Consider the following 226,598-nt stretch of genomic DNA (forward strand, 5'->3'; position numbering starts at 1 on the left):
CGTCGCTCCCCAGTTGTACGCCGACATGGCCCTGCTCGACGCCGAACTGACCTTGGGCTTGCCGCCGCTGGTCACGGCCGCGACAGGCATAGACGCCATGGTCCACGCGATCGAGGCCTACACCAGCCGCCACAAAAAGAACCCGCTGTCGGACATCCTGGCGCGCAAGGCGCTGGGCCTGTTGTCCGCCAACCTGATTCCCGCCTGCGAGAACGGCCGCAACCTGGCGGCCCGTCAGGCCATGCTGTTGGGGGCGATGCTGGCCGGACAGGCATTCTCCAACGCTCCGGTGGCGGCGGTGCACGCCCTCGCCTATCCGATCGGCGGCACGTTCCACGTGCCACATGGCTTGTCGAATTCGCTGGTGCTGCCGCATGTGCTGCGCTTCAATGTGCCGGCGGCGGCGGGCCTGTATGCGGAGTTGGCGGAGATTGTCGTGCCGGAAGCGAGCGGCAGCGCGGAGGCGCGGGCGGAAGCCTTGGTTGTTGCAATGCAACAAATTGCGACCATCACGGGGATAGAGCGGACCTTGCAGCAGGTCGGCATAAAGGAAACGGATCTGGACCGACTGGCGGACGACGCCATGCTCCAGACCCGTCTGTTGGGGAACAACCCCCGCACCGTCACGCGCGACGATGCGAGGGCGATCTACGCGGCGGCTCTCTAGACTTTACTGCGGAACATCCACGGTCGTGCCGCTGACGTTGATCAGGTTGCCCGGCGCGGGCGCCTGCACGAACGGCGGCACGTTGGCCACAGTCATCGGCGTCGTCGCGTCCGGCCGCGTCACCGTGCGCACCACCTGCGACGGCGGCAGCGGCACGTTCGGGTTGCGCAGGTGGGCCATCATCGCATCGAGCGCGCGGAACAGATAGATGTGCAGCGGCACGATGTTCTGCGGGAAGACGCTGGTGAAGGCATCGAAGTGGTTGGCGTTCAACACCTCGATGTAGCGCAGCTTGCTCGCCGGCCCCTCGGCCAGCGCGTTCAAGCCCAGGTAAGCGCGCGAATTGAAATTCACCACCATCAGCGTGTCGCTACGGCCGGAGGCGATGATCGCCGGTTTGCCGTGCAGATTGCCGGTCGCCAGCACCTCGGCCGCGCCGGAACGCACCCGCGCGCTCTGCTCCGCCAACGTGCCGGTCAGCGCGTTGCCGTTGACCGGATCGATACCGGTGGCCAGCGCGCGCAGGCACAGGAAGCCGTCGAGCGACTGGTCGGCCAGATTGGTGCTCGGCGATACGCCAAGGTTGTACGCGCGCGGTCCGCCCACCGACGCCTCGTAGACCGGCGTGCCGACGATGCCGTTCTGCGTGGCGAAGCTGGCGGCGCGCTGCGCCGGCGTGAACGGCACCGGCGAGCCGGTCGCGTCGGTCGGGGCGAACGTGAATCCGCACAGCTGGTCGGTCACCGAGAAGCGGCCATAGGCGTTGGCGTAGGTCACGGCCACCAGCACCGTGGTCAATGCATGCGAGGCCTGCAGCACGTCGGAATCGGGCAGCCAGCCGTATGCCCTGAGCCGCGCGCGGGCGTCCTCCTGCTGCGCGGCAAGGTTCGCGCCGGTCAACAAGCCTTTGGCGACCAGCGCCGTGCAACGGCCGGGAGCCGCCGCCGTGGAGGCGATGCAAGGCTGGTACAGCGCGGCGTAGGTCGAGTAATCGATCAGCCACTTGCCCTGCCCCGTCACCGGCACGCCGTTCTGGCGGATCGAGTAACCGGTCGCGGTGCGCGGCTGGATCTGCGGCTCGTTGGCGGCCACGCCGTCGATCAGGCCCTTGGTGTCCTGCTCGGCCGCCAGCAAGGCCGAGGCGGCGCCGTTGGAGATGCTGGAACCGATCGTGATGGTGTTGGTCGGCGTGAAGCGCACCACGTGGCGGGTGTTGTCCCGGGCGTAGCGGCCGTACTGCTCGTTCAGGATGTAGAACGCGAACTCGACCGCCTGCAAGGTGTGGTTGCCCCAGTCCTTTTCCGGATTCTGTTGCGAGTGGGCGTGCTTGAAGGCGATGCGTCCCGGCTTGCCGGCGGCGAAGGCGGCGCGGTCGGCGTCGCCCAGTATCGGCGTGAAGTTGGAGTTCTTGCCGGCCGCCGTGCGCGTGGCCCGCACGCCGTTCTGCAGGTTCACGCTGTCGTCGTCGAAGGTGTAGAGCCCGGTCCCCGAGCCCTTGTCGCTGTAGGCGACCGCGCACTTGTTCTTCAGGCCCCACTCGCCGGAGGTGCCGATGGCGCCGTAGACGCCGCGCGAACCGCTCGACGCGCCCGTGATGATGCAGGGGTTGTTGGCGTCGAAGCTGGCCGGTATTTGCACCATGAGGGTGACATTCTTGTTGCCGCTGCCGTCGTCGGCGTAGGCGATGAACTCGCTGCCGGCGATCTTGCCCTCGCCGGTCGTCGGCGTGCCGTTGACGTCCACATTCGGGCCGTACAGCCTGCCGTAGCCGGCGGCCGAGCTGATGTCCTGGATGGCGCGGTAATTGGCGTAGATGGCGTTGCGGCGCAGTTCCGCCGGGGTCGGGTTCAAGGGGTCGGCGTAGGCCGGCAGCGCACCGGCCAGACCGGTCGCCCCCAAGCCGGCGGTCAGCAAATCGTCGCTGACGCCGTCGTAGGTTTTCGCGGTGATGGTGCCGAGATAAATCGGACGCTCGTTGATGATTTCCGGCCCATCATGGTGATGGCCACAAGCGGTCAGTGCGATGCCGGCCAGCGCCAGCGTGATTTTCTTGGTATGCATGTCATCCTCTTCTTCAGTAAGACTCAAAGCAACAGACGGACTACCCCCGATCCAGCCCGAGGCCGGATAAAAAAATTTACTCTCGATTTGAAAAGGACGCCGGGCAGAACGCCCGGCGTCTGTGCTAGATCATGCAGGCTTCTTATTGCCGAGCTTGGCGACGATTTCGCCGATGATTCCGCGGCGGAATAACAACACGCAAACGATGAAGATCAAGCCGATCACCATGGTGACGGCTTCGCCGATAGTGTTGAACCATTCGATGCCGGTGACCTGGGTCAGGTAGATGCCCCAGTCGCCCAGTTTGTTCTCCAGCATGATGATGATCACCGCGCCCAGGATGGGACCGGCCAGGGTGCCCATGCCGCCCACCAGGGTCATCAGGATAACCAGGCCCGACATGGTCCAGTGGACGTCGGTCAGGGTCTCGAAGCCCTGCACCAGCACCTTGGTGGAGCCCGCCAAACCGGCCAGGCCTGCCGACAGCACGAAGGCCAGCAGCTTGTACTTGTCGACGTCGTAGCCGAGCGAAATCGCGCGCGGTTCGTTCTCCTTGATCGCCTTGAGCACCTGGCCGAACGGCGAGTGGACGATGCGCACGATCAGCGCGAACGCCAGCACGACGATGGCCAGCACGAAGAAGTACAGCACGGTGTCGTTGGACAGGTCGATCATGCCGAGCAGTTTTCCACGTGGAACGCCCTGCAGGCCGTCCTCGCCGCCGGTGAACTCGCCGGCGCTGAGCGCGCCGAAGAACACCATCTGCGCCAGCGCCAGGGTGATCATCGAGAAGTAGATGCCCTGGCGGCGGATCGCCAGGCCGCCCATCACCAGGCCGAGCAAGGCGGCGCCGACGACGCCGGCCAGGATGCCGAACTCGGAGGGCCAGCCCCACACCTTGAGCGCGTTGCCGGTCACGTAGCCGGCGCCGCCGAAGAAGGCGGCGTGGCCGAACGACAGCAGACCGGTGAAGCCGATCAACAGGTTGAACGCGCAGGCGAACAGCACAAAGCACAGCAGCTTGGCCAGGAACACCGGATAGCCGATGAACGGCGCCAACAGCGCGATCGCCAAAACGATGGTATAACCGATTTTCTTGTTCATCCGTCCCTCCTATTTTTCTTTACCGAACAAACCAGCGGGACGGATCAGCAGCACGACTACCATCACCAGAAACACCACCGTCGACGAAAACGGTGCATACACCACCTTGGTCAAGCCTTCGATCACGCCCAGGCCGAGGCCGGTGAGGATGGAGCCCATGATCGACCCCATGCCCCCGATCACCACAACGGCGAATACGACGATAATCAGGTTCTGACCCATGAGGGGCTGCACCTGGATGATCGGGGCCGCCAGCACCCCTGCAAAGCCCGCCAAAGCGACGCCGAAGCCGTAGGTGAGCGTGACCATCAGCGGCACGTTGATGCCGAACGCTTCCACCAGCTTCGGATTCTCGGTGCCGGCGCGCAAATAGGCGCCCAGTTTGGTCTTTTCGATCACGTACCAGGTGGCCAGGCAGACGACGACGGACGCCACGACCACCCAGGCGCGGTAGTTCGGCATCACCATGAAGCCGAGGTCGGTTGCGCCGGCCAGCGCGTCGGGCACCTGGAACGGCTGGCCCGAGACGCCGTAGAAGGAACGGAACACGCCCTCGATCAGCAAGGTGATGCCGAAAGTCAGCAGCAAGCCGTACAAATGGTCGAGCTTGTACAGGTGGCGCAGCATGGTCTTTTCGATAACGATGCCGAACACGCCGACGATCAGCGGCGCCAGCAGCAGCATGGTCCAATAGTTCAGACCGAAATATGTCATCCCCATCCAGGCCACGAAGGCGCCCATCATGTACAGCGCGCCGTGGGAAAAGTTAATAACGTTGAGAAGGCCAAAGATGACGGCCAGGCCGAGTGACAGCATCGCGTAGAAGGAGCCGTTCACCAGCCCCAGCAGCAGCTGGCTCATCCATACGCTCAAGGGATAGCCGAAAATTTCCATGAGATCACAGTCTAAAGAGCACCTTGCCGGACGGCGAGGCGGAGTACGAGGACAAAAACAAGGACAAAAGCGCAGAACGGACCGGCGCCTCGCCACGCGGAGTGGCGCTGCGCCGGCCCTGTGTACAACTCAGCTTATTTCCACAGGCTGCATTTGGTTTCGGCCTTGGTGGCGTACGCCTGGTCGCCCGGAATGGTGGCCACGACCTTGTAGTAATCCCACGGATATTTCGATTCCGAAGGCTTCTTCACTTCCATCAGGTACATGTCGTGGACCATGCGGCCGTCCGGACGGATCACGCCGTTCTTGGCGAACATGTCGTTGATCTTGTTGGCCTTCAGATAGGCCATGACCTTGTCGGAGTCGTCGGTACCCACGGCCTTGACCGCTTTCAGGTAATTGGCGGCGGCCGAGTAGTCGGCCGCCTGCAGCATCGACGGCGACTTCTTCATCTTGGCGAAGTAGCGCTTCGACCAGTCGCGCGTTTCCTGGTTCTGGTCCCAGTACCAGCCGTCGGTCAGGTACATGCCCTGCGTCAGGTTCAGGCCCAGCGAGTGGACGTCGTTGATGAAGATCAGCAAGCCGGCCAGTTTCATTTTCTTGGTGATGCCGAACTCGTTGGCGGCCTTGATCGAGTTGATCGCGTCGCCGCCGGCGTTGGCCAGGCCGAGGATCTGCGCGCCCGACGATTGCGCCTGCAACAGGAAGGACGAGAAGTCCGACGCCGACAACGGATGCTTGACCGAACCCATCACCTTGCCGCCGGCGGCCTTGACCACGTCCGACGTATCCTTTTCCAGCGACTGGCCGAAGGCGTAGTCGGCGGTCATGAAGTACCAGTTCTTGCCGCCCTGCTTGACGATGGCGCCGCCGGTGCCGCGCGCCAGCGCGATCGTGTCGTAGGCGTAGTGCACGGTGTAAGGCGTGCATTCCTCGTTGGTCAAACGGGCCGAGCCGGCGCCGATCGAAATGAAGACCTTTTTCTTCTCGGCGGCGACCTTGGCCATGGCCAGGTTGGCGCCCGAGTTGGTGCCGCCGATCAGCATGTCGACGCCCTGCTGGTCGAACCATTCGCGCGCCTTGGAGGCGGCGATGTCGGCCTTGTTCTGGTGGTCGGCGGAGATGAACTCGACCTTCTTGCCGGCGATGACGACGCCGGCGTCCGCGATCGCCATTTTGACCGCCTCGGCGCCGCCGGCGCCGTCGATATCCGTGTACAGGCCGGACATGTCGGTGATCATGCCGATCTTGATAGTGTCGCCGGAAACCTGGGCTTGCGCGGCAAAGGACAGGCCTAGCGCGCAGATGGCGGTGGCGGCGATGGTGATAGCTTTGAGTTTCATTTTGTCTCCGTTCGAATAGTCGTGATTTAGATTTGTATGGTCACAGAACGATGAAGTAATTATCTACACGCCAAGCAGCTCGGTCAGCACCGGCATCTTGTCGCTCAATTCCGATGAAACAAAAGTCTCGACGATCTGACCGTGTTCCATCACATAAAACCGGTCCGCCAGCGGCGCGGCGAACCGGAAATTCTGTTCCACCATGACGATGGTGTAGCCCTTCGATTTCAAGGTGGTGATCATGCGCGCCAGGCCTTGCACGATGACCGGCGCCAGGCCCTCCGAAATTTCATCGAGCAGCAACAGGCGCGCGCCGGTGCGCAGGATGCGCGCCACCGCCAGCATCTGCTGCTCGCCTCCCGACAGGCGGGTGCCCTGGCTGTGCTTGCGCTCTTCCAGGTTGGGGAACATCGCGTAGATTTCCTTGATCGACATGCCCTTGTCGCCGGTCGACAACTGCGGCGGCAGCAACAGGTTTTCCTCGGTCGACAGCGAGGCGAAAATGCCGCGCTCCTCGGGGCAATAGCCCACGCCGAGGTGGGCGATCTTATGCGTCGGCAAACCGATCGCCTCGACGCCGTTGATCTTGATCGAACCCTTGCGGGCGCCGGTCAATCCCATGATGGCGCGCAAGGTGGTGGTGCGGCCGGCGCCGTTACGGCCCAGCAAGGTGACCACTTCGCCGGGCTGCACCGTCAGGTTGACGTCGTGCAGGATGTGCGATTCGCCGTACCAGGTTTGCAGGTTGGAAATTTGCAGGGCGGCCGTCATCAGTGGGCTCCTTCAAGCTCGGCGGCTTCGGTGCCCATGTACGCTTCCATCACTTGCGGATTGCGCGACACCTCCGCGTAGGTGCCCTCGGCCAGCATGGCGCCGCGCTGCAAAACGGAGATCTTGTCGCAGATGCCGGACACGACTTTCATATTGTGTTCGACCATCAAAATGGTGCGTCCCGCCGACACTTTTTTGATGAGGTCGGTTACGCGGTGCACGTCCTCGTGGCCCATGCCCTGCGTCGGTTCATCGAGCAGCATCAGCTCCGGCTCCATCGCCAGGGTAGTGGCGATCTCCAAAGCGCGCTTGCGCCCGTATGGCATATCGACGGTGACGGTGTCGGCGAACTCGGTCAGGTCGACCTCAGCCAGCAACTGCATCGCACGATCGTTGAGCTTGTCCAACGCGCGCTCGCTCTGCCAGAAATGGAAGCTGGTCCCCAACTGGCGCTGCAATCCGATGCGGACATTCTGCAGTACCGTCAGGTGGGGAAACACCGCCGAAATCTGGAACGAACGGATCACACCCATGCGGGCGATCTGCGCCGGCTTCGCCGCGGTGATGTCCTTTTCGTTGAACAGAATCTGGCCCGAAGTCGGCACCAGGAATTTCGTAAGCAGATTGAAGCATGTGGTTTTACCGGCGCCGTTGGGGCCGATGAGCGCGTGGATGTGACCGCGCTGCACTTTCAAATTGACGTCGTTGACCGCAGTAAAACCTCTGAACTGCTTGGTCAAGTTCTTCGTTTCCAAGATAACACCAGACATCCTGTCTCCCTTGCTTCTATGGTTCAAGGTACTAAATTTTTTTTAGATCATACAGAGTAAAAAATTAGCTAACAATACAGTATAACTACTACTTACTTTTGATCTAACGCTAACAAGCGGTCCCATCATTTCCAGGCTGAACGGATCATTTCTGAAGCTTTTTCGGCGATCATGATCGTCGGAGAGTTGGTGTTACCGGAGGTGATGAAGGGCATGATGGATGCGTCCACAACGCGCAAGCCGGCGACGCCGATGACACGCAATTGGCTATCGACGACGGCGGTGGGATCGTCGGCGCGGCCCATCTTGCAGGTGCCGACCGGATGGAAGATGGTGGTGCCGATATGGCCCGCCGCTTCCGCGAGTTCTTCCTCGGTGCGGTAGTGGATGCCGGGCTTGTATTCCTCCGGCGAGAACTTGTTCAGCGCGGGCGACGCGACGATCTGGCGTGTCAACGTCAGCGCCGCCGCCGCCACTTTGCGGTCCTCGGCGGTACTCAAATACATCGGCGAAATCTTGGGAGGCGCGTACGGATCGGCGCCGGCGATATGCACATGGCCGCGCGATGTCGGACGCAGGTTGCACACGCTGGCGGTGAACGCGGGGAAGGCGTGCAAAGGGTCGCCGAATTTTTCCAGCGACAAGGGCTGCACGTGATACTGAAGATTGGGTGTCGGCTGATTGGCATCGGAGCGCGCGAACGCGCCCAGCTGCGACGGCGCCATCGACATCGGCCCGCTCTGGAACATCGCATACTCCAGGCCGATCTTCATTTTTCCGAACCAGTTCGACGCCATCGTGTTCAAGGTGCGGGCACCACCGCCGAGCTTGTAGATCATGCGCAGCTGCAGATGGTCCTGCAGGTTTTCGCCGACACCGGGCAGGTCCGCCAGCGGCGCGATGCCGTGATGAAGCAGCTTCGCGGCCGAGCCGATGCCCGAGCACTGCAAAATCTGCGGCGAACCAACGGCGCCAGCGGCCAGCACGGTTTCTTTCGCGGCCATCGCCTGGTACTTGCTGCCGCCCCCGGTGAAAATCACGCCTTTGCACACTGGACCTTGATCGCTCATTTCGATCTGCAATCGTTCCACGTGGCAGCCGGTCATGACCGTCAGATTGGGACGGCCCGACACCGGCTTCAGGAAGGCCTTCGCCGTGTTCCAGCGGATGCCGCGTTTTTGATTGACTTCGAAATAGCCGCAACCGGCGTTGTCGCCGCGATTGAAATCGTCGACTTTTGCGATGCCGTTCTGTTCCGCCGCATCGCGGAACGCGTCCAGTATCTGCCAGGACAGGCGCTGTTTTTCCACGCGCCACGGACCGCCGGCGCCGTGCTCTTCGGAAGCGCCGCCGTGATAATCCTCGCTCTTTTTAAACAGCGGCAGTACCTGGTCCCAACGCCAGCTGGGGTCGCCGGTCAAGTCGGCCCAGCGGTTGTAATCTTCCGCCTGGCCGCGCATGTAAATCATGCCGTTGATGGACGAGCTTCCGCCAAGTACTTTTCCGCGCGGGTAAAGCAGGCTACGCCCGTTCAGGCCGGCGTCGGCTTCGGTGCGGAACATCCAGTCGGTGCGCGGATTGTCGATGCAATGCAGATAGCCGACCGGGATGTGAATCCACACATAATCGTCCCTGCCACCCGCCTCGATCAGCAGGACGTCGACGTTTCTGTCCGCGCTTAAACGGTTTGCCAATACGCAGCCAGCCGAGCCTGCCCCAATGATGATGTAATCGTAGTCGCCTGCTGATTCCAAAAACTGCTCCTCCAAGGATGACTCGGTATGCCGGGGCGTTGGGCTCTCTCGGCGATCTGAGGCTTAGTCTACGCTGCGTTCATCTCCGATAGCAATGTTTCAACAAGCTTGGCGGCCGGCATGGGCCTGGCGCGTGCGACACCGGTGCCGCACCACAGCGACATCAGTTCGGTATCGCCGCGTTTGGCCGCTTCGGCGCGGATCGGCGAGGTTAGAGCATTTTGGATCGGATATGCCGGCAATTGCGCTTCCACCGGCTCCAGTTCCCGCATCACACGGTTCACCAATCCCCGCGCGTAGCGACCGGAAAAAGTGCGGGTGAGACGCGTCGGATGGTCGCCGGCGGTCAACAACCGTTGTTTGTAGTGTGGATTAATTGCCGATTCGTCGGTCACCAGGAAGGCTGTTCCCATCTGAACGGCCTGCGCGCCCATGTCCAGCACCCGTTTAATGTCGGCGCCGTCCATAATGCCGCCGGCGGCGATGACGGGAATATCCACCGCTGCCACAATTTTCGGCAGCAGCTCGAACGTTTTCAATGTCGCGTCTTCCTGCGCACCGATGAAGGTGCCGCGATGGCCGCCCGACTCGGTGCCGGAAGCGATCACGGCATCGGCGCCCCTGCTCTGCCAGGCGATGGCTTCCTCGGCATGGGTGATAGTGCCGATCACCACAATACCGGCGTCGTGCAAACGCTGGATTTGTTCGGCGCTCAAGATGCCGAAAGTGAAGCTGGCGACGGCCGGGCGCAATTCGATCAGCGCCTCAAACTGGGCTGAGAAGTCCTCGCACCACTTGGCTGGCGTGGGTAACTCGCTCCAGCCCAGCGACGACCAGAGCGGTTTCAACCATTCGACGGCCCTGCTTATTTCGGCCGGATCAGGTTGCGGAGTCTCCAAAACGAAGAAGTTGAGGCAAAAGGGTTTATCCGTCAACGCACGGATTTGCGCGGTTTGTTCGCGGATCGCGGCTGGGGAAAGTAAGGAGCAAGCCAGGGAACCGAGCGCACCCGCATTGGAGACGGCGGCTACTTGGGCCGGAGTGTTGGGGCCGCCAGCCGTGGGCCCCTGGATGATTGGATGGGGAAAAACGGATGTCAGATTCATCATATTTCTCACTTTAATGCCCACTTACCCCTGTGGATAAGTCTATGGATATCCACAGGCACGATATGTGAGTAAACAAAAAATTTCTAGGGAGCTGTTTTCTTATCCCAAAACAGTTCTTGGGTCATACACGGCTTACGAGCCTGCTTATGAAGTTCGTAAACGCCTGATTCTAATCCAAAATGAGGACTTATCCACAGAAAAGTGTCTACGTTAACAACTACTACTATTTTTATATATACATCTTTAGAGTAAACCATAGATCGCTCGACTCGAAGAAAAACCCCAAAAACCGAGGCGCAAGCGCCTGAAGACCTTTGTGTAAAAAAAAGGAAGCCACATGAACAAAAGGAAGGCGGTTGATCAACAAGCGATGGGCCTGCAAAACAAAAAATTGCTATGTAGACACGTAGGGCGGATTAGACCGGAGGTCGTAATCGGCCATCGACGAGCCGTCGACGGCTCATGGCCGATTACGCTTCGCTAATCCGCCCTACGTGTTTTAGATGAGATCTCGGCGCTGTGGCCGTAGTTGATGTTGCTGAAAAGCTCAGAAAACCCTGCAAAACCGTGCCGCCTGTGAATAACTTACTGGATATCCACAGGATGAGTTGTGGGTAAGCACGAAGTTATCCAAGGGGCGACATTTTATACAGAATTGCTCCGTAAATGGTACAGCGCTTATGCAAGTGCTTATCTTTCGCGTAAACCAATGATTTGTAAACGTATACAGAACTTATCCACAGCTAAATGCCCGTTTACTACTACTACTATTTTTTATATATATCTTTGTAAACTACTAAACCATGAAAAGCGAAAAACGACCCGAAAACCCGAAAAAGCGCAGATTTCTGACGAAATCTGAGGCCCTCTTCGTGGGCAAAGACCCGTTTACACAGCAAAAAACGCCTTAAAATCGACCGTTTTTAGCTTCGCACTGTGGAGAACTCACAGGAAGTCCACAGCCACCACTCAAAAAACAGGAAAAAAATATGCGTTTAGGCATCATTAGTGCGTTGGCTGAAGAACAGCATGGGCTGATAGAAGCCCTTGAGAGCCCCTACAAGCACGTCCACGGCATGAGGGAGTACACCACCGGGAAACTCTGGGAAATCGACGCTGTGTGCGTCCTGTCGCGTATAGGCAAGGTTGCAGCGGCAATGACAGCCGCGATCCTTGTGGAAAAGTTCGGAGTTACCCACATCGTCTTCACCGGCGTCGCTGGAAGCGGGGATAAGAACGTCAAAGTCGGCGATATCGTCGTCGCGGAAGCCCTGGTGCAGCACGATTTCGATGCCAGCCCGCTGTTTCCCCAATTTGAGATCCCGCTAACGGGGCTATCTCACTTCGCCACAGACGTCGTCTTGACGGAAAGATTGGCCCTTGCAGCCTCCAAAACCACGCGTGTGCATCGTGGATTGATCGCCAGCGGCGACCAGTTCATCGGAAAGTTGGCGCAAATCCAGGCTATCAAAGCCGGATTGCCTGAATTATTAGCAGTTGAAATGGAAGGCGCAGCCGTTGCGCAAGTGTGTTTTGAGCTCGGCATTCCGTTCGCGGTGGTCAGAACGATCTCGGACAACGCCAACGACGACGCCGCCGTCGACTTCATGCATTTCATCAAAACCGTAGCCTCGCGCTACGCGTTCGAGGTTATCCACAACTTCTGCAAACCCTAGTGGCAACTCCGGGGTCAGGTCCTCATGCCGCTAAGTCAAGCGTTCATCTACATCACGTTGGGGCGGATTAGCGCAGCGTAATCGGCCAAGCGCCGTCGGCGGCTCATGGCCGATTGCGGCGTTCCGCCTAATCCGCCCTACGAAAATCGCCTTAACTTAGAGGCATGAGGACCTAACCCCCGGATGAAAAAAGGGCCGGGTTTGATCCCGGCCCTTCGCGTTCACAGCTTTTTCCTACGCTTCCAGCGTCATCAGGCTGGCGTTGCCGCCCGCAGCGGTCGTATTGACGCACAGAGCCCGCTCAGCAAGCAAACGCCACAGGGGGATGACCCCATCCTCGTTGGTGTCGATCAGGCTCACCAGCGCCCCGCTACGGGCCGCCAGTTGGCTGTACAAGCTGCCGGCCAGCATCGATTCCACCAGGGCGATCTGGAAATCGCCTTCGAAACTGTTGAGATCGGCCACTGGCTTGATCCAGTCTTTTACGCTCGCAGGCAGATCTGCCGGTACCAGCTTGGCGGTGTCGCCCGCGAGCAGGGCGATATTTCCGGTGGCGAGGACTGCGGCGAGCTGGTTCAGCAGGCCCTCCTGGGTGCTTGCGGCACAAACCACCGCGCCACGTGGCACCAACGCCAGCGTGTTGCGCTCACCGGTCGGGCCCGGCAAGGCGGTCAGGCTGCCCAGCATCGTCGTGCGGCTGTACTGATCGGCCAGCTTGGCGATGCCGTCGCGGCCGTGCTTTTGCGCCCAGGCGGTCAGGGCGTCCAGCGCCGGCGTCGCCTGGCGGTCGCGCTGCTGCTGCGGCGTTGCTGTTGCACCGCGCTGCAGACGCTTCAGGTACAGCGGACCGCCGGCTTTAGGGCCGGTGCCGGATTTGCCTTCGCCACCGAAGGGCTGCACGCCCACGACCGCGCCGACGATGTTGCGATTCACGTAGATGTTGCCAACATGCGCGTTCGAGCTGATGTAGTCGATCGTTTCGTCGATGCGCGAATGTATGCCCAGGGTCAGGCCAAAACCGCTTTCGTTGATTTGCCGGACCAGTTTCGGCAAATCCGCACGTTTGTAGCGGATCACGTGCAGAACCGGGCCGAAGACTTCCTGCGTCAGTTCCGACAGCGAACGGATCTCCAGCACCGTCGGCGGAACAAAAGTACCGGCGGTAATCACGCTCGACGGCAGATCCAGCGAGAAGTAGTTCACCGCCGTGCCCTTGAGCTTGTTGATGTGCGCCAGCAGGTTTTGCTGCGCTTCGGCGTCGATGACCGGGCCGATATCGGTCGCCAAGCGGTCCGGGCAGCCGACTTTCAGCTCGAGCATCGCGCCTTTGAGCATTTTGATGGTCTTGTCGGCGATATCTTCCTGCAGGAACAGCACGCGCAGCGCGGAGCAACGCTGGCCGGCGCTGTCGAAAGCGGACGAAATCGCATCCTGAACAACCTGCTCCGGCAAGGCCGACGAATCGACGATCATCGCATTTTGGCCACCGGTCTCGGCGATCAGCGGAATCTCGATGTTTTCGGCGGCCGCACGCTTGGCCAAGGTGCGGTTGATCAGCTGCGCAACTTCGGTCGAGCCGGTGAAGATCACGCCTTTGACACGCGGATCTGCGGTCAGCGCGGCGCCGACCACTTCGCCACGGCCCGGCAGGAATTGCAGCGCGGCGCGCGGAATGCCCGCTTCGTGCAGCAGCTCGACCGCGCGGTGCGCTATCAGCGGCGTTTGCTCGGCCGGCTTGGCCAGCACCACGTTGCCCGCCGCCAGCGAGGCGGCGACCTGGCCGGTGAAAATCGCTAGCGGGAAATTCCACGGGCTGATGCAGGTGACCGGACCCAACGCGAGCGTATTGGTCGAACCGGCGACCTCGGCCGCGTAGTAACGCAGGAAATCGACCGCTTCGCGCAACTCGGCGATCGCGTTCGGCAGCGATTTGCCCGCTTCGCGGATCGCCAGGGTCATCAGCTCCATCGCGTTCGCTTCGAACAGGTCGGCGGCGCGGTTCAACGCGGCGGCGCGTTCGGACGGCTGGGTGGTCTGCCAATCCATCGCGAAATTGCTGGCGCTGATCAGCGCGCTGTCGACGTCGGTGGTGGTTGCTTCGACCAGTTTGCCCACGATATCGCTATGCTGGGCCGGATTGCTGACATCCTGCACCGGCTGGCCGACGCTGACGCCGCCCGCCAGCAGCGGCGACGCGTACCAGGTGCGCGGCACGGCCAGCGCCGCCGAGATATCGCGCAGCACATCCTCGTTGGCCAGGTCGAAGCCGGCCGAGTTCTTGCGCTCCGCGCCGAACATGGCTTGCGGCAGCGGAATGCCGGCGTGCGGCTGGCCGCCCTGCTCGCGCGCCTGGGCGACGGGGTCCTTGATCAGCGAGTCGATCGGAATCGCCTCGTCGACGATCTGGTTGACGAACGACGAGTTGGCGCCGTTTTCCAGCAGGCGGCGCACCAGGTAGGCCAGCAAGGTTTCATGCGTGCCGACCGGTGCGTAAATGCGGCACGGCTTGTCCAGATTGTCCTTGCCGACGACCTGGTCGTACAGCGATTCGCCCATGCCGTGCAGGCACTGGAATTCGTAGTCGGTCACGCCGTCGCGCTTGGCCCAGGTGTAGATCGTCGACAAGGTTTGCGCGTTGTGCGTGGCGAACTGTGGATAGATCACGTCGGTCGCGCCCAGCAGCTTTTGCGCGCACACCAGATAGGAAACGTCGGTGTAGACCTTGCGCGTGTAGACCGGGTAGCCGCTCATGCCGTCCACCTGGGCGCGCTTGATCTCCGCATCCCAATACGCGCCCTTGACCAGACGCACCATGAATTTGCGGCCGCTGCGCTTGGCCAGGTCGATCAGGAAATCGATCGCGAACGGGCAGCGCTTCTGATACGCCTGCACGACGAAGCCGATGCCTTCGAAACCGGCCAGTTCCGGATCGTAAGCCAGCGCCTCCATCAGGTCCAGCGACAGTTCCAGGCGGTCGGCCTCTTCGGCGTCGATGTTCAGGCCGATGTTGTAGTGCTTGGCCAGCAGCACCAGTTGACGCATGCGCGGCAGCAATTCCTCCATCACGCGGGCGCGCTGGGCGCGGCTGTAACGCGGGTGCAGCGCCGACAGCTTGACCGAAATGCCCGGACCGTTCTTGATGCCACGCCCGTTCGACGCCTTACCGATCGCGTGGATCGCCGTCTCGTACGAGGCATAGTAGTTCTTGGCGTCGGCCTCGGTCAGCGCCGCCTCGCCCAGCATGTCATATGAATAACGATAACCGCGCGCCTCGTTGGCTTGGCCGTTCTTGATGGCTTCGTCGATGGTTTGACCGGTGACGAACTGATTGCCCAGCATGCGCATCGCCAAGTCGACGCCTTTGCGGATCAGCGGCTCGCCGCCCTTGGAAATAAGCTTGGTCAGCGCCGAGCCCAGGCCGGTCTCGCTGTTGGTGCTGACCAGTTTGCCGGTGATGAGCAGACCCCAGGTGGCCGCGTTGACGAACAGCGACGGCGACTCGCCCAGGTGCTTGCGCCAGTCGCCCTTGCTGATTTTGTCGGCGATCAGGCGGTCGGCGGTGGCATTGTCGGGAATACGCAACAGTGCTTCGGCCAGGCACATCAGCGCGACACCCTCTTCCGACGACAGCGAGAACTCGTGCATCAGGGCGTCGACACCGGAGGCGCGGGTGCGCTGTTCGCGCACCGAGCTGACCAGTTTATGCGCCAGTTGCTGCGCCTGTTGCAAGCTATTGGCGTCGTTGTTTTTGATCTGATCCAACAACCACTGAACCGCGCTCACTTCGTCGCGCCGATAGGCCGCCGTCACTGCTGCGCGCAGTGGAATCGGGTCGCGCAGGATTTCTGCTTGTAACGCTGCGAAGGGGGTGAAAACGGTCGGATCTGCTGCTTGCATGAATGACTCTCAGAATAGAAATTTAGGAGCGTCCACTTACAAAAACACGCTCTGCAAGCGGGTAGCTTGAGAGCGTGGTTTGAGGTTGAATCGTGGTCTCGAATCGTGAACTGCTGATGATTCGATTGTAAAGTGAATTCTTCTGGATTAATTCTGGTATTACAGGGGGCTAGCAATAGATTGTTTTTAGTGAGACAATTTAACCAAATAATATTTATTTGGGAGTCCCCGGAAATGTTAGACAAGATCAGCAAAAAAATCTTGATGGAGTTGCAGAGCGATGGCCGCATCAGCAACGTGGAGCTGGCGGCGCGGGTGAACCTGTCGCCGGCCGCTTGCCTGGAGCGCGTGCGCAAGTTGCACGAGTCCGGCTACATCATGGGCTACACCGCGCAGTTGAATCCCCAGCTGCTCGACGTTTCATTGCTCGTCTTCATCGAAGTCGTGCTTGATCGCACGACACCCGAAGTCTTCGACGCCTTCAAACACAGCGTCCAGGTCATCCCGGAAGTGCTGGAATGCCACATGGTAGCCGGCGGTTTCGACTACCTGGTCAAGGCCCGGGTCAAGGACATGGCCGCCTACCGCGAGTTCCTGGGTAAAACCCTGCTCCAAAAAGGTGTGCGGGAAACCCACACTTATGCCGTGATGGAAGAAGTCAAGAATACCACCAAGTTACCTATAAAGTAGTATGTAGGAAATAAATTAGTCGCTACGCGCCGAAGCGTCGGGTACAACGGGGGACAAATGAAGCTTTTGCAGCAGAAGTTGGTGCAACGTGGATTATGGTTGTTGGGTGCTACGGCGGGCGGAACTTGCCTGGCGTACTTGTTCAATCTTGCGGCGGGCGATAACGCCTCGTTGATCTACACGGCGGCGCCGGCGGCGTTGGCCGGCGCGCTGATCTCCTGGTGGGCGGCGCGCCAGGACAACGACGAGGGTGGCGTGCGCCGCTTCGCCCAGACCGTGGGGGCGGAAATCGACGCCATCATGATCGGCGCGGCGGAAACCTCATACTTCGTCGATTCCGTTAAGAAGAAGATCGAGCTCGATGTCGGCACCGCCGGCGGCATTGTTCAAAGTTCCGCGCAAAACGCCGCGACCACCGAGCGCATCGCCGCCAACGCCGAGCGCGCCGCCAAAATCGCCGCCCAGGTGCGCGGCGAGACCGTGGCGGGCCGCAGCGAGGCGGACAACGGCCTGCAGCGCATCCGCACCGCGCGCCAGGACGCCCAGACGGCCGCGTCCGTCATGACCAGCCTGCAAACCAACTCCCGCAAGATCTACGGCTTCACCGAGGCGATCAGCGAGATTTCCGCCCGCACCAACCTGCTGGCGCTGAATGCCGCCATCGAGGCGGCGCGCGCCGGTGAACAGGGACGCGGTTTCGCCGTCGTCGCCAGCGAGGTGCGCCAGTTGGCGTTGCGCACCAAGGAAGCGACCGACGAGATCAGCACCATGGTGCGCGAGATCAACCAGCAGGCGGAACAAGCCGCCACCGGCATGACGTCGCTGGCGGTGCAGGTCAGCGAGGCGGCCGGCAATGTGGAGAAGGTGCACGGGTTGCTGGGCAATATCGAGCGTTCCTCTGGCGTCTCGGAGGAAGAAATCGGCCAGATCGCCCGGGCGTCGCGCGAGCATGTCGCCACCACCGAGGAAATCGCGGCCGCGATCGCCAGCATCCGCGACAGCCTGTTATCCACGGAGAAGGAATTGCCGCGCGCCGCCAGTTCGGCGATGGCGCTGGCCGAGCGGGCCGAGGTCATCACCGGCGCGCTGGGCGAGTCGTCGATCGCCACGTCGCACGATGCGATCCGGCATGCCGCGCAGCAGGCGGCGCAGGAAGTGGGCAGGATTTTCGAAGCGGCGCTGTCGTCGGGCAAGATTACCCGGGATGCGTTGTTCGACCGGACGTACACACCTATCCCGAATACCGATCCGCCCAAGCATAAGACGAGGTTCGATGATTTTACGGATCGCGTGCTGCCTTCATTGCAGGAGGCGTTGCTGGTGGCCATGCCGCAGCTGGCTTACGCGGGTGCTGTGGATAACAACGGTTATTTCCCCACCCATAACAAGAAGTTTTCGCAGCCGTTGACGGGGAATTATGACGTCGATATCGTGAATAACCGCACCAAGCGGATCTTCAGCGATCGTACCGGCAAGCGTTGTGGGTCGAATACCAAGCCGTTCTTGCTGCAGACGTATAAGCGCGATACGGGGGAAGTGATGCACGACCTGTCGGCGCCGATTTATGTGAACGGCAAGCATTGGGGCGGGTTCCGGATCGGGTACCGCTCGAGCACCAAGCACTGAGCGAGACGAACACGCACGCGACGGGATTTTTGTGGCTGGGACACGGGGGATACGAATTCGCATGGATTCACGTAGGGCGGATTAGGCGGCACGCCGTAATCCGCCATTGCGTGAGCCGTCGCATGCATGGCGGATTACGCGCTGCGCGCTAATCCGCCCTACGTGTCTCCGTGGTGTTTCCTGGCCGCTGGTTAGGCGGTGTCTTTCTTCGGCGCGCTGCCCGGCGCGGTCCGCGCCGCCACCTGGTTCATGCCTTCCAGATGCATGCGCAGCCACTTGTGCGCCGGGCTGCGCGCATCGCGCTCGTGCCACAGCATGTCCAGGTGGACCGCCGGCAGCTGGAATGGCAATTCCTTGGCGATCAACGCGTCCGTCATGCCCGTCGAGGCGATCAAGTGACGCGGCAACACCGTGATCAGATCCGAGTTCGCCACCACCCTCCCCGCCGTGAAGAACTGGTTCACCGTCAGCAAAATCCGCCGCTCGCGCTGGATTTGCGCCAGCGCCTCGTCGACCAGACCATGCGCGCGGCCCGAGAAACTCACCAACAGGTGATTGGCCTTGCAATAGTTATCCAAGTTCAGCTCGACCTTGGCCAGCGGATGGTCGCGCCGCATCACGCAAACGTAATGCCCGGAATACAGCCGTTCATGGCGGATCGGCGAACCCGTCTCGTACGACAGCTGCGCCGCCACACCAGGGAAGAAGCCGACCGCCAGGTCGATGTCGCCCCGCAGCAGCATCGGCCGCGGTTCGCGGGTGGTCAGCGGCACCATGCGCACATTGACGCCGGGCGCTTCGCTTTCGATCGAGCGCATCAGCGACGGCAGCCAGAAGGCGGCGGTGGCGTCGGCCATGGCCATGCGGAAGGTCGCGTGGGCGGCGGAGACGTCGAAGGTCTCCGGCGCCACCGCCGCTTCCAGGCTGGCCAGCGCGCTGCGCACGGACGGCCACAGCGATTCGGCGCGCGGCGTCGGCTTGACGCCGTAGGCGGTGCGTATCAGCAATTCGTCGCCCAGGCTCTCGCGCAGTCGCTTGATCGCGTTCGAAACGGCGGGCTGGGTCATGGCCAGATGGCCGGCCGCGCGTGTCAGATTTTGTTCTGTCATCACGGCGTCGAAGACGCGTAACAAATTCAAGTCCAGCGTCAAAAAGCTCATGTTGGCTCAGGTAGTATGAAAATAGGATAAGACAGTATCGAGAAATACGGATTTCTCGTCAAGGATAAGCTTTACCATTCACCAAACGAATAATTGTTATCGTGGAAGTAAATTGGATACTTATGTTGCGCTGCACTATAGTTAACTTGATTCTAAATGCACCGGTCTATCATGTCTACCTTCATCTCAGTACTGCAAGCTCTTTCGTTCATCACCGCTATACAGCTGGCGCTGGCCGCCGTTGTCACCGTGGGCCTGCTGGTTTTGTTCAAACCGCTGCTGCGCGGCTTTGCGCGCGCCGCCATGCTGATCGTAAAACCGAAGTTGACCAAGGAAGAACGTCTGCAACGCCGTCAAATGCGCGATGCGATGATGCTCAAGCGCATGCTCAACACCAGCGAATGCGGTGCCAGCCATGCCGCAGAGCTGCGCGCGATGGCTTCGCGCGCCTAGGAAGAGAAGTTAGCGCTCGCCCAGCAGGGCGGGCTTGAGCGAGCTGTCCACCGGCTTGTCGCCCAGCCAGATACGCAGCACGGCGTTGTAGAACGCCACGTCCGGCATCAACTCCCCCAGCTTTTTACCGTTCAGATAGCACTGGGTGCCCTCGCCCGGTATCCAGTCGAGCAGCATCTGGTCGCCTTTTTTGAGCGTCTGGATCTGCGCGAACACTTCGCCGAACTTCATCGTTTGCGGCAGGATGCGGGTGCGCTCGATCTTGTCGGTATTGGAACTCAAGCCTTCCATGAAGGATTTGCCGAAATCATCCGAGCTGACGTCGCGCAGCATGACGATGCTGACGCGGCGTGGACCGGTGGCGCCGAGCACGTCCGGGACGGTGGTTTTCTTTTCGGCCAGGTACAGGCCGGCCGCATACACCTTGAAGATGACCTTGGTGCGCAGGCCGGCGCCGTTCAGTTTGAGCTCCTTGCCGGCCACGGTGGCGATGTCGTCGAATTTGGCGCCGGCCACCTCGACGGTTGCAAACGCGGGCAGCTGGACACAGGCGGCCACCGCCACCAGGCTCTTGATGAGTTGTCGGCGTCGCATGGCGATCAGGCCTTGGCGGCCTGCAGGTGCTCGTATTTGGCGCGCAGCTGCTCTTCGGTCTCGCGCCAGGCGGGATTGAAGGGGATGCAGCTGACCGGACAGACCTGCTGGCATTGCGGCTCATTGAAATGGCCGACGCACTCGGTGCACTTGTCCGGATTGATTTCGTAAATTTCCGCGCCCATGTAAATCGCGTCGTTCGGGCACTCGGGCTCGCAAACGTCGCAATTGATACAGTCGTCGGTGATCATTAAGGCCATGACGGAACTCGCTTATTCGGTCTGGGTGGCTGCGATTTTCTTTTGCAGCCAGCGGTCGACCGATGGGAAAACAAACTTGGAGACATCTCCGCCCAGGACGGCGATTTCGCGCACGATGGTGCCGGAGATGAACTGGTACTGATCGGACGGCGTCAGGAACAAGGTTTCGACGTCCGGCAGCAGGTAGCGGTTCATGCCCGCCATTTGGAACTCGTACTCGAAGTCGGACACGGCGCGCAGGCCGCGAACGATGACGCGGGCATCGTGCGCGCGCACGAAATCCTTCAACAGCCCGGAGAAACTTTCCACTTTCACGTTCGGATAGTGGCCCAGCACTTCATTGGCGATGGTCAGGCGTTCTTCCAGTGAAAAGAAAGGTTTCTTGTTCTTACTGTCGGCGACGCCGACCACCAGCGTGTCGAACAGACCCGATGCGCGACGCACCAGATCTTCATGACCACGGGTCAGCGGATCGAAAGTTCCTGGATAAACGGCTACTACCATTGCGGCTCCCTGCAGTGCACCAATATAGAACGCGCATTATGCCTGAAAAACGATGTTTGCCTTAATATCGGGCAGTTTGCAGAGAAATGGTTGCAACTTAGTTGTTACTAAGCCACCAATTCCTTCAGCTTGAGCAGATGGAAGAATACCATTCCCGCCTTGTCTGCGCGGATCACTTCCCATTGCGCCATCCAATCCGGTGCAGCATCCGCCTCGAATTCCAGCGCCGCGCCGGACTCGGCGTACACCAGGCCGCCCTCTTTCAGGATTCTTGTGCACTGCGGCAGGCAGCGCTCCAAAAACTCTTGCTGATACGGTGGATCGAGGAAAATCAGATCGAATTTCTGACCGCGCGCGGCGGCCGACTGCGCCACCGCCAACGCGTCGCCGCGCATGATCTGCACATTGTCCGCTTTCAGCTTGGCCTTGATTTCGTCGAGCTGTCGCACGACTGGCACGTTGGAGTCGATCATCATGACCGACTTGGCGCCACGGCTGGCCGCCTCGAAGCCGAGCGCGCCGCTGCCGGCGAACAGATCCAGCACCTGCGCGTCGGCCCAGTTGGCGTCGCGCTGGTGGTTGATCCAGTTGAACACCGTCTCGCGCACGCGGTCCGGCGTCGGCCGCAAGCCCTGCGCGCTCAATACCGGCAGCGGAGTGCGTTTCCACGCCCCGCCGATGATGCGCACCTGGTTGCTGTGCTGGGGACCGTGGACCGGGACTTTTGCGGGTTTTGCGGCTTTGCTGGCTGGCTTCTTTGGCATGTGGCTGTGTTCTAAGTCATTGATTCAACAGGGTCCACTATACCATACGGGCTTGCTGGCGCTGGTCAGCGGGCCTCCGCCGCCAGGCTGCGGAAGTCGTCGATCCAGCCCTGCATGCGCTTCTGCGCGTGCGCCTTCTGTTCCGGCGTGGCGATCTTCACCACCGTCAAAATCAGCTGCAAGCTGCCTTGCTCGGACGCCTCGAAGAACTGTTTGTGCTCGGAGTTTTCCAGACGGTTGAAGGAATCCTTGATCAGCGTGTTGATCAGCGGAATGGTCGCTTCCTTGCTCAACTTCTCCTGCCGCACTTTGCGCACCAGGGTCAGGATCGCGTTCTGGCGGCGCTTGCGCTCGTTGAGCCAGATTTCGTTGTCCAACGGACGGGCGTCGGAAGCCTTGCGGATCTCTTCCTCCTGTGCCTTCGAGAAATTGCCGAACCACAGTTCGAACTGTTCCATCGATTTCTTGTAGCGGAATTTTTGCTGGGCTTCCTTGTCGCCCTTCATGTTCTTCTTGCGGAAGTCGTCGAGGTTGGAAGCGAACTTCTTTTCCAGCGTGTCGATCTGGTCCTGCTCCAGCGAAGTGGCCAGGCCGGCCAGCTCCGGCGCCGCCTTCAGCAGCAGCTTCTGCGTGCGGCCCTTGATATCGTCGTAATCGGCTTGCAGGTCGGCGGCCGTCAGGTTGCCGGCCAGCTGCCTCTGTCCCGTTTGCAGGATGTGCACGTAGTCGTTCAACTGGGTCTTGCGATGCCAGCTGAACAGCTTGTCGATCTCCTTCTGCACCACGCCTTTTTGATCCGAGGTCAGATCGACGTAACCGTCCAGCCACCAGTACAGCAAGGTGTCGCCATTGTTATAGGCCAGGCGCAGCGAACTGCACGCGGCGAGCACGGTCATGAGCGCAATCAGGAAAAGGCGGCTTATCGTTCGGTTGCCGTTTTGGGACATGTTAGACTTTTGCATTTACTCACTCACTCTATCTGGCTTCTTATGAACGTCGTTATTCTCGCCGCGGGTATGGGCAAACGCATGCAATCCGCGCTGCCCAAGGTTTTGCATCCACTGGCCGGCAAGCCATTGCTCTCGCATGTGCTTGATACCGCGCGCAGCCTGTCTGCCAGCCGATTATGCGTTATTTACGGACATGGGGGCGCTGCCGTGCAGGAACTGTTGGCCAGGCAGCCGGAAAAGGTCGCCACCGCGCTGCAGGAGCCGCAGCTGGGCACCGGCCACGCCGTCATGCAGGCGCTGCCGGAGTTGGACGACAGCGTGCCGACGTTGATCCTGTACGGCGACGTGCCGCTGACCACGAGCGCCTCGCTGCAAGCGCTGGTCGACGTGGCCGGCAACGACAAGCTGGGCATCCTGACGGTCGAGCAGGACGATCCGTTCGGCCTGGGCCGCATCGTGCGTGAGGGAGGCGAGATCGTCCGCATCGTCGAGCAGAAGGACGCCACCGACGCCGAGCGCGCCATCAAGGAAATCAACAGCGGCATCATGGTCGCGCCGACCGCGCACCTGAAACGCTGGCTGGGCGCGCTCAAGAACAACAACGCCCAGGGCGAGTACTACCTCACCGACATCGTCGCGCAAGCGGTGGCCGACGGCGTGCGGGTGGTCTCGGCGCAACCGTCGGCGCAGTGGGAAGTGGCCGGCGTCAACAGCAAAGTGCAGTTGGCCGAGCTCGAACGCATCCACCAGCGCAACATCGCCCTCAAGCTGCTGGAACAGGGCGTGACGTTGATGGACCCGGCGCGCATCGATGTGCGCGGGGAATTGATCTGCGGCCGCGACGTCACCATCGACGTCGGCTGCGTGTTCGAAGGCAAGGTCGAACTGGGTGACGGCGTGCGCGTCGCCGCCCACAACGTCATCGTCAACGCTCGCATCCTGGCTGGCGCCCAGATCAAGCCCTTCTGCCATATCGAAGAGGCGGTGGTCGGCGAAGTCTCGATCATCGGCCCGTATGCGCGTCTGCGCCCGGGCACGGTGCTGGCCGAGGACGTCCACGTCGGCAACTTCGTCGAAATCAAGAATGGCCAGGTCGCCGCGCACAGCAAGGCCAACCATCTGGCCTACATCGGCGACGCCACCATCGGCTCGCGCGTCAACATCGGCGCCGGCACGATCACCTGCAACTATGACGGCGTGAACAAATCGCGCACGGTCATCGAGGACGACGCCTTCATCGGCAGCGACAGCCAGCTGATCGCGCCGGTCACGGTCGGCAAGGGCGCCACCCTGGGCGCCGGCACCACGCTGAGCAAGGACGCGCCGGCCGGCAAGCTGACGATTTCGCGTCCGCGCCAGGTCACGATCGACAACTGGAGCCGCCCGGTCAAGAAGCCAAAATGAGGCGTTGTGGATAAACGTGTGGACATCCACCAGAACAAGCCGGGATAACTATCCCGGCTTTTTTATTTGTGGATAAAGATGTGGAGAAGCCTGCTGATAAGCCCTGAAGAAGCCAGGTATAAGCAGGGGAAATCTGCTGAACAACTTCATCTCGGTGAGGACCGACGATCCGCAAAGCCGCACTCAGCCGTGATTTTTGCCACATTGTGGATAAACCTGTGGGAAATCATGTGAGTAACGCAGGATAACTTTTAAATGTGGATAAGGCTGGGTATAAGCGGGTGCGAAGCCTCTGAATAAGCTGTGCAAACTACGGGAAAAGTGCAGCGTCGAAAAATACGATGTGAACAAGCCTGTGCACAAATTAGGGATAAGCCGAGGATAACGTGAGGCACGTAGGGCGGATTAGGCGGAACGCCGTAATCGGCCATCTATGGGTCGCTGACGGAGCATGCATTGGCCGATTACGCTGCGCTAATCCGCCCTACGTGCCTTAACGGCGGCTCCAATTCCACCTCAAACCGCAATCCGCGTCTCAAACTTACTCCGAAACGTAGAAAAGTAAGCCTTCACATTCCTTACATTGGTCTGCGTCGCAAACAACCGATGCGCCAGCGCATGATAAGCAGGCATATCCGCGACCTGCACGATCAGCACAAAATCCGGACCCGGCGCCACCCGATAACACTGCAGCACCGCATCCTCCCCCGCCACGTGGGCCTCGAACTCCGCCATCCGCTCGGCCGCCTGCACATCCAGCGAAATCTCCACGATCGCCGTCAAGCTCGGCCCCACCTTCTCCGGCGCCACAATCGCCACCTGCCTTTGAATAACCCCGGACTCCGTCAACTGCTTGACCCTGCGCAAACAGGTGGGCGGCGACACATGAACAGCCAGCGCCAGCTCGCTATTGGTTTGAGACGCATCAACCTGGAGCACATTGAGAATGCGACGATCTATCTCATCCATAAAATTTTCCCGCTTAAATGAAATAATATTTCATGATATCGAAGTGATGAAAGATTATTTCAGAAGACGAGTCAATAAGAAAGCATATTTCACAGAGGCTGCTCTACGATGGCCTCCTAACTTAACAGAAGAGGTTTTCCATGTGCGGCATCGTCGGCGCGGTAGCGCAACGCAACATCACCCCGATCCTGATCGAAGGCCTCAAGCGCCTGGAATACCGCGGCTACGACTCCTGCGGCGTCGCCCTGCACGTCGACGGCCAACTGCAACGCTCGCGCAGCACCTCGCGCGTGGCCGACCTGGAAAAGCAGGTCGACGAAGCCCACATGAAAGGCTTCACCGGCATCGCCCACACGCGCTGGGCCACGCACGGCGCCCCCGCCTCGCACAATGCCCACCCACACTTTTCGCCCTCGGCCGACCAGGCGCGCATCGCCCTGGTCCATAACGGCATCATTGAAAACCACGACGAACTGCGCGCCGAACTGACCGCGCTCGGCTACGTCTTCCAAAGCCAGACCGACACCGAAGTGATCGCCCACCTGGTCGACCACATGTACAACGGCGACCTGTTCGACACCGTCCAGCACGCCGTCAAACGCCTGCACGGCGCCTACGCCATCGCCGTGTTCAGCCGCGAAGAGCCGCACCGCGTGGTTGCCGCCCGCCAGGGATCGCCGCTGATCGTCGGCATTGGCCAGGGCGAAAACTTCGTCGCCTCCGACGCCATGGCGTTGGCCGGCACCACCGACCAGATCATCTACCTGGAAGAAGGCGACGTGGTCGACCTGCAACTGGGCCGCACCTGGATCGTCGACGCCAACGGCAAGCCGGTGCAGCGCGAAGTCAAAACCGTGCAGGCGCACACCGGCGCGGCCGAGCTGGGCCCGTACCGCCACTACATGCAAAAGGAAATCTTCGAGCAACCGCGCGTCATCGGCGACACGCTCGAAGGCGTCACCGGCATCATGCCGGAACTGTTCGGCGACGGCGCCTACAACGTCTTCAAGCAGATCGACCGCGTGCTCATCCTCGCCTGCGGCACCAGCTACTACTCGGGCCTGACCGCCAAATACTGGATCGAATCGGTTGCCAAGATCCCGGTCAACGTCGAAATCGCCAGCGAATACCGCTACCGCGACAGCGTGCCGCATCCCAATACCCTGGTCGTCACCATCTCGCAAAGCGGCGAAACGGCCGACACCCTGGCCGCGCTGAAGCACGCGCGCAGCCTCGGCATGGAGCACACGCTGACCATCTGCAACGTCGCCACCAGCGCCATGGTGCGCGAGTGCAAGCTGGCCTATATCACGCGCGCTGGCGTCGAGGTTGGCGTCGCCTCGACCAAAGCCTTCACCACGCAGCTGGCCGCGTTGTTCCTGTTGACGTTGTCGCTGGCACAAATCAACGGCCGCCTCACCGACGACGAGGAAGCGCAGCATTTGAAAGCGATGCGACACCTGCCGGTCGCCATCTCCGCCGTGCTGGCGCTGGAGCCGTTGATCATCGCCTGGGCCGACGATTTCGCGCGCAAGGAAAACGCCCTGTTCCTCGGGCGCGGCATGCACTACCCGATCGCGCTCGAAGGCGCGCTCAAGCTCAAGGAGATTTCCTATATCCACGCCGAAGCGTATCCGGCCGGCGAGCTGAAGCACGGCCCGCTGGCGCTGGTGACCGAGGAAATGCCGGTCGTCACCATCGCCCCGAACGATGCGCTGATCGAGAAGTTGAAATCGAATATGCAGGAAGTGCGCGCGCGCGGCGGCCAGCTGTACGTGTTCGCCGACGTCGACTCGCGTATCACCTCGGGCGAAGGCATCCACGTGATCCGCTTGCCGGAGCACTATGGTTTGCTGTCGCCGATATTGCACGTGGTGTCGTTGCAGCTGCTGGCGTACCACTCGGCGCTGGCGCGGGGTACGGATGTGGACAAGCCACGGAATTTAGCGAAGTCGGTGACGGTGGAGTAGGAAAACACTTTAAATCCGCTCCACTTGTCAGAGGTAAATAGATAGGTTAGGAGCCCCGCGAATCATTAGGTTAGGAGTGGGGGGTAAAATTTGCAACGGAGCCTTATGAAACATGCAAGAAAAAGCTTTACATTCCTGACACTTGGCACCCAAAAGACAGCGGCAGCATAAGCTGCCGCTATAAATGGCCTTAGTCGTCTTCGGTCAGGTCATCTTCATCAGGAAACAGCTCGTCGTACATGTCCTCGATGTCATCCTCGCCAAGGAGCAGTAAGCCTTGCTTGGACTCTGCCAGCCGTTTCGCGCCCAGCTTGAGCCATGCTTCCGACTTATCAAGGGAAACAATGGCAAATTCCGAGCCAAGGGTTATCAGCAGCCAGTTCAGTTCGGCCAGCTCGTCTTCAAGCTGCACGACAAAACTGCCGCGAATGCTTTTGCGGTTCGCGATAATTCGCAGCGTCGTAAGCCCGAAACGATATCGGTTGACTTGCCGGTCTTTCTCCTTTTCATAGAGCTTAGCGTTAATGGCTAGGAGTTGGGCGGTGGCTTTAGCTGAACGACGAGGAAGTTTGCTTTTCATAGTAATGCTCCTATGCGAATTGATATGTTTTTACAACTAGACGGTTTTACAGCATTAGGTGCCTTTGAAGGCGAAGCTAGTATAATTTAAAGAAAATTTGGTGTCAATAGCGGAAGATTTGATGGCCTGCGCATCATATCTGGTGCGTTGGTGCGGTGGTGCGTTTTGTGGTGGTGGCTCAGTGGCCGAGTGCAAGGCGGTCCCCTGGTTCGAGTCACAGCAATCACCACAAAAGCTAAGTCGTTGCGTCTCGAGGTCTTACGAGCTGCCTCCCACCACCAAAAAGAAGCCTTACATGCCGGGACAAAAAATTCTCGTGCTATCCCTCTAGTCCCTGTTCCGGGTTAAGGCTTCGATTCGAGTTTGATGCACTTCAGTCGTGCATATACTTTGATGCAAGAATCTACATGCTACCCGTCGCGGTCATGCCGTTGCACAGAAGGTCGCCACCAGTCGATGGGCTTCGCTGATGTGGGAATTGCCGCCTGCGTGGACGAGGTTCATTGTGCGGGCATCCTTGCGACCAGCGGTAATACGTTCCTCATCATGAGCCTGAAAGCTAATTGGCCAGTCGGCCAGCAAAACTTCGAGCTGTGCGAGAAATTCGACCGCTTCAGCGATGATTTTTGGCAAGGCTGAGCGACGCGTCGACCCGAGTTGCTTCGAGTCTGCATGTAGGCAGAGAATCCGAATGACCTTCACCAGCATGTTGATATCCACGCCATGCGGAACCGGCTCCATGCTGCCAGACGTTTGGCCATTGCTCGCAATTAGCGTCGACAACCAGTGCTGTACTGGGAGCGCCGGCGTTTGCGGTAGCCTACCCAGGTCATCGCCACACGAACAGAGCCCTATGTAAAGCCGCTCCGGCAACAGGTGTTTTCGGCAGGCGTCGCACTGGTCAACGAGCTGTATGCGGTGCTTCGGACATGCGGTTACATAGGTGTGTTCCCACTGGTGTCGTAATCAGTAGAGCGATTCAGCCAGGCACGCCGGACACCCAGCAAGTGGTGCGCCCTCGTCCAGTCCAGGAGGCTCCGCTTCGGGTCTTTGTATTTTGGCGACACTGCTGCGCTTGCCCAGGCTATCGTGACGTGTGCAGTTAGTGATTGTTTCGTAGCTTGAAAGAACAACGGCCACCTCGATGAGGCGGCCGTCATTTTTTTACGGAGTGGCGTTTGACTCGACGGACACCATTAAGCTGAGCTAGCTGTCCTTACTGCGCGCAGTGGCGGCAATATGTCAACAGCGAGAAAACTGATACAGTTTTGGCGCTCGCAGCGATTTAAAACTGATACACCTCCGTCACCAGCACGCGCTGGATTTTTCCTCTTTTCGTAGCCCGGTCAAGCGGCTTGGTCGCTCCTGATACTCTGCACAATTCCTGCCTGTCGCTGATGCTTCAACCGGTAACTTTCGCCAGTTATGGGCACGATATGGGCGTGGTGCAGCAAGCGGTCCAGCAGCGCCGCCGTCAGCGTTGCGTCCTGCGCAAACGTCGCGTCCCATTGCCCGAACGGCAGATTGCTTGTCACGATCAGGCTGCCTTTTTCGTACAGCGCCGCGATCACCTGGAAGAACAGGTTAGCCTGTTCGCGGTTCATCGGCAGGTAGCCGATTTCGTCGATGATGAGAAGCCTGTACGCCTTGATGTCCCGGTGCATCACCGTCTTCAAACTGTTTTGCGCGTGCGCCGTCGTTAGCGTCAGCAGCAAATCGGACGCCGTCATGAAGCGCGTCTTGATGCCGGCCTGCGTGGCCTTGTACCCCAACGCCATCGCCAGGTGGGTCTTGCCAACGCCGCTGGGGCCGACGAGCACCACGTTCTCGTTGCGCTCGATGAAGCCCAATCCGGCCAGTTCCTCCACCTGGCTGCGCTTGACGCCCTTGGCGAAGTCGTAGTTGAACTGCTCCAGCGTTTTGATCGCCGGGAAGCCGGCCAGGCGCGTCATCATGCTCTGCTTGCGCACCGTCCGTCCCGCCATTTCCTCGCGCAGCAGTCCCTCCAGGAAGTCGCTGTAGGCTATCTCATCCTTGGCCGCCTGCTGGGCCGCCGCGCCGTAGCCCTGTGCCACAAAGGGCAGCTTGAGCGCTTCGCACATCTGGGCGATCCGTTCATATTGCAGGTTCATGCCGCCACCCCTTGCTTGACGTTCATGAGCAACTGCTCATAGACCGCCAACGGGTGCTGCGCCGGCGCCGCTTCGGCGATCCGCTCGGCCACGATGGCAGGTCGCGGCAGCGGCGTCTCCGGTTCGGCCAACTGCGGCCGCGCGGCGGCCACGTCGCCGCGCCACGGCGGCGCCAGTTGCTGCAAGTGCGGCACTTCCAACGCCATCCGCACCGCCGGCTGCTCCTGCGTCGTGCCGTGCACCCGCTCGTTGGCCACCTCGCGCAGCCAGCGCGCCACCTCGGCGTTCGCCGTCACGACGTCGAGCTGCAAACTGCTCTGGGCAAGGCGGCTCGCCAACGGCACGTAAAACGAACGGCGCAGATAGCCGTTGAAGCGCTCGACCTTGCCCTTGGTTTTGGCCCGGTACGGCTGGCACAGCTTGATGATGAAGCCGCTGTGCTTGGCAAAGTCCAGGAAGCCGGCATGGTAGCGGTGCTGGCCGTCGCCGTACACGTCGCGCTCGATCACCACCGTCTTCATGTTGTCGTACAGGACCTTGCGCGGCACACCGCCGAACGCGGCGAAGGCGCGCTCGTGGCAACCGATCAACGTGGCCACCTTCATGTCGCTAACGAACTCGACGTAGCTGGTGCGGCTGTAGCCCATCGTGGCGCAGAACGCGTGCAGCGGCGCGCTGCCTTTGCGGAACTCGACCCAGTCGACCTGCAACTGCTCGCCCATCGCCGTCTCGAAGCGCACCTCGGGCTCGGCCGGCAGCGCCGGACGCAATGAGCGCATGAACGCACGCAACTGGCTGAGACCACCTTGGTAGCCACGCTCGACAATCTCGCGGTGCAAGACGCTGGCCGGTATCCAATTCGGCTGCGCCGCCGCCTGCCGCTCGCGCAGATAACTTTCGTGCGCCGCCAGCTTCGTAGGGCGCTTGACCTTGCGTTCGTACTTCGGCACCGCCTCCAGTGCCAAGTGCCGCCGCACCGTGTTCACCGCGCAGCCCACCTCGGCGGCGATGCGCCGCAGACTCAACTCATGCTTGCTCAATAACTGAATTTCCACGTACACCTCGTTGGGTTTCAAGGCTGCTCCGCAAAGCAGCCATCATCTCAAAACGGTGTATCAGTTTTCAATCGCTGCTTGTATCAGTTTACAACCGCTGCTTACATGTCAGGAGACCGGCGGCATACGTCCAACACAGCGATGCCGTGGCGCGCGGGCTTTGACGCTTTCCGAACGAGAAGAAATATCTCGATCGGTCATTACAGGAGAGTCAATCCGCGCACTGGCGACCCGACTGCGGCGTGTGCCTTCAACAATCAGCAGATAAAACAAACGCAATGGTGGCCGCGAAGCATATCGCACAGTTTACGCGGATCAGCGTACTTGGGTTCAGGCGTGCGGCAGGTGACGGCAACAACGTTTAAACGTACCACATTATTTCGCCCTCGCCAATCACCCCATGTTTGTGGGATACTGTTGGGAGGGCTTCGGGCAGGAGCCTGCCACCCGTCATAGCAAAGCTGTTGACAGCACTGCCGACAAATTCCCTCTCTTCCTGTACATGTCATATTCAGGTTCGAGAAGCGGCAGACGGGTGACGTTTCGCCATGAACCAGGAGAATTTGTCATGTCGAGTGAAGCTATTCGCCCGTCCACTCTGGACGGCATCAAACGCCTCGCCAAATCGCTCAAGACCGAGCGGGGTATTCAACACGTTCGGGCCTTGGACGATGCTGCGCAGGTGGCAGGATTCCAAAACTTCCGTCACGCAAGCAATGTACTGCGAACTGAACCTAAACCGGAGCGCCCGCGCCCCGCGCATCGCATCTTCCTGACCGCTTACTGGAAAGACCACGAAGGTGGCGCGAGCGGCCGTGAGACGCTAACCATCTGGCTGTTCGCTTCATGGGGTGACCTGATCACTCCGCTTCAATTCCAGAACCATCGTGCGCTGGCGAGCTTCCGTGCAGAGGGTCCTGACCATCTGGCGCGTGAGCATCTGCTGCGCACGCAGTCAGAGGCCAGACGTGCAGTCTGTGCAGCCGCACGCGCCCTGCATTTCATGGATGCGACACAGTTGCGCCCTTCTAAGAGCCATAGCCGTGCCTTCCCAAGTGGGCGGTCGAGCAATGCTATTCCCGGCCGCGATCACTACAGCATCTGGTACGACCGCGAGACGAAGCGCTACCTGTTCGTGGATGAACCTTATGAGAAGGCCGTCAAGAGTAAGGTCCACGAACGCGAAGCCTGGGCAAAGCAACACGGCTGCGCCATCGTCAAGCCAGGGTGGGCCGGTATGTACGCGCCAGATGTTGGCTCGCGTCTCTACCTGGTCGCAGATCAAGCCAAGGGCATTCCGTTGCAACCCCTCGCTGCCGCACTGGACGAGCTGTCCACACCTATCGTCGAAAGCACGTGGGATGGCGAATCTGCGCCGATGACGCCGTTTTTCGTGAGCCCTGGCACGATCGCCAAGGCATCTGCAGAGAAAGATAAGCCGAAAGCGCTACGCACACCGAACAACGGTCAGCGCAATTCGGTCGGCTACGTCCAGACCTTCGTCGGTCCACAGCGCCGTCCGAAGGGCAGGATGTCGCTTGGGACGCACGCGGAGGTCGGCCAACTGCTGAAGTCGGTGCTGGTAGCCACTTACCACCGCAAGGGTGTCTACAACCGCGTCAACGCGATCCGCAGTGAACTCGACGAATGGACGCAGCGGGAATACAACCATGCCGAGCTGCCGAACGAGCAGTTCTTCGAATTGTACTACCACGAATCCGGTTCGACGTTCTCGCGGTCGCTTACGGACGCGGAGCGGGAACGTCATGCCGAAAGCCTGGCGCACGTGAAGAAGCTCCTCGGCGAGCACTATCCCGATTGCCCTCCGCTGCGGTCGCTGTTGAAGAAGGTGGATGCTGCGGCCAAGTCCCTGCAAAGCTGGGTGTGACGGATTAGTGGCGGCGCGTGCTGCGCGTCGCCACCTTTTGTTCATGCGCGAATCCTATGCCAGCATCACCGATGTAGTCTAAACGCGGTGCTGGCAAGCGCCACCTTACAAGCGAATGCCGCCAGACTTCGGCGTAGCGAATTGCTCTGGCTCTTTGCCGAGAGGAAAGCAGACCACGTACAGTACGTTTACACGCATCGGTTTGCTATCGGTTTCTGAGCCCCATTTCACCTGCATTTTGCGTTCGGCGTATCGTAACGAAACACCGAGCGTTTTGAGTGCTTCGATTTGGGATTGAATCTCATCGTACACCTCGAACTTCTGCGTTTCGCTGTAAGCATCGGCGCAGTCCCGGTAGTCCCGGAAATAATCCACCAGTGCGGCAAAAGTCTCGTCCGCTTCGCGGGTCAGCTCAAAGGCCGACTCCGACAAGTCCATTGTACAGTCCTCCGCGAGCTTGGCCAACTGCTTGCCCGTAGTCAGCGGAATCGCCGTCAAAGTGACGTGCTCCCGCTCGAACTTTTCTTTTGCTGCCTTGAGTTCTTCTTCGGAAGGAATGGTGAACGGCTTGTTGAGCGCGTCTATGTCCTCGAACTCGAATGCGTTGGCAAGGGCGCGGCGGGTGTCGAGGCTGGCAGACAATCCTTGCTCAACGCGCTGGATCGTTCGCACATTGAGGCCGGAGATTTCGGCCAATTGCTCTTGTGACCATTGCCGCACCTCGCGGAACAGTTTGATGCAAACGGCCAGTTCATTAGGCGTCAGCAGGCGGGTTTGTTGAGTGTTTTCTGTAGCGTTCATTTCATAGCCCCATTGTTTCAACCGATGTGGCGAAGTATGGAGAGCCCGAGGCAAGGACAACACGACAGGAACCCGACAGTTGGCCGACAAGCGTCAGGATAGCTTCCAACCCGGCTATTTTCAATGCTTTGCATCCCGGCGTACCGCCGTCGGGCTCGCGGGCCTTGCCCTATGCCTCGTGCCGAGTCATGCCTGACAGTGCTGGCATCCGCAAACACACCTGGCCAACTTCAGTGGCGTGCTGCAGGCCGATGCTTACAGAGGCTTCAACGCGCTTTACGTCGACGGCACGATCTAAGAGGCGGCCTGCTGGGTGCACTCGCGCAGAAAATTCTACGACCTGCACGTGGCCAGGCCCTTGGCCATCACCACCGAAGCGCTGCGACGGATCGCCGAACTGTATGTGATCGCCGAGATTCGCGGCAAACCGCCGCACGAACGGCAACTGGTGCACCAGCAGTGAGCACGCCCACTACTTGAAGACTTCGGCAACTGGCTGCGCGCCACGCTCGAAAAACTGTCGCGCAAGTCGGACTCGGCGGCGGCGATCCAGTACGCGCTAAACTTGTGGCCGGCGCTGCTGCGCTACTGCGACGACGGCATCATCGAGATCGACGGCGAGCGCGCTGCCGCCATTTACTTGTTGATCGGCACGGCTACGCAATGGGGGATAACCATGGCATCCTTTCAAGCTACTAGTAAAATGGCAAAGGAAAACGGCAACACGCCCGCGCCGAGGTAGATGCGCAAGCGTCGAGGCCTTCGTAAGTCATTGCTATTGGATGATGTTTGAAGCGTTCAGCCGAACTACGCTGAGATTGGACTGGCGTGTCCAGGGGTATGACAAGTCGGACGGCGGGCGGCGCCTGGGTGGCTTCGAGCAGCTCGGTGTTGCTACTTGTGCCCGACGCGGAAGACGTGGCAATCAGAACGCGTAACGGATGCCGGTCGCCACACCCGACTGGTTCAGACCCAGCGCAACCGTGCCGCCGACATCGAGCGGGATCGCGGCCCGGCCGGCGTTGTTCATCCGGCCAAGCAAACCGTACACCGCCGTGTGCTTCGACAGGAAGTACGTCAAGCGCAGCGAGGCCAGCGTCGAGCCGTTGTCGCTGCCCTTGACCTCGAGCCGCGACACCTGCGTGTCCAGCGTCAGCATTGGCGTCAGCGGATAACTGCCGCCCAAGTAGTACAAGTTCGATTCGAGATCGTTGACCCGTGTGGCGGCCACCCTCTTGCGCGCGATGACGCCGGTGCCGATGCGCAATTTACCCGTCATCGCATAGCCGTTCAAGGCGGTGCGGCGGTCGTAGCTGTCGCTGGTGGTCAATCCCGCCGCCGCGCCGGCGTTCCCGTACATGATGTCGTAGCTGACGGTGGCGCCCAGGCGCTTGTTGTCATAGCCCAGCAAGGCGGTCACCTGGCGGCAGGCCTTGGCGTCGCCGGCCACCTCGCCGGGACAATTGGTGGCCGGCGGCCCTCCGGCGGCCGAGCCATCGCGCCCGAAGCTATAGGTGGCGCCGGCCATGAAATCGCCGAAATTGCCGAGATAGCCGATCGCATTGTCGCTGCGGGCGTTCGGGATGTAGGGATCGATGCTCCCCATGCTGAACAGGTTGGGGCCCAGCACGTCCGACTTGAGCAGCGAAATGGACGTCATGTTTACTTGTCTGCCCAGCGTCAGCGTGCCGTAGGCGCCCTTCAGGCCGACGGAGGCCTGGCGGCCGAACAGCCGGTCGCCCTGCCCCATCAACCCATTGTCGACATGCAGGCCGGCCTCTAGCGTGAACACGGCTTGCAAGCCGCCGCCGATGTCTTCGACGCCACGGAAGCCGACGCGCGACGGCATGCTTCCCGTCAACGTGGGCACCTTGGCGATGGAGTCGCCTGCCGCGTTGGCGTTGGTGGTGTAGACCACGCCGCTATCGAGCAGGCCATAAATACTCACACTGCTTTGCGCCATCGCGCCGTGGGTGGCGAGGCTGCCGAGGCAGGCGACGGCGCAAGCGTATGTTGTCTTGTTCATTACATCGCGTCCATGATCGTTCGTGTGGATTGGCACTCGAGAACTCTGGTCATTTGTTTCCCGACGACTTCTTCGAAAATGACTTTCGTATGCAGGAAAGGCTGGCGAAAAAAAATCCGACCTGAAACCTGGATCGGATTTTTTGACCGGGCGGCCGGCGCTTACTCTTTTTCTGGCATGGCCGACGAGTGGTGGCTGGTTATCAGCCATTCGGTGCCGTACCATTTATAGGTATAGGTGTAGCGCGCCTTGACTTGCTTGCCGTCGGCAAACTTGAAGGTGTACAGGCCGGCATCGACCGCGCTGTTGCACTTGATCTTGATGCGGCGGCTGTTGATGGTGCCGACCGGCTTACCCTTCAGGAAGTGCTCGAAGTAATCCTTCTTTTCCTCCACCGTCATGCGCGGCGTGTTCGACACGGTTGGCAGCAGCACCGAGTTTTCCGAGTAGTTGGCTACGACCTTGTCCGGATCGCCGGTTTGCAGCGAGGCGTTCCAGCGGTCGAACAGGCCGGCGATTTCCTTTTCCGACGATGGATGGCAGTCTTCACTGCCGGCGGCGTGGGTATTTCCTGCCAGCATGATGCAAGCGAATGGAAGGATGGTCCAGTAGCGCATGATATTCCTTGTTGGTGGATGGATAGTAGGAGGGCTTAGCCGCCGTGGTACAGCGGGTTCGGGGAGACGTACACGCGCACGCGGTGGGTGTCGATTTCCTTCGGCGCGATTTTCGACAACGGGAAGCTGGTGCTGGCGCGCAGCGTGTCGAAGTGCCACGCGAACGATTTGTCGCCGACGACGAACTTGACCGTGTCACCCTGATTGACGTTGACGTGCTTGGTCTTCGGCAGGATCTTGATGACGCGGGTGTCCGCTGCGGCGGTCGCGGCGGTGCCGTTGACGTTGGTTTTGTTGGCCGCCATGGCGGTGATCGGCAGGCAGATTACCAGTGCCGCGAGAGTCAGGAATTTTTTCATTTACGTGGTCCGAAGAAGAAAATGGGACGCCAAAAAGGGCTCTGGCGATGGACACGAAGTATCATTGTTCGTCGTCAAGCGCACCATCAGGAACGCTTACTATTAATACCAAGGAATTTCTGAAAGTGGCGTAGGAAAAGCCGGCGCCGCGCGCCGATCCGATCGCATCCCCATCCCTTGCCATCCCCCACTTCCCCCTAGGGATCGCCTGATCGAATAATCAAGTTATCCCGATGGCGAGCGCGAGCGCGCTAGGGCACACTTGCGCCCCTCGCGCCATGCCCCAACGCCGAGAAATTCGTAGCCATCCGGGACACAACGACGACACAAGGAAGTGAAATGAACAAACGTTTAGCAGCATTGATATTCGCAACGATCGGTACGCTGGGCACCATCGCCGGCAACGCCGCCGCCCAGGAAACCCCATGGCTGGTGCGCGCGCGCGCCGTCAACCTGGACATGGCCAACAAGTCCGATCCCATCGCCGGCGCCGGCGTGTCGGATCGCCTGACCGTCAGCGACAAAACCATTCCGGAATTCGACATCTCCTATTTCTTCACGCCGAATTGGGCTGCGGAGCTGGTGCTGACCTATCCGCAAAAGCATAATGTCATGCTCGACGGCCAGCACATCGGCACCTTCAAGCACCTGCCGCCCACGCTGCTGCTGCAGTACCACTTCGTGCTGGATTCGCCGCTCAAGCCGTATGTCGGCGCCGGCGTGAATTACACCGTCTTCTCGAAGGTCAAGCTGCTCGACGGCAGCGCCGATCTGGAACACGACAGCGTCGGCCTGGCGCTGCAAGCGGGTGTCGACTACGCCATCGACAAGCAATGGTCGCTCAACTTCGACGTCAAGAAGGTACAGATCCGCAGCGACGTCTACGTCGGCGGCGCCAAGGCCAGCCGCGTCAAGGTCGACCCGCTGATGCTGGGCTTGGGCGTCGGCTACCGCTTCTGATGTAGCGCGGAGAAATAGAATATGGGCGGCGCGTGCCGTTACCGGATATTGACCAGCGCAGGTGGCTCGTCCCGGGGCGTCTCGACATCGTTCGCCCATGTCTCATCCGGCTTCAAGAGCAGCAATTGCTCCTCCACCACCCGAAACTCCAGCGGGTTGTCCATGTAGCCCACTTCGCCGTCCATGGCCACCTTCACCTGGCGGCGCCGCGCCAGCCTGCGTCCCTTCACTTTCACCTGCATCTGCTTGAAGCTGAAAGTGGTCAGCTCGTCGCCCTGATCCAGGCGTCCCATCCGGCCCAGCGCGCCGTGCAGCAGCAACCACAACATCCCCAGCTTGCCTTTGGTGCGTGGCGCCACCGCCGCCAGCCGGCCATCCTCCAGCGCGGCGCTCATCGGCGGAATGCCGATCTGCTCCATTTGCAGGCGATTGTTCCCGACAAAGAATGTGGCGGTGCGCAGACGCTGCAACTGGCCGTCGATCTGCAGCGCCAGGCGTAGCCGGCGATGCGGACTCAAGACGGTTTTCAGCGCCGATAGCGCCGCCACCAGCCGGCTGCGGCCGAACTGCTTCTTGTCCAGTTCGCGCTCCTCCAGCAGCTTCGGATACAGGCCGATGCTGGCGTTGACCAAAAACACGCGATCGTTGACCATGCCCACCTGCACCGGATGCAGGCGCGCGGCGAGCAGCGCATGCACCGCCTCGCTCAGGTCTTCCGGGATGCCGTGCGTGCGGCCGAAATAATTGAAGGTGCCCTGCGGCAGCACGCCGAACGCGCAACCGTGTACGATCGCCTGGCGCGCCACCGCGTTGATGGTGCCGTCGCCGCCGGCCGCCACCAGCACGCCGCCGGCGTCGGCCGCTTGCCTGGCAAGCTGGCCGGCGATCTGGTCGATGGTGTCCGGTTGATCGATGATGGTTAATTCAAATTCTCGTCTGGCGGCGCGCAGCACCGATTCGATGGTTGTGCGCCGTTCCTCGGTCTCGGAATGGCCGGAGCCGGCATTGAGGGCGATGAAAAAACGGGCGTCGGGCGAGGTGGCGTTAGCTGGCATTGGGCAAGGTCGGTTGGTCCATCATCACCGGCGCGGTGCGGCAAGACATTGTATCCTTGGTACCACGTCGCATATGCTCGGTAGCACACGGAAATCAATGATGCCATGAGCAAGGGCAGGCACCACTGCAAAGCCAGTTCCTGCAACATTGGCGCCATCCATTTTTGATCCGGCCACGACAGCGTGGGACAAGTCAGCGTCGGTCAAGTCGCCTCCCGCGAAATCGGTGCCGATCAAGGTGGCGTTCGTCAGCGTTGTACCACACGCGATCACACATTGCATTTGCGGCCGATGTCTATAACTGCGCGAGCCAAACCGTGTGGCCGCGACAGGTTTGGTCGTCGGCGACATTGGCGACGACGGCAAAACCTTCCTTCTCAAGCAGTTCTCGGTACTCCCCTGCATCGAGGCTGGCGTGGTATAGCGGTTCGCCCTCGAGGTCTCCGATGGCTTCGCCATGCGACGGCCCGCTGGTGAACATCAGCATGGCGCGCGGCGCGGCGTGCGTCCGGAAGACCGCGAACATGCGTCGTTGGTCCTCGTGATTCAGATGGAAAAAACTGTTCCAGGCAAGGATGCCGTGAAAGCGCCCGTCAAGGCGTAAGGTGCGCATGTCCGCGACCAGGGCTTTCTGATTGGGGAGGCGTGCCTCGAACATGGCCACCATCGCGGCGGAGGAATCGACACCGGTCACCGCGTAGCCGCGTTCGCTCAAATACTTGGCGATCGGCTCGCCGGCGCCGCAGCCGAGATCCAGTAAGGAGCCACCCTCGGGGATGTCTTGAGTGAAACGGTCCAGCCATGCGCGTTCGTATAGTTCGTGCTCATGCAAACGGGCCTTCACCCATGTGGCGGCGTGGCGTTCGTAGAGGTCGACTATCGCTCCGGCGGCTGGATTCATAAAAACTCCTTTATCAATGCTAGCTGTGTATGACCGTTACGTGTGGCCAGCGCAACGCATAGTTCTTCTGCTCGACGCGCAGGCGATAGGTCTCCATGCTAACCCGCGCCGGGTTGCGGCGCACCACGCAGTTGAACAGATCGTCCAAACCGTGGGGCGCAATTACTTCGATGGAATCATTTGGATGCAGGCATAGCCCGACGGAAGTGGCGTATTCCGGCCACGAGGCAACCGCGTCCGTGAGTGAAGCAAGCGGCTCGACAGCATGCCCGAAATACCCTTCGAACCATCGATGCACCGCCGCCTGGTTGGTGACTTCCCACGGAATCTCCGGCAGCGCGTTGGTAAGCCGGCGTTGCAGCTCCGCTTCCGTTTCCGCCGCCAGGTCGGATGCGTCAAAATAAGCGACGTCCACGTCGGCCAATCGCGAAGGCGTCGAGTAGTCGTGCAAGGCATCCCACACCAGATTGCGCACCGCGCCCGCGCCGATGCACCATGACGCGAGTTCCAAATCCCGCACCGCTTTCAATGCCGCCATGAACCATGCGGAAGATCGAGCGATACGACATAGGCGCTTCGCCAATTCGTCGCTGTGCACAGTGTCCATGTCTGTTTTCAGTTCAACGCCCGTTCCTCGGGACGCAAGGTCAGTACCTGCACGCCGTTGCGCGTCACAGCCACCGTATGCTCGAATTGCGCGGACAGCTTGCCGTCCGTCGTCACGACGGTCCAGCCGTCCTCCTCGGTGTGCACGGTGCGGCGGCCCTGGTTGAGCATCGGCTCGATGGTGAAGACCATGCCTTCCTGTAGCATCAGTCCCGTCTGCGGCTTGCCCCAATGCAGCACCTGCGGCGGTTCGTGCATTTCGCGGCCTATGCCGTGCCCGCAATATTCGCGGACAACGGAGTAGCCGTTGCGCCGCGCGTGGCGCTCGATGGCGTGGCCGACATCGCCCAGCCTGGCGCCCGGACGCACCGCCTTGATGCCCTTCCACATCGCCTCGTAGGTCACTTCCACCAGCCGCCTGGCCAGCGGCGAGACTTCGCCGACGAGATAGGTTTTACTGGAATCGGCGATGAAGCCGTTTTTTTCCAACGTGATGTCGAAGTTGACGATATCGCCGTCCCGCAGGATATCGGTGGTGGACGGCACGCCGTGGCACACCACGTGGTTGCGGGAGGAGTTGAGCGAATAGGCGAAGCCGTACTGCCCCTTGCTGGCCGGGCGCGCGCGCAGTTCGTTGACGATGAAGCTGTCGACCATGTCGTTGACCTGCATGGTGGACATGCCGATCAGGCTGAATTGGTCGAGGTGACCGAACACGCTGGCCAGCAGCTTGCCCGATTCCGCCATCAGCGCGATTTCCTCCGGTCGCTTGGTCATCCCAGCGCGCTCCCGAACCGGGTGTCGACATCGACCCCGACTCCCGCCGCGCGCAACTCCCCGGCGACGATGTCGTTGAAACTGAGCGTGGGATTCATTTCGCACAACATGCCGATTTTGATCCAGAACGCCGCCTGCGCGTTGATCGAGCGGCAGCCCACGCCGCTGGCCTTGCGGATCTGGTCGTGCAGATTGTCGTCGATGTTTACGATGCCCATTGAGTAATCCTATATACGAAGTGTATATGGATTGTATATGTATCGCGTGCCGCGGCGCAAGCGGCTTTCTTAACCTTTGTCGTCCTCGGGGATCGGCCGCACCACCAGGAAGTAATACGACATGGCGCCGACGAAGGCGATGCCGGCGCCGGTCAGCAGCGCCGGCACGAAGGACCAGGTCTGCGCGATGTAGCCGGTCAGGATGGGCGCCAGCGCGCCGCCGAGGAAGCCGCCGAAGTTCTGCAGCGCGCCGAGCGAGGCGATGCGGCTGGGGGGCGCCGCGACGGTGGCGAGCGACCAGGCGCAGGCCGACGAGGCGTTGGCGAGGAAGATCACCATCGAGATGCAGGCGACGGCCAGGACGTTGCTGTCGACCAGCGCGGCCGGCACGGTGAACACCACCATGCCCAGGGTGGCGACCACCACCGCGTTGCGGCGGCCGGACATCTGGGACTTGGCCCTGCTGGCGACGCGGTCGGACGCCCAGCCGGCGATCAGGGCGCCGGCGAAGCCGCAGATGAACGGAATCGACGACGCCAGGCCGGCGCCCGCCAGGTCCATGTGCCGCTCGGTGCGCAGGTAGCCCGGCAGCCAGGTCAGGTACACCCAGTTCAGGTATACCGAGCCGAAGAAGCCGAGCATCATGCCCCACGTGGTGCGGTGGCGGAACAGCGCGCACCAGGCGGCGAAGCTGGTCTTGGTGGCCGCTCCCGCCGTCCCGTGCGCTGCGCCGGCCTCCAGATAGGCGCGCTCTTCGACGCTCAGCTGCGCCGGCACCGGATCCCGGTACAGCGCCACCCAGACCACCGCCGCCACCAGGCCCATGGCGCCGGTGACGAAGAAAGCCCAGTGCCAGCTGGTGGCGGCGATCAGCGGCGCCAGCAACAGCGGCGCGAGCGCGACGCCCAGCGGCGAGGCCGAATTGTAGATGCCGGTCGGGGTGCCGCGCGAGCGCGGCGGGAACCAGTTGCTGACCACGCGCGCCGCCGCCGGGAACTGCGGCGCCTCGCCGATGCCCAGCGCGATGCGCGCGATCACGAACCAGCCGAAGGTCGAGGCCAGCCCGCCGGCCGCCTGCGCCAGCGACCACACCACCAAGCCGATGCCGAGCAGCCAGCGCGGACCGATCTTGTCGACCAGCGCGCCCACCGGCAGCTGGCACAGCGCGTAGCTCCACGAGAACGCCGACAACAGCAGGCCCATCTGGCCGAGCGAGAGGCCGAGGTCGGCGCGGATGTATTCGTTGGCCACGGCCAGGGTGGCGCGGTCGAGGTAGTTGATGACGCCGCAGACCACCAGCAGCACCAGCGACAGTATTTGGCTGCGGCGAATGCGGGCGGGGGTGTCGTTACCGGAGATTTTGGTCATTGAGGAAGGCGGCTGTGCGATTGTTGTGAACTGTCTTGGCGAGGGTGTCCTCCCCCGGAAAACCACGAGTATAGATCACCGCGCCACCCACCTCGCCACAGCCGGTTCAGGTCGGCGGCCCAAGCCTATGTACGCTAGCGCACGGATTTCCAAAAGGTAATAAACAACACTGCATTGGGGCGCTTATCCCCCCGCCGGCCAGATCCGGTGAACCCGGTAAGCCGTCTTGAGGAGTTGCAATGCAAAAACTGATTACGCGCGTGCGCGTTTCGGTGTCGCTGTCGGCCCTGATCGCCCTGGCCATCGGCCTGGGGTTGACCGCGCTGCTGTTCGTCAGCGTGCGGCGGGTCGAGGCGGCGCGGCAAACCGTCCAATTCCAGCAAAACGCCAAGCTGCGCATCAACGCCGTGGCCGGCGGCGTGCGCGACGCCGTCGACCAGATCGACGCGCTGCGGCAACTGTACGCCACGTTCGGCCTGCTCACCCGCGCGCAATTCCACCAATTGAGCCTGCCGCTGCGCGAGCACTCGCCGCAAATCCAGGCGCTCGGCTTCCAGCGCCTGATCCAGCACCGCGAGCGCGCCGGCTACGAGGCCGCCATGCGCGAACGCTTCCCCGATTTCACGCTGACCGAGCTGGTGGACGGCCGCGTGCGCCGCGCCGGCATCCGCGACAGCTACCTGGTGGTCGATTACCTGGAGCCGCTGTTCGGCAACGAAGACCATGTTGGACTGGACACCGCGCCGATGGCCGAGCTGGCCGACGCCCGCCAGGTATCGCGCCAGCGCGGCGGCAGCGCCGGCACCGCCGTGCTGCCGCTGCTGTTCGCCAACGGCCGGTTCGAGGGCTTTCGCGTGCTGGCGCCGGTGTTTTGGCGCGGCGCGCCGCTCGACACCGCCGCCGAGCGCCAGCGCGCGGTCGTTGGCGAACTGGTCGCCGAGCTGCGTGTCGACCGCCTGTTCGACCCGGTGCTGGAGGCGCGCGGCTTCGCGGCGCTGGAAGGCGTCGGCATCCGCCTGTTTTCCACCGCCCCGGGAGCACCGCGGCGGCTGATCGCCAGCCACGGCGACGTCGGCGGCGCGGTGGCGGCGTCGCCGAACGGCCCCCATTGGCTGTCATCGTGGCTATTCTACGACCGCCCGGCGCCGGTGGTGTCGTCGTTCGCGCTGGCCGGCCAGACCTTGCGGGTGGAGGTGAGCCAGACCGAGACTTTCTTTGCCGACGGCCACAACGGCTCGCTATACGCGCTGCTGGGCGGTCTGCTGTCCACCTTGCTGGCGACAGCCTATATCTACGCGCTGGTGACGCGCCAGGCCATGGTCGAGCGGGCCACGCGCGCGCGCACCTCCACGCTGGAGTTCGCCAACCTGCGGCTGGCCGAGGACCTGGCCCAGCGCGTCCGCACCGAGCAGGGGCTGCGCCTGCGCGAGCGCGTGATCGAGGTGTCGGCCAACGCCATCATCCTGTGCGGCGCCCAGGCGCCGGAGCACCCGATCGAATACGTCAATCCGGCGTTCGAACGCCTCACCGGCTTCAGCGCGCAGGAGGTGCTGGGGCAGCGGCTCGACTTCCTGCACGGCGGCGGCCAATACCAGGGCAACATCGAGCAAATCCAGACCGCGCTGCGCGAGCAAAGCGAGGGCCACGCGCTGGTGCGCAACCACCGCAAGGACGGCAGCGGCTACTGGAGCGACCTGTTCGTCGCGCCGGTGCGGGACCAGCACGACGTCGTCAGCCACTTCGTCGTCGCCCAGTACGATATTTCGGCGGCAATGGGTTACGAGGCCGAGATCGAGTACCAGGCCACGCACGACAGCCTGACCGGCCTGGCCAACCGCAATTTGCTGCGCGACCGCCTGAACGACGCCATCGCCGGCGCGCGGCGCAGAAACGGCCCGTTTTGGGTCGCCTTCATCGATCTGGACCGCTTCAAGTTCGTCAACGACACCCTGGGGCACGAAGCCGGCGATACGCTGCTGAAGATCGTGGCCGACCGGCTCTTGGTCTGCTTGCGGGAAACCGACACGGTGGCGCGCGTCGGCGGCGACGAATTCATGCTGGTGCTGCCCGAAAATCCCGAGGACGGCACCGGCGTCGCCGTCCTCGCGCGCCTCATGGAAGCGGTCGCGCAGCCCATCATGATCGAGGAGCACGAGTTCGTCGTCACCTGCAGCGTGGGCGTGGCCACCTATCCGACCGACGCCGACAGCGGCGATGGCCTATTCCGCTTCGCCGACATCGCCATGTACCGCGCCAAGGAACTCGGCCGCAACGGCTTCCAGTTCTATACGGCGGAGATGAACGAGCGCACCCTGGACCGGCTCAAGATCGAAACCGACCTGCGGCGCGCGCTCGAGCGCGACGAGTTCGTGCTGCACTACCAGCCCCAGCTTTGTTTGAAGAGCGGCAAGATCATCGGCATGGAGGCGCTGCTGCGCTGGAACCATCCGACCCAGGGGATGATCGCGCCGGCCCGCTTCATCGGCCTGGCCGAGGACATGGGCCTGATCGTGCCGATCGGCGCCTGGGTGCTGCGCACCGCCTGCCTGCAGACGATGGCGTGGCACAAGGCCGGCTGGACCGGGCTGAGGGTGGCCGTCAACCTGTCGCCGCGCCAGTTCACGCAGAAGACGCTGGTGCAATCGATCGCCGACCTGCTGCAAGAGACGGGCATGATCCCGGCGTTGCTGGAGCTGGAGCTGACCGAGGGCACGGTCATGCACGATGTCGACCACGCGATCGAGGTGCTGCGCAATCTGAAGGCGCTTGGCGTGCAGATCTCGATCGACGACTTCGGCACCGGGTATTCGAGCCTGTCGTATCTGCGGCGCTTCCCCATCGACGTGCTCAAGATCGACCAGTCCTTCGTGCGCGAACTGAGCATCGACGCCGATGACGAGGCCATCGTGCGCGCCATCGTCACCCTGGCGCACAGCCTGCGGCTGGAGGTGATCGCCGAGGGCGTCGAAAACACGGCGCAGCTCGATTTCCTGCGCGACGAGGGATGCGACATGATGCAGGGCTATCACTACAGCCGTCCGCTCGGCAGCGAAGCGTTCCAGCAATTGCTGGTGCAGGACCGGCGCCTGCCCATCCAGGACCGGCGCCCACCGGCTCTGGCGTCCGCCAGGCCGGCCTAGACGGACGGTCGATCGTCGATCCGGGCCAGCAGGTCGGCGCGCTCCTGGCCGATGTGGAAGCTGGCGGCCGCCATCGTCATGCCGGCCGCGCCCAGCGCGAAACTGGCAAGCTGCAATCCCGACTCGACCGCCTCCGACACCACCTCGGTGGCGCCGGCCTTCTTCAGCGCCCGCGCGTGCTTTTCGTCGCGCGCCCGCGCCAGCAGGCACAGCGCCGGATAGTGGCGGCGCAGCGCCCCCACCGCGTGCAGGGCCGCGTGCGGGTCGTCCATGGTCAGCACCACGCAGGCGGCCTGGTTGACGCCCAGCCGCCGCAACAGCTCCGGTAGCGAGGCGTCGCCCGAGAACACACGGTCGCCGTGGCGCTGGCTTCTGGCGTCGTCGACCAGATGGCGGTCGCGTTCCACCGCGAGGTACCTGATCCCCTGCTTGTCGAGCACATCGGCGATCAAACGGCCCACCCGGCCGAAGCCGCCGATGATGACGTGTCCGCTCAGATCGGTGGCCGGGAGCTCTTGATGGTCCGACGCCGCCGCTTCGCGCCCGGCGCGGTCGCGTCTGGCCAAGGCCGCGCCAACGGCGGCGGCGGCGGGCGCGATCAGCATGCTCAGGCTGACCACCAGCAGCAGGAATTGGCTGGCCTCCGGTGTCAGCAGCCGCGTGCTGACCGCGTAGGCCAGGATGATGAAGGCGAACTCGCCGCCCTGGCCCAGCAACAGGCCGCCCTGCAGCGCGGTCGCCCAGCCCAGCCGGCCCAGCAACAAGGCCACCACCGCCGCCTTGATGACCAGCAGCCCCAGCACCGAGGCCGGCAGCAGCAGCGGGAACTCGGCCACCAGCCGCAGGTCGACCTCCATCCCCACCGCCATGAAGAACAGGCCCATCAGCAAGCCTTTGAACGGCTCGACGATGGTCTCGACCTCGTACTGGAACTCGGTGTCGGCCAGCAGCAGGCCCGCCAGCAAGGCGCCCAGCGCCAGCGACAAGCCGCTGGCCGCCGTCAGCGCGGCGATGCCCAGCACCATCAGCAGGATCAGCGCGACGAACACGTCCGGCTGGCGCTGGACGGCGGCCGAGGACAGCAGCGGCTTGGCGACGCGCCTTCCCACGAGATAGAGCAAGGTGATGGTGGCGGCCGCCTTGGCGACGGCGATCAGCAAGGTCCATCCCAGCGCCTGGCTGCCGTTGCCGGCCAAGCCCTCGACCAGGATCAGCGCCGGCACCACGGCCAGGTCCTGCAACATCAGGATCGCGAAGCACTTCTGCCCCAGCGCGGTCTTCAGCGCGTGCTGCTTGCTCATCAACTCCATCGCCACGGCGGTGCTGGACATGGCCAGGGTCAGCCCGATCGCCATGGCGGCGGCCGGCGGGTTGCCGAACACATAGGCGAACAAGCCGATCACGCAGGCGGTGATGCCGACCTGGGCCAAGCCGGTGCCGAACACGTCGCGCCGCAGGGACCACAGCCGCGTCGGCGACAGCTCCAGCCCGATCATGAACATCAGGAACACGATGCCCAGCTCGGCAAGCGACTTGATGCGCTCGACGTCCTGGAACGTCACCAGCGCCAGCCAGGGCACCCCGCCGGACCAGTCGCCAATGCCGTGGGGGCCGAACAAGATCCCCGCCACCAGGAATCCCAGCATCTGATTGACGCGCAGCCGTTGCAGGACGGGCACCAGGATGCCGGCCAAGGCCAGGAAGAGGAGCGCTTCGCGGAGATGATGGGCGGACATGCGGGGCCGGGGCGGCTGTGGAGTTGTTCCGAGTGTAGAGGTTGGGCTCTGTTGGCACAAGGGACGAATATCAAGCGCAATGATTTCTCATCGACGCGATCTGGCGAGCCGCCGCGCGGCCAATACCAGCGCGCTTGCGCTCAGCGCCAGACCGGCCGCCAGCGCGGCCAGCATCAGCGCCTGCCGCAACGGTCCGCCGCCGCGCAGAAACGGAAAGTCGAAGCTGTGCAAACCGTTGAACAGCCAGCGGTAGAGGCGCCGGCTGTCGTCCATCTGGGAAATGATCTGGCCCGAGCGGGCATCGACGTGCACCCAGGTCGACGCGGCGTCATCGAGGCGCACCCGCCGCGCGCCAGCGGGCAGCGGGTCGGAGCGGGTGTGGCCGTAGGCGTCGCCGGCGGCGATGGCGGCGATATCCAATACCGGCGTTGGCGCCCATGCCGTTGCCACCGCTTGCATCAGCAGCGCGTCGGGCAGCTGGTCCAACGGCGGCTGTGGCTTGCCGGCAGCAAGCGGAATCAGGCGGTAGGCGGCGTCGGCCGCGCCGCGCCGCACGACAAAGGGCTGCCCGCCGACGGCCAGGAACTCGATCTCGCGCGCCGTGCCCATCGTCCGCAGCGTTTCCGGCGTCAACTCCGCCATGGCCGCGGCCACGCCGGCGCCGCGAAACCGGGCCGCGTGGTCGGCGTTGGCCTGGTCCAGCGAAAACAGGCGTCCGTGATCCATCGACAGCCAGCCGCTGAACACCCACGTCAGCGCGAACAGGCCGCCGGTCAGGCCCAGAACGTGATGCCAGCGCAGCCAGCCGCGAAACGCCGAGATACCGGCCCGGCCCGCGCGCCGCTGGTTGAGCAAACGCACCACGCCGACACCGTAGCCGGCGGCGGCCACGACGATGCCGCCCAGCGCCAGCCACCACACGGTTTGATCCCACGCCCATGAATTCTTGCGCAGCACCGTTGGATACATCCAGTGTACGACCGCGCCGACCCAGTTCCAGCCGCGCTCGAAGCGCGTGGTCCGTTGCAGCACTTGGCCCAGGCCAGCCGACACGTACAGTTCGGTGCCGGCGGCATCGCCCAGTGCGATTTTGTAGAACGGCCGGGCGGCGTCGAAGCGATGGTGCACGACCCACTGATCGTAATCGAAGGGGCCGCTGACCGATTGCACCGGCTGGCGGGCGAAGCGCCCGGCCAGCAGTCCGGCCTGGGCGGCGTCCAGCGGCGCCGATGTGCCGCCGTCGTCGGCGTCGACGCCGAGCACGCGGCCATCGTCCAGGGTGGCCAGATAGCGCGGCCGCCCCAGCACGTCGACCAGGCGCAGCCGGAGTACCGACAAACCCGGCAGGCCCTGCACCGCCGTGGCCGGCGCGACGTTCACGGCCGCCGGCGCCACCGGCGCCGACGCGGCGATGCGTTCGCCTTCGCCGAGCGAGGGAAACGGCACGTACATCATGATGAAGCCGGTGCCGAACCACAGTGTGAAAAGCAGGCAAAAACCGGTGCCCAGCCAGCGGTGCAGACGCGACAACTGGCGTGCCGGCCGCCGCCATCGCGGCGCCTTGCTGGAAGTGGCCGACAAGACCGATTTCATCGCCGAGCGGCGGCCCGGTCCGGGCCCCGTACGCCGGCGCCCGCTTCCAAGCGGAATGTCCTTACTTCATCTGATTTCATGCGTTGCCACTTCCTTGGTTAAACATTGCTCGAGGCCGGCCAGGAACCGCTCCTTGGGCAGTTTGCGGCCGATGAAGACCATCAGGCTCTCGCGCGCTTCGCCGTCGCGCCACGGCGCGCCGAGATTGGTTCCCATCATCATGTGCACGCCCTGGAAGACCACGCGCGCCGGCACGCCGGCCACGTCCAGCACGCCCTTGTAGCGCAGCATGTCGTTGCCGTGGTCGGTGAGCATCATCGACAGGAAGGCTTCGAGCTTGCCGGCCCTGATCGGACGCGAGGCGCGGAACACGAACGAGGAAATGTCGTCGTCATGTTCGTGCGTCACGTCGCCGAGAAAGTCGGGCTCGATCGCGAGGATGGCGTCCAGGCTGAAACCGCCGACATGGAGCAGCCGGTCGATTTCCGCCCGGCCGAAGTGTACAGCAGAGATCGGCGCCCGTGCATTGATGCTTTGCAGTCGCGTCACCAGCGCCCCGGCCGCCGCCGGCGTGACCAGATCGGTTTTGGACAGCAGGATGCGGTCGGCGAAACCGACCTGCTCCTGGGCTTCGTGGTGGACATCGAGCTGTTGCTGGGCGTGCAGCGCGTCGACGACGGTGACGATGGCGTCGAGCCGGTAGTAGCTGGCGATGGTTTCCTCGACAAAGAAGGTTTGCGCGACGGGCGCCGGATCGGCCAGGCCGGTGGTCTCGATGATGACGCGGTCGAAGCGGATTTCGCCGGCGTCGCGCCGTTCGGCCAACTGGCCGAGGATGCGCACCAGGTCGCCGCGCACGGTGCAGCAGATGCAGCCGTTGTTCATTTCGACGATCTGCTCCTCGCTGTTGACCAGCAGCTCGCTGTCGACGCCGGCCTCGCCGAATTCATTCTCGATCACGGCGATGCGTTGGTGGTGTTCCTCGCCGAGGATGCGGTTGAGCAGCGTGGTTTTACCGGCCCCGAGGAAACCGGTGAGCAGGGTGACGGGAACCTGGGCGGCGATGCCGGCATGAAGGGACATGGTTACTCCTTGGTGATGGGATAGGCGACGGCGGCGCGTTTGCGGACCAGGACGCCGCAGGCGATCAGCAGGGAGGCGAACAGGGCGCAGCCGACGACGGTGAAGGCCAGGTCGTCGAGTTCGATATCGGGACGCAGCGCGGTCGCGATCTGGTACAGCGCCATGCCGTACGACATCAGCACCACGGTCCAGCCTATCCTGCGCCGGTACGCGGCGGCGGTGGCGGCGGCCTGGTCGGAGGTGCTGCGCAGCAAGCGCACCATCAGGCGGCCGTCGGCGCTGTCGGTGACGACCATGCCGGCCGTGAAGGCCAGGCCGGCGACCAGGGCGGTGGCGCCGCCGGCGTTGGCGGTCGCGGCGTAGCCCCACGCGGCCGCCTGCGTGGCGGTGTCGAACACCAGCGCGAACAGCACGCCGGTGCCGAAGATCGTCAGCGGGTGCGCGCTGCTACGCAGTTGCCGGGGCATCAGGAGGGTTTTCCAGCCCGTGGGCCGGTACACCTGCTGTTGCAGCAAGTCGCGCAGGTTGAGCGTGCCGACCAGCATCAGCAGCAAAGTCGGCAGCCAGTCCAGAATGGTCTGCAACAAGGTCGGCAGCTCGATGCCGCCGGCGAACGCGCCCAGCGCGACGGCGATGGCCGTCACCGCCAAGCCGTGGCCCAGCGCGAACAAGGTGCCGGTCCAGGGCGCCAGGCGCGGCCGCTCGCTCAGCGCGCGGTAGGCCATGCTGTCGATGATGGCGATATGGTCGGGATCGAAACCATGCCGCAACCCCAGCATGAACATGAGCGATAAGCCCGGAATCGGCAGCAGGGCGGCTTCCATAGTCCTCCATTTGCAATGTATGCATTGAATGCGTTGCAGGCATTCTAGGGACATCCGAATGTAAACGCAACTGTCTTGCAATAAGGATGGGCCGGTTTTGCGGTGCGCTGTGTTCGCGCCGCACCGCCGGCGGTGAGCCGCCGGTCGGCGACGCGAGCGGCCGCCGCTAGCGCGGAATGGTCAGCGACCGCCGCACTTTTGCATCAAACGCCATGTCGACCACCACCCGGTCGCGGCCGCCGTTCTTGGCCGCGTACAGGGCCGCGTCGGCGCGCTTGATGGCGTCGCCGATGTCGTCGTTGGGCGCGAGCTCGGCGACGCCGAACGAGGCGGTGATGCCGGGGCCGGTCGACCAGCGGGCGTTCTTCAAGCCGGTGCGCAATTTCTCCGCCAGCACGCGCGCCTGCTCGGCGCTGGTGCCCGAGCAGATGATCAGGAACTCCTCGCCGCCCCAGCGCACCAGCTTGTCGCTGGAGCGTATGCCCGCCGTGATCTCGGCGGCGAACTGGCGCAGCACGGCGTCGCCGGCGTCGTGGCCGTGCTGGTCGTTGATGTGCTTGAAATGGTCGATGTCGGTGAACACCACCGACATCGGCGCGGCCAGGATGGCCGGCGTACTCATCAGCGCCGCGCGCAGGCCCTGCCGGTTCAGCGCGCCGGTCAGCGGATCGGTGTTGACCTGCTCGACCAGCTCGCGCGCCTCCAGCTGCAGAGCCCGGTTGACCTCGCTCAGCAGATTCAGCCGCTTGCTGCTGTGGCGCAGCTGGCGCCGCAGCTGCAGCGAGGCCATCAGCGGCCAGCCGACCGCGCACAGTATCCACGCGCCCATCAGCAGCATGTACAGGCGGCCCTGGCTGATCCATTTTCCATGGAAGCGCAGCGAGCGCAAATCGATGACGTGCTCGCCGGCCTCCGCGGCCGCGCCCGTGAGCAGCTCGACCCGCGTGACGTTATCGATGCGCACGCCCGACTGCTCCAGCGGCACCTGCTTGTAGTCGATCCACCAGGGGGCGGTGTGGAACACCTTCAGCGGAATCTCGGTGACGCCCCGGCCGGGCACCTGGAACTCCAGCTCGTTGACCTTTTGCGACATCCAGTCGGCCAGGGTCGACACTTGCGGCTCGAAATTCATCAGCATGACGCGCAGCGCGTGGCGTCCCGGACCGGCGTAGCGCACGTCGACGCTGACGGAGTCGAACTCCGACAAGTCCATGCCCCTGGCGGTTTGGCTGATGAGGAACATGTATTTGCAGTTGGGCCAATCGATGGTGCGCGTCAGCCGGCAGCGCAGGCGCAACAGGCCGTTCGCGCGCTCGAGCGTGGCGACGCTGCCGCCGCCGCTGATGCGGTCGTCCGTCACTTGCAGTTCGGTGTTTTTTCGGTCGGAGATCTCGATGACCCGTTCCATGCCGTAGTGATGCCAAACGAGCAAGCCGATGGTGGCGGCCATCAGCACGCCCGTCACATAGCGCATGAAGGGGGGAGCGGGCGCGTCGTTGCCACGCATCAGGCGGGCGCGCCCGTCTGATGCGCGATTTCCACCCGATGGACGCTCGGGTATCGTTCCATGTTGCCTCCTCCGCACTGATGGGAAAGCGCGCGGCGGAAATGGGGAATCCTCGCCGCGCCCAGACCGAAACCTTAGCAGATGCGGCGCGGCGGCGACGCACCGCAGATGGGGTTGCGGCGCCGCCAGCCCGGCGGTCCGGCGCTGGCTGGTCGACGTTACAGAGCGGCGCTTTACAGATCGACGCTTTACAGATCAACCTTCAGGCGCGTGACGATGCTGCGCTCGGCGCCGGGGATGACATACAGGTTGGCCCACGAGGCCGTGTAGTAGTTGCGGTTGAACAGGTTGTGCACGTCCAGCGACAGCCGCACCTTTTTGCTGATCTGCCAGTAGCTCACCAGCTTGGCCGTGGTGTAGGCCGGCAAGGTGTAGGTGTCGGCGGTGTTGCCGGAGCGGTCGCCGACGTAGTTGACGCCGCCGCCGACGCCGTAGCGGCCGCCGTTGTCCAGGACGGCTTCGCGGATGGCCAGCAGGCCGGCGCCGACCTTCGGCACGTTCATCACGCGCGTGCCCGGGGCCAGGGTCCGGTCTTTGTCCACGCGGGCGTCATCCCACGAGAAATTGCCGCTGACGCGCCAGTTGGCGTCGATCTGGCCGTAGACGTCGGCCTCGAAGCCGCTGCTCTTGATCTTGCCGGCCGCGACCGAATAGCCGGGCACGTCGCTGGCCGTCAGCACGTTGGTCTTGGCGATGTCGTAGACGGCGAAGTTGGCGCCCAGGCGCTGGTCCGGGGTTTGCAGTTTCCAGCCCGCTTCGTACGACGTCGAGCGCTGCGGGTCGAACGGGCTGCCGTTGATGTCGGTGCCGCTGTTGCCACGGAACGATTTGCCGGCCGAGACATAGAGCGAGCTCCACTCGTTGGGCAGGAAGGTCAGCCCGGCGCGCGGGGACACGGCGCTTTGCTGTTTCGACGTCGCCGTCCGGGCCACGCGGTTGTCGATGTCCTGGTTGTACTCGTCCCAACGCAGGCCGCCGAGCAACTTCCATTGCGGTGACAGGCTGATCTGGTCTTGCGCGAACACCGCCTTGACGCGCTGGCGCTCGTCCGAGCTGGAGGTGCGGTTGGTCAGCGCCGTCGCCGGCGTTCCGTAGACCGGATTGTAAATGTCGATCGGGGTGTTGGCCGAGCGCAGGATCTCCGTGTTCATCCACAGGCGCGAGGCCTCGGCCCCGACCAGCACGGTGTGGCCGATGCCGCCGGTGTCGAACTTGCCTTCGACCTCGGCCTGCACCGAGACGTCGCGCGACGGCAGCTGGCGCCACGTCGCCTGGCGGTTGAGCGTGCGGTTGTCGGCCGCCAGCGAGGTCGCCTCGGTGTAGTTGCCGTCGAACGTGCTTTCCTTGTAGCTGGCGCCGAAGCGCGCGCGCCAGTGGTCCGACAGCGCCCGGTCCAGCGTCAGCTGGTGGGTGTCGCTGGTCAGGGTCATGTTGCCGTCGGACGGCTCGTTCAGTATGCGCTCGCGCGGCAGGGCGCCGAGCGTGCCGCGCACGTTGATGATGCCGCGGTCGAGCGGGGTGTCGGCGCGCAGGAACTCCGCTTCGTAGTTCAGCATCGTTTGCGGATCGATGACCCAGGTCAGCGCCGGCGCCACCAGGGTGCGCTTGTTGTGCAGCAATGTGGAGCGGCTGTCGCCCTCCTCCGTCATCAGGTTGATGCGGTAGGCCACCTTGGCGCCCAGCGCGCCGGTGCTGTCGACGGTGGCGCGGCGCAGGCCCCGGCTGCCCAGGCTGACCTCGGCGACGTTGTGCGGGGTGAACTTCGGCTTCTTGGTGACGATGTTGATCGTGCCGCCCGGCTCGCTGCTGCCGTAGAGGGCCGACGCCGGTCCCTTGAGGAATTCGAAGCGCTCGACGGTGGCGGTGTCGCGCGGCGGGTTGTAGCCGCGCGAGCCGGGAAAGCCGTTGACCAGGAAGCCCATGTCGGTGCTGCTGAAGCCGCGAATGGCGAAGTTGTCCCAGGTGCCGCCGAAATCGTTGAGGCGGGAGATGCCGCTGACGAAGTCGACCGTGTCGGCCAGGCGCAGCGCGCCGAGGTCGTCGATCTGCTGCTGGCTCATCACCCGGACCGATTGCGGCACTTCGCGCAGCGGCGTGTCGGTGCGCGTGGCGCCGCTGCTGTGCTGCGGGTTGTACTGGCCGGTGGCGCGGTCGGCGACGACGTTGACTTGCGGCAGGGCGGTGTCGGCGTTGCCGGTGGCGTCATCGGTGGCGGCGCGGGCCAGGGGGGCGACGGGGGCGAGCAGGAGGCTCAGCGCGACGACGCGCGCGGTGGGACGAAAAGACATGTATATCCGTTGGAAATGAAAAAAGTTTCACATTATAAATGATAATCAATCGCATTTGCATTTGGGGTGGGACCAACGGCCGTGAAACGGGGGCGGGCCGGACCCGCAACCGGGATTTCTGCTATTTTGTGGGACGCACATATGAAAGGCAGCTTATGACCGATCTCTCCAATTTCCCGATCACGCAAAAATGGCCGGCCAGGCACGCCGACCGCATCCAGCTGTATTCGCTGCCTACGCCCAACGGCGTCAAGGTGTCCATCATGCTGGAGGAAACCGGCTTGCCGTACGAAGCGCATCTGGTCAGTTTCGAGACCAACGACCAGATGTCGCCGGAATTCCTGTCGCTCAATCCGAACAACAAGATCCCGGCCATCCTCGATCCCGACGGTCCGGACGGCAAGCCGCTGGCGCTGTTCGAATCGGGCGCGATCCTGATTTACCTGGCGGCAAAGAGCGGGCGCTTCCTGCCGGCCGACACCGCCGGGCGCTACGAAGCCCTGCAGTGGCTGATGTTCCAGATGGGCGGCATCGGGCCGATGTTCGGCCAGCTGGGCTTCTTCCACAAGTTCGCCGGCAAGGAATACGAAGACAAGCGCCCGCGCGACCGCTACGTGGCCGAGTCCAGGCGCTTGCTGGGGGTGTTGGACGGGCGTCTGGCGACGAACCGGTGGCTGGCCGGCGACGAATATACGATCGCCGACATCGCCACCTTCCCGTGGGTGCGCAACCTGATCGGTTTCTATCAGGCCGGCGATCTGGTGGGCATCGCGGACTTCCCGCATGTGACGCGGGCGCTGGAGGCGTTTGTCGCCAGGCCGGCGGTGGCGAAGGGGTTGGAGATACCGAAGCGGAGCTAGCGGGACCACGGAGGCACGTAGGGCGGATTAGGCGAAGCCGTAATCCGCCATGCATGCGCCGCCGACGGCTCATGGCGGATTACGCTGCGCTAATCCGCCCTACGTGTCTCCAAGCTTCAATACTTGACGAACTTCGTTTCGTCCGGTCCCACGCCGGCCATGTCGACCTGGCGCATCGGCACCGGCTTGACGCCGCCGCGCGGCTGCGGGCGCGGCGCGCCGATCCTGGCGTTGCCGCCGGACCCGTGGCCGATCTTGAAGAAGCTCATCGCCTGCTGAAGTTCCTCGGCCTGGCTGCTCATCTGCTCGGCCGTCGACGCCAGCTCCTCGGAGCCGGCGGCGTTTTGCTGCGTGGTCTGGCTCAGCTGCGCGATGGCGCCGTTGATCTGCGCCAGCCCCGACGACTGCTCCTCCGACGCGGCCGTGATCTCCTGCACCAGCTCGGACGTCTTTTTGATGTTCGGCACCATCGCCCCCAGCATCTGGCCGGCCTGCTCTGCCAGGCTGACGCTGCTGGTGGCGACCTCGCCGATCTCCTGCGCGGCGATCTGGCTGCGCTCGGCCAGCTTGCGCACCTCGGCCGCGACCACCGCGAAGCCCTTGCCGTGCTCGCCCGCGCGCGCCGCCTCGATGGCCGCGTTCAGCGCCAGCAGGTTGGTCTGGTAGGCGATGTCGTCGATGATCAACACCTTGGCGGCGATCTGCTTCATCGCCGACACCGTCGAGCGCACCGCCTCGCCGCCCTCGGTGGCCTCGGACGCGGCGCGGCTGGCCATGGCGTCGGTCACCTTGGCGTTGTCGGTGTTCTGCGCCACCGACGCCGTCATCTGCTCGACCGACGCCGAGGTTTCCTCGACGCCGGCGGCCTGCTCGCTGGCCGCCTGGGCCAGCGAATTGGCCGTCGCGCTGACCTCCTCGGAGGCGGCCGCCAGCCCCTCGGCGTTGGCGTTCACCTCCGACACCACCTGCGCCAGCTTGGCCACGGTGTTGTTGGCGTATTTTTTCAGCTCGCCGAAGGCGCCCTCGTAGGGCTTGTCGATGGTCTGCGTCAGGTCGCCCTCCGACATCGCCCCCATCACCCGCACCACGTCGTCGATGCTGGCGCCGGTGGTGGTGGCCAGCTGGTTCAAGCCCTCGCCCATCTCGCGCTGGAAGCCCTGCAGGCCGTTGAGGTCGACGCGCGCGCCGAAGTTGCCGCGGTTGGCCGCCTCGACCACCGTGCGCTGGCCGTCGATCACTTGCTTGAGTTTGGCCACCATCTCCTTGACGGTGAGCAGCATGCTGCCGCGATCGCCCGGCTTGATGTGCACTTCACCGCTGAGGTCGCCGTCGGAAATGCGGCGCATCAGCTCGGCCGCGTAGTTCGGCTCGCCGCCCAGGCTCTTGACCAGGCTGGCGGTGATCAGCCAGGCCAGCGTGATCGCGATCAGCACCGCCGCCGCCGACAAGGTGATGATCACCGTGCGGGTGGTTTCGTAGTTGGCGTTGGCGGCGATGCGTTCCTGGTCCATCAGTTCGTTCTGGAACTTGACCAGGTTATCGAGGGCGCCCAGGTAGGCGCTATTGATGACGACGAAATCCTCCTTCAAATACTCGAGCGCTTTCTTGGGGTCGTTCTTGATCAGGCTGTACAGTTCGTTGTACGCCGGATTCAGCACGGCGTTCCTGTCGGTGATGTCCTTGAACAGCGCGCGGCCCTTGTCGCTGTCGATCAGCTTGTCGAGCTTGGCCAGCGCATCGGTCACCTTGGCCCGGTTGGCCTCGGCCGCCGCCTTGTATTTTTCGCGCTCGTCCTCGTTGGTGGTCAACAGCATGCTGCGCACCTGGCGGGCGTTGTCGAGCGTGCGCATGGCCGCATCGTTGGCCAGCACCACCTTGGGATAGCGGTCATCCATGATGAGATCGGTATCCCGGTCCATCGCCGCCATGCGCATCATGCTGACCGCCGATAACACGAGCAACAACAGCACCACCGCGCCGAAGCCCAGCGACAGCCGGACGGCCACCTTCATGTTTGAAAACATAATCTCTCCCTAAAGCGGATGCATCGCCGCCGCGCGCGCGGTGCGGGGCGATGGTTCGTGGACAAGCGAAAATTGATTGCCGAAGCGGCGTAGAGGCTAGCGATATACAAGCGGTGATTCAGGTCGTCGTGTGGTGTGGCTTGAGGAGTGCAAGCTGCTACGTGCCGTGCCCGTTGCGGGCATGAAGAGAAATCCACCACCATCGCGACCACATTCCCTTTCGAAATGCGAACTTTGAAAACAAAGTCTGATCTTGATCATGTCACGTTAGCGTTACGTGTGGCAAGTATTTTCAGGAAGGGCGAGGGGGAGCGTTGCTTCCATTCGGCGGCGGGGGGACGCGCCGTTCGCGGACGCCCCTTGTGCCATCGGGGCTTCCGCGCGGCTTGCAGTTGGTAAGCCGAGGCGGCGACCGTGGTTTTTTGCGCGCGCGGGGGCGCGGATGGCCCGCCGCGCGCTGTGCTTACGCGGGGCGCATGCCGCCCATCGGGCCGATACGCGTGGTCTTGAACGCGCCGGCGCGCCAGGCCAGCAGCGCCAGGCCCAGCATCAGCAACATCCAGCTGCTCGGCTCGGGCACCGGCGCCAGCGCGCCGCCCTGGCCGACCAGGTAGCTGAAGCCGTACATGCCGCTCTCCAGGGTGAAGGTGAGCAGCAGGTCGAGCGTGTTGGCGTTGATGACACCCAAGTCGAGCACATGGCCGTTGAACACGGCGTCGGCCTGGGCCAGCGTGGTGAAGCTGCCCGAGTACAGCGAGGTGCCGCCGTTGCTGACGGAGAAGCTGAAGCTGCTGTCGAAGCCGGACGAGAACGGTTGCACCAGCGCCAGCAGCAGGTGGTTGCCGGCACTAAACGGCAAGCTCAATTCGGCGCTGGCGGTCGCCAGGAAGAAGGCGGCGCCCATGGTGCCGGCGGCCAGTGTTTCGGCATCGGCGAACGCGGTCGCCACCTCGGTCGACGAGGCGATCATCGGCGCCACCGAGGCCGCCGTGGGCAGGGCGTTGGCGTTGGAGAAGATCGTCGCGTCGAGACCATTCTGGGGCGCCCACGGGCCGTAGGCCGCGCCGCCGACGTTGGCGGCGGTCCTCGCCTCGGGTGTGTAGAGCATGTTCGGTTGGCCGTTGGCGGCACGGGTGGTGACGGCCGCGCCGAGGCCATAGTCGGTGTAGGTGCTGCGCGCCTGGGCGGTGCTGCCCATGCCGCCGGCCACCGCGTGGGCGCGCGCCTCGGAAGGCTGCCCGGGGATGACCGGCGAGGCGTCGCCGGCGATGCGGGTGACGATCGCCTGCGCGCTCGCCGTCGAAGAGTCCATGCCCCCATGGCGGCCGCTGCCGGAGGCGGCCACCGCGTCGGCGCTGGCGAAGTAGCTGGCGCTGGCCACCGCGCTGGCGTTGGCGCCGGCGCCGGGGTTGAACAAGGCGCCGCCGCCGGCGGCGTTGGCGCGCGCGACGGCGACGTAGTTCGAGCCGGCGATGGCCTGGGCGTTGCCGTAGCCACCGGCGCCACTGCCGGATTGGCCGGTGGCGTTGGCCACGCTGGTCACCCGGCCGCCGCCGTAGACGGTTGCTAAGGCTTCGGCCGCGCCGCCGTCGGCGGGGAACGCGCCAGTGCCGCTCAGGCCGGCGGTGGCCGTGCTGGTGCCGGTGATCTGGGCGCCTAGGTTGCCCGGCGAGGCGCTGAGCCACAGCTGGCTGTTGGCCGAGCCGCCGCTGCCCGTCGCGCCCACCTCGGAGCCGGGATTGAACGGGTCGCCCACGCTGCTGCCGCCTTGGCCGCCGATGGCGGTGCCGGCGACGTCGACCCACGATGCGCTGCCCGACGACAGCGAGATCGTCGACGCGGCGTTGCCGCCGTTACCGGCCACGCCGAAGATGGTGCCGCCGCCGGCGCCGCCGGTGGCCGTTTGCGCCAGGTTCAGCGAGTCGCCGGCGTAGACGGAACTGTGGCTGACCGAGGCCGCGCCGCCGTTGCCGCCGAAGCCGTGCGGAACGGCCGTGAAGTCCAGGTCGGCGGCGCCGCCGCGTCCGCCCGTGGCGGTGGTCAGCATGGTCAGGTCGAGCACGCCGGAACCGGCCCCGCTCAAGCCGTTGGTGGCGGTGGCCGCGCCGCCGGCCCCGGCCTGCGCGCCTTCGAAGGTGGCCGCCGCGCCGGCGCCGCCGGTCGCGCTGGACGACAGTTGTAACGGCGCGCTGCCGCTTCCGCCGGCGCGCGCGTTGCTGGTGGCGGCGCCGCCGTCGCCGCCGGCGAAACCGGCGATGCCCAGGCCGCCCTCGCCCCCGGTGGCCGTCGCCGCCACTTGGGAGAAGGCGCCGCCGTTGGTGGTCAGCGTGGCGTTGGCGACCGCGGCGCCGCCCTGGCCGCCGACGGCCCCCTGGCCGCTGCCCGGGCCGCCGAAGCCGGCGCCCGGCTGGCCGGCGTTGCCGCCGCGTCCGCCCGTGCCGACCACGGTCAGCGAAGCCGGGCCGGCCGCGATGGCCGAGGCCATGTCGGCCAAGGTGGCGGCGCCGGCGCCGCCGGCGCCGGCGTTGCCGCCCAGCACATTGGCGTTGCCGGCCGCGCCATTGCCGCCGTCGCCGCCCCGGCCGCCGGTGACGGTCAGCGTGTTGGTGAAGTCGGCGCTGAACGTGACGATCTGCGCCGGCGGCGCCGTCATGCCGTTGCCGCCGGCCGCGCCCGGCACGGCGCCGGTCAGGCCGCTGCTGCCCGGCGGGCCCTGGTAGATGACGTCGATGGCCGCGGCGTTGCCGGCCCACGCCGCGCACAGCAGCGGTATCAGGCGCAGCCCGGTACGCAGGCGGCTGGAACGGGAATGGGGTTGTGGGCGGGTGCCTTGTACGCTGACCATGGAGTCCTCCGTGAATGAACGGAAAGCCGCGTTGGGAGCGCGGTCGCGCCACCCCAGCCATCCGTGAACTGGCAGTTTAACCAGCATGCTCAAAATTGCTAGACTTTTTTATATTCTTTTGAAAGGAACTGTTGCGAACTGGCGAAAGTGTAGCCTCCCGGCACCAGCGGGCCGGCGGCCCGGGTGTCGGCGGGTATCGGCCGGGTGTAAACCGAGCATGCGCCCGGCCTACGCCTCGCTCCACTGGCGCAACAGATTGTGGTAATGCCCGGTCAGGCCGACCAGTTCCGCGCAGTCGCCCAGGCGCGCGCGCAGGCTCTGGATGGTCTGGTCCAGCTCGAGCAACATGCCGCGCCGCATGTCGTCGCGCACCATGCTTTGGGTCCAGAAAAACGCGCACACGCGGGCGCCGCGCGTGACCGGTTCGACCCGGTGGATGCTGGTCGACGGGTACAGGATCAGGTCGCCGGCCGGCAGCTTGACCTCGTGCTCGCCGTAGGCGTCGGTGACGATCAGCTCGCCGCCGTCGTAGTCGTCCGGATCGCTCAGGAACAGGGTCGACGAGACGTCGGTGCGCAGCCACTGGCCGTCCGCCAAGCGGCGCATCGCGCCGTCCACGTGGGCGCCGTAGTGCTCGCCGCCCGCGTAGCTGTTGAACAGCGGCGGAATGGTGCGCAGCGGCAGCGCGGCCGAGAAGAACAGCGGGTTGTCGGCCAGCGCCGCCAGCACGATGCGCCCCAGCTCGAGCGCCAGCGGCGAGCCCTCCGGCAGTTGCCGGTTCTGCTTGACCTGGGCGCCCTGGGCGCCGACGGTGGCGCGGCCGTCGATCCAGTCCGATCCGTCCAGGCGGGCGCGCATGGCGGCCACCTGTTCACGGCTTAACACGCCCGGGATGTGCAGCATCATGGTCAAACTCCTTGAGACAGTTGGTCCGGAAAAACAAAAGCCCCGCCGGTGAGGGCGGGGCAAGCAACACGGCTGAAGGGCCCTTTTGCTTAAAGCTTACAACTTACCACGTTCGTTAGAACTTGATGTTGGCCGTCAGGCTGGCCGAGCGCGGCTGGCCCGGGATGTAGCGGTAGCCCGATTTGTTGATCGACGCGGCGTATTCCTTGTCGGTCAGGTTGTACACGTTCAGGCGCACATCGACGTTCTTGTTGATCGGGTACGACGCCATGGCGTCGGCCACCCAGTACGACTCGATGAAGGCCGGGGTGCCGACGGCGCCATCGGTGCCGCGCAGCAGCTTGCCGGCGTAGCGCACGCCGCCGCCGAGCTGCAGGCCCATCGGCAGGGTGTACGAGGTCCACGACGTGAACGCCTGCTTCGGCGTGTAGGCCAGTTGCTCCTCGCCGTTGGCCAGCACCGAGCGGCCCTTCTCGACCTTGGTCGACATGCGGGTGTAGCCGGCGCTGACGATCCAGCCGCGGGTGATCTCGCCTGTCACGCCCAGCTCGATACCCTGGACGCGCTTCTTGCCGTTCTGGTAGTAGACGGCCGGGTTGGTCGGGTCGACCTCGACTTCGTTCTTGACGTCGGTGCGGTACAGCGCGGCCGACAGCGACAGCTTCTGCTTGAGCAGATCCCATTTGCCGCCCAGCTCGTAGTTGGTGGTTTCCTGCGGATCGTAGTTGACGTTGGCGGCGCTGTTGGCGGCCGCGCTCAAGCTGAAGTTGGTGCCGCCCGGCGGCGATTTCGACGTCGCCACCAGGCCGTAGACGCTGCTCTCCGGGGTGAGCTTGTACAGCGCCGACAGCTTGCCGTTGATCAAGTTGTCGCTCTTCTTGAGCGAGGTAGGGATGCGGGTGCCGACCGGCAGCGGCTGCACCGCCGGCGCGGTCACGGCCGCCTGCAGCGCCACGGCGTTGTAGTCGGTGCTGTAGTGGTCGACGCGCACGCCGCCGTTCAGGATCCACTTGTCGCCGATCTTGAGGGTGTCGAACACGTAGGCGCTCACGGTGTCGGTGCTGCCGACGCTTTGCGCGCCGTTGCGGGCGTAGGTCAGGTTGAACGACGTCGCCGGGTTCGGGTAGTAGACGCTGGTGATCGGCAGGCCGGTGCCGCCGGTCGGCGCCCAGGTGTAGTTGGTCTGCTTCTCGGTGGTGATCTCAAGGCCGCCGACCACGGTGTGCTTGAGCGCGCCGGTGGCGAATTCGCCGGTGGCGGTGGTCTGGTTGGTGAAGATCTTGTTGCTCTGATCCTTGAACGTCGTGTTGGTGCGGCGCATCTGCCAGCTGGCCGGATCGGCGCTCGGGATGATCAGGTTGGCGGCGGTGGCCATGAACGCGGTCAGCAGGTAGTCCTGCTCGGTCTTGCCGAAGCGGGTGGTGTTCTGCAGCTTGATGCCGTTGGCGAAGTCGTGCTCGAGGCGCACGGTGGCCATGTCGGCAGTGACGTCGTCGTGGTCGTACGAGGAACCGTAGAAGCTGCGCGGATCGACGCGCGGCGCGTTGTTGAGCGGCGCCAGGCGGGCGCGCTCGGCGGCGATGACGGCCGCGGTGTTGGTGGCGGTGACGGTGGTCGACACCGGCGCGCTGTAGCCGGGCATGCCGATGGTCAGCACGCCGCCGTCGGGGATGTTGTTTTGCTTGACGTGCAGGTAGTTCAGGTAGACGCGGGTCGGACCGTTCAGGCCGAACGCGAGCGACGGCGCCACGGCCCAGCGCTTGTTCTCGACGACGTCGCGCGCCGGATTGCCGGCATCCTGGGCCAGCACGTTGACGCGGAAGGCGGTGCCGCTGTCGGCGTCGATCACCTGGTTGAGGTCGGCGGTGGCGCGCTTTTGCTTGCCGCTGCCGAAGGTGACGGAGCCGAGGTAGGCGTTTTCCTGCTGCGGCTGTTTGCTGACCAGGTTGATCGAACCGGTCGGCGAGCTGCGGCCGTTGTCGGTGCCGGCCGGGCCCTTGAGCACGTCGATCTGTTCGATGTTGAAGGTGTCGCGCGAGATCGAGCCGACGTCGCGCACGCCGTCGACGTAGATGCTGCCGGAGGCGTCGAAGCCGCGCATGAAGATGGCGTCGCCGGTGTTGGTGTTGCCGTTCTCGCCCAGGAAGAAGGCGCCCACGCCGGGGGTGTTGCGCAGCGCTTCGGTCAGCGTGACGGCGCCTTGCTGTTCGATCAGTTCTTTTTTGATGACGGTGATGGTCTGGGCGGTGTCGACCAGCTTCTCGGTGTACTTGACGGACGCGGCCTTGTCGGCCTTGATGCCCTCGGCAGTGCCCTGGACTTTGACTTCAGGCATGGTTTGTTGTTGGCCGGCGACCGCGACAGGTTCGGCGGCGGCGGCGTCGGCCGCGTGGGCGGCGACCGGGAGCAGCATCACGGCCAACGCCGCGCTCATATGTTGGTTGAAGCGCGATTGCGCGTGTTTGCGACTCTTGATCATTGCCATTCTTTCATCTAAATCGAAGGGAGGCCGGCGGTGCGAGGTATTGCTGAAGTGTTGCCAACCTGTGTCTGACAGCCGGGGAATCTTTACTAATTTGTGAGAGTGTAACAATAAAATGCCTTAACGTAAATGCGAATTGTTATCAATACTATTCACATGGTGGCAAAAGGCAACGAAAGTTGGATGCCGGGAGGCATGTCGCGGAGAGACGTAGGGCGGATTAGGCGGAACGTCGTAATCGGCCATGCATGCGCCGTCGGCGGCGCGGGCATGGCCGATTACGCTGCGCTAATCCGCCCTACGTGGTTTGGAAGGAATTTGAATTCGCGTTACGGCGCTTGCCGGTCGAGCCAGGCGCGGGCCTCGGCCAGGGTTTGTTCGAGCGCGGCGCGGACGGCGTCGAAGTGTTGCGCCAGCTCGTCGTCGCGTGCTTCGCTGATGGCCGTCTCGGCGTCGATGGTGGCCTGGATCAGGCGCCGGGCGCCGAGCACGCCGACGGCGCCGCGCAGGCCGTGGAACAGGCGGGCGGCGTCGCGCGGCCGCCCTTCGCGCAGCGCCTGGTCGGCCTGCTCGACCGGTGCCATGCCGCTGTCGATGGCGCCGCGCACCATCTTGACCATCACCGCGCGGCCCTTGGCGTCGCGGCCCATCACGCGCATCAGGCTGTCGATATTGAAGGCACCGGCCTCGCCGGCCGGCGCCGGCGAGCCGACCAGCTTGACCGCCGCCTGGACGGGCGCCGGCGCCGGTGCGCGTGCCGCTGCGGGCGGCGCGGCGGCAAGTGCGGGCGCCGGCTTCGGCGCTTTTTTGGGCAAGTGCTTTTGCAGCACGGCCAGCATCTCCTCGACCTCGATCGGCTTGGGAATGAAATCGGTGATGCCGGCGTCGATGCTGCGCTCGCGCTCGGATTCGAGCACGCCGGCCGTCATGGCGATGATGGGCAGGGTCAGCTTCAACTCCTGGCGCAGCAGGCGGGTGGCGGTGAAGCCGTCCATCACCGGCATCTGCATGTCCATCAGCACCAGGTCGTAGACGCCGGGATTGGCGCTCATGCGGTCGAGCGCCTGCTGGCCGTTGTCGACGACGTCGAGCGTGGCGCCGGCCAGCTCGAGGATGCCGCGCGCCACCGCCTGGTTGAGCAGATTGTCTTCCACCAGCAGGAAATGCACGCCGCCCAGGCTGCCGTCCACGCCTTGGTCGGCCGCCGCCTGCACGCTGGCGTCGGCCTTGGTCACCAGCGCCTGGTGCAGCGCGTCGAACAGGTTGGAGCTGGTGATGGGCTTGACCAGCACCACGTCGGCCTCGGGCGCGCTGGAGATTTCCTCCATGCGGTCGCGGGCGAAGGCGTTGACCATCACCACGATCGGCTGCTTGCGGTCGGGCGCGGCCGCGCGGATGCCCTTGGCCGTGGCCAGCCCGTCCATGCCGGGCATGTGCCAGTCGGCCAGCACGACGTCGTAGGCGCGGTCCGCCTCCAGGCCGAGCCGGAAGCGTTCGAGCGCGGCCGCGCCGGAATCGACCTCGTCGGCCTGCCAGCCCCAGGCCCGGATCAGCTTGGCGATCAGTTCGCGGCTGGTGCGGCTGTCGTCGGCCACCAGCAGGCGCAGGTCGCCCAGCGCCGGCTTGCGGCGCTCCTCTGGCCGTTCCGGCAACACCTCGAACGGCAGGCTGAAGAAGAAGGTCGAGCCCTGCCCCGGCGTGCTGTGGACCGCGATTTGCCCGCCCATCAGCTCGATCAGCCGCTTGGTGATGGCCAAGCCCAGGCCGGTGCCGCCGAAGCGCCGCGTGATGCTCTGGTCGCCCTGCGAGAAGGCGTTGAACAACTGCCCCAGCTGCTGCTCGGTCATGCCCATGCCGGTGTCGCGCACCTCGAAGCGCAGCAGCGCGCCGTGGTCGTCGCGCGCGTCGAGCTCGACGCCGACCACCACCTCGCCCTGCTCGGTGAACTTGATGGCGTTGCCGGCCAGGTTGACCAGGATTTGCTGCAGCCGCATCGAATCGCCGCGCAGCCGCTTGGGCACCGACGGTTCGACGCTGATGGCCAGCTCCAGTTCCTTGTCGCCGGCGTTCATCGTCATCATCGTCGCCAGCGAATTCATGGTGTCGTCCAGGCTGAACTCGACGGGCGACAGCTCCATGTGGCGCGCCTCGATCTTGGAGAAGTCGAGCACGTCGTTGAGGATGCCCAGCAGCGATTGCCCGGACACCTTCACCATGTTGAGGTATTTGCGCTGCTGGGTGGTCAGCGTGGTGTTGCCCAGCAGGTAGGCCATGCCCAGCACCGCGTTCATCGGCGTGCGGATCTCGTGGCTCATGTTGGCGACGAACTCGCTTTTGGCGCGGTTGGCGGCCTCGGCGCGGTCGCGCTCCTTCTCCAGCTCCTGGGCGCGGGCCTCGACCTCCAGTTGCAGGCGGCGCCGCTCGGTGATGTCGGAGATGACGGCCAGCACCTTGGTGCCCTGGTCGGTGCGCACCGCGCTCAGGTTGATCTCGACCGGGAACTCGCTGCCGTCGCGGCGCAGGCCGAACAGGGTGGTGGCGCCGCCCATGCGCACCGGCTCGGCGCTGAGGCGGTCGGCGAAGAACTTGACCCGGTGCGCGGCGTGCTGCGCGCGCAGCGCCGCCGGCACCAGCGTCTCGAGCGGCTGGCCGAGGATCTCGTCGCGGCCGTAGCCGAAGCGGCGCTCGGCCTCGCGGTTGAAGGTTTCGATGCGGCCGTCGACGCCGACCACGACGATCGCGTTGGGGGCGAATTCGACCAGGCTTTGCAGGCGCGCGTCGGCCGCCAGCCGGTCGCGCATCAGGTTGTTGAAGGCGGCCGTCAGCTGGCCGACCTCGTCGTCGGCGCGCACCGGCAGCGGCGCGAAGTGGGTGGCGTCGCCGCGCAGCGCGACGATGGCGTCGCGCAGCCGGATGAGCGGCGCCAGCAGGCGCAGGGTGAGCCAGCCGATCAGCGCCGCCGCCAGGATCGACGCCACCACGCTCCACACCAGCACGCGCGAGAGCACGCCGTCGAAGGGTTCGAACGCCTCCTCGGCCGGCAGCGAGGCGGCCAGGACCCAGTCGACCGACTTGAGCGCCTTGTAGCTGTTGAGGGCGCGCTCGCCGTTACCGTTGATGCTGTCGACGGTGCCCTCGAAACCGTCCCGCAGCGCGCGCGTGGTGGCGGCGTTGGCGCCGGCCTGGCGCGGTTGCAGCAGGCGGCTGGCGTCCGGATGCAGCACGTAGACCGGATGGTCGCCGCGCGTGAGGGCGAAAAAGTAGCCGCTGTGGCCGACCTTGGCGGTGCGCAGGTGGCCCAGCACATTGTCCTTGTACAGGCGCAGCACGCCGTTGAGCACGCACACCACCTCGCCGTTGGCGTTGAGCACGGGCGCCACCATCTGCACGATCGGTTGCTTGTTGGACTTGCCGATCACCGGTTCGGCGATCAGCGGTTTGCGGGTGCGCATCACGGTCCGGAAGTAGGCGCGGTCGGAGGCGTCGATGCCGACGCGGCCGGGCTGGACCGGGATGTCGGCGATCACCATGCCCTGCGGATTGAGCACCAGCAGGTCGTCGAACAGCGCCAGCACGGCGCGGTCCTGGTAGTAGGCGCGCAGCCGCTCGGTGGACCCGGCGATCTCGACCGGCTGGTGGCGCGCCGACAGCGCGATGATGTCGAGCAGCATGGTCAGCTTGTCGTCGAGTTCCTCGGCGGTGCGGCCGATCAGCGCCGTTTGTTGCGTGAAAAGTACTTTGGTGAAATCCGCCTTCATGCGTTGCATCTGAACCACGGTCACCAGCGCGATCATCAGGATCGACGTGATGCTGGTCGCCAGCGCAACTTTAGCCTTGATGCCAAGTGGCTTCATTTCATCCTTGTCGGGCGGGTCGGACATGAAATTGGAGAACTACGGAGTGCTCAGGAATTCTCCTATCAATGCCCGACCTTGGCAACAGTATTAACGCCGGGCGGCGGCGATGATCACGTCGGCGACTTTTTGCGGCTGCGACACCATCGGCACGTGGCTCGCTTTCAGCGTGATAGTGGTGGCGTTGATTTTCTTGGCGAACGCCTGTTGCAAGGCCGGATCGATCATGCGGTCCTCGGACGCGGCGATGTAATAGTTGGCCTTGTTTTTCCAGGCCGCCACGGTGGTCTTGTCGGCGAAGGCCTTGGCGGCGATCGGGCCCTGGGTGGCGGCGATCAGCGCGGCGGTGGCCGGCGGAACGTCCTGGGCGAAGTTGGTGGAGACCGACGCGGTCGGCAGCCACAGGAAACCGCCGGCGTCGGCTTGCAAGGTGGCGATGCCTGGCGGCACGGCGTAGTCCTTGCCCAGCTCGGCGGTGGCCTGGCCTTCCGACGGTGCGAACGCGGCCACGTAGACCAGCGCCTTGACCTTGTCGCTGGTGCCGGCCTCGGTGATCACGGTGCCGCCCCACGAGTGGCCGACCAGCACCACTTTACCGGTTTGCGCGTCGATCACGCGCTGGGCGGCGGCGACGTCGTCGGCCAGCGAGGTCAGCGGGTTTTGCACGGCCACCACTTTCAAGCCTTGGGCCTGCAGCAACGGGATGACTTTTTCCCAGCTGGAACCGTCGGCGAAGGCGCCGTGCACCAGCACCACGGTGGTGTCGGCGGCCGGCGTGGCGGCTTGGGCGGTCAGGACGGTGGCGGCCAGCAGGGCGGAGGCGATGATCGAGCGTTTCATGGTGATTCCTTTCGAGGTTGGTTGTTTACTATTAAGTAGTGTGCTACTTGCTTGAGGTGAACTATAGCGAACAATCTAATAGCGTGCAAGTTAAATTTAACCGGATGTCGAAAATATTTGCGGACCGGGTGGGCCGCCGGTGCAAGCACGCTTGCATGAAGCAAGGCTCGGAGTGGCGCGAATACCTGATCGGTACAGTGCGGCATCGGCCGAAAGCAGCGACTAATGGTCTACACTGGCGGCATGATCAGAGACCTCCCCGCACTGGTGCTGCCCGGCGCCACCATCGACATCCTCAAGGCCAGCTGCGCCAATTGCAGCATGCACCAGTTGTGTTTACCGATGGGACTGGGCAATGAAGACATGGAGCGGCTCGACCGGATCATCGGCCGCCGGCGCAAGGTCGCGCGCGGCGCCACGTTGTTCCGCATCGGCGATCCGTTCGTGAATTTGTACGCGATCCGGCTCGGCCACTTCAAGACCTACCAGGTCAACCGCGAGGGCGCCGAGCAAATCACCGGTTTCCAGATGGCGGGCGAGTTGCTGGGCATGGACGCCATCAGCACCGACCTGCACCATTGCACCGCCGTGGCGCTGGAGGACAGCGAGGTGTGCGAGATTCCGTTCGGCAGCCTGCAACAGCTGCTGGCCGACATGCCGACCTTGCTGCGGCACTTCCACCGAATGATGAGCCAGGAGATCACGCGCGAGCAAAGCGTCATGCTCCTGCTGGGCAATATGCAGGCGACGCAGCGTTTCGCCGCCTTCCTGGTGAACCTGTCGTCGCGTTACGAGGCGCGCGGTTACTCGCCCAACACCTTCCAGCTGCGCATGTCGCGCGAAGAGATCGGCAACTACCTGGGCCTGACGATCGAAAGCATCAGCCGCCTGCTGTCGAAGTTCAAGAAGGAAGGCCTGCTACGCGTGAGCAACCGCGAAATCGAACTGCTCGATCCGCCCATGCTCAAGGCCATCACGGCCGGCACGCAGACCTGCCATTAGCGGCGGAATGACCACATAGACACGTAGGGCGGATTAGGCGAAGCCGTAATCCGCCATGCATGCGTCCCCGGGGGCTCCTGGCGGATTACGCTACGCTAATCCGCCCTACGTGGATCCACGATTGCGGTGGGTTCCCCGGTCAAAATCACCATCCAACCACGGGCTTATTCGGCGCGCAGGGTGACGCTGCGCTGCGCCGGCCAGCTCCAGGCGCCGGCCAGGCGCCAGTCGCGCTTTTCGCCTTCCACCAGCACCACCCAGCGGCTGCGCTCGAGCATCGGCAGATTGATATGGAAGCCGCCGAATTCGTCCGGCCGCACCACCAGCTGGATGTCCTTGGCCGGCAAGGTCGCGTGCGACAGGCGTACGAACAAGCGCTCCGTCTTGGCGTGGTCGTCGCTGTCGCGGCGCAGCTGGCCGGCCAGCATGCCTTGCGTGGGGTCGTAGCCGATCGACATCGACAACCCCAAGGTGCTGGCCACGCGGTCGCGCCGCAAGTCCTGGTTGATGGCCTTGCCCCGCTTGTAGTAGTCGCCCACCACCAGCGCGTCCTGCCGCGTGAAGGCGAGGTAGCCGGTGTAGACGCCGGCAACGATGACGATCGCCGGGCCGGCCATCAGCAGCCACGGCCAGCGCTGCTTCCACCACGGCGTCACGGTGGCATGCGATATCGATACGGTCATGCTGTTCTCCTTAGCGCGGCACAATGAATACCGCGTCTTCCTTCACATGCAGCGACGGGTCGTCGACCGACGTCAGTTCGACGGCGATCTTGTTCGAACCCGGATGGGCGGCGCCGTGCGCCGTGCGCAGCCGGATCGGATGCGCCTTGGTTTCTGTGGCGTCGACCCGCACCAGCTCCGGCGTCACCTGCGCCAAGGTGGCGATGCCGCTGACGCGGATGCGGTAGGTCTGCGCCCGCTCGGACGTGTTCATGATCTGCAGCCGGTAGACGTTTTCGATCATGCCGTCCTCGACCTCGCGGCCCATGGCGCCACGGTCGCGGATGACGTCCAGCTTGAGCGGCACCCGCAGGTAGAGCGCGGTGCCGACGGCGGCCACGATCAGCGCCAGGATGGCGGCGTAGATTTGCACCCGGGGACGCAACGTGCGCCGGTGGATCTGCGTCGGCGTGTAATGCATCGTCATGGCACGCTCGGTGCTGTAGCGGATCAGGCCGCGCGGCAGGCCGACCTTGTCCATCACGCCGTTGCAGGCGTCGACGCAGGCGGCGCAGCCGATGCATTCGTATTGCAGGCCGTTGCGGATGTCGATGCCGGTCGGGCACACCTGCACGCACATCGAACAGTCGATGCAGTCGCCGCCCTTGCCCGCTTCCTTCTTCGACAGCGGCATGCGCGGCTCGCCCCGCTCGCCGGCGTAGGTGATGATCAGGGTGTCGCGGTCGAACATCGAGCTCTGGAAGCGGGCGTACGGGCACATGTATTTGCACACCTGTTCGCGCATCCAGCCGGCGTTGCCGTAGGTGGCGAAGCTGTAGAACACCACCCAGAACCATTCCCACGGGCCGAAGCTCAACGTCAGCACCTCTTCGGCCAAGTGCTTGATCGGCGTGAAGTAGCCGACGAAGGTGAAGCCGGTCCACAGCGCGACCGCGCCCCAGGCCAGGTGCTTGGCGCTCTTTTTCGCGAACTTGGCCGCCGACGGCGGCTGCCGGTCGAGCGCCATGCGCGCGCTGCGCTTGCCTTCGATCCGGCGTTCTATCCACAGGAAGATTTCGGTGTACACCGTTTGCGGACAGGCGAAGCCGCACCAGACCCGCCCCGCCACCGCCGTCGCCAGGAACAGCAAATAGGCGCAGATGATCAGCAGCGCGGCCAGGTAGATGAAATCCTGCGGCCATAACACCAGGCCGAAGATGTAGAACTTGCGCGCGCCCAGGTCGAACAGCAGGGCCTGGCGGTCGTTCCATTGCAGCCACGGCGCGCCGTAGAAGGCCAGCTGCGTCAGCCAGACGAACAGCCAGCGCAGCCGGGCATAGCGGCCCGAGGCTTCGCGCGGATAGATCTCCTCCCGCGCGGCGTACATATGGACGACTTGTGATTCAGGCGAGCTCATGGCGTTGACCGCTTATTCCGCCGCAGGCGTGGCGGCGACGGCCGGCGCCGGCGGAACCGGCGACGATTCCGGCGCGTTGACGTCGTTCGACAAACTCCACACGTACGCCGCCAGCACGTGCACCTTGGCGTCGCCGAGGAAGTCCTCGAACGCGGGCATGGTGGCGTTGCGGCCCTTGCGGATGGTTTCCATGATGGTCTCGGCGCTGCCGCCGAACAGCCAGACCTTGTCGCTCAGGTTGGGCGCGCCAAGTGCCTGGTTGCCGGTGCCGCCGGCGCTGTGGCAGGCCATGCAGGCGCCGAACTTGCCCTTGCCGAACACCGCCTTGATCGGGTCGGCGGTCGAGCCGGACAGGCTGAGCACGTAGTGGGCGACGTTTTCCACATCCTTGTCCGAGCCGAGCGCCGCGCCCATCGGCGGCATCACGCCCATGCGTCCGCGCAGGATCGATTCCTTGATGGTTTCCGGCGCGCCGCCGAACAGCCAGTCGTTGTCGGTCAGGTTGGGAAAGCCCTTGTTGCCGCGCGCGTCCGAACCGTGGCACTGCGCGCAGTACGTCAGGAACAGCCGCTGGCCGATGGCGTGGGCCTTCGGATCGGCGGCGACCTTTTTCAGGTCCTGCTTCTGGTATTGCGCGAACAATGGACCGTACTCGGACTCCGCCTGCTTGAGCTCGGTCTGGTACTGGCCCGACGATTTCCAGTCCAGCTTGCCCGCGTAGGTGCCCAGGCCCGGATACAGGAACAGGTAGGCCAGCGCGAAGACGATGGTGATGTAGAACAGCCACATCCACCAGCGCGGCATCGGCGTGTTCAATTCGGTCAGATCCTCGTCCCAGGTGTGCCCGGTGGTGCCGACCTTGCCGTCTTTGCCCTTGGCCAGCTTCACTTTGGCCTGTGAGAATAAAAGAATGCCGCAGCCGGCGATGCCGAGCAGGGTCAGCACGGCGATGTAGATGTCCCAGAAACCATTGGTGAAATCAGCCATGGCCATGCTCCTCGTCGTCGAAGGGCAACTGCGCCGCCTTGGCGAAGTCGGCTTCCTTGTTGGCGATGAAGGCCCACCACAGGATGCCGACGAAGGTGATGAAGGAAACCACCGTCATCACGCTGCTGGCGCGGTCGAACAGGTTTTCGATAGCCATGCTAGTTCCTCGTCTTGATTAATGTGCCCAGGCCTTGCAGATAGGCGATCAGGGCGTCTTCTTCGGTCTTGTCTTTCAGCTCTTCCGGCGCGGCGGCGATCTCGGCGTCGGTGTACGGGTCGCCCAGGCGCTGCAGCGCGCGCATCTTCGGCACGATCTCGGCCGGCACCAGCGCGGTTTTCGCCAGCCATGGATAGTTCGGCATGTTCGATTCCGGCACCACGTCGCGCGGGCTGGCGAGATGGGTGCGGTGCCATTCGTCGCTGTAGCGCCCGCCCACCCGCGCCAGGTCGGGACCGGTGCGCTTGGAACCCCACTGGAACGGCCGGTCGTAGACGAATTCGCCGGCAACCGAGTAGTGGCCGTAGCGCTCGGTCTCGGCGCGGAACGGCCGCACCATCTGCGAATGGCAGTTGTAGCAGCCTTCGCGCACATAGACGTCGCGTCCGGCCAGGCGCAGCGGCGAATAGGGTTTCAACCCCGCCACCGGCTCGGTGGTCGATTTCTGGAAGAACAGCGGGACGATCTCGACGGCGCCGCCGACGCTGACCACCAGGGTCACCAGCGCGATCAGCAGCCAGGGGTTTTTCTCGATCCACTCGTGTGAAAATTTCATCTTGTGCTCCGATATCAGGCGTGGCCGGCGGCCAGCGCGGGAATGCGCGCGACGGCGGTCTCGCGGTTGCGCAGGGTCATCCAGGTGTTGTAGCCCATCAGGCACATGCCGCTCAGGTACAACAGGCCGCCGCCGAAGCGCACCACGTAGTAAGGGTAGGTGGCCTTGACGCTCTCGACGAAGGTGTAGGTCAGGGTGCCGTCGGGGTTGACCGCGCGCCACATCAGGCCCTGCATGACGCCGGCGATCCACATGGCGGCGATGTACAGCACGATGCCGATGGTGGCGACCCAGAAGTGCAGGTCGATCAGCTTGGTGCTCCACATCTTTTGCTGGCCGGCCAGGCGCGGCAGCAGGTAGTAGATCGAGCCCATCGTGATGAAGCCGACCCAGCCGAGCGCGCCGCCGTGGACGTGGGCGATGCCCCAGTCCGTGTAGTGCGACAGCGAGTTGATGGTCTTGATCGACATCATCGGACCTTCGAAGGTGGCGATGCCGTAGAACGACAGCGAGACGATCATGAATTTGAGGATAGGGTCGGTGCGCAGCTTGTGCCAGGCGCCCGACAGGGTCATGATGCCGTTGATCATGCCGCCCCACGACGGCGCCAGCAGCACCAGCGAGAACACCATGCCGATCGATTGCGTCCAGTCCGGCAGCGCGGTGTAGTGCAGGTGGTGCGGGCCGGCCCACATGTAGGTGAAGATCAGCGCCCAGAAGTGCACGATCGACAGGCGGTACGAGTACACGGGGCGCTCGGCCTGCTTGGGGATGAAGTAGTAGACCATGCCCAGGTAGCCGGCGGTGAGGATGAAGCCGACCGCGTTGTGGCCGTACCACCACTGGATCATCGCGTCCTGCACGCCCGAGTAGGCCGAGTACGATTTAAACGCGGTGGCCGGCATGCTGGCGCCGTTGACCACGTGCAGCAGGGTGACGGCGATGATGTAGCCGGCGAAGAACCAGTTGGCGACGTAGACGTGCTTGACCTTGCGCTTGAGCAGCGTGCCGAAGAACACGATGGCGTAGCAGATCCAGACCACGGCGATCAAAATCGAGATCGGCCACTCCAGCTCGGCGTACTCCTTGCCGCGCGTGAAGCCCATCGGCAGGGTCACGACCGCGCTCAGGATCACCGCCTGCCAGCCCCAGAAGGTGAAGGCGGCCAGCTTGTCCGAGAACAGGCGGACCTGGCAGGTGCGCTGCACCACGTAGTACGAGGTGGCGAACAGGCCGCAGATGCCGAACGCGAAGATCACCGCGTTGGTGTGCAGCGGCCGCAGGCGGCCGTAGGTCAGCCAGGGGATGTCCAGGTTCAGCGCCGGCCAGGCCAGTTGGGCGGCGATGATCACCCCCACCAGCATGCCGACGATGCCCCAGACAACGGTCGCGATCGCGAATTGCTTGACGATCTTGTAGTTGTAGTTCTGGTCCACGAAGTTCTCCCATAGAACGCTTTGATGATGTAGATCAAAGGTTACTTATCGGGGCTTCAAAAAACCTTGATGTGGATCAAAATTTTCCGGATGGATCTTTTTCAGCGGCGTTTACTTTTGGCGAGTCGTCGTCCTGCAACACGCGCAGCGCGGGGCCGACCAGGTCGTCGAACTGGCCGTCGTCGGCGGCGTTGAAGAACACCCACAGCGCGGCGAACACCAGCGCCACGCTGAGTGGAACCAGCAGGAATAAGGCTTCCATCACATTTCCTTTTTTACACGCCCGCGCAGCCGCAGCGCGTTGAGCACCACCACGGCCGAGCTGGCCGCCATGCCGACGCCGGACAGCCAGGGATTGAGCAGTCCGACCGCCGCCGCCGGGATCGCCAGCAGGTTGTACACGCTGGCCCAGGCCAGGTTCTGGCGGATCACCGCCATGGTCCGGCGCGCCACGCGGGCGGTGTCGGCCACCGCGCCCAGGCGCCCGCCCAGCAGCACCGCGTCCGCGTGGGCCTGGGCCAGCGCCGCGCCCTCGCCCATCGCGAACGAGACGTCGGCCGCGCTCAGCACGGCGGCGTCGTTGATGCCGTCGCCGACCATCGCCACCACCGCGCCCTTCATTTGCAGCCCGCGCACGAAGGCGAGCTTTTCGTCGGGCAGGTAGCCGCCCACCGTGGTGCCGATGCCGAGCCGGTCGCCGACGCGGCGCGCCAGCACGTCGTGGTCGCCGCTGAGCAGCACCACCGTCTTGCCGGCCTGGCGGAAGTAATCGACGGTGGCCTGGGCGTCTGGCCGCAGCCCGTCGTGCAGTTGCAAGCAGGCCAGCCATTGACCGTCGGCGCCGAGGTAGACGGGTGTGGCGCCGTCGGCCACGATATGCGGCGGCACGGAGCCGCTCAGTTCGGCGACGAAGCCGGCGTTGCCGAGGCGGTAGCGGCGGTTGTGCACACGGCCTTCGACGCCGCGCCCCGCCGTTTCCGTCAGCGCCGTGGCGTGCCAGTCCGCGCGCGCACCGCCGCCCGCCTCGGTGGCGGCGCCGACGATGGCACGCGCCAGCGGGTGGCCGCTGCCGGCGTCGAGCGCGGCCGCCACCTGCAGGCAAAAGTCGTCGCGCATCGCCCCCAGCGCTTGAACGTCTTGCAGCACCGGCCGGCCGAAGGTCAGGGTGCCGGTTTTGTCGAACACTACGTGGGTGGCGCGGTGCAGGGTTTCCAGCGTTTGCGCCCCGCTCACCAGCACGCCCTGCGCGAGAAGGCGGTCGGTGGCGGCGGCCAGCGCCGTCGGCGTGGCCAGCGACAGCGCGCACGGGCATGACACCACCAGCACGGCGATGGCGATAGTCCAGGCGCGCGTGGCGTCGCCGTCGAGCCGGAACCAGAAGCCGAACGCCGCCAGCGCGAACACCAGCAGTCCGGCGACGAACCAGGCGGCGACCTTGTCGGCCCACAGCGCGATGCGCGGCTTGTCGCGCCCGGCGCGGTCGATCAGCTTGACCAGATTGGACAGCGTGCTGTCCTGCGCGCGGCGCGTCACCCTCGCCAGCACGACGGCGCCGGCGTTGATGGCGCCGCCGGGCAGCGCGTCGCCCGCCGCCTTGGCCACCGGCGCGCTTTCGCCGCTCAGCAGCGACAGGTCGAGCGTGGTGGCGCCGTCGACGATGACGCAGTCGGCGGCCACCGCCTCGCCCGGCTTGATCATGATGACGTTATCCACCAGCAGCGCGGCGGCCTTGACCAGGCTGGCGTCGCGGCTGGCGGGATAGCCGGCCAACAAGGTCGCCGAGGCGGGCAGCGCGTGCTGCAGGCGTTCGAGCGCGGCGCCGGCCTTGCGGCGCGCGCGTAACTCCAGGTGGCGGCTGCACAGCAGCAGGAAGATGAACATCGTCACCGAATCGAACCAGACGTCGCCTTGTCCGCGCACGGTGGCCACGACGCTGGCGCCGAAGGCGGCGGCGATGCCCAGCGCCACCGGCACGTCCATGCCGGGCGCATGGGCTTTTATGCTGTTCCAGGCGCCGCGCCAGAACGGCTGCGCCGAGTAGCAGATCGCTGGCAGGGTCAGCAGCAGACTGGCCCAGCGCATCAGCGCGGCCATGCCGTCGTCCAACGTGCCGTCCTCGGCCAGATAGGCCGGCGCCACATACATCATCACCTGCATCATCGATAGTCCGGCGACAAACAGCTGGCGGCCGAGGGTGCGGGCGGCCTTGCGCCGCTGTTCGCCGTGGCGGCCCGCGTCATACGGGTAGGCGCTGTAGCCGATGGTGTGCAGCGCGGTCAGGATATCGGCCGGCCGGCAAGCGTCCGGACGCCAGCGCACGTACAGGCGCTCGGTGGCGACATTGAGCTGGGCGCTGTCGACGCCGGGCAGGCGCGCCAGCCGGCTTTCGATCAGCCACACGCAGGCGGCGCAGCGGATGCCGTCGACCGACAAGGTGGTCTCGCGGCTGTGCTCGTCGAGCGCGAAGCGGGGATCGGCGTTGTCGTACAGTTGCAGTTCCGGCGGCAGCAGTTGCGCGCCTTCGGCGGTGGCGGCGAAGGCCGAGCGGTCGCGGTAGTAGGATTGCTGGCCGAGATCGACGATCGCTTGCGCCACCGCCGCGCAGCCGGGGCAGCACATCGCGCGGTCGGTGTCGTCGATGCGCACGGTCCAGGCGCCCGGGGCGGAGGCCGAGGACGGCATGGGCAGGCCGCAGTGGTAGCAGGCGGCGCTGGCCGTGCCGCCGGCTAGTGTGGCGTCAGGCATAGGATATCCACCCAGGCGGACGTGATGGCGTGCCCGGCGACCACGCCGGCCGCGCGCGCGATGCCGAGCAGGCCGAATGCCAGCACCAGCAGGCCGCAGGCGATGCGCACCTGGCGTTGCTGCATGGTCCGGCGCAGTCCCGCGCCAAGCAGGCCGAGGCCGGTCAGCATCGGCAAGGTGCCGAGGCCGAAGGCCAGCATGACGGCCGCGCCGCTGGCGGCGTCGCCGCTCAGCATGGCGGTCAGCAGCACGCTGTAGACCATGCCGCACGGCAGCCAGCCCCACAGCGCGCCCAGCGCGAACGCCTGGTGCGGCCGGTCGGCCGGCATCAGCGTTTTCATCGCCGGCGCCATCCACGGCTGGGCGCGCTGCCACAGCACGCGGCCGGCCTGCTCCAGTTTGGTCAGGCCGTGCCAGGCGTTCATCAGGTACAGGCCCAGCGCGACGAGCATCAGGTTGGCCAGCCAGTAGAAGCCCAGCTGCAGGCCGGCCAGGGTGGCCAGGCTTTGCGCGCCGTTCGCCAGGCCGCCGGCCAGCGCGCCGGCCAGCATGTAGCTGCCGATGCGGCCGGCGTTGTAGGCCAGCACGCGCGGGATCGCCCGCGCCGCCGCCGCCGGTCGCGGGATGAACGCCGCCGCCGGGCCGCCGGCGAACCTGGTTGCGCTTTGGATCGGGATGACGTTGCGCGGCAAGGCGGCCGGGCCGCCGGCGCTGGCCGAGATGGCGCCGACGATGCCGCCGCACATGCCGACGCAATGGATGCTGCCGGCCAATCCGACCAGGAATACGGGCAGCAGCTGGTAGCCGGTGATCATGGTGTCAAATGGTCTTGGAGTAGCGCAGCGGCTGCGTGGTGTCGGCGCGCGCCAGCGTCAGATAGCGGTCGAACACCATGCAGATATTGCGGATCAGCAGGCGGCCCTTGGCGGTGACGCTGATCCAGTGCGCGTCGACGGTCAGCAGGCCGTCGGCCTCGAAGGCTTTCAGCTTTTCCAGCTCGTCGGCGAAGTACAGCGGGAAGCGGATCGGATAGGCCTGCTCCAGCGACGAGATCGACAGCTCGAAATTGCACATCAGTTTTTGGATGACGATGCGGCGCAGCAGGTCGTCGGTGTCGAGCTTGATGCCGCGCGTGATCGGCAGCACGCCGTTGTCGAGCTTTTCATAGTACGCGTCGAGCGTCTTTTCGTTCTGGCTGTAGGTGGCGCCAACGGCGCTGATGGCCGACACGCCGCAGGCGATCAGATCGGTCTCGGCGCGCGTCGAGTAGCCCTGGAAATTGCGCTGCAGCCGGCCCTGGCGCTGGGCCACGGCTAGTTCGTCGTCCGGCTTGGCGAAGTGGTCCATGCCGATGTAGACGTAGCCGGCCGCGCCCAGGCGCGCGATGCACAAGGCCAGCAGCTCCAGTTTGACTGCGGCGCCGGGCAAGTCCGTGTCGAGGATGCGGCGCTGCGGCTTGAACAGGTGTGGCAGGTGCGCGTAGTTGTACAGCGCGATGCGGTCCGGGCTGGCGGCGGTCACCTTGGCCAGCGTTTGCTCCATGCTGGCGATGGATTGCTTCGGCAGGCCGTAGATCAGATCGATGCTGACCGAGCGGAAGCCGGCGTCGCGCGCGGCGTCGATGACGGCGCGCGTTTCGGCCTCCGGCTGGATGCGGTTGACGGCCTTTTGCACATCGGCGTCGAAGTCCTGCACGCCCAGGCTGATGCGGTTGAAGCCTTGCGCGCGCAGGCTGTGCACGCGCTCGGGGCTGACGGTGCGCGGATCGATCTCGATCGAGTACTCGCCCAGCGCGTCCGGCGCGAACTCGAAATTGGCGCGCAGGTGCGCCATCAGGTCGCCCATCTGGCGGTCGCTCAGGTAGGTCGGCGTGCCGCCGCCGAAGTGCAGCTGCTCGAGTTGGCCGATGCCGGCGAACAACCGGCCCTGCATGTCGAGCTCCTGCTTGAGGTAGCCGAGGTAGGTGGCGGCCTTGCCGTGGTCCCTGGTGACGATCTTGTTGCAGCCGCAGTAGTAGCAGACGGTGTCGCAGAAAGGGATGTGGATGTAGAGCGACAAGGGCCGCTGGCTGCGGCGCATGCGCAGGCCGGCCACCGCCTCGAGGAACTGGCCGTAGCCGAACTCTTGTGTGAAGCGGTCGGCGGTCGGGTACGAGGTGTAGCGCGGCCCCGACTGGCTCAGCTTGCCGATAATGGCGGCGTCGAATTCGACCGTGGGAAAGGCGGCGCCGACGCCGGCGTGGTCGGGACCGGCGTTGTTGCCGGCATTGGGGCTGGTATGCATGGTCGCGACCGTTCTCACGCGGCCAGGCGCGCGGCCGGCGGCGCTTTGCGGGCCGGGCGCGTGGTTGGCCGGGCCGGCGTGGCGCGGCCGAACTTGAACAGGCTGACCGCCTGCGTCAGGCCGCCCGCCTCCAACGCCAGGCTGGCGGTGGCGGCGGCCGCCTCCTCGACCAGCGCGGCGTTCTGTTGCGTGACCTGGTCCATGTGGGCGATGGCCGAGTTGACCTGGTCGACGCCGATGCTCTGCTCGCGCGAGGCGACCGAGATCTCCTCCATGATGGCCGTCACCTGCCGTACCGAGGCCACCACCTGCTTCATGGTGGCGCCGGCGCGGTCGACCTGCACCATGCCGGCGCCGACCTTGCCGACGGAAATATCGATCAGGTTCTTGATGTCTTTGGCGGCGGTTGCGCTGCGCTGGGCCAGGTTGCGCACCTCGCCGGCGACGACCGCGAAGCCGCGTCCCTGCTCGCCGGCCCGGGCCGCCTCGACGGCGGCGTTGAGCGCCAGGATGTTGGTCTGGAAGGCGATGCCCTCGATCAGGCCGATGATGTCGACGATCTTGCGCGAGGAATTGTTGATCTCGTCCATGGTGGCGATGACGTCGGCGACGATCTCGCCGCCGTGCACCGCCACCGTCGCGGCGTTCCGCGCCAGCGCGTTGGCCTGGGCCGAGTTGTCGGCGTTTTGCTTGACGGTCGACGAGAACTGTTCGATGCTCGACGCCGTCTCCTCCAGGCTGGCCGCCTGCGCCTCGGTGCGGCCGGACAGGTCGGCGTTGCCGGCGGCGATCTGGCGCGTGGCCACGGCCATCGTCTCGACGTTGACGCGGACGTCGCGGATGGTGGCGATCAGGTTGCTGTTCATTTGCTGCAGCGCGCGCAGCAGCTGGCCCACCTCGTCGGTGGACTCGGTGTCGAAGCTGCCCGACGACAGGTCGCCGGCGGCGATGGCGCGGGCGCCGTGCAGCGCGCGGCCGAGCGGTTGCAGCACCGACACGCGCAGGGTGTACCACAGGAACACGTTGATCAGCAGGCCGACGAAGGTGGCGCCGAAGATGGCATAGCTGTGGCCGCCGCCGCCGCTCATCAGCGCGGCCGCGCAGACGATCACCTGCAACACGTTGACCACGCTGGTGGCCAGCCACACGCGCATCGCCAGCGAGACATGGCCCAGGCGCGCGAACAGGTTGCCGACGCCGGGGCGGATCACCTGGCCGTTCTTGATGCGGATGCCGTGGCCTTGCCTGGCGCCGATGTCGCGGTAGGCCTGCTCGGCCCTGGCGATCTGCTCGCGCCCGGCCTTGACGCGCACCGACATGTAGCCGGTGGTCTTGCCGTTTTCGCGGATGGGGGTGATGTTGGCGCGCACCCAGTAGTGGTCGCCGTTTTTGCAGCGGTTCTTGACGATGCCGGTCCACGGCATGCCGGACTGGATCGAGGCCCACAGGTCGGCGAAGGCCTCGGCCGGCATGTCCGGATGGCGCAGGATGTTTTGCGGCGCGCCCAGCAACTCGGCCTCGGCGTAGCCGCTGATCTGCGTGAAGTAGGGGTTTACATAGGTAATGTTGCCCCTTAGATCAGTTTTCGAGACGATGGCCTGGTCGTCGAGGACGTCCACTTCACGCTGGGTGACGGGTGGCCTGTTGTGGGATTGGTTGTTGCGCATCACGTAGCTCCGGCTGAATTGTTGCTCTATCACAATAGATGCAGCCAGTGTACGGAGTGACGCCGCAAATTTTATTGATGTAGATCAAAATTCCCCGGATTGCCGGTCGCCCTATTCCACGCTCAGCGGGCGCAGCCGGCCGACCGCGTAGCCCTGCGCGTAGTCCACGCCCAGTTCGCGCACCACCGCCAGGGTGTTGTCGTCCTCCACATATTCTGCCACGGTGCAGATGCCCATCACGTGGCCGACCTCGTTGATGGCCTTGACCATCGCGCGGTTGACGCTGTTGGTGGCGATGTCGCGGATGAACACGCCGTCGATCTTGAGGAAGTCGACCGGCAGTGCCTTCAGGTAGGCGAACGACGACAGGCCGCTGCCGAAGTCGTCGAGCGCGAAACGGCAGCCGAGCGCCTTGAGCCGGGTCATGAAGTCCTGCGCCTTGATCAGGTTGGCGATAACGGCCGTCTCGGTGATCTCGAAACAGATCTGGTCCGGGGCGACGCTGTGCTCGGCGAATTGCTCGATGATGTAGTCGTGCAAGCCCTCGTCGCCCAGCGAGGTGCCCGACAGGTTGATCGAATACCGCCCGGAATACGACGCCCGTGCGGGCGGTCGCGCGCCGTCCGCGTCCGCGTCCGGGGTCGCGTCCGCCGCCGCCGCACCGTCGCGCACGGTACGCACGTGGCGGCACACGGCGCGGATCACCCAGCGGTCGATCGCGGCCATCATGTCGTAGCGTTCGGCGGCCGGGATGAAGGCGCCGGGCAGTATCAGCTCGCCTTGGCCGGGCTGGATGCGGATCAATACCTCGTCATGCACCTCGCCGCGCGGGCCAAGGCCGACGATGGGCTGGGCGTACAACCGGAAATGCTGGTTCTCGAACGCCTCGTTCAGGCGCGACACCCATTGCATCTCGCCCTGGTGGCGCGCCAGGCGCAGGTCGGACTCCTGGTACAGGTGCACGCGGTTGCGGCCGCGCTCCTTGGCCAGGTAGCACGCCTGGTCGGCCGCGATCAGCAGCTCGGTCATCGATTTGCTGTGGCGGTTGATCTCGACGACGCCGACGCTCATGCCCAGCTCGAACGTGCGGTTGTGCCACACGAAGCGGAAATTCTTGACCGACTGGCGGATGCCGTCGGCCACCAGCAGGGCCTGGTCCGGCGGGCAGTGCGGCAGCAGCACGCCCAGCTCGTCGCCGCCGAGGCGGGCCAGGATGTCGCTGTCGCGCATCTCCGTTTGCAGCATCTTGGCCAACAGTTGCAGCAGCAGGTCGCCGGCGCTGTGGCCGCAGGTGTCGTTGACGATCTTGAACTGGTCCAGGTCCATGTACAGCAGCGCGTGCACATGGTCGTCCTCCTTGGCGCTGTGCAGCGCGTTGGCGATCTGCGTCTCGAACTCGCGCCGGTTGATCAGGCCGGTGAGCATGTCGTGGCTGGCGTTCCACGACAGCTGCTTGCTCAGCTTGCGCTCGTGGCTGACGTCGCGGAACACCACCACCGCGCCCAGCAGTTCGCCCTTGTCGGACCAGATCGGCGCGGCCGATTCCTTGACGGCGATGCGGCGCCCCTCGCGCGTGATCAGCTGGTTTTGCGACGGCATGTTGATGGTTTGCCGCAGGCGCAGGCATTGCAGCGCCGCGTGCTCGGCCAGCGGCGCGCCGTCGTCGCCGATCAGCGGCAAGGTGGTGCCGATGTCCAGGCCGCGCGCCTCGTCGTTGCTCCAGCCGGTCAGTTGTTCGGCGATACGGTTCAGATACTGGGTCTTGCCGTGTTCGTCGGTGGTGATGACGCCCTCGCCGATCGAGCGCAGGGTGACGGCGGCCCGCTCGCGCTCGCGCGCGGCGTCCTGTTCGATCCGCTTGCGTTCGGTGATGTCCCAGACGATGCCGAGCGTGCCGGTGGGATCGCCGCGCTCGTCGTAGAACACGTGCGCCTTGGCGGCCAGCCAGTGCTGGCTGCTGTCCTGCCAGACCACGCGGTACTGGACGTCGTAGCCCGAGTCGCAATCGACCGCCTCTTGCATGGTGTTGAGCAGGCGGTCGCGGTCCTCGGAATCGACGAATTGCAGGAAGTGTGAGAAAGGCTGGGCCAGATCGCCGGGGGGCAGTCCCAGCAAACCCGCGCCCCAGCCTACCCAATTGACGATGCTGTTGATGACCGTCCCATCGGTGATGTTCGAATCCCATATGGCCATGCGCGCGGCATCGAGCGCCATGCGCAGGTGGCGCTGAATGATATCCATACCTCTTTTGCTCCAAAAGCCAGGCTTACAGCCATTAGAACGGAGGCGAGCGCGAAAGTTCGGAAGAAACGCGGATTATTTCAGGTCGACCGGGCCGGCGGCCTGTTGTTTGACGGCGCTGATGTCGCGCACATTCTTTTGCACCGCCACCGCGCCGAACAGGCTTAACAGGAACGACATGGCGTAGAAGCCTTTTTCGCTCATGGCCAGGGTCGCGTTCATCAGGCCGACGGTCAACAGCAACAAGGTCAGGATCAGCGACAGCCAGCACAGGCCGAAATACAGGCCGCTGACGGGGATGCCTTCGGCGCGGTCGCGCACCGATTTCTGCAGCGAGACGGCGGCGAACAGGCCGTACATCAGGATGGTGAAGTAATAGCCTTTTTCGTTGAGCGCCATGGTGGCGTTCCACAGGCCGATCATGAAGCTGCAGGCGCCGGCCAGCAGGGCGATCCAGGAGGCGGCGACGAAGGCGGGGGTGGGACCGAGTTGGGGCTGAGCCATGTGTACTCCTAGCTGGTTGAAGGCGGCGCCGGGGCGGCGCGCGCCTGTGCATCGTACCAGAAGCGCCGGGGCTATTTCTTGAACGAGCGCAACATTTTGCCGCCGATGGTGACCACCACCAGCGCCAGCGCGCCGGCGATGACGCCGGCCACGGCGTCGATCACGCTGGGGGTGATGAAGCCCAGCACCGGTCCCAGGGCCGGGACCGCCGCCGCCGCCTCGGTGGCGTGGTGGACGATGTCGTGCGCGCCCGGCGTGCCGTGCACCAGGATGCCGCCGCCGACCATGAACATGGCGGCCGTGCCGACCACCGACAGCAGCTTCATCAGCCGTGGCGCGGCCGCCAGCAGCACGGCGCCGAGCGCGCGGGCGGCGCCGTTGGCGCGCTGGCTCAGGTACAGGCCGGCGTCGTCCATCTTGACGATGGCGGCGACGATGCCGTACACGCCCACCGTCATCAGCAGCGCGATGCTGACCACCACCATCGCCTGCTTGGTGAACGGCTCGGCCGCCACCGTGCCCAGCGCGATGACGATGATCTCGGCCGAGAGGATGAAGTCGGTGCGCACCGCGCCCTTGATCTTGTCCTTTTCGATGGCCACCATGTCGGCGTTCGGGTCGCTGAGCGCGGCGGCCAGTTCCTCCTTGTGCCGCTCGTTCTCTTCCTTGTGCATGATGCCGTGGGCGATCTTTTCGAAGCCCTCGAAGCACAGGTAGAGGCCGCCGATCATCAGCAGCGGCGTGATGGCGGCGGGGAAGAAGGCGCTGATCGCCAGCGCGGCCGGCACCAGGATGGCCTTGTTCTTCAGCGAACCGAGCGCCACCGCCCACACCACGGGCAATTCGCGGTCGGCGCGCACGCCGGCCACTTGCTGCGCGTTCAGCGCCAGATCGTCGCCCAGCACGCCGGCGGTTTTCTTGGCCGCCACCTTGCTCATCAGGGCGACGTCGTCGAGGATGGTGGCGATGTCGTCGATCAGCGCGAACAGACTGGAGCCGGCCATCTCAGCGGCTCCCTTGCGGGGTTGGGGTGGTCGTGTGGGTCATGGGATGTCCTTGGTAGCGAGCAATATTAAAGGAGCAATATTAACCCAGAGGCAGGGCGCGGCGATATGGCTTCGCAGCTACAATGTGCGTTGCCGCGCAGCGCCGCTGCGTTTTAACCATGGAATGACTATGAGTTTTGCCACCTGGATGGGGTTTTTCATCGCCGCCTGTATCATCGCCGTGTCGCCCGGCTCGGGCGCGGTGCTGTCGATGTCGCACGGCTTGTCGTACGGCGTGCGCCGTGCCAGCAGCACCATATTCGGTCTGCAGACCGGCCTGCTGCTGGTGTTTTTCATCGCCGGCGCCGGGGTCGGCTCGCTGCTGCTGGCGTCCGAGCTGGCGTTCAACGTCGTCAAAACGGTGGGCGCGCTGTACCTGATTTACCTGGGCCTGAGCCAGTGGCGCGCCAAGGTGACCATCGGCGAGCAGCAAAACCAGGCCGCCGTGGCCGTGCCGTCGGCGCGCAAGCGCTTTTTGACGGGATTCCTGACCAACGCCACCAATCCCAAGGGCATCATCTTCATGGTGGCGGTGCTGCCGCAGTTTATCAATCAGCATGCGCCCTTGCTGCCGCAATTGCTGATCCTGGCGGCGACGATGTGCTGCATCGATCTGGTGGTGATGCACAGCTACGCCTACCTGGCGTCGTCGATGCAGCGCTTTTTCCGCGACGCCGGCGCCGTCAAGAAGCAGAACCGGGTGTTCGGCGGCTTGCTGATGGGCGTGGGCGCGGCGCTGTTCTTCGTCAAGCGGGGCGGCGCTACCACCTGAGGCACCATCACCTGAGGTATGATTTACTTTGCAATTATTTGTAACCCCGGTAGTCGAATCGCGGCCTGCGGCGTTATAGGTGGAGTAAATAGAGGAGCGCAGCCATGAGCCGCAAGATCATCCCGTCCGTCGTGCTGGCCTTCCTGGCCGGTTTCAGTTCCCTTGCATTGGCCGACCCGCCCGCCGTGGTGGGGCGGATTTCGGCCGTCCAGGGCCAGGTGACCCTGGTGAGCAGCGATCCCGACGGCGACAGCGAACCGGTCGCCGCCTCGCTGAACTGGCCGGTGACCGGCGCCAACCATATCAATACCGCCAGCGGCGCGCGCACCGAATTCCGGGTCGGCTCGACGGCGGTGCGGCTGGATGGCGATTCCGACCTGGAAATCACCGACATGGACGAGGATTTGCTGCGGCTGCGCCTCAATTACGGCAGCGTCAGCATCCGCGTGCGCAGTCCCGAGCTGCTGCGCGACTTCGAGCTGACCACGCCGCAGGCGCGCGTCACGATGATCGAGCCGGGCTTGCTGCGGGTCGACGTCGAGCGCGTCGCCGACACCAGCCAGGTCAGCGTGATGGGCGGCAGCGCCCGGGTCGAGGGCGCCGGTTCGTCGGTGGTGGTGAGCAACGGCCGCCAGGTCGACATCAGCGGCGGCGACGTGCGCACCGGCGTGGCGCGGCGCGACGGCTTCGACGTCTGGGCCGACGAGCGCGACCGGCAGTCGGAGGCCGTGGTGACGTCGCGCTATGTGTCGAGCGGCATCACCGGCTACGAGGAGCTGGACCGCAACGGCAGCTGGACCGAGAGCGCCGAATACGGCCCGCTGTGGGCGCCGCGCAATGTCGCGGTCGACTGGGCGCCCTACCGCGACGGCCGCTGGACCTGGCTGGCGCCGTGGGGCTGGACCTGGGTCGACAATGCCCCGTGGGGCTACGCGCCGTCGCATTACGGGCGCTGGGTGACGGTCAACCGCCGCTGGTTCTGGGCGCCGGGCCGTCCGGTCGGGCGTCCCGTGTGGGCGCCGGCGCTGGTCGGCTGGGTCGGCGGCGACGGTTTCTCGCACCATCGCGGCCCCGGCCTGGGCTGGTTTCCGCTGTCGCCGCGCGAGCGCTACGTGCCGAACTACCGGGTCTCGAACAATTACGAGAACCGCATGACGTGGCACTACAACGGCAAGCCATACCGGCCACGCGCCGACCGGCCGGACCGCCGCGACGGCGTGACGATGTTGCCGCGTGATCAATTCGAGGGACGTCATACGGTGCCGGTCAATCGCGGCGGGGCGGTGATCCCGCCGGCCAACCTGGTCAAGAACGCGGTGACGGTGGCGCCCCCGGCGCCGGGCATGAGCACGCGGGTGGGCGATCCCGGCCGGCGGGGCTGGCCGGATCGCGACGGCGACGGCCGCCCGGACCGCTACGGGCGCAACGACCGCAATGACCGGAATGACCGCAGCGATCGTTTCGAGCGCAACACCGGCCAGCAGCCGGGACGGGTGATCACCGCGCCGTCGCAGCCCCAGCCGCAAGTGCAAATCGGGCAGGGGCGTCCGCAGACCACCACCACGCTCGCTCCGGGGCAGTTCGGCACGCCGAACGCGCCGGCGCAAACGATCAATCCGAACGACGTGGCGATCGAGCTGCGGCCGGGTTACCGTCCGCGCCCGCAGACTTCGGTGCAGCAGCCGGGCGTGATGCCGGCGCCGATATTGCACGTCAACCCGAACCGCGACCGTTTCAATCGCGACGACGACAACGGCCGGCGGCCATCGCGTCAGCGCGACGATGTGCGGGAAGCGCGCGAGCGCGATCAGCGCGATCAGCGGCCGGCGTTCCAGCCGCAGCAACCGCCGCAGCAACCGCAGCCGCACCAGGTCCAGGTGCAACCGCAGCGGCCGCAGCCGCAGCCGTTCCAGGCGCCGCAGCAGCAGTTCCAGCCGGCGCCGCGTCCATCGCCGCCGCCGCAGGTGCACCAGCCCCAGGTTCATCAACCCCAGCCGCAAGCGCAGCCGCAGCCGCGTCCCCAACCGGCGCAACGCAACGAGGGGCAAAACCAGGGCCGCAACAACGGCAACCGGCCGACGCACAACCAGCAGTGAGCGACGGTTTAAACCGGAAAATAGCAGTTCAGGCAGCAAAAAATGCAGTTCGTCACAATCGGCTGGAAGTGGTCCGCCGCTTTGCATAGAGTAGCAACATTGCAAAACGGTGGCAGCGCGAAGACAAGGACGACAACGTCCGCCGCGCGGGGCCGTCGGGACCGCATCCATTTGCCCTGCTATTTTCTAGGTAATTCCCGAGAGAGAATAGTCTTCGCCAGCCTTCGGGCTGGCTTTTTTTTGCCCCCCGGAGTTGCTTTGGTTAGCCTGGGCTGCGGGCGGCTTTTTGGCGCAGGCGGGCGCGCCATTCTCCCAGCGCCGAGAGCGCGCCCTGGAATTCGCGTTCGATCAGATCGGCCTCGGCGGCCGTGACCTTGCCGTCCATTAGCGCCGTCGAGACTGCTTCGGCCACCGATCCCACCTGACTCATCACCTTGCAGACCGTTTGCGACAGGTCGTCGTCGCCGATGTTTTCCGGCAGCGGGACGACGAACGCGGCCATGCCGTGGCGCGTCAGCAGCGCGTGCAGCGGCAAATGCGCGTCGGCCACGCCGGCGCGGTGGCACAGGTCGACCACCGCCGACACTTCCTCGAACGACGGATAGTGCGAGGCGATCGTCGGCGCCAGCTTGTTGCGCAGCACGTTGACCGAGATGCCCATCGCTTGCGCGAGCGCGTCGATGCCGCCGGGATAGCTGCGCGCCACCTTGTAGAGCGCGTCGTGTTGATTCATGTCCAGGTATTTGCGTGTCATGGTGAAGCGAGCCTTTTATTACCGATGCATCCGCCGCGATCGGGCGCTATGCTGCTTTTTATTCAACTTCTTTATGAAAAGACATCATGAAGCCCCTTCGATCCGTACTGTTGCTGAGCTTTTGCATTGCACTCGGCGCCAGCGCCCCGGCGCGAGCCGAGGCCAAGCCTTATTTTGGCACATCGTCAACGTACAAAAGTGGATTTTCTTCACAAAAAGGCAATGCCCAGAGGAGCCGGCCGTCGGCGCCGCCGGCCAACCGTCAAAGCGGTCCCGGCGCGTTCGGCAAGGCGCCCGGCTCGCCGGCATCCGCCTATCCGCGTAACAGCCCGGCGAATTCATCGGCGGCCTCGCGCGACCTCGACCGCAGCGCGGCGCAAGCCCGGGCGTTGAACAATCTGGAGGCCCGGCGCGCCGCCGAGCGCGCGCCGGCCCCGTTGCCACCGTTGAACGATACGCCGATGCGTCCGGCCCCGTCCTCCCAGCCGGATGCGACCGCGGCCCGCAACACCGCCACCGCGCCGCCCGGCTATCCGCCGCAGGTGATCGTGCAGCAGCCTTCCGGCAATAGCGGTTTGATGAGCGGCGTGGTGGGCTTCATGCTGGGACGTGCGATGAGCCAGGCCAACCAGCCGGTGGCCTACCCCACCTCTTCTACATCTTCGCCCCCGCCCGCCGCGACGACCTATCCGACCACGGCGGGCAGCGTGCCGCCGCCCATGCCAGCCATCAACCAGGCCGGCCAGATCACCGGCATGCCCGGCCTCGGCGATGCGCCGGCCGTCAATGCGCGCACGCCTGCGCCGCCTCAACCGTCGTTCGGCGCCAGCGTACTACGCTGGTTCGCCTGGCTGGGCCTGGTGAGCGGGATCGCCTGGGCGGCCGTGTTCGCGGTGCGCAAGATGCGCCGGCTGCGCGCGGCCCGACAGCCCCATTATTCATTCGAGAGGAATTGAGATGAGCTGGACGGACGCTTACAACTACCTGCGCAACGGCGTGGCCAAGCTGAGCGGGGCCGACGCGCCACGCACCGATCAGGACCTGCCGCTGGGGGCGCGCATCGGCAGCCTGGTGCGGTTGCAACAGTCTCCGCTGTTGGGCGCGCTTGCCAACGGTTCGCTGATCGCGATGCCGGACGCCGACGATAACCGCGTCGTCGCCGTATCGCAAATCCGCCTCAAGCAGACGGGCGGCCTGTATCGCTACTACCTGGACACGGGCGATGTGAACGAGAAGGAAAAGTTTTTGCAGGTGTACCAGAACGCCGGGGGCAAGGTGGCCGAGGTGATGTATTGCACCCAGCTGGCGCGCGTGATACCCGAGACCGTGGAAGACCAGGAGGCCTACATGGGCCTGGCCAACGCCGGCCTGGGCGACCGCAGCTACACCTTGTGGCGCGCACAGCTGGGCGACATCGGCTTGGACCAGTCCGATCTGGACCTGGTGTTCGGCAAAGACGAAGGCGTCGACTACTGGCGCGACGCCGGCAGCGACGACGAGGAATTCATCGCGCCCTTCTCCGGCACCGAAACCCGGATCGACAACCCGAGCGGCAGCCTCGGCTTGCGCCAGGAAATGTATTTCATGCCGTATGTGCGCCAGCTGCGCAACGGCGGCAGCGAATATTTGCTGATCACGACTGAGATCATCAGCAGCGTGAACGGCGATGCATCGAAACGCGGGATCCACGTGGACTTTGTCATTGGTATCCCGGTGGAGCAGGAACGCATCGTTATCCAATGATGCGCATTTTTAACGTTATTTTTAAAAGGAAGACTGACATGAGCAACTCGAATGGCTGGGGTTTGACCGCGCGCCTGATCTCCAAACACTTTGGCGCACTGGGCGACCGCGTGTCCGAGGCGATCGCCAATTTTGATCCGGAAACGGCGACCGAGGCCGACCGCGACCGTCTGGCCGACAGCCTGCGCGCCACCGCGCAAAAGCTGGCGGCCGCCCGCGCCTCCTTCGACAAGGAAGCGGCGGACGTCGTCAAGCTGCGCCAGCTGATCGCCACCGACGAGCAGGCCGCCGGCACCTTGGCCGACCGCCTGGCCTCCGGCAAGATCTCGGAGGCGACGATCACCCTGTTCTGCGACGAGCTGGAGGCCAACAAGCAGCGCATGCCGCAGGAGTTGCAGGAGGAGGCCGACGCCCGCCAGTACATGGACGAGCTGCAAACCATCGTCGACGCGCTCTCGAAGCAACTGGCCGAGTTCGATTCGGCGGCGAAGAAGGCGATGCAGGCGCTGGCCAGCGCGCGGGCCCAGCAGGATTTGCAGCAGCTGCGCGCCGAGCGCCAGGCCCAGCTGGCCGGCCTGTCGGGCATGCGCGGCAATTCGAGCGCCCTCAACGCGCTGACCCGCCGCGCGCAGGCCATCAACAACGAGGCGGCCGGCCTGAAGATCGTCACCGATATCGGCCAGCGTCCGTACCAGCAGGCGGCCGAGCTTGAAGCGATCCGCAAATCGGTCAGCCAGCCGGCCTTGGGCAATGAATCGGCGCTGGCGCGGCTGCAACGGCTGTCGGGCCAGCAAGCGGCCGCGCCGGCGCTGGAGCTGAGCAAATCGTAAGCCACGCGGCGGTTAGCGTGAATTCGCTACAATAGAGGCCGGCGGCATCGTGTTGGTGCCGCCGGTTTTTATTTTTGATTGGAATGAATATGCAAGCGATCCCGCCGTCAGAGTCCCTCATCGAATACCCGAGCGACTTCCCGATCAAGGTGATGGGGCCGACTCATATCGACTTCGCCCCGACCATCGTGCTGGTGGTGCAAAAGCACGACCCGGAATTCCACGAAGGAAAAATGGAAGTGCGGCCCTCGGCCAAGGGCAACTACACCGGCCTGACCGTGACCGTGCGCGCCGTCAGCCGCGAACAGCTCGACGCGCTGTATTCCGAACTGTCGGCCCATCCGATGGTGAAGATCGTCATGTAAGTTGCTGGCGCTGGAAGGCGGCTATCTCTTCCAGCAACCAGTTGCGAAACGCCACCACCTGCGGCCTGTTTGCCGAGGCGGCAGGCGCGACGAAGAAATACTCATCCGGGCAAGGCGTGGCGATATCGAATAGCCGCACCAGTTGCCCGGAGGCGATCTCCTGCATCGCCACCACATGGCGCACCAGCGCCACCCCGTTGCCGTCGGCGGCGGAGCGTATCAGCATCGACAAATCCTCGAACATCACGCCGCCCGATGGCTCGGCCATATCGACCCCGGCCGCCCGCAGCCATGGCGACCAAGGCTCGACCGAGCGTAGCAGTGTCTGTTGCGGCAGGTGTTGCGGCGTGGCCGGCAGGCCGCCATCGCGATAGTGGGGACTCACTACTGGATAGTAGACGTCGCCCATCAGCCGCTCCACCACCATGCCCGGATAGTTGCCCCGGCCAAAACGGATGCCGACATCGATGCCGTCGCGCGCCAGATCCTGCAGCTGCCCGCTCGACTGCAACACCACCTCTATATCGGGATGCAAGTCGATGAACCGGCCCAGCCGTGGCGCCAGCCAGCGCGCGGCGAACGACGGAATCGACGTCACCGTCAGCCGCTGGTTGACGCTGGCCGCGCGCATCGCATCGGCCGCGACGGCGATATCGGCGAACGATTTGCCTAAAAACTGGGCAAATTTGAGCGCGTCGCTGGTTATTTTCACTTGTCGGCCGTTACGCACGAACAGCGGCCTGCCCAATTCCTGTTCCAGCGCCCTGACCTGATGGCTGATCGCGCCATGCGTCAGATGCAATTCTTCCGCCGCCCGCGAGAAGTTCTCGTGCCGGGCCGCCGCCTCGAAGGCGCGCAAAGCGGAAAAATTGGGCAGGCGGCGGATGGCGCTCATCAGGTCGGCATGCTGTGGATAACTATGTGAATAAAATTAGCAAGAATCACGAAAATATAACGTTATACAGGCGCTACGGCAAGGTCTAACATGTGAATAAATCTACCCAAGCCGGAGCCGCCATGTCTTTTATCCTGTACGCCGATAGCCTGTTCACCAGCCCTTACGCCTTGTCCGCCTTTGTGGCGCTGACCGAAAAAGGCGTGCCGTTCACCTTGCAGACGGTGGATCTGGAGGCTGGACAGCAAAAGCGCAGCGATTACGCGGACCGCGCTTTCACCGCCCGCGTGCCGGCGCTGGTGGAAGGCGACTTCGTGCTGACCGAGTCGAGCGCGATCACGGAGTATTTGGAGGAGAGTTTCCCGGCGCCGGAATATCTGGCGTTGTATCCTAAAGACAGGCGCCAGCGCGCCCGGGCGCGGCAGGTGCAGGCGTGGCTGCGCAGCGATCTGGTGCCGGTGCGGGTCGAGCGCGACACGGAAACGGTGTTCTTCGGCAAGGCCAGCGCGCCGCTGACGGAGGCCGGCCGCGCCGCCGCCGACAAGCTGATCCAAGCCGCCGACCAACTGGTGCAGGGGCCGAATCTGTTCGGCGAATGGTCGATCGTCGATGTCGATTTGACCATGATGCTGAACCGGTTGATCTTCAACGGCGACGAGGTGCCGCAGAAGTTGAAGGATTACGCCGCCGCCCAGTGGCAGCGGACGTCGATCCAGCAATGGCTGGCGCGGCATCAGCCGGGGTAACCGCCTTCAGCCCCGTTATGCGGGCTGATTTATAATGGCGGCATGACGTCTCCTACCCAAACCGAGCCGGCGCTGATCCGCCACCTCGGTCTCGCCGACTACGACAGCACCTTCGCCGCGATGCGCGCCTTCACCGACGCGCGCGCGCCCGACACCCGCGACGAACTGTGGATCGTCGAGCATCCTCCCGTCTTCACCTTGGGCCTGGGCGCCGACCGTGGCCACCTGCTGGCCGGCGCGTCCGCCATCCCCGTGGTGCAGACCGACCGCGGCGGCGAAGTCACCTACCACGGCCCCGGCCAGGTGGTGATTTACCTGCTGATCGACCTGCGCCGCAACAAGCCCGGCGGCAAGCTGTACGCCCGGCAATTCGTCCATAAAATCGAGCAAGCGATCATCAATGTGTTAGGGGCGTATAATCTCATCGGTGAGCGCGTTGAAGGCGCGCCGGGCATCTACATGGCCGGCGGACCCAAGCAAGGCGCCAAAATCGCCGCGCTCGGCTTGAAAGTGCGCGGCAACGGTTGCACCTACCATGGGCTGTCGCTGAATGTGGCGATGGATTTGGCCCCGTTTTCCTGGATTAATCCTTGCGGCTATGCCGGACTGGAAACAGTCGATATGCGGTCCGTCGGCGCCCAGGCGCAATTGTCGGACGTGCAACAGCAACTGGCCGACGAACTGATACGCGTCCTGGCTCTTGTAGAACCAGCAACACACGAATAACCAAACTATGCCCGCGAGGGCACGCAGCCAAATGACCACTGAGACCACCTCCAGCATCGCCCCCGCTTACAACCCGAGCGAAAAGCAAAAAGGCGCCAGCAAAACCGCGCGCATCCCGATCAAGATCGTGCCGATCGAGCAAGTTGAGCGTCTGAAGAAGCCGGAGTGGATCCGCGTCAAGGCCGCGTCGGCCTCGACCCGTTTCTACGAAATCAAGGACATCCTGCGCGAGAACAAGCTGGTCACCGTCTGCGAAGAAGCGAGCTGCCCGAACATCGGCGAATGCTTCGGCAAGGGCACGGCCACCTTCATGATCATGGGCGACAAGTGCACCCGCCGCTGCCCGTTCTGCGACGTCGGCCACGGCCGTCCCGATCCGCTGGACAAGGAAGAGCCGGGCAACCTGTCGCGCACCATCGCCGAGCTGCGCCTGAGCTACGTGGTCATCACCTCGGTCGACCGCGACGACTTGCGTGACGGCGGCGCCGGCCACTTCGTCGAGTGCATCCAGAACACCCGCGCGCTGTCGCCGAAGACCCAGATCGAAGTGCTGGTGCCGGACTTCCGCGGCCGCCTGCAAAAGGCGCTGGACATCTTCAAGGACGGCCTGCCGGACGTGATGAACCACAACCTGGAAACGGTGCCGCGCCTGTACAAGGAAGCGCGTCCGGGTTCGGACTACATGCACTCGCTGCAGCTGCTCAAGGAATTCAAGGAACTGTATCCGGAAGTCAAAACCAAGTCGGGCATCATGGTCGGCCTGGGCGAGACCGACGAGGAAATCCTGCAGGTGATGCGCGACATGCGCGAGCACAACATCGACATGCTGACCATCGGCCAGTACCTGGCGCCGTCGAACAGCCACCTGCCGGTGCGCCGCTACGTGCACCCGGACGTGTTCAAGATGTTCGAAGCGGAAGCGTACAAGATGGGCTTCAAGCACGCCGCCGTCGGCGCCATGGTGCGCAGTTCGTACCATGCGGACGAGCAGGCGCATAACGTGCTGGCTTCGGCCTAAGACGGCTGCGTCGACCTCGTCGATCACGTAGGGCGGATTAGCGCAGCGTAATCGGCCATGCATGAGCCGCCTGTGACTCATGCATGGCCGATTACGGCGTTCCGCCTAATCCGCCCTACGTGGTACCGTTGAAACCCGTGCGTCGCTGGCCACGAGGCCCGTCGCAGCTTTCCCCCGGCTGCGTCGCATATTCACACCTGGCGCGGCCTGATTTCGCCAGCACCCGGCGCCTCCGCCAGAATCTCTCCATACAGCCCGACCAGCTTGGCACCTTCGGCATCCCACCGGTATTTGCTTTCGACAGTGCGCCTGCCGTTGCGGCCCATCTCGTCGGCCTCCTCGGGATGCGTCAGCAGGTAGTTGATCGCCTTGGCGATCGCGTTCGGGTTTTCGGGATCGACGCAGATGCCGCATTCGGCGTCTTCGACTATTCCTCGCCACAGCGGGAAATCCGAGGCGATCACCGGCACGCCGGCCGACATGTATTCGAACAGCTTGATCGGCAGCGCGTTGACGAAGTTCGGTTCCGGCTTCAAGGTCACCAGGCCGCACAGGCTGCGCGCCATGATCTCGCCCACCTTTTGCCGGTCGACGAAACCGTACTCCTCGACCTGGCGCCAGCCCCGATACGTCTTTAGCTCGACGCGCAGCGCGGGCGGGTCGAACGCGCCGGCCAGCAGCAGCTTGACGGGCACCATCTCCAGCGCCTGGATGATGTGGCGGATGCCGCGCATTTCATTGATCGCGCCGACGTAGCAGACGCTGTCGCGCGGGGCCGCGGTCAACACCGTCGCAGATGCGCCCGCGAGCTCGTTGATGGCCGGGTAGTTGTGGATCACCGCCACCCGCGCGGCGCTCTTGTCGAACAGCGCGCCGATGTACGGCGTGGCCGCGACCATGGCGGCGAAACGCCGCGCCGCGAAGTGCTCCACCCCGCGCGCGACCGAGCCTATGACATGGCGCAGCGGCCTCGGTATCCATTGCTTGGAGTGGATGTCGGCGCGCAGGTCCTCATGCAGGTCGTAGATGACTTTGCGGCCCTGCCAGCTCAGCAGCAAGCCATATGGAATCAGCTCGGGATCGTGGAAGTGATAGACGTCGGCGTCCAGCGCCCTGGCGGCGCGGTAGCAGCGCCAACCCTGCGCCACCATGCGCCGTAGCCGTCCTCCCGGCAGCGCGGCGAGCGGATGGATAGTGACTCCGGCCATGGCCGCCTCGGCGATCTGCGTCTCGTCCGCGCCAATGACCAGATGCACGTCGAAACCTGCCTGCGCGAGCGAGACGCATTGCTTGCGGTAGATGCGGATGTCCAGGCCAGGATGCACCGACGAAAAATGGCAGACTTTTTTCATGGCACGGCTCCGTCGCTAAGCCGCCAGCCTGGAGGCTCCGGTCTGCCGGCGCGGCACGCGTGTCGGATCGACCAACCATGCCAGCAGCAGCGCTTCGTCGAGCAGATCGGGGTCTCTCGACAGCGCTTCATCGGACAGCAGCGTGTCGAGCTGTTCGCCGCTTTTGAGCGACCCCTGCAGCGCCGTCGCGTGGTCGAAGATGGTCCCGCGCAGCGCGGCGCCGATACCTTGCGTGATCCAGTTCTGCGTGACGTCGAAGCCGCGCTTCTTGCGATTGAGCCGTACGGCGTCGGGCACCAGTCCCTTGGCCGCGCGGCGCAGCATCCATTTACCGTAGCCGTTGGCGATCTTCATGCGCGTCGGCAGCGCCAGCGCGAATTCGATCATCCGATAATCCATGAACGGCAGCCTGGTCTCGATGCCGTAGCCCATCGAGTTGCGGTCCTCGTAGCGCAGCAAGGTGGGCAGGCTCCATTGCTGGATATCCTCGATCTGCCGGTCCGGCAGCGATATGCCGGCCTCGCCCCACAGGTTGTGCGCGCCGGGCTCCCAGTCGAGCAGGCGGAACGCGGCGGCCTTGTTCTTGCCGCTCTTGTAGCGGTTCAGGTTTTGCCAGTACATGCGCGCCTGGCTGGCCTCGTGCGTGAGCATCAGGCCGAGCGAATACATCAGCCGCAACATGCCTTTCGGGTCGCGCCGGTGCAGCGCCTCCCGCAACGCGATGACGATGAACTTGCGGTAGCCGGCGAAAATCTCGTCACTGCCCTGGCCGCCGAGCAGCACCTTGAAGCCGGCGTCGCTGACTTCGCGGAACACGGCGTTCTGCGCGATCGGGCTCATGCCCGAAAACGGCGCTTCCTGAAAGGCCATGGTCTTTTCCAGCACCTCGTACAGGTCCCAACTGCTGTAGCGCGGCCAGACGTAGGTGACGTCGATGTCGGCGGCCCTGGCCAGCGATTGCGTGCCCGGGCCTTCGGAGGAACGCTCGGACGGCGAGCCGAACGAGAACGCGTGCGTGCGCGCGCGGTGGCGCTGCATCATGCAGGCGATCGACGCCGAGTCCAGGCCGGCGCTTAACGATACCGCCACCGGCACGTCGCTGCGCAACCGCAGCTGGACGGCGCTGTCGAACAGCTGGCGGCATTCTTCGAGCAGGTCGGCGTCGTCCGTGTGCGACATCGCCTCGCGCCGCCGGGCCACCGCGTCCCGCAGCGAATACCATCGGCCTTCGGTGATCCTTATGCGCTCGGGCGACAATTGGAACTTGACCCAGCATCCGGCGCCGACCGCGTTCACGTGTTTGTAGGGCGATCCGGATTGCGCGGTCTCGTAGGCCTTGTAGCGCACGCCGCGCGCGCAGTAGCCGGTGTCGATGTCGGTGCCGACCATGCCGGCGATGCCGGCGACCGACGAGCCGAAAGCGATATCGCCATTCGGGCAGCGGCCCCACAGCAGCGGCTTCACGCCGAAGCGGTCGCGCACCAGCCAGAGCTCGCCGGTGTTTTCATTCAACGCGGCAAAGGAGAACATGCCGTTGAGGCGCTGCAAGGCTTTCACGCCCCAGAGCGCCCACGCGCGCAGCAAGACCTCGGTGTCGCTGCCGCCGTTGAATACTTGCCCGCTGGCTTGCAGTGTTTCGCGGATTTCCCGGTAGTTGTAGATTTCACCGTTGTAGACGATGGACCAGCCGGACTCGGCATCGAGCATCGGCTGCGCGCCCAGCGCCGACAGTTCGATCACCGCGAGCCGGCTGTGGGCGAAGGTGACGGCGTGGCCGCGACAAGCGACCTGCCTGGAGCCGCGCGCGTCCGGCCCGCGTCCGTTGATATAGCGAAAGGCGGCGGCCAGTGCGGCGGAGGTGTCGCATTGCGCTGCGCCATTGTTGATCATGCCCCATATTCCGCACATTTTTTTGTTCTCGCGATCGATGAAAGTGGCGTTGATCGTAGCTGAACAAAAAGACAACTGATGCGACGTGGGTCAATGTCGCGCGTGATCCCTCATACCTGGATATCGAACGCGCGCTCGACGAACCAGACCAATGCCACCAAGGCGATCGCGGCCGAACCGCCGGTGAGCACGCGGCGGTAGAACACGGTATTTCGCAGCGTAAACGCCAGCGGAAGGAATAGCGCGACGATGCATAATTGCCCGATTTCCACGCCGAGGTTGAATCCGAACAAGCTTGCCAGCAGCGCCGTTTTCGGCAGGCCGAGATCGATCAGCACGCTGGCGAAACCGAAGCCGTGGATCAGGCCGAACACGAAGGCCGCGACCGGCCGCCGTCCCCGGAACAGCGGGTAGATGTTGTTGACCGCAGCCAGTATCACCGAGGCGGCGATGGCCGATTCGACAAAGCGGGACGGCAGCGCGATCAGCGACAGGCTGGCCAGGGTCAACGTCAGCGAGTGCGCCAGCGTGAACGCGGTCACCACTTTCAGCACGTCGATGAAAGAGCCGCGCAGATTGTTTGCTGGCGCGGCCAGCAGCACCGCCGGCAGCAGCAGCGACAGCAGGAACAGGATGTGGTCGTAGCCGATCCAGATGTGCCACACGCCTTCCTTGATGTAGGTGGCGAATTGCCGCCAGCGGTTCGGCGCCGTCAGCGACAAGGTCTGGCGCGCGTGCTGCGGATCGAGGATGGCGGTGGAGGTTTCGCCGTCGTGCGTCAGGCGCAGCAGACCTTTGTGTTGGGGATCGAGGTCGGCGAAGAGACGGTAGTCGATGGTGAGTTGCGTCACCGGTTTTTGGCAGGTGACGCCGAAGCGCATCACGCTGTAGGCGCCGTCGGTGTGGTCATCGATCAGTTGGTCTGCGATGTTGATGGCGCACGGGCCGTTTTCGGTCGATAGCTTCAGGCGTTCCAGCGTATAGGCGGAGATGGCTGCGTGGCGTGCGCGAATTTCGTCCCAGGTCAGTTTGCCGTCGCCGTCCTGATCGAGGCCGATGGCGAAATCCAGGTCGCGCAGGGCGATGTCCCATTGGCCGGTGATGTTATCGCCCTGGGTGGTCAGTGACAGATAACTGTCGCTCGGCTTGTGCGCCTGTGCCGGCAGCATGGCGCCGAACAGCAGCGTGAGGAGTATGAGTAGGCGTGTCGTCATGTTTAAGTTAACTCGTAGGGCGGATTAGGCGGAACGCCGTAATCGGCCATCGTTGAGCCGTCGATGGCGCACACATGGCCGATTACGCTTCGCTAATCCGCCCTACGTGGTTCCGTTGATTAGCTGGCGTATCAGGCGCTGCGCGGCGACGTCTTCGATCTGGTGCTGCTTTACCCAGTCGATCACTGGTTTCGCGGCGCCGGCATCGCTCGCCGCTACCGCCGCCTCCAGATAAATGCGAATGTCGGCCGGCTCCTTTTGTATCGCCCAGTTTTTCTTCGCCAGTGCCAGTGCGGTTGATGCATCGCGGCGCAGCATCAGTTCAAATCGCGCTTGCTCGCGCTGGTGCACCGTGTCGCCACGCAGCGCGGCGGCGTCGAAGCGGGCGGCCAGTTCCTTGATGTCCGCGGCCAGTGCTTTCTCCTGGCCGCCTTGCCGCTGCAACGCCAGCGCGCGCCGCAGCAACAGCGCGTCGATCCGCGACTGATCGCGCAACAGCGTCAACACCTCGCCTGGCCGCTTTTGCTCGAGAAGGAAATCGGCGTAAGCGCCCAGCAGATAGCTGTCGTTCGGTGCCATGGCCAGCGCGCGCTTGTAGCGCGCTTCGGCGACGACCGCGTCGCCGCGCCGCTGCGCCATCTCGGCCAGCAACGTCAGCGCCCATTCCTTCAGCTCCTCCGGCGCGTTGGCGCTGCGTTCCAACGTCAGGTCCAGCAGCTGTTCGCTTTTGACGGAGCGGCCCGTGACCGTACCGACGTTGGCGATGCACGTCACGGTGATCAGCTCTATCGACAGGTTCGACAAGTGCGCGCAGCTGGCGGTGGCGCCTGCGTAGTCGCCCTGTACCGTTTGCACGGTCGCTTGCGTCAGCCATGCCTGCGCGTTGTCCGGCTGCGCCGCCAGCACGCCTTTCAGGTCGGCCAGCGCGGGACCGAATTGATGGGTGCTTTGCAGCAGCGTGGCGCGCAGCAGGCGCACCTGCGGCGGTGGCGCGGCCTGCGACCACCATGGCGCCAGCGCGGCCTGCGCGTAGCCCAGATAGCGCGGATCGGTTTCACTGCGGCCCAGCGAAATGTATCGCTGCGCGACGCTGGTGGCCAGCGCGATATCGGTCGGCTTGGCGTTCAACTCCGCGCGCAGGCTGCGCAACCGCTGCTGCACCGGATCGCCACGGCGCGGCAGCGTTTCGATCACTTGCTTGCCGCTGGACGGAATGTAGGGCGCGGCTTGCGCGGCGGCGGCCGATAACGCCAGGGCGATGAATATTCTTATTCTCATGGGGACCTCTAAACGGCGTAAAGGGCGGACCGTGCGGCGTCCGCCCTCGTCACTGCTTGCTTACTTCACGGTCGCCGGTTCCGTGTCGTCCGGCGTGGTGACGGCGACAGGATCGGTCGCCGTCGGCTCGGTGGTGGTTTCGCTGCCGTCGCCGATCAAGGACATCACGGCGGCGAAGAAGCTGTCCACCATGCTGACCGGCGGCGTGACCACGGGCGGCGTCGTCACCGGTGGTGGCGTGGTGGCGATGTGGTCGCTGCCGCCGCCGCAGGCGCTCAGTGCGAGCACGCATGCCAGGCCCAGATATTTAAGGGATCTCATGTCGTCCCCCCTTACATCTGCGGCGAACCGGCGATCGGCGTTTTCAGGTACGGGAACGAGGCGTTGAAGAAGCTGTCGTCCAGGTAGGCGCCGTCGGTGAAGTGCAGGCCGCCGGCAGCTGCGTCGGCCGGTGCGCAGCCCAGGTTCAGGGTGCACAGTTTGCCCATCACCACGCGCAGCGCGATGTCGACCACGTCGTCACCCGGACGGCGGCCGTTCGGGAAGCCGGCATTGTCGCCGTCGATGACGCCAAGGCGCTTCTGCGCGCCGGCGGCGACGGCTGGCGTCGACGTGTTCAGGCGCAGCATTTCAGACGCGGTGACGGTGGCCGGCTGGTTCAAACCTTTGACGCCGGTGAGGAAGGCCGCCACCAGGTCGTTGCGCGGGAAGTTGGTCGGGGCCTTGGCGCCGGCGCTGCCGTACAGGATTTCGATCAGCGCGGGCAGGGTCGGGTTGGTGACGTAGGTGGCGAACTGGCCGTCCGCGCCAGGCTTGCTGGCGTTGAAGGTGTCCTTGTCTTTGAGGCCGATGACGACTTCATTGACCAGCGGCGCGCCCAGGCGCGATACCTGGGTCCAGGCGCCGCCCTCCTTCGACGGCGAGCTCGAATTCGGTGTCGGGTTCAACAGGCGTCCCTGGCGCACGCTGGCGGTGGTCCAGCCGCCGATCACCGGATCGCCGCCGGTGGAAGCGGTCAGGCACGATGCCGCCACTTCCAGTTCGATCGCGGTCACGTTCTTGGTCGCCAGGTCGTCCTTGGCGCCCTTCTCGGCGCCGGCGGAAAACTCGGTGGCCGGCGCCTTGATGTTGACCAGATCGAAGGTCTCGCCCAGGTTGACGACGAATGGATCCTTGCGTTGGCCGACGAACAGGCGCGCCGGCGTGCTGCAGCCCGGGATGTTGACGTTGTAGACGTGGGCGGCGGCATACGCGGCGTAGTTGGGGATCGACTTGTTGCCGATGTTATCGAGCGGCTTGTCGAAGGTGGCGCCGCCGGCGACGTTGGTCACGGCCGCCTTGGTGCCGGTGCGGCGGTCGCCGCGCACGACGTTGACGGTGTAGGTCTCGCGCACGTTGGCGCCGGGCGCGTTGACGCCGGCGATGGCGCCGCCGTTGATCACCAGCGGGATCGAAACATCCTTGCCGCCGACGGACAGTTTGGTGTCCTTGTTGGTGTTGGTGAAGCGGAATTGGAACGTCAGATCTTCCTTGGCGTCGCCGTTGTTATCGATGTGGATCTCGTATAGCGCGTTCGGGTCCATGGCGAAGTAGTTCGGGCCGCCGTAGGCGTCCTGCAGCGGCACGTAGTCGGCGATCAGGGTGATGAAGTTGGATCGGCCGCTCTCGTAGCTGCGGAACATATAGAAGTCGGTGGCGTCGACTTTGGGACTTTGCGTGACGAACGGTGCTTCGCGATGGCTGGACGCCATGGCCGCCGGTGCGATGGCGCCCGCCAGCGTGCCTAGCACGGCCACGTATAGCGCCTGCTTGAAGATTGTTTGCATTCGATTTCTCCCCAACTGGTTGATTTGATTGGACTGCACGGTCGTATACGCGGGGGCGGTGGCGCCAGATTCAGATTCGATAAGGTTTTTTAAAATATATTTAGAAAGTGTGCGAAAGTGTCACGCGCCAGGTGCGCGGCTCGACCGGATGCGAGTGGACGTCGTCGATGCCTTCGGCCGGCTCGCCGGGCAGGCGCGAGGCGTAGTAGTAGTCGATGTCGCTGGCGCGGCGGTCGAACAGGTTGAAGCCGTCGAGGGTGAGTTTGGTGCGCTTATTAATCTGGTAGCCGATACGGCCGTAGGCCAGCGCCGTCGACGCCGAGCGCACGCTGTTGTCTTCGATGAGCGGGCGCGGTCCGAAGTAGCGCAGCTCCATGCCGCCGAACCAGCCCCCCAGGTCCTTGACCGTTACGCCGAACGAGGCCACCTTGTTGAGCGAACCGGGTACGCGGTTGCCGGCCGGATCGTCCCGGCGGTAGCGGGAGCGCGAGGCCGACAGGTCCAAATCAAACAGCAGCCATGGCGCGGCGATGTAGTGGTTGCTCCATTCGATGCCGCTGCGGCGGCTGGGGCGGCTCGCCTCGGTGTCGCCGCTGTCGCCGACGTAGACCAGTTCGGAGTCGATGTCCAGGGTCCACAGGGACAAGGAGCTTTGCAGGCCGCGTATGATTTCGCTGCGCACGCCCAGCTCCGCGCCGCGCGTGCCCACCAGTGGCGTGGCGCGGTCCGGCGCGAGCACGCCACGGGCGTCGTTGCTGTGAAAGCCGGCGCCGTAGTTGACGAAGTACTCGGTGCCGGCCCACGGCCCGAAGATCAGCGACAGCTTGGGCGATGCCTTGTTCGCGCTGGCGCTGGCGCCATTCACATCGAAGCGGTAGGCGTCGTAGCGCAGGCCGGCGATGGTGCGGAATTCCGGCAGCCAGTAGCTGGTGTTCTCCAAATAAAGGCCCGCGCTGGCCTCCTTGATCCTGTCCTCGCGCACGGTGCTCAAACGCTCGCGTTCGCGCGTGGCGTACAGGCCGATCGGCGACACATGGTCGTAGCGGGTCTGCACGCCGACCTTGTTGCGCATGTCGACGCCGGCGATCTTGTCGAGCCAGGTCTGGCTGGCGTTGACGCCGCCCATGGTGCGGCGTTCGCTCTGCTGGAACTGGTCGCCGTCGACCGGGTCGGCCAGCAGGTAGGTGAAGTTGCTGTACAGATCCAGGCTGGAGCGCACCAGATAGGCCGAGGCCTCGGTGATGCGGCCGTCGGCGCGCCGGTGCATGTCCCACGACAGGCTGGCGCGGGCGGTCTCGCCGCCGTCGCTGGCGTCGAGGCTGCCGAAGCGGTCGATCAGGCCGTCGCGCACGGCGCGTTGCGGTATCTGGTCGGTGGCGTTCCAGCGGTTGCGGTAGGCCATGGCGGTGACGCTGTAGCCGTCCTGCGCGTCGCCATGGCTGTAGCGCAGTACGGCGTTGTATTTTCGCACCTGTTCCGGGGTTTGCCACGGACCGTCGTTGCGGCCCAGATCGATGCCATACAGCAAGGTGCCGCCGGCGGCCGCCATCGAGTCGGCCAGCAACGCGCGGCGGTAGCCATAGCGTCCCATGGTCAGACTGGCGATGCCTTCGGGCAGCCGGTCCGACAGGCGGATATGGGCCGCGCCGGCGGACGAGAAATCGCCCTCGTCGGCGAAGTAGCTGCCCTTCTTGTAGTCGATGCGCTGCACCAGCTCGGGGATCAGGAAGTTGAGGTCGGAGTAGCCCTGGCCGTGGGCGTTGCTGCGCATGTTGACCGGCATCGCATCGACATAGGTGGCGAAGTCGGTGCCGTGATCCAGATTGAAGCCGCGCAGGAAGTACTGGTTGGCCTTGCCGTCGCCGCTGTGCTGCGTGACGATCATGCCGGGCACGAATTCCAGCAGCTCGCCGGTGCGCAGCGCGGCTCGGCTGGCGATCAGGTTGGACGTCACCGTGCCCTGGCTGGCCGCGTCCGAGGTGCCGACCGCGTTGTCGTAATGGGCCAACACCGTCACCCGGGTCATGGCCACCGCACCGGCCACTTCGGCGTCCTCGGCGGCCAGTGCCATGCCGCCCGCGCCCTGCGCGGCGGCCGCCGCCAGCGCCATAGCCATGTTGCGTCTGATCCCCATCGCGTCTCCCCAGAGTTATAAGTTGTTTCGAGTTGGGGAGATGTACGGCGCCTGAAGCGGTTCGGATTCAATTATTTGACCCGCTAATTTTTGTTCGCGCGGGTGCGGGAGTATGGTATTTTTCACACGCTCGACAGGGTTTCCATCAATGCATACACTTTCAAGGCGGGCCGTGTCCGACGTCCATACACTCGATCCCCAGCAGCTGCGCGCGTGGCTGCAAGGCGCCGCCAACCGCGATGACGCCTCCTTTCGTTCCCTCTATGACGCCACTTCATCGAAACTGTTCGGCTTCGCGCTGCGTATATTGAACAAGCGCGAACTGGCCGAAGAGGTGTTGCAAGAGAGTTTCGTGGCGATCTGGAACAACGCCGGCAGTTATCAAAGCCATTTGGCCGCGCCGATGACGTGGATGACCACCATCGTGCGCAACAAGGCTTTCGATCTCTTGCGCCGCAGCGATGTGACCACCGAAATCGATGGGGAGCAGTTTGACAGCGAGGTTATCAATGCACTACGGGACCCGGGCGCCACGCCGATCGAGGCACTTCAGATGAGCAGCGACGCCAAGGCATTGGCCTACTGCATGTCCGCGCTGGAAGGGCTGCACCGCCAGGTGATCGGCCTGGCGTTCTTCCACGACCTGTCGCATAGCGAGGTGGCGGCGCAGATGGCGCTACCGATCGGCACCGTCAAGACCTGGATACGCCGCAGCCTGGAACGCCTGAAGACCTGCCTGTCGAAGCGGGAGCAATCATGAACATCCGCGACAACGGACCGCTGCGCGAGAAGCTGGCCGCCGAATACGTGCTCGGCACCCTCAAGGGCGGCGCGCGCCGCCGCTTCGAAGGCTATATGCACAACGACGCGGCGCTGCGCCGCACCACGCAGGAGTGGGCGGACCGATTGACGCCGCTGGCCGAGTTCTCGACCCCGCAGGCGCCGCGCCGCCAGGTGTGGACCAACATCGAACGGCGTTTGAACCTGAAGCGCGCGCACTCGGCCTGGCAATTCTGGCGCAACGAGTCGGTCACGTTCTGGCGCTCGCTGGGCGTGGTGTCGACGGCGTTGGCGGCCTTGCTGGTGGTGGTCATCACCACGCGCACCTTGGACGCGCCGCAGCTCGATTATGTCGCCACCCTGACCGACGAGAAGTCGCAGACCGCGCTGGTGTTGACCGGCGACACAGGCCGCAAGGCGCTGACGGTGCGCATGGTGGGCAACGCGCCGGTGCCGGCGGATAAATCGCTCGAGCTGTGGGCCGTGCCGAAACAGGGCAATCCGCGTTCGCTCGGTCTTTTGGCCGATCGCGGCGAGGTCAAGCTGGCGCTGACCAGCAAAGCGATCGGCGATGACGTCGCGCTGCTGGCGGTGACCCTGGAGCCGAAGGGCGGCTCGCCGAATCCGAACGGCCCGACCGGTCCGATCCTGTACAAAGGCGCTTGGGTGCGCGTGATGTAAGTTGGTATGATCGCGGGTGTTGGGCATAGCCCTTACCCGCAGTCCCCACTTAGTCATTACCAGGTCGGTCCACTTGAGCTGGCAAACCCTGTCTTATGCCATTGATGTTTCTCAATGCCCGCTCCCGGATCCCCTGCCACGCTCGATCACCAAATCTAATTTCGAAAAAGTACGCATATTGCGAAGTTCTCAAAGCGCGTATATTATGCTTGAGTAATCAGTATGCGTCGGCGAGCGGCAGAGAAAGAAGATATGCATGTGATTGCAAAAAGCACGCTCATGGTGTTCGCGGAAAAACACCCAGAAGCAAGTGAAAAATTATTGTCTTGGTACAGAACAATGAAAGCTTGCACTGCAAAAAATTTTAGCGAGTTAAAGCTTACATTCGGTAGTGCTGACTATGCCCCCCCAAAATATACCGTTTTCGATATTGGAGGAAACGACTATCGAATCGTTACAGTGATTTTTTATGGTGCTCAGAAGGTTTACGTCCGGCTGGTGGGGACACACTCCGAGTACGATAAATGGACGAAGGGAAATCGAGGAACATGAACGATTACGACCAATCGAGCGATGCCATGTCTGAGCTGGAAAAAGCATGGACTGCATTACAGAATCTCGCCTTGTTACGGCCGATTCGTAGTCCCGCCGACTTTGAGCGTATGCATGTCCTGACCGACGCGCTGTCGGACGAAGTTGGGGATGATGAAAGTCATCCCCTCTTCTCGATGCTTGAGTTAACAATGGAGTTGATGCAGCGATGGGAGGACGAGCACGTCATGGTTCCCGTTGCTGAACCAAAAGAAGTGCTCCGATATTTATTGGAGGAAAACGGCTTGAAGCAGAAAGACTTAAGTGACATTGCTTCACCTACTTTGATGAGTGATATTTTGGCAGGCCGTCGAGGGATAAGCCGGGTGTTAGCGAAGCGCCTGGCGGACCGCTTTAACGTCAATGTGAGCGCGTTTTTGTAACTTGCGCGCTTCCGGTTCTGCGACCTCGACACGAACCTTAAGTTGCAAAAATTGTTATCATTGCCAGCTAAATTCAAATTTGAAAGGCTGGCAATGGACGCTCAAAAATTCACGCCCGAGTACTTCAACCAGTTCGGCCAGGAGACGCTGCCGTCCCACCTCGGCATCGTCATCACGGCGGTGCGCGAAGGCGAGTTGGTGGCGCAGTTCGAGGTCGCGGCCAAGCACCTGGCGCCGAACGGTTTCCTGCATGCCGGCAGCGTGGTCACGCTGGCCGATACCGCTTGCGGCTACGCCTGTTTCGCGCATCTGCCGGAAGGCGCGCAGAACTTCACCACCATCGAATTGAAGTCGAACCACCTCGGCACCGCGCGCGACGGCGTGGTCGTCGCGACCGCGAAGGCGGTCCATCTGGGCCGCACCACGCAGGTGTGGGACGCGGTGGTGACCAGCCAGGCCACTGGTAAAACGATAGCGTTGTTCCGTTGCACACAGATGGTTCTGTTCCCGAAATAGCTGATAAATTGTGCGGGGACGAAGCCCTCGCACAAGGATATGAAATGAGTCGATTCACGAAGATGGCCGGTATCGGCTTGGGCCTGTTGCTGGCCTCCTCGCTGGCGTTCGCGCAGACGCCGTACACCGACGACAAGGTGTATCAGGGCCTGGGCGGCAAGGAAGGCATCAAGAAGATCGTCGACACCTTCATTCCGCTGCTGCTAGCCGATCCGCGCATCAAGGACAGCTTCGCCGACTTCGACATGGAGCAGCTCAATGTGCGCTTGCAGGAGCAGTTCTGCGAGTTCGCCGGCGGCCCTTGCAAGTACACCGGCAAATACCGCGACAAGACGATGGACGGCGTCGGCACCGAGCGTGACATGGCGACCGTGCACCAGGATTTGAAAATCACCAACGCGATGTTCAACGCGCTGACCGAGGATTTGCAGATCGCCATGGAGCGCAACAACGTGCCCAATAGCGTGGCGAACAAGCTGATAGCCAAGCTGGCGCCGATGCAGCGCGCCATCGTGACCAAATGATCCGGCCGGGAGCCTCGCAGTGAACAACCATTCTTTGAAAAATCTCGTCGCGGCGGTGGCGACGGCTTGCGCCTTCGGCGGCGCGGCCGCGCAGGCGATGCCGGACATGGGCAAGTTCCTCGCCACCGGTGGCGTCAGCCAGGTCGAAGGCGCGGGCGGCGGCGGCATCGTGCCGTGGGCGCTGATCTCCGGCTACGGCACGCGCGATAGCTGGGGCGCGAACGCGCACTACACCTACCTCAAAACGCAGGACTACAAGTTGACCAGCTACGGCGTGGCGATGGGGATCGCGGACCGGGTAGAGATCTCGCTGGCCAACGAGGAATTCAAGGGTAGCCTGGCGCCGCTCGACCGGCTGGCGATCCAGCAGGATATCGTCGGCTTGAAGGTGAAAGTCGCCGGCGACGCCGTCTACGAACAGGATAGCTGGCTGCCGCAGATCGCCGTCGGCGCGATGTACAAGAAGAACAAGGGCATCGGTGGCCTTGGCGCGCTGGGCGTGACCAAGGTGACGCAGCTGGGGGCGAAGGACGATCATGGCTACGACTACTACGTCGCCGCCACCAAGATCCTGTTCGAGCAAAGCTTGCTGCTGAACGCCACCTTACGGTCGACCAACGCCAATCAAATGGGCTTGCTGGGATTCGGCGGCGACCTGCGCGACGGCCGGCGCTTGATGCCGGAGTTCTCGGCCGCGTATCTGGTCACGCGCAAGCTGGCGGTGGGCGCCGAGTACCGGCGCAAGCCGCGCAACCTGACCGTCGACGACGAGAAGGCGTATTACGACGCCTTCGTGGCCTGGTTCCCGACCAAGAATTTTTCGGTGACGGCGGCCTACGCGGAGCTGGGGGACATCACCATTTTCAATCCGAAGAAGCAGCACGGCGTGTACGTGTCGGTGCAGGCCGGTTTTTGATGGCTGGCTGCGGCCGACGCAACCTTGGTGAATTCTAAAACACGTAGGGCGGATTAGCGCAGCGTAATCCGCCATACATGCGCCGTCGGCGGCTCAAAGATGGCGGATTACGGCGTTCCGCCTAATCCGCCCTACGTGTTTCCGGAGTTTTATCCGCCGCGTATCCGTTAGCATCCGCCGCGTATCCGTGAGCATCCGGCGCGGCATCCATGTGTATCCGGGTTTAATAGGATTTATAGGGCAGGAATTTGCCGCTCAGGACCACTTGCACGCGGTCGCCCTTGGGGTCTTCCTCGCGCTGGATATCCATCGAAAAATCGATCGCGCTCATGATGCCGTCGCCGAATTCCTCATGGATCAATTCCTTGATGGTGGTGCCGTACACGCTGACGATCTCGTACCAGCGGTAGATCAGCGGATCGGTCGGCACCGCCGACGGCAGCGAGCCTTTGTACGGCACGATCTGCAGCCACGCCGCCTCCTCGTCGGTCAGGTCGAACAGCCGCTGCGCCGTGTCGGCCTGCTGGCGGTTGAACGTCATCTGGCCGAGCAGCGCGGCGGTCGTCCACTCCTTGCTCTGGCCGATCTCTTTGGCGATGTCGCCCCACAGCATTTTGCGGGCGACTTTGACGGACAGGATTTTATGCGTGACTTGTTGGCGGTCCATGACGGCTCCTCGGGTTGGGATGGTCATGGAGCATGCAAGCGCTGTGCCAGCGCCGGCGGGGGATGGCGCCTAGCCCTTGAGCGACGTCGCCAGCAGCTTGTGCAGCTCGTCGAAATCCGGCTTGCCTAGATAGCGCTTGAGGATTTTGCCGTCCTTGCCGACGACGAAAGTGGTCGGCGTCATGGAGACGTCGCCGTAGGCCTTGGCGGCCGAGCCGTCCGTGTCCAGCGCCACTTTGAAGGGCAGCTGGCGCGTTTCGGCGTAGTTGATGACGTAGTTGGCGGGGTCGTAGCTCATCGCCACGGCGACGAATTCCATGCCCTGCGGTTTGAACTTGTTGTAGGTCTCGACCATTTGGGGCATTTCGGCCACGCACGTGGTGCACGACGTCGCCCAGAAATTGACCATGTAGACTTTGCCGCGCAAGGCGTCGGGGGAGATCTTCTCGCCTTTGATGGTGACGAAGCCGACGTCCGGCGCGACCGGGCGCTTGTTCAGCGAGACATAGCCGCCAAAGCCGATGGCGGCGATCACCACGGCCGCCAGCACCGGCTTGATCCAGCCGCGCGACGACGAAGTTGGGGAAGGAGCAGCGGAAGTGAGCGTATCTTGCATGATGGAGTCGGGCGCCGAAGAGGGTGTGGCCATTATAGACCGGTATCCCAGACGACGCCCGCGAGCCGTTTTTTACAGACGCGTTACTGCACCGAGTGGGTGGTGGCGCCACCGGTGTCGGCGTTGGCCGGGGCCGCCGCAGGGGCTGGGGCCGGCGTGGCCTGGTACTGCTTGTACTCGTCCTCGGAGATGTACTCGAACACCTTGACCACCTTGTTCACGCCGCTGACGCCACGGGCGATGTCGGCGCCGATCTGGCCTTCGCGCTGGGTCACCCGGCCCTGCAGGTAGACCGTGCCGCGCTCGGTGGTGACCTGGTAGGAGTTGGCCGAGATATCCTTGGCGTCGACCAGGCTGGCCTTGACCTTGGTGGTGATGAGCGCATCGTTGGAGCGCGAGGTGTAGCTGGCCGGGCCGGCGATTTCCAGCTCGTTGGTGACCGAGATCACGCCTTCGACGCTGCGCACTTCGCGCTCGGCGGCCGCTTTCATGGCCTCGTCGCGCACTTCGCCGGTCAGCAGCACGCGGCGGTTGAAGCTGTTGACGTTGGTGTGGCCGGCGTCGCCGACGATGTTGCGCAGTTTGTTGGCGGCCTTGATCTGGATCGTGGTGTCCTCGGTCTGGGCGCCGAAGGTGCGGCGGTCCGACGCGGCCAGCGTGCCGCTGATGGCGCCGCCGGCGACCAGCGCGATGCAGCCGGTCAACGAGGTCATCATCGCAGCGCACAGCACGCTCAGGACCAGCGGGCGCTGGATCTTGTTCCAGATAGCACCTGGGTTAGTCATTCACATCTCCTCCGAATAGCGCGACGTCGATGCCGTCGCAAATGCAATGTATGGATACCAGATGGACTTCCTGGATACGGGCGGTGCGGTCGGCCGGCACGCAGATGTGCACGTCGGCGTCGGTCAGCATCTTGCCGATGGCGCCGCCGCCCTTGCCGGTCATGGCCACCACGCGCATTTCGCGCTCCAGCGCCGCTTCGATGGCCGCCATCACGTTGGCCGAATTGCCCGACGTCGAGAACGCCAGCAGGATGTCGCCGGCCTGGCCGAACGCCTGCACCTGCTTGGAGAAGATCTCGCGGTAGCTGTAGTCGTTGGCCACCGCCGTCAGGATCGAGGTGTCGGTGGTCAGGGCCATCGCCGGCAGCGGGAAGCGTTCGCGCTCGAAGCGTCCCACCAGCTCGGCCGCGAAGTGCTGGGCGTCGGCGGCCGAACCGCCGTTGCCGCACACCAGGATCTTGTTGCCGTTGGACAGCGCCGAGAACATCAGTTCGATCGCCTGCGCCAGATGCGGGGCGAGGACGGTGGCGGATTGGATTTTGATTTCGGCACTTTCGTGGAAGTGCGCCAGGATGCGTTGATTATTCATAGTGTGCTGATTATAGTGCAGTCCCTTAACGAGTCGGACAAGCTGTGTTAAAAATGCTTACAACTCCAGAATGTTTTGCATCCATGACAATGTTTCATCATCGATAGCAACCAGATCGAAGCGGCACGGGGGCGGATGCGGGTAGCGCAGCAGGTAATACTGGGCGGCGTTGATCAGGCGCCGGCGCTTGGCCGGGGTGACGCTGGCGGCCGCCCCGCCGAAGCCGGCCGCCGCGCGGCGCCGCACCTCGACGAACACCAGGCCGCCCTTCTCCTGCATGATGAGGTCGATTTCGCCGACCTTGCACAGGAAGTTGCGCTCGACCAGGGTCAAGCCCTGGCCGGTCAGGTGGTCGAGCGCCCGGTCCTCGCCCAGCCGGCCCAGCCGCTGCTGTTCTGTGGGTTGCCCGCTGGCGGGTTGCCGTGGCGGCGACATGGCGATCTCATCGGGCGACGGCCTGCGGCACGCCGTTTTTGTAGATGGCCGGCTGCTCGACGCGCTCGAAACTGGACGTGCCCGAGCCGAAATCGACCGTCAGGCGGCCGGTGACGCCGTCGATGTGGAAGCGGCCGACCGGATGGCGGCTGATTTCGCGGGCCACGCGGTAGGCGTCGATGCCCAGCGCGTACAGGCGTTCCATGTCGGCCGTGCCCGCCTGCACCGGATGCGGATAGACCATCACGGCGGGGTGGTCGCGTTGCACCTGCCACGGCAGGTCCAGCAGTCGCACGCCGTCGAGCTCGGGGCCGGCGAAGGCCATGGTGGTGCCCGGATTGAGCGCCGAGGTGCCGTAGACCGGCAGCGCGCTGAACGAGCTGAGCGGCACCGGCGGCTGGGCCGGCATGGCGTCGGCGGTGCTGATGGTCGGATTGGTCGGCTCGGTCGTCACCGGCGCGCTCAGCGCGCTGCGCAACTGGCGGGTCTGGTCGGCGCCCATGGCCGAGAACAGCAGGCCGGGCGGATCCTGCGCCAGGCGCGCGCGCAACTGCACCAGGTCCGGATCGCTGAGGTAGCCGTTGGGCGCGTTGAGCTCGACCATGCGCACCGGCTGGCCGATGCGCTGCCACTGGCCGGCGAAGGCGGCGGCGATGCGGCGCTGCCACGACGAGCTGGTGGTCAATATCATCGCGCTGGCGCCGGGATGCTCGGCGGCGGCCCACTGCGCGGCCTGGCGCGCCTCCTCCTCGATTGACAGGCCCATGGCCAGCATCTTCGGCGGCAGCGGCGCGGCGCCGGCGCTGCCGTAGCCCTCCGGATAGTTCAGCGCGATGGTCGGCTTGCTCACCAACGGGCTGGACGCGATCGCCGCCACGGCCGAGCGCGCCAGCGGACCGACGATGATGTCCTCGCGCTCGGCCGCGCTGGCGTAGGTCGACAGGATGTCCTGCGGCACGTCGGTGGTTTCGATGACGGTGACGGTGATGTTGTCGCGGTCGCGCTCCCAGGCGGCCATGAAGCCGGCGCGCAACGATTCGGCGGCCGCGCCCAGGGTTTCGGAGCGCAGCGGCAGCAGCAGCGCCATGTTGATCGGGGCGTTGGACGGCAGCGCGCGCTCGTCGGCCACGCGGCCCTCCGGCTGGTCGCCGGCGGCGCGGTTGCCGGTGGCACCGGGCGCGGCGCCGCCCGGCAGGTCGATGGCGAAGGTTTCGGCCGCCGGCGGCGTCGGCTCGGGTGGCGGCTTCGGCAGCGGTGGAGGTGGGGCGGGCGGCGGCGGGGTTGCGCTTATAATGGGTGCCATGGGTGGTATCGGCGTGCTGCCGCATCCACTCAAGGCGACGGCCGTGACCGCCGCAATCGTCGTAATAGCCGCACACCGCAGCGACAACCTCATACTTTTCATTCGACCCCCAATGACCGACCAAGATTTCCGCGCCATTTCCACCCTACCCGTGCTGGGTGAAACGGCGCACCAGGCCTATCCTAGCGCAACCTTGTATATCGTGGCGACCCCCATCGGCAATGTGACCGATATTACGCTGCGCGCGTTGCACGTTTTGAGCCTGGTCGACGCGGTCGCCTGCGAGGATACCCGCAACACGGCGCAGTTGATGACACGTTTCGGGCTGCATAAGCCGCTTGTCGCCGCGCACCAGCACAACGAGCGCGAGGTGGCCGAGACCCTGATCGCGCGCCTGCAGGCTGGCGAACGCATCGCGCTGGTGTCGGACGCCGGCACGCCGGGCGTGTCCGATCCGGGCGCGCGCATCGTCGACGCGGTGCGGGCCGCCGGGCTGCGCGTGTTGCCGCTGCCGGGGGCGTCGGCGGCGGTGACGGCGTTGTCGGCCAGCGGGCTGGTGAATGATCAATTTTATTTTGTCGGTTTCCTGCCGGCCAAGGCCAAGCAGCGCGAGAATTTCCTCGGCACATTGCGCGCGGTGACGGCGACGATGGTGTTCTACGAGGCGCCGCACCGGATACTGGATTGCGCCGTCGCGCTGGCGGCCGCGTTCGAGCCGGAGCGCGAGGTTGTGTTCGCGCGCGAGCTGACCAAAATGTTCGAGGAAATCCACCGCTGCCCGTTGTCGGAGGCGGAGGCGTGGATCAAGGCCGATGCGCACCGCGAAAAGGGCGAATTCGTCGTGTTGCTGGCCGGCGCGCCGGCGGCCGAGGACGAGCAGGATGTCGAGGCCGAGCGGATCCTGAAGATATTGCTGACGGAGTGCTCCGTCAAGCAGGCCGCCAACCTGACCGCCCAAATCACCGGCCGCAAGAAAAACGCGCTCTACGACCGCGCGTTGCAGTTAAAAGAAGAAGATTAATCGGAGATCGCGAAGCACGCATCGAGGAGTTCCACGTAGGGCGGATTAGGCGGAACGCCGTAATCGGCCATCTATGAGCAACCCACCCTCAAAACTTACACCCATGATCCTTCTTCTCCAACAACCAAAATAGCGGCGTCAGCAAGTTACCCGGCTGGGTCAGGCAGTCTTTACGCTTGGCCCCCTCCATTTTGGTCGCCAGCTCGCTTGCCGTCTGCTCCGGATAAAGCGGATGGTCATCCAGCTGCGCCACCGGCAATCCCGCCCGCGCCGGATCTTTCTCATTCGCCACTTTGCGCGCCGTCTTGAGCGCCGCGTTCATATCAAACTGTTTGGCTTGCGGCTGCTGCCGCTCCGGATACAGCGGATCGGGCAGATTGCTGGCCGGCGTCGGCGCCGGCAAGGTGATGGCCTGCGACGGCTTGTCTTCCGCCGTGTCCGCTGGCGCCGGCCTGCTGGCGCGGACCACCTCTACTTTCTTTTCTCGCTCGCGTGGCTCAACCTGTTTGACCGGCGGCGGCTCAAGCTTGACGACCGCCGGCGCCGGCGGCCTGGGCGGCGGCACCAGCCACACCGTCATGGTTTCCTTTGGCGGCAGCTCGGCCGGCGTCTGGGGTGCCGTCAGCCGGTAGCCTAAGATCAACAGGAAATGCAAAACCACCGAAACAGCGACGCCCCACACCATGCCCGGCCGCCGCAGCCGCACCGGCTCGCCCAGGTTCAAGCTCGCGCTCATGGTTTTTTAGTTAAGTTATGCATACCTCCGGGATCTTACCTTGAAAAAAACCGGTCGTGGTACATAATGATTTTAATAGGGGCACTTGACGGATACTGGGGCAGCTTGTATTATCTTGCTTCTTCGGAGTGTAGCGCAGCCCGGTAGCGCACCTGGTTTGGGACCAGGGGGTCCAAGGTTCGAATCCTTGTACTCCGACCAGAATCTAAAACCCCCGTTTGATGGCAACGTCAAACGGGGGTTTTTCCATTTGTTTTCCATTTTTAAACCGTATTCATCCCGCAAATTCGGCTGTCGGTCGCATGGGTGCCCGGCACGCAAGTCCGCTCGCTAGAATGCCTTCAGTTCAAACCGGAGGTGGTGCCATGATGTCGTCCAATTTGCCGTTCAACGCCAAAGTGTCCCGCGTCGAGCACGACGCACGGCTGGTGCGCAGATATTTGCTGCAAACGCTGTTGCGCTATCTGTCGGTGACCGCGCTGCTCATCGCCGTGTGCCTGGTGCTTCCCGTGATATTCATTTTCTGGTCGCTGGGCCGCGCGCCCGACGCCGTTAACTGGCTCTATTTCGGTCCGGCGCTTGCGATCTTCGCCGGTTTTTGTCCGGCGACCATTTCGATGGCCTTGCATTACCTCCGGGGGCTGCGCGAGGCCGGCATCGCGTTGACGCCGGAGATGATCTCGTCGCGTCCGCACCTGATGCTGCCCTCGCCGCTCGACCCGCTCAGTACCTATGATTTATGCGCCGAGACGCTGTCCGGCCTCGCGCTTGGCCTGGCGCTCGGATATTCAGGTCCCGCCGCGTTCTGGCACCAGTCTTTCAAGGGCCGGATTTTGCTGGCGCCGTCGCGCATGATGCGGCTCTGGCAAAGCATGGAGGTACGGGTGACCGGCGAGCCGGGACAACAGGCGCAGGTCCACGTTCGGCGCCGTTTTGGGTTGTCGTTCTTCCAGACACAAAAGGGCGAAGCTTGGCGGGAGGTGCAAACGGTGGCGGATTGCCTGCGCGCCGAATTGAAACGCCGCCACCACACGCTGCAACTGGCGCGGCGCGAGCACGAGCTGGAACGCGCGGCCCTGAACGCGAAACTGTCGGCGCTGCAGGCGCAGGCGGAGCCGCATTTTCTGTTCAATACCCTGGCCAACCTCAAATACCTGATCCGCACCGACGGTGACACGGCGCAGTTGATGCTCGATCACTTGGTCGGTTATTTGCAAAACGCGCTGCCGGACATGCGCTCCGCGTCTTCCACCGTGGGACGCGAGCTGGCGCTGGCAGGCGATTATCTGTCCATCATGCAGATAAGGATGGGTGAGCGGCTGCGCTTCCGCATCGACGCCGATGACGCGGTGCGCGCGCTGCCGTTTCCGCCGGCGATGCTGATTTCGCTGGTGGAGAACGCGATAAAACATGGGCTGGAAAGCGCGACCCGTCCCGGCGAGTTGCTGATCCGCGCCACCGTCGATGGCGGCGCGCTGCGGTTGACGGTACGCGACAACGGCGCGGGCCTGAGCGACCAGCCGGGCCAAGGGCTCGGCCTGGCCAACATCCACGAGCGCTTGCAGCTGCTGTATGGCGAGCGGGCGTCGCTGACGGTGGAAGCGCTGGACGATGGCGGCGTCGAGGCCACGCTGTCGGTGCCGTTGCCAGTGCGGGAGGCGGCATGACCAGCGCCTTGATCGTCGAGGACGAGCCGCTGCTGCGCGCCGAGCTGGCGGACCAGTTGGCGATGCTGTGGCCCGAGCTGGAGATCGCGGGACAGGCGGAAAACGGCATCGAGGCGGTGGCGATGCTGGAGGCGCTGCGGCCGGATATTGTTTTCCTCGATATCCAGATTCCAGGCTTGAACGGGCTGGAGGTGGCGCGGCATGTGCCGGAATCGGCGCAGATCGTTTTTGTGACGGCGTATGCGGAACATGCGCTCAACGCCTTCGACGCCGGCGCCGCAGACTATCTGGTCAAGCCTCTTTCAGCGGCGCGCCTGCTGCAAACGGTGAAGCGGTTGAAGAGCCGTGAGAGCCGGGTGGTGGCGCCGGAGGTTTGGGAGCGGTTGTTCGGCAAGGCGGCGGCGCCGGTTTATCTGAAGTGGATCAAGGCGTCGGCCGGCAGTTCGGTGCGGCTGGTGATGGTGAAGGATGTGCAGTTCTTCACGTCGGACGGCAAGTATACGCGGGTGGTGACCGCCACCGGCGACGCGTTGATACGGGTGCCGTTGAAAAGCCTGATCGAGCAGTTGGACCCGGGGCAGTTCGCGCAGGTGCACCGCGGGGCGATCGTCAATCTGGAGGCCATCGAGCGTATCGACCGCGACGGCGCGGCGATGGAGATTCGTTTGAAGGGACGTCCGGAGAGGTTGGCCGTGAGCGAGGCTTTCGCTCGTCAGTTTCGCCAGATGTAGTCGCGGCGGATCACACATGGCGGATTACGCTGCGCTAATCCGCCCTACGTGTCTCCTCGTGACGCGAGCACAAATGACCCACGGAGACACGTAGGGCGGATTAGGCGGAACGCCGTAATCCGCCATGTGTGAGCCGCCGATAGCTTGATTTTTAGTTCGCGCGCTTGGCGGCGATGGCGTTGCCGGCACGGCTGGCGCCTTTGCGGCCGAGGAAGTGCGAGATGAACTGGCCCGCGTCGACCACGATATCGAGGTCGATGCCGGTCTCGATCCCGAGGCCCTGCATCAGGTACAGCACGTCCTCGGTGGCGACGTTGCCGGTCGCGCCCTTGGCGTACGGGCAGCCGCCCAGCCCCGACACCGACGAGTGGTAGATCGAGATGCCCACCTCCAGGCTGGCGTAGATGTTGGCCAGCGCCTGCCCGTACGTGTCGTGGAAGTGCCCCGCCAGGCCGTCGACGCGGAACTCTCGGATCGCGCGCTCCATCACCGCCTGGGTCTTGCGCGGCGTGGCCACGCCGATGGTGTCGGCGATGTCGATCTCGTCGCAGCCCAGGTCGCGCATGCGGCCCACCACGTCGGCCACCGCGTCGAGCGGCACGTCGCCCTGGTACGGGCAGCCGAACGAGCAGCTGATGCTGCCGCGCAGGCGCAGACCGTTGTCCTTGACCGCCTTGGCGACGTCCACGAAGCGGGCGATCGATTCGGCGATCGAGCAGTTGATGTTCTTTTGCGAGAACGCCTCCGACGCCGAGCCGAAGATCACCACTTCATCGGCGCGCGCGGCCAGCGCCGCCGTCAGGCCCTGCATGTTGGGCGTGAGCGCGGAGTAGATCACGCCGCTCTTGCGCGCGATGCCGGCCATGACCTCGGCGCTGGTGGCCATCTGCGGCACCCACTTCGGCGAGACGAAGGACGCCGCCTCGATGTTCTGGAAGCCGGCGCTGGTGAGGCGGTCCACCAGCTCGATCTTGACGGCGGCTGGCACGCTGGCTTTTTCGTTTTGCAGGCCGTCGCGCGGTCCCACTTCAACGATCTTCACTTGCCGGGGCAAACTGTTCATCTTCAATATCCTTGGTTGCGGTCGACGATGTCGGCGACGGGTTCGCCCTTTTCGAGCTTGCGGATTTTCTCGGCGATCTGCTGCACGCTTTCGCGGCGCAGGGTCAGCGCCGAGATGTGCGGCGTGATCGTGATGCGCGGCTCCTGCCAGAACGGGTGCTGCGCCGGCAGCGGCTCATTGCGGAACACGTCCAGCGTCGCGGCGGCGATGTGGCCGGATTTGATCAGCGACAGCAGGTCCGGTTCGGCGATGTGCGCGCCGCGCGCGACGTTGATGATGAAGGCGCCGGCCGGCAGCTTGCCCATGTTGGTGCGGTCGACCAGGTTGGACGTCTCCGGCGTCAACGGCAGCATGCAGACCAGCACCCGGCTGCCGCGCAGGAAGGTGTCCAGTCCATCGCTGCCGTGATAGCACTGTACGCCCGGTACGCGTTTTTCGCTGCGACTCCAGCCGCGCAGCGGGAAGCCGAACGGCGCCAGCGCCTCGAGCACGCGCGTGCCCAGCACACCCATGCCCAGCACGCCGACCGGGAAGTCGCCCTTGGTATGTTGCGGCAAGGGCGCCCATAGACCGGAGCGCGCCTGCGCCTCGTATTCGTCGAAACGGCGGAAGTAGCGCAGCACCGAGTACGTGACGTATTCGGCCATCTGCACCGCCATGCCGGCGTCGCCGAGGCGGATGATGGGCACCTCGCGCGGAATGGCGTCGCCGAAGCGCAGCAGCGCGTCGACGCCGGCGCCGGTGTTGAAGATCGCCTTGACCTGCGCCAGTTCCGGCAGCATGGCTTCGGGCGGCGACCACACCACCGCGTAGTCGCAGGGTTGGCTGGTTTCGCCGGCGTGCCAGATCTCGAATTCCGCCTCGGGCAGGAATTTGGTGAAGTCCTTGATCCACGGCTCGGTCTTGCCGTCCGCGCGATGTAGAAGAATGCGCATGATGATCTCCCTGATCTCTCTTACGCCGTCTTGAACGCCAGCAGCGGTGCGCCATCGGCCACCTGGTCGCCAACGCCGTAGAGGATGTCATCGACCACCCCATCGTGCGGCGCGGCGATGGTGTGTTCCATTTTCATGGCTTCCATGATGACGAGGGCGTCCCCTTTCTTCACTTCCTGGCCTTTGGCGGCCAGCACCGCGACCACCTTGCCCGGCATCGGCGCGGTCAGGCGGCCGCCTTCGGCCTCGGTCTCGCCGGCGTGGGCCATCGGGTCGTTGTAGGTCAATTGGTAGTGCGCGCCGCCGGTGAAGACGTGCAGCACGTCGCCGTCGCGGCGCACCGCGCCGTGCACCGCCTGGTCGCCCAGCTTGATGCTGTAGCCGTCGGCGCCCTCGGACGTGAGGCCGAGGGCTTCGGGCTGTGCGCCCGCGCCCACGCTGAACAGCCAGCCGTCGGCGCGGTAGCTGACGTGGGCGGTGTAGGGCTGGTCGCTGGCGAATTCGTCGCTGAACGACAGCGCGCGCAGGTACGGCTGGTTCATGCGCCAGCCCAGGGCCAGGCCCCACGGATCGGCGGGGTTGGCGCGCGATTGCGCGGCGGCGCTTTGCTTTTCGGTGGCGATCAACGACACCACGGCCAGGGCCAGCGCGGCTTTCGGCGCGGCTTGCGGCGCCGGGAACAGGCTGTGCTGATTACGTTCGATCAGGCCGGTGTCCAGATCGGCGGTGGAGAAGGCCTGGCCTTCGACCAGGCGCTTGAGGAAGGCGATGTTGGTCGCCAGGCCGACCACCTGGTATTCGGACAGCGCCTGCGCCATGCGGGCCAGCGCCTGTTTGCGGTCCGCGCCCCAGACGATCAACTTGGCGATCATCGGGTCGTAGAACGGCGAGATGGCGTCGCCGGCGCGCACGCCGGAATCGATGCGCACGCCGGCCGGCACGCTGGCCGCGCCGCCAAGCTCGAAGGAGACGGCGTCCGGCGTGGCCAGATGGCGCAGGGTGCCGATCGACGGCAGGAAGCCTTTTTCCGGATTCTCGGCGTAGACGCGCGCCTCGATGGCGTGGCCGTTGATGGCCAGTTCGTGCTGCTGTTTCGGCAGCGGTTCACCGGCGGCCACGCGCAACTGCCACTCCACCAGGTCGGTCCCGGTGATCATCTCCGTGACCGGGTGCTCGACTTGCAGGCGGGTGTTCATCTCCATGAAGTAGAACGAGCCGTCCTGGTTGGCGATGAACTCCACCGTGCCGGCGCCGACGTAGCCGACCGCCTTGGCGGCGGCCACCGCCGCCTCGCCCATGGCGGCGCGGCGTTCGACCGTCATGTTCGGCGCGGGCGCTTCCTCCAAAACCTTCTGGTGACGGCGCTGCACCGAGCAATCGCGCTCGAACAGGTAGATGCAGTTGCCGAGGGTGTCGGCGAAGACCTGGATTTCGATGTGGCGCGGACGCTGGAGGTATTTCTCCGCCAGCACCTTGTCGTCGCCGAAGGAGCTGATCGCCTCGCGCTTGCAGGAGGCCAGCGCGTCCTTGAACTGCGCCGAGTTCTCGATCACGCGCATGCCCTTGCCGCCGCCGCCGGCCGAGGCCTTGAGCAGCACCGGGTAGCCGATCTTGTCGGCCTGCGTGTGCAGGAAGTCGGCGTCCTGCTGTTCACCGTGATAGCCCGGCACCAGCGGCACGTTGGCCTTCTCCATCAGCGACTTGGCGGCGGACTTGGAGCCCATCGCGCGCATCGCCGATGCCGGCGGGCCGATGAAGACCATGCCCGCCTCTGCGCAGGCGTCGGCGAAGGCGGCGTTCTCCGACAGGAAGCCGTAGCCGGGATGGATCGCCTGCGCGCCGGTGGCCTTGGCGACGGCGATGATCTTGTCGCCGCACAGGTAGCTCTCCTTGGCGGCGGCGGGGCCGATCAGCACCGCTTCGTCGCAGACGGCGACGTGCTTGGCGTTGGCGTCGGCCTCGGAGTAGACGGCGACGGTTTTAATGCCCATGCGGCGAGCGGTGGCGGCGACCCGGCAGGCGATCTCGCCACGGTTTGCGATCAGGATTTTGGTGAACATTTTTGTCTCCCTCTGTTTTATATTTTTAACCCCGGTCCGGTCCTGGGGGGCGTACCCAAATTTTGTTTTCGATCCCGATCCCGGCCTGGGTACGTGCCGAAATCTACATCACGTAGGGCGGATTAGCGCAGCGTAATCCGCCAAGCTCCGTCGGCGGCTCATGGCGGATTACGGCGTTCCGCCTAATCCGCCCTACGGTTCGACGTGATCGTCAATCAGCAGCCGCACTTCTCTTTCGGCGCCGAATCCAGCACGGCGCCACGGGTTTTGAGGCCCAGCTTCGCCAGCAGGTTGCGGTCGTCCTCCGCTTCCGGATTCTCGGTCGTCAGCAGCTTGTCGCCGTAGAAGATCGAGTTGGCGCCGGCCATGAAGCACATGGCCTGCACCGCTTCGCCCATCTGGCGGCGCCCCGCCGACAGGCGCACGCGCGCCTTCGGCATCGTGATGCGGGCGACGGCGATGGTGCGCACGAATTCGAACGGGTCCAGCGGATCCATGCCGTACAGCGGCGTGCCTTCGACCTGCACCAGGTGGTTGACCGGCACCGATTCCGGATACGGGTTCAGGTTGGCCAGCTGCGCGATCAAGCCGGCGCGCTGCAGGCGCGTCTCGCCCATGCCGACGATGCCGCCGCAGCAGACCTTCAGGCCCGCTTCACGGATGCGGCCCAGGGTGTCCAGGCGGTCCTGGTATTCGCGGGTCGAGATGACGTTGTCGTAGAACTCGGGCGCGGTGTCCAGGTTGTGGTTGTAGTAATCCAGGCCGGCGTCCTTCAGGCGCTGCGCCTGGCTTTCCTCCAGCATGCCCAGCGTGGCGCAGGTTTCCAGGCCGAGGGCCTTCACTTCGCGCACCATCTCCTCGACCTTGTCCATGTCGCGTTCCTTCGGGCTGCGCCAGGCGGCGCCCATGCAGAAGCGGGTGGCGCCGTTGTCCTTGGCCTGGCGGGCCGCGTCGAGCACCGTGTCGATGTCGAGGATCTTCTTGGCCTCGACGCCGGTGTCGTAGCGCGCCGCCTGCGGGCAGTAGCCGCAGTCCTCCTCGCAGCCGCCGGTCTTGATCGACAACAGCGTGGCCAGTTCGACGTCGCCGTCGGGGAAGTTGAGGCGGTGCGTTTGCTGGGCCTTGAACATCAGGTCGTTGAACGGCAGGTCGAACAGCGCCATCACGTCTTCCAGCGGCCAGGTCGCCGCCGGCGGCAGGGTGATCGCGGCGGTCGGGCGGTGCAGGGCGACGGTTTTAGGTTCTTGGAGAGTGGTTAGGGACATCGTGTTTCCTTCTTCGTTCAAAGTTTGTTCCGGGTTGGCCAGTTGGGCAACTCGGTAAAATCGATATGGGCGGCGGCGGCTTCCGCGCTCGGGTGCTCCAGGCGCGGGATGCGTCCCAGCAGCGGCGCGTCGATGCGCTGCGCCAGCGCGGCGACGTTTTCGTCGGCGAAGGCCATGTCGGCCTGGGTTTCGTTGGCGATCCAGCCGATCACGGTCAGGCCGCGCGATTCGATCGCCTCGACCGTCAGCAGCGCGTGGCTGATGCAGCCGAGCCGCAGACCGACCACCAGCACCACCGGCAGCGCGAGCTGCTCGGCCAGGTCGGCGGTGTCGAATTCGTCGTTGAGCGGCACGCGGAAGCCGCCCACGCCTTCTACCACCACGGCGTCGGAGGCGGCGTTGATTTCGACATAGGCCGCCAGGATCGGTACCGGCGAAATGACGATGCCTTCGAGTGCGGCGGCGATGTGCGGCGCGGCCGGCTCCTTGAGCAGGAATGGCGTGGTGATGGTCGGCAGCAGGTGGACGTTGCCGGCGGCGGCCAGCTGGTCGCAGTCGTCGTTGTGCCACTCGCCGTCGCGCAGCTCCGCGCCAGCGGCCACCGGCTTCATGCCGCAGGCGCGCACGCCCGCCTTCACCAGCGCGTGCAGCATCGCCGAGGAGACCAGGGTCTTGCCGATTTCCGTGTCGGTGCCGGTGACGAAGCAGCAAAAGCGCGGCGGCAGGCCGCCGGCCAGCACCGCCGGCCGCACCTCGGGCTCCTGCTCCAGTACATCGTCGACCGCTGGCGCGTCGGACGGTATGTCGACTGCTATGACGGGATCATCGAGACTCATCTGACGTCCTTTCCGGGGGCATCCAAATCATTCAGCGCGGTTATCAACTGCGCCACTTCCATGCTGCTATGGGCCGCCGACAGCGTCACCCGCAGGCGCGATGTGCCTGGTGCGACGGTGGGCGGACGGATGGTGCCGACCCACAGCCCCCGTTCGTACAGGGCCGCGCCGGCGCGCATGGTCTCGGCATTATCGCCGATCAGGATAGGTTGGATCGCCGTCATCGACGGCAAACGCCGCCAGCGACGCAGTTTGAGCCCAACCTGGCCATCGTCCAATTGTGCCACCAATGCGGCCAGGTGCGCGCGCCGTTTTATGCCTTCCTGACCCTCGATGAGCTCAATGCTGGTCAGCAGGGCGTGCGCCAGCGCCGGCGGCGTGGCGGTGGTGAAGATGTAGGGCCGGGCCTTCTGGATCAGCGTCTCGATCACCGTCTCGTGCGCGGCCACGAAGGCGCCGCCGACGCCTGCGGCCTTGCCCAGGGTGCCCATGTAGACCAGGTAGGGAGAGCGCAGGTTGAAATGCTCCAGCGCGCCGCGTCCGTGGTGGCCCAGGGTGCCGAAGCCGTGGGCGTCGTCGATCACCAGCCAGGCGCCGTGTCGTTCGCACAACGCGAGAAGGGCCGGCAGCGGTGCCAGGTCGCCGTCCATGCTGAAGACGCTGTCCGTCACTACCAGCTTGGTAGCGGCGTTGCTGGCCGCGAGCATGGCGCCCAGCGCCTCCAGGTCGGCGTGCGGGTAGACGGCGACCTTGGCGCGCGACAGGCGGGCGCCGTCGATCAGCGACGCGTGGTTGAGCGATTCGGAGAAGATCTCGGCCTCGCGGTCGCCGGCGGTCAGGCCGGTGATGACGGCAAGGTTGGCCATGTAGCCGGTGCAGAAGGTCAGCGCGCGCGCAGACTCCAGGTGCGCGCCGACGAATTCGGCCAGGCGGTCCTCCAGCATCGCGTGGGCGCGGACATGGCCGCTGATCATGTGCGAGGCGCCACTGCCGACGCCATAGATCGCCGCGCCTTCCTGCAGCGCGAGCTTGAGCTTGGGGTGGTTGGCCAGGCCCAGATAGTCGTTGCTGCAGAAGGCCAGCAGCTGGCGGCCGTCGACCGAGACGCGGGCGCCGCAGGGCGTGTCGACGGTGCGGCGCTTGCGGATCAGGCTTTGCTCGTCGAGCGCCCGCAACTGCTGCGTGAGTTGATTCAGAAGCTTCATCGTCAGCCCGCCATCGTTTTGTCGAACACGGCCAGCGTGTTGGCGGCCAGGCCATCGATTTCGACGTCGTTCAGGATATACGGCGGCATCATGTAGACGGTGGCGCCGATGGGGCGCATCAGCAATTCATGCTCGACCGCCGTGGCGAAGAAGCGGCGCGAAAAGTCCGGCGAGGCGCCGATGGCGTCGAAGGCCCAGATCATGCCGCGCTGGCGGAAGTTGCGCACCTGCTTGTGCCGCGCCAGCGGTTGCAGCGCCACCGTCAGGCGCGCCGCTTTGGCCTTGTTGGTCTCGAGGACATCGTCCTCTTCGAAGATTTGCAAGGTCGCCAGCGCGGCGCGGCAGGCCAGCGGGTTGCCGGTGTACGAGTGCGAGTGCAGGAAGCCGCGCGTGACGTCGCTGCTGTAGAAGGCCTGGTAGATGTCGTCGCGCGTCATCACCAGCGACAGCGGCAGGTAGCCGCCGCTGATGCCCTTGGACAGGCACAGGAAGTCCGGCCAGATGGCGGCCTGCTCGCAGGCGAAGAAGGTGCCGGTGCGGCCGCAGCCGACGGCGATTTCATCGAGTATCAGGTGCACCTGGTGGCGGTCGCACAGTTCGCGCACCAGCTTGAGGTACAGCGGGTCGTGCATCGCCATGCCGGTGGCGCATTGCACCAGCGGCTCGATGATGATGGCGGCGATCTTGTCGGCCTTTTCGACGAACAGGCGTTCGACGTCGTCGGCGGCGCGGCGCGCCATGTCTTCCGCCGTCTCACCTTCTGCGGCGTTGGCATTGCGGGCGTCCGGCGACATCACCGTCTGCGAGGCGCGCAGCAGCGGGCCGTAGGCGTCCTTGAACAGCGCGACGTCGGTGACGGCCAGCGCGCCGATGGTCTCGCCGTGGTAGCTGCCCTTGAGGCAGACGAATTCCTGCTTGCCGGCCTTGCCGTTGTTGCGCCACGAGTGGAAGCTCATTTTGAGCGCGATTTCCACCGCCGAGGCGCCGTCGCTGGCGTAGAAGCTGTGGCCCAGCACATGGCCGGTCAGCGCCGATAGTTTTTCCGATAGTTCGATCACCGGTTCGTGCGTGAAGCCGGCCAGCATGGCGTGTTCCAGCGTGTCCAGCTGGTCCTTGAGCGCGGCGTTGATGCGCGGGTTGGCGTGGCCGAACAGGTTGACCCACCAGGAGCTGATCGCGTCCAGGTAGCGGCGGCCTTCGTGGTCGTACAGCCACGCGCCCTTGCCCCGGCTGACCGGGATCAATGGGACAGGGTTGTCCAACTGCGCGTGGTGCTGCATCTGCGTGCATGGGTGCCATACGCTGCGCAGGCTGCGTGCCACCCATTCGCTTTGTGTTTTGTCTTGCAAGGAAACTCCGATTTCTTTAATGCGTCAGCCAGTTCGGCTTGCGCTTTTCCAGGAACGAGGCCACGCCTTCGCGGCCCTGCTCCGATGCGCGGATATGCGCGATGCGTTCGGCGGTATCGGCCAGCAGCGCGTCGTCGACGGTTTGCCCGACGACGTCGCGCACCAGCGCCTTGGCCTGGCGCACCGCGTTCGGGCTGTTGTTGACCAGCGACTTGACGATCTCCGCCACCTTGGCGTCGAGCGCGTCGGCGGCCACCACCTCGTGGGCGAAGCCGATGCGCAGCGCTTCGCGCGCGCAGAAGCGCTCCGCCGTCAGGAAGTAGCGGCGCGACGCGTTCTCGCCCATGGCCTTGATCACGTAGGGCGAAATGGTCGCCGGGATCAGTCCCAGTTTCACTTCGCTCAGGCAGAAGTTGGCCTCGTCGACCGCGACGATGATATCGCAGGCGGCCACCAGGCCCATGCCGCCGGCGTAGCAATCGCCCTGCACCTTCGCCACCACGGGCTTGGGGCACAGGTAGATCGTGCGCAGCATCTCCGCCAGTTGCAGGGCGTCGGCATGGTTTTCGGCGTGCGTGTAGCCCGCCATTTTTTTCATCCAGTTCAAATCGGCGCCGGCGCAGAAGGCCGGGCCGTTCGCGGCCAGCACGATCGCGCGCAAGTCGTCGTCGGCACCAAGCTCGCGGAAGGCGCGCGTGAGTTCGGCGATGGTCTCTTCGTTGAAGGCGTTGCGCGTGTCCGGCCGGTTCAGCGTGACGGTGGCGGTTTTTCCTTCGTGTGCGATGCCAAGTGTGTTGAAAGCCATGCCTACTCCTTGATTGCGTACTTGATTTCGGTCGGCATGCCGATCGATTTGAGAAAGCGTTCGGTCTCCGGCAGCCAGATCGGCACGCCGTCCCCGCTCAGCACCATCGTGTGCGCGTCTTTTTTGAACGGTCCGAAGGCCACCAGTTGGGCCTTGCCGCCGGCGCCGGTGTAGGCCGCGTACAGATCCTCGGCCAGCTTGGGGCCGAAGTGGGCGTCGTTGGCGCCGTAGAACCACAGGGTCGGCACCTTGCTGCGCGCGCCGTAGGCCTTGAAGGCGTCGACCAGCGCGCCCTGCCAGTCGCATTTGGAGCGGCTGTTGACGCCACCGGCGAAGTTGATCACGCCGCGCACGCCGCTGATATTGTGGCTGCCGGCGGCGATGGCCGTCAGGCCGCCGTGCGACTGGCCGGCGAGCAGCACGTGGGTTTGATCCGCCCATGGCTGCTTCATCGCGTATTGCATGGCGAAGAACAGCGAATTGGCCTGGTCGTCGCCGTTTTTCTCGGCCCGGCAGTGGGAGTTGACGTAGATGCCGCCCGAGCCGGCGAAGCCGAGCCGCATCGGGATGACGACCGCGTAGCCGCGCCGGATGAACTGCTTCGACAGCACGACGTAGCGCGCGCGTTCCTGCTGGTGGGCGTCGGCGCCGCCCGATTTACCGTGGTTCATGAACAGCACCGGGAACGGGCCGTTGCCCGGTGGTTTGAAGATCGTCGTTTGCAGGGTGATCGTGTCGCCGCCGATGGTGGCGGGGACGTCGACCACCTGCTCGCCCATGCGCTTGTCGACCAGCGGCAGCGACTGCCCGGGCGCCGTCAGCGGCTGCAGCATCGTCACCTGCGTGTGCTCCTGCGCGCCGGCGCGGGCGCACGCCAGGACGCAAAGCATCGCGGCCAGACGGTGACGGGGTTGCAGTCGATGGCGCATGGTCGTCGTCACATCCTGAAGACACCGAATTTGGTGTCGGGGATTTCGGCGTTGAGCGCGGCCGACAGGCCCAGGCCCAGCACCATGCGGGTGTCGGCCGGGTCGATGACGCCGTCGTCCCACAGGCGCGCGGTGGCGTAGTAGGGGTGGCCCTGGTGCTCGTACTGGTCCTTGATCGGCTGCTTGAAGGCCGCTTCCTCGTCGGCCGACCACGAACCGCCCTTGCCCTCGATGCCGTCGCGCTTGACGGTGGCCAGCACCGACGCCGCCTGGTCCCCGCCCATGACGGAGATGCGCGCGTTGGGCCACATCCACATGAAGCGCGGGGAGAACGCGCGGCCGCACATGCCGTAGTTGCCCGCGCCGAAGCTGCCGCCGATGATGACGGTGAACTTGGGCACGGCGGCGGTGGCGACGGCGGTGACCATCTTGGCGCCATTGCGGGCGATGCCTTCGTTTTCGTATTTGCGCCCGACCATGAAGCCGGTGATATTTTGCAGGAACACCAGCGGGATCTTGCGCTGCGCGCACAGCTCGATGAAGTGGGCGCCCTTCAGCGCCGATTCCGAGAACAGGATGCCGTTGTTGGCGATGATGCCGACCTTCATGCCGAAGATGTGGGCGAAGCCGCAGATCAGGGTGGTGCCGTAGCGCGCCTTGAATTCATCGAACTCGCTGCCGTCGACGATGCGGGCGATCACCTCGCGCACGTCGAACGGCTTGCGGGTGTCGACCGGGATCACGCCGTACAGTTCCCCGGTGGCGTATTTCGGTTCTTCCGCTTCGCGCAACGCGCCCTGTCGCGGCTTGGTGCGGTTCAGATTCGAGACGATGGTGCGCGCCAAGGACAGCGCGTGCAGGTCGTTCTGCGCCAGATGGTCGGCCACGCCGGACAGGCGGGTGTGGACGTCGCCGCCGCCCAGGTCCTCGGCCGTCACCACCTCGCCGGTGGCCGCCTTCACCAGCGGCGGACCGCCGAGGAAGATCGTACCCTGGTCCTTGACGATGATCGATTCGTCGCTCATGGCCGGCACGTAGGCGCCGCCTGCCGTGCAGGACCCCATGACGACGGCGATCTGCGGGATGCCCTTGGCCGACAGGTTGGCCTGGTTGTAGAAGATGCGGCCGAAGTGGTCGCGGTCGGGAAAGACGTCGTCCTGGTTGGGCAGGTTGGCGCCGCCCGAGTCGACCAGGTAGATGCACGGCAGGTTGTTCTGGTCGGCGATCTCCTGCGCGCGCAGGTGCTTCTTGACCGTCATCGGGTAGTAGGTGCCGCCCTTGACGGTGGCGTCGTTGCAGACGATGACGCACTCCTGGCCCGCCACGCGGCCGATGCCGGTGATGATGCCGGCCGCCGGTGCGGCGTCGGCGCCGGTGGCGTCCTGGTACATGCCGTAGGCGGCCATCTGCGACAGTTCGAGGAAGGGCGTGCCGGGATCGAGCAGCATTTGCACGCGGTCGCGCGGCAGCAGTTTGCCGCGGGCGACGTGCTTGGCCGACGCCGCCTCGCCGCCGCCGGCGGCGATTTTCGCGACCTTGGCGCGCAGGTCGTCGACGACGGCCCGCATGGCGGCGGCGTTGGCCTTGAAGTCCTCGCTGCGGGGATTGAGCTTGCTTTCGATCTGCGGCATTGTTTTTCCTTTGTGCGCGTGGTCTCGCACGCGTCGTGATGATTATTCGGGAAAACTACCGTCAACGTAGAACCAGCGCGGACCGCCCTCGGCCGGCTCGCGCACGAAGTTGCTGATCTCGTGCAGGCGCTGCGCCTTGCCGTTGACCTTGAACCGGGCGACGAATTCGACCGTGTCGCGGTTCGGATCTATTGCATCAGGTGCAACTTCTGCTTTACGTTGACGTAAACGTAAAGCAGATTTTACCTCAAGTCCGAGCCATTGCAATTTTTCTTCGTCGCTCATGATCGGCTCGGCCGGGCGGGTGCTGGCGTGCCAGGTGGCCAGCAGGTAGGGCTCGTCGCGCAGGCCATAGGCGGTATAGCGCGAGCGCATCAGCGTTTCGGCGGTGGGCGGGATGGCGGCGCCCGCGATATAGGGGCCGCAGCAGGCCGCGAGGGACGGGCCGCCGCAAGGGCAGCCGGCTGGCGCGGCGGACTTCTTGGACATGGATGGCAGGACGGGCTGGTGTGACAAGCCAGCATTATCCGCCAAATAGGCCGCCCGCGCACCGCCGCGAGTTACGCCGGCGGCACTAAATATCGCGTTTTTACAGCCTCGCGGGCGCACGGGCTTGCGTATCGCTATTACACTAGAGGGGTTAGGAGAAACAAATGAGCCAGAGTGGTTTTGAATTCAAGGCGGACGCCAACGACAGTTCGCCGCTGTACATGCAGATTGCGCGGAAATTGAGCGACGATGTGCATAACGGCCGCTACCAGGTCGACCAGGCGCTGCCGTCCGAGCGGGCGTTGTCGGAGTTGCTCAACGTCTCGCGGGTGACCGCGCGCAAGGCGATCGACCAATTGGTCGACCAGGGCCTGGTGGTGCGCCGGCGCGGCTCGGGCAACTACATCGCGCCGCGCATCGAGCAGCCGTTGTCGAACCTGACCAGTTTTTCGGAGCAGTTGCAGCAGCGCGGCCACGTGCCGGGCTCGCGCTGGCTCAAGCGGGCGATCGTCACGCCCACGCCCGAGGAGCAACTGAGCCTGGGCCTGTCGCCGTATTCGAAGGTGGCGCGGCTCGAGCGCCTGCGGCTGGCCGACGACGTGGTCATGGCCTACGAGGTCAGCGTGCTGCCGCAGACGGTGCTCAACGACCCGAACGCGGTCGGCGCCTCGTTGTACCAGTATCTGGACAGCATCGGCCAGTCGCCGGTGCGGGCGCTGCAGCACATCCGCGCGATGAACGCCTCGGCCGACCTGGCGCGCCAGCTGGGCGTGCCCGAGGGGCAGGCGGTGTTGTACATTACGCGTATCGCCTATCTGGAATCGGGCGAGGCGATGGAGTTGACGCATTCATATTGTCATAGCGACCATTACGACTTCGTCGCCGAGATGCGCCGCGCCACCTGACCCCGCCCTCTCTTTATTTATGCTGAAAACCGAGACGCCGAGTACGCAGCACCCCGAACTGGACCGGTACCCGGTGGACTTGCTGGTCGACGCGTTGATCGACGACCAGGCGCACGCGGTGCGGGCGGTGCAGGCGGCGGCGCCGGCCATCGGCGCGGCCGTCGAGGCGATGACGCCGCGCATCGCCGGCGGCGGGCGCCTGATCTATGTCGGCGCCGGCACCTCCGGCCGGCTGGGCATCCTCGACAGCGTCGAACTGTTCCCTACTTTTTCCTGGCCGCACCAGCGCGCCGTGGCCCTGCTCGCCGGCGGCCTGGGCGCGATGTTCGAGGCGGTCGAGGGCGCCGAGGACGACCGCGCCAAGGGCGCGGCCGACCTGCGGCTGCTGTATCCGGGCTTTAACGACGTGGTGCTGCTGGTGGCCGCGTCCGGCACCACGCCCTATGTGCTGGGCGCGCTGCAGGCGGCGCGCACGGTGGGCGCCTTGACGGTGGGCATCGCCAACAATGCCGGCACGCCGTTGGCGGCCGGGGCCGACGTCGGCATCGTGCTCGACACGGGGCCGGAAGTGATTTCGGGCAGCACCCGGCTCAAGGCGGGCACGGCGCAAAAGATCGTGCTCAACACCTTGTCGAGCGCGTTGATGGTGCGGCTGCACAAGGTCTACGGCAATCTGATGGTCGATGTGCAGGCCAATAACACCAAGCTGGTCGAGCGCGCCATCCTGCTGACCATGCACGCCACCGGCGCCGACGCCGACGCCGCGCGCGGCGTGCTGGAGCAATGCCATTTCCAGGTTAAAGTGGCGATTGTCGCGCTCCTCAAAAAGCTGGGCGTCGAGCAGGCGCAGGCGCTGCTGGAGGCGGCGCAGGGCGACGTGCGCGCCGCGCTGCGGTAGCGGCCTGGACCACTACTCCTTCACCATCATGCTTGAAAAACTGACCTCATTGATGCTGCGCCACGCGCCCGCCGATGGCATGCACGATTGCGCCCTGCCCGGCGTGACCTTGATCCGCTCATCCACGCCGACCACCCCGATGCCGGCGGTCTACGAACCCTCGATTTGCGTGATGGCGCAGGGGAGCAAGCAGGTGTTGGCGGGCGAGCAGATATTGAATTACGACAGCGCACGCTATCTGATCGCGGCGGTGGACGTGCCGGCCGTCGGCGCGGTGACCGAGGCCACGCCGGAGCGGCCTTATTTGTGCGTGTATTACCGGTTCAACCGGCCGGAGTTGACCAAGCTGGCGTTGAAAGTCGACGCCGCCGCACGGCAGGATGGGATATCTGGTCCGGTGCGCGGGCTGGCGGTCCACGACACGACGCCGCGGCTGGTGGATGCGTTCACCCGGCTGGTGGAGCTGCTCGACACGCCGGCCGATATCGAGGCCCTGGCGCCGTTGATCGAGCAGGAAATCATCTACCGGCTGGCCACCGGTCCGGCGCGCGCCGTGATGCATCACATCGCCACCGGCGACCGCAGCCTGAACCAGGTGTCGCGGGCCATCGGCTGGATCAAGGACCATTACCGCGAGCCGATCACAATCGATATCCTGGCCGAGCAGGCCGGTATGAGCCCGTCGTCGCTGCATGCGCATTTCAAGTCGATCACCCACTTGAGCCCGATCCAGTACCGCGCGCGGTTGCGCTTGCAGGAGGCCCGCAGGCTGATGGTGGCCGAGGGCATGGACGCGGCGCAGGCGGCTTTTAAGGTCGGCTATGACAGCGCGTCGCAGTTCAGCCGCGAGTATGGGCGCCTGTATGGCGAGGCGCCGGCCACCGATGCCAGCCGGCTGCGGGGCCGGGCCGCGATATTGTGACGTGGCAGGGATCTGTGAAAAGCTCCTGAGACACGTAGGGCGGATTAGGCGGAACGCCGTAATCCGCCACTGCGTGCGCCGCCGGCGGCCCACCCATGGCGGATTACGCTGCGCTAATCCGCCCTACGTGTTTCCGTGGTTTTTCGTGGTGCGGTGTTCCGTGCTTTCCGAGGTGCGGGTCATGCCTTGTACCCGGTGGCGACGATGTAGCACTGGAAGGCGAACGAGGCGGCCGCCGCCAGCAGCGCCCGCGCGGCCCACAGTTTGCCGCCGAAGTTCAGGCCGGGACGCTTGGCCAGCGTGCCCCGGTAGGCGCGGTAGCCAAGATACATGTTCAATGGACCGAACAGGAAGATGGTCACCATCAGGAACATCAGCGGGTAGGACAGGAAGATCAGCAAAAAAGTCAGCAGGTACATGATTTGGCGCGGTTCGGTTGCGTTCTGGGCGTTGTGTGCGTATGGTAACTGCCGTGAGCATAACAGCAGCGGCCGCCGCGAAAGGAAGTATGAAGTCAGCGCAACAACGCAACCCGTGGAGCTGGGTGCCCAGCATTTCCTTCAGCCAGGCCGTGCCCTACGTCGCGGTGATGATGCTGTCGACGGTGATGTACAAGAACCTGGGCATCTCGAACACCGATCTGGCGTTCTATACCGCCTGGCTGTACCTGCCGTGGGTGATCAAGCCGCTGTGGTCGCCCCTGGTCGAGCTGGTCGGCACCAAGCGGCGCTGGATCGTGCTGCTGCAGTTGTCGACGGGCGCGTCGCTGGCGTGCGTGGCGCTGACCCTGCACCTGCCGCAATTCTTCGCGCTGAGCCTGGCCGTGCTGTGGCTGATGGCGTTCAGCTCGGCCACCCACGATATCGCCTCCGACGGCTATTACATGCTGGGCCTGCCGACCCAGCGCCAGCAGGCCGCCTTCGTCGGCGTGCGCAGCGCCTTCTACAAGCTGGCGATGATCGCCGGCCAGGGCGGCATCGTCTACATGGCCGGCGAGTTGATCAAGTCCAGCGGCGATCCGGCCTGGGCCTGGTCGGTGGTGTTCGGCGTGATGTCGGCGCTGTTCCTGCTGCTGTGCGCCTACCACCATTTTGTTTTGCCGCGTCCCGACTCGGACCGCAGCCATGCCGGCGGCGGCGCGCTGTGGACCGATTTTATCAACACCTTCCGCAGCTTTTTCCAGAAACCGGGCATAGGCGCCATCCTCGGCTTCCTGCTGCTGTACCGGCTGGGCGAGGCGCAACTGCTCAAAATGGCGGCGCCGTTCCTGCTCGATCCGCGCGACCAGGGCGGCCTGGGCTTGACGACGTCGGAGTTCGGCCTGGTCTACGGCACCATCGGCGTGTGCGCGCTGGTGCTGGGCGGCCTGGCCGGCGGCGTGGTCATTTCGCGCTTTGGACTCAAGCGCGCGCTGTGGCCGATGGTGTTCATCATGCACGTGCCGGACCTGGTGTTCGTCTACCTGGCGACGGCGTTGCCGACCGATATCGTGCTCATTTCGGCCTGCCTGGCGGTCGAGCAGTTCGGCTACGGCTTCGGCTTCGCCGCCTTCATGCTGTACATGATTCTGGTGGCCGACGGCGAACACAAGACCGCCCATTACGCGATCTGCACCGGTTTCATGGCGCTGGGCATGATGTTGCCGGGTATGGTCAGCGGCTGGATACAGGACCACCTCGGTTACCAAAACTTTTTCATCTGGGCATGTATTTCGACCTTGCCGGCGTTTTTTATGACGGCCAGGGTGACCATCCCGGCTGAATTCGGTAAGAAATAAGCGATAAGAAACACGCGTGCCCGGTATTACAATACTAGGCTCAACTGTATCGGGGAATGGTTTTGGTTTTTAATGCAAAGAAACGGCTGACCTTGACCGCCGGCGTGGCCGGCGTCATGGCGGCGCTGCTGGAGGGTTGTTCAAGCACGCCGACGGCGCCCGGCGCCGATGGCGCCACCCCGCCGCCGCCCGGCGCGCCGCGCCAGCCCGGCGCCATCGCGCCGCCGCCGGCGCCGCCGTTCGATCCGAACATGCCGCCGCCGGCGCCGCGCGAGTTCCGCGCGGCCTGGGTGTCGACCGTCGCCAACATCGACTGGCCCAGCCGCAGCAACCTGAGTTCGGAGAAGCAGCAGGCCGAGGCCGTCGCCATCCTGGAGCGTTGCAAGGCGCTGAACCTGAACGCCATCGTGCTGCAGGTGCGCCCGAGCGCCGACGCCATCTATCCGTCCGAGCTCGAGCCGTGGTCGGAGTTCCTGACCGGCCAGCAGGGCCGCGCGCCCAAGGGCGGCTACGATCCGCTGCAGTTCTGGATCGAGCAGGCGCACGCGCGCGGGCTCGAGTTGCACGCGTGGTTCAATCCCTACCGCGCCCGCCACGCGACGGCCAAGTCGGCGCTGGCGCGCAACCACATCGCCAACACCAACCCGGAGGCGGTCAAGACCTACGGCCGCTATCTGTGGATGGACCCGGGCGAGTCGGCCGCCTCGCAGCGCACGCTCGACGTCATCCTCGACGTGGTGCGCCGCTACGACATCGACGGCGTGCATATCGACGATTATTTCTATCCGTATCCGATCGACACGCCCAACGCGGCCGGCCCCGAGGGCGTGGCGCTGGACGGGGGCGGCGCGGGCGGCAAGCAGGAGCTGGAATTCCCGGACCAGCCGTCGTGGCAGCGCTATCTGCTGGGCGGCGGCACCTTGGACCGGCCGCACTGGCGGCGCCAGAACGTCAATTCGTTGGTCCAGGCGCTGTACATCGGCATTCACAAGGAAAAGAGCTGGGTGCGCTTCGGCATCAGCCCGTTCGGCATCGGCCGCCCGGACCGGCGCCCGGCCGGCATCGTCGGCTTCAGCCAGTACGACAAGCTGTACGCGGACGCCGAGCTGTGGCTCAACAACGGCTGGCTCGACTATCTTGCACCGCAGCTGTACTGGCCGGTGGCGCAGGCGCCGCAGGCGTTCGACGTGCTGCTCGACTACTGGCTGGCGCAGAACACGCGCGCGCGCCACGTCTGGCCGGGGCTCTACACCAGCCGCATCGACAACACCGCCAAGACGTTCGCGCCGGAGGAGATCGTTAAGCAGATCGGCGTCACGCGCAGCCGCGCCGGCGCCCGCGGCCACCTGCACTTTTCGATCGCCGCGTTGATGGAGAACCGCAAGGGCATCACCGACCAGCTCAAGGCGCGCACCTACCAGGCGCCGGCGCTGTCGCCGGCCACGCCGTGGCTGGGGGCCGAGGCGCCGGCCGCGCCGAGCGCCACCGCCCGGCGCGAATCGCAGGGTGTGGGGCTGCGCCTGGCGGCCGGGGACGGCAAGCCGGTGACGCATTATGCGATCTGGAGCCGCTACGGCACGGAGTGGCGCTTCGCCGTGGCGCCCGCGTCGCGCGCGGTGCTGCTGTTGGCGGACGACGCGGCCGGGCAGGCGGCCGAGGCGGTGGTGGTCAGCGCCGTCGACCGGCTGGGCAACGAAAGCCCGCGCATCGGCGTCTACAAGCGCGGCTGACGATGGGCAACCTCGGCCTCGGCATCGACGCGGGCGGCACGCAGACGCGCTGGGCGCTGGCCGATGCGGCCGGCGTCATCGTCGCCGAAGGCGCAGTCGGCGGCATGTCCGCCACGCTGATGGGCAATGACGCCGGCCGCGAGGCCGCGCGCGCCGTCTTCGCCACGTTGGCGGCGCAGGCGCTGGCCGCCGGCCGGCCCGTGGCCGTGTGCGCCGGCCTGACCGGTTTCGACGGCGCCGCCGGCCTGCCTGCGCAATGGCTGGCCGAACTGCTGAACGTCGCGCCGGCCACGGTCACGGTGCGCAGCGATATCGAAATCGCCTATCTGGACGGCTTCGCGCCGGGCGAGGGCTATCTGGTGTACGCCGGCACCGGCTCGATCGCCGCCTGGATCGCCGCCGACGGCCAGTTCCACCGCGCCGGCGGACGCGGCGTGACCCTCGACGACGGCGGCGGTGGCTTCTGGATCGCGCGCGAGGCGATGCGCCACATCTGGCGCCTGGAGGACGAGGAGCCCGGCGCGTGGCGGCGCTCGGCCATGGCGCGCGCGGTGTTCGACCATGTCGGCGGCAGCGACTGGGCCTTGTCGCGCCAGTTCATTTATGGCCAGGAGCGGGGCGCGATCGGACGGCTGGCGCTGGCCGTCGCCGCCAGCGCCGACGCCGACCCGGTCGCGCGTGGCCTGCTCGAGGAGGCCGGCCGCGAGCTGGCGCGCATCGCGCTGGCGCTGGTGCGCCGCTACGGGCCGCGCCCTATCGCATTGGCCGGACGCGCCGCCACCTTGCATCCGCTGATCGCGGAAACGATGCGCGCGGCGCTGCCGGCCGACCTGTCGCTGACGCAGCGCGCAACACAAGCGCACCACGCGGCGGCCCGTATTGCTCTAAACTCACTGAATTGAACCGCTGCCGAGACTGCCCATGAAGATCGTTCCGTTGACCGTTTTGTCCACCATGATGGCGTTGCTGGCCGGATGCGCCACCGTGCCGCCGAGCGAGCCGCGCATCGACCGCAGCCTGACCTCGCGTGGACAGAGCGACCGGGTCAAGTACATCATCCTGCACTACACGGTGTCGGACCTGCCGCGCTCGATCAAGATACTGACGCAGCAGGATGTCAGCGCGCACTACCTGCTGACCGACACCGAGCAGCCGTTCTTCTACGCGCTGGTGGATGAATCGCGGCAGTCGAACCACGCCGGCATCAGCAGCTGGAAGATCTACAACCAGCTCAATTCGGCGTCGATCGGCATCGAGATCGTCAATCCCGGCTTCACCGAATCGCCGCAGGGACGGGTGTGGTATCCGTTCAAGCAGGCGCAGATCGACCAGCTGATTTTGCTGCTCAAGGATATCGTCAAGCGCCATGGCATCAAGCCGGAGAATATTCTCGGCCACAACGATATCGCGCCGCAGCGCAAGCAGGACCCGGGACCGATGTTCCCGTGGAAGCAGCTGGCCGACGCCGGGCTGGTTACGTGGCCCGAGCCGAGCCGCGTGGCCGCGCGCCTGCCGGGGTATCAGCAGCAGTTGCCGGATGTGCTGTGGTTCCAGCTGAAGCTGGCGCAGCACGGCTACGCGGTGCCGCAGACCGGGCAGTTCGATCAGGCGACGCGCAATGTGTTGACGGTGTTCCAGTCGAAGTATCGGCAGTCGTTGTTCGACGGCATGCCGGATGCGGAGACGGCGGCGATCCTCGATGTGTTGACTAGTCCGCTGCCGGCCTTGCCTGCGCAGGGTGCGGGGGCCGCGCCGGCGGTTGTTGCCCCGGCGGTGCCGGTGCCTGCGGCGCCCGCGCCTGCGACACCCCAGACCGTGACACCCGCGCCTGTCTCGCCGGCGCCCGTGATGCCAACGCCGGTTTCGCCAGCGCCAGTCACGCCGTTGCCCACAACGCCTGCGCCGGTCGCGCCCGTGCCAACGCCGGTGGCCCCGGCCGTGCCTCCGCAACCGGTGCCCGTCACCGAGCCTGTCGAGTCCCAATAAGCCACCGGTGCCGGCAATGACGTCTCCCATCCACTGCGAAACGATTGCCGGCCACGCAGATTTCCGTCGTCTCGACACCATCCAGGGCATCGCCGTCGATCTGCGCTACGCCACGCCGGACAACTTTGTCGGCAGGGATCTCTATTCGCCGTTGGACTGCTCCTTTCTGCATAAGGATGCGGCGGCCGCGCTCGAGCGGGCGGTCGCATGGCTGGGGGCGCGCCGTCCGGATTACAAGTTATTAGTGTTGGACGCCCTGCGCCCACAACGGGTGCAAGAGCAACTTTGGCAAACGCTGCAGGGAACCGATCTGCTCGGCTATATCGCCGACCCGGCGCGCGGCTCGATCCATTCGTTCGGCATGGCGCTGGACGTGACTCTGGTGGACGCGCAAGGTCGGGAACTCGACATGGGGACCGGTTTTGACGACCTGAGTGAGCGCTCGCACCCGGCCAAGGAAGCGCTGTTGCTGGCAAGAGGCGAGTTGAGCGCGCGGCACATCGAAAACCGCCGCTGGTTGCGGGGCGCGATGTTCCAGGCCGGCTTCGTCGGCATCAACAGCGAATGGTGGCACTTCGACTGCGGCGATCGGCTGAAGGTGCGACGCGACTACGCGCGCGTATTGTAAAACCACGCGCCGCCGCGAGGGAGGGACATGCTTTTTTCGGCTTTTACTAAAACCTGCTAGTTCTTACTACCTTTCGATATCGCTCGCTATTTCGCGTTCTTTGCTACTACTCGCAAACTAAAAAGCACTAGTCGATACTATTTCTTAGGTGTCTCGATAATTTAGTAGGTTTTAGCTGTGCCGCCAGCAATTTTAGTAAGAGATAGCACGGAGTAGTAAAGGTTAGAGAGGATTAGTCACGTTTAGTAAATCCGGCTTTTTCGGGCATCCCCCCGCCGAAGTCCCTAAGGAACTCTGTTTTTACCGGTCCACCATCGCCATCCGCTCCTTGCTATAGCGCGGCCCGGCGACCTGTTTCAACGCGTTGTCGAGTACACCCATCTCGCGGGCGTCGAGTGCGATTTCGGCGGCGGCCACGTTCTGCTCCAGATACATGCGGCGGCGCGTGCCGGGTATCGTCACGATGTCGTCGCCCTTGTGCATCGCCCACGCCAGCGCGATTTGCCCGGACGTGACCCGCCGCGCGTCGGCCAGCTCGCGGACGATGGCCGCCGCCTGCATGTTGCGGTCGAAATTCTCCCCTTGCAGGCGCGGGTCCAGATGGCGGAAGTCGCTCGGCGGATATTCCTCCGCGCGCTTGGCGGTGCCGGCCAGGAAGCCGCGTCCCAGCGGGCTGAACGCCACCAGCCCGATGCCCAGCTCGCGCAGCGCCGGTATCACGTCCGCCTCCAGGTTGCGCTCCCACAACGAATACTCGCTCTGCACCGCGCTGATCGGGTGCACCGCGTGCGCGCGGCGGATGTTGGCCACGCCCGCCTCCGACAGCCCGAGATAGCGAACCTTGCCCTCTTTCACCAGATCGGCCATCACGCCAACCACCTCCTCCACCGGCACCAGCGGATCGATGCGGTGCTGGTACAGCAGATCGATGTAGTCGGTGTTCAGCCGGCGCAGCGAGCCTTCGACCTTGGTGCGGATGCCGGCCGGGTCGCTGGTGACGCCGACGGTCTTGCCGTCGCGGATGTCGAAGCCGAATTTGGTCGCGAGGATGACTTCCCGGCGACGCCCGGCGAAGGCGCGGCCCAGCAGCGCTTCATTCTCATAGGGACCGTATTGCTCGGCGGTGTCGAAGAAATTAACGCCAAGGTCGATCGCGCGGTGCAGGGTGGCGACCGCCTCGGTCTGGTCGGCCGGGCCATAGGTGTTGCTCATACCCATGCAGCCGAGCCCCTGCGCCGATACCGTCAACCCTTGATTGCCTAAATTGCGTTGTTCCATGATTGCCTCCTTGTCGATAGCTCGGATGCAAGTATGCCACCATATAAAAAATCCACAATCCGATTAAAATGCAAAGCATTATTGATGCAGGTGCAACGGTGAGGTGGCTGGCTTATGGAAATGCTGAAGGAAATGGCGATTTTCGCGCAGGTGGTCGACAGTGGCGGGTTTTCCGCCGCCGCGCGCCAGCTGGGGCTAACCACGTCGGCCGTCAGCCGCCACGTGTCGCGGTTGGAAACCTATATCGGCGGGCGGCTGTTGCAGCGGACCACGCGCTCGGTGTCGCTGACGGAGCTGGGCGAGCAGGTGCATGCCGCCTGCGTCCGCATGGTGAACACGGCGCGCGAGATCCACGCGCTGGCCGGCAGCTACAGCGCCCGCCCCAACGGCGTGGTGCGCATCAGCGCGCCGGTCGTGTTGGGGCAGCTATGGCTGGCGCCATTGCTGCCGGCGTTTCTGGACCGGTACCCGGAGGTCGATGTCCGCCTGTCGCTGGTGGACCGCAATGTCGATCTGATCGAGGAGGGCATCGACCTGGCGATCCGCATCTCGGCCGACCTGGCGCCGGGACTGGCCGCGCGGCCGCTGGGGCCGATGCGCTATGTGCTGATGGCGTCGCCGCAATATGTCGCCGCGCACGGGACGCCGGCCACGCCGCAGGAGTTGCCCCGGCATCGCTGCAATTATCTGGGCTACGCGCGTTTCGGCGCGGCCTGGACCATGCGGCGCGAGGGGATTGATGGCCCGGAGATCGCCAGCATCCGCGTACCGTCGCGCTTGACGATTAATAACAGCGCGGCGCTGATGGCGGTGGTGGAGGCCGGCGGCGGCATCGGCCTGGTGCCCGATTTCACCGCGCGGGCGGCGCTGGCGCAGGGGCGGGCGGTGCGGATTTTGGCGGACTGGACGTTCGACGAGCCGTATGCCGGCACCGTGCACGCGGTCTACATGCCCGGCCCGCACCTGGCGCTGAAGGTGCGGGCCATGATCGATTACCTGGTGGCCGAAGGCGCGCTCGGCGCGTAGGCAGCGTTGGGGACGACGGGGACGCCGCCAGCGGGCACGCCGGAGCGCGCCACCCAGTCGATCAGCGCGTCGAGCACGGCGCGGCCGGCGCCGTTGGCGACGTGCTCGTCGTTGAGCATGGCGACCACGATGACGGGCTGGTTGTTGGCGTCCTGCACGTAGCCGGCGATGGCGATCACGCCCTTGAGGCTGCCGGTCTTGATGCGCGCGCGCATCGCCGCCGGGCTGTCCTTGAGGCGCCGGCGCATGGTGCCGTCGGTGGCCGCGATCGGCAGGCTGGAGAGGAACTCCGGCATCCACAGGCTTTTCAGGCCTGCTTGCAGCACGCCGGCCACCTGCGCCGGGGTGGCGCGCTCGGTGCGCGACAGGCCGGAGCCGTTGTCGAGCACCAGGCCGTCGCCGTCGATGGCGTGTTGTTGCAGCCAGGCGCGGATCGCCGCCTCGGCGCGGGCGGCCGTGTTGGGCTGGGCGGCGTCCGGCGGCAGCGGGCGGCTGCCGAGGACCGGATCGGCTTCCAGGCTGCCCAGGCTCAGGAAGATGGTGCGCGCCAAGGTGTTGTCGGAGTTTTTGTTGGTGTCGCGCAGCACTTCCGGCAGCGGCCGCGCGACGTGCTCGGCCAGCAGGCGCAGCACCGGCGTGGTGGCCGGCGCGGCCACGGCCGCCGGCGGCGCGATGGGCACGTTCGTGGCGGCGGTGGCGTCGGTATCGGCGTTGGAGGCGGTGGCAGCCGGTTGCGGCGAAGGCAACGGCGTCGGCGCGTTCGCCTCGCGCACCTCGCCTTTGAGGCTGCCGCCCAGTTTTTGCCAGGTGAGGCGCACCAGGCGCGCCAGATAATCGTGCGGGTCGAGGACGTTGATGCTGATCGATTTGACGCAATCGCGGGGGAAGCTGCCGTGCAGCACGACCTCGATCTTGTCGCCGTTGCGCTTGAAGTCCGGATTGCGCCAACCGTTCTCCCACGCCGGACAGGGCGCGTCGCTGGTGGCCATCTCCGAGCGCACGCTGACCTGGTCCATGTCCGGCATCATCGCCAGCGACAGCTTGCCGCCGACCGAGCGCATCTCCACCTTCAGCAGGTTGGTGTTGACCAGCAGCGCGTCGGGCACCACGTTGTAGTACGCCCATGGATATTCGTCGAACTGCGGCTGGCCGAGGTCGGGCCGCGACGGCTGGAACAGTTGCCGGTCCAGCACGATGTCGCCCTTGATGCTTTTGATGCCCTGGTTGCGCAGCGCGCGCAGCATGTGGCCCAGCACATCCTCGTTGAAGTCGGCGTCGGCGCCGCCGCGCAGGATCAGGTCGCCCTGCAGCACGCCGTTGACGACCGGTGCGCTGGTGAGCAATTCGGTGCGGCCGCGGAACACCGGCCCCAGCCGCTCGAGCGCCGCCAAGGTGGTGAACAGCTTCATCGTCGATGCCGGCTGCATGCTTTGCCGGGCGTTGTGCGAGATCAGCGTGGTGTCGCCGCGCAGCACGACGATGCCGGCGGCCTCCGGCGGGATTTGCGCCGATTGCATCAGGCGCGCGACCGGCTCCGGCAGGTCGGCGGCGTGGACGGCGCCGGCGGCGATGAACGCACCGACGCTGGCGAGGATAAGACGACGAAGCATGGCTAATCCGTTCAATGGAAGAAGACGTAGGCGACCGCGATGGCGGTGACGACGCCGGCGAAGTCGGCGATCAGGCCGCACGAGATCGCGTAGCGCGTCTTGCGGATGCCGACCGAGCCGAAGTACAGGGCCACGATGTAGAAGGTGGTGTCGGCCGAGCCCTGGAACACGCACGCGAGGCGGCCGACGAAGGAGTCGACGCCATAGGTTTGCATGGCGTCGATCATCATCGCCTTGGAGCCGCTGCCGCTGAGCGGCTTCATCAGCGCGGTCGGCAGCGCCGGCACGAAATCGGTGTTGAAGCCCAGCGCGCCGAACAGCCAGCTGAAGCCCTCGACGACAAAGCCGAACAGCCCGGCGTTGCGGATCACGCTGATGGCCACCAGCATGCCGACCAGATACGGGATGACCGTCAGCGAGGTCTGGATGCCGCCCTTGGCGCCCTCGATGAAGGCTTCGTAGACGTTGACCTTCTTCCACAGCGCGCCGATGATGAAGCCGCCGATGACGCCGATGAGGATCAGGTTGCTGAAGACCTTGGAGAACAGCTCGATCTCCGGGCGCGTGAGCACCTGCGTGAAATACCAGATCAGCGCGACGATGGCGGCAGTGCTGCAACCGAGCCAGCTCAGGACGACGCGGTCGAACAGGTTGATGCGCTGGCGGATCGCCACGGCGATCAGGCCGGTGACCGTGGCGACGTAGGTGGCGATCATGCACGGAATGAAAATGTCGGACGGGTCGGCCGCGCCCAGGATCGAGCGCTGCGCCATGATCGCCACCGGGATCAAGGTCAGGCCGGAGGTGTGCAGCACCAGGAACAGGATCTGGGCGTCGGTCGGCTCGTCCTTGCTGGGGTTGAGCGTTTGCAGGCTTTCCATCGCCTTCAGGCCGAACGGCGTGGCCGCGTTGTCCAGTCCCAGCAGGTTGGCCGAAAAATTCATCAGCATGTGGCCGGTGGCTGGATGGTCCTTGGGCACGCCGGGGAAGATGCGCGAGAAGAACGGCGCGATGACGCGCGCGAGCAGGTTGACGGCGCCGGCCTTCTCGCCGATGTTCATGATGCCCAGCCACAGGGTCATCACGCCGGCCAGCGGCAGCGCGATGTCCATCACGCCGCTCTTGGCCGACTCGAACGTGCCGTCGATGATGCGCTTGAAAATTTCCGTGTCGCCCATGAACAGGTACTGCGCCAGCGCGGCGGCGAACCCGACGAGGAAGAAGCCAGACCAGATGTAATTGAGCGACATATGTTCGATTTTTCTTGAAACTGTGGGCGACAGGCAAAGTATAGCGGGTCGGCACGCGGAAAAAGTTATAAGCTGCCGCTTTACGTATGCGATGTGAAATGGATGCCATGCTGAAAAGTTATGCAGCGGCCTTGCTGGCGCTGGTGGTCGGGCTGGGGACGGTGTGGACCGCCGGAGCGCAAACCGTGCAGGCCACGTCCGCGCCCAAAGTGCTGCGCGCTTTCCTTAGTACCGGCGAAACCGGCCTCGATCCGGCGGTCGCCTCCGACATCGCCAGCCTTAGCCTGCTGGAAAACCTGTTCGATCCGCTGTTGCGCTACGATTATCTGGCCCGCCCCGTCAAATTGCAGCCCAATACGCTGACGGCCATGCCGACGGTCGGGGACAACGGCCTCACCTATACCTTCCATCTGCGCCAGGACGTCTATTTCACAGCCGATCCCGCGTTCAAAGGCGCTCGGCGGCAAGTGACGGCGCGGGATTACGTCTACAGCCTGAAGCGGTTGTACGATCCGGCGCTCAAATCGCCATGGAGCTTCCTGCTCGAAGGAAAAATCGTCGGCGACGCGGCGCTCAAGGCCCGCTTCGGCTACGACGGCGATATCGCCGGCCTGCAGGCGGTGGATAAGTTCACACTGCGCATCCGGCTCAACGCCGCCGATCCCAACTTCCTGTTTTACATGGCGATTCCGGCGACGGGCGTGGTGGCGCGCGAGGTGGTCGAGGCGTACGGCGTGCAGGTCGGTAACCACCCGGTCGGCACGGGGCCGTTCAAGATCGGCACGTGGAAGCGCAGCGACCAGATCTCGCTGCTGACCAACCGCGACTTTCGGCCGATGGTCTTTCAGGGCCGGCGCCTGCCGCTGGTGGACCGGGTCGACATCAAGGTCATGGAGGAATACCAGTCGCGCGTGCTGGGCTTTTTGAACGGCGAGTTCGATTTCCTTGAACAGTTGCCCGAATCGATGAAGGAAATGGTGCTGACCGACGACGCCAGGCCGACCTTGAGGCCGGAACTGGCCCGCAAGGGGCTGGTGCTGTCGCCCTTCCCCGTGCTGCAAACCTACTACATGTGGATGAACATGGAGGACCCGTTGATCGGCGGCTACGGCAAGGACAAGGTGGCGCTGCGCCGCGCCATCGCGCTCAGCTACAACAGCGCCGAGGACATCGCGCAGATGAAGAAGGGCCTGGCGCTGCGCGCCGAGACGCCGCTGCCGCCGAACGTGCTGGGCTACGATCCGGCCTACCGCAGCCCGGTCGGCTACGATCCGGCGCTGGCCAACGCGCTGCTGGACCGCCACGGCTATAAAAAGGGAGCGGGCGGCTTCCGCACCCTGCCCGACGGCAAGCCGCTGACCCTGGTCATGCACACCGAGCCGTCGATGGTGGGCCGCCTGCGCGACGAGCTGTGGCGCAAGAATCTGAACGCGATCGGCCTCAACGTCACTTTCAAGAGCGACAAGAAGACCGAGATCATCAAAGCCTCGCGCCTGGGCAAGGTGATGATGTTCGAAACCAACTGGGTGGCCGACTTCCCCGACGGCGACAATTTCTATCAATTGCTGTACGGCCCGAACAAGGCGGGGCCGAACTACGCCCGCTTCAACCTGCCCGCCTACAACGAGCGCTATGAGCAAACCCGCACGATGGGGGATTCCCCGGAGCGCACCAGGCTGTATGATGAAATGGCGCAGATCATACACGCGTACACGCCATGGGTGCTGCTGACGCATCCCATTTCCGCCGATGTGCGGCAGCCATGGCTTAAACATTACACGCGCCATCCGGTGGAATTCACCAACTGGCGTTATCTGGACGTAGACGCACATACCCCGCGCTGAACCGCCGCGTACAATGGATAAATGAAATTTCTCAATCGCCGGGGCCTGGCCTACGTGCTGACGCACCCCATGGACTTCCTGGTGCAATGCCTCAAGGGCTTTCGCGCCAATCAAGGCCTGCTGCTGGCGGGCGCGGTGGCCTATTACTCGCTGCTGTCCATCGTTCCCTTGCTGATGCTGGTGGTGGTCGCGTTGTCGCACGTGATCGACCAGGATGTGCTGCTGGAAACGGTCGGACGCTATCTGAACTACCTGGTGCCCGGGCAATCGAAACCGTTCGTCACCGAGGTCGGGCATTTCCTCGAACACCGCGACGTGGTCGGCGGCGTGCTGCTGGTCAGCATGATTTTCTTCAGCTCGCTGGCCTTCACGGTGCTGGAAAACGCCATGTCGGTCATCTTCAAGCACCGGGTCGAGATCAAGCGCCGGCGTTTTCTGATTTCGGCCATCATGCCCTATTGCTTCATCCTGTCGCTGGGCGTGGGCATGCTCCTGGTCACCCTGGTGGCCGGCAGCCTGCAAGTGATGGGCGAGGAAAGCGTGCGGCTGTTCGGCTACGACTGGTCGCTCGAGGGCGTGTCGGGCGCGCTGCTGTACATGCTGGGCCTGGGCGGCGAGGTGCTGGTGCTGACGGCCATCTATCTGGTCATGCCGGTGGGGCGGCTGTCGCTGTCGCACGCCCTGATCGGCGGCGTGACGGCCGCGCTGCTGTGGGAGCTGGCGCGCCACATCCTGGTCTGGTATTTCTCGACGCTGTCGCAGGTGAACGTGGTGTACGGCTCGATGACGACGGCCATCATCGTCATGTTCAGCCTGGAAATCGGCGCCACGCTGCTGCTGTTCGGCGCCCAAGTGATCTCCGAGTTCGAACGGGCGTGCCGCCACAAGCCGCGCCGCAATCCGACGCCGATGACCACGGAAGCGACAGAAATGAAATAATTTGTGCGTCGCACAAACATCTGTGTTACACTACGTTCGTGGTTGAGGTTTCTTGGTTTCCAAGCGAACAGTCCCACATCCAAGGCAAGCGCAGTAATCTGATATGTGTAAGAGCGGATTGCAAATGGCGCTACCTGGAGTTGTAGTTTCGAATACATTGGTCGTTTTACACGTTGGAGGCACCACGCAGATAGCATGGGCGTCCGAGAAACGCTGAAGTCACTTTGCAGATAGCACTGGACGACGGCACGATTAAAGCATTGGTAATACATTGGAACGAAGCCCGTTGAGATACGGGCTTTTTTTTCGTCCGCAAATCCGGGGTCAGGTCCTAATGCCGCTAAGCTAAGGCGATTTTCGTAGGGCGGATTAGGCGGAACGCCGTAATCCGCCATGAGCCGCCGACGGAGCTTGGCGGATTACGCTGCGCTAATCCGCCCTACGTGGTTTAGATGAACGCTTAACTTAGCGGCATTAGGGCCTGACCCCGGACTTGTTTTTACAGTGCGCGGGCGATCAGCAGCTTTTGGATGTCGCTGGTGCCTTCGTAGATCTGGCACACGCGCACGTCGCGGTAGATGCGCTCGACCGGGAAGTCGGAGACGTAGCCGTAGCCGCCGTGTACCTGGATGGCGTCCGAGCAGACTTTTTCCGCCATTTCGGAGGCGAACAGCTTGGCCATCGCCGCTTCCTTTAAACATGGCAGCCCGGCGTCCTTCATCGATGCGGCGTGGCGGATCAGCTGGCGCGCCGCTTCGATTTGCGTGGCCATGTCGGCCAGCCGGAATTGCACCGCCTGGTGCTCGAAAATCGGCTTGCCGAAGCTTTCGCGCTCGCGCGCATACGTCAGCGCGGCCTCGTACGCGGCGCGCGCCATGCCGACCGCTTGCGAGGCGATGCCGATGCGGCCCCCCTCCAGCCCCGACAGCGCGATCTTGTAGCCCTGGCCCTCTTCGCCGATCAGGTTCTCGGCCGGGATGCGGCAGTTCTCGAACAGGATCTGCGCCGTGTCCGACGAGTGCTGTCCCATCTTTTGCTCCAGCCCGGCGACGGTGTAGCCCGGCGCCGACGTCGGCACCCAGAAGGCGCTGATGCCCTTCTTGCCGGCGGCCTTGTCGGTGACCGCGAGCACGATGGCGACGTCGGCGTATTTGCCGCTGGTGATGAATTGCTTGACGCCGTTGATGACGTAGTCGCCGCCATCGCGCGTGGCGGTGGCGCGCAGCGCGGCGGCGTCGCTGCCGGTGTGCGGTTCGGTCAGGCAGAAGGCGCCCAGCATGTCGCCTTGCGCCAATGGGCGCAGCCATTGCTCCTTCTGGCGGTCGTTGGCGTACATCATGGCGATGCTGCACACGGGGCAGTTGTTGACCGAGATGATGGTGGAGGTGCCGCCGTCGCCGGCCGCGATCTCCTCCAGCACCAGCGCCAGCGAGACGTAGTCCATGCCGGCGCCGCCCAGCGCCTCAGGCACGGCGACGCCGAAGGCGCCCAGCGCGGCCAGTTCCTTCAGTTCCTCTTTCGGGAAATGGTGTTCCTTGTCCCAGCGCGCGGCCTGTGGCGCCAGGCGCTCCTGGGCGAAGGTGCGCAGCGCGTCGCGGATCATTTCGTGTTCTTCGGTCAGTATCATGTCGTCTCGTCTTTTTAATTTTTAACCCGCACACCGCCTGGCTGTGCGGGTTCGCCTTTGCCGCCGGCTTTCTTACCAGCCGATCTCGCTGCCGTCGTAGTTGCGGTAGACGGCGCGCTCCGACGCCGGCAGCGCCGCCAACGTGGCGCGGATGCCGCCGGCGCTTTCCTCCACCGAGATGTCGGCGCCCTCGCCGCCCATCTCCGTGCGCACCCAGCCCGGATGGAAGGCCACGCAGGTGGCGCCCTGCTTGCCGAACACCAGCGCCGTGTCGATCAGCACCGAGTTCAGCGCGGCCTTGCTGGCGCGGTACAGCGAGCCGCTGGCGCTGCTGCGCTCGCTGAGCGATCCCATCTTCGACGACAGCACCGCCAGCTTGCCGCGCGCCGCGCCCACCATCGGCGCGATGATCGGCAGCAGGCGCATCGCCGCCAGCACGTTGGTGTGCATGACGGAATCGAAATCGGTCTGCAGCGGGAAGCCGTCGTGGCGCGGGCCGTACACGCCGGCGTTCAGGATGGCGACGTTGAGTTCCTCGCCGTCGAGCTTCCAGCCGATGCCGGCGCACGCCTCGACGTTGGTGACGTCGAGCTGGTGCGGCTCGGCCCCCAGCGCGCCGAGCGCGGCGCAGTCCTCGGCCTTGCGGGCGGTGGCGATCACGCGCCAGCCGTCGGCCAGGTACTGTTTAACCAGTTCCAGTCCGATGCCGCGCGAGGCGCCAATGATCAGTGCGGTGGCCATACGGTTACACCAGCTCGATGGCCATGGCCGTCGCCTCGCCGCCACCGATGCACAGCGCGGCCACGCCCTTCTTGCCGCCGGTGCGCTTGAGCGCGCCGATCAGGGTGACAATGATGCGCGCGCCGGAAGCGCCGATCGGGTGGCCCAGCGCGCAGGCGCCGCCGTGCACGTTGATCTTGCTGTGCGGGATGTCGAGGTCGCGCATGGCGGCCATCGGCACGGCGGCGAACGCCTCGTTGATCTCGAACAGGTCGACGTCCTTGCTGGCCCAGCCGATTTTCTTGTACAGCTTTTCGATCGCGCCGATCGGCGCCGTGGTGAACAGGTTCGGTTCCTGCGCGAACGTGGCGTGGCCGTGGATCCTGGCGATGACGGTGGCGCCCAGTTGCTTGGCGGTCGATTCGCGCATCATCACCAGCGCGGCGGCGCCGTCGTTGATCGACGACGACGAGGCGGCCGTGATGGTGCCGTCCTTCTTGAACGCGGCGCGCAGGGTCGGTATCTTTTCGATCTTGGCCTTCAGCGGGCCTTCATCCTTGTCGATGACGGTGTCGCCGGCGCGGCTGGTGACGGTCACGGGCGCGATTTCCCATTTGAACCAGCCTTCGTTGGTCGCCGCCTGCGCACGCTTGACCGATTCGATGGCGAAGTTGTCCTGCGCCTCGCGGGTGAATTCGTACTTGGCCGAGCATTCCTCGGCGAACGTGCCCATCGAGCGGCCTTCGCCGGTCTTCTCGTTGCGCGAGTAGGCGTCCTCCAGGCCGTCGTACATCATGTGGTCGAACATCATGCCGTGGCCGATGCGGTAGCCGCCGCGCGCCTTCGGAATCAGATACGGCGCATTGGTCATCGACTCCATGCCGCCGGCGATCACCACCTCGGCGCTGCCGGCGACCAGCTGGTCATGCGCGAAGATGGCGGCCTGCATCGCGGAACCGCACATTTTTGACAGGGTGACGGCGCCGGTCGATGCCGGCAGGCCGGCTTTCAACAGGGCCTGGCGCGCGGGCGCCTGGCCCTGGCCGGCCATCAGGCAGTTGCCGAAGTAGACGTGTTCGACCAGCTTGCCGTCGATGCCGGCGCGTTCGACGGCGGCGGCGATCGCCACCGCGCCCAGGTCGTGCGCGGCCTTGCCGGAAAAGTCGCCCTGGAAGGCGCCCATGGGGGTGCGGGCCGCACCGACGATGACGATAGGATCATTCATTTTCTAGAGTCTCCATAAAGGGTGGCGGCACCGGGATCGATACCGCCGGAATGTTGGACTGGTTCTCGTGGAAGAAACGTATGTGCTGCGGATACGGATAAACGTCCTCGACGACGCCGTCGAGGATGCGCTGCTTGCGCGCCTGCCAATATTCGCGCGTCAGCAGGTCGGCGTGGTGCTTCATGAAATACTTGCGGATCTTGGCGTTGCCCAGCAGGAAGCGGCCGAACTGCTCGGGGAAGACGTCGTGCTTGCCGATCGGATACCACGGCTCCGACGCCATCTCGTCCTCCTCGTTGCGCGCTTCCGGGATGTCGCGGAAATTGCAGTCGGTGATGTATTCGATTTCGTCGTAATCGTAAAACACGATGCGCTGGTGCCGGGTCACGCCGAAGTTCTTGTACAGCATATCGCCGGGGAAAATGTTGGCGGCGACCAGCTCCTTGATGGCGTTGCCGTATTCGAGGATGCCGTGTTCGAGCTGGGCGTCGTTGCCGTCCTTGTCGGCGTTGCCGAGCCACATGTTCAGCGGCACCATGCGGCGCTCGATGTACAGGTGCTTGATGATGATCTTCCCGCCCTCCTCCTCATATAAGGACGGCGCGAACTGTTTCAACTCGGCGATCAGCTCCTCGGTGAAGCGCTGGCGCGGGAAGGCGACGTTGGAATACTCCAGCGTGTCGGCCATGCGCCCCACCCGGTCGTGGTGTTTGACCAGCAGGTATTTTTCCTTGATCAGCGCGCGCGTGGTGTCCTTGGGCGGCGGATAGAAATCCTTGATGACCTTGAACACGTAGGGGAACGACGGCAGCGCGAACACCAGCATCACCAGCCCCTTGATGCCGGGCGCGATCGCGAACCGGTCGGACGAATGCTTCAGGTGTTGCAGATAGTCGCGGTAGAACAGCGTCTTGCCCTGCTTTTGCAGGCCGAGGATGGTGTAGATCTCGCTGCGGGGCTTGCGCGGCAGCAGGGTGCGCAGGAATTGCACATAGGCCGACGGCACCTCCATGTCCACCAGGAAGTAGGCGCGCGTGAACGAGAACAAGATCGTGATCAGTTCCTGGTCGAACAGCACGGTGTCGAGTATCAGTTCGCCGCCACGGTTGTGCAGGATGGGCACGACGAACGGATATTCCTTGTTGCCGTTGATGCCCTTGCCGACGATGTAGGCGCCCTTGTTGCGGAAGAACAGGCTCGACAGCACCTGGATCTGGTTGTTCGGCTCGGTCCGTCCGGCGCCGAACAGCTCCTGCAGGCGCGCCTCCACCTGCTCGACGTCGCGGGTCAGGTTTGCGAACGTGGCGTCGAGCTGGAAGTTGGTGACGATGCGCTTGAGCGTGACGTGCAAACCGTCCGTGCCCGGATAGTAGACGCGGTAGGTCGGCGCCAGTTCCTCGGTCTCGATGTATTCGGTCGAGACCACCGGCCGCACGAAGATGAATTCGTTGTGGAAGTAGCTGCGGTGCAGGATGTTGCAGCACACCGAGTTGAAGAAGGTTTCCGCCAGCTCCGGCTGCTTGTGGTCGGACAGCATGCCGATGTAGTGGAGCTTGAGCTCGCGCCAAACCTCGTCGGTCAGGTCGGACTGGCTGTATTCGTCCTCCAGCGTCTGCACGCATTCCTGCACGCGGCGGTCGTAGAAATCGATCCGCTCGCGCGCGGCCTGCTGCGCCGCGCCCCAGGCGCCGCGCTCGAAATGCTCCTTGGCCTGCCGGCTGGTCTGGCGGAACAAGCGGTAGTGCTTGTCGAAGCCGTCGCGGATCGTGCGCGCGATGTCGAACGCGATCTGCGAGCGCAGCAGTTTTGGGAATGCAGCCTGGGTCATGGTCGCCCTCACCTTTACGCGTCGACTCTGAACTTGTTCGCCGGTCCGGCCAACGCGCGCAACGCCTAGCGGGTTTCCGCGAACAGTTCGCGGCCGATCAGCATGCGGCGGATTTCGCTGGTGCCGGCGCCGATCTCATACAACTTGGCGTCGCGCCACAGGCGGCCGACCGGATACTCGTTGATGTAGCCGTTGCCGCCGAGCGCCTGGATCGCCTCGCCGGCCATCCAGGTCGCCTTCTCGGCGCTGTACAGGATGGCGCCGGCGGCGTCCTTGCGCAGCTGGCGCACCGCCTCCGGCGTGGTGGCGCGGTCGCAGGCCTGGCCGACCGCGTAGACATAGGCCTTGCACGCCATCATGGTCGAGTACATATCCGCGATCTTACCCTGCATCAGCTGGAATTCGCCGATCGCCTGGCCGAACTGTTTGCGGTCGTGGATGTAGGGCACGACCGCGTCCATGCACGCCTGCATGATGCCCAGCGGGCCGCCGGACAGCACGGTGCGCTCGAAGTCCAGGCCCGACATCAGCACGTTGACGCCCTTGCCCAGGCCGCCGAGCACGTTCTCGACCGGCACTTCGCAATCCTCGAACACCAGCTCGCCCGTGTGCGAGCCGCGCATGCCCAGCTTGTCGAGCTTTTGCGCCACCGAGAACCCCTTGTAGCCTTTTTCGATCAGGAAGGCGGTCATGCCCTTGGCGCCGGCGTCGAGGTCGCTCTTGGCGTAGACCACCAGCACGTCGGCGTCGGGGCCGTTGGTGATCCACATCTTGGTGCCGTTGAGCACCCAGCGGTCGCCCTTGAAATCGGCGCGCAGCTTCATGCTGACGACGTCGGAACCGGCGTTGGGCTCGGACATCGCCAGCGCGCCGACGTGTTCGCCCGAAATCAGCTTCGGCAGGTATTTTTGTTTTTGCTCCTCGGTGCCGTTGCGCTTGATCTGGTTGACGCACAGGTTAGAGTGGGCGCCGTACGACAGGCCGACCGAGGCCGACGCGCGCGAGATTTCCTCCATCGCCACGATGTGGGCCAGGTAGCCCATGTTGGCGCCGCCGTATTCCTCGCCGACGGTGATGCCGAGCACGCCCAGCTCCCCCATCTTGCGCCACAGGTCCATCGGGAACTGGTCGCTGCGGTCGATCTCGGCCGCGCGCGGGGCGATCTCGGCGGCGGCGAACTGTTGCACGGTTTCGCGCAGGGCGGCGATGTCTTCGCCGTGGTCAAAGGTCAGGCCTGGGAGATGGAGCATGTCATCCTCATTCTTCTGGTTTGATTTGAACGGTAATCATACCTCGGAGTGACGTTTACGTAAACGTAAAGCTCATATACGGTTCACGTAAAGTAGGCGTCGGGTATGTCAGGCGGTTTTGGCCTCTTGCTGGGCCGCCAGCAGGCGTTTGCATTCGTCTTCGTGCGCGGTGATCTCGGCCAGCGACATTTCGATGTCCTCGCGCTGCTGTTCCAGGGTCTGGCGGTGCTGGGCCAGCACGCCGAGGAAACGGTTCATCTGGGCGCTGGTGTCCTTGGGCGTCTCGTACATGTCGACCAGGCTTTTGATTTCGGACAGCGACAGGCCGAGGCGCTTGCCGCGCAAGGTCAGCTTGAGGCGGGTGCGGTCGCGCGGCGTGTAGACGCGGCTGCGGCCGCCGGCGCCTTCGCGGGACGGGCTCAGCAAGCCTTGGTCCTCGTAGAAGCGGATGGCGCGCGCCGTGATGTCGAATTCACGGGCCAGTTCGGTAATGGTATAGGTAGGCATCGGGTTCAGGGCGGTAGGTCGTTCGATTTCCGTTTACGTCAACGTCATGGATATTGTAGCGCGCCTGGCGCCCGGCCGGCGGCTATCGGCGGCGATCGGCGCCAACTGTGGCCTACTGGTATCGTGCGACGTCGATCCCGGGCCGGCGCGATCATACGCTTCCGCGCAAAAGTGGTATGGCTTTCGCCGGGCAACTAGTGATAAGATTTGCAACTTCACCACCCCCATAAGAGAGAGCGAGAAGTTGCCTCTTTTGCAGTGGCCGACCAAACATAATTTGGTCGGCCTGCGTGCCGGCATCCGCGCTTACAGAGGATAGAATGCCAATTTCGACATCCCATCACGTCACCTTCAGCGCTCGTCTTCAAGAGACTGACTTTCATGACGCAACGTGAAATAGTGCACCTATGAACTCTTCCAATGAACGCGAAAGCTTTAGCCAGCGCTTGCAGCAGGCTCTTAAGAACGCCCACTACTCGCCCGACAGCCCCACACGGCTGGCCAGGGAATTTAATATTCGGTTTGATGGCAGACCGATCACAGTCCACGCGGCCCGCAAATGGCTGGTGGGCGAGGCCATCCCGACCCAGGAAAAGCTGCGCATGATCGCGCAGTGGTTGGGTGTGCCCGCCGAGTGGCTGCGCTTCGGCGGCGCCGAGGCGGGCGCCCCGGCCGGCGAAAACGGCACCGGCGTGTCCCGCTTCGAGTCGGCCGACGTCAAATTAATCGCCGATTTACAGCGCCTGGACGAGCATCATCGGCAAATCGCACGCGAATTTATTCGCATGCTGGTACGGGTGAACTACCAAAAGTAGTCATTTTAAGTACTGGTACGGAGTTATATCGACTGTTTGTGGCGACTTTTCGGACGGATGCGGTGTGAAACTAGTTTCATGATTTCACCAGTTTTTGTTCGGAAAAGTTGCATTTGAAGTGGTGACTTTTTATTTTGGGCCCCTTTGCGAATTGTCATCGTTTCGACATGGATTTCAGGCACAATGGGGAGTCAGCGCCGCTGAACCGCAGCATTTACTTCGGAGCCAAGCTTTTGAGCCGTCCTATGAAAAGTAACTACAGCAATGTCGCGCAGCTAAAAGATTTGATGACCGTCCCTCCGATGACCGCCGCCCAGCATGCCGAGGTGATGCGCAAGCGCATCGCCCATCGCCGCATGGTGGAGGAAGCCAGGGATTTGAAAAAAGCCAGCGGATCGCAGTTCGATAAGCGCTAGGCGGGACCGGCACCATCTTCGTTGGACGGGCTGGCTGGTTTCATACCGGCCCAGCGCGGGGCCAGCGTGTGCTCGATGCCGAACAGGTCGATGACCCGGCCCACGGTGTGGTCCACCATCTCCGCAATGCTTTGCGGATTGTGATAAAAGCCCGGCAGCGGCGGGTAGATAATGCCGCCCATCTCCGTTACCGCCGTCATGTTGCGCAAGTGCGCGAGATTGAACGGCGTCTCCCTCACCATCAGCACCAGCCGGCGGCGCTCCTTGAGCGCCACGTCGGCCGCGCGCGCGATCAGGTTGTCCGACAGGCCGTGCGCCACGGACGCCAAGGTCTTCATCGAGCAGGGCGCGACGATCATCCCTTCGGATTGGAAGGAGCCGCTGGCGATCGACGCGCCGACGTCGCGCACCTTGTGCACCACGTGGGCGTAGGATTCGACTTCCTTGCGCTGCAGGCCGGTTTCCTGGTGCAGCGTGAGGACGGCCGCGTCGGAGACGATCAGATGCGTCTCGACGAGTGGAGTGTGTTGCAAATGTTGCAGCAGACGCACGCCATACACGGCGCCGGTGGCGCCGGTGATGGCGATGATTATCCGCCGGGCCACGAATGGCCGGGGGCGATCAGGCATCCAGCAGGGCTTTCAGCTCGCCGGACTCGAACATCTCGTTCATGATGTCCGAACCGCCGATGAACTCGCCTTTAACGTAGAGCTGCGGAATGGTCGGCCAGTTCGAGTAGTCCTTGATGCCTTGGCGCACTTCCGGATCTTCCAGCACGTTGACGGTGGCGATGTTCTCGACGCCGCAGGCTTTCAGGATCTGGATGGCGCGGCCGGAGAAGCCGCATTGCGGGAACTGGGCGGTGCCCTTCATGAACAGCACCACCGGGGTGCCGGTCACGGTTTCTTTGATCCAGGTTTGTACGTCGCTCATAGCTGCCTCAGTGTAAATAAGTATTAGGTGCGCACATTTTATAAGAAATGCGGCCCCCGCGTACTTGACATGGCGAAAAACCGCGCTAATATGTCGTGTATCGGTATATCGAGTCTCGATATACCGGGTAACGATACAAGGATGTGCGATGGCTGACGCTGAATGCTCGAAATACCTGCCGCTGTCGGAGGCGACCTTCTATGTGATGCTGGCGCTGAACGAGCCCCTGCACGGCTACGCCATCATGCAGAAGGTCGAGGCGATGAGCGGCGGTAACGTCACGTTGGGGCCGGGCACCTTGTACGGCGTGTTCGGCACCCTGGAAAAACAGGCGCTCATCGTCAAGGTGGCGGAAGCGGAGCGGCGCAAGGTGTACGCGCTGACCGAACTGGGGCGGGCGGTGCTCGGCGAGCAGGTGCGCCGACTGGAAATCATGGTCGGTAACGCGCGGGCGTTGCTGTAGACGACTTGACGGAGGTTGTGTGGACGAAGCGAGCAAAGTGGGGTTGGTAAGAAAGTTCAAGGTTTGGTTTGCCTGGCAGGACGAGGCGCATGGGCAATGGCTACAGCGGATGGCGGCGCGGGGCTTGCATCTGCGCGCGCTGAACTGGCTGGGCATCCACACCTTTGAGCGCGGCGCGCCCGCCGACGTGGCCTATCGCTGGGATGTGGGCGCCGACTTGGGCGATCTGACATATCAGCAACTGTTGGAGGACGCCGGCTGGGAATACGTGACGGTGAGTGGCGGTCAGCTCTGCTGGCGCAAGCCGCTGCGGCCCGGGCAGACGGTGGAAATTCTCACCGATACCGAGGATAAGGTACGCAGATATCGGCGCATGATGGTGCCGCATGCCGCGCTGGCCTTGTTTTGCTTGGTGTTTTTCAAAAGGGACTGGGCTAACCTGACGGGGGACAACCTTTTTTTCACCGCGTTAAGCGGGGTTTCCCTGGCGATCCTGGCGATAAATTTGTATAGCCTTGCCGGGTTGGCCCGGCGTATCTCTGTCCTGCGGCGTTCGTTGTAAAGCCGCCAATGTCGGGGACTGGCGCCGACATTGGCGGAAACGCCGCGATGGGACATCGACGAGCCGCCGACCCGCACACATGGCGGATTACGCTGCGCTAATCCGCCCTACGTGGTTTAGACGAAAGTCGATGTAGGTGGCCAATGTCGGGGTCTGGCCCCGACACTCTCCCTAGCCGCGCAGTTTGGCGAACGCGGCGGCCATGCTTCCGCCGATCGGCTCGGCGCGGGCGGTTTGCTTCTGGTGCTGGCCCATACTCTTGCGGTCGGTGCGGTCGCTACGCTGCTGCGGCTGGGCGCCGGCCTGCGGGGCGCTGTCGGTCAGGCGCATTGTCAAAGCGATACGCTTGCGCTTTTCGTCCACTTCCAGCACCTTCACTTTGACCACCTGGCCGGCTTTGACCACCGTGTGCGGGTCCTTGACGAAGGTGTTCGACAGGGCGGAAATGTGCACCAGGCCGTCCTGGTGCACGCCGATGTCGACGAAGGCGCCGAACGCGGCCACGTTGGTGACCACGCCTTCCAGGATCATGTCCGGACGCAGGTCGCGGATCTCTTCGACGCCATCCTTGAAGGTGGCCGTGGTGAACTCGGGACGCGGATCGCGCCCCGGCTTTTCCAGCTCCTTCAAAATATCGGTGATGGTCGGCACGCCGAATTTGTCGTCGGCGTACTTGGCCGGGCTGAGCGACTTGATCAGCGCGGTTTCGCCGATGACGGCCTTGATGTCCTTCTTGATGTCGCCAAGGATTTTCTCGACCAGCGGGTACGATTCCGGGTGCACCGCCGAGGCGTCCAGCGGGTTTTCTCCGCCCATCACGCGCAGGAAGCCGGCCGCCTGCTCGAAGGTCTTGTCGCCCAGGCGCGGCACCGACTTGAGCGCGGCGCGCGAGGCGAAGGCGCCCTTGACGTCGCGGTACGAGACGATGGCCTGCGCCACCGACGTCGACAGCCCCGACACGCGCGCCAGCAGCGGCGCCGACGCGGTGTTGACGTCCACGCCCACGGCGTTGACGCAATCCTCGACCACGGCGTCGAGCGAGCGCGCCAGCTGGGTTTGCGAGACATCGTGCTGGTACTGGCCCACGCCGATCGATTTCGGGTCGATCTTGACCAGCTCGGCCAGCGGGTCCTGCAGCCGGCGCGCGATCGAGACGGCGCCGCGCAGCGAGACGTCCATGTCCGGCAGTTCGCGCGAGGCGAATTCGGACGCCGAGTACACCGAGGCGCCCGCCTCCGAGACGACGATCTTGGTCATCTTCTGTTCCGGATGCCGCTTGATCAGGTCCTGCGCCAGCTTGTCCGTTTCGCGCGAGGCGGTGCCGTTGCCGATCGAGATCAGCGAGACGTTGTGCTTGGCGGCCAGGCGTCCCAGGGTGTGCAGCGAGCCGTCCCAGTCGTTCTTCGGCTGGTGCGGATAGATGACGGCGGTGTCGACCACCTTGCCGGTGGCGTCGACCACCGCCACTTTGACGCCGGTGCGCAGGCCCGGGTCCAGGCCCATCGTGGCGCGCTGGCCGGCCGGCGCGGCCAGCAGCAAGGCTTTCAAATTGGTGGCGAAGACGTTGATCGCGTCCAGTTCGGACCGCTCGCGCAACGCGCCCATCAATTCGGTCTCCAGGTGCATGAAGCTTTTCACGCGCCACGTCCAGCGCGCCGTGTCAGCCAGCCATTTGTCGGCCGCGCGGCCCTGGTTCTTGATGCCGAAGCGGGCGGCGATGCGGCCTTCGCACGGATTGTGCGGCGCGTCCCACTTCGGTTTCTCCGCTTCGGTATCGAGCCGCAGGGTGACGTCGAGGATGCCTTCGCGGCGCCCGCGCATCAGCGCCAGCGCGCGGTGCGAGGGCACGGTCGCAATGGTTTCCGAATAATCGAAGTAATCGGCGAATTTTTCGCCTTCGTCTTGCTTTCCTTCAATAACCTTCGATTCAACGATGCCATGCTCTTGTACGTATTCGCGCAACGACTGCAGCAGGGTGGCGTCCTCGGCGAAGCGTTCCATCAGGATTTGACGGGCGCCGTCGAGCGCGGCCTTGGTGTCGGCGACGCCGGGATTGTTGCCGTCGGCGGTGGTGAACGGTTCGCGCAGGAAGCGGGTGGCTTCCGTTTCGGGAGTCAGTTCGGGGTTGGCCAGCAGGCTGTCGGCCAGCGGCGCGAGGCCCGCTTCGATGGCGATTTGCGCTTTGGTGCGGCGTTTTTGTTTGTACGGAAGATATAAGTCTTCCAACCGGGTCTTGTCTTCCGCATGCATGACAGCATCTAATAGGGCTGGTGTCATTTTGTTCTGTTCGGTGATGGATGCCTCGATGGCGGCGCGGCGGTCTTCCAGCTCGCGCAGGTAGCGCAGGCGCTCTTCGAGCAGACGCAGCTGGATGTCGTCGAGGCCGCCGGTGGCTTCCTTGCGGTAACGGGCGATGAAGGGCACGGTGGCGCCTTCGTCCAGCAGGGCGATGGCGGCGGCGACCTGGACCGGTTTAGCGGCAAGTTCGAGGGCAAGACGTTGTTCGATGGAAGGCAGCATGTGGGTCATTCCTTAGCGGTCAAGCCCGGAATGATACGCAATCGGCGCGATTGTGCCAGTCTTGACAGTCCAAATGGACGAAGATATAGCCGATCCGCAAATATTGAACCGTGTTTGAGGCGTCTAAAGACACCAAAGGCACATAAGCACGCGGGTTTTTCAAAAGAATCCGCAAACACGAACGCGTGTATGGCGGATAATATCGCCTGTTGCCGTTTTTGAACCATCTTTGAACAACATGCGACCTATGGATTTTACCCGCGACGACGCCACCGACGAGGTTCCCGCCAAGCCAGCCGCTCCCGCGGCCCCGGCTATTTCAACGCGCCTTCCGCCGCCGCCCGCGAACCAATTGTCGTACGCGGTGGCCACCTGGTTGCAACGGGTGGACGCCGCCGCGCATCCCAAGGCCAAGCTGACCGCGCCGCCGGTCGATAGCGATCCGAAACAAACCCAGTACCGGCTGATCTACGTGATGGCGCCCACCAGCGGCGGCCGCCACGTGGCGCTGTGCCTGTACAAGGCGCGGCTGCGCTCGAACGGCGACGTCGCCGCCGCCACTCCGGTCAGCGAGGTGTTTTCGCTGCTGTCGGCGCCGCCGACCTTCCTGGCGCCCGGCGACGAGGATTTGATCCGTTTCTTTGTCGCCATGCGCAGCGGCCAGAATTCGCAGACCGGCTCGGCCACCGAGCCGCGCGGCAAGATCGGCGCGGCGCTGCTGCAGATGCTGGCCGAGCAGGATAAATTGCTGTGGGCAAACTCGTGGGCCGACGTCGGCAACGGCCTGGTGTATCCGCTCAAGGGTGGCGTGTTGCGCGAAGCCAATCTGGCCTGGCGCGAAGAGGGCAAGGGACTGCGCCTCGGCTGGCAGGTGCAGCCGCCGCCGGGCGCGCGCGCGACCAGCAACGGCGCCGACCAGGTCGATTACATGTTGCCGACCGATCCACCGTGGTACATCGACAACCTGTCGTGCGGCGTGCTGCAACTGAACCAGGGCGGCGCCTCGATTCCGCTGGCCGACCTGCAGGCGCTGGTGGCCCAGGCGCCGTTGCTGACGGCCAACGACAAGATGCGCGTGTCGCAACTGTTGCTGGCCCACGGCCTGCAACAGCTGATGCCGCTGCCGCAGCCATTGCCGCAGCGGGTGCGCGACGACGTCAAGCCGCGCCCGGTGCTGACCCTGGACGCGGCGATGCTGGCCGACGGCTCGCTGCAGCGCTGGCACGATTTCGCCGTGCTGTCGTTCGATTACGACGGCGAGCGCGTCTCCTTCGACCCGTCGCAGCGCGTGGTGCGCCAGAAGGGCGAGGTCACCGAGATCATCCAGCGCGACGCCGCCGCCGAGGAACAGGCGCTGGCCCTGCTGAACGAGCGCCGTTTCCAGGCGCCGACCGCGTTGCCGCTGAGCAGCGTCAAAGGCGGGCTGCTGTTGCCCAGCCAAGCCGAGTGGATACGCTTCGCCCGCGACGGCATCACCGCGCTGAAGGACGAAGGCTGGAAAGTCGAGAAGACCACCAAGTACCGCTATGACGTCATGGAAGTCGGCGACTGGTACGCCGACGTCACTGAAGACCCGGCCGACGGCGGCCGCGCCTGGTTCGAACTGGAGCTGGGCATCATGGTCAACCAGGAGCGCGTGCCGCTGCTGCCCGTGCTGGTGCAATTGATCCGCAACGCGCCCAACGATTTCAATCCGAAGGCCATCGCCAGCCACGGCGACGAGGACCAGATGCTGGCCACCCTGGCCGACGGCGCGCGCGTGGCGCTGCCGTGGGCGCGGATCAAGCCCATCCTGTCTACCTTGGGCGAGCTGTATTTCAGCGACAAGATCAAGACGTCGTTGCGCATGGCTACTTTGGACGCCGCGCGTCTGGACGAGCTGGCCCGCAACGTCGAACTGAACTGGAACGGCGGCGACGAGCTGCGCGAAATGGGCGCGCGCCTGAACCAGTTCGGTGAAGTCAAGAAAGTGGCTACGCCGGCCGGCCTGCAGGCCACCCTGCGCGACTACCAGACCGATGGCTTGTCGTGGATGCAGTTCCTGCGCGAATACGGCTTCGCCGGCATCCTCGCCGACGACATGGGCCTGGGCAAGACGGTGCAAACCCTGGCCCACATCCTGATCGAAAAAGAGGCCGGCCGCCTGACCGCGCCGGCGCTGGTGATCGCGCCGACCAGCCTGATGGGCAACTGGCAGGAGGAGGCGGCCCGTTTCGCGCCGAGCCTGCGCGTGCTGCTGTTGCAGGGCAAGGACCGCATGGGCCAGTTCGACCAGATCGACGGGGCCGACCTGGTGCTGACCACCTACGCGCTGTTGCCGCGCGACGAGGAAAAACTGCGCGAGCACGATTTCCACCTGGTCATCCTCGACGAGTCGCATTACATCAAGAACACCCGCTCCAAAGCCGCGCAAAGCGCCGGCCTGCTGCGCGCGCGCCACCGCCTGTGCCTGTCCGGCACGCCGCTGGAAAACCATCTGGGCGAGCTGTGGTCGCAGTTCCACTTCCTGCTGCCGGGTTTGCTGGGCGACGAGAAGGGCTTCAACAGCGTGTTCCGCCACCCGATCGAGCGCCAGGACGATCCGATGCGCCGGACCTTGCTGAACCGCCGCATCAAGCCTTTCCTGCTGCGCCGGACCAAGGACAACGTCGCCAAGGAGCTGCCGCCGAAGACCGAGATGGTGCGCAAGGTCGAGCTGACCGGCGCCCAGCGCGATCTGTACGAAACCGTGCGCCTGGCGATGGACCAAAAGGTACGCGAGGAAATCGACCGCAAAGGTGTGGCGCGCAGCCAGATCGTGATCCTCGAGGCGCTGCTCAAGCTGCGCCAGGTGTGTTGCGATCCGCGCCTGGTCAAGTCGCTGCCGTCGAAGAAGCAGACGGCCGGCTCGGCCAAATTGATCGACCTGATGCAGATGGTCGAGGACTTGCTGGAGGAAAACCGCAAGATCCTGGTGTTCTCGCAGTTCACCAGCATGCTCGAGCTGATCGAGCAGGAGCTCGAGGCGCGCGACATCCCGTACGCGCTGTTGACCGGTGACACCAAGGACCGCAGCGCGCAGGTGGCGGCCTTCCAGCAGGGCGCGGTGCCGATCTTCCTGATCAGCCTGAAGGCCGGCGGCGTTGGCCTGAACCTGACGGCGGCCGACACGGTGATCCATTACGATCCGTGGTGGAATCCTGCGGCCGAGAACCAGGCCACCGACCGCGCCTGGCGCATCGGCCAGGACAAGCCGGTGTTCGTCTACAAGCTGATCGCCAAGGGCACCCTGGAAGAAAAGATCCAGGTGCTGCAGCAGAAAAAATCCGACCTGGCGCAATCGATCCTGGCCGAGGGCGAGTCGCAGAAAATGGCGCTCACGCAAGAGGATCTGCAACAGATCTTCGCGCCGCTGGTGGAGTAGCGGATGTCGACGGTCGACGAGTTGCGGGCGGCGTTGGCGCTGTCGCGGGCCAACGAGGCACGCTACCGCCTGCTGCTCGACCACAGCACCGAAGTCAGCTGGATGGCCGATTGCGCGACGCTGCGGCTGACCTGGCTCAGTCCCGCAGCCGAGCGCCAGTTCGGCTACACGCTGGCCACCGCCGACACCGTGGCGGCCGGTCTGCTGGGAGATCTGGCCCCGCGCCTGGCGCGCTTCGCGGCCGGTGACGCCAGCCGCCGCCACCTGGTGCGCGAGACCGAACTGGCGCACGCCGACGGCCGCGTGGTGCCGGTCGAAATCGATTCCACCTTGATCCTCGACGACGCCGGCGCGCCGGTGACCGTGGTCGGCGTGGTGCGCGACCTGACGGCGCGCCGCGAACTGGCGGAGCAGCAGAAGAAATTCGCCTCCATGCTGTCGCACGAATTCCGCACGCCGCTGTCGACCATCGACGGCGCCGTGCAGCGCCTGGAGATGACCGGCGCCCATCACGACGAAGGCACCCGCAAGCGCTACCGAAAGATACAGACGGCGGTCGACCGCATGTTGGCGATGCTCGACGAGTACCTGTCGCCGGAGCGCATGGCCAGCATCGGCCGCGCGCGCCAGCCCGACGAGATCTCGCCGGCGGCGCTGCTGCAATCGGTCGCCGAACAGGCCCGCAGCCGACGCAGCCGCGTCGATTTGCGCGTGGAAGCGTTGCCGCAATGGATGCGCTGCGACCCCGCCGGCATCCGCCTGTGCCTGGAAATATTGGTCGACAATGCCATCAAATACACGGATGCGAATACTCCGTTAGAATTGCTGGGCAAAATTGCCAAGGAGGGCGGTGTCGAGTTCCTCGTGCGCGATGGCGGCGCCGGCGTGCCGGAAGCGGAAATGGAAAAAATTTTCGACAAGTCCTACCGCGGCAGCAACGCCTCTGGCGTGCCCGGCTCGGGCCTTGGTTTGTATATGACACGCGCGATCGCCGATGTCCACGGCGGCACGGTCACCGTGCAAAATGTTTCTGAAAGCGGCGCGGAATTTCGGATTTGGCTGCCGGTAGCGACCGTCCCCGGGAAAAGCCTTGCGCGAGCGGGTGGCAACAGTGATAATTCCCCGCATACAAGCTGAAGCAGTACGGGCGCAACGCTCAACAATCGATCAAATGGCGCATCAATGACGCAAATACTTATCGTGGAAGACAATCTGGACTACGCCGAAGAAATGGCGGAGTTCCTGATTGAGCTACAACACGAAGTGCACATCACTAACAACGCCAGCGATATGTGGACGGCCCTAAGCCAGGGAAACGTGGGAGTGGTGGTGCTGGACCTGGGCTTGCCCGATGAGGACGGCTTCAACGTCATACCGCGCATGCGCCAGCTTTACCCGCAGATCGGCCTGCTGGTGCTCACCGGCCGCGTCGCCTTCGACAACCGCATCCTCGGTTTGCGCCTCGGCGCCGACCACTACCTGACCAAGCCGATCAAATTCCCCGAGCTGGCCGCGCACATCGAGGCGCTCGACCGCCGCGTCGGTCCGCAGGAAACCATTCCGCTGCCGAGCAAGTGGACCTTGCGGGTGAGCGCCCGCCAGCTCGAACTGCAGGGCATGGCCATCACCCTGACGGAAAAGGAATGCAATTTCCTGCATCTGCTGACGATTAACACCCGGCCGGTGCCGCGCCAGGTCATCGTTGCCGGCATCGGCGGCGACGATCCGGACGCCGGCCGCCGCGTCGACATGCTGGTGTATCGCCTGCGCAAAAAGGCGCGCACCGGGCTGGGCCAGGATCTGCCGCTGCGCAGCGCCTATGGCGAAGGCTACAGTCTCTCGGCCAGCTTCAATCTGTCCTGATAAAACGGATGTTGATGGTGCCGCTTATGCCGGTAACATTGACAGCCCACCGTAAGTCGCCCTGCGGTTCTTATGCGCGCTCCGCAGGTGCCGCAACGGTACAACTTACCGATGTGTCCGTAACGGGCAATTTGCAAGTTACTAGCACGGACACGGCGCGTGCTTTCTCTCCAAACGTAACAATGCAAAAAATAAGTATCTTCTTGCAAGTTGCCTCCTGCACCAGAATCGAAACGTCATCGCCGCAGGCGCGGCCTTCGTGCACACGGACGCCCTGAGCAGCTCCGTCGCCCGCACCCACGCGGCCAGGACGGTGACCAGCCGCACCCACTCTGAGCCGTACGGCCGCACGGCCGGCGGCACGGTGCCGACCACCATCGGCTTCACCGGCCACGTAAACGATGCCGACACGTGGCTGGTGTACATGAGCAGCGGTATTATGATCCGCTGGCGGGGCGGTTTATGAGCACCGATCCGGTGCTGACGGACTCAAATACGGGCGGGGGCTTTAATCGATATGCTTATGCGAATACAACCGTATAAGTATGTTGATCCTGATGGCCGTTTCATTCAGCTCGCTGTTGGGTTCGGAATCGGCTTTGCGATTGATGTGGGCGCGCAGCACTTCATAGAAAATAAATCGTGGAGCTCGATCGACTATAAAGGTGCAGCTTTTTCTGGAGCAGGCGCCGGCCTTACTGGTGGAATTGGTGGGAAGTTGGCGCAGCAGGCAATCCAAGGACAATAACTGCGGCCCAAGCTATTGCTCGGACCGCGGCCGTCGGCGCTGGCGCCGGGGCGCTCAGTTCTGCAGCTACGGATGGCGCAAGTGGGAATAGCATTAGTTGTGCCAAAGCTGTATCTGGTGCAATCGGGGGAGCAGTAGGTGCAGTGATCGGTGCTAAAGTTGACAATGCTGCAGCTAGCATGCTTGGACGGTTAAGCAGCAGTGGCGGGGTTAACTCCCACCTCGCCGACACGACACGGACCTCAGCTAATTTTGGCGCTACCGTGAATATGGGAGAAACTACGGGTCAGGCGGTGGGTAAAGTCGCATCAGACGCGGCCGTGGGTTCGACCCAAAAGACTATTGAAAGAATGCTGGTCTTTAGGAGAGAGTTTGATGAACAACGTCAAGACAACTATTTTTGATCGAGCAATGTGGTTTGTTTCATGGCTTTGTATTTTGGGCGGTATCGCTACAGGAGTTTACGCTGGTTACGCGATCATGCTGGGCGAGGTTGTCGTAGAGTCGCGTGGCGCTGGATCGTCTATTTATAAATTGGCGCAACAACCTGGGCCATTTTATGGTTTTGTCGCATTTTACATTGTCTGCGCTGTGATCTTTTTCTGGATCGGAGTTTTGTCAAGAGTCAAGAAAAAGACGTGAGTCCGATGAGTCGTCTTAGCAGATAGAGCATGGCGGTGTTGATCGTGGAGGTTAAATCCGCTTTGAGTGTTAATATTGAGATAATTTTTTCGCTTTGGTGGAATATGAAATCCGAGACCGGTGCTACGGCGTCTCGGCCAGCTTTTAATCTGTCCTGATCAAAACAGTTCGCCGGCTTCAAGCTGTCCTGATCAAAACTGTTTATTTGATCTCGCTCAGTGCATTGTGAGAATTTGTGAGTTTCCGTAGGGCATCGTCATCGTAGTATGACTCCTCAACCGCTGTTTTTTTGAGGAGTACTGCGATGCGTTTCACCGATTTGAAAATAGGGGTGCGGCTGGCTGGCGGCTTCGGGCTGGTCATGCTGCTCATCGTTGGCATGGCCATGGCCGGCATCTGGCGCCTGCAGTCGGTCGGCGACCTGACCGAGGAAATGGTCGGCAGCGCCAGCGTCAAGGAGCGCTTGACGGCCGAGTGGCACAACCAGATCGGCATCAGCGGCATCGGCGTGCTGGCCTTCGCCCGCAACACCGAGACGGCCGAGTCCCCCGCGATCACCGAGAAAGCCGCCGCCACGCGGGCGCGCGTCAACGCCATCCAGAAACAACTCGAACCGATGCTCGTCAGCGACGAGGAAAAGGCGCTGCTCGCCGCCGTCGCCTCGGTGCGCAAGGATTACGCGGCCAGCCGCGACGCCATGTTCAAACTGAAGAAGAGCGGCGACATCGAGGCCGCCCGCCGCTTGGCCGACGACCGGCTCGAGCCGCAGTTCGCCGCGTATTTAAGCAGCGTGGCCAAGATCGGCAAGTACGAGGCCGACGTCGGCCGCGAGCTGGCCGCCGACGTGCAGAAACAGTACCGCTCCGGCCAGCACTTCCTGCTGGCGCTGGCGGCCGGCGCGCTGGCGCTGGGCGCCTGGTTCGCCTATGTGATCGGGGTGTCGATCACGCGCCCGATCCACCAGGCGGTGGCGGTGGCGCAAACCGTGGCGGCCGGCGACTTGAGCAGCAAGATCGATGTCCGTGGCAAGGACGAGACCGGCCTGCTGCTGCAGGCGCTGAAGGACATGAACGCCAGCCTGGTCGACATCGTCGGCCAGGTGCGCAGCGGCACCGACACCATCGCCACCGCCTCCGGCGAGATCGCCCATGGCAACCTGGACCTGTCGGCGCGCACCGAGCAGCAGGCCAGCTCGCTGCAGCAGACGGCGTCGTCGATGGAGGAGCTGACCGCCACCGTCAAGCAGAACGGCGACAACTCGCGCCAGGCGCACACGCTGGCGCTGTCGGCGTCCGAGGTGGCCGTCAAGGGCGGCAACGTGGTCGGGCAGGTGGTCGACACCATGTCGGAGATCAACGCGTCGGCGCACAAGATCGTCGATATCATCGCCGTCATCGACGGCATCGCCTTCCAGACCAACATCCTGGCCTTGAACGCGGCGGTCGAGGCGGCGCGCGCCGGCGAGCAGGGACGCGGTTTCGCGGTGGTGGCGTCCGAGGTGCGCAACCTGGCCCAGCGCAGCGCGGCGGCGGCCAAGGAAATCAAAACCCTGATCAGCGATTCGGTCAACAAGGTGGAGACCGGCGCCAAGCTGGTGGCCGAGGCCGGCACCACGATGCGCGAGATCGTCGCCAACGTCGGCCGCGTGACCGATATCATCGGTGAAATCACCAGCGCCAGCGTGGAGCAGACGGCCGGTATCGAGCAGATCAACCGCGCCATCGCGCAGATGGACCAGGTCACGCAGCAGAACGCGGCGCTGGTGGAGGAGGCGGCTGCGGCGTCGGCGGCGCTGGAGGAGCAGAGCGGCGCGCTGGCCAAGGTGGTCAGCGTGTTCCAGCTGTCCCGCCCCGGCGGTAAAAACAGGGACAGAGTCGCGCCGCTTTTGCTGCGCGCGTGAATAATCGGGGACAGAGTGGTGTAGAATCTGCGCTTCGCCCACCGTCGCCTGATTAACTTAGGAAACACGTAGGGCGGATTAGCGCAGCGTAATCCGCCATGCGCCGCCAGCGGCTCATCCATGGCGGATTACGGCGTTCCGCCTAATCCGCCCTACGTGTATCTCGGGCGGCTCTACATTCAACTAATATGGCCCGTCTCCCCCGCCTGATCGTCCCCTCCCAGCCGCACCACGTCATCCAGACCGGCAATAACGACCAGCTGATCTTCCATGATGCCGAGGATTACCAGGCTTTCCACGGCTGGCTGCGCACCGCCGCCAAGAATCACAAGGTAGCGGTCCACGCCTACGTCCTGATGCCCAACCACCTGCATTTGCTGGTCACGCCGTCGGACGAAAACGGCCTGGGGCAGATGATGCAGTGGATCGGCCGCTATTACGTCCCCTACTTCAACCAGAAATATAGCCGCAGTGGAACTTTGTGGAACGGACGCTACAAAACCTCGCTGATCGACGCGGACGAATATTTCATGCTGTGCAGCCGTTATATCGAGTTCAACCCGGTCCGCAACGGCATGGTCAGCCGCGCCGAGGACTATCCCTGGTCCAGCTATTGTCATCACGCCGGCATCCGCTCGGACGGCCTGGTGGTCGACCACGCGCAGTTCTGGGCGCTTGGCAATACGCCTTTCCAGCGCGAGGCGGCATACACCGCCATGAGCGAGCCGCCGCTGACGGACGAGCAGATCGCCTCGATCAGCAAGGCGCTGCTCAAGGGCTGGCCGCTGGGGTCGGACCAGTTCAAGACGGCATTACAGAACAAGGTCAAGCGCCAGGTCCTGCCGGCGAAACGGGGCCGTCCCTTCAAAATCAAGACCGACTTCGCCTGAGCTAATTCGGCCAAACCGCAGGAAGCTGACGTTCCTGCGGTTTTTCTTTATGCGGTTTCACTCTGTCCCTAATTAAAATTTTTAGCAACTTCAAAAAATTTAATTCGACTCCGACCCTATTTGTTATGGTTGTCTTTTACGCTGCATTGCACTACTCTAGTTTCCATTAGCCTAATTGCCAGCGGAGAAGCCACATGAAAGCCCAAGGTCTGTACGATCCTTCCAATGAACACGATGCCTGCGGCGTCGGATTCGTCGCCCACATCAAGGGAAATAAAAGCCACTCCATCGTCGAACAGGGTCTGCTGATCCTGAAGAACCTCGATCACCGGGGCGCCGTCGGCGCCGATGCGCTGATGGGCGACGGTGCCGGTATCCTGATCCAGATCCCGGACCAGTACTACCGCGACGAGATGGCCAAGCAAGGCGTGGAACTGCCGCCTCCGGGCGAATACGGCGTCGGCATGGTGTTCCTGCCGAAGGAAAACGCATCCCGCATCGCCTGTGAACAGGAAATCGAGCGCTCGGTGCGCGCCGAGGGCCAGGTCGTGCTGGGCTGGCGCAACGTGCCGGTCGATTGCGACATGCCGATGTCGCCGACCGTGCGTGCCAAAGAGCCGGTCATTCGCCAAATCTTCATCGGCCGCGGCGCCGACATCATGGTGACCGACGCGCTGGAACGCAAGCTGTATGTGATCCGCAAATCGTCCGGCCACGCCATCCAGGCGCTCAAGTTGCTGCACGGTAAGGAATTCTTCGTCGCCTCGATGTCCGCCCGCACCATCGTCTATAAAGGCCTGCTGCTGGCCGACCAGGTCGGCGTGTACTACAAGGACTTGCAGGACGCGCGCTGCGTGTCGGCGCTGGCGTTGGTGCACCAGCGTTTCTCGACCAACACCTTCCCGGAATGGCCGCTGGCCCACCCGTACCGCCTGATCGCCCACAACGGCGAGATCAACACCGTCAAAGGCAACTTCAACTGGATGCGCGCGCGCGAAGGCGTGATGAAGTCGGCCGTGCTGGGCGAAGACCTGCAGAAACTGTTCCCGCTGATCTATGAAGGCCAGTCGGACACCGCCTGCTTCGACAACGCGCTCGAACTGCTGCTGATGGCGGGCTATCCGATCGCCCAGGCGATGATGATGATGATCCCGGAAGCCTGGGAGAATCACGGCACGATGGACGACAATCGCCGTGCGTTCTACGAATATCACGCCGCGATGATGGAACCATGGGATGGCCCGGCGGCCATGGCCTTCACCGACGGCCGCTACATCGGCGGCACCCTGGACCGCAACGGTTTGCGTCCGGCGCGTTACATCGTCACCGACGACGATCTGGTGGTGATGGCGTCGGAATCGGGCGTGTTGCCGATTCCCGAGTCGAAAATCATCCAGAAATGGCGTTTGCAGCCGGGCAAGATGTTCCTGATCGACCTGGAAGCGGGCCGCATCATCGACGATAAAGAGCTCAAAGACACCTACGCCAACGCCAAGCCGTACAAGGCGTGGATCAACGCCGTGCGCATCAAGCTCAACGAGATCAAGCTGAGCGAAAGCCAGCTGGCGCACAACCGCGTCAAGTACAGCGCCGCGCCGGGCGAAAAAGCCGTCGCTTCCGTGCTGGACCGCCAGCAGGCGTTCGGCTACACCCAGGAAGACCTGAAGTTCCTGATGGCGCCGATGGCCGCCGCCGGCGAAGAGGCGACCGGCTCGATGGGCAACGACTCGCCGCTGGCCGTCATGTCCAACAAGCTCAAGCCGCTGTACAACTACTTCAAGCAGCTGTTCGCCCAGGTGACCAACCCGCCGATCGACCCGATCCGCGAAGCGATGGTGATGTCGCTGGTGTCGTTCATCGGCCCGAAACCGAACCTGCTGGACACCAACAACGTCAACCCGCCGATGCGCCTCGAAGTGTCGCAGCCGATCCTGGGCTTCGACGACATGGCCCGTCTGCGCGGCATCAGCCTGCACACCGGCGGCAAGTTCAAGTCGTACGAGCTGAGCATCTGCTACCCGCTGAGCTGGGGTAAGGAAGGCATTGAAGCCTGCCTGGCCTCGCTGTGCGCGGAAGCGGTCGACGCCGTCAAGTCCGGCCACAACATCCTGATCGTCTCGGACCGCTCGATCGGCGTCGATCGTGTCGCCATCCCCGCGCTTCTGGCCACATCGACCGTGCATCAACACCTGGTCAGCAAGGGCCTGCGCGCCTCGACCGGCCTGGTCGTCGAAACCGGTTCGGCCCGCGAGACCCACCACTTCGCGCTGCTGGCAGGCTACGGCGCCGAAGCGATCCACCCGTACCTGGCGATGGAAACCCTGGTCGAGCTGGCGCACGGCATGCCGGGCGACATGTCCGGCGACAAGGCCGTCTACAACTACACCAAGGCCATCGGCAAGGGCTTGATGAAGGTGATGTCGAAGATGGGCATCTCCACTTATATGTCGTACTGCGGCGCGCAGATCTTCGAAGCCGTCGGCTTGAACAAGTCGCTGGTCGACAAGTACTTCAAGGGCACCGCCTCGAACGTCGAAGGTATCGGCGTGTTCGAAGTGGCCGAGGAGGCGCTGCGCCTGCACAACCTGGCCTTCGGCGACGATCCGGTGCTGGCCAACCATCTGGACGCCGGCGGCGAGTACGCCTTCCGCGTGCGCGGCGAGGACCACCTGTGGACCCCGGACGCGATCGCGAAGCTGCAGCATTCGACCCGCAGCAACAACTTCTCCAGCTATAAAGAGTACGCGCAGATCATCAACGACCAGAGCAAGCGCCACCTGACCTTGCGCGGCCTGTTCGAGTTCAAGCTGGACCCGACCAAGGCGATCCCGCTGGAGGAAGTCGAGCCGGCCAAGGAAATAGTCAAGCGTTTCGCCACCGGCGCGATGTCGATGGGTTCGATCTCGACCGAGGCGCATGCGACCCTGGCCGTGGCGATGAACCGCATCGGCGGCAAGTCCAACACCGGCGAAGGCGGCGAGGATCCATCGCGCTACACGATGGAGCTGAAAGGCATCAAGATCAAGCAGGGCGAGACCATGGCCTCGGTCATGGGCAAAGAGCAGATGGTGGTCGACATTCCATTGCAGGAAGGCGATTCGCTGCGCTCGCGCATCAAGCAGGTGGCTTCGGGCCGTTTCGGCGTCACCGCCGCCTACCTGAACTCGGCCGACCAGATCCAGATCAAGATGGCCCAGGGCGCCAAGCCTGGCGAAGGCGGCCAGCTGCCCGGCCATAAAGTGTCGGAATACATCGCCACGCTGCGCTTCTCGGTGCCGGGCGTGGGGCTGATCTCGCCGCCGCCACACCACGACATCTATTCGATCGAAGACTTGGCGCAGCTGATCCACGATCTGAAGAACGCCAACCCGCGCGCCTCGATCTCGGTCAAGCTGGTGTCGGAAGTGGGCATCGGCACCGTCGCCGCCGGCGTCACCAAGGCCAAGGCCGACCACGTCGTGGTCGCCGGCCATGACGGCGGCACGGGCGCTTCGCCATTGTCGTCGGTCAAGCACGCCGGCACGCCGTGGGAGCTGGGCCTGGCCGAAACGCAGCAAACGCTGGTCTTGAACGGCCTGCGCAGCCGCATCCGCGTCCAGGCCGACGGCCAGATGCGCACCGGCCGCGACGTCGTCATCGCCGCCATGCTGGGCGCCGATGAAATCGGCTTCGCCACCGCGCCGCTGGTGGTCGAGGGTTGCATCATGATGCGCAAATGCCACCTGAACACCTGCCCGGTCGGCGTCGCCACGCAGGACCCTGTGCTGCGCGCCAAGTTCTCCGGCAAGCCGGAATACGTGGTCAACTACTTCTTCTTCGTCGCCGAGGAAGCCCGCCAGCTGATGGCGCAACTGGGCATCCGCACCTATGACGAGCTGATCGGCCGCGTCGACCTGCTGGACAAATCGAAGGCGATCACGCACTGGAAGGCCAAGGGCCTGGACTTCAGCGCCATCTTCTACCAGCCGGAAGTGCAGGACGGCCATTCGATCTATCACACGATGGAGCAGGATCACGGCCTCGACAAGGCGCTCGACCACAAGCTGATCGCGCAAGCCAAGGCCGCGCTGGAGAAGGGCGAGCGCGTCTCGTTCATCTCGCCGGTGCGCAACGTCAACCGCACCGTCGGCACCATGCTGTCGGGCGAAGTGGCCAAGCGCTACGGCCACGCCGGTTTGCCGGACGACACCATCCACATCCAGCTGCAAGGCACGGCGGGTCAATCGGCCTGCGCCTTCCTGGCGCACGGCATCACGATCGACCTGGTGGGCGAAGGCAACGATTACGTCGGCAAGGGCTTGTCGGGCGGCCGCATCATCGTGCGTCCGAACACCGAGTTCCGCGGCTGGGCCGTCAACAACATCATCATCGGTAACACGGTGCTGTACGGCGCGATCAGCGGCGAAGCCTTCTTCAACGGCGTGGCCGGCGAGCGTTTCGCGGTGCGCAACTCGGGCGCCACGGCGATCGTCGAGGGCACCGGCGACCACGGTTGCGAATACATGACCGGCGGCACCGTCGTCGTGCTGGGCTGCACCGGACGCAACTTCGCGGCTGGCATGTCGGGCGGCATCGCCTACGTGTACGACCCGGACGGCGATTTCGAATCGCGCTGCAACACCGCGATGGTGACCCTGGAGCCGGTGCTGACCGCCAAGCAGCAGGAAGCGGACAAGGCCACATGGCACATCCAGCACAAGGACAACGGCGCGGAAGCGGACGAGGTGATCCTGAAGCGCTTGATCGAGCGTCACTTCAAGCACACCGGGAGCACGCGCGCCCGTCTGTTGCTGGACAACTGGGCCGATGGCCGCAGCAAGTTCGTCAAGGTATTCCCAAGCGAATACAAACGCGCCCTGGCCGAGATGGCCGAGGACGTGGCGAACGAAGCCGCCACCGTCCAGCCGATCGCCGCCTGAGCCGCAGTCGACCTCTGACCGAACATATTTAAGGATTTATCGTGGGTAAAATCACCGGTTTCATGGAATTCCAGCGCCAGGACGAGGGCTATCTGCCACCAGCGGCGCGTTTGAAGAACTACGCCGAGTTCGTCATCCCCCTGACCAACGAGCAGGCCAAGGTGCAGGGCGCGCGCTGCATGGATTGCGGCATCCCGTTCTGCAACACGGGCTGCCCGGTCAACAACATCATCCCGGACTGGAACGATCTGGTTTATCGCGGCAACTACCGCGAAGCGCTCGACACGCTGCATTCGACCAACAACTTCCCGGAATTCACCGGCCGCATCTGCCCGGCGCCGTGCGAGTCGGCCTGTACCCTGGGCATCAACAATGATCCGGTCGGCATCAAGTCGATCGAGCACAAGATCATCGACGAAGGCTGGGAACACGGCTGGGTCGTGCCGCAGCCTGCGGCCGAACAGACCGGCAAGAAAGTGGCCGTGGTCGGTTCCGGACCGGCCGGCCTGGCGGCGGCGCAGCAGCTGGCGCGCGCCGGCCACGCCGTCACCGTATTCGAGAAAAGCGACCGCGTCGGCGGCCTGCTGCGCTATGGCATTCCAGACTTCAAGATGGAAAAGTCGCATATCGACCGCCGTATCAAGCAGATGGAAGCCGAAGGCGTCGTGTTCCGCACCAGCGTGTTGGTGGGCAAGGACTTCCCGGCCAACGTCAATAACTGGGCCAAGGAAACCATTTTCCCGGAAGACCTGGAAAAAGAATACGACGCGGTCATCCTGGCCGGCGGCGCCGAACAGCCGCGCGACCTGCCGGTGCCGGGTCGTGAGCTGAAGGGCGTGCATTTCGCGATGGACTTCCTGCCGCTGCAAAACAAGGTCAACGCCGGCGACAAGGTCAAGGACCAGTTGAAGGCCACCGGCAAGCACGTGGTCGTCATCGGCGGCGGCGACACCGGTTCCGACTGCGTCGGCACCTCGAACCGCCACGGCGCCGCCTCGGTGACCCAGTTCGAACTGATGCCCATGCCACCGGAACAAGAAAACAAGCCGCTGGTGTGGCCGTACTGGCCGACCAAGCTGCGCACCTCGTCGTCGCACGAGGAAGGTTGCGAGCGTGATTGGGCGGTCGCCACCAAGCGCCTGGAAGGCAAGGGCGGCAAGGTCGAGAAGTTGATCGCCTGCCGCGTCGAGTGGAAAGACGGCAAGATGGCCGAAGTGCCGAACTCGGAATTCGAAATGAAGGCCGACCTGGTGCTGCTGGCGATGGGCTTCGTGTCGCCGGTCGCCAACGTGCTTGACGCGTTCGGCATCGACAAGGATGCGCGCGGCAACGCCAAGGCCACCACCGATGGCGAGGGTTGCTACAAGACTTCCGCGCCTAAAGTGTTTGCCGCCGGCGACGTGCGCCGTGGCCAGTCGCTGGTGGTGTGGGCGATCCGCGAAGGCCGCCAATGCGCGCGCGCGGTCGACGAGTTCCTGATGGGCTATTCCGACCTGCCACGTTAATCTGTAGGCAGCGGAACGGTTTGCTTCCCAGCCGGGAGCGAGTGGGTGATCCCCGCTCGCTGCCCGGTTTTTTTATTTTCCGGTTGGCACGGTTTCGATAAGGCGCCGCGCCGTGATCGCGCTTTGCGTCGCGTTGACGTATTTTTGGAAGTGCGGCGTCGCGCGGTGGTGCTGGTAGGCCTGCTCGTCGGCGTAGATTTCGAAGAACCGCAGGTGATTCGGCTGGTCTTTCAAGGCCACCGCGTAGATCGCGAAGACGCCCGGTTCGACGCGGATCGAAGCGTCGATCTCTTCAACCACAGCCGCCTTGTAGGCGTCGAGCTTTGCCGGATCGATGACCAGCTCGGCGATGCGCACCTGAACGCCTGCCGGCGGCAACCCCGGCTTGGCGCCGAGCTTCACGGGAACGGCTTCAAAAAGTTTGTGCTCGACCACCATCCGGCTTGTGGCGGAATGAAATTTTTGAAAGTGTGGTGTGTGCAGATGGTTCTGATAGGCGTCGGCATCGGCATAAATCTCCAGCACGCGCACGCGATCCGGCCGATCTTTTTCGGCGGCCGAGTAAAACGCGGTGACTCCCGGCTCCGTGCGCCGCGTTTGGCGGATATTTTCATTCGCCTGCACCGCGAAGCGATCCAGTTGGGCCGGGTCGATCTGCAGCTCCGACCAGCGGATGTGGGGCACGGGGTTCTCCTTCGCATCAGGGGTGTTCCCGGCGACCGCCATCGGACCGGCGGGAAGCAGAGCGGCCGCCGCGATGCAGAACACGCATGTGCGCCGCCTGACCGATCTTGCCATGGCGGCTCGGTCTTCCATTGCTTGCGTCATGGACGCTCCTCTCAATCGGATCACAGCCCCAGCAGTCGCTCGGCGTTGCCGTGGGCGATCAGCGCCTTGTCCGCGTCGCTCACCGGCAGGCGCTCGATGAAATCGCGCGCCCCGTCCAGGCTTTGATAAGGATAGTCGATCGAGTACAGGATGCGCTCCGCCCCCATCATCGCATGAATGAACTGGAAGTGCGGCATCGTCAGCATGCCGCTGGGCGAGACGTGGACGTGTTCACGATAGGTTTGTGCGATCGGCCGCGCGAGGCCGGAAGCTTCCTGCGGAATCGAGTCTTCCAGCCGTTGCAGGAAGAACGGCACCATTTCGCCCCAGTGGCCGCTGATCACCTGCAGTCCCGGGTGGCGGTCGAACGCGCCGGCGAGCAGCATGCGCACGACCTGGATGCCGGCCTCGTTGTGCCAGCCCCAGGCGAACATCGCCAGCCGCGCGCCGAGTTCGCGCTCGAAGCCGCCGTAGTAGGGCGCCTGGACCGCCGGCAGCGGCAGGCCGGGATGGACGTACAACGGCACCTTCAGTTCGTCGAAGGCGGCGAGGATGGGCGCGTAGCGCGGGTCGTCGAGGAAGCCGTCGCCGGGGCGGCCGTTGATCAGCGCGCCCTTCAGGCCGAGCTGCTTGACGGCCCGCTCCAGCTCGCGCGCCGCCGCCTCCGGCGCCTGCCACGGCAACGTGGCGAAGCCGGCGAAGCGCGTCGGGTGCGCTTGCGCGGCCTGGGCCAGCCGGTCGTTGGCGGCGCGGTTCAGATCGATCGACTGCGCGTCGGGCAACAGCTGCGGAAAGCCGCCATAGGACAGCACCTGCATGGTGATGCCGGCGCCGTCCATGTCGGCCAGGCGCGCCGCGCCCATCTCCAGCCCCTTGCGGGTCGAGTCGCTGGCGGCGATGACGTGCGGCCGGCCGGGGTGGGCCACGTGCACGCCGTCGGTCACCCGGCTGCCCCAGTCCGGCAGATAGGGCGCCTGCGCCAGGGCCAGTTGTTGCGTGGCGGCGCCGATGGCCGGATCGAGTACATGCTCTTCAACACAGATCAGTTTCATCGCGCCCTCCAGGTTGTCGCGTTACGTCAACAAGGCGTCGCGCAGCGCCACGCCCAGGCTGGCGGCCGATTGCGGATTTTGACCCGTAATCAGGCGGCCGTCGACGACCACGTTGTCGGCCCAGTTGGCGGCGTTCTGATGGTGCGCGCCGCGTTCGGTGAGGGTGCTCGCCAGCAGGAACGGCACGACGTGGGTCGACTGCACCTCCTCCTCTTCGTCGTCGGTGAAGGCGGCTAGGCGCTTGCCGGCCACCAGCAGAGTGCCGTCGGCGCGGCGGGCGTTGACCAGCGCCGCCGGTCCGTGGCAGACGGCCGAGACGATGCCGCCGGCCGCGTCGATCGCGCGGATGGCGTTTTGCGCGGCCGCGTTGTCCGGGAAGTCCCACATCGTGCCGTGGCCGCCGGCGAAGAAGATGGCCGAATAGCGCGCCGGATCGATGTCGTCCAGCGGCAGCGTGTGCGAAATGGCGTGGCGGAAATCGGCGTCGGCCCAGTAACGCGCGATGACCGGGTCGCTCATGTCCTCGAGGCCGTCGAGCGGGGCGTCGCCGCCTTTCGGCGAGGCGAACTCCACCGCGATGCCGGCAGCCTGTAGTTTTTCCAGCGGGTGCGTGACTTCGGCCAGGTTGTAGCCGGTGGGGATGCCGGTCGCGCCCTTGACGGCATTGCTGCTGACGACGAACAGGACGGGCTTGATGTCGCTTGCGTTGGTGGCCATGGGGTTCCTTGATTAAGCGTTAGCGGGTGCGAACAGCATTTCCCAGTTGAGGAAGGGACCGAGCGGGATGACGTCCCAGTCGATCAGTCCGGCTTTGGCGAGCGGGAATTCGCGCAGCGCCTGCCGGGCCGCTTCGACCGACTCGCATTCGGCGATGATGGCCACACCAGGACGGTCCTGGCGGAAATACATGTCGCGCACGACGCCACTCTTGTAGAGCTGCCAGGCGTGGCGCGCCTCGTCGAGCATGTGCGGTTGGTATTTTTCCATCGTGGCGCCGGGCTGGGGGATGTCGAGGCAAAGCAGTTTCATGGTGTGGCTCCTTGATCAGCAGAAAGAGGCCGGCGGCCGGGAACACCGCCGCGACGGCTAGGCGCTATGCTAAAGTAGAAAAATACGATCCTTGGTAGAGATAAATTCCGATGAAAGAAGAATTAAATTCCCCGATGATTCAACTGGACGCGCTGCCGGCGGGCCAGGAGCGCCTCGACGGCATCACCGTGTTCGTCGAGGTGGTGCGCCTGGGCGGGCTGGCGCGTGCCGCCGAGCACTTGGGCTTGACGCGCTCGGCGGTAGGGAAGGCGATGGCGCGGCTCGAGGCGCGGCTGGGCGCGCGCCTGTTCCACCGCGCCGCGCGGGTGCAAAGCCTGACCGAGGATGGCCAGATCTACCACGAGCACTGCCTGCGCGCGCTGGCGGCGATGCGGGCGGCCGAGGCGCAGATGCTGTCCGGCCGGCGCGAGGTGGCGGGCCGGCTGCGCGTGTCGATGCCTGTGCTGTTCGGCCGCCATTGCGTGGCGCCCATCCTGCTGGAGTTGGCGCGCCGGCACCCGGCGCTGGACCTGTACCTGAGTTTTAGCGACCGCCCGGTGGACGTGCTGGCCGAAGGCTTCGACCTCGCCATCCGCAGCGGCGTGCTGGGTGCCGACAGCGACGGGCTGCGCGCGCGCAAGCTGGTGGTGCAGCGCAAGCGCGTGTGCGCGTCGCCGGCCTACCTGGCCGCCCGCGGCGTGCCGCGCGACACGGCCGCGCTGGCCGCGCACAGCATCCTGCAGTACCGGCGCGGCGACCGCATCAACGTCTGGCAGTTGGCCGACGCCAGCGGGCGCATCGTCGACACGCCGCTCTCCTCGCGCCTGCAGCTCGACGACCTGGAGGCGATCGCGGACGCCGCCACCGCCGGGCTGGGCCTGGCCTGGCTGCCCGAATGGCTGGTGCGCGAGCGCCTGCGCGACGGCCGCCTGGTGGGCGTGCTCGACGACCTGCCAAGCGCGACGATGGATTGCTATGCCGTCTGGCCCGGCACGTCGCACATGCCGCTGCGCCTGCGGCTGGCGATCGACGCGCTGGTCGAGCAGCTTCCTGCCGCCCTGTAACCCCCCGGGGTCAGTGCCGACATTCGGACACAAGCCGAGCCGTAGAAAGACAGCCGACCTCCTAAGCATTAGTTCGTGTCCGAATGTCGGCACTGACCCCTGCGGTTTTTTTGTGGCGGCGGGCGGCTTGCCGCGCGGGAGGCGGCGTGCTACCATTTTCTCCGTCGAAAGAGCGCAGACCCGATGGTAGCCCGGTCACCGTCCCTCCCCCGGGGCGGCTGCTTTTCCCAACAGGGTATCCGCGACACCTGCACCGGCTTGCCGGTGGTACAGGTGTGCCCGCGGAAAACCCTCGTCTTCGTCGGCACACCTTCCCGTTTACAACCAAAGAAGGAGCCCCGACATGCATCTGACATCTAACACCATACTCATCACCGGCGCCGCCGCCGGCATCGGCTTCGCGCTGGCGCGCCAACTCGCCGAGCGCGGCAACCGGGTCATCATCTGCGGACGCGGCGAAGAGTCGCTGCGCCAGGCGCAGGCGCAAGTGCCGGCCCTGATCACCCGCGTCTGCGACATCACCGACGACGCCAGCCGCCGGGCGATGGTGGACTGGCTGGGCGCCAACCATCCCGCACTGAACGTGGTGATCAACAACGCCGGCGTGCAATACCGCCGGAACTATCAAGAGGCCGGCGCGTTCGACCATCTGGAACAGGAGGTGGCGACCAACTTCACCGCGCCGGTGCGGCTGGTCGGGGAGCTGCTGCCGCTGCTGTTGCGGCAGCCGACGGCGGCGATCGTCAACGTCAGCTCGGGCCTGGCGTTCGCGCCGCTGGCCGACATCCCCATCTATTGCGCCACCAAGGCGGCCATGCATTCGTTTACGCTCACCTTGCGCCACCAGCTCAAAAGCACCGGGGTGCGCGTGGTGGAGATGGCGCCGCCCATCGTCGACACCGGCCTGGGCGGGGGAACGCGCAGTGGCGCCGCCAGCGGCCAGCCGATGATGTCGCCGGAAGCGTTCGCCACGGAGGCGCTGCTCCAGTTGGAGGACGGGCGCGACGAGGTGCTGGTCGGCCTGTCGGCGGGCTCGCGCAAGATGGGCGAGGCGTTGTTCGAGCGCATGAACGGCGGCTGAACGGTTCTGTTCAGCCCGGCCCGGCCGGGATGCGCCTACATCGCGGCCAATGTGCCTGTCCGCACGGTTATTTATCCGGCGCCAGTCAGAATCCGGTAAGAGTTTTGCCCGCACACTGGCTACCGCGCCGCAGCAATGTAACATTTCATGCTTGGTGTAAATTGCTGACTTGAGATTCAGTAGTGTTGTATTATCTGCCACGCACCAGAGCGCCAACGGCCCGGAATCGGGCCGTCTCCAGCAGAGATTAACCTTTCTGCACTACAATACGGCATTAAAAATAATGAGTTCAGTCGTGCCTAATCTTGTCGAAATCCGTGATTTACACTTTTCCTATGGAAAGCGCTCGATTCTGTCGGGCCTCCAGATGGATTTCCCGCGCGGGAAAGTGATCGCAGTGATGGGCGGTTCGGGCAGCGGCAAGACGACGGTATTGCGACTGATCGGCGGCCAGATCCGCCCGCAAAAAGGCCAGGTGAAAGTCCAGGGCCAGGTTGTGCACAAGTTGAATACCGCCGGATTGTATCTGCTGCGGCGCAAAATGGGCATGCTGTTCCAGCATGGCGCGCTATTCACCGACCTTACCGTCTTTGAAAACGTCGCCTTCCCGCTGCGCGAGCACACCGATCTGCCCGAAGAGCTGATCCGCAACCTGGTATTGATGAAGCTGCACGCGGTCGGGCTGCGCAACGCCGCCAAACTGAAGCCGGCCGAGATCTCCGGCGGCATGGCGCGCCGCGTCGCGCTGGCGCGCTCGATCGCGCTCGACCCCGAACTGATCCTGTACGACGAGCCGTTCGCCGGTCTCGACCCGATCTCGATGGGCGTGACCGCCAACCTGATCCGCAACCTCAACACCGCGCTCGGCTCGACCACGGTGCTGGTGTCGCACGACGTCAAGGAATGCTTCGCCATCGCCGACTACGTCTACTTCCTGTCGCAGGGCAAGATCGTCGCGCACGGCACGCCGGCCGACATGATGGTGTCGACCGATCCGTACGTGCACCAGTTCGTCAACGCCGAAGCGGACGGCCCGGTGCCGTTCCACTATCCAGGCAAGTCCCTGGCCGATGATCTGGGCCTGGGGGGGAAAGCATGACTGTAAGAAATTGGTTGTCCCAGCTGGGCGCGCCGCTGCGCGACTACATCGAAAGCATCGGTTACGGCGCGCGCCTGTTCCTTAATATGCTGGGCTTGTCGCCCGGCCTGCTGCGCCGCCCGCGCCTGCTGATCGAGCAACTGCACTTCATCGGCAACTATTCGATGCTGATCATCACCCTGTCCGGCCTGTTCGTCGGCATGGTGCTGGGCCTGCAGGGATATTACACACTGAATAAATACGGCGCCGAGCAGTCGCTCGGCCTGCTGGTGGCCCTGGGCCTGACGCGAGAGCTGGGGCCGGTCATCACCGCGCTGCTGTTCGCCGGCCGCGCCGGCACCTCGCTGACGGCGGAAATCGGCCTGATGAAGGCGGGCGAGCAGTTGTCGGCGATGGAAATGATGGCCGTCAACCCGATCCAGCGCGTGCTCGCGCCCCGTTTCTGGGCCGGCGTGATCTCGGTGCCGCTGTTGGCGTCGGTGTTCAGCGCCGTCGGCGTCATGGGCGGCTGGCTGGTCGGCGTCAAGCTGATCGGGGTCGACGAGGGCGCCTTCTGGTCGCAGATGCAGGGCGGCGTCGATATTTGGAAGGATATCTTCAACGGCTTCGTTAAGAGCGTGGTGTTCGGCATCGCCATCACCTTTATCGCGCTGTACCAGGGTTATCAGACCCAGCCGACGCCGGAAGACGTGGCGCGCGCCACCACCCGCACGGTCGTGATTTCATCGCTGATGATCTGGTGGCTCGATTTCATGCTGACCGCTTTGATGTTCAGCAAATAAAACATTATAAAGAATACTTAGTAGTATTACGCGAGGATAGCTATGCAACGTAAATCACTGGATGTCTGGGTCGGTCTGTTCATCGTCATCGGCGTGGCCGCGCTGATGTTCCTGGCGCTGAAAGCCGGCAACATGGGTTCCATGTCCTTTGGCAAGACCTATCCGATCACGGCCAAGTTCGACAACATCGGCAGCCTGCGTCCGCAGGCGGCGGTCAAGGCGTCGGGCGTGGTGATCGGCCGCGTGGGCGAGATCAAGTTTGATGACAAGAGTTACCAGGCGCTGGTAACCTTGAATATGGAAGAAGGTTATAAATTCCCTAAGGACAGTTCCGCCAAAATTCTGACGGCCGGTCTGCTGGGCGAGCAATACGTAGGCATCGAGGCCGGCGGCGACACGAATAATCTCGCCGCCGGAGACAAAATCGCACGAACCCAATCGGCCGCCGTGCTGGAAGACCTGATCAATCAGTTCATCTACAGCAAGGCCGCCGAAGGAAAAAAGGAAGAATAAATGTCTAGCACCCCGAAACACTTCCGTCAGGCCGCGCTGGCGCTGGGCGTCACCGTGATGCTGGCCGGCTGCGCCGGTCCCAACCCGCGCGATCCGTACGAGAGCTACAACCGCGCCGTGTTCTCGTTCAACGACACCGTCGACACCTACGCGTTGAAGCCCGTTGCGACCGTGTACCGCGACGTTACGCCGTCGTTCGTGCAAACCGGCGTCGGCAACTTCTTCGGCAACCTGGGCGACGCCTGGACCGCCGTCAACAACCTGCTGCAAGGCAAGGGCGAGGCCGGCATGACCGACGTCACCCGCTTCGCGCTGAACTCGACCCTGGGCATCCTGGGCCTGTTCGACATCGCCTCCGAGGCGGGCCTGCAAAAGCACAAGGAAGACTTCGGCCAGACGCTGGGCACCTGGGGCGTGTCGTCCGGTCCCTACCTGATGCTGCCGCTGCTGGGGCCGTCGACGGTGCGCGACACCGTGGCGCTGCCGGCCGATTTCGCCGGCAACATCTGGTCGTACAAAACCCCGGTCTACCTGCGTAACATCGGCACCGGCGTCAACCTGGTCGACACCCGCGCCAGCCTGCTCGACGCCACCAGCATGCTGGAAGACGCCGCGCTGGACCGCTACGAGTTCATCCGCGACGGCTACCTGCAGCGCCGCGAGAGCCTGATCCATCCGGACGGCAACCCGAATAGTTCCAAGAAGCAGGATCCGGCCGACGAGGGCGCCCCGGCGGCCAAGCCCGACGCCGCGCCGGCCGCGCCGGTGACGCCGCAGGCGGCCGCGCCGGCCCCCGCCGAGACGAAGTCTGCGGAAAATTCCGCAACCGTGTCATCCGAATCGGCGCCCAAGGAGTTAACATCCGGTACGCCGGCTGCGAGCGACGCCAGCCTGTGACCCCGAAGAACCCACATAGGTAGATAAAAGATGAAATTGTTCAAACAACTGTTAGCCATCGCCACCGTCTCGCTGGCCTTCAACGCCCACGCCGCCGGTCCCGCCAACGAAGCGCCGGACGCGCTGGTCAAGCGCATCAGCCAGGACGTCATCGAGACCGCCAAGACCGATAAGGCGATCCAGGCCGGCGACACCAAGAAAGTCATGCAGCTGGTCGAGACCAAGATCCTGCCGTACGTCGACTCGGACCGCATGACCTCGCTGGCGGCCGGCCGTTTCTGGCGCGACGCCACCCCCGAGCAGAAAAAGCAGCTGTCGGAGCAGTTCCGCACCCTGCTGATCTACACCTACTCGGGCGCGCTGTCGCAGATCAAGAACGAAACCGTGGACTTCCAGCCGCTGCGCGCCGACCCGTCGGACACCGAGGTGGAAGTGCGCTCGAAGGTCAACATGACCCGCGGCGAGCCGATCACGCTGAACTATCGCGTCGCCAAGGGCGCCGCCGGCTGGAAGATCTATGACATCAACGTCATGGGCGCCTGGCTGGTCGAGACCTACAAGGGCACGTTCGCGTCGGAGATCAGCAAGGGCGGCATCGACGGCCTGATCAAGACCCTGACCGCGAAAAACCAGTCGCTGGCCAGCAAACCTTTGAAAACTACGGCAAAATAACGTCTCCGCGACGTTTTTCCTAAGATAACGACCATGTCCGAACCGACCGACAACCTGCAATCGCTCACGTCCCTGACCGTGCTCAACGCCACCGCGGCGCTGGAACGCGGCCTGGCCGCCATCAAGGCCGGCCAGACGGTGTTCGATTTGCGCCACGTGTTGACGGTCGATTCGGTGGCCGTTTCGGTCTTGCTGGCTTGGCAACGCGCCGCCAGCGAGGCCGGCGTCAAGCTGGAACTGAAGAACCTGCCGCCTGCGCTGCAAAGCTTGACCAAGCTGTACGGCGTCTGCGCGCTGGTCTTCCCCGAGCAAAGCGATCCCGCGCAAGCCTGCGCCGGCCAGGCCGACGTGCCTGCCGACCTGCACCACCATCATTGACCCCCGCCCCACCCCGCCGCCCGCTGTCTCCCTGAGTTACCCCCGGTTATTGCCCATCCGGCTCTGCCGAACCAGATTTCCAATATAATTGAACGTTGCCACCGCCTAAGAGCCGTGGCGCCTGGTCTACCTTCCGCCGTTAGGCATCAATACGCATCCCGCGCCGGTCCACGCCGCCGCACACAACTGATAAGTCAAGCATGACAGCGATCCAAATAACGAATGTCGAGAAGCGCTACAAGTCGCTCCAGGCACTGGGCGGCGTCTCCCTCTCGATCGAGGAGGGGGAGTTCTTCGGCCTGCTGGGCCCCAACGGCGCCGGCAAAACCACGCTGATTTCCATCATCGCCGGCTTGATCCGGCCCGACGCCGGCAAGGTGTCGATCCACGGCCATGACGTCACCGGCGACTTCCGCGAGGCGCGCCGCAAGCTCGGCGTGGTGCCGCAGGAGCTGGTGTTCGACCCGTTCTTCACCGTGCGCGAAACGCTGCGCCTGCAGTCGGGTTACTTCGGCCTGCCCAACAACGACGCCTGGATCGACGAGGTGATGCACAACCTCGACCTGACCAACAAGGCCGACACCAATATGCGCGCGCTGTCGGGCGGCATGAAGCGCCGCGTGCTGGTGGCGCAGGCGCTGGTGCACAAGCCGCCCGTCATCGTGCTCGACGAGCCGACCGCCGGCGTCGACGTCGAACTGCGCCAGACCTTGTGGAAGTTCATCTCGCGCCTGAACCGCGAGGGCCACACCGTGGTGCTGACCACCCACTACCTGGAAGAGGCGCAAGCGATGTGCAAGCGCGTGGCCATGCTCAAAAGCGGCAAGGTCGTCGCGCTGGACACGATGGCGGCGCTGATCCGCCGCATCTCCGGTTCGCAGCTGATCGTCAACATGGCGCGGGGCGAGCTGCCGGCCGATTTGCAGCACCTGGTCACGCACCCGGAAGCTTCCGAGCACGGACGTAAATACAGCCTGCGCATCAACGAGTATTCGGAGGTCGAGGCCATCCTGGCGCGCCTGCGCGAGTCCGGCGCCGTCATCGACGACATGCAGCTGCAACAGGCCGACCTGGAAGACATCTTCCTGCAGATCATGGACAAGGGAACCGTATGAACTTCATCTCAAGCGGCTTCCGCACCCTGGTTTACAAGGAGACCCTGCGCTTCTGGAAGGTGGCCACGCAGACCGTCGCCGCACCGATCCTGACCGCTATGCTGTACCTGTTGATCTTCGGCCACGTGCTCGAAGGGCGTGTGCAGGTGTATGAAGGCGTCAGTTACACCTCGTTCCTGATCCCCGGCCTGGTGATGATGAGCGTTTTGCAGAACGCCTTCGCCAACTCGTCGTCGTCGCTGATCCAGTCCAAGATCACCGGCAACCTGGTGTTCGTGCTGCTCACGCCCCTGTCGCACTGGGAGATCTTCTCCGCCTACGTGTTGGCGGCGATGGTGCGCGGTATCGTGGTCGGCTGCGGCGTGTTCGCCGCCACCGCCTACTTCGCCCACATGTCATTCACCGCGCCGCTGTGGATCATTGTGTTCGCGCTGCTGGGCGCCGCCATCCTCGGCACCATGGGCCTGATCGCCGGCATCTGGGCCGAGAAGTTCGACCAGTTGGCCGCGTTCCAGAACTTCCTGATCATGCCGCTGACGTTCCTGTCCGGCGTGTTCTACTCGATCCACTCGCTGCCGCCGTTCTGGCTGACGGTGTCGCACCTGAACCCGTTCTTCTACATGATCGACGGCTTCCGCTACGGTTTCTTCGGCCAGTCCGACACCAATCCATGGACCAGCCTTGCCATCGTCTCGGCCTTCCTGGTGGTGCTGTCGTTGGCCGCCATTCGTCTTCTGCGCAGCGGCTATCGTTTACGCCACTAAGCGTCGTTATTTAAGGATTCATCATGACCACCACTCCAGAACTGATCCACGGCTACATCTCGGCCGGCCTCGAATGCACCCACCTCGAAGTGGAGGGCGACGGCCAGCACTTCCAGGCCGTCATCGTCTCCCCGGCGTTCGCCGGCAAGCGTCCGATCCAGCGCCACCAGATCGTCTACGCCGCGCTGGGCGACCGCATGCGCGAAGAGATCCACGCGCTGTCGATGAAAACCCTCACCCCTGAAGAATACAAAGGATAAGCATGGACAAGCTCCTCATCCAAGGCGGCAACCGCCTGCACGGCGACATCAACATCTCCGGCGCCAAGAACGCGGCGCTGCCCATCCTGTGCGCGGGCCTGTTGACCGCCGGCGATCTGGAACTGACCAACGTGCCGCACCTGCACGATGTCGCCACGATGCTCAAGCTGCTCAAGGAAACCGGTTTGCAGGTCAAGCAGGATGGCGACGCCGTCACCCTCAACGGCTCCGCGATCGACAAGCTGGAAGCGCCGTATGAGCTGGTGAAAACCATGCGCGCCTCGATCCTGGTGCTCGGCCCATTGCTGGCACGCTTCGGCGAGGCCAAGGTCTCGCTGCCGGGCGGCTGCGCGATCGGTTCGCGTCCCGTCGACCAGCACATCAAGGGGCTGCAGGCGCTGGGCGCCGAAATCACCATCGACGCCGGCTACATCTACGCCAAGTGCGCAAAGCTCAAGGGCGCGCGCATCGTCACCGACATGATCACCGTGACCGGCACCGAGAACCTGCTGATGGCCGCGACCCTGGCCGAAGGCGAGACGATCCTGGAAAACGCCGCGCGCGAGCCGGAAGTGACCGACCTGGCCAACCTGCTGGTGGCCATGGGCGCCAAGATCGAAGGCATCGGCACCGACCGCCTGGTGATCCAGGGCGTGGCCGAGCTGCATGGCGCAAAACACGCCGTCATCTCCGACCGCATCGAGGCGGCGACCTTCCTGTGCGCCGTCGCGGCCACCGGTGGCGACATCACGATCCGCAACACCCGCGTCGACATCCTGGACGCGGCGCTCGACAAGCTGCGCGAAGTCGGCCTGAAGATGACCATCGGCGACAACTGGATCCGCGCGCAAATGGACCAGCGCCCGGAGCCTGTCACCTTCCGCACCACCGAATACCCCGGCTTCCCGACCGATATGCAGGCGCAGTTCATGGCGGTCAACACCATCGCCACCGGCGCCAGCCGCGTGACCGAGACCATTTTCGAGAACCGCTTCATGCACGTGCAGGAGATGAACCGCCTGGGCGCGTCCATCGAGACCGACGGCAACACCGCCTTCATCAAGGGCGTCGCGCAGCTGGTCGGCGCGCCGGTGATGGCGACCGACTTGCGCGCCTCGGCCTCGCTGGTGATCGCGGCGCTGGCCGCGCGCGGCGAGACGCTGATCGATCGCATCTACCACCTCGATCGCGGCTACGACCAGATGGAAGTGAAGCTGTCCGCCGTCGGCGCCAACATTAAACGCATCAAGTAACCCGGATTAAGTAAACATGAGCGCATTCCAAGCTAATTCGCAGCTGATCCTGGCGCTGTCGAAGGGACGGATTTTCGAGGACACCCTGCCGCTGCTGGAAGCGGCCGGCATCACCGTCACCGAGAACCCCGAGACCTCGCGAAAGCTGATCCTGTCGACCAACGATCCCGACGTGCGCGTCATCATCGTGCGCGCCACCGACGTGCCGACCTACGTGCAGCATGGCGCGGCGGACTTCGGCGTGGCCGGCAAGGACGTGTTGCTGGAGCACGGCGGCGAGGGCTTGTACCAGCCGATCGACTTGAACATCGCGGCCTGCCGCATGTCGGTCGCCGTCAAGAACGGCTTCGATTACGAGACCGCCGTGCGCCAGGGCGCGCGCCTGCGCGTGGCCACCAAGTTCGTGCAGACAGCGCGCGAGCACTTCGCCAAGAAGGGCGTGCACGTCGACCTGATCAAACTTTACGGCTCGATGGAGCTGGCGCCGCTGGTCGGCCTGTCGGACGCCATCGTCGACGTGGTCAGCACCGGCAACACGTTGCGCGCCAACGACCTGGTCGAAGTCGAAGCCATCATGGACATCTCGTCGCGCCTGATCGTCAACCAGGCCGCGTTGAAGCTCAAGCGCCAGCGTCTGCAACCGATCATCGAAGCGTTCGAACGCGCCTCGAAGTTATGAACAAGCTGTAACCACGGATTCCATCATGCCGATTCAAATCACCAAGCTCGATTCCACCCAAGCCGATTTCAAAAAGTCACTGGACACCCTGCTGGCGTTTGAAGCGGGCACCGACGACGCCATCGAGCGCGCCGTCGCCGGCATTCTGGCCGACGTCAAGGCGCGCGGCGACGCCGCAGTGCTGGAATACACCAACCGCTTCGACCGCATTCCGAACGGCGGCGCCGCCAGCATGGCCGCCTTCGACATTCCCGAATCCGAATTGCAGGCCGCGCTGGCCGCGATTCCGGCCGCGCAGCGCGAGGCGTTGCAAGTGGCCGCGCAGCGCATCCGCGTGTTCCACGAGCGCCAGAAGCAGGAGCTGCAAGGCTTCACCTACACCGAGCCCGATGGCACGGTGCTGGGACAGAAAATCACCCCGCTCGACCGCGTCGGCATCTACGTCCCGGGCGGCAAGGCCGCCTATCCGTCGTCGGTGCTGATGAACGCGATCCCGGCGCACGTCGCCGGCGTCGGGGAAATCATCATGGTGGTGCCGACCCCGGACGGCGTGAAGAACCAGATGGTGCTGGCCGCCGCCGCCATCGCCGGCGTCACCCGCGTCATCACCATCGGCGGCGCGCAGGCCGTCGGCGCGCTGGCCCACGGCACCGAAACGATACAACCGGTCGACAAGATCGTCGGTCCGGGCAACGCCTACGTGGCCGCCGCCAAGCGCCGCGTGTTCGGCATCGTCGGCATCGACATGATCGCCGGTCCTTCGGAAATCCTGATCGTTTGCGACGGCACCACCGATCCGGACTGGGTGGCGATGGACCTGTTTTCCCAGGCCGAGCACGACGAACTGGCGCAGGCCATCATGCTGTGCCCCGACGCCGACTACATCGCCCGCGTGGAAGAGAGCATCAACAAGCTGCTGCCGACGATGCCGCGCCAGGCAACCATCCGCACCTCGCTGACCGACCGCGGCGCGCTGGTCAAGGTGCGCGACATGGACGAGGCCTGCGCCATCGCCAATTCGATCGCCGCCGAGCACCTGGAAATCTCCGCCGAGAATCCGCAGCAGTGGGCCGACAAGATCCGCCACGCCGGCGCCATGTTCCTGGGCCGCTTCTCGTCCGAGTCGCTGGGCGACTACTGCTGCGGCCCGAACCACGTGCTGCCGACGTCGCGCACCGCGCGCTTCTCGTCGCCGCTGGGCGTCTACGATTTCCAGAAGCGTTCATCGGTCATCATGGTCAGCGAAGCGGGCGCGCAAACGCTGGGCAAGGTCGCTGCCGAACTGGCCTACGGCGAAGGCCTGCAGGCGCACGCCCGCAGCGCCGAACTGCGTTTGAAGACGCCGCGATGACCGTGGCCGTGGCCATGGAAAGCAAGGAGACCTGGATCAACCAGGTCTTCTGCGAGGATGCGCTGGCCGGACTGGCGCGCATCCCGGATGGTTCCATCGATTTGATCCTGACCGATCCGCCCTACAACCTGGGCAAGGACTACGGCAACGATTCCGACTCGCAGACGGTCGAGGAGTACCTGCGCTGGACCGAGCAGTGGATCGACGCCGCGCTGCCCAAGCTGAAACCCAACGGCAGCCTGTATATCTTCCTGACCTGGCGCTTTTCGCCGGAGATCTTCGTGCTGCTGAAAAAACGCATGACGATGATGAACGAGATTATCTGGGACCGCCGGGTGCCGTCGATGGGCGGCAGCGTGCGCAGTTATTCGTCGGTGCACGACACCATCGGCTTCTTCGTGCGCCGCAAGGACTACTACTTCGATCTGGACGCCGTGCGCATCCCGTACGACGCCGAGACCAAGAAAGCCCGTTCGCGCTCGATCTTCGTCGGCGCCAAATGGCTCGAAGTGGGCTACAACCCCAAGGATTTGTGGAGCGTGTCGCGTCTGCACCGCGAGCATCCCGAGCGCGCCGACCATCCGACGCAAAAGCCGCTGGAGATCATCGAGCGCATGCTCAAGGCTTCGTGCCCTCCGGACGGCGTGGTGCTGGACCTGTTCATGGGCAGCGGCACGACGGCGATCGCCGCCAAGCGCTGCGGACGCAATTTCGTCGGCTTCGAGCTCAATCCCGATTATTGCGCCATCATCGCCGAACGCATCGCGGCGGCGGATTTACCGCCACCGCCCGAAAAAAAGAAGCCCGTCCCCCGCAGCAGTAAAAAACCCGCGGTGAAACGCACCGCAACAACCACCTAGGAGCCCACGTAAGATGTCTTCCATCGACACCCTGATCAACACCACCATCCGTTCCGATGTGCGCGCCGTCAATGGCTACCACGTCGCCGACGCGAGCGGTTTTATCAAGCTGGATGCGATGGAGAACCCTTACCACCTGCCCGAGCATCTGACGCGCGAACTGGCCCAACGCCTGGCCGACGTCACCCTGAACCGCTATCCGGTGGCCTCCTACGAAAGCACCAAGCAACGCATCCGCGCCAAGCTGGGCATCCCGGCCGGCTACGACGTCATGCTGGGCAACGGCTCGGACGAACTGATTTCGATCCTCTGCATGGCCTGCGCCCACCAGGACCGCCGCGCCGTCGCCATCTCGCCGACGCCGTCGTTCGTCATGTATTCGCGCTCGACCAAATTCGCCGGCATGGACTACGTCGGCGTGTCGGTCAAGGCCGACCTGACGCTCGACATGCCGGCCATGCTGGCGGCGATCGAAAAGCACAAACCGGCGCTGGTGTTCCTGTCGTACCCGAACAACCCGACCGGCAACCTGTTCTCGGACGACGATATCGTCACCATCATCAAGGCGCTCGATGGTTTCGGCCTGGCGGTGGTCGACGAGGCCTACGAGCCGTTCGCCCAGCAAACCTTCATGCACCGCCTGCCGGAATTCGACAATCTGATCGTCATGCGCACGGTGTCCAAGCTCGGTTTGGCCGGCATCCGCCTCGGCTACATGTCCGCCGCGCCCAAATTGCTGGAGCAATTCGACAAAGTGCGGCCTCCTTACAACATCAACGTATTGACCCAGACGGCGGCCGAATTCGCGCTCGACCATCTGGAGGTGCTGAACCAGCAGGCGGCCGCGTTGCGCGCCGCACGGACCGATCTGATGGCCGCGCTGGCCGCTATGCCGGGGGTCGAGGTATTTCCGTCGGCGGCGAATTTTATCTTGATTCGGGTGCCAAATGCCGATGATGCCTATGCGAAACTACTGTCTCACAAGGTATTAATTAAAAATATGAGTAAAATGGATACCGTGATGGCCAATTGTTTACGTGTCACGGTCAGCACACCGGAAGAGAATGCCGCCTTCCTGGATGCCCTGTCGGCATCCCTCGCATCGCTTGCAGCTTAAATCACCGCCACCGAGTCTTTCATGAACCGCACCGCAGAAATCATCCGCAACACCAACGAGACGCAAGTCCGCGTTTCCATCAATCTCGACGGCACCGGCAAGCAAAAGCTGAACACCGGCGTGCCCTTCCTCGACCATATGCTGGACCAGATCGCGCGCCACGGCCTGTTCGACCTCGACGTCGAAGCCACCGGCGACATCCACATCGACAACCACCACACGGTGGAGGACGTCGGCATCACGCTGGGCATGGCCGTGGCCAAGGCCATCGGCGACCGCAAGGGCATCGTCCGCTACGGCCATTCGTACGTGCCGTTGGACGAGGCGCTGTCGCGCGTGGTGCTCGATTTCTCCGGCCGGCCGGGCATCGAATACCATATCCCGTTCACGCGCGCGATGATCGGCACCTTCGACGTCGACCTGACCCTGGAATTCTTCCGCGGCTTCGTCAACCACGCGCTGGTGACCTTGCACATCGACAACCTGCGCGGCACCAACGCGCACCATCAATGCGAAACCGTGTTCAAGGCCTTCGGCCGCGCGCTGCGCATGGCGTCCGAGCTGGACCCGCGCGCCGCCGGCACCATTCCTTCGACCAAGGGCAGCCTGTAAGGCTTAGCGAACCACCTACTCATCATGAAAAAAATTGTCGTAGTTGATTACGGTATGGGTAATCTGCGTTCGGTCGCGCAAGCGTTGCGCGCCGTCGCCCCCGAGGCCGACGTCCTGATCTCCGGCCAGGTCGCCGATATCGAAAGCGCCGACCGCATCGTGCTGCCGGGCCAGGGCGCGATGCCGGACTGCATGCGCAGCCTGCGCGAGTCGGGCGTGCAGGAGGCGCTGATGGTGGCCGCCCGCAACAAGCCGCTGCTGGGCGTGTGCATCGGCGAGCAGATGCTGTTCGACGCCAGCGAGGAGGGCGGGGCCGCCGGCCTGGGCCTGCTGCCGGGCAAGGTGGTGCGTTTCCAGCTCGACGGCCGGTTGCAGGAGGACGGTTCGCGCTTCAAGGTGCCGCAAATGGGCTGGAACCAAGTCCGGCAAAACGCGTCCCACCCAATGTGGAGCGAAATCGCCGACAACAGTTATTTCTACTTTGTGCACAGTTATTTCGCCCAGCCGGAGCACAGCGCGCACACCGTCGGCACCACCGTCTACGGTGCGCCGTTCAGTTGCGCCGTCGCTCGTGATAATATTTTTGCCACACAGTTCCATCCGGAGAAAAGCGCCGCGACCGGGCTGCAGTTGTACAAGAACTTCGTTCACTGGAATCCCTGATCGCCCTGGCTTGTAACCCCGAACCTTTCACCTTCTCACACTTAAAACCATCATGCTGCTCATTCCTGCCATCGACCTCAAAGACGGTCACTGCGTTCGCTTGAAACAAGGCGATATGGAACTCGCCACCGTATTTTCCGAAGATCCGGCCGACATGGCTTTGCATTGGCTGAAGCAGGGCGCGCGCCGCCTGCATCTGGTCGATCTGAACGGCGCCTTCGCGGGCAAGCCGAAGAACGAGGGCGCCGTCAAGGCGATCCTGAAGGTGGTGCAGGAGTACGCCGAGGAAAACGGCCTCGACGAAATCCCGGTCCAGCTGGGCGGCGGCATCCGCGACCTCGACACCATCGAGCGTTATCTGGACGCCGGCATCAGCTACGTCATCATCGGCACGGCCGCCGTCAAGGAGCCGGGCTTCCTGCACGACGCCTGCGGCGCCTTCCCGGGCCACATCATCGTCGGCCTGGACGCCAAGGACGGCAAGGTCGCCACCGACGGCTGGAGCAAGATGTCCGGCCACGAGGTGATCGACCTGGCCAAGAAATTCGAGGCCTACGGCGTCGAAGCTATCATCTACACCGACATCGGCCGCGACGGCATGATGGGCGGCGTCAACATCGACGCCACCGTCAAGCTGGCGCAGGCGGTCAAGATCCCCGTCATCGCCTCCGGCGGCCTGCACAACCTGGCCGACGTCGAAGCGCTGTGCGCGGTGCAGGACGAGGGCATCGAGGGCGTCATCTGCGGCCGCTCGATCTACGAGGGCACGATCGACCTGGCCTCGGCGCAGTTGCGCGCCGACGAGCTTAGCGGCGACCTCATCGACGACGAGGAAGAATAAGGCTGCCATGCTCGCTAAACGCATCATTCCCTGCCTGGACGTGACCGACGGCCGCGTCGTCAAAGGCGTCAACTTCACCGAGCTGCGCGACGCCGGCGATCCGGTCGAGATCGCCCGCCGCTACGACGAGCAGGGCGCCGACGAACTGACCTTCCTCGACATCACCGCCACCAGCGACAACCGGGGGCTGATCCTGCACATCATCGAGGCCGTGGCTTCGCAGGTGTTCATTCCGCTGACGGTGGGCGGCGGCGTGCGCGAGGTGGCCGATGTGCGCCGCCTGCTCAACGCCGGCGCCGACAAGGTCAGCATGAACTCGTCGGCCGTGGCCAATCCGCAACTGGTGTTCGACGCCTCGCAAAAGCACGGTTCGCAGTGCATCGTGGTGGCGATCGACGCCAAGCAGGTCTCGCCCGGCAAGTGGGAAGTGTTCACCCACGGCGGCCGCAAGGCCACCGGCATCGACGCCATCGAGTGGGCTGTCAAAATGGAAAAACTGGGCGCGGGCGAAATCTTGCTCACCAGCATGGACCGCGACGGCACCAAGTCCGGCTTCGACCTGGGCCTGACGCGCGGCGTGTCCGACGCCATCGGCATCCCGGTGATCGCCTCGGGCGGCGTCGGCGGCCTGCAGGACCTGGCCGACGGCGTCAAGCTGGGCAAGGCCGACGCGGTGCTGGCGGCCAGCATCTTCCACTACGGCCACCACACGGTGCAGGAAGCCAAGCGTTTCATGGCACAACAGGGCATTCCGATGCGCCTGACCAATTGATCACAGCACTGGATAGCATTATGTCGACCACCCCGAGCAGCCTCGCCAAAGCCAAGTGGCTGAAAAAGATACAATGGGACGAAAACGGCCTGGTGCCGGTCATCGCCCAGGAAGCCGGCAGCAATGACGTGCTGATGTTCGCGTGGATGAACCGCGACGCCCTGGCCAAGACGGTCGAGCTGGGCGAGGCGGTGTACTGGAGCCGTTCGCGCAAGAAACTGTGGCACAAGGGCGAGGAGTCCGGCCACACGCAAAAGGTGCTGGAAATCCGCCTCGACTGCGACGAGGACGTGGTGCTGCTCAAGATCGAACAGGCCGGCGGCATCGCCTGCCACACGGGCCGGCATTCGTGCTTCTACCAGAAGTTCGAGGGCGACGCGCTCGAGGGCGACTGGCAGAACAGCGAGCCGGTGCTGAAAGACCCGTCCGATATTTACGCGGCAAAGCCGAAGAAGACACCATGAGCACACAACTGGACCGCCTGGCCGAGCTGATCGAGTCACGCAAGCCGGCCAACGGCGGCGACCCCGCCGCCTCCTACGTCGCCAAGCTGTTCGCCAAGGGCGACGACGCCATCCTGAAAAAAATCGGCGAGGAGGCCACCGAGACCGTCATGGCCGCCAAGGACGCGCGCCATGCCGGCGGCGGCGCCGACAAGGTCTTGTACGAAGTGGCCGACTTGTGGTTCCATACGCTGGTGCTGCTGGCCCAGTTCGATCTGAAGCCGCAGCAGGTGCTCGACGAGCTGGCGCGCCGCGAAGGCGTGTCGGGCCTCGCCGAAAAAGCCGCGCGCAAGGAATAAGTCCGAAACTTTGATGGAGTCGCTGTGGAAAACTGTTTGTTTTGCAAGATAGCCGAAAAGAAAATTCCTTCGACGGCCGTGTACGAGGATGATGAGTTGCTTGCGTTCAAGGATATCAATCCGGCGGCGCCCGTGCATCTGCTGGTGATTCCTAAGAAACACATCTCGACCCTGTCCGATTGCAGCGCCAACGAGGCGCCACTGCTGGGCAAGATGCTGGCCCTCGCCCCCCGTCTGGCAGAGGAATTCGGCTGCGCGGTCAGCTACGATGCGGACGGCACGCCCGGCGGTGGTTACAAAACCCTGATCAACAGTGGGCCGGACGGCGGGCAGGAGGTGTACCATCTGCATGTGCACGTGATCGGTGGCGCGCACCCCTGGCGCGGCCAGCGGTAAAAGCCGGTGTCGGTCCGGCCTACCGGTGGTTTATATCGCTTGCCACATGACATCTACATGACACGCCGCTGTTCGCTTATACTGTCGCACGCGGTTCTTGAATCAACGGATAATCTGGGCGCATGCGCCTTGCAAGGGGAATATGATGGGTTCATTTAGTATTTGGCACTGGCTGATCGTTCTGGTGATTGTGATGCTGGTCTTCGGCACCAAGAAACTGAGCAATATGGGTTCCGACATCGGCAAGGCCGTCAAAGGCTTCAAGGATGGCGTCAAGGGCGACGAAGACAAGCCCGTCACACCGGCGGCGCCAGGCACCATCGACGTCGACGCCAAAGAGAAGAACAAGCAGTAAGCCGTTCCGGGCCCGCGAATTGTCGCCGGGCCCCTGGCTTACGCGCATATCCTATGATCGATCTCGGTCTTACCAAACTTGCTGTGATCGGCGTGGTTGCGCTGATCGTCATCGGTCCCGAAAAGCTGCCCCGCGTGGCGCGCATGGCCGGGACCTTGTACGGGCGCGCCCAGCGCTACCTGAACGAGGTCAAATCCGAGGTCTCGCGCGAAATCGAGCTGGAGGAACTGAAAAACCTTCACAAGACGGTGCAGGACGCCGCTCAGAACATCAAGAGCGATGTGGAAAACTCGATTTCGCAGAATATCTCCGAAGTCGAAAACGCCTGGCACGACACGCCGGCGTCGACACCGGACACCTCCTCGTACGGCAGCGTCAGCACGGACGACCTGGCGCGCAAGGCGCGCGAATTCCGCCGCAAGAAGGTGGTGCGCAGCGCCGCCATTCCGGCCTGGTACAAGCAGCGCCATGGCGGCAAATTGCATGTCACCTCCGGCGCGGCGCGGGTCGCCCGCTTCCGCCCACGCGGCAATACCAACGCTAGCTTCTACTAATGACTACACCGAACTCCGGCGAAGAAACCTTCATTTCCCACCTGATCGAACTGCGCGACCGTCTGGTCAAGGCGTCGATCGGGGTGGCGCTGGTGTGTTTTGGTTTGATGATGTGGCCGGGACCGGCGCAAATCTACGACTTCATCGCGCAGCCGATGATCGCCTCGCTGCCGGTCGGCTCGAAGATGATCGCCACCGGCGTCATTTCGCCGTTCCTGGTGCCGATGAAGGTGACCCTGGTGATTTCGATCATCCTGTCGCTGCCGTGGGTGCTGTACCAGTTGTGGGCGTTCGTCGCGCCCGGCCTGTACGCGCATGAAAAGCGCCTGATCGCGCCGCTGGTCATTTCGTCGTCGCTGCTGTTCATGTCGGGCGTGGCGTTCTGCTACTTCCTGGTGTTCGGCCGCGTGTTCCAGTTCATCGCCGAGTTCTCGCCGCAATCGATCGCGGTGACGCCGGACATCGAAAACTATCTCGATTTCGTCATGTCGATGTGCCTGGCCTTCGGCGCCACCTTCGAGGTGCCGGTGGTGGTGGTGATCCTGGTGCGCATGGGGTTTGTGACCGTGGCCAAGCTCAAGGAGATTCGTCCCTACGCCATCGTCGGCGCGTTCGTTATCGCGGCGATCGTCACGCCGCCGGACGCGGTCAGCATGTTCTCGCTGGCCATCCCGATGTGTCTGCTGTTCGAGCTGGGGTTGCTGGTGGCGCCGCTGTTCGTGCGCATCTCGACGGCGCCGGAAGAAAAACAGTCCTGATCAGCCCGGTAGGCGAGTCAGTATCACGGCGACCAGCCCGAGCGTGACCAGCTGTCCCGCCAGCGCGATGCCGAGCAGCCAGCGTAGCGGGCGCGCATTGGACTCGATATACGCGTGAAGCTCGGTCTTGAACTCTTCGAATCGCGCTTCAATCCCGTCGAGCCGCGCTTCCACCCCGTCGAGCCGCGCTTCGAGCCGCTCGAATCGCGCATCGATTTCCTTTTTGAAGAGGTCGAATCGCGCATCGATTTCAATCTTCAGCTGGTCGAATCGCGCATCGATTTCGACCTTCAGCCGATCCATGCGCGCATACACCTCGCTCTTCAGCATATCCATTCTCGCCAAGAGCTCGCTTCTCACCAGCACCAGTTCGGCCGGCGTGACGCTGGCCGTTGCCAGCGCCTCGCTTAATGCCTGCGCATGGGCATCAGCCTGGTCGGCCGGGATTCCGGCCTCCGCCAACCTTCTGGCGTACTCAAGGGTATCGAATTTGATCGGCATGGTCATCATCACTCCCGGCTTTTATCGTAGCAGAACCAGCCCCGCATGGGCCAAGCGACCATCGTATCGAATCGGTGGATGAGGCCTTTGCGCGCTCGCAAGCGGCCCAGTGGGCGCCCAACGTTTCGCAACATCGATGCGGTGCCGGCTACTTCGTCATCAAGCCCTTGATCACCCGCACGGGCGCGCTGCCGTAGCTAAGGAATTGCTCGTGGAATTCCTTCAGGTTGAACTTGTCGCCCAAGGCTTTCTTGCGCTCCTCGCGCAATTCCATGATCTCGCTGTAGCCACTGAAATAGCTGGTCAGCTGCACCGACGACACTTGCACCCGGTGCCACTTCTCGACCGCCTCGGTGCGCGTCTGGAAGGCCTGGCGCGTCAGCAGGTCGATCGCCTGCTCCTCCGTCATGCCCAGCACGTGCACGCTGTAGTCGAGGATGGTGTTGGTCACGCTGCGCAGGTTCCACTTCGAGTACATCAGCCACATCTCGGGCGCGTTGTCGCCGTAGCCGGACTCCAGCATCATGCGTTCGCCGTAGACCGCCCAACCCTCGACCATCGCGCCGTTGCCGAAGATCGACTTGACGATCGACGGCGACTTGTTGGCATACACCAGCTGCGCGTAGTGGCCCGGGATCGCCTCGTGGATATTGAGAATCTGCAGGATCCAGTGGTTGTACTCGCGCAGGCTGCTCTCGGCCGCCTCCGCCGTCGCGCCGTCGAGCGGGGTGACGTTGTAGTAGGTGCGGTCCTGCGGCCGGTAGGGGCCCGGCGCGTCGATGCTGGCGCCCGCCACACCCGCCTGATAGGCCGGCGTCGCGCGCACTTCGAGCTGCTTGTTGCGGTCCAGGGTCAGCAGGTTTTTGCTGATCACCCAATCCTGCAGCACCGGGATCTGGCGCTTGATCTCGTTGACGAAATCCTCGCGCCGCACGTGGTTGGCCGACAGCTTGTCGATCATCATGCCGATCTTGGCAAAGCGGTCGACCGGCTTGGCCACGCCCGCGAAATACTTGTCCCACATGTCGTCGGACAGCTTGTCCATATTGGCCAGCAGATCTTCCCGCGCGGCCAACGCCTTTTGATAGGTCTGCTCGGCGGTGCTGCCGGACTGGATGTCGTAGGCGAACTTCTGCTCATACATCGCCTTGCCGATGCGGAAGGTGCGACGGCCTTTGGTGTCCATCAGCTTGTCCATCTCGGTCAGGAAGGCCACGTAGCCGTCGACCGCCGTCAGCGCCGCGTTGACCCTCTGCGTGAATTGCTGCTTCTCGATCGGCGTCAGGATCGATGCCTGCGCCGCCTTGTCGACTTCGATCAGCACGGTCTGCACGCCGGGCGCCTGCTTGATCGCCAGGCGCGTGTGCTCGCGGGTCGGGTTGACGATATTGTTGCGCGCCGCCTCGTAATACGCCGGAATGCTGGCGATGCGCTTGAGCAAGGTGCGCAGGCGCTGGGGCTGGGCCGCGTACTCGGTGCTCAGGATCAGGTCCAGCGGACCGGCGACGTTGTAGCTGGCCGGGTTCCATTCGAACTCGCGCAACGTGGTCAGGCGGAAGCGGTCGCTATCGAGCTTGTTCATCAGCAGCGCCAGGTCGGTGCGCTGCTTCGGCGACAGCTGGCCGGCGTTGACTTTGCCGAAGCGCAGCTTCCAGTCGTCGATGAAGGCCAGTTCCTTGGCCTGCGTGGCCGCGTCCGGAATGGTCAAGGTGGCGGCGGTGTCGTACTTGCCCGCGTAGATCGCGCTTTCCGAATCGATGCGCCACAGGGCGTTGAGGAACTGGTTGCTGAGGGTGTCGAACGAGCGGTCCTGGCGCCGTTCGGACACGGCGGCCACGGCGGGCTTGGTGGCGACCACCGCCGTTGTCGCCGCAGCCGTGGCGACGGCCTTGCCTTTGCCGCCCTTGCCATCCTTCCTGGTTGTCTTGCTGTTCTTGCCAGCCTTGCCGGCGGTTGCGCTTTTGGTGCCGGTTTTGCCGGCGCTCTTGCCACTCTTGGCGTTCTTGTTTTTAGTACTGGTGCTGGCTTCCTTGTTGGTGGTCGCCGCGCCGGCCGGCGTGAAGGCGAGTGCCGCCATCACCACAGCCAGTGCAATTTTTGTCTTGATCATCGTCCGCAGCCTTGTGTTTATTTTGACAAGGCACGCGTGTCCACATCACGCTGCGGCAAGCGGGCCAAGTCGAAGCGTTGGAGATTATCACTAATCGGCCCGCTTGAGAGCGCTCGATACAAGACAAAACGCGGCAGCCGGGGAAATCCCGGTCCCCCTACGGCCGCGCCGACGGCTGTCCCATGCCGGTCGGCGACGAGATATCGCGCAGGGTTTCGGCGGTTTCCTCCGGAGCGGTCCCGGCCTCCGGGTCGGCCAGATCGGCCAGCGACACGATGCCGATCAGGGTATGCTGGTCGCGGCTGACCACCGGCAGGCGGCGCACCTGCATGTCGCGCATGTCCCGCATCACTTCGTCGATGCGTTGGTCCTCGTAGCAGTGGCAGATATCCTCGCTCATCACCTCGGCGACCAGGGTTTCCTCCGGCCCCAGGCCGGCGGCGGTGGCGCGGATGGTGATGTCGCGGTCGGTGATCATGCCGATCAGGCGGTTGCCTTCTGTGACCGGCAGCGCGCCGGCGTCGAGATCGTCCATCATCTCGGCGGCCTGCCGTATCGTATCGTCCGGGGAGACGCTGGTGACGTCCCGGCTCATGACTTCTGCAATGGTTTTCATCGTGGTTCCCCTTTACGTGACGTGGCGCCGCGCGGCGCCATGCCAGTAAGACGGGAGCCGCGCGGCAAAGTTCACGCGGCATCCGCAAACCTTATTTTTTCAAGCCTTCCTGCAACATGTTGAGCATCTCGCCGGCCGACATGCGGCCCGAGACGTCGCTGCCCTCCAGCAAGCTGTCGGCCAGGTCGCGCTTGTGCTGGTGCAGGTCGACGATGCCTTCCTCGATCGTGTGGCGCGCCACCAGGCGGTAGATGGTCACCGGGCGCAGCTGGCCCATGCGGTGGGCGCGGTCCGAGGCCTGGTCCTCCACCGCCGGGTTCCACCACGGGTCCATGTGGATCACGTAGTCGGCGGCGGTCAGGTTGATGCCGACCCCGCCCGCCTTCAGACTGATCAGGAAGACGTCGCCGATGCCGGCCTGGAAGGCGTCGACGCGCTTCTTGCGGTCGGCCATCGACGTCGAACCGTCGAGGTACTGGTAGCTGATATCGTTGGCGTCCAGGTGCGCGCGGATCAAGGACAGGTGGTCGACGAACTGGCTGAACACCAGCACCTTGTGGCGGTTCTCCAGCAGGCCCTCAAGCAGGTGCGCGAACGCCGCCAGCTTGCTGCTGGCCAGCCCCAGTTCCGGCGCGATCAGGTTGGGATTGCAGCAGGCGCGCCGCAGCCGCATGATCTCGGCCAGGATCTGGATCGACTTCTTCTCGGCCGGGCCCTCGACGGCGGCCAGGTTTTCCAGGGCGGTGCGGCGCAGCGATTCGTACAGCGCCGTCTCCTCCTTCGACAGGTCGACTTCCAGCGTGATCTCGGTGCGCGACGGCAGCTCGGTCAAGACCTGCGCCTTGGTCCGGCGCAGCATGAACGGCTGGATCAGGCGCCGCAGGCGGTTGCGCGCGCCCAGTTCGGCGCGGTGGTCCTGCGGCTTTTCGATCGGCGCGGCGAAGCGCAGGTTGAACTGCTCGATGCTGCCCAGCAGGCCGGGATTGATGAAGCGGAACAGGTTCCACAACTCGCCCAGGTGGTTTTCCAGCGGCGTGCCGGTGGCGATCATGCGGAAGTCGCCCTTGAGCGCCATGACGGCCTGCGAGCGCTTGGTGGCGCCGTTCTTGATCGCCTGAGCCTCGTCGAGCACGATGGTGTTCCACTGCACGCCGGCGAACAGCGCCGACTCCAGTTGCAGCAGGCCGTAGCTGGCCACCACCACGTCGTACGGCTGCAAGGTGGACATCGTTTCCGCGCGGTCGCCGGCGCCGAAAAGTTTGACGTTGAGGGTCGGCGCGAAGCGCGCCGCCTCGCTGATCCAGTTCATGCACACCGACGTCGGCGCGATCACCAGGGTCGGGCCTTGCGGCGCGCGCGACAGGATCAGCGCGATCGCCTGCAAGGTTTTTCCGAGGCCCATATCGTCGGCCAGGCAGGCGCCCACGCCCCAATGCGCGAGGCGCGACAGCCAGTTGAAGCCTTCCAGCTGGTAGTCGCGCAACTCGGCCTGCAGGGTGCTTGGCAGATGCGGCTCGAACGTGGCCTGCGACGCCATGCGCTGCATGTGCTCCTTCCACAGCTTGTCCGCCTTCAGGCCGCCGACGTCGTCGGCCAGCTCCTCGAGCGCGAACGCGGCCAGCGGATGCAGGCGCACGCCGTCGGCGGTCAGCTCGCCGTAGGCCGACACTTCGCGCAGGCGGCGGTGCAGTTCCTCGGTCAGCGCCAGGTAGCGGTTCTCGCCCAGTTCGACGAAGCGGCTCTGGTTCTTCTGCATCAGCTCCAGCAGGGTGCGCAGGTCCATCACCTTGTCCTCGTCGACCTGCACCTCGCCGCTGGCCGCGAACCAGTCCTTGTTGCTCTTGATGGACAGGCGCACCTGCTTGGTTTCGACCTTGGCGGTGACGCGGAATTTCTCGCCTTCCGGCCAGGCCAGCACGATGCTGCCGGCCTTCAGCTCCTGCAGTTCCACCAGCAATTGCAGGCACAGCGCCGGCTGCCCGAGCAGCCATTCGCCGTGATCCTGCTCGGCCGATTCCAGCACCGGGCACCTGGCGATCAGCTCACGCTCGGCGTCGCGTTCGTCGATCAGCTGGCGGCGCGCCTGCACCGGCTTGCCGCCGACATCGGCGATCACGCTGTCGGCGCCCGCGCCCGGCGCGTAGTAGGCGCCGTTGGCCAGCGGGCGCACCAGGATCTGCATTTTCAGCCCGTGCTGGTACGGCAGCAGATGCACGTGCAGGCGCGTGTCGGCCTCCACCTGCTGCATGTCCGGCGCCGCGCCGCCGATCTCCGACTGCACCGTCACCAGCGACGAGATGGAGCTGATCGCGTGCAGCACCTGTTGCTCGGCGTGCGCCGGCACCGTCAGACTGTCGCCGACGATGGCGGCGATGCGGCGGTGCTCGTCGAGGATGCTGACCACGCGCAGGCGGGTCGGCGTCTCCTTGCTGACGATGACGAAGGAATTGTCGTCCGGGATGCGCGGGTGCAGGCGGATCTCCAGGTTGCCCGGGCTTTTCTTGATCAGCAGTTCCGGCTCGCCGGCCAGCATTTCCACGCGCGTGTCGGGGGCGTCGGCCCAGAACAGCAGCGGGTGGCCGATCAGCGCGGAGGCGGCGCGCTGCGGATCGATCTCGTAGGCCAGGCCGCTGGACTGGTAGCTGCGGTGCGCCACCGAGATCGCCTCCGATACGCGCACGTCCTGCGGCGTCAGGAAATCGAATTGTTCCGGCTCGAAGCGCAGGCGTTTCAAACCGACGGCCCTGCCCTTGCTCCACAGGCCGCGCGCATCGCGTTTTTGCTCGACCGGCGCGACATCGGTCAGGCCGTGGCGGTTGTCGTAGGTCAGCTGCCAGACCAGGCGCGCGGCGCCGGCCGCTTCCGCCGTCGCCGGTTGCTGAAGATTGATCAGCGCCGACAGCTGCCGCTGCCACGCTTCCTGTCGCTCGAACCACACCGTCATGTCGGGGATGCCGAGGCGGGTGCGCAGGGCGCTGGCGTGGCGCTGCTGGTCGACGTCGCCCAAGTGGCCGAGCAGGGCGGCCGCTTGCGCCGCGATGAACAGGTAGCCGGCGCGTTCGGCAAGCTCGAACAGCTCCTGCAACTGCAAGCGGCGCTCGCCCAGGTGCGGCAAAGACAGCCAGAAATACAGCAGGCACTGGAACAACTGCGTCTGCACGGCGGTGTCCCACGGCAGCGCGGAGACGACGTCGGTTTGCATGGTGCCGGCGCGGATCTGGCGCAGCATGTCGATCTGCTGGTGGATGGCGGCGTCGTAGTTTGGCGGCATGCGTACCGCGATCTCGAGGTAGGCGTCCGCCGCTTTTTGATGTTTGGGGTCCTCGCTGCGCAACAGCGACAGCAGATACAGGTAGGCGCCGATGCCGGCGAACAGGTGTTTGCGTTTGCCGGTTTCGCGGCGCAGCAGCTTGAGCGCCGCCTCGTAGCCGACGAAGGCCGCGCCGGTGGCGCCGCGCAGCAGCACGATGGTACTGGCCAGGAACTGGCTTTGCGGGCCGGCCGTGCGTTCCAGATAGCGCTTGGCGTCGTCCAGGCGCCCGCACAGGATGGCGTCCTCCGCCAGCGCCAGGCGCAGTTCGGGACTGATGTCGTCCTTGGCCGCCAGCCGGCGTTGCAGGTGCTGTTCGCAGAATTCGCGGATTACCGGCACGGTGGGCAGTTCACGTTTGGCGTTTTCCAGCAGCACCGCCAGCACGTCGTCCTGCAGCAGCGGATGGACGCGCGCGATCATGCCCGGCTCGAACGGGCGGCCGAAGATGTCGACGATCGGGTGCAGCTGCGCCGCCTCGTAGCTGCCAAGGCAGAAGGCAAGGATCGGCTGGATCTGCTGCGGCGCCTGGCCGCGCAGAAGGCCCATGCGCAGGCGCGCCATGCCGGCGCGGTAGCTGCGCGGCTCGACGCTGTTCCAGGTCTGGCGCATCGGCACCAGTTCGTCGTAGGCCTCGCACAGGTCGTCCAGCGCGTGGGTGCCGATCGAGGCGCGCATGGCCGGCCAGCGCAGCTTGGGGTTGCAGACGAAGCCGCGCCCCGTGACGACGCTGATGAATGCCAGCCGCTCCAGCTTGCGCATCGATTCGTCCAGCGTGCCGACGTTGTAGCGGTTGCCGTCCTGGTCCTCGATGCGCGCCTTGTCGAGATGATCGAGGATGGCGGTGCGCCCGACCGGCTCGCCGATCAGGGCGAGCAGCGCGAGTATCATTTTTTCGTTGAATTCAAGCGCGTCAAATTCGGCAAGCAGCTTCGGGTCGGCCATGCGTGGATCAGTCTTTCAGGTTGTCTATGTGGACCGGCGCTGCCGCCGAGGAATCGTGCAAGCCGAAGATACGCTGGTAGAAGTACAGCTCCGCCTCCAGCGTGCGCACGATGTTCTCGCCCTTGCGGAAGCCGTGGCCTTCGCCCTCCAGCGGCACATAGGCCACCGGCACGCCGCGCGCCTTGAGCGCGTCGACCATCATCTCCGATTGCTGCGGCGGCACGACCTTGTCGTCCAGGCCCTGGAAGAAGATCATCGGGCGCGCCAGCTTGTCGGTGTGGTTGATGGGCGAGCGCTCCTGGTACAGAGCTTGCGCCTGCGGCTGCGGCGCGATCAGGTAGGCGGTGTAGCGCGATTCGAATTTGTGCGAGTCGTCGTCCAGCCCCTGCAGGTCGGAGACGCCGTAGTAGCTGGCCCCGACCTTGAACACATCGTGGAAGGTCAGCGCGCACAGGGTCGTCAGGCCGCCGGCGCTGCCGCCACGGATGATCAGGCGGTCGTTGTCGGCCAGGCCGCGCTCGACCAGCGCCCGGGCGCCGGCCACGCAGTCCTCGACATCGACGATGCCCCACTGGCCCTTGAGCAGGTCGCGGTAGGCGCGGCCGAAACCGGTGCTGCCGCCGTAGTTCACATCGAGCACGCCGAAGCCCCGGCTGGTCCAGTACTGGGTCGCCAGCTTGAGCGTGTTGACGGTCATGCCGGTCGGGCCGCCGTGGCTGATGACGATCACCGGCGGCTTGCTGCCTTCGGGCGCCCGCACGTCGCGGTTGCGCGGCGCGTAGAAAAACGCGTGCGAGGTGCGGCCGTTGGCGCTCGGGTAGCTGATGTTGGCGGGGATGGACAGGTTGTCCTCGTCGGGCAGGTCGGCGATCGACTGCGCCAGGATCTCCACGCCCTCCTCTGTGAAGTCGATGCGCGCCAGTTCCAGCGGAATCGACGGGCCGCCCGCCAGCATGGCGATGTAGCCCGGCGCCACGCGCAGTTCGCGGATTTCCTCGTACGGGTTGGCGATCGCTTCGAGCTTGCCGCTGGCCGGCAGCAGGCGCGCCAGCCGGCTCACGCCCTTGTCGATATAGGTGCAGATGATTTCGGATGCCGAGCGGAAGCCGTACATCGAGTTACCGAAGGTCCAGTGCGGGGAGCCGAATTCCGCCTCCATCGGGCACAGGGCCTCCACGCTTCGGCGGTCCGCTCCCAGGCGGTACAGGTTCCACCAGCCGCTGCGGTCGGAGACGAAGTGCAGCAGGCCGTTCGGCGACCATTCCGGCTGGCAGATCGATTCCTCGGCGCCGCCGGCCACGCGCGCGGGCGTCGCCAGCGTGCCGTCGTCCTGGAATTCGGCCAGCCACAGCGTCGTGCCTTCCCACGGCATGCGCGGGTGGTCCCAGGTCAGCCATGCCAGCGCGCGGCCGTCCGGCGACAGCCGTGGCGACGAATAGAAGTCGGCGCCCTGCGCCAATACCGTTTCGGCGCCGTCGCCGATGCCGATCGCGCAAATGGTGTTGGACGGTTCGCCGTGGCCATCCTCGGCGTGCAGTTCGCGCACGCCGATCAGGCGTGCGCGCGCGCGGTCGACGACGAAATCGGCGAAGCGCTGCTTGCCTGCCGCCGTCAGCGCCACCGGGGCGGGCTGCGCGTCGTCGTCGGCGGCGGTGAAATCGAGCCGGTGGACGCGGTTGTCGGCGAAATTGGAGAAATAGACCGTTTCGCCGTCGACCGCGTAGGCGCCGCCGCCGTATTCGTGCACCCGGCTGCGCACGTTGAACGGCGCCGGCGTCAGCTCGTCGGTGGCGGCGCCGTGGTGGCGCAGCAGCGTGTTGCGGCCCGCCTCGGCGGCGCGTCCGGCCAGCCAGAAGATATCGCCGCCGTCGGCGCCGCCCAGCGTCAGCGACGACATCGGCGTGGCGCCGGCCGCCACGCGCTCGGCGCTGATGGTCGATGGCCAGGTGCCATATTCGGCGATGGTTGATGTTTCTGATGTCATGGCGGCTCCGGGGGCTTGTGTTGGGTGACGGGGCGGGGTGCTAGGATGATAGAGAAAGGGGGCGCAATGTTCCAGCGTCCGCGAAAAAAAATCGGCGCGGAGTGCGATAATAGCCCTTTCCCCGCTTTTTGATTGCCTTTCATGCCACAATTTGCTCCGCTTCAGAATGACACCTTCTTGCGTGCGTTGTTGCGCCAGCCGACCGAACACACCCCGGTATGGCTGATGCGTCAGGCGGGGCGCTACCTGCCGGAATACCGCGCCACGCGCCAGAAAGCGGGCTCCTTCATGGGCCTGGCCACCAATCCCGATTACGCCACCGAAGTCACCTTGCAGCCGCTGGACCGCTTCTCGCTGGACGCGGCCATCCTGTTCTCGGACATCCTGACGGTGCCCGACGCCATGGGCCTGGGGCTGTATTTCGTCGAAGGCGAAGGCCCCAAGTTCGAGCGTCCGCTCAAAACCGAGGCCGACGTGCTGGCGCTGCGCGCACCGGAACTGGGGTCGCTGGACTATGTATTCAAGGCGGTCACGCAGATCCGCACGGAATTGAACGGCCGCGTGCCACTGATCGGCTTCTCGGGCAGCCCGTGGACGCTGGCCTGTTACATGGTCGAAGGCCAGGGCTCGCGCGAGTTCCACACCATCAAAAAGATGCTGTACAACCGTCCGGACCTGATGCATCACATCCTGGCCATCAACGCCAAGGCGGTGGCCGAGTACCTGAACGCACAGATCGACGCCGGCGCCCAAGCGGTGATGATCTTCGACTCGTGGGGCGGCGCGCTGGCCGACGGCGCCTACCAGGCGTTTTCGCTCGATTACATGCGCCAGGTGGTATCGCTGCTCAAACGCGATAAAGATGGCGTCAAGATTCCGGCCATCGTCTTCACCAAGGGCGGCGGCCAATGGATCGAGCAGATCGCCGACATCGGCGCCGACGCGGTCGGCCTGGACTGGACCGTGAACCTGGCGCAGGCGCGCAAACTGGTCGGCCACAAGGTCGGTCTGCAAGGCAATTTGGACCCGGCGATCCTGTTCGCCAGCCCCGAGCAGATCCGCGCCGAGGTGCACAAGGTGCTGGACGCCTTCGGCAAGCCCGAAAACGGCCATGGACACGTATTTAATTTGGGCCACGGCATCTCCCAATTCACGCCGCCGGAGAATGTGGCGGCCATGGTGGATGCTGTTCACGCTTACAGCAAGGCCCAGCGCGCGTCTTGATCTACCTCAAACCCGTGGGGCACGTTCCGATGGGGCGTGCCCCATTTTCATTGGTGCGCAGAGGAAAGCAAACCGACTTATGCACAATTTTTTTTGGTGCAAGAATAACAGGCAGCACTATTTTCCTCCCCGGGGAGTTGGTTTTAAGTCGTTGATTTGTAAGTGTAATTTTCGGGTTGCTGGATGAGGGGGGGTACTGGTTGTAAACCCATAAGTCGGGCTTCCGCAGCTTTATTTCTTCATTGTCCACAAAGTTATCCACAAAAACTGTGGATAAAAAATAAAAGTACTTAGTAAACCGTGACTTAGCCATAATGTTGTTGTTTTGCATGAGGTTTATGTTGCGCTGCACGATTTTTAGGCAAAATGGCAGGCTTGATAACTAAGTTATGAGCGCGCAAACCGTTTGGACCGGGCCTGTATAAAATTCGTCGTTATCGGCCGAACGTTGTACTTTCCGGTAGCCATTAAAAAGCCCCGGAAAGTGTTCGAAATCGTTAAAAATTAAACCGAAATACTTCACTTATGCACAGCTGCGGAGAAAAAAACGGTTTTCCCGGCCTCCTAGGAAGGTTTTTCCAAGTGTTTGATTTTAAAAGAAAATAAATTCGAATATTTGCCCGGTTCGTGCGGCTTCCAACTGTTAAGTGATTGGTTTCCGGAGATTAAGATTCTCTTGTCCACAAAGTTATCCACAAAAACTGTGGATACTTCCGCAGCACCGAATTTCATGTGATTGGAACTATGCAGGGCCTCTTTCACCATTGCATTCTTCAGGTGGCGCTCGATACGCCGCTGAATGCCATTTTCGACTACCGCTGGTATTGCGATGCGGCGGAGCAGCCGCAAGTCGGCCAGCTGGCGTTCGTCCCGTTCGGCCCGCGCGAGGTGATGGGGCTGATCGTCGGCGTCGCCGCCGAGACCGATGTACCCGACGGAAAATTGAAGGACGCGCTGGCGATACGCAGCCAGCTGGCGCCGCTGTCGGCGCAATGGCTGGCGCTGGCCGGCTTCGCCGCCGACTACTATCAGCGTCCGCTTGGCGAGGTGGCCCTGCCTGGCTTGCCGAAGAACCTGCGCGCGCCCACCCCGCTGACCCTGGACAAGGCGCTGAAAAAGCTGGCCAAGCTCGACGCCCCGCACGACGGCACGCCGCTCAACATGCCGGTGCTCAATCCCTCGCAGCAGGAGGCGGCCGACGCCATCGGCGGCGCCGTGGGTTTCACGCCCACGTTGCTGTACGGCGTGACCGGCAGCGGCAAGACCGAGGTATATCTGCAGGCGTGCGCGCAGGTGCTGGCGCGCGACGTGGACGCGCAGATCCTGATCCTGGTGCCCGAGATTAACCTGACGCCCCAGTTGGAAGGCAATATCCGCGCGCGCTTCCCCGGCGTGATGCTGGCGACCCTGCACAGCAGCCTGTCCGAAGGGGAGCGCATGCTGCACTGGCTGGCCGCGCACCAGGGCCGGGCGCGCATCGTGCTCGGCACCCGGCTGGCGATCCTGGCGTCGCTGCCGAACCTGAAGCTGATCGTCATCGACGAGGAGCACGACCCGTCGTACAAGCAGCAGGAAGGCTTGCGCTATTCGGCGCGCGACCTGGCCGTGTGGCGCGCCTGGCAGCTGGCGATTCCGATCGTGCTCGGATCGGCCACGCCGTCGCTGGAGAGCTGGCACCACGCGCAGTCGGGCCGTTACCGCAAGCTGGAACTGCGCGAGCGGGCCGTCAAGAACGCGGTGCTGCCGCAAGTGAAGCTGATCGACATGGAGCGCGACAAGCCGAAGGACGGCCTGACCTCCGGCCTGATCGCCGCCATCAAGCAGCGCATGGAGCGCGGCGAGCAATCGCTGTTGTTCCTCAACCGCCGCGGCTACGCGCCGGTGATCTGCTGCGAATCGTGCGGCTGGATCAGCGAATGCACGCGCTGCACCTCGTTCATGGTGCTGCACCGTCCCGAGCACCGGCTGCGCTGCCACCACTGCAGCCTGGAGCTGCGCATCCCGCGCCACTGCCCGACCTGCGGCAACGTCGACCTGCAACCGCTGGGACGCGGCACCCAGCGCGTCGAGGAGGGCCTGCAGGCGCTGTTCCCGGAGGCGCGGGTGCTGCGCATCGACGCCGACTCCACCCGCAAGAAGGGCAGCGCGCAGGAGGCCTTCGACACCGTCCACCGGGGCGAGGTCGATATCCTGATCGGCACCCAGATGGTCGCCAAGGGCCACGACTTCAAGAAACTCACGCTGGTCGGCATCCTCAATCCGGACACCGCGCTGTTTTCGCAGGACTACCGCGCCAGCGAGCGGCTGTTCGCGCAACTGATGCAGGTGGCGGGGCGGGCCGGACGCGCCGGACGGACGGAGGGCGGCAGCATCAGCGAGGTGCTGATCCAAACCCGCTATCCACAGCATCCGCTGTACGGCGCGGTGGTGCACCACGATTACGACCACTTCGCGTCGGCGCTGCTGGAGGAGCGCGAGCAGGCCGCGCTGCCGCCGTACCTGTTCCAGGCGCTGTTGCGGGCCGAGGCGCCGGAGCTGGCGACCGCCATCGAATTCCTGACCATCGCGCGCGATTGCGTCGAGCATCCGGGCATCACGATCAACGATCCTATCCCGATGAGCATGACCCGCGTGCACAACGTCGACCGCGCGCAGTTGCTGGTCGAATCGGCGTCGCGGCCGATGCTGCAGGCGTTTTTAAAGGAATGGTTGTGGACCCTGCGCGAAATGAAAAGCCGCGTGAAATGGTCGCTGGAAGTCGATCCGCTCGATATCTAGGGTTTCGCCCACGCGCTGTTGCAGCAGCTACTGCAGCAAAAATCGCCGCGCGGTGGCGATGATTTGCTCGCTGAGCGCGCGTGTGAACGGCGTATCCAGGTTCCACGCATGCCAGTTCAGCGCCACGTCCACGTGCCTGCCCGGCGCCAGATCCACCAGGCGGCCGTCCGCCAGCGGCCGGGTGGCCTGCGACAGCGGCATCAGCCCGTAGGCCAGGCCGCCGTGGATGCACTCGGCGCTGGCCGGCGACAGCGGCACCGTGTGGTGCGGATACGGGCCGTCCAGGTCGAGCGCCTCGCGCAGGAAGCCGGCCATCATCTCGCGGTCGCACACCACCGCCGGCGCCAGCCGCGCCGCCTCGATCGAGAAGCCGTCGCCGAACCAGTGGCCGGCGAACACCGGCGTGGCCACGCAGATATAGCGCAGCTTGCCCAGCGGCGTCACCTCGGGACCGTTTGCCGTGTGCTCGCCGTGCGGCTGGGCGGCGGCGATGCTGCCGAATACGCTACCCTCCCGCACCAGATGCAGGGCCATGTCGCGCGTTGCCTGCTGGATGTTGAGTTGACAACGCGGCGGCGACAGCAGCGGTTGCAAGCTCAGCGGGAACCAGGTGGCCAGGCTGGCCGCGTCCACCGCCAGGGAAATCTCCGGCATGCTAACCTTGTTGCCGAGATCGATGTCGAGCGCGGCTTCCATCAATTTGACGCTGCGGTGGTGCGAGACCAGGCGCTGGCCCAGCCCGGTCGGCACGGCCGGCTGGCCGCGCACGATCAGCAGGCGGCCGGCGGCGTCTTCCAGCGCCTTGATACGTTGCGAGACCGCCGACTGGCTGATGCCCAGCGCGGTCGCGGCCTTTTCAAAGCTGCCGTGGCTGGCGACGGCGTCCAGCACGGCAAGCGCACGATAGTCTAGTGGAGCCATAAGTGTTACTTATAAATTTAAAATACAATAAGTAATACTAATGCTCTTTTGCTCCAAAGTAAAATTAGAAAACCAATCGGAACCGCCCATGAAGACTATCAAAACAGAAGTTGCGGTGATCGGCGCCGGCACGGCCGGCATGACGGCCTACCGCGCCGCGACGGCCGGCGGCAAGAAAGCCGTGCTGATCGAGAGCGGCCCCTACGGCACCACCTGCGCGCGGGTCGGCTGCATGCCCAGCAAGCTGCTGATCGCGGCGGCCGAGGCGGCGCACGCGGCGAAGGCGGCGCCGGCCTTCGGCGTCCACCCGGGGCCGGTGCGTATCGACGGCAAGGCCGTGATGGCACGCGTGCGTGCCGAGCGCGACCGCTTTGTCGGCTTCGTCGTCGAAGCGGTCGACGGTTATCCGGCCGCCGACAAGCTGCACGGCCACGCCCGCTTTGTCAGCGAAAACAAGCTGCATGTGGGCGACCATACCGTGGTCGAGGCCGAGCGCTTCGTCATCGCCACCGGTTCGACCCCCATCGTGCCGGAGGAGTGGGCGGCGGCCGGTCCGCGCGTCATCAACAGCGACGCCGTGTTTTATTGGGACGACCTGCCGGAATCGGTCGCCATCGCCGGCACCGGCATCATCGGCCTTGAGCTGGGGCAGGCGCTGCACCGGCTGGGCGTGCGCGTGACCATTTTCGCCCGCGCCGAAAGCATCGCCCAGTTGAGCGATCCGGACGTGCTGGCGGTGGCCCGCCGCGCCATGAGCGTCGAGCTCGATATCCGTTATGAAACCAAAGTGACCAAGGTTGAGCTCGACGGCGAGCAACTGGTCGTCACCAGCACCAAGCTGGACGGCGAGCAGCGCACCGAGCGCTTCAGCCACCTGCTCTCCGCGGTGGGGCGGCGTCCGAACGTGCACGAGCTGGAGCTGGAACACACCGGCTTGAAACGCGACCACCACGGCATTCCGCTGTACGACAAATACACGATGCAGTGCCAGGAGAGTCCGATCTTCATCGCCGGCGACGCCGACAACGAACGGCCGCAACTGCCGGAGGCGGCCGACCAGGGCCGCATCGCCGGCGACAACGCCGCGCGCTATCCGGACGTCAAGCCGGGCTTGCGCCGCACGCCGCTGACGATCGCCTTCACCGAACCGCAGATCGCCACGGCCGGCGCCAGCCACGAGGAATTGTGCGCCTCGCACAAGGGCCGCTTCGCGGTGGGCAAGGTGTCGTTCGAGAACCAGGGCCGCAGCCGCGTGATGTTACAGAACAAGGGCATGCTGCGCGTTTACGGTGAGTTCCGCAGCGGCCGCTTCCTCGGCGCCGAGATGATCGGTCCGCGCGCCGAGCACATCGGCCATCTGTTGTCATGGGCCGCCCAGGCCGGGCTGAGCGTGGGCGCCATGCTGGACATGCCGTTTTACCATCCGGTGGTGGAGGAGGGCGTGCGCACCGCTTTGCGCGACCTGGCGCACCAGCTGGCGAACGAGCCCAAGCACGACGATCCCTGCGTCGATTGCACCCCCGCGCCATGATCCTTGATTGTCACACAACGATACAAAAAAAGTCACACATTTCCATCCGGAAGCTTTATGCTGCTAAATCGATAGTTCCGGTAGTGGTTTGATGAAGATACGTAAGGTCACGGCGGCGGATTTGAAGTTGGGGATGCTGATTCCGTGGAATGTGTACAGCGACACCGGCGCCCTGCTGGTACGCAAGGGACACATGATCGCCAGCGCCAATCAGATCGCCTATCTGATCGAACGCGGCAATTTCGAAGACTATAGCGACCAGGGCCCGGAATCGACCGGGCCGGAGTCCGTGCTGCGCAAGTTGACCGGGGCGTGCCTGGAATTGCAGGGGCTGCAGCAGGCCATCGCCCGGCGCGCGGCGCCGCCCGGCCTGCGCCGAAAGCTCGAAGAGATCGCGACCCTGGTGGGCGACGCGATCTCGCTGAATGTCGATATCGCCACCGCCAGCATCTTGCACAACCAGCGGCAGGCGCCGTATCCGGTGCGACACTGCGTCGACACCGCCATCGTCGCGCAGGTGCTCGCCCGCGCCCGCGAGCGACCGCCGGAGGACATCATGACCGTGACCCTGGCGTCGCTGACGATGAATCTGGGCTTGCTGGAGGACCAGCAGCGCTGGCATGACGGCGCCGCCGTGTTCGACGCGGCCGAGCGCGCGCGTGTGTTGGCCCACCCCGCACTCAGTGCGCGCTTGCTGGCCGATGTCGGCATCACCGACCCGGCCTGGGTCGACTGCGTGCTGCACCACCATGAGAACGAGGACGGCACCGGCTATCCGTTCGGCAAGGCCGGGGCGCAGATTCCGCCGCTGGCCAAGCTGGTGATCCTGGCCGACCGCTATTGTGCCCGCGTGTCGGAGCGCGGCTATCGTCCGGCGATGTCGGCCAACGCGGCGCTGCGCGATATCCTGCTGGAAGCCCGGACCACCCTGCACACCAACCTGGCGTCGCTGTTGATACGCGAGCTGGGTATTTACCCCATCGGCAGTTATGTACGGCTGATCAACGGCGAGGTGGCGGTGGTGTCGCGGCGGGGACTGCAATCGACGACGCCGCATGTGGAATCGGTGCTCGGGCCGCGCGGGGCGCCGCTGGAGGTGTTTCTCGAGCGCGACACGCGCATGCCGCCGCACGCGATCCGCGAGGTGTTGACCAATGCCCAGGTGGCCGCGCTGAACGTGCCGCCGCTGCGCATGGAACAGGTGTGGGGCCGCGCGGCGGCCCTTTAGATTAGTTCAGCGTGGCGCCGAGCCGTCCCTGCGAGGCCAGGTCGCGCAACACGCGGATCATGTCGATGTCGGACTCCTGATAGGCCGATTTGCGGAACTCGTCGTACATGGCGTTGGCGGCGTCGGTGGCGGCGTCGTGGTCGTCCTGGTACTGGAAGCGCACGTACAAGGTGTCGGCGGTCGGGGTCTCGATGGTCACCGTCAGGCTCTGGCGGCTGATGTCCTGCTGCGGCGCCACCTCGTAGCGCAGCTGGCGCATCGGTTCGAGCACCACGCGGTCCTCCACCACCAGCTCGCCGAAGCGGCGGCGGCGGCGGAAACCGTTGTCGGTGCGCTCGTCGACGACGCAATCGTCCAGGTGCGGCACGAACAACTTCGGCGATTCGGCGCTCAGCACCAGGCCGGCCCACAGTTGTTCGACGGTCAGGGTGTCGATCAAAGGGTTCAGCGGGTCGTTAATCTCAATTAAATGTTCGAATTTCATAGTTCAACCGTGTAAAAGCGGGCGCGTTTGCGCTCCAGGCCAACATGGTAACGCAAATGTCATAAACGCCCCGCGCCGGCCCGCCGGCCGCCGCCCTGAGCGCGCATCGCGCTGCTACAATGGCTGGCTATTTCCTCGTCAGATCGTCCCCCGATGTCCAAAGCACCACAATTCGGCCTCAACGTCCCGCAAAGCGAAGCCGTGACCTATCTGGACGGCCCGTGCCTGGTGCTGGCCGGCGCCGGCTCGGGCAAGACGCGCGTGATCACGCAAAAGATCGCCCACCTGATCGAGGACCGGGGCTACGACCCGCGCACCATCGCCGCGCTGACCTTCACCAACAAGGCCGCGCTGGAGATGCAGGAGCGTATCGCCAAGCTGCTCAAGCAGCCCAAGCAGGCCAAGCAGCTGACGGTGTCGACCTTCCACTCGCTGGGCGTCAAGATCCTGCGCCAGGAGGCCAACGGCGTCGGCCTCAAGGACCGCTTTTCCATCATGGACAGCGACGATTGCGGCTCGCTGATCCAGGATCTGGCCATCACCACCGACAAGCAGGTGGTGCGCCGCATCCAGACCGACATTTCGCTGTGGAAAAACGGCTTGGTCGACCCGATGATCGCGCTGCAGCAGGCCAAGGACGAGGACGAGGCGCAGTCGGCGCGCATCTACGCCAGCTACGTGGCGACCCTGTCGGCCTACCAGGCGGTCGATTTCGACGATTTGATCCGGCTGCCGGTGGAACTGTTCCGCAGCAACGAGCCGGTGCGCGACAAGTGGCAGCGCCGCCTGCGCTACCTGCTGATGGACGAATACCAGGACACCAACACCTGCCAGTACGAGCTGGTCAAGCTGATGGTGACCGGTATCGGCAAGAAGCCGATGTTCACCGCCGTGGGCGACGACGACCAGGCCATCTACGCCTGGCGCGGCGCGTCGGTGGAAAACCTGAAGACCTTGCAGACCGACTTCCCCGACCTGCAGGTGATCAAGCTGGAGCAGAACTACCGCTCGACCACCCGCATCCTGCAGGCGGCCAACGCGGTGATCGGCAACAATCCCAAGCTGTTCGAAAAGTCGCTGTGGTCGGAGCACGGCCTGGGCGAGCCGATCAACGTGCTCGGCATGGCCAACGACGACCAGGAGGCCGAGCAGGTGGCCATCATGATCTCGGCCGACCATTTCCAGCGCAAGAACAAGTGGTCCGACTACGCCATCCTGTACCGGGGCAACCACCAGGCGCGCATCATCGAGCAGAGCCTGCGCAAGGAACGCATTCCGTACACGATCTCCGGCGGCCAGAGCTTCTTCGACAAGGCCGAGATCAAGGACATCATCAGCTACCTGCGCCTGCTGGCCAACACCGACGACGATCCGGCCTTCATCCGCGCCGTGACGACGCCCCGGCGCGGGGTCGGCCAGTCGACCATGGAAACCTTGGGCACCTTTTCGGGCCAGTGGCAATGTTCGCTGTTCGAGGCCGTGTTCAAGGGCGGCATCGAAGCCCTGCTCAACGATCGCCAGCTGGGACCGCTGCGCGACTTTTGCAACTTCATCAACAACCTTGAGTCGCGCGCCAGCCGTCCCGGCCCGAGCGGCAGCGGCGACAACGCCGCCCAGGTGCTCGACGACCTGCTGGAGGCGATCAACTACGAGTCCTACCTGTACGACATGTTCGACGAGCGCGCGGCCCAGGGCAAGTGGCAGAACGTGCTGGAATTCACCAACTGGCTCAAGGAGCGCGGGCGGGGCGGCAAGGACCGCGACGGCGACGAGAAAAACGTGCTGGAACTGACCCAGATGGTGGCGCTGATGTCGATGCTCGAGGGCCAGGACGAGGACCCGGACGCGGTGCGCATGTCCACCTTGCACGCGTCCAAGGGGCTGGAGTATCCGCACGTGTTCCTGGTGGGCGTCGAGGAGGGCATCCTGCCGCACAAGGGCGACCCGGACGCGCCGGCCGAGACCATCGCCGCCCGCGTGCAGGAGGAGCGGCGCCTGATGTACGTGGGCATCACGCGCGCCCAGCGCACCTTGCAGATCACGTGGTGCAAAAAACGCAAGCGCGGCGGCGAACAGGTCCATTGCGACCCGTCGCGTTTCATCAAAGAAATGGAGCTCGACGTCGGCACGGCCGCGCCGGTCGAGTCCGAGATCATCACTCCCAAGGAAAGGCTGGCAAGGATGAAGGAACTTTTAACCACACCCAAGCCGGAAGTGAAGCCGTAAACCATCGATAAATGAGCGTTGTCCCTGGGCAATGTGCTAGCATCGATTGCCGGCCACTTTGGTCCCAAATGCTTTTGGAGGTGACATCTTGCGTACCCGACTTATCGCTGCTTTGCTGCTCTCCTGCGCGCTGCTGCCCGCCGCCCAGGCCGAGGAATTCGCCACCAAGCCGGAGGCCGAGGCGATGGTCGCCAAGGCCCTGAAGTACTGGAAGGCCAACGGCAACGAGAAAACCTACGCCGAGATCGGCAAGAAGGATGGCCAGTTCGTCGACCGCGACCTGTATGTCGTGATCTACGGCCTCGACGGCACGGTGCGCGCGCACGGCGCCAATCCCAAGATGATCGGCAAGAACCTGATGGAAATCCGCGACGTCGACGGCAAGTTCTTCGTCAAGGAGCGGGTCGAGATGGCCAAGAAGAAAAAGCCGTTCTGGCAGGATTACAAGTTCACCAATCCCACCAGCGGCAAGATCGAGCCCAAGACCATGTATTGCGTGCCGGAAGACGATATGGTGCTGTGCGGCGGCGTCTACTTAAAGTAAGCAGTGGCGTGAATGGCGGTTAGAATGCATGCTTTCCAGCAGGGAGCATGCCGTGGGCAACACCGAAGACCGCTTCATCGATATTGAAATCAAACTGGCGCACCAGGAACACATCGTCGAGTCGCTGAACCAGCGCGTCTACGAGCAGCAACAGCAGATCGACAAGCTCGAGCAGATGTGCGCCGCGCTGGTCCAGCACGTGCGCGACCAGGCGCAGGGCAACAGCGGCGGCGCGCTCGCGCATGAGCCGCCGCCACACTATTAACTTTTAAACCAGCACCGCGCGCAGCGCCTCGACGGCGATAGCGTGGTCTTCCGCCTGGCGCAGGCCGGACACCGTCACCGTGCCGATCATGCCGACATTCCTGATCGTGATCGGGAACGCGCCGCCGTGGGCCGCGTAGTCGGCCGGATCGAGATACTTGATCTCGTCGAACGCCACGCCCCGATGCTTGTGGTCGATGCCGATGAAGAACGAGCAGCGGCCGAAGCGCGCCACCACATTGTTCTTGCGGCGTATCCAGTCGGCCTGGTCGGCCGAGGCGCCCTGCATTGCGTGGTGAAACAGCACCTGGCCGTTGACGGTGATGTTGACCGTCACGCTCTTTTGCCTGTCCTTGGCCAGCTCGACCACCTTCAAGCCCAGCGCCAGCGCGGTATCGCTGCCGAAGACGGTGAATTGCAATTCCTTTTCCTGCTGCGTCAATGTCTCGAGCAACTCCGGGAAATTTTCCATCGATAATCCTTTTGTAGGTAAGCGTAGTAGGTAAAAGTCGTAGATACGCGCAGACCGCAGTGTAGCCGAGCTCGGCCTTTTGTTCCCATCCGCAAGAAGACGCATCAGCTGGATTTAGTTGTGTCAATGCCCATAAAGTTGTCTGATGGAACAGATGGTTGTGCGTTATACTATCGGCCCGCGTGTCGCATCCAGCCACGCCCTCCCGTGGTTTTACATGCACATCGACGTCTCCACCCTGCTCATCGCCATGACGCTCAACATGTTGACGATGGCGGTCGCGTTGCCGTATTTCATGGGGCACGTCAACCGGCCGGCGCGGCGCGCGCAGGTCGGCGTCGCCCTGCAAACGACCGGCTGGGTGCTGTTGCTGCTGTCGAGCATGTGCGAACCGGGCGCCTGGCTGGACCGTTTGCTGTCGACCTTGTCGATGGGCTGCATCGCCGGCGGCATGGCGTTCAACGCGGTCGCCTTCGACTTGTGGTGCGGCCGCCAGGCCACCGCGCGCGCGCCGGCCATCATCGCCGTGCTGCTGACGCTGGGCTACGGCGCCGGCTTTTCGAGCTACGCCTTCCGCGTCGGCTGGGCCAACGGCTTGCTGACCCTGCAGATGGCGATGGTGGTCATGGCGCTGTGCCGCCGGCCGCAGGCGCCGGTCGGACGCTGGCGCTGGCTGCTGGTGATCTCGCTGCTGGCGCAAATGGTGGTAACGGCCTGGCGCGGCGCGCTGGGCGCCTTCTACACGGTCGACTTCCCGCATTTCTTCGCCCCGCACGTGGTCAACCTGGTGTTCGCGCTGGTCGCCAACATCACGGTGGTGCTGTCGCTGGCGGCCATTCTGCTGGCCCACCGCGACGAGGCCGCACGCGAACTGGAGCGCCTGGCCACGGTCGACGGCCTGACTGGCGCCCTCAACCGCCGCGCCTGGCTGGCGCAGGTTGGCGTCGATCTGGCGATCAGCGTGCGCTATCGGCAGCCGATGGGTGTGCTGATGCTCGACCTCGACCACTTCAAGCAACTGAACGACACGCGCGGCCACGCCGCCGGCGACCGCGCGCTGCAACGCTTCGCTGCGGCGCTGCGGGCGGTCAGCCGCACCGGCGACGTCTTCTGCCGCTACGGCGGCGAGGAGTTCTGCGTGCTGCTCAATCGCGCCGACCTCGCGGCCGTCCGGGCCTACGACCGGCGACTGCGCGACTGGCTGGCCGAGCATGTGTTGCCGACGCTCGATTTCGAGCTGTCCTACAGCGCCGGCATCGCCATGCGCCTGTCGGACGCGGACACCATCGAGGCCATGCTGCGCCGCGCCGACGCCGGGCTTTACCTGGCCAAGGCGCAGGGCCGGGCCGTGACCCTGAGCGGGTAGCCCGCGCCACGCCGTCGCCGAAGCGCTGCGATAGTGGGAAAAAATATGCGGGCCGATGTCGAATCGGCCGTTGGTCGTTCGTCGTATGATCTGAGGGCTGTCCTCTATTTCTTTCAGGAGAATCGATTATGACCACCAATACCGTGCAACTGCATCGCGTCCTCAAGTCCACGCCGGACCGGGTGTACCGCGCCTTCCTGACTCCGGACGCCATGGTCAAATGGCTGCCGCCGTTTGGATTCACCGCCAAGGTGTATCAAATGGATGCCGAGGTCGGCGGCGCCTACCGGATGTCGTTCACCAACTTCACCACCGGCGACAGCCACTCGTTCGGCGGCGAATACCTGGAACTGGTGCCGAACGAGCTGCTGCGCTACACGGCCAAGTTCGACGATCCCAATCTGCCGGGCCAGATGCAGACGACCGTGACCTTGCGGGAAGTGTTCTGCGGCGTGGAGATCAAGGTGGTGCAGGAAGGCATACCGGCGGTGATCCCGGCCGAGGCGTGTTATCTGGGCTGGCAGGAGTCGCTGGTGCTGCTGGCGCAACTGGTCGAGCCGGAAATCCGCCAGTGATTTTTAATGGGTGAGGTAATGGACTCGGTGGCACAATGATCGACGGTCAAGGAGAGGGCAGCAGACCATAAACCTTGACGATCAAGGCCGCCGTGCCAAGGGCAGTGGTCAGGCAGATGCTCAACAGAATTCGGAAGTCGGTTGTGCGAATCTTCGCTAATTGCTCGTGCACACGAACGAACTGGATGTCCATGCGGGCGAAGCCAGCCGAGATTTCGTGGCGCAGTCCCATGGCTTGGCCTCGATAGTCGGTCGCTGTCTCCAGATGCGTGATTTGCTCGGCGATGTAAGGCTGGCCCTGCTGGGACTGCTCATTGCTGTTCATGATGGTCTCCTCCGCAGCAATCAATACTTTACGCCGTCATATACGCCCGGCATAGAGCGCACGATTGACGCAGCTCCGAACGCCACAGCCGGCCGTGCGGTCGGTTTCGCGCGGTGCTATGATTAAATGACTATCCAGATAGTCATGAGGTTTCTATGTACACATTTTCTTTGGCTGAAGCTAAAGCGCAGCTTAGCAAGCTGATCGAGTTGGCGGAAAGTGGTGAGCACGTGACAATCACGAAGCGTGGAAAAGCGGTCGTCAAGATCGTTAAAAGTGACCCTCCCCGCCAGCAAGTTCCGAGCTTGGCTGAACACCGGGCCGGCATTCGTTACCGAGGTGAGCCGGCCTCCGAATTCATTCGAAAAATGCGGGACTCGGATCGTTTCTGATGCGGTATGTCGATACCAGTGTCTTGATCGCTTTCCTGCTCCCGGAATCAGGCAGTCAGCTTGCCGAGCGCTTAATGACCAGTCCCGGTGATACCCTCGCCTACAGTAGCTGGACGGAGGTGGAGTTACTGTCTGCATTGGGCATACAGGTTCGGCGCAAGCTAATAACAAGGCGTGCAGCCAAGAAGGCAGTTGATGTATTCGCGAACGTGGTTGCACCCGCGTTGGTTAGGCTTGCAGTCGATGACAACGACCATCGTATGGCGTCACATATGTTGGATGGATGGCAGACAAGCGTTCGCGCAGGCGACGCACTGCATTTGGCCTTAGTCCAGGAATACCATGCGGAACTGTGGACCTTTGATCGCATCATGGCAAAGGCGGCGTCGCATTTCGGCCTCCGATGCCAGCTCATGCGCACCTAACCGATGGGAGATGACCGGACGCCACCAGGCCGTCTGCCATCCTGTAAAATCAGCCCACAAAAAAACACCGGGGAATCACATGGGCAAAGGCAGGCTTGAGGCATTCAGCGATGGCGTCATCGCGATCATCATCACGATCATGGTGCTGGAATTGAAGGTGCCGCACGGCGCGGACTTGGCGGCGCTGGAGCCGCTGGTGCCGGTGTTCCTCAGCTACGTGCTTAGTTTCGTCTACGTCGGCATCTACTGGAACAACCACCACCACATGCTGCACGCCTCGACCGTGGTCAACGGCACCGTGCTGTGGGCCAATCTGCACCTGATGTTCTGGCTGTCGCTGATCCCGTTCGCCACCGGCTGGATGGGCGAGAATCATTTCGCGCCGTTGCCTGTCGCGCTGTATGCCGCCACGCTGTTCCTGTCGTCGGTGGCGTACTTCATCCTTGAACACATGCTGATTTCCTGCAATCCGAAAGACCGCGTGCTGGCCAAGGCGATCGGCAAGGACCGCAAGGGCATGGCGTCGATGGTGCTGTATTTCCTCGCCGTGCCGCTGGCCTTCGTGGCGGTGTGGGCGTCGTTCACGCTGCTCGTGCTGGTGGCGATACTGTGGTTCCTGCCCGACCGCCGCATCGAGGCGGCCATGCGCTCTTAAGGTTCTAAGCTTACTGCGCGCAGCTATTGCCGATACGCGTCCATAGCGTGCGGCTGCTGGTCTGCATGCGCGGACCACCTTGCTCCATCGCCTGCAGCGCCTGCGCGATGGCGGCGGCTTCTTCCGGCGAATTGGCGTTGGCTTGTTCTTCGAGCAGCGCGGCCTTGGCCTCGGTCAAGTGCCCCTGCATCTCCACCTGCTGCCGCGGCAAATCCGCCAGCATCTTTTTGGCTTGCGCCCGCTCCTCCGGCGTGGCGCCGTTCTTCGCCGCGATCTCCAGCATCGGCCGCATGGCGTTCATGTCCGGCGCGCCGTTATGCACCTTGACGTCGCCTTCGTGCAGGTACTCCCAGGTGTCCTTGCCCAGCTTGCGGATGGTGAGCTTGATTTTGCCGATCGAGCACTGCGACTCAAGCACGATGGTGTCGTCGGTGGCGCTTTCCGATATGTTCTTGCAGGCCGCCGCCGCCATTTCCGGCGGTAACGCCACCGGCTTGCCGGCGCTGGACCTGACGCAGAAAGTGTTCGGGCCCTTGCCCTTGAATTGCCGGTCGTGGCTTTGGCCGCCCTGGCTGGTGCGGGTGCTGACGTCGCCGGTGGCGCCATCCTCCTTTTGCCGGAAGCTGGCATCGGCGTCGGGCATGCGCATGGTGCCGTCCTGGTCGAGGCGGTACAAGCCCGGCGGCGGCGCCACCTTGTTGTATGCCGCCACGGACACGGCGGCGTCGGCGGCGCCGGAGACGATGAAAGACCCGGCGGCAAGCATGGCGGCGACAAGCAGGGTACGCGGCATGGGAGTGGCTCCTGAATGAATGTCGTAATACTAATATAACCAATAACAATTCAAACAATTTGTTTGCTGTGCACAGGGAAATGGAGGCTTGCGTTTTCTACGGTCGATATTGCCGGATGGCATCCGTCCACGAGGTAAAGAGCATATCGACAAAGCATTCTTCGGAAAAATGTACCGGTTTCCAATCAAGTGCAGTGCAGCATTTTTTGCGGGTGACTGCCTGTATGTCACCCTGATATGATCTTGCGCTTCCGTGCCGCGCTTCGCCGCGCCGCATTTTTCTTGGCGCTTATTGAAAGATCCAGATCATGTCCCGTCCTCAGATGCTTGTTGTCGCCGCCGCCCTTGGCCTGGCTTTTTCCCAGACTGTTCTGGCCGCTCCGGCCGCCTCCCTGGCCGGCAACCCGCTGGCCACCGCCAGCACCTTGCCGTTCCACTATCCGGCGTTCGACAAGATCAAGGATGAGCATTTCCTGCCGGCCTACGCGGAAGGCATGCGCTTGCAGCTCAAGGAAATCGACGCCATTGCCAACAACAAGAAGCCGGCGACGTTCGACAACACCATTGTCGCGATGGAAAAATCCGGCGCGCTGCTGACGCGCGTGCAGACCACCTTCGCCAATCTGCAGGGCGCCAACACCAACGACAAGCTCGACGCCATCGACAGCGAAATGTCGCCCAAGCTGGCCGCTCACGGCGACGCGATCTATCTGAACGCCAAGCTGTACGCGCGCGTCAAGGCGCTGTACGACAAGCGCGACAACCTGAAACTGGACGCCGAATCGAAGCACCTGCTGGAACGCTACCATACCGATTTCGTCCGCGCCGGCGCCAACCTGTCGGCCGCCGACAAGGAAAAACTGAAGGCGCTCAACGGCGTCATCGCCACCCTGCAAACCACCTTCACGCAGAACGTGCTGAAGGAAACCAACGCCTCGGCGCTGCTGGTCGACACCCGCGAGGAACTGGCCGGCATGGGCGACGCCGAGATCGACGCGGCCGCCGCCGCCGCCAAGGCCAAGGGCAAGGACGGCAAGTTCCTGATCGCGCTGGTCAACACCAGCGGCCAGCCGCCGCTGGCCGTGCTGAAAAGCCGCGCCGTGCGCGACCGGCTGATGGCCGTGTCGCTGTCGCGCGGCGCCAATGGCGGCGAGTTCGACAACCGCCAGGTGGTGCTGAAGATCGCCAAGGCGCGCGCCGAGAAGGCCACCCTGCTGGGCTACGCCAACTACGCCGCCTACTCGCTGGAAGACCAGACCGCGCACGATACGGCCGCCGTCAACAAGCTGCTGGGCGAATTGGCGCCGCCGGCCGTCAGCAACGCCAAGAAGGAAGCGGCCGACCTGCAAGCCGTGGTCGATGCCGAAAAGGGCGGCTTCAAGATCGGCGCGGCCGACTGGGCCTATTACACCGACAAGGTGCGCGCGCAACGCTTCGCCTTCGACGAGAACCAGCTCAAGCCGTACTTCGAACTGGATAACGTGCTGATCAACGGCGTGTTCTTCGCCGCCACCAAGCTGTACGGCATCACCTTCAAGGAGCGCAAGGATCTGCCGGTGTACAACCCTGACGTGCGCGTGTTCGACGTGTTCGACGCCGACGGCAAGCAACTGGCCATCTTCCTGGCCGATATGTACGCGCGTGGCAACAAGCAGGGCGGCGCGTGGATGAACGAGTACATCTCGCAGTCCTCGTTGCTGGGCACGAAGTCGGTGGTGGCCAACCACCTCAACATTCCCAAGCCGCCAGCCGGCGAGCCGACCTTGCTGACCTACGACGAGGTCAAGACCGCGTTCCACGAGTTTGGCCACGCGCTGCACGGCATGTTCTCGAACGTAAAGTATCCGCGCTTCTCCGGCACCAGCGTGCCGCGCGACTTCGTCGAGTATCCGTCGCAGGTCAATGAAATGTGGGCCGTGTGGCCGGAGGTGCTGGCCAACTACGCCAAGCACTACAAGACCGGCGCGCCGATGCCGAAGGAACTGCTGGACAAGGTGATCGCGTCGAAGAAGTTCAACCAGGGCTTCATGACGACCGAGTACCTGGCCGCGTCGCTGCTGGACCAGCGCTGGCACCAGCTGACCCCGGCGCAGATCCCGACCGACGTGCTGGGCTTCGAGGCGCAGTCGCTGAAGGACATGGGCGTCGATTTCGCGCCGGTGCCGCCGC

207 protein-coding genes, 1 tRNA gene and 2 pseudogenes (2 of these 210 running past the window's edge) are annotated in these 226,598 nt (G+C 64.2%); 99 read left to right on the forward strand and 111 right to left on the reverse strand.

Annotated elements, in window-relative coordinates:
* Positions 1-667 carry the 3' portion of an iron-containing alcohol dehydrogenase gene (locus tag AC07P1_RS07145; RefSeq protein WP_494695121.1) on the forward strand. Its footprint begins 500 nt before the window's first position, so only the last 667 of its 1,167 coding nucleotides appear in the window; its start codon lies beyond the left edge, outside the window; it ends in the stop codon at positions 665-667.
* Positions 668-670: 3 nt separating this feature from the next.
* On the opposite strand, the gene AC07P1_RS07150 is transcribed toward AC07P1_RS07145, so the two are convergent.
* The 8 genes from AC07P1_RS07150 to AC07P1_RS07185 form a co-directional block, all read right to left on the reverse strand.
* Positions 671-2,728 (reverse strand): 3-hydroxybutyrate oligomer hydrolase family protein, encoded by a 2,058-nt coding sequence (locus tag AC07P1_RS07150; protein WP_494695122.1) that lies wholly within the window; start codon positions 2,726-2,728, stop codon positions 671-673.
* 129 nt (positions 2,729-2,857) lie between these two features.
* A complete protein-coding gene (locus AC07P1_RS07155; RefSeq protein WP_494695123.1) occupies positions 2,858-3,832 on the reverse strand; it encodes a branched-chain amino acid ABC transporter permease in 975 nt (324 codons plus the stop codon).
* A 9-nt stretch (positions 3,833-3,841) separates the two neighbouring features.
* The gene (locus tag AC07P1_RS07160; protein WP_494695124.1) at positions 3,842-4,726 is read right to left on the reverse strand and encodes a branched-chain amino acid ABC transporter permease; all 885 of its coding nucleotides are present in this window, start codon (positions 4,724-4,726) and stop codon (positions 3,842-3,844) included.
* Between the two features lie 134 nt (positions 4,727-4,860).
* On the reverse strand, positions 4,861-6,069 hold the full coding sequence (locus AC07P1_RS07165) for an ABC transporter substrate-binding protein (protein ID WP_494695125.1): 1,209 nt from the start codon (positions 6,067-6,069) through the stop codon (positions 4,861-4,863).
* Between the two features lie 63 nt (positions 6,070-6,132).
* Positions 6,133-6,840: an ABC transporter ATP-binding protein gene (locus AC07P1_RS07170; protein ID WP_315221321.1), complete on the reverse strand. Its 708-nt coding sequence runs from the start codon at positions 6,838-6,840 to the stop codon at positions 6,133-6,135.
* Positions 6,840-7,610 (reverse strand): ABC transporter ATP-binding protein, encoded by a 771-nt coding sequence (locus AC07P1_RS07175; RefSeq protein ID WP_494695126.1) that lies wholly within the window; start codon positions 7,608-7,610, stop codon positions 6,840-6,842. The genes AC07P1_RS07170 and AC07P1_RS07175 overlap by 1 nt, the downstream gene beginning before the upstream one ends.
* 125 nt (positions 7,611-7,735) lie before the next feature.
* On the reverse strand, positions 7,736-9,364 hold the full coding sequence (locus AC07P1_RS07180) for a GMC family oxidoreductase (protein WP_494695127.1): 1,629 nt from the start codon (positions 9,362-9,364) through the stop codon (positions 7,736-7,738).
* Between the two features lie 68 nt (positions 9,365-9,432).
* Complete coding sequence (locus tag AC07P1_RS07185) at positions 9,433-10,470, reverse strand: NAD(P)H-dependent flavin oxidoreductase (RefSeq protein ID WP_494695372.1); 1,038 nt, start codon at positions 10,468-10,470, stop codon at positions 9,433-9,435.
* A gap of 992 nt (positions 10,471-11,462) precedes the next feature.
* On the opposite strand from AC07P1_RS07185, the gene AC07P1_RS07190 reads away from it, so the two are divergent.
* On the forward strand, positions 11,463-12,149 hold the full coding sequence (locus AC07P1_RS07190; protein WP_494695128.1) for a 5'-methylthioadenosine/adenosylhomocysteine nucleosidase: 687 nt from the start codon (positions 11,463-11,465) through the stop codon (positions 12,147-12,149).
* 234 nt (positions 12,150-12,383) lie between these two features.
* On the opposite strand, the gene putA is transcribed toward AC07P1_RS07190, so the two are convergent.
* Positions 12,384-16,046 carry a trifunctional transcriptional regulator/proline dehydrogenase/L-glutamate gamma-semialdehyde dehydrogenase gene (putA, locus tag AC07P1_RS07195; RefSeq protein WP_494695129.1) on the reverse strand — a complete coding sequence of 1,221 codons (3,663 nt, stop codon included), beginning with the start codon at positions 16,044-16,046 and terminating at the stop codon, positions 12,384-12,386.
* A gap of 234 nt (positions 16,047-16,280) precedes the next feature.
* Between putA and AC07P1_RS07200 the strand changes: the two genes are divergently transcribed.
* Both AC07P1_RS07200 and AC07P1_RS07205 read left to right on the forward strand, forming a co-directional pair.
* Complete coding sequence (locus AC07P1_RS07200; RefSeq protein WP_008443393.1) at positions 16,281-16,736, forward strand: Lrp/AsnC ligand binding domain-containing protein; 456 nt, start codon at positions 16,281-16,283, stop codon at positions 16,734-16,736.
* A gap of 57 nt (positions 16,737-16,793) precedes the next feature.
* Complete coding sequence (locus AC07P1_RS07205) at positions 16,794-18,362, forward strand: methyl-accepting chemotaxis protein (protein ID WP_494695130.1); 1,569 nt, start codon at positions 16,794-16,796, stop codon at positions 18,360-18,362.
* Positions 18,363-18,553: 191 nt separating this feature from the next.
* Here AC07P1_RS07205 and AC07P1_RS07210 read toward each other — a convergent pair whose 3' ends face one another.
* Positions 18,554-19,522 (reverse strand): LysR family transcriptional regulator, encoded by a 969-nt coding sequence (locus AC07P1_RS07210; RefSeq protein ID WP_315222652.1) that lies wholly within the window; start codon positions 19,520-19,522, stop codon positions 18,554-18,556.
* A gap of 171 nt (positions 19,523-19,693) precedes the next feature.
* Here AC07P1_RS07210 and AC07P1_RS07215 point away from each other — a divergent pair, with 171 nt between their 5' ends.
* Positions 19,694-19,975, forward strand: coding sequence for a hypothetical protein (locus AC07P1_RS07215; protein ID WP_494695131.1), 282 nt, complete (start codon positions 19,694-19,696; stop codon positions 19,973-19,975).
* A gap of 9 nt (positions 19,976-19,984) precedes the next feature.
* Here AC07P1_RS07215 and AC07P1_RS07220 read toward each other — a convergent pair whose 3' ends face one another.
* From AC07P1_RS07220 to AC07P1_RS07240, 5 genes are all read right to left on the reverse strand, one after another.
* Entirely contained in the window at positions 19,985-20,569 is a 585-nt protein-coding gene (locus tag AC07P1_RS07220) for a chalcone isomerase family protein (protein ID WP_494695132.1), read from the reverse strand.
* Between the two features lie 5 nt (positions 20,570-20,574).
* Entirely contained in the window at positions 20,575-20,829 is a 255-nt protein-coding gene (locus tag AC07P1_RS07225; protein WP_090324202.1) for a YfhL family 4Fe-4S dicluster ferredoxin, read from the reverse strand.
* A gap of 12 nt (positions 20,830-20,841) precedes the next feature.
* The gene (gene coaD, locus AC07P1_RS07230) at positions 20,842-21,333 is read right to left on the reverse strand and encodes a pantetheine-phosphate adenylyltransferase (protein WP_090324204.1); all 492 of its coding nucleotides are present in this window, start codon (positions 21,331-21,333) and stop codon (positions 20,842-20,844) included.
* A gap of 107 nt (positions 21,334-21,440) precedes the next feature.
* Positions 21,441-22,097 (reverse strand): 16S rRNA (guanine(966)-N(2))-methyltransferase RsmD, encoded by a 657-nt coding sequence (gene rsmD / locus AC07P1_RS07235; protein WP_494695133.1) that lies wholly within the window; start codon positions 22,095-22,097, stop codon positions 21,441-21,443.
* 65 nt (positions 22,098-22,162) lie between these two features.
* Entirely contained in the window at positions 22,163-22,993 is an 831-nt protein-coding gene (locus AC07P1_RS07240; protein WP_494695134.1) for a DUF6279 family lipoprotein, read from the reverse strand.
* A gap of 93 nt (positions 22,994-23,086) precedes the next feature.
* On the opposite strand from AC07P1_RS07240, the gene glmU reads away from it, so the two are divergent.
* Positions 23,087-24,451 carry a bifunctional UDP-N-acetylglucosamine diphosphorylase/glucosamine-1-phosphate N-acetyltransferase GlmU gene (gene glmU, locus AC07P1_RS07245; RefSeq protein WP_494695135.1) on the forward strand — a complete coding sequence of 455 codons (1,365 nt, stop codon included), beginning with the start codon at positions 23,087-23,089 and terminating at the stop codon, positions 24,449-24,451.
* 516 nt (positions 24,452-24,967) lie between these two features.
* Here glmU and AC07P1_RS07250 read toward each other — a convergent pair.
* Positions 24,968-25,420, reverse strand: coding sequence for an Lrp/AsnC family transcriptional regulator (locus AC07P1_RS07250; protein ID WP_494695136.1), 453 nt, complete (start codon positions 25,418-25,420; stop codon positions 24,968-24,970).
* Between the two features lie 140 nt (positions 25,421-25,560).
* Here AC07P1_RS07250 and glmS point away from each other — a divergent pair, with 140 nt between their 5' ends.
* Positions 25,561-27,390 (forward strand): glutamine--fructose-6-phosphate transaminase (isomerizing), encoded by a 1,830-nt coding sequence (gene glmS, locus AC07P1_RS07255; protein WP_494695137.1) that lies wholly within the window; start codon positions 25,561-25,563, stop codon positions 27,388-27,390.
* 190 nt (positions 27,391-27,580) lie between these two features.
* Here glmS and AC07P1_RS07260 read toward each other — a convergent pair whose 3' ends face one another.
* The 4 genes from AC07P1_RS07260 to istA form a co-directional block, all read right to left on the reverse strand.
* Entirely contained in the window at positions 27,581-27,970 is a 390-nt protein-coding gene (locus AC07P1_RS07260; RefSeq protein WP_494695138.1) for a hypothetical protein, read from the reverse strand.
* 423 nt (positions 27,971-28,393) lie between these two features.
* Positions 28,394-28,678, reverse strand: coding sequence for a hypothetical protein (locus tag AC07P1_RS07265; RefSeq protein WP_494695139.1), 285 nt, complete (start codon positions 28,676-28,678; stop codon positions 28,394-28,396).
* Positions 28,679-29,316: 638 nt separating this feature from the next.
* On the reverse strand, positions 29,317-30,102 hold the full coding sequence (gene istB / locus AC07P1_RS07270) for an IS21-like element helper ATPase IstB (RefSeq protein WP_494695140.1): 786 nt from the start codon (positions 30,100-30,102) through the stop codon (positions 29,317-29,319).
* Positions 30,099-31,178 carry an IS21 family transposase gene (gene istA / locus AC07P1_RS07275; RefSeq protein WP_494695141.1) on the reverse strand — a complete coding sequence of 360 codons (1,080 nt, stop codon included), beginning with the start codon at positions 31,176-31,178 and terminating at the stop codon, positions 30,099-30,101. Before istA ends, istB begins: the two co-directional genes overlap by 4 nt.
* A 91-nt stretch (positions 31,179-31,269) precedes the next feature.
* On the opposite strand from istA, the pseudogene AC07P1_RS07280 reads away from it, so the two are divergent.
* Both AC07P1_RS07280 and AC07P1_RS07285 read left to right on the forward strand, forming a co-directional pair.
* Positions 31,270-31,494 (forward strand): annotated as a pseudogene (locus AC07P1_RS07280) (helix-turn-helix domain-containing protein); the annotation flags it as partial.
* A 231-nt stretch (positions 31,495-31,725) separates the two neighbouring features.
* Positions 31,726-33,045 (forward strand): DUF5623 domain-containing protein, encoded by a 1,320-nt coding sequence (locus AC07P1_RS07285; RefSeq protein WP_494695142.1) that lies wholly within the window; start codon positions 31,726-31,728, stop codon positions 33,043-33,045.
* A gap of 105 nt (positions 33,046-33,150) precedes the next feature.
* On the opposite strand, the gene AC07P1_RS07290 is transcribed toward AC07P1_RS07285, so the two are convergent.
* Complete coding sequence (locus AC07P1_RS07290) at positions 33,151-33,846, reverse strand: helix-turn-helix domain-containing protein (RefSeq protein WP_494695143.1); 696 nt, start codon at positions 33,844-33,846, stop codon at positions 33,151-33,153.
* Between the two features lie 205 nt (positions 33,847-34,051).
* On the opposite strand from AC07P1_RS07290, the pseudogene AC07P1_RS07295 reads away from it, so the two are divergent.
* Positions 34,052-34,469, forward strand: a pseudogene (locus AC07P1_RS07295) (IS66 family transposase); the annotation flags it as partial.
* A gap of 302 nt (positions 34,470-34,771) precedes the next feature.
* On the opposite strand, the gene AC07P1_RS07300 reads toward AC07P1_RS07295, so the two are convergent.
* The 3 genes from AC07P1_RS07300 to AC07P1_RS07310 all read right to left on the reverse strand — a co-directional run bounded on the left by AC07P1_RS07300 (position 34,772) and on the right by AC07P1_RS07310 (position 36,848).
* A complete protein-coding gene (locus AC07P1_RS07300; RefSeq protein WP_494695144.1) occupies positions 34,772-35,872 on the reverse strand; it encodes a porin in 1,101 nt (366 codons plus the stop codon).
* A 161-nt stretch (positions 35,873-36,033) separates the two neighbouring features.
* Positions 36,034-36,489: an SgcJ/EcaC family oxidoreductase gene (locus AC07P1_RS07305; RefSeq protein WP_494695145.1), complete on the reverse strand. Its 456-nt coding sequence runs from the start codon at positions 36,487-36,489 to the stop codon at positions 36,034-36,036.
* Between the two features lie 35 nt (positions 36,490-36,524).
* Positions 36,525-36,848, reverse strand: coding sequence for a CzcE family metal-binding protein (locus AC07P1_RS07310; protein ID WP_494695146.1), 324 nt, complete (start codon positions 36,846-36,848; stop codon positions 36,525-36,527).
* A 339-nt stretch (positions 36,849-37,187) separates the two neighbouring features.
* Here AC07P1_RS07310 and AC07P1_RS07315 point away from each other — a divergent pair, with 339 nt between their 5' ends.
* Positions 37,188-37,808: an OmpW/AlkL family protein gene (locus AC07P1_RS07315; RefSeq protein ID WP_494695147.1), complete on the forward strand. Its 621-nt coding sequence runs from the start codon at positions 37,188-37,190 to the stop codon at positions 37,806-37,808.
* Positions 37,809-37,846: 38 nt separating this feature from the next.
* Here AC07P1_RS07315 and AC07P1_RS07320 read toward each other — a convergent pair whose 3' ends face one another.
* The 7 genes from AC07P1_RS07320 to AC07P1_RS07350 form a co-directional block, all read right to left on the reverse strand.
* Entirely contained in the window at positions 37,847-38,863 is a 1,017-nt protein-coding gene (locus tag AC07P1_RS07320; RefSeq protein WP_494695148.1) for a diacylglycerol/lipid kinase family protein, read from the reverse strand.
* A 24-nt stretch (positions 38,864-38,887) separates the two neighbouring features.
* Positions 38,888-39,268 carry a pentapeptide repeat-containing protein gene (locus AC07P1_RS07325; RefSeq protein ID WP_494695149.1) on the reverse strand — a complete coding sequence of 127 codons (381 nt, stop codon included), beginning with the start codon at positions 39,266-39,268 and terminating at the stop codon, positions 38,888-38,890.
* Positions 39,159-39,764: a class I SAM-dependent methyltransferase gene (locus AC07P1_RS07330; protein ID WP_494695150.1), complete on the reverse strand. Its 606-nt coding sequence runs from the start codon at positions 39,762-39,764 to the stop codon at positions 39,159-39,161. Before AC07P1_RS07330 ends, AC07P1_RS07325 begins: the two co-directional genes overlap by 110 nt.
* A gap of 19 nt (positions 39,765-39,783) precedes the next feature.
* On the reverse strand, positions 39,784-40,371 hold the full coding sequence (locus AC07P1_RS07335) for a nucleotidyltransferase family protein (RefSeq protein ID WP_494695151.1): 588 nt from the start codon (positions 40,369-40,371) through the stop codon (positions 39,784-39,786).
* Between the two features lie 8 nt (positions 40,372-40,379).
* Entirely contained in the window at positions 40,380-41,147 is a 768-nt protein-coding gene (map, locus tag AC07P1_RS07340) for a type I methionyl aminopeptidase (protein ID WP_494695152.1), read from the reverse strand.
* A complete protein-coding gene (locus AC07P1_RS07345; RefSeq protein WP_494695153.1) occupies positions 41,144-41,365 on the reverse strand; it encodes a ParD-like family protein in 222 nt (73 codons plus the stop codon). The genes map and AC07P1_RS07345 overlap by 4 nt, the downstream gene beginning before the upstream one ends.
* A gap of 69 nt (positions 41,366-41,434) precedes the next feature.
* Positions 41,435-42,733, reverse strand: a complete 1,299-nt coding sequence (locus AC07P1_RS07350; protein ID WP_494695154.1) for an MFS transporter — start codon at positions 42,731-42,733, stop codon at positions 41,435-41,437.
* Positions 42,734-42,972: 239 nt separating this feature from the next.
* Between AC07P1_RS07350 and AC07P1_RS07355 the strand changes: the two genes are divergently transcribed.
* Positions 42,973-45,873, forward strand: a complete 2,901-nt coding sequence (locus AC07P1_RS07355; RefSeq protein ID WP_494695155.1) for a bifunctional diguanylate cyclase/phosphodiesterase — start codon at positions 42,973-42,975, stop codon at positions 45,871-45,873.
* On the opposite strand, the gene AC07P1_RS07360 is transcribed toward AC07P1_RS07355, so the two are convergent.
* The 6 genes from AC07P1_RS07360 to AC07P1_RS07385 form a co-directional block, all read right to left on the reverse strand.
* A complete protein-coding gene (locus tag AC07P1_RS07360; protein WP_494695156.1) occupies positions 45,870-47,609 on the reverse strand; it encodes a cation:proton antiporter domain-containing protein in 1,740 nt (579 codons plus the stop codon). The genes AC07P1_RS07355 and AC07P1_RS07360 overlap by 4 nt on opposite strands.
* A gap of 87 nt (positions 47,610-47,696) precedes the next feature.
* Positions 47,697-49,190, reverse strand: a complete 1,494-nt coding sequence (locus tag AC07P1_RS07365) for a hypothetical protein (RefSeq protein ID WP_494695157.1) — start codon at positions 49,188-49,190, stop codon at positions 47,697-47,699.
* Between the two features lie 78 nt (positions 49,191-49,268).
* A complete protein-coding gene (locus AC07P1_RS07370; protein WP_494695158.1) occupies positions 49,269-50,285 on the reverse strand; it encodes a CobW family GTP-binding protein in 1,017 nt (338 codons plus the stop codon).
* A gap of 2 nt (positions 50,286-50,287) precedes the next feature.
* The gene (locus AC07P1_RS07375) at positions 50,288-51,109 is read right to left on the reverse strand and encodes a HoxN/HupN/NixA family nickel/cobalt transporter (protein WP_494695159.1); all 822 of its coding nucleotides are present in this window, start codon (positions 51,107-51,109) and stop codon (positions 50,288-50,290) included.
* A gap of 166 nt (positions 51,110-51,275) precedes the next feature.
* Positions 51,276-52,616, reverse strand: a complete 1,341-nt coding sequence (locus AC07P1_RS07380; protein ID WP_494695160.1) for a GGDEF domain-containing protein — start codon at positions 52,614-52,616, stop codon at positions 51,276-51,278.
* Between the two features lie 248 nt (positions 52,617-52,864).
* Positions 52,865-54,964 carry a TonB-dependent siderophore receptor gene (locus AC07P1_RS07385; protein ID WP_494695161.1) on the reverse strand — a complete coding sequence of 700 codons (2,100 nt, stop codon included), beginning with the start codon at positions 54,962-54,964 and terminating at the stop codon, positions 52,865-52,867.
* 155 nt (positions 54,965-55,119) lie between these two features.
* Between AC07P1_RS07385 and AC07P1_RS07390 the strand changes: the two genes are divergently transcribed.
* The gene (locus AC07P1_RS07390; protein ID WP_494695162.1) at positions 55,120-55,824 is read left to right on the forward strand and encodes a glutathione binding-like protein; all 705 of its coding nucleotides are present in this window, start codon (positions 55,120-55,122) and stop codon (positions 55,822-55,824) included.
* Positions 55,825-55,940: 116 nt separating this feature from the next.
* On the opposite strand, the gene AC07P1_RS07395 is transcribed toward AC07P1_RS07390, so the two are convergent.
* The 6 genes from AC07P1_RS07395 to AC07P1_RS07420 all read right to left on the reverse strand — a co-directional run bounded on the left by AC07P1_RS07395 (position 55,941) and on the right by AC07P1_RS07420 (position 68,775).
* Positions 55,941-57,848, reverse strand: a complete 1,908-nt coding sequence (locus tag AC07P1_RS07395; protein ID WP_494695163.1) for a methyl-accepting chemotaxis protein — start codon at positions 57,846-57,848, stop codon at positions 55,941-55,943.
* A gap of 463 nt (positions 57,849-58,311) precedes the next feature.
* Complete coding sequence (locus AC07P1_RS07400) at positions 58,312-60,693, reverse strand: PEP-CTERM sorting domain-containing protein (protein WP_494695164.1); 2,382 nt, start codon at positions 60,691-60,693, stop codon at positions 58,312-58,314.
* A gap of 228 nt (positions 60,694-60,921) precedes the next feature.
* Positions 60,922-61,599 carry a Fe2+-dependent dioxygenase gene (locus AC07P1_RS07405; protein WP_494695165.1) on the reverse strand — a complete coding sequence of 226 codons (678 nt, stop codon included), beginning with the start codon at positions 61,597-61,599 and terminating at the stop codon, positions 60,922-60,924.
* A gap of 115 nt (positions 61,600-61,714) precedes the next feature.
* Positions 61,715-64,084, reverse strand: coding sequence for a catecholate siderophore receptor Fiu (locus AC07P1_RS07410; protein ID WP_494695166.1), 2,370 nt, complete (start codon positions 64,082-64,084; stop codon positions 61,715-61,717).
* Between the two features lie 326 nt (positions 64,085-64,410).
* Positions 64,411-67,935: a response regulator gene (locus tag AC07P1_RS07415; RefSeq protein ID WP_494695167.1), complete on the reverse strand. Its 3,525-nt coding sequence runs from the start codon at positions 67,933-67,935 to the stop codon at positions 64,411-64,413.
* Between the two features lie 90 nt (positions 67,936-68,025).
* Positions 68,026-68,775, reverse strand: coding sequence for an alpha/beta fold hydrolase (locus AC07P1_RS07420; RefSeq protein WP_494695168.1), 750 nt, complete (start codon positions 68,773-68,775; stop codon positions 68,026-68,028).
* Positions 68,776-69,018: 243 nt separating this feature from the next.
* Here AC07P1_RS07420 and fnr point away from each other — a divergent pair, with 243 nt between their 5' ends.
* Complete coding sequence (gene fnr / locus AC07P1_RS07425) at positions 69,019-69,777, forward strand: fumarate/nitrate reduction transcriptional regulator Fnr (RefSeq protein ID WP_494695169.1); 759 nt, start codon at positions 69,019-69,021, stop codon at positions 69,775-69,777.
* A 164-nt stretch (positions 69,778-69,941) separates the two neighbouring features.
* Here fnr and AC07P1_RS07430 read toward each other — a convergent pair whose 3' ends face one another.
* From AC07P1_RS07430 to AC07P1_RS07495, 14 genes are all read right to left on the reverse strand, one after another.
* On the reverse strand, positions 69,942-70,460 hold the full coding sequence (locus tag AC07P1_RS07430; RefSeq protein ID WP_494695170.1) for a FixH family protein: 519 nt from the start codon (positions 70,458-70,460) through the stop codon (positions 69,942-69,944).
* 10 nt (positions 70,461-70,470) lie between these two features.
* Positions 70,471-71,856, reverse strand: a complete 1,386-nt coding sequence (gene ccoG, locus AC07P1_RS07435; protein ID WP_494695171.1) for a cytochrome c oxidase accessory protein CcoG — start codon at positions 71,854-71,856, stop codon at positions 70,471-70,473.
* A gap of 12 nt (positions 71,857-71,868) precedes the next feature.
* Positions 71,869-72,843: a cytochrome-c oxidase, cbb3-type subunit III gene (gene ccoP, locus AC07P1_RS07440; RefSeq protein ID WP_494695172.1), complete on the reverse strand. Its 975-nt coding sequence runs from the start codon at positions 72,841-72,843 to the stop codon at positions 71,869-71,871.
* Positions 72,836-73,000, reverse strand: a complete 165-nt coding sequence (locus AC07P1_RS07445) for a cbb3-type cytochrome oxidase subunit 3 (protein WP_494695173.1) — start codon at positions 72,998-73,000, stop codon at positions 72,836-72,838. Before AC07P1_RS07445 ends, ccoP begins: the two co-directional genes overlap by 8 nt.
* Position 73,001: 1 nt before the next feature.
* Positions 73,002-73,616 carry a cytochrome-c oxidase, cbb3-type subunit II gene (ccoO, locus tag AC07P1_RS07450; RefSeq protein WP_090324282.1) on the reverse strand — a complete coding sequence of 205 codons (615 nt, stop codon included), beginning with the start codon at positions 73,614-73,616 and terminating at the stop codon, positions 73,002-73,004.
* Between the two features lie 14 nt (positions 73,617-73,630).
* Positions 73,631-75,052 carry a cytochrome-c oxidase, cbb3-type subunit I gene (gene ccoN, locus AC07P1_RS07455; RefSeq protein ID WP_494695174.1) on the reverse strand — a complete coding sequence of 474 codons (1,422 nt, stop codon included), beginning with the start codon at positions 75,050-75,052 and terminating at the stop codon, positions 73,631-73,633.
* 76 nt (positions 75,053-75,128) lie between these two features.
* On the reverse strand, positions 75,129-75,314 hold the full coding sequence (gene ccoS / locus AC07P1_RS07460) for a cbb3-type cytochrome oxidase assembly protein CcoS (RefSeq protein ID WP_494695175.1): 186 nt from the start codon (positions 75,312-75,314) through the stop codon (positions 75,129-75,131).
* On the reverse strand, positions 75,314-77,797 hold the full coding sequence (locus tag AC07P1_RS07465; RefSeq protein WP_494695176.1) for a heavy metal translocating P-type ATPase: 2,484 nt from the start codon (positions 77,795-77,797) through the stop codon (positions 75,314-75,316). The genes ccoS and AC07P1_RS07465 overlap by 1 nt, the downstream gene beginning before the upstream one ends.
* Positions 77,779-78,609: a sulfite exporter TauE/SafE family protein gene (locus AC07P1_RS07470; RefSeq protein ID WP_494695373.1), complete on the reverse strand. Its 831-nt coding sequence runs from the start codon at positions 78,607-78,609 to the stop codon at positions 77,779-77,781. Before AC07P1_RS07470 ends, AC07P1_RS07465 begins: the two co-directional genes overlap by 19 nt.
* A 7-nt stretch (positions 78,610-78,616) precedes the next feature.
* Complete coding sequence (gene hemN / locus AC07P1_RS07475; RefSeq protein WP_494695177.1) at positions 78,617-80,080, reverse strand: oxygen-independent coproporphyrinogen III oxidase; 1,464 nt, start codon at positions 80,078-80,080, stop codon at positions 78,617-78,619.
* A 14-nt stretch (positions 80,081-80,094) separates the two neighbouring features.
* The gene (locus AC07P1_RS07480) at positions 80,095-81,747 is read right to left on the reverse strand and encodes a methyl-accepting chemotaxis protein (RefSeq protein ID WP_494695178.1); all 1,653 of its coding nucleotides are present in this window, start codon (positions 81,745-81,747) and stop codon (positions 80,095-80,097) included.
* A 111-nt stretch (positions 81,748-81,858) separates the two neighbouring features.
* Positions 81,859-83,988, reverse strand: coding sequence for an EAL domain-containing protein (locus tag AC07P1_RS07485; protein ID WP_494695179.1), 2,130 nt, complete (start codon positions 83,986-83,988; stop codon positions 81,859-81,861).
* Between the two features lie 75 nt (positions 83,989-84,063).
* Positions 84,064-84,492, reverse strand: coding sequence for an inner membrane protein YiaA (yiaA, locus tag AC07P1_RS07490; RefSeq protein ID WP_494695180.1), 429 nt, complete (start codon positions 84,490-84,492; stop codon positions 84,064-84,066).
* A gap of 71 nt (positions 84,493-84,563) precedes the next feature.
* The gene (locus AC07P1_RS07495) at positions 84,564-85,496 is read right to left on the reverse strand and encodes a DUF808 domain-containing protein (RefSeq protein WP_494695181.1); all 933 of its coding nucleotides are present in this window, start codon (positions 85,494-85,496) and stop codon (positions 84,564-84,566) included.
* Positions 85,497-85,668: 172 nt separating this feature from the next.
* Here AC07P1_RS07495 and AC07P1_RS07500 point away from each other — a divergent pair, with 172 nt between their 5' ends.
* Both AC07P1_RS07500 and AC07P1_RS07505 read left to right on the forward strand, forming a co-directional pair.
* Positions 85,669-86,310 carry a LysE family transporter gene (locus AC07P1_RS07500; protein ID WP_494695182.1) on the forward strand — a complete coding sequence of 214 codons (642 nt, stop codon included), beginning with the start codon at positions 85,669-85,671 and terminating at the stop codon, positions 86,308-86,310.
* Between the two features lie 104 nt (positions 86,311-86,414).
* Positions 86,415-88,406 (forward strand): DUF6600 domain-containing protein, encoded by a 1,992-nt coding sequence (locus tag AC07P1_RS07505; protein ID WP_494695183.1) that lies wholly within the window; start codon positions 86,415-86,417, stop codon positions 88,404-88,406.
* A gap of 262 nt (positions 88,407-88,668) precedes the next feature.
* Here the strand turns inward: AC07P1_RS07505 and AC07P1_RS07510 are convergent, their stop codons facing one another.
* Positions 88,669-89,160, reverse strand: coding sequence for a phage regulatory CII family protein (locus AC07P1_RS07510; protein WP_494695184.1), 492 nt, complete (start codon positions 89,158-89,160; stop codon positions 88,669-88,671).
* A gap of 86 nt (positions 89,161-89,246) precedes the next feature.
* Between AC07P1_RS07510 and AC07P1_RS07515 the strand changes: the two genes are divergently transcribed.
* The 4 genes from AC07P1_RS07515 (at position 89,247) to AC07P1_RS07530 (ending at position 92,098) form a co-directional block, all read left to right on the forward strand.
* Positions 89,247-90,116: a hypothetical protein gene (locus AC07P1_RS07515; RefSeq protein WP_494695185.1), complete on the forward strand. Its 870-nt coding sequence runs from the start codon at positions 89,247-89,249 to the stop codon at positions 90,114-90,116.
* Position 90,117: 1 nt separating this feature from the next.
* Positions 90,118-90,903: a DUF2491 family protein gene (locus AC07P1_RS07520; protein ID WP_494695186.1), complete on the forward strand. Its 786-nt coding sequence runs from the start codon at positions 90,118-90,120 to the stop codon at positions 90,901-90,903.
* Positions 90,904-90,941: 38 nt separating this feature from the next.
* A complete protein-coding gene (locus tag AC07P1_RS07525; RefSeq protein ID WP_494695187.1) occupies positions 90,942-91,733 on the forward strand; it encodes a hypothetical protein in 792 nt (263 codons plus the stop codon).
* An 89-nt stretch (positions 91,734-91,822) separates the two neighbouring features.
* The gene (locus AC07P1_RS07530) at positions 91,823-92,098 is read left to right on the forward strand and encodes a DUF493 family protein (RefSeq protein ID WP_315215811.1); all 276 of its coding nucleotides are present in this window, start codon (positions 91,823-91,825) and stop codon (positions 92,096-92,098) included.
* Here the strand turns inward: AC07P1_RS07530 and gcvA are convergent.
* The gene (gene gcvA, locus AC07P1_RS07535) at positions 92,091-92,993 is read right to left on the reverse strand and encodes a transcriptional regulator GcvA (RefSeq protein WP_494695188.1); all 903 of its coding nucleotides are present in this window, start codon (positions 92,991-92,993) and stop codon (positions 92,091-92,093) included. The two genes, AC07P1_RS07530 and gcvA, sit on opposite strands and share 8 nt — an antisense overlap.
* Positions 92,994-93,115: 122 nt before the next feature.
* On the opposite strand from gcvA, the gene yfcF reads away from it, so the two are divergent.
* Genes yfcF through lipA form a run of 3 tightly spaced genes read left to right on the forward strand, consistent with a single transcriptional unit; the run spans position 93,116 to position 95,483 of the window.
* On the forward strand, positions 93,116-93,739 hold the full coding sequence (yfcF, locus tag AC07P1_RS07540; protein WP_494695189.1) for a glutathione transferase: 624 nt from the start codon (positions 93,116-93,118) through the stop codon (positions 93,737-93,739).
* Between the two features lie 42 nt (positions 93,740-93,781).
* The gene (lipB, locus tag AC07P1_RS07545; protein WP_494695190.1) at positions 93,782-94,465 is read left to right on the forward strand and encodes a lipoyl(octanoyl) transferase LipB; all 684 of its coding nucleotides are present in this window, start codon (positions 93,782-93,784) and stop codon (positions 94,463-94,465) included.
* Between the two features lie 31 nt (positions 94,466-94,496).
* Positions 94,497-95,483: a lipoyl synthase gene (gene lipA, locus AC07P1_RS07550; RefSeq protein WP_315215823.1), complete on the forward strand. Its 987-nt coding sequence runs from the start codon at positions 94,497-94,499 to the stop codon at positions 95,481-95,483.
* Between the two features lie 191 nt (positions 95,484-95,674).
* On the opposite strand, the gene AC07P1_RS07555 is transcribed toward lipA, so the two are convergent.
* The 7 genes from AC07P1_RS07555 to AC07P1_RS07585 all read right to left on the reverse strand — a co-directional run bounded on the left by AC07P1_RS07555 (position 95,675) and on the right by AC07P1_RS07585 (position 105,177).
* Entirely contained in the window at positions 95,675-96,835 is a 1,161-nt protein-coding gene (locus AC07P1_RS07555; protein ID WP_494695191.1) for a glycosyltransferase family 4 protein, read from the reverse strand.
* 15 nt (positions 96,836-96,850) lie between these two features.
* Entirely contained in the window at positions 96,851-98,743 is a 1,893-nt protein-coding gene (gene asnB, locus AC07P1_RS07560) for an asparagine synthase (glutamine-hydrolyzing) (protein ID WP_494695192.1), read from the reverse strand.
* A gap of 92 nt (positions 98,744-98,835) precedes the next feature.
* On the reverse strand, positions 98,836-99,939 hold the full coding sequence (locus AC07P1_RS07565) for a HupE/UreJ family protein (protein ID WP_494695193.1): 1,104 nt from the start codon (positions 99,937-99,939) through the stop codon (positions 98,836-98,838).
* Between the two features lie 102 nt (positions 99,940-100,041).
* On the reverse strand, positions 100,042-101,217 hold the full coding sequence (locus AC07P1_RS07570; protein ID WP_494695194.1) for a hypothetical protein: 1,176 nt from the start codon (positions 101,215-101,217) through the stop codon (positions 100,042-100,044).
* Between the two features lie 60 nt (positions 101,218-101,277).
* Positions 101,278-101,538: a hypothetical protein gene (locus AC07P1_RS07575; RefSeq protein WP_494695195.1), complete on the reverse strand. Its 261-nt coding sequence runs from the start codon at positions 101,536-101,538 to the stop codon at positions 101,278-101,280.
* Positions 101,539-101,549: 11 nt separating this feature from the next.
* Entirely contained in the window at positions 101,550-103,043 is a 1,494-nt protein-coding gene (locus AC07P1_RS07580; protein ID WP_494695196.1) for a DUF4331 domain-containing protein, read from the reverse strand.
* A gap of 100 nt (positions 103,044-103,143) precedes the next feature.
* Positions 103,144-105,177 (reverse strand): TonB-dependent receptor, encoded by a 2,034-nt coding sequence (locus AC07P1_RS07585; protein ID WP_494695197.1) that lies wholly within the window; start codon positions 105,175-105,177, stop codon positions 103,144-103,146.
* Positions 105,178-105,325: 148 nt separating this feature from the next.
* On the opposite strand from AC07P1_RS07585, the gene AC07P1_RS07590 reads away from it, so the two are divergent.
* From AC07P1_RS07590 to AC07P1_RS07620, 7 genes are all read left to right on the forward strand, one after another.
* A complete protein-coding gene (locus AC07P1_RS07590) occupies positions 105,326-105,937 on the forward strand; it encodes a sigma-70 family RNA polymerase sigma factor (RefSeq protein ID WP_494695198.1) in 612 nt (203 codons plus the stop codon).
* Entirely contained in the window at positions 105,934-106,638 is a 705-nt protein-coding gene (locus tag AC07P1_RS07595) for an anti-sigma factor (RefSeq protein ID WP_494695199.1), read from the forward strand. Before AC07P1_RS07590 ends, AC07P1_RS07595 begins: the two co-directional genes overlap by 4 nt.
* Positions 106,639-106,890: 252 nt before the next feature.
* Positions 106,891-107,190 carry a type II toxin-antitoxin system HigB family toxin gene (locus tag AC07P1_RS07600; protein ID WP_494695200.1) on the forward strand — a complete coding sequence of 100 codons (300 nt, stop codon included), beginning with the start codon at positions 106,891-106,893 and terminating at the stop codon, positions 107,188-107,190.
* The gene (locus AC07P1_RS07605; RefSeq protein WP_494695201.1) at positions 107,187-107,612 is read left to right on the forward strand and encodes a helix-turn-helix domain-containing protein; all 426 of its coding nucleotides are present in this window, start codon (positions 107,187-107,189) and stop codon (positions 107,610-107,612) included. Before AC07P1_RS07600 ends, AC07P1_RS07605 begins: the two co-directional genes overlap by 4 nt.
* 93 nt (positions 107,613-107,705) lie before the next feature.
* Positions 107,706-108,128: a PaaI family thioesterase gene (locus tag AC07P1_RS07610; protein WP_363507356.1), complete on the forward strand. Its 423-nt coding sequence runs from the start codon at positions 107,706-107,708 to the stop codon at positions 108,126-108,128.
* A 44-nt stretch (positions 108,129-108,172) separates the two neighbouring features.
* The gene (locus AC07P1_RS07615; protein WP_494695202.1) at positions 108,173-108,652 is read left to right on the forward strand and encodes a group I truncated hemoglobin; all 480 of its coding nucleotides are present in this window, start codon (positions 108,173-108,175) and stop codon (positions 108,650-108,652) included.
* A gap of 97 nt (positions 108,653-108,749) precedes the next feature.
* Positions 108,750-109,568, forward strand: coding sequence for a DUF3034 family protein (locus AC07P1_RS07620; RefSeq protein WP_494695374.1), 819 nt, complete (start codon positions 108,750-108,752; stop codon positions 109,566-109,568).
* A gap of 223 nt (positions 109,569-109,791) precedes the next feature.
* Here the strand turns inward: AC07P1_RS07620 and cynS are convergent, their stop codons facing one another.
* The 6 genes from cynS to AC07P1_RS07650 form a co-directional block, all read right to left on the reverse strand.
* Positions 109,792-110,235 carry a cyanase gene (cynS, locus tag AC07P1_RS07625; RefSeq protein ID WP_471703426.1) on the reverse strand — a complete coding sequence of 148 codons (444 nt, stop codon included), beginning with the start codon at positions 110,233-110,235 and terminating at the stop codon, positions 109,792-109,794.
* Positions 110,236-110,304: 69 nt separating this feature from the next.
* Positions 110,305-110,850, reverse strand: coding sequence for a peroxiredoxin family protein (locus tag AC07P1_RS07630; protein WP_494695203.1), 546 nt, complete (start codon positions 110,848-110,850; stop codon positions 110,305-110,307).
* A gap of 83 nt (positions 110,851-110,933) precedes the next feature.
* Positions 110,934-111,635: a BON domain-containing protein gene (locus AC07P1_RS07635; RefSeq protein WP_494695204.1), complete on the reverse strand. Its 702-nt coding sequence runs from the start codon at positions 111,633-111,635 to the stop codon at positions 110,934-110,936.
* Positions 111,628-112,224, reverse strand: coding sequence for a phosphoheptose isomerase (locus AC07P1_RS07640; protein WP_315215861.1), 597 nt, complete (start codon positions 112,222-112,224; stop codon positions 111,628-111,630). Before AC07P1_RS07640 ends, AC07P1_RS07635 begins: the two co-directional genes overlap by 8 nt.
* Before the next feature lie 57 nt (positions 112,225-112,281).
* On the reverse strand, positions 112,282-112,659 hold the full coding sequence (locus AC07P1_RS07645) for a YraN family protein (protein WP_494695205.1): 378 nt from the start codon (positions 112,657-112,659) through the stop codon (positions 112,282-112,284).
* Positions 112,660-112,666: 7 nt separating this feature from the next.
* On the reverse strand, positions 112,667-113,962 hold the full coding sequence (locus AC07P1_RS07650; RefSeq protein ID WP_494695206.1) for a penicillin-binding protein activator: 1,296 nt from the start codon (positions 113,960-113,962) through the stop codon (positions 112,667-112,669).
* Positions 113,963-114,074: 112 nt separating this feature from the next.
* Between AC07P1_RS07650 and rsmI the strand changes: the two genes are divergently transcribed.
* Entirely contained in the window at positions 114,075-114,983 is a 909-nt protein-coding gene (gene rsmI, locus AC07P1_RS07655; protein ID WP_494695207.1) for a 16S rRNA (cytidine(1402)-2'-O)-methyltransferase, read from the forward strand.
* An 88-nt stretch (positions 114,984-115,071) separates the two neighbouring features.
* On the opposite strand, the gene AC07P1_RS07660 is transcribed toward rsmI, so the two are convergent.
* Entirely contained in the window at positions 115,072-115,719 is a 648-nt protein-coding gene (locus AC07P1_RS07660; RefSeq protein WP_494695208.1) for a hypothetical protein, read from the reverse strand.
* Between the two features lie 124 nt (positions 115,720-115,843).
* Here AC07P1_RS07660 and AC07P1_RS07665 point away from each other — a divergent pair.
* The 3 genes from AC07P1_RS07665 to AC07P1_RS07675 all read left to right on the forward strand — a co-directional run bounded on the left by AC07P1_RS07665 (position 115,844) and on the right by AC07P1_RS07675 (position 118,117).
* Positions 115,844-115,920, forward strand: a tRNA-Pro gene (locus AC07P1_RS07665).
* A 164-nt stretch (positions 115,921-116,084) separates the two neighbouring features.
* Positions 116,085-117,386 (forward strand): histidine kinase, encoded by a 1,302-nt coding sequence (locus AC07P1_RS07670; RefSeq protein WP_494695209.1) that lies wholly within the window; start codon positions 116,085-116,087, stop codon positions 117,384-117,386.
* Positions 117,383-118,117 carry a LytR/AlgR family response regulator transcription factor gene (locus AC07P1_RS07675; protein ID WP_494695210.1) on the forward strand — a complete coding sequence of 245 codons (735 nt, stop codon included), beginning with the start codon at positions 117,383-117,385 and terminating at the stop codon, positions 118,115-118,117. The genes AC07P1_RS07670 and AC07P1_RS07675 overlap by 4 nt, the downstream gene beginning before the upstream one ends.
* A gap of 151 nt (positions 118,118-118,268) precedes the next feature.
* Here the strand turns inward: AC07P1_RS07675 and AC07P1_RS07680 are convergent, their stop codons facing one another.
* The 11 genes from AC07P1_RS07680 to AC07P1_RS07730 all read right to left on the reverse strand — a co-directional run bounded on the left by AC07P1_RS07680 (position 118,269) and on the right by AC07P1_RS07730 (position 130,684).
* Positions 118,269-119,180 carry a hydroxymethylglutaryl-CoA lyase gene (locus AC07P1_RS07680; protein ID WP_494695211.1) on the reverse strand — a complete coding sequence of 304 codons (912 nt, stop codon included), beginning with the start codon at positions 119,178-119,180 and terminating at the stop codon, positions 118,269-118,271.
* Positions 119,181-119,182: 2 nt separating this feature from the next.
* On the reverse strand, positions 119,183-120,115 hold the full coding sequence (locus AC07P1_RS07685; RefSeq protein ID WP_494695212.1) for a 2-hydroxyacid dehydrogenase: 933 nt from the start codon (positions 120,113-120,115) through the stop codon (positions 119,183-119,185).
* Positions 120,116-120,135: 20 nt separating this feature from the next.
* The gene (locus tag AC07P1_RS07690) at positions 120,136-122,175 is read right to left on the reverse strand and encodes an acetyl/propionyl/methylcrotonyl-CoA carboxylase subunit alpha (protein WP_494695213.1); all 2,040 of its coding nucleotides are present in this window, start codon (positions 122,173-122,175) and stop codon (positions 120,136-120,138) included.
* 215 nt (positions 122,176-122,390) lie between these two features.
* Entirely contained in the window at positions 122,391-123,440 is a 1,050-nt protein-coding gene (gene bioB / locus AC07P1_RS07695; protein ID WP_494695214.1) for a biotin synthase BioB, read from the reverse strand.
* A 17-nt stretch (positions 123,441-123,457) separates the two neighbouring features.
* Positions 123,458-124,276: a dethiobiotin synthase gene (gene bioD, locus AC07P1_RS07700; protein ID WP_494695215.1), complete on the reverse strand. Its 819-nt coding sequence runs from the start codon at positions 124,274-124,276 to the stop codon at positions 123,458-123,460.
* A complete protein-coding gene (bioF, locus tag AC07P1_RS07705; protein ID WP_494695216.1) occupies positions 124,273-125,481 on the reverse strand; it encodes an 8-amino-7-oxononanoate synthase in 1,209 nt (402 codons plus the stop codon). The genes bioD and bioF overlap by 4 nt, the downstream gene beginning before the upstream one ends.
* A gap of 2 nt (positions 125,482-125,483) precedes the next feature.
* Positions 125,484-126,830: an adenosylmethionine--8-amino-7-oxononanoate transaminase gene (gene bioA / locus AC07P1_RS07710; RefSeq protein WP_494695217.1), complete on the reverse strand. Its 1,347-nt coding sequence runs from the start codon at positions 126,828-126,830 to the stop codon at positions 125,484-125,486.
* A gap of 16 nt (positions 126,831-126,846) precedes the next feature.
* Entirely contained in the window at positions 126,847-127,635 is a 789-nt protein-coding gene (locus tag AC07P1_RS07715; protein WP_494695218.1) for an enoyl-CoA hydratase/isomerase family protein, read from the reverse strand.
* A 2-nt stretch (positions 127,636-127,637) separates the two neighbouring features.
* Positions 127,638-128,564, reverse strand: a complete 927-nt coding sequence (locus tag AC07P1_RS07720; RefSeq protein ID WP_494695219.1) for a dienelactone hydrolase family protein — start codon at positions 128,562-128,564, stop codon at positions 127,638-127,640.
* Positions 128,565-128,572: 8 nt separating this feature from the next.
* Positions 128,573-130,195, reverse strand: coding sequence for a carboxyl transferase domain-containing protein (locus AC07P1_RS07725; RefSeq protein WP_494695220.1), 1,623 nt, complete (start codon positions 130,193-130,195; stop codon positions 128,573-128,575).
* A 42-nt stretch (positions 130,196-130,237) separates the two neighbouring features.
* Positions 130,238-130,684 carry a YchJ family protein gene (locus AC07P1_RS07730; RefSeq protein WP_494695221.1) on the reverse strand — a complete coding sequence of 149 codons (447 nt, stop codon included), beginning with the start codon at positions 130,682-130,684 and terminating at the stop codon, positions 130,238-130,240.
* 164 nt (positions 130,685-130,848) lie between these two features.
* Here AC07P1_RS07730 and AC07P1_RS07735 point away from each other — a divergent pair, with 164 nt between their 5' ends.
* The 3 genes from AC07P1_RS07735 to AC07P1_RS07745 are packed head-to-tail and all read left to right on the forward strand — an operon-like array spanning position 130,849 to position 133,409.
* Complete coding sequence (locus AC07P1_RS07735) at positions 130,849-131,589, forward strand: GntR family transcriptional regulator (RefSeq protein WP_090324407.1); 741 nt, start codon at positions 130,849-130,851, stop codon at positions 131,587-131,589.
* 19 nt (positions 131,590-131,608) lie between these two features.
* Complete coding sequence (gene murQ, locus AC07P1_RS07740) at positions 131,609-132,487, forward strand: N-acetylmuramic acid 6-phosphate etherase (RefSeq protein WP_494695222.1); 879 nt, start codon at positions 131,609-131,611, stop codon at positions 132,485-132,487.
* A 28-nt stretch (positions 132,488-132,515) separates the two neighbouring features.
* Positions 132,516-133,409 carry an AraC family transcriptional regulator gene (locus AC07P1_RS07745; protein ID WP_494695223.1) on the forward strand — a complete coding sequence of 298 codons (894 nt, stop codon included), beginning with the start codon at positions 132,516-132,518 and terminating at the stop codon, positions 133,407-133,409.
* Positions 133,410-133,588: 179 nt separating this feature from the next.
* Here AC07P1_RS07745 and AC07P1_RS07750 read toward each other — a convergent pair whose 3' ends face one another.
* Positions 133,589-133,828, reverse strand: coding sequence for a hypothetical protein (locus AC07P1_RS07750; protein WP_494695224.1), 240 nt, complete (start codon positions 133,826-133,828; stop codon positions 133,589-133,591).
* Positions 133,829-133,917: 89 nt separating this feature from the next.
* Here AC07P1_RS07750 and AC07P1_RS07755 point away from each other — a divergent pair, with 89 nt between their 5' ends.
* From AC07P1_RS07755 to AC07P1_RS07775, 5 genes are read left to right on the forward strand one after another with little or no spacing between them, the layout of a single operon-like run.
* Positions 133,918-135,186: an MFS transporter gene (locus AC07P1_RS07755; RefSeq protein WP_494695225.1), complete on the forward strand. Its 1,269-nt coding sequence runs from the start codon at positions 133,918-133,920 to the stop codon at positions 135,184-135,186.
* 56 nt (positions 135,187-135,242) lie between these two features.
* A complete protein-coding gene (locus AC07P1_RS07760) occupies positions 135,243-136,916 on the forward strand; it encodes a glycoside hydrolase family 10-like protein (RefSeq protein WP_494695226.1) in 1,674 nt (557 codons plus the stop codon).
* Between the two features lie 2 nt (positions 136,917-136,918).
* Positions 136,919-137,818 (forward strand): N-acetylglucosamine kinase, encoded by a 900-nt coding sequence (locus AC07P1_RS07765; protein WP_494695227.1) that lies wholly within the window; start codon positions 136,919-136,921, stop codon positions 137,816-137,818.
* Positions 137,819-137,837: 19 nt separating this feature from the next.
* Positions 137,838-138,902: an N-acetylmuramoyl-L-alanine amidase gene (locus AC07P1_RS07770; RefSeq protein ID WP_494695228.1), complete on the forward strand. Its 1,065-nt coding sequence runs from the start codon at positions 137,838-137,840 to the stop codon at positions 138,900-138,902.
* A gap of 16 nt (positions 138,903-138,918) precedes the next feature.
* Entirely contained in the window at positions 138,919-139,530 is a 612-nt protein-coding gene (locus AC07P1_RS07775) for a M15 family metallopeptidase (protein ID WP_494695229.1), read from the forward strand.
* Between the two features lie 300 nt (positions 139,531-139,830).
* Here the strand turns inward: AC07P1_RS07775 and AC07P1_RS07780 are convergent, their stop codons facing one another.
* A complete protein-coding gene (locus tag AC07P1_RS07780; protein ID WP_494695230.1) occupies positions 139,831-140,808 on the reverse strand; it encodes an aldo/keto reductase in 978 nt (325 codons plus the stop codon).
* Positions 140,809-140,922: 114 nt separating this feature from the next.
* On the opposite strand from AC07P1_RS07780, the gene AC07P1_RS07785 reads away from it, so the two are divergent.
* Positions 140,923-141,834, forward strand: a complete 912-nt coding sequence (locus AC07P1_RS07785; protein ID WP_494695231.1) for a LysR family transcriptional regulator — start codon at positions 140,923-140,925, stop codon at positions 141,832-141,834.
* Here the strand turns inward: AC07P1_RS07785 and AC07P1_RS07790 are convergent.
* A complete protein-coding gene (locus AC07P1_RS07790) occupies positions 141,801-143,444 on the reverse strand; it encodes a D-alanyl-D-alanine carboxypeptidase/D-alanyl-D-alanine-endopeptidase (protein ID WP_494695232.1) in 1,644 nt (547 codons plus the stop codon). The two genes, AC07P1_RS07785 and AC07P1_RS07790, sit on opposite strands and share 34 nt — an antisense overlap.
* An 11-nt stretch (positions 143,445-143,455) precedes the next feature.
* Positions 143,456-144,694, reverse strand: coding sequence for a nucleoside recognition domain-containing protein (locus tag AC07P1_RS07795; protein ID WP_315215948.1), 1,239 nt, complete (start codon positions 144,692-144,694; stop codon positions 143,456-143,458).
* Positions 144,695-144,801: 107 nt separating this feature from the next.
* Here AC07P1_RS07795 and AC07P1_RS07800 point away from each other — a divergent pair, with 107 nt between their 5' ends.
* A complete protein-coding gene (locus AC07P1_RS07800) occupies positions 144,802-146,538 on the forward strand; it encodes an ABC transporter substrate-binding protein (RefSeq protein ID WP_494695233.1) in 1,737 nt (578 codons plus the stop codon).
* A gap of 21 nt (positions 146,539-146,559) precedes the next feature.
* Entirely contained in the window at positions 146,560-147,477 is a 918-nt protein-coding gene (locus AC07P1_RS07805; protein ID WP_494695234.1) for a YihY/virulence factor BrkB family protein, read from the forward strand.
* A gap of 499 nt (positions 147,478-147,976) precedes the next feature.
* Here the strand turns inward: AC07P1_RS07805 and AC07P1_RS07810 are convergent, their stop codons facing one another.
* The 6 genes from AC07P1_RS07810 to AC07P1_RS07835 all read right to left on the reverse strand — a co-directional run bounded on the left by AC07P1_RS07810 (position 147,977) and on the right by AC07P1_RS07835 (position 154,634).
* On the reverse strand, positions 147,977-149,104 hold the full coding sequence (locus AC07P1_RS07810; RefSeq protein WP_494695235.1) for an acyl-CoA dehydrogenase family protein: 1,128 nt from the start codon (positions 149,102-149,104) through the stop codon (positions 147,977-147,979).
* Between the two features lie 72 nt (positions 149,105-149,176).
* Positions 149,177-149,845, reverse strand: coding sequence for an SDR family oxidoreductase (locus AC07P1_RS07815; protein WP_494695236.1), 669 nt, complete (start codon positions 149,843-149,845; stop codon positions 149,177-149,179).
* A 4-nt stretch (positions 149,846-149,849) separates the two neighbouring features.
* Positions 149,850-151,049 (reverse strand): acetyl-CoA C-acyltransferase, encoded by a 1,200-nt coding sequence (locus AC07P1_RS07820; RefSeq protein WP_494695237.1) that lies wholly within the window; start codon positions 151,047-151,049, stop codon positions 149,850-149,852.
* On the reverse strand, positions 151,042-152,877 hold the full coding sequence (gene aceK, locus AC07P1_RS07825) for a bifunctional isocitrate dehydrogenase kinase/phosphatase (RefSeq protein ID WP_494695238.1): 1,836 nt from the start codon (positions 152,875-152,877) through the stop codon (positions 151,042-151,044). The genes AC07P1_RS07820 and aceK overlap by 8 nt, the downstream gene beginning before the upstream one ends.
* Before the next feature lie 65 nt (positions 152,878-152,942).
* On the reverse strand, positions 152,943-154,127 hold the full coding sequence (locus tag AC07P1_RS07830) for an isovaleryl-CoA dehydrogenase (RefSeq protein WP_494695239.1): 1,185 nt from the start codon (positions 154,125-154,127) through the stop codon (positions 152,943-152,945).
* A 108-nt stretch (positions 154,128-154,235) separates the two neighbouring features.
* Positions 154,236-154,634 carry a MerR family transcriptional regulator gene (locus AC07P1_RS07835; protein ID WP_363507236.1) on the reverse strand — a complete coding sequence of 133 codons (399 nt, stop codon included), beginning with the start codon at positions 154,632-154,634 and terminating at the stop codon, positions 154,236-154,238.
* 407 nt (positions 154,635-155,041) lie between these two features.
* On the opposite strand from AC07P1_RS07835, the gene AC07P1_RS07840 reads away from it, so the two are divergent.
* Together AC07P1_RS07840 and AC07P1_RS07845 are read left to right on the forward strand one after the other, a co-directional pair.
* Positions 155,042-155,449 carry a hypothetical protein gene (locus AC07P1_RS07840; RefSeq protein ID WP_494695240.1) on the forward strand — a complete coding sequence of 136 codons (408 nt, stop codon included), beginning with the start codon at positions 155,042-155,044 and terminating at the stop codon, positions 155,447-155,449.
* A 245-nt stretch (positions 155,450-155,694) separates the two neighbouring features.
* Complete coding sequence (locus AC07P1_RS07845; RefSeq protein WP_020703835.1) at positions 155,695-155,865, forward strand: hypothetical protein; 171 nt, start codon at positions 155,695-155,697, stop codon at positions 155,863-155,865.
* Here AC07P1_RS07845 and AC07P1_RS07850 read toward each other — a convergent pair.
* Both AC07P1_RS07850 and grxD read right to left on the reverse strand, forming a co-directional pair.
* Positions 155,862-156,494 carry a UbiX family flavin prenyltransferase gene (locus tag AC07P1_RS07850; RefSeq protein ID WP_494695241.1) on the reverse strand — a complete coding sequence of 211 codons (633 nt, stop codon included), beginning with the start codon at positions 156,492-156,494 and terminating at the stop codon, positions 155,862-155,864. The genes AC07P1_RS07845 and AC07P1_RS07850 overlap by 4 nt on opposite strands.
* Positions 156,487-156,798: a Grx4 family monothiol glutaredoxin gene (gene grxD, locus AC07P1_RS07855; protein ID WP_315399911.1), complete on the reverse strand. Its 312-nt coding sequence runs from the start codon at positions 156,796-156,798 to the stop codon at positions 156,487-156,489. The genes AC07P1_RS07850 and grxD overlap by 8 nt, the downstream gene beginning before the upstream one ends.
* A 148-nt stretch (positions 156,799-156,946) precedes the next feature.
* Between grxD and AC07P1_RS07860 the strand changes: the two genes are divergently transcribed.
* Together AC07P1_RS07860 and AC07P1_RS07865 are read left to right on the forward strand one after the other, a co-directional pair.
* Positions 156,947-157,261 carry a PadR family transcriptional regulator gene (locus AC07P1_RS07860; RefSeq protein ID WP_494695242.1) on the forward strand — a complete coding sequence of 105 codons (315 nt, stop codon included), beginning with the start codon at positions 156,947-156,949 and terminating at the stop codon, positions 157,259-157,261.
* Positions 157,262-157,280: 19 nt separating this feature from the next.
* A complete protein-coding gene (locus tag AC07P1_RS07865) occupies positions 157,281-157,823 on the forward strand; it encodes a DUF2812 domain-containing protein (protein WP_494695243.1) in 543 nt (180 codons plus the stop codon).
* A gap of 171 nt (positions 157,824-157,994) precedes the next feature.
* Here AC07P1_RS07865 and AC07P1_RS07870 read toward each other — a convergent pair whose 3' ends face one another.
* Entirely contained in the window at positions 157,995-160,343 is a 2,349-nt protein-coding gene (locus tag AC07P1_RS07870) for a Tex family protein (RefSeq protein WP_494695244.1), read from the reverse strand.
* Positions 160,344-160,590: 247 nt separating this feature from the next.
* On the opposite strand from AC07P1_RS07870, the gene AC07P1_RS07875 reads away from it, so the two are divergent.
* The 11 genes from AC07P1_RS07875 to AC07P1_RS07925 all read left to right on the forward strand — a co-directional run bounded on the left by AC07P1_RS07875 (position 160,591) and on the right by AC07P1_RS07925 (position 176,213).
* Positions 160,591-163,746 (forward strand): DEAD/DEAH box helicase, encoded by a 3,156-nt coding sequence (locus AC07P1_RS07875; RefSeq protein WP_494695245.1) that lies wholly within the window; start codon positions 160,591-160,593, stop codon positions 163,744-163,746.
* A gap of 3 nt (positions 163,747-163,749) precedes the next feature.
* The gene (locus tag AC07P1_RS07880; protein ID WP_494695246.1) at positions 163,750-164,883 is read left to right on the forward strand and encodes a PAS domain-containing sensor histidine kinase; all 1,134 of its coding nucleotides are present in this window, start codon (positions 163,750-163,752) and stop codon (positions 164,881-164,883) included.
* Between the two features lie 45 nt (positions 164,884-164,928).
* On the forward strand, positions 164,929-165,609 hold the full coding sequence (locus AC07P1_RS07885) for a response regulator transcription factor (RefSeq protein WP_494695247.1): 681 nt from the start codon (positions 164,929-164,931) through the stop codon (positions 165,607-165,609).
* Between the two features lie 259 nt (positions 165,610-165,868).
* On the forward strand, positions 165,869-166,075 hold the full coding sequence (locus AC07P1_RS07890) for a hypothetical protein (RefSeq protein ID WP_494695379.1): 207 nt from the start codon (positions 165,869-165,871) through the stop codon (positions 166,073-166,075).
* Positions 166,072-166,152 (forward strand): hypothetical protein, encoded by an 81-nt coding sequence (locus tag AC07P1_RS07895; RefSeq protein WP_494695375.1) that lies wholly within the window; start codon positions 166,072-166,074, stop codon positions 166,150-166,152. The genes AC07P1_RS07890 and AC07P1_RS07895 overlap by 4 nt, the downstream gene beginning before the upstream one ends.
* The gene (locus AC07P1_RS07900) at positions 166,133-166,357 is read left to right on the forward strand and encodes a hypothetical protein (protein WP_494695248.1); all 225 of its coding nucleotides are present in this window, start codon (positions 166,133-166,135) and stop codon (positions 166,355-166,357) included. The genes AC07P1_RS07895 and AC07P1_RS07900 overlap by 20 nt, the downstream gene beginning before the upstream one ends.
* A gap of 375 nt (positions 166,358-166,732) precedes the next feature.
* Entirely contained in the window at positions 166,733-166,999 is a 267-nt protein-coding gene (locus AC07P1_RS07905) for a hypothetical protein (RefSeq protein ID WP_494695249.1), read from the forward strand.
* 304 nt (positions 167,000-167,303) lie between these two features.
* Positions 167,304-168,899: a methyl-accepting chemotaxis protein gene (locus AC07P1_RS07910; protein WP_494695250.1), complete on the forward strand. Its 1,596-nt coding sequence runs from the start codon at positions 167,304-167,306 to the stop codon at positions 168,897-168,899.
* 188 nt (positions 168,900-169,087) lie between these two features.
* Positions 169,088-169,789 (forward strand): REP-associated tyrosine transposase, encoded by a 702-nt coding sequence (locus AC07P1_RS07915; RefSeq protein ID WP_494695251.1) that lies wholly within the window; start codon positions 169,088-169,090, stop codon positions 169,787-169,789.
* A gap of 194 nt (positions 169,790-169,983) precedes the next feature.
* The gene (locus AC07P1_RS07920; protein ID WP_494695252.1) at positions 169,984-174,708 is read left to right on the forward strand and encodes a glutamate synthase-related protein; all 4,725 of its coding nucleotides are present in this window, start codon (positions 169,984-169,986) and stop codon (positions 174,706-174,708) included.
* Positions 174,709-174,749: 41 nt separating this feature from the next.
* Complete coding sequence (locus AC07P1_RS07925) at positions 174,750-176,213, forward strand: glutamate synthase subunit beta (RefSeq protein WP_494695253.1); 1,464 nt, start codon at positions 174,750-174,752, stop codon at positions 176,211-176,213.
* Between the two features lie 72 nt (positions 176,214-176,285).
* Here the strand turns inward: AC07P1_RS07925 and AC07P1_RS07930 are convergent, their stop codons facing one another.
* From AC07P1_RS07930 to AC07P1_RS07945, 4 genes are read right to left on the reverse strand one after another with little or no spacing between them, the layout of a single operon-like run.
* Entirely contained in the window at positions 176,286-177,041 is a 756-nt protein-coding gene (locus AC07P1_RS07930; RefSeq protein ID WP_494695254.1) for a putative quinol monooxygenase, read from the reverse strand.
* A 20-nt stretch (positions 177,042-177,061) separates the two neighbouring features.
* A complete protein-coding gene (locus AC07P1_RS07935) occupies positions 177,062-178,093 on the reverse strand; it encodes an amidohydrolase family protein (protein ID WP_494695255.1) in 1,032 nt (343 codons plus the stop codon).
* A gap of 21 nt (positions 178,094-178,114) precedes the next feature.
* A complete protein-coding gene (locus tag AC07P1_RS07940) occupies positions 178,115-178,810 on the reverse strand; it encodes a type 1 glutamine amidotransferase domain-containing protein (RefSeq protein WP_494695256.1) in 696 nt (231 codons plus the stop codon).
* Positions 178,811-178,822: 12 nt separating this feature from the next.
* The gene (locus AC07P1_RS07945; protein ID WP_315216019.1) at positions 178,823-179,122 is read right to left on the reverse strand and encodes a superoxide dismutase; all 300 of its coding nucleotides are present in this window, start codon (positions 179,120-179,122) and stop codon (positions 178,823-178,825) included.
* Positions 179,123-179,232: 110 nt separating this feature from the next.
* Between AC07P1_RS07945 and AC07P1_RS07950 the strand changes: the two genes are divergently transcribed.
* The 26 genes from AC07P1_RS07950 (at position 179,233) to tatC (ending at position 198,760) form a co-directional block, all read left to right on the forward strand.
* A complete protein-coding gene (locus AC07P1_RS07950; RefSeq protein WP_494695257.1) occupies positions 179,233-180,186 on the forward strand; it encodes a LysR family transcriptional regulator in 954 nt (317 codons plus the stop codon).
* A 343-nt stretch (positions 180,187-180,529) separates the two neighbouring features.
* Entirely contained in the window at positions 180,530-181,267 is a 738-nt protein-coding gene (locus AC07P1_RS07955; protein WP_494695258.1) for an SDR family oxidoreductase, read from the forward strand.
* A gap of 295 nt (positions 181,268-181,562) precedes the next feature.
* Complete coding sequence (locus AC07P1_RS07960) at positions 181,563-182,366, forward strand: ABC transporter ATP-binding protein (RefSeq protein WP_315216027.1); 804 nt, start codon at positions 181,563-181,565, stop codon at positions 182,364-182,366.
* Entirely contained in the window at positions 182,363-183,148 is a 786-nt protein-coding gene (gene mlaE, locus AC07P1_RS07965; RefSeq protein WP_494695259.1) for a lipid asymmetry maintenance ABC transporter permease subunit MlaE, read from the forward strand. Before AC07P1_RS07960 ends, mlaE begins: the two co-directional genes overlap by 4 nt.
* A 42-nt stretch (positions 183,149-183,190) precedes the next feature.
* Entirely contained in the window at positions 183,191-183,661 is a 471-nt protein-coding gene (mlaD, locus tag AC07P1_RS07970) for an outer membrane lipid asymmetry maintenance protein MlaD (RefSeq protein WP_090324479.1), read from the forward strand.
* Entirely contained in the window at positions 183,662-184,558 is an 897-nt protein-coding gene (locus AC07P1_RS07975) for an MlaA family lipoprotein (protein ID WP_494695260.1), read from the forward strand.
* A gap of 30 nt (positions 184,559-184,588) precedes the next feature.
* Positions 184,589-185,230, forward strand: a complete 642-nt coding sequence (locus AC07P1_RS07980) for an MlaC/ttg2D family ABC transporter substrate-binding protein (protein WP_494695261.1) — start codon at positions 184,589-184,591, stop codon at positions 185,228-185,230.
* A gap of 33 nt (positions 185,231-185,263) precedes the next feature.
* Entirely contained in the window at positions 185,264-185,608 is a 345-nt protein-coding gene (locus AC07P1_RS07985; protein ID WP_494695262.1) for an STAS domain-containing protein, read from the forward strand.
* 200 nt (positions 185,609-185,808) lie between these two features.
* Positions 185,809-186,723, forward strand: a complete 915-nt coding sequence (locus AC07P1_RS07990) for an ABC transporter ATP-binding protein (RefSeq protein ID WP_494695263.1) — start codon at positions 185,809-185,811, stop codon at positions 186,721-186,723.
* Positions 186,720-187,487 carry an ABC transporter permease gene (locus AC07P1_RS07995; RefSeq protein WP_494695264.1) on the forward strand — a complete coding sequence of 256 codons (768 nt, stop codon included), beginning with the start codon at positions 186,720-186,722 and terminating at the stop codon, positions 187,485-187,487. The genes AC07P1_RS07990 and AC07P1_RS07995 overlap by 4 nt, the downstream gene beginning before the upstream one ends.
* Positions 187,488-187,510: 23 nt before the next feature.
* Positions 187,511-187,747 (forward strand): BolA family protein, encoded by a 237-nt coding sequence (locus AC07P1_RS08000; RefSeq protein ID WP_090324494.1) that lies wholly within the window; start codon positions 187,511-187,513, stop codon positions 187,745-187,747.
* 2 nt (positions 187,748-187,749) lie between these two features.
* Positions 187,750-189,000: a UDP-N-acetylglucosamine 1-carboxyvinyltransferase gene (gene murA, locus AC07P1_RS08005; RefSeq protein WP_494695265.1), complete on the forward strand. Its 1,251-nt coding sequence runs from the start codon at positions 187,750-187,752 to the stop codon at positions 188,998-189,000.
* 16 nt (positions 189,001-189,016) lie between these two features.
* Positions 189,017-189,679: an ATP phosphoribosyltransferase gene (gene hisG, locus AC07P1_RS08010; RefSeq protein WP_494695266.1), complete on the forward strand. Its 663-nt coding sequence runs from the start codon at positions 189,017-189,019 to the stop codon at positions 189,677-189,679.
* A 25-nt stretch (positions 189,680-189,704) separates the two neighbouring features.
* Positions 189,705-191,030, forward strand: a complete 1,326-nt coding sequence (gene hisD, locus AC07P1_RS08015) for a histidinol dehydrogenase (protein WP_494695267.1) — start codon at positions 189,705-189,707, stop codon at positions 191,028-191,030.
* Complete coding sequence (locus tag AC07P1_RS08020) at positions 191,027-191,890, forward strand: DNA-methyltransferase (RefSeq protein WP_494695268.1); 864 nt, start codon at positions 191,027-191,029, stop codon at positions 191,888-191,890. Before hisD ends, AC07P1_RS08020 begins: the two co-directional genes overlap by 4 nt.
* 13 nt (positions 191,891-191,903) lie before the next feature.
* Positions 191,904-193,007: a histidinol-phosphate transaminase gene (gene hisC, locus AC07P1_RS08025; protein ID WP_494695269.1), complete on the forward strand. Its 1,104-nt coding sequence runs from the start codon at positions 191,904-191,906 to the stop codon at positions 193,005-193,007.
* Between the two features lie 21 nt (positions 193,008-193,028).
* Positions 193,029-193,619 carry an imidazoleglycerol-phosphate dehydratase HisB gene (gene hisB, locus AC07P1_RS08030; RefSeq protein ID WP_090324507.1) on the forward strand — a complete coding sequence of 197 codons (591 nt, stop codon included), beginning with the start codon at positions 193,029-193,031 and terminating at the stop codon, positions 193,617-193,619.
* Positions 193,620-193,643: 24 nt separating this feature from the next.
* A complete protein-coding gene (gene hisH / locus AC07P1_RS08035) occupies positions 193,644-194,282 on the forward strand; it encodes an imidazole glycerol phosphate synthase subunit HisH (RefSeq protein ID WP_494695270.1) in 639 nt (212 codons plus the stop codon).
* 52 nt (positions 194,283-194,334) lie between these two features.
* Positions 194,335-195,123 carry a 1-(5-phosphoribosyl)-5-[(5-phosphoribosylamino)methylideneamino]imidazole-4-carboxamide isomerase gene (gene hisA / locus AC07P1_RS08040; protein ID WP_090324511.1) on the forward strand — a complete coding sequence of 263 codons (789 nt, stop codon included), beginning with the start codon at positions 194,335-194,337 and terminating at the stop codon, positions 195,121-195,123.
* Between the two features lie 7 nt (positions 195,124-195,130).
* Positions 195,131-195,895: an imidazole glycerol phosphate synthase subunit HisF gene (gene hisF / locus AC07P1_RS08045; protein ID WP_494695271.1), complete on the forward strand. Its 765-nt coding sequence runs from the start codon at positions 195,131-195,133 to the stop codon at positions 195,893-195,895.
* Positions 195,896-195,915: 20 nt separating this feature from the next.
* The gene (gene hisI / locus AC07P1_RS08050; protein ID WP_494695272.1) at positions 195,916-196,359 is read left to right on the forward strand and encodes a phosphoribosyl-AMP cyclohydrolase; all 444 of its coding nucleotides are present in this window, start codon (positions 195,916-195,918) and stop codon (positions 196,357-196,359) included.
* Positions 196,356-196,697, forward strand: a complete 342-nt coding sequence (locus AC07P1_RS08055; RefSeq protein WP_494695273.1) for a phosphoribosyl-ATP diphosphatase — start codon at positions 196,356-196,358, stop codon at positions 196,695-196,697. Before hisI ends, AC07P1_RS08055 begins: the two co-directional genes overlap by 4 nt.
* Positions 196,698-196,721: 24 nt before the next feature.
* A complete protein-coding gene (locus tag AC07P1_RS08060; RefSeq protein WP_494695274.1) occupies positions 196,722-197,093 on the forward strand; it encodes a histidine triad nucleotide-binding protein in 372 nt (123 codons plus the stop codon).
* 145 nt (positions 197,094-197,238) lie between these two features.
* Positions 197,239-197,448: a Sec-independent protein translocase subunit TatA gene (tatA, locus tag AC07P1_RS08065; protein WP_494695275.1), complete on the forward strand. Its 210-nt coding sequence runs from the start codon at positions 197,239-197,241 to the stop codon at positions 197,446-197,448.
* A 53-nt stretch (positions 197,449-197,501) separates the two neighbouring features.
* Positions 197,502-198,002 carry a Sec-independent protein translocase protein TatB gene (tatB, locus tag AC07P1_RS08070; RefSeq protein ID WP_315216089.1) on the forward strand — a complete coding sequence of 167 codons (501 nt, stop codon included), beginning with the start codon at positions 197,502-197,504 and terminating at the stop codon, positions 198,000-198,002.
* A complete protein-coding gene (tatC, locus tag AC07P1_RS08075) occupies positions 198,002-198,760 on the forward strand; it encodes a twin-arginine translocase subunit TatC (protein WP_315216092.1) in 759 nt (252 codons plus the stop codon). The genes tatB and tatC overlap by 1 nt, the downstream gene beginning before the upstream one ends.
* Here the strand turns inward: tatC and AC07P1_RS08080 are convergent, their stop codons facing one another.
* The 5 genes from AC07P1_RS08080 to AC07P1_RS08100 all read right to left on the reverse strand — a co-directional run bounded on the left by AC07P1_RS08080 (position 198,761) and on the right by AC07P1_RS08100 (position 208,226).
* Positions 198,761-199,267, reverse strand: coding sequence for a hypothetical protein (locus AC07P1_RS08080; RefSeq protein WP_494695276.1), 507 nt, complete (start codon positions 199,265-199,267; stop codon positions 198,761-198,763).
* 142 nt (positions 199,268-199,409) lie between these two features.
* Positions 199,410-201,371, reverse strand: coding sequence for a DUF885 domain-containing protein (locus AC07P1_RS08085; RefSeq protein ID WP_494695277.1), 1,962 nt, complete (start codon positions 201,369-201,371; stop codon positions 199,410-199,412).
* 157 nt (positions 201,372-201,528) lie between these two features.
* The gene (locus AC07P1_RS08090; protein WP_494695278.1) at positions 201,529-201,987 is read right to left on the reverse strand and encodes a CBS domain-containing protein; all 459 of its coding nucleotides are present in this window, start codon (positions 201,985-201,987) and stop codon (positions 201,529-201,531) included.
* Between the two features lie 91 nt (positions 201,988-202,078).
* Complete coding sequence (locus AC07P1_RS08095) at positions 202,079-206,242, reverse strand: DEAD/DEAH box helicase (RefSeq protein WP_494695279.1); 4,164 nt, start codon at positions 206,240-206,242, stop codon at positions 202,079-202,081.
* A gap of 7 nt (positions 206,243-206,249) precedes the next feature.
* Entirely contained in the window at positions 206,250-208,226 is a 1,977-nt protein-coding gene (locus AC07P1_RS08100) for a dipeptidyl-peptidase 5 (RefSeq protein ID WP_494695280.1), read from the reverse strand.
* Between the two features lie 141 nt (positions 208,227-208,367).
* Between AC07P1_RS08100 and hemE the strand changes: the two genes are divergently transcribed.
* Positions 208,368-209,450: a uroporphyrinogen decarboxylase gene (gene hemE, locus AC07P1_RS08105; protein ID WP_494695281.1), complete on the forward strand. Its 1,083-nt coding sequence runs from the start codon at positions 208,368-208,370 to the stop codon at positions 209,448-209,450.
* A 744-nt stretch (positions 209,451-210,194) separates the two neighbouring features.
* Entirely contained in the window at positions 210,195-212,228 is a 2,034-nt protein-coding gene (locus tag AC07P1_RS08110; protein ID WP_494695282.1) for a primosomal protein N', read from the forward strand.
* Between the two features lie 27 nt (positions 212,229-212,255).
* Here AC07P1_RS08110 and AC07P1_RS08115 read toward each other — a convergent pair whose 3' ends face one another.
* Positions 212,256-213,149, reverse strand: coding sequence for an ArgP/LysG family DNA-binding transcriptional regulator (locus AC07P1_RS08115; protein WP_494695283.1), 894 nt, complete (start codon positions 213,147-213,149; stop codon positions 212,256-212,258).
* Positions 213,150-213,237: 88 nt separating this feature from the next.
* Here AC07P1_RS08115 and AC07P1_RS08120 point away from each other — a divergent pair, with 88 nt between their 5' ends.
* Positions 213,238-214,680, forward strand: a complete 1,443-nt coding sequence (locus tag AC07P1_RS08120) for a dihydrolipoyl dehydrogenase (RefSeq protein ID WP_494695284.1) — start codon at positions 213,238-213,240, stop codon at positions 214,678-214,680.
* 91 nt (positions 214,681-214,771) lie between these two features.
* Positions 214,772-215,908: an HD-GYP domain-containing protein gene (locus AC07P1_RS08125; RefSeq protein WP_494695285.1), complete on the forward strand. Its 1,137-nt coding sequence runs from the start codon at positions 214,772-214,774 to the stop codon at positions 215,906-215,908.
* A 1-nt stretch (position 215,909) separates the two neighbouring features.
* Here AC07P1_RS08125 and AC07P1_RS08130 read toward each other — a convergent pair whose 3' ends face one another.
* Positions 215,910-216,392: an AtaL-like protein gene (locus tag AC07P1_RS08130; RefSeq protein WP_494695286.1), complete on the reverse strand. Its 483-nt coding sequence runs from the start codon at positions 216,390-216,392 to the stop codon at positions 215,910-215,912.
* 153 nt (positions 216,393-216,545) lie between these two features.
* Here AC07P1_RS08130 and AC07P1_RS08135 point away from each other — a divergent pair, with 153 nt between their 5' ends.
* The 3 genes from AC07P1_RS08135 (at position 216,546) to AC07P1_RS08145 (ending at position 219,427) form a co-directional block, all read left to right on the forward strand.
* The gene (locus AC07P1_RS08135) at positions 216,546-218,618 is read left to right on the forward strand and encodes a UvrD-helicase domain-containing protein (protein ID WP_494695287.1); all 2,073 of its coding nucleotides are present in this window, start codon (positions 216,546-216,548) and stop codon (positions 218,616-218,618) included.
* An 88-nt stretch (positions 218,619-218,706) separates the two neighbouring features.
* Positions 218,707-219,162, forward strand: a complete 456-nt coding sequence (locus AC07P1_RS08140) for a cache domain-containing protein (RefSeq protein ID WP_494695288.1) — start codon at positions 218,707-218,709, stop codon at positions 219,160-219,162.
* 52 nt (positions 219,163-219,214) lie between these two features.
* Positions 219,215-219,427 (forward strand): SlyX family protein, encoded by a 213-nt coding sequence (locus AC07P1_RS08145; RefSeq protein ID WP_090324563.1) that lies wholly within the window; start codon positions 219,215-219,217, stop codon positions 219,425-219,427.
* A 3-nt stretch (positions 219,428-219,430) separates the two neighbouring features.
* On the opposite strand, the gene AC07P1_RS08150 is transcribed toward AC07P1_RS08145, so the two are convergent.
* Positions 219,431-219,898, reverse strand: a complete 468-nt coding sequence (locus AC07P1_RS08150; protein ID WP_494695289.1) for a heme-degrading domain-containing protein — start codon at positions 219,896-219,898, stop codon at positions 219,431-219,433.
* Between the two features lie 145 nt (positions 219,899-220,043).
* Here AC07P1_RS08150 and AC07P1_RS08155 point away from each other — a divergent pair, with 145 nt between their 5' ends.
* Entirely contained in the window at positions 220,044-221,264 is a 1,221-nt protein-coding gene (locus AC07P1_RS08155; protein WP_494695290.1) for a GGDEF domain-containing protein, read from the forward strand.
* A 128-nt stretch (positions 221,265-221,392) separates the two neighbouring features.
* A complete protein-coding gene (locus AC07P1_RS08160; protein ID WP_494695291.1) occupies positions 221,393-221,839 on the forward strand; it encodes an SRPBCC family protein in 447 nt (148 codons plus the stop codon).
* Positions 221,840-221,885: 46 nt separating this feature from the next.
* Here the strand turns inward: AC07P1_RS08160 and AC07P1_RS08165 are convergent, their stop codons facing one another.
* Positions 221,886-222,164 (reverse strand): hypothetical protein, encoded by a 279-nt coding sequence (locus tag AC07P1_RS08165; protein ID WP_494695292.1) that lies wholly within the window; start codon positions 222,162-222,164, stop codon positions 221,886-221,888.
* A gap of 155 nt (positions 222,165-222,319) precedes the next feature.
* On the opposite strand from AC07P1_RS08165, the gene AC07P1_RS08170 reads away from it, so the two are divergent.
* The 3 genes from AC07P1_RS08170 to AC07P1_RS08180 all read left to right on the forward strand — a co-directional run bounded on the left by AC07P1_RS08170 (position 222,320) and on the right by AC07P1_RS08180 (position 223,636).
* Positions 222,320-222,556: a type II toxin-antitoxin system Phd/YefM family antitoxin gene (locus AC07P1_RS08170; protein ID WP_494695293.1), complete on the forward strand. Its 237-nt coding sequence runs from the start codon at positions 222,320-222,322 to the stop codon at positions 222,554-222,556.
* On the forward strand, positions 222,556-222,981 hold the full coding sequence (locus AC07P1_RS08175; RefSeq protein WP_494695294.1) for a type II toxin-antitoxin system VapC family toxin: 426 nt from the start codon (positions 222,556-222,558) through the stop codon (positions 222,979-222,981). The genes AC07P1_RS08170 and AC07P1_RS08175 overlap by 1 nt, the downstream gene beginning before the upstream one ends.
* Before the next feature lie 79 nt (positions 222,982-223,060).
* A complete protein-coding gene (locus AC07P1_RS08180; RefSeq protein ID WP_315216142.1) occupies positions 223,061-223,636 on the forward strand; it encodes a TMEM175 family protein in 576 nt (191 codons plus the stop codon).
* A 10-nt stretch (positions 223,637-223,646) separates the two neighbouring features.
* Here AC07P1_RS08180 and AC07P1_RS08185 read toward each other — a convergent pair whose 3' ends face one another.
* On the reverse strand, positions 223,647-224,429 hold the full coding sequence (locus AC07P1_RS08185) for a hypothetical protein (RefSeq protein WP_494695295.1): 783 nt from the start codon (positions 224,427-224,429) through the stop codon (positions 223,647-223,649).
* Between the two features lie 308 nt (positions 224,430-224,737).
* Between AC07P1_RS08185 and AC07P1_RS08190 the strand changes: the two genes are divergently transcribed.
* Positions 224,738-226,598: the 5' portion of a M3 family metallopeptidase gene (locus tag AC07P1_RS08190; RefSeq protein ID WP_494695296.1), read on the forward strand. The gene runs 269 nt beyond the window's last position; 1,861 of the gene's 2,130 nt are visible here — the first part of the coding sequence; its start codon is at positions 224,738-224,740; its stop codon lies off the right edge, out of view.

Source organism: Duganella sp. GW821-FHT07F09 (assembly GCF_059418705.1).

Bases quoted from the DNA above. Each gene is read 5' to 3' on its own strand.
- AC07P1_RS07240 (WP_494695134.1), bottom strand. From the start codon at position 22,993: ATGACCGTGCTCGCCGCGTGCAGTTCGCTGCGCCTGGCCTATAACAAT.
- bioD (WP_494695215.1), bottom strand. From the start codon at position 124,276: ATGAGTCTCGATGATCCCGTCATAGCAGTCGACATACCGTCCGACGCG.
- AC07P1_RS07775 (WP_494695229.1), top strand. From the start codon at position 138,919: ATGACGTCTCCCATCCACTGCGAAACGATTGCCGGCCACGCAGATTTC.
- ccoG (WP_494695171.1), bottom strand. From the start codon at position 71,856: ATGAGCTCGCCTGAATCACAAGTCGTCCATATGTACGCCGCGCGGGAG.
- hisC (WP_494695269.1), top strand. From the start codon at position 191,904: ATGTCTTCCATCGACACCCTGATCAACACCACCATCCGTTCCGATGTG.
- AC07P1_RS07300 (WP_494695144.1), bottom strand. From the start codon at position 35,872: ATGAACAAGACAACATACGCTTGCGCCGTCGCCTGCCTCGGCAGCCTC.
- AC07P1_RS07690 (WP_494695213.1), bottom strand. From the start codon at position 122,175: ATGTTCACCAAAATCCTGATCGCAAACCGTGGCGAGATCGCCTGCCGG.
- AC07P1_RS07945 (WP_315216019.1), bottom strand. From the start codon at position 179,122: ATGAAACTGCTTTGCCTCGACATCCCCCAGCCCGGCGCCACGATGGAA.
- AC07P1_RS07415 (WP_494695167.1), bottom strand. From the start codon at position 67,935: ATGAAGCCACTTGGCATCAAGGCTAAAGTTGCGCTGGCGACCAGCATC.
- AC07P1_RS07485 (WP_494695179.1), bottom strand. From the start codon at position 83,988: ATGGATATCATTCAGCGCCACCTGCGCATGGCGCTCGATGCCGCGCGC.
- AC07P1_RS07920 (WP_494695252.1), top strand. From the start codon at position 169,984: ATGAAAGCCCAAGGTCTGTACGATCCTTCCAATGAACACGATGCCTGC.
- hisB (WP_090324507.1), top strand. From the start codon at position 193,029: ATGAACCGCACCGCAGAAATCATCCGCAACACCAACGAGACGCAAGTC.
- AC07P1_RS07685 (WP_494695212.1), bottom strand. From the start codon at position 120,115: ATGCGCATTCTTCTACATCGCGCGGACGGCAAGACCGAGCCGTGGATC.
- bioB (WP_494695214.1), bottom strand. From the start codon at position 123,440: ATGTCCCTAACCACTCTCCAAGAACCTAAAACCGTCGCCCTGCACCGC.
- AC07P1_RS07845 (WP_020703835.1), top strand. From the start codon at position 155,695: ATGAAAAGTAACTACAGCAATGTCGCGCAGCTAAAAGATTTGATGACC.
- rsmI (WP_494695207.1), top strand. From the start codon at position 114,075: ATGACCGACCAAGATTTCCGCGCCATTTCCACCCTACCCGTGCTGGGT.
- AC07P1_RS07915 (WP_494695251.1), top strand. From the start codon at position 169,088: ATGGCCCGTCTCCCCCGCCTGATCGTCCCCTCCCAGCCGCACCACGTC.
- istB (WP_494695140.1), bottom strand. From the start codon at position 30,102: ATGAACCTGCAATATGAACGGATCGCCCAGATGTGCGAAGCGCTCAAG.
- AC07P1_RS07980 (WP_494695261.1), top strand. From the start codon at position 184,589: ATGAAATTGTTCAAACAACTGTTAGCCATCGCCACCGTCTCGCTGGCC.
- AC07P1_RS07575 (WP_494695195.1), bottom strand. From the start codon at position 101,538: ATGAGATCCCTTAAATATCTGGGCCTGGCATGCGTGCTCGCACTGAGC.
- grxD (WP_315399911.1), bottom strand. From the start codon at position 156,798: ATGAGCGACGTACAAACCTGGATCAAAGAAACCGTGACCGGCACCCCG.
- AC07P1_RS07975 (WP_494695260.1), top strand. From the start codon at position 183,662: ATGTCTAGCACCCCGAAACACTTCCGTCAGGCCGCGCTGGCGCTGGGC.
- AC07P1_RS07900 (WP_494695248.1), top strand. From the start codon at position 166,133: ATGCGAATACAACCGTATAAGTATGTTGATCCTGATGGCCGTTTCATT.
- cynS (WP_471703426.1), bottom strand. From the start codon at position 110,235: ATGGACCGCCAACAAGTCACGCATAAAATCCTGTCCGTCAAAGTCGCC.
- AC07P1_RS07835 (WP_363507236.1), bottom strand. From the start codon at position 154,634: ATGCCTACCTATACCATTACCGAACTGGCCCGTGAATTCGACATCACG.
- AC07P1_RS07200 (WP_008443393.1), top strand. From the start codon at position 16,281: ATGTTAGACAAGATCAGCAAAAAAATCTTGATGGAGTTGCAGAGCGAT.
- glmS (WP_494695137.1), top strand. From the start codon at position 25,561: ATGTGCGGCATCGTCGGCGCGGTAGCGCAACGCAACATCACCCCGATC.
- ccoO (WP_090324282.1), bottom strand. From the start codon at position 73,616: ATGAAATTTTCACACGAGTGGATCGAGAAAAACCCCTGGCTGCTGATC.
- asnB (WP_494695192.1), bottom strand. From the start codon at position 98,743: ATGTGCGGAATATGGGGCATGATCAACAATGGCGCAGCGCAATGCGAC.
- AC07P1_RS07745 (WP_494695223.1), top strand. From the start codon at position 132,516: ATGCTTGAAAAACTGACCTCATTGATGCTGCGCCACGCGCCCGCCGAT.
- AC07P1_RS07590 (WP_494695198.1), top strand. From the start codon at position 105,326: ATGCATACACTTTCAAGGCGGGCCGTGTCCGACGTCCATACACTCGAT.
- AC07P1_RS07330 (WP_494695150.1), bottom strand. From the start codon at position 39,764: ATGAATCCAGCCGCCGGAGCGATAGTCGACCTCTACGAACGCCACGCC.
- AC07P1_RS07800 (WP_494695233.1), top strand. From the start codon at position 144,802: ATGCTGAAAAGTTATGCAGCGGCCTTGCTGGCGCTGGTGGTCGGGCTG.
- AC07P1_RS07350 (WP_494695154.1), bottom strand. From the start codon at position 42,733: ATGACCAAAATCTCCGGTAACGACACCCCCGCCCGCATTCGCCGCAGC.
- lipB (WP_494695190.1), top strand. From the start codon at position 93,782: ATGACGTCTCCTACCCAAACCGAGCCGGCGCTGATCCGCCACCTCGGT.
- AC07P1_RS07675 (WP_494695210.1), top strand. From the start codon at position 117,383: ATGACCAGCGCCTTGATCGTCGAGGACGAGCCGCTGCTGCGCGCCGAG.
- AC07P1_RS07680 (WP_494695211.1), bottom strand. From the start codon at position 119,180: ATGAACAGTTTGCCCCGGCAAGTGAAGATCGTTGAAGTGGGACCGCGC.
- AC07P1_RS07585 (WP_494695197.1), bottom strand. From the start codon at position 105,177: ATGGGGATCAGACGCAACATGGCTATGGCGCTGGCGGCGGCCGCCGCG.
- AC07P1_RS07370 (WP_494695158.1), bottom strand. From the start codon at position 50,285: ATGTCCCTTCATGCCGGCATCGCCGCCCAGGTTCCCGTCACCCTGCTC.
- AC07P1_RS07335 (WP_494695151.1), bottom strand. From the start codon at position 40,371: ATGGACACTGTGCACAGCGACGAATTGGCGAAGCGCCTATGTCGTATC.
- AC07P1_RS07360 (WP_494695156.1), bottom strand. From the start codon at position 47,609: ATGTCCGCCCATCATCTCCGCGAAGCGCTCCTCTTCCTGGCCTTGGCC.
- AC07P1_RS07355 (WP_494695155.1), top strand. From the start codon at position 42,973: ATGCAAAAACTGATTACGCGCGTGCGCGTTTCGGTGTCGCTGTCGGCC.
- ccoS (WP_494695175.1), bottom strand. From the start codon at position 75,314: ATGGAAGCCTTATTCCTGCTGGTTCCACTCAGCGTGGCGCTGGTGTTC.
- hisH (WP_494695270.1), top strand. From the start codon at position 193,644: ATGAAAAAAATTGTCGTAGTTGATTACGGTATGGGTAATCTGCGTTCG.
- AC07P1_RS07260 (WP_494695138.1), bottom strand. From the start codon at position 27,970: ATGAAAAGCAAACTTCCTCGTCGTTCAGCTAAAGCCACCGCCCAACTC.
- putA (WP_494695129.1), bottom strand. From the start codon at position 16,046: ATGCAAGCAGCAGATCCGACCGTTTTCACCCCCTTCGCAGCGTTACAA.
- AC07P1_RS07555 (WP_494695191.1), bottom strand. From the start codon at position 96,835: ATGAAAAAAGTCTGCCATTTTTCGTCGGTGCATCCTGGCCTGGACATC.
- AC07P1_RS07895 (WP_494695375.1), top strand. From the start codon at position 166,072: ATGAGCACCGATCCGGTGCTGACGGACTCAAATACGGGCGGGGGCTTT.
- AC07P1_RS07950 (WP_494695257.1), top strand. From the start codon at position 179,233: ATGAAAGAAGAATTAAATTCCCCGATGATTCAACTGGACGCGCTGCCG.
- AC07P1_RS08000 (WP_090324494.1), top strand. From the start codon at position 187,511: ATGACCACCACTCCAGAACTGATCCACGGCTACATCTCGGCCGGCCTC.
- AC07P1_RS07840 (WP_494695240.1), top strand. From the start codon at position 155,042: ATGAACTCTTCCAATGAACGCGAAAGCTTTAGCCAGCGCTTGCAGCAG.
- AC07P1_RS07870 (WP_494695244.1), bottom strand. From the start codon at position 160,343: ATGCTGCCTTCCATCGAACAACGTCTTGCCCTCGAACTTGCCGCTAAA.
- AC07P1_RS07165 (WP_494695125.1), bottom strand. From the start codon at position 6,069: ATGAAACTCAAAGCTATCACCATCGCCGCCACCGCCATCTGCGCGCTA.
- AC07P1_RS08175 (WP_494695294.1), top strand. From the start codon at position 222,556: ATGCGGTATGTCGATACCAGTGTCTTGATCGCTTTCCTGCTCCCGGAA.
- AC07P1_RS07940 (WP_494695256.1), bottom strand. From the start codon at position 178,810: ATGGCCACCAACGCAAGCGACATCAAGCCCGTCCTGTTCGTCGTCAGC.
- AC07P1_RS07290 (WP_494695143.1), bottom strand. From the start codon at position 33,846: ATGAACGCTACAGAAAACACTCAACAAACCCGCCTGCTGACGCCTAAT.
- AC07P1_RS07995 (WP_494695264.1), top strand. From the start codon at position 186,720: ATGAACTTCATCTCAAGCGGCTTCCGCACCCTGGTTTACAAGGAGACC.
- murQ (WP_494695222.1), top strand. From the start codon at position 131,609: ATGCTGAAAACCGAGACGCCGAGTACGCAGCACCCCGAACTGGACCGG.
- AC07P1_RS07345 (WP_494695153.1), bottom strand. From the start codon at position 41,365: ATGGGCATCGTAAACATCGACGACAATCTGCACGACCAGATCCGCAAG.
- mlaE (WP_494695259.1), top strand. From the start codon at position 182,363: ATGACTGTAAGAAATTGGTTGTCCCAGCTGGGCGCGCCGCTGCGCGAC.
- AC07P1_RS07250 (WP_494695136.1), bottom strand. From the start codon at position 25,420: ATGGATGAGATAGATCGTCGCATTCTCAATGTGCTCCAGGTTGATGCG.
- AC07P1_RS07265 (WP_494695139.1), bottom strand. From the start codon at position 28,678: ATGCTGGTGAAGGTCATTCGGATTCTCTGCCTACATGCAGACTCGAAG.
- hisI (WP_494695272.1), top strand. From the start codon at position 195,916: ATGTCGACCACCCCGAGCAGCCTCGCCAAAGCCAAGTGGCTGAAAAAG.
- AC07P1_RS07510 (WP_494695184.1), bottom strand. From the start codon at position 89,160: ATGACACGCAAATACCTGGACATGAATCAACACGACGCGCTCTACAAG.
- AC07P1_RS07220 (WP_494695132.1), bottom strand. From the start codon at position 20,569: ATGCGACGCCGACAACTCATCAAGAGCCTGGTGGCGGTGGCCGCCTGT.
- AC07P1_RS07185 (WP_494695372.1), bottom strand. From the start codon at position 10,470: ATGAATCTGACATCCGTTTTTCCCCATCCAATCATCCAGGGGCCCACG.
- hemE (WP_494695281.1), top strand. From the start codon at position 208,368: ATGCCACAATTTGCTCCGCTTCAGAATGACACCTTCTTGCGTGCGTTG.
- AC07P1_RS07755 (WP_494695225.1), top strand. From the start codon at position 133,918: ATGAAGTCAGCGCAACAACGCAACCCGTGGAGCTGGGTGCCCAGCATT.
- AC07P1_RS07480 (WP_494695178.1), bottom strand. From the start codon at position 81,747: ATGCGCAACAACCAATCCCACAACAGGCCACCCGTCACCCAGCGTGAA.
- AC07P1_RS07155 (WP_494695123.1), bottom strand. From the start codon at position 3,832: ATGAACAAGAAAATCGGTTATACCATCGTTTTGGCGATCGCGCTGTTG.
- tatC (WP_315216092.1), top strand. From the start codon at position 198,002: ATGACTACACCGAACTCCGGCGAAGAAACCTTCATTTCCCACCTGATC.
- AC07P1_RS07205 (WP_494695130.1), top strand. From the start codon at position 16,794: ATGAAGCTTTTGCAGCAGAAGTTGGTGCAACGTGGATTATGGTTGTTG.
- AC07P1_RS07520 (WP_494695186.1), top strand. From the start codon at position 90,118: ATGAGCTGGACGGACGCTTACAACTACCTGCGCAACGGCGTGGCCAAG.
- AC07P1_RS07170 (WP_315221321.1), bottom strand. From the start codon at position 6,840: ATGACGGCCGCCCTGCAAATTTCCAACCTGCAAACCTGGTACGGCGAA.
- gcvA (WP_494695188.1), bottom strand. From the start codon at position 92,993: ATGAGCGCCATCCGCCGCCTGCCCAATTTTTCCGCTTTGCGCGCCTTC.
- lipA (WP_315215823.1), top strand. From the start codon at position 94,497: ATGACCACTGAGACCACCTCCAGCATCGCCCCCGCTTACAACCCGAGC.
- AC07P1_RS07600 (WP_494695200.1), top strand. From the start codon at position 106,891: ATGCATGTGATTGCAAAAAGCACGCTCATGGTGTTCGCGGAAAAACAC.
- AC07P1_RS07495 (WP_494695181.1), bottom strand. From the start codon at position 85,496: ATGGCCGGCTCCAGTCTGTTCGCGCTGATCGACGACATCGCCACCATC.
- AC07P1_RS07785 (WP_494695231.1), top strand. From the start codon at position 140,923: ATGGAAATGCTGAAGGAAATGGCGATTTTCGCGCAGGTGGTCGACAGT.
- AC07P1_RS07830 (WP_494695239.1), bottom strand. From the start codon at position 154,127: ATGCTCCATCTCCCAGGCCTGACCTTTGACCACGGCGAAGACATCGCC.
- hisG (WP_494695266.1), top strand. From the start codon at position 189,017: ATGAGCGCATTCCAAGCTAATTCGCAGCTGATCCTGGCGCTGTCGAAG.
- AC07P1_RS07175 (WP_494695126.1), bottom strand. From the start codon at position 7,610: ATGTCTGGTGTTATCTTGGAAACGAAGAACTTGACCAAGCAGTTCAGA.
- hemN (WP_494695177.1), bottom strand. From the start codon at position 80,080: ATGCATACCAGCCCCAATGCCGGCAACAACGCCGGTCCCGACCACGCC.
- AC07P1_RS07720 (WP_494695219.1), bottom strand. From the start codon at position 128,564: ATGCGCCATCGACTGCAACCCCGTCACCGTCTGGCCGCGATGCTTTGC.
- AC07P1_RS08125 (WP_494695285.1), top strand. From the start codon at position 214,772: ATGAAGATACGTAAGGTCACGGCGGCGGATTTGAAGTTGGGGATGCTG.
- AC07P1_RS08185 (WP_494695295.1), bottom strand. From the start codon at position 224,429: ATGCCGCGTACCCTGCTTGTCGCCGCCATGCTTGCCGCCGGGTCTTTC.
- AC07P1_RS07225 (WP_090324202.1), bottom strand. From the start codon at position 20,829: ATGGCCTTAATGATCACCGACGACTGTATCAATTGCGACGTTTGCGAG.
- AC07P1_RS07285 (WP_494695142.1), top strand. From the start codon at position 31,726: ATGTCGAGTGAAGCTATTCGCCCGTCCACTCTGGACGGCATCAAACGC.
- AC07P1_RS07935 (WP_494695255.1), bottom strand. From the start codon at position 178,093: ATGAAACTGATCTGTGTTGAAGAGCATGTACTCGATCCGGCCATCGGC.
- AC07P1_RS07405 (WP_494695165.1), bottom strand. From the start codon at position 61,599: ATGATGCTGCACATCCCGGGCGTGTTAAGCCGTGAACAGGTGGCCGCC.
- AC07P1_RS07660 (WP_494695208.1), bottom strand. From the start codon at position 115,719: ATGAGCGCGAGCTTGAACCTGGGCGAGCCGGTGCGGCTGCGGCGGCCG.
- AC07P1_RS07635 (WP_494695204.1), bottom strand. From the start codon at position 111,635: ATGACTAACCCAGGTGCTATCTGGAACAAGATCCAGCGCCCGCTGGTC.
- AC07P1_RS07770 (WP_494695228.1), top strand. From the start codon at position 137,838: ATGAAGATCGTTCCGTTGACCGTTTTGTCCACCATGATGGCGTTGCTG.
- AC07P1_RS07210 (WP_315222652.1), bottom strand. From the start codon at position 19,522: ATGAGCTTTTTGACGCTGGACTTGAATTTGTTACGCGTCTTCGACGCC.
- AC07P1_RS07215 (WP_494695131.1), top strand. From the start codon at position 19,694: ATGTCTACCTTCATCTCAGTACTGCAAGCTCTTTCGTTCATCACCGCT.
- AC07P1_RS07190 (WP_494695128.1), top strand. From the start codon at position 11,463: ATGCGTTTAGGCATCATTAGTGCGTTGGCTGAAGAACAGCATGGGCTG.
- AC07P1_RS07640 (WP_315215861.1), bottom strand. From the start codon at position 112,224: ATGAATAATCAACGCATCCTGGCGCACTTCCACGAAAGTGCCGAAATC.
- glmU (WP_494695135.1), top strand. From the start codon at position 23,087: ATGAACGTCGTTATTCTCGCCGCGGGTATGGGCAAACGCATGCAATCC.
- yiaA (WP_494695180.1), bottom strand. From the start codon at position 84,492: ATGGCTCAGCCCCAACTCGGTCCCACCCCCGCCTTCGTCGCCGCCTCC.
- AC07P1_RS08055 (WP_494695273.1), top strand. From the start codon at position 196,356: ATGAGCACACAACTGGACCGCCTGGCCGAGCTGATCGAGTCACGCAAG.
- murA (WP_494695265.1), top strand. From the start codon at position 187,750: ATGGACAAGCTCCTCATCCAAGGCGGCAACCGCCTGCACGGCGACATC.
- ccoP (WP_494695172.1), bottom strand. From the start codon at position 72,843: ATGGCTGATTTCACCAATGGTTTCTGGGACATCTACATCGCCGTGCTG.
- AC07P1_RS07500 (WP_494695182.1), top strand. From the start codon at position 85,669: ATGAGTTTTGCCACCTGGATGGGGTTTTTCATCGCCGCCTGTATCATC.
- AC07P1_RS07760 (WP_494695226.1), top strand. From the start codon at position 135,243: ATGGTTTTGGTTTTTAATGCAAAGAAACGGCTGACCTTGACCGCCGGC.
- AC07P1_RS07725 (WP_494695220.1), bottom strand. From the start codon at position 130,195: ATGCCGCAGATCGAAAGCAAGCTCAATCCCCGCAGCGAGGACTTCAAG.
- AC07P1_RS07395 (WP_494695163.1), bottom strand. From the start codon at position 57,848: ATGTTTTCAAACATGAAGGTGGCCGTCCGGCTGTCGCTGGGCTTCGGC.
- AC07P1_RS07380 (WP_494695160.1), bottom strand. From the start codon at position 52,616: ATGCGTGGCAACGACGCGCCCGCTCCCCCCTTCATGCGCTATGTGACG.
- AC07P1_RS07320 (WP_494695148.1), bottom strand. From the start codon at position 38,863: ATGCCAGCTAACGCCACCTCGCCCGACGCCCGTTTTTTCATCGCCCTC.
- AC07P1_RS07530 (WP_315215811.1), top strand. From the start codon at position 91,823: ATGCAAGCGATCCCGCCGTCAGAGTCCCTCATCGAATACCCGAGCGAC.
- AC07P1_RS07820 (WP_494695237.1), bottom strand. From the start codon at position 151,049: ATGAATGATCCTATCGTCATCGTCGGTGCGGCCCGCACCCCCATGGGC.
- AC07P1_RS08110 (WP_494695282.1), top strand. From the start codon at position 210,195: ATGCAGGGCCTCTTTCACCATTGCATTCTTCAGGTGGCGCTCGATACG.
- AC07P1_RS07525 (WP_494695187.1), top strand. From the start codon at position 90,942: ATGAGCAACTCGAATGGCTGGGGTTTGACCGCGCGCCTGATCTCCAAA.
- AC07P1_RS07410 (WP_494695166.1), bottom strand. From the start codon at position 64,084: ATGGCAATGATCAAGAGTCGCAAACACGCGCAATCGCGCTTCAACCAA.
- AC07P1_RS07630 (WP_494695203.1), bottom strand. From the start codon at position 110,850: ATGCAAGATACGCTCACTTCCGCTGCTCCTTCCCCAACTTCGTCGTCG.
- bioF (WP_494695216.1), bottom strand. From the start codon at position 125,481: ATGAAGCTTCTGAATCAACTCACGCAGCAGTTGCGGGCGCTCGACGAG.
- AC07P1_RS07780 (WP_494695230.1), bottom strand. From the start codon at position 140,808: ATGGAACAACGCAATTTAGGCAATCAAGGGTTGACGGTATCGGCGCAG.
- AC07P1_RS08090 (WP_494695278.1), bottom strand. From the start codon at position 201,987: ATGAAAACCATTGCAGAAGTCATGAGCCGGGACGTCACCAGCGTCTCC.
- tatB (WP_315216089.1), top strand. From the start codon at position 197,502: ATGATCGATCTCGGTCTTACCAAACTTGCTGTGATCGGCGTGGTTGCG.
- coaD (WP_090324204.1), bottom strand. From the start codon at position 21,333: ATGGTAGTAGCCGTTTATCCAGGAACTTTCGATCCGCTGACCCGTGGT.
- aceK (WP_494695238.1), bottom strand. From the start codon at position 152,877: ATGACCCAGGCTGCATTCCCAAAACTGCTGCGCTCGCAGATCGCGTTC.
- AC07P1_RS07160 (WP_494695124.1), bottom strand. From the start codon at position 4,726: ATGGAAATTTTCGGCTATCCCTTGAGCGTATGGATGAGCCAGCTGCTG.
- AC07P1_RS07430 (WP_494695170.1), bottom strand. From the start codon at position 70,460: ATGACCGTATCGATATCGCATGCCACCGTGACGCCGTGGTGGAAGCAG.
- AC07P1_RS07750 (WP_494695224.1), bottom strand. From the start codon at position 133,828: ATGTACCTGCTGACTTTTTTGCTGATCTTCCTGTCCTACCCGCTGATG.
- AC07P1_RS07735 (WP_090324407.1), top strand. From the start codon at position 130,849: ATGAGCCAGAGTGGTTTTGAATTCAAGGCGGACGCCAACGACAGTTCG.
- AC07P1_RS08160 (WP_494695291.1), top strand. From the start codon at position 221,393: ATGACCACCAATACCGTGCAACTGCATCGCGTCCTCAAGTCCACGCCG.
- AC07P1_RS08165 (WP_494695292.1), bottom strand. From the start codon at position 222,164: ATGAACAGCAATGAGCAGTCCCAGCAGGGCCAGCCTTACATCGCCGAG.
- AC07P1_RS07420 (WP_494695168.1), bottom strand. From the start codon at position 68,775: ATGAAACGCTCGATCATCGCCTCCGCCCTGCTGGCCGCCACCGTCCTG.
- AC07P1_RS07850 (WP_494695241.1), bottom strand. From the start codon at position 156,494: ATGCCTGATCGCCCCCGGCCATTCGTGGCCCGGCGGATAATCATCGCC.
- AC07P1_RS08170 (WP_494695293.1), top strand. From the start codon at position 222,320: ATGTACACATTTTCTTTGGCTGAAGCTAAAGCGCAGCTTAGCAAGCTG.
- hisA (WP_090324511.1), top strand. From the start codon at position 194,335: ATGCTGCTCATTCCTGCCATCGACCTCAAAGACGGTCACTGCGTTCGC.
- mlaD (WP_090324479.1), top strand. From the start codon at position 183,191: ATGCAACGTAAATCACTGGATGTCTGGGTCGGTCTGTTCATCGTCATC.
- AC07P1_RS07325 (WP_494695149.1), bottom strand. From the start codon at position 39,268: ATGCAGGGGAGTACCGAGAACTGCTTGAGAAGGAAGGTTTTGCCGTCG.
- AC07P1_RS07790 (WP_494695232.1), bottom strand. From the start codon at position 143,444: ATGCTTCGTCGTCTTATCCTCGCCAGCGTCGGTGCGTTCATCGCCGCC.
- AC07P1_RS08100 (WP_494695280.1), bottom strand. From the start codon at position 208,226: ATGACATCAGAAACATCAACCATCGCCGAATATGGCACCTGGCCATCG.
- AC07P1_RS07650 (WP_494695206.1), bottom strand. From the start codon at position 113,962: ATGGCACCCATTATAAGCGCAACCCCGCCGCCGCCCGCCCCACCTCCA.
- AC07P1_RS07930 (WP_494695254.1), bottom strand. From the start codon at position 177,041: ATGACGCAAGCAATGGAAGACCGAGCCGCCATGGCAAGATCGGTCAGG.
- AC07P1_RS07730 (WP_494695221.1), bottom strand. From the start codon at position 130,684: ATGTCCAAGAAGTCCGCCGCGCCAGCCGGCTGCCCTTGCGGCGGCCCG.
- AC07P1_RS07905 (WP_494695249.1), top strand. From the start codon at position 166,733: ATGAACAACGTCAAGACAACTATTTTTGATCGAGCAATGTGGTTTGTT.
- AC07P1_RS07715 (WP_494695218.1), bottom strand. From the start codon at position 127,635: ATGGCTTTCAACACACTTGGCATCGCACACGAAGGAAAAACCGCCACC.
- AC07P1_RS07150 (WP_494695122.1), bottom strand. From the start codon at position 2,728: ATGCATACCAAGAAAATCACGCTGGCGCTGGCCGGCATCGCACTGACC.
- AC07P1_RS07805 (WP_494695234.1), top strand. From the start codon at position 146,560: ATGAAATTTCTCAATCGCCGGGGCCTGGCCTACGTGCTGACGCACCCC.
- yfcF (WP_494695189.1), top strand. From the start codon at position 93,116: ATGTCTTTTATCCTGTACGCCGATAGCCTGTTCACCAGCCCTTACGCC.
- map (WP_494695152.1), bottom strand. From the start codon at position 41,147: ATGACCAAGCGACCGGAGGAAATCGCGCTGATGGCGGAATCGGGCAAG.
- AC07P1_RS07795 (WP_315215948.1), bottom strand. From the start codon at position 144,694: ATGTCGCTCAATTACATCTGGTCTGGCTTCTTCCTCGTCGGGTTCGCC.
- AC07P1_RS07390 (WP_494695162.1), top strand. From the start codon at position 55,120: ATGACCGATCTCTCCAATTTCCCGATCACGCAAAAATGGCCGGCCAGG.
- AC07P1_RS07620 (WP_494695374.1), top strand. From the start codon at position 108,750: ATGCCGGACATGGGCAAGTTCCTCGCCACCGGTGGCGTCAGCCAGGTC.
- AC07P1_RS07765 (WP_494695227.1), top strand. From the start codon at position 136,919: ATGGGCAACCTCGGCCTCGGCATCGACGCGGGCGGCACGCAGACGCGC.
- fnr (WP_494695169.1), top strand. From the start codon at position 69,019: ATGATCAGAGACCTCCCCGCACTGGTGCTGCCCGGCGCCACCATCGAC.
- AC07P1_RS07580 (WP_494695196.1), bottom strand. From the start codon at position 103,043: ATGCAAACAATCTTCAAGCAGGCGCTATACGTGGCCGTGCTAGGCACG.
- AC07P1_RS07570 (WP_494695194.1), bottom strand. From the start codon at position 101,217: ATGAGAATAAGAATATTCATCGCCCTGGCGTTATCGGCCGCCGCCGCG.
- AC07P1_RS07505 (WP_494695183.1), top strand. From the start codon at position 86,415: ATGAGCCGCAAGATCATCCCGTCCGTCGTGCTGGCCTTCCTGGCCGGT.
- AC07P1_RS07910 (WP_494695250.1), top strand. From the start codon at position 167,304: ATGCGTTTCACCGATTTGAAAATAGGGGTGCGGCTGGCTGGCGGCTTC.
- AC07P1_RS07310 (WP_494695146.1), bottom strand. From the start codon at position 36,848: ATGAAAAAATTCCTGACTCTCGCGGCACTGGTAATCTGCCTGCCGATC.
- AC07P1_RS07445 (WP_494695173.1), bottom strand. From the start codon at position 73,000: ATGGCTATCGAAAACCTGTTCGACCGCGCCAGCAGCGTGATGACGGTG.
- AC07P1_RS07615 (WP_494695202.1), top strand. From the start codon at position 108,173: ATGAGTCGATTCACGAAGATGGCCGGTATCGGCTTGGGCCTGTTGCTG.
- AC07P1_RS08150 (WP_494695289.1), bottom strand. From the start codon at position 219,898: ATGGAAAATTTCCCGGAGTTGCTCGAGACATTGACGCAGCAGGAAAAG.
- tatA (WP_494695275.1), top strand. From the start codon at position 197,239: ATGGGTTCATTTAGTATTTGGCACTGGCTGATCGTTCTGGTGATTGTG.
- AC07P1_RS08080 (WP_494695276.1), bottom strand. From the start codon at position 199,267: ATGACCATGCCGATCAAATTCGATACCCTTGAGTACGCCAGAAGGTTG.
- AC07P1_RS07610 (WP_363507356.1), top strand. From the start codon at position 107,706: ATGGACGCTCAAAAATTCACGCCCGAGTACTTCAACCAGTTCGGCCAG.
- AC07P1_RS08095 (WP_494695279.1), bottom strand. From the start codon at position 206,242: ATGGCCGACCCGAAGCTGCTTGCCGAATTTGACGCGCTTGAATTCAAC.
- AC07P1_RS07565 (WP_494695193.1), bottom strand. From the start codon at position 99,939: ATGACGACACGCCTACTCATACTCCTCACGCTGCTGTTCGGCGCCATG.
- AC07P1_RS07375 (WP_494695159.1), bottom strand. From the start codon at position 51,109: ATGGAAGCCGCCCTGCTGCCGATTCCGGGCTTATCGCTCATGTTCATG.
- AC07P1_RS07465 (WP_494695176.1), bottom strand. From the start codon at position 77,797: ATGCCTGACGCCACACTAGCCGGCGGCACGGCCAGCGCCGCCTGCTAC.
- hisF (WP_494695271.1), top strand. From the start codon at position 195,131: ATGCTCGCTAAACGCATCATTCCCTGCCTGGACGTGACCGACGGCCGC.
- AC07P1_RS08130 (WP_494695286.1), bottom strand. From the start codon at position 216,392: ATGAAATTCGAACATTTAATTGAGATTAACGACCCGCTGAACCCTTTG.
- AC07P1_RS08155 (WP_494695290.1), top strand. From the start codon at position 220,044: ATGGAACAGATGGTTGTGCGTTATACTATCGGCCCGCGTGTCGCATCC.
- rsmD (WP_494695133.1), bottom strand. From the start codon at position 22,097: ATGCCAAAGAAGCCAGCCAGCAAAGCCGCAAAACCCGCAAAAGTCCCG.
- AC07P1_RS07810 (WP_494695235.1), bottom strand. From the start codon at position 149,104: ATGATACTGACCGAAGAACACGAAATGATCCGCGACGCGCTGCGCACC.
- AC07P1_RS07875 (WP_494695245.1), top strand. From the start codon at position 160,591: ATGGATTTTACCCGCGACGACGCCACCGACGAGGTTCCCGCCAAGCCA.
- AC07P1_RS07990 (WP_494695263.1), top strand. From the start codon at position 185,809: ATGACAGCGATCCAAATAACGAATGTCGAGAAGCGCTACAAGTCGCTC.
- AC07P1_RS08120 (WP_494695284.1), top strand. From the start codon at position 213,238: ATGAAGACTATCAAAACAGAAGTTGCGGTGATCGGCGCCGGCACGGCC.
- AC07P1_RS08085 (WP_494695277.1), bottom strand. From the start codon at position 201,371: ATGATCAAGACAAAAATTGCACTGGCTGTGGTGATGGCGGCACTCGCC.
- AC07P1_RS07305 (WP_494695145.1), bottom strand. From the start codon at position 36,489: ATGCGCTACTGGACCATCCTTCCATTCGCTTGCATCATGCTGGCAGGA.
- AC07P1_RS07515 (WP_494695185.1), top strand. From the start codon at position 89,247: ATGAAGCCCCTTCGATCCGTACTGTTGCTGAGCTTTTGCATTGCACTC.
- AC07P1_RS08115 (WP_494695283.1), bottom strand. From the start codon at position 213,149: ATGGCTCCACTAGACTATCGTGCGCTTGCCGTGCTGGACGCCGTCGCC.
- AC07P1_RS08020 (WP_494695268.1), top strand. From the start codon at position 191,027: ATGACCGTGGCCGTGGCCATGGAAAGCAAGGAGACCTGGATCAACCAG.
- hisD (WP_494695267.1), top strand. From the start codon at position 189,705: ATGCCGATTCAAATCACCAAGCTCGATTCCACCCAAGCCGATTTCAAA.
- AC07P1_RS07860 (WP_494695242.1), top strand. From the start codon at position 156,947: ATGGCTGACGCTGAATGCTCGAAATACCTGCCGCTGTCGGAGGCGACC.
- AC07P1_RS07880 (WP_494695246.1), top strand. From the start codon at position 163,750: ATGTCGACGGTCGACGAGTTGCGGGCGGCGTTGGCGCTGTCGCGGGCC.
- AC07P1_RS07645 (WP_494695205.1), bottom strand. From the start codon at position 112,659: ATGTCGCCGCCACGGCAACCCGCCAGCGGGCAACCCACAGAACAGCAG.
- AC07P1_RS07315 (WP_494695147.1), top strand. From the start codon at position 37,188: ATGAACAAACGTTTAGCAGCATTGATATTCGCAACGATCGGTACGCTG.
- AC07P1_RS07605 (WP_494695201.1), top strand. From the start codon at position 107,187: ATGAACGATTACGACCAATCGAGCGATGCCATGTCTGAGCTGGAAAAA.
- AC07P1_RS07815 (WP_494695236.1), bottom strand. From the start codon at position 149,845: ATGGCCACCGCACTGATCATTGGCGCCTCGCGCGGCATCGGACTGGAA.
- AC07P1_RS07955 (WP_494695258.1), top strand. From the start codon at position 180,530: ATGCATCTGACATCTAACACCATACTCATCACCGGCGCCGCCGCCGGC.
- AC07P1_RS08180 (WP_315216142.1), top strand. From the start codon at position 223,061: ATGGGCAAAGGCAGGCTTGAGGCATTCAGCGATGGCGTCATCGCGATC.
- AC07P1_RS07400 (WP_494695164.1), bottom strand. From the start codon at position 60,693: ATGGTCAGCGTACAAGGCACCCGCCCACAACCCCATTCCCGTTCCAGC.
- AC07P1_RS07385 (WP_494695161.1), bottom strand. From the start codon at position 54,964: ATGTCTTTTCGTCCCACCGCGCGCGTCGTCGCGCTGAGCCTCCTGCTC.
- AC07P1_RS07595 (WP_494695199.1), top strand. From the start codon at position 105,934: ATGAACATCCGCGACAACGGACCGCTGCGCGAGAAGCTGGCCGCCGAA.
- AC07P1_RS07670 (WP_494695209.1), top strand. From the start codon at position 116,085: ATGATGTCGTCCAATTTGCCGTTCAACGCCAAAGTGTCCCGCGTCGAG.
- AC07P1_RS07985 (WP_494695262.1), top strand. From the start codon at position 185,264: ATGTCCGAACCGACCGACAACCTGCAATCGCTCACGTCCCTGACCGTG.
- AC07P1_RS07885 (WP_494695247.1), top strand. From the start codon at position 164,929: ATGACGCAAATACTTATCGTGGAAGACAATCTGGACTACGCCGAAGAA.
- AC07P1_RS08135 (WP_494695287.1), top strand. From the start codon at position 216,546: ATGTCCAAAGCACCACAATTCGGCCTCAACGTCCCGCAAAGCGAAGCC.